The organism is Aquabacterium soli (assembly GCF_003933735.1).
Taxonomy (GTDB): Bacteria; Pseudomonadota; Gammaproteobacteria; order Burkholderiales; family Burkholderiaceae_C; genus Aquabacterium; species Aquabacterium soli.
The window spans coordinates 1-219,850 of the sequence record NZ_RSED01000009.1; the positions used below are offsets into that span (position 1 = coordinate 1).

Consider the following 219,850-nt stretch of genomic DNA (forward strand, 5'->3'; position numbering starts at 1 on the left):
GGAATTTGCCCTACAGAACGCATGAAAAGCCGGGGCAAGGCCGCCCAGACAAAAGCGCTGCAAACACAGGGCGTTTCCGCATCGCGGGGCAGGCTACCGATCAGGCGGTTCCGGGGGTGTGGCGCATCCCACTTCTTAGGGGGATGCTCCAAGTGTGCCCAGGCGTGATCTGCATGGTATTTTCAACGCCTTGCGCCACCGCCACTCAAGAGCCCCGCCATGCCGATCATCGACCTGCCAGCCGAACTCACCAAGAGCTTCTGGGACAAGAAGAAAGGCGCGCTCGATGGCGCCGGGCTGGACGACACCCTCAAGGCCTTTCAGAAGAAGCACGAGGCCGTGGACTGGCCCAAACTGGCCGAGGGCTGGAGCAAGGCCGCGGGCAAGGACCCGTCCAAGCTCAAGGCCCTGCATGAGGCCCTGGACAAGCTCTACCGGGCCAAGGCCTCGCCGCTCAAGCTCGAGGCCACTGCCCTGGCCAGCGCTGCCGACAAGGCCGCCAAGGCCAAGGATGCGGCCAAGCCCCGCAAGGATGCCTGCACGCTGATCGCCAAGGAGGCGCTGGCCTATGCCAAGGCCGTGGGCGCAGGGCTCGATGCGCTGGAGCAGGAGCTTGTCACCGCGCTCAAGGCCCTGCCCAAAGAGAGCGAGTCGGACGAGGAAGAGGGCGAGGACGAACCCGCCAACGCCCTGCTGGACCCGGACCGCCTGCTCAAGCAGCTCAAGCTGTGCAAGGCGGATCCGGCGCGCCAGGTCTTCTTCGCCTACCTGGACAACAACAAGGACGACCCCCACCTGGCCGTGCACCCCAGGACGAACGGCCGATCGATGACCGCCAAGCTGGTCAAGGATGTCGGCATCAAGACGGGCGCCTTCGGCCTGCTGTCGCTGGACGGGATGCTGCTCAAGCTGGTGGTCGAGAAAAAATACGGCGGCCTGGTCAAGCGCATCCGCATCCCCATCCGCAAGTGCGGTTTCAAGATCGGCAAGGTGCTGCTGGTCGACGAAGCCGGCCAGACGCTGGACCAGGATGATGAAGACAGCGCGACGACCCCCGAGGCGGCCCCCACCGCGGCCACCAAGCCCGCCGCAGGGGATCTGCTCCAGCTGTGGGCCAAGGTGCGCAACGATGCTGTGGGCATCCTCAAGGGCGTGGCCAAGGACATCGCCGAGCTCAAGGATCCGGAATCGGCCAAGGCCGTGATGGAGATCAGCGCCGTGGTGAAGAACCTCCCGGCCGAGCCGCGCACCTCTCAGCAGGTGGCCGAACTGGTGCGCTACCTCGACAAGGACGACGTGGTGCTGGACGTGTCGGAGTTCGCCTCTGACATCCGGACCCCGCTGCTCAAGGTGCTCGCGCAACTGCACAAGGCCTTGCCGGCCTGAGTCCGCACCTGTCGAACCCGGGCAGATCGTGCCCCTCAAGCCCTTCCCCTGAACTCCTTCCCGTACCTGCCGTGCCTCATCCACGTTCCCTCGTGGGCAAGTTGTTGCTCAAGAAAAAGTCCGCCGCATCCGGTACCGCCACCGGCGGACCGCCTGCCGACCAGCCCTCACCCCCTTCCGATGCCGATCAGAAGCTGGCGCAGGCCCGCCAGAAGATCCAGCGGAGCCTCGACACCCTGGGCCAGGACATCAACGCCCTGTCGGTCGACGCGCTGAAGGTGCCGCTGGACCGCCTGGCCACGACGCTGCGTGCGCACATGGCCACGCTGGACACCCTGCCCGATTCTGCTGCCCGCGCCAGCCGGCTGATGCAGATCGGCGAAGGTGGCGCACGCCTGCAGCAGGAGCTGGCCAAGGTCCGCGACCGCATCGCCGAGGTCCGCCAGCACCAGGCCGACTGGGCCGAGCAACCCACGGCCGCGCTGCAGCGCGCCCTGGGCCGCGCGTCGGCCGGCACCCGCTCGACCTTGCTGCCCGAGCTGACCCGCGCCCAGGTCCTGGTGCGGGACGCCCGCGCTGCGCTGCAGGCCGGCCGCCTGGACGAGGCCGATGCCAAGGCCACCGAGGCCTACTGGGTCTGCGACGACGCCACCAAGCGCATCGCCACGCTTGAGAAGCTGGACGTGGTCCGCACGGCGCACGGCCAGGCGGCCACCTTGCTGCGCCAGCTCAAGTCCCATCCCCAGCATGCCAAGGCCTTCGCGGCCCTGTCGGCGCAGTTCGAAGGCGTTGTCAACCAGGCCCGTGGGCTGCTGACCACCGGCGAGGCTGCAGACCCGGCCCTGCTCGAGGACATCGTCACCGAACTGAAGCAGGCCGAACGCGTGGCGGGCAAGTCACTCGCCGAGTACGACGACTACCAGCGGCAGTACAAGCAGATCGACACCCAGCTCAAGGCCCTCAAGGCGCATCCGCAGGCGCAGGCCATCCACGCCGAGACCACCCAGATCGACCTGGGCCTGCTGGGCGCAGACAACCTGGGCGCCCACGTGCAGGGCGGCTGGCACCGTGCCAAGGTGGCCCTGGCCCCGCTGGCCGGGCAATGTGCCCAGGCCAAGGCGCTGGCCGACAAGCTGGGCAAGGCCGCCGCGCAATTGCCGGTGCTCACGAAGAAGCTGGAAGACAAGGGCATCGCCAAGGATGATGTCGCCCGCGTGGCCAACATGGCGCACAAGCTTCTGGTCGAGGAGAACTGCGACGCCGAGACGGCCGTCGAGATGGCGCAGTCGGCCCACAAGTTCACCGGCGAAGGCCTGGACGAGCCCGACGCCTTGCGATCGGCCCGTGTCAAGCGGGTGCTGATGGGCGACAAGGGTGTCACCGAAGAACACGCCCACGCCATCGGCAAGAGCGTGCGCGCCCGCGGCACCGCCTCCATCGAGGACATCCAGTGCGTGGCCGACCAGATGAAGCGCATGTCACCCAAGGCACTCGAGGCCCTCAACGACGCGGGCGTGGTCACCGGCATTTGCCGCGGCCCGGTCACCGACATGGTGCCCGAGCTGGCCGACGTCAACCCTCGTGGATGGGGCGACCGGACCTGGGACGAGGTGCCGGGGTGCTACATGGGCAGCAAGAAGACCGTCATCGTCGGCACCATGGACGACGGCAACGGCCAGCGCAAGGTGCCCGGGGAGGGCGAAGGCCCGGTCCCCCACGGCACGCCTGACCTGTTGGGCCACGAGGCCGGCCATGCCTTCGACGCGGCCGGTGGCGGCAGCAAGCGCCATGACCCGCGCTTTGTCGCGGCCCGCACCCGGGACCTGGCCGAGGCGCCCCCCAAGGGGCTGACCCCGGGGCGTGACGATTACTTCATGACCAACGTCGAAAGTCCGACAGGCAACCAGACGGGGGACGATGGCGCCCGCTCGGAATCCTTCGCGGAAAGCTTCGCGCTGCACTTCGGCGGCCACAGCGCCAAGTGGCCGAACATGCTGAAATTCTGGCAAAGCAACCCTTGGGGTGTCTGACGACACCATCACGACACTCGAGATCATCCATGAGCAACACCCCCTCTGGCATTCCACCCCGCCCCGTGCACATGCCGCCCGCGCCGCCTGAGCAGCCCGAGCAGCCCTATGTGGGCTCGGCCCACATGCGCGAGGACGGCACCCTCGAACTGCGGCTCCGGGCCGAAGCGCCGGGCGAGATCCTGGGCGAGGCCATGTTCATCGTCAAACCAGATGACCCGCGCCATGCCGGCTTGGTCGACCACCTGGGCGGCATCAGCGCCGGTGGTTACGCACCGGTGCGGCCCATCCCTTCAGGCGTGCTGTGAGCACGCCGCCGGGCGGCCCCGATCCGGTCCAGCTGGACTGTCCGCAATGCGGGCCATCGGTGGTCGTGCAGGCACATCGGCACATCGATGCCGACCATGACACGGGCTTGCGCCAGGCCATCCTCCAGGACACCCTCCAACAGGTGGAGTGCCCGCATTGCCAGGCCCTGGTGCGGGCCGAGCCCCGGCTGACTTACGCGGAGATCGCGCGTGGCTTGTGGGTGGCGGCCTTTCCGCATGAACAGCTCGGCGCCTGGCAGACGCTGGAGCCCGGCGCTCTGGACGCCCTGCGGCAGGTGCAAGGCCCGAATGCCCGTGGCACCGAGCGCGTCGTGTTCGGCTGGCGCGCGCTGCGCGAAAAACTGCTGGCCGCCGATGCCGGCCTGGACGACGTCACCCTGGAAAAACTCAAGCTGCTGCTGATGCGCGACATGCAGGCGCCGCCGCTGCCCTTGGGCGCGGAGTTGCGCCTGAGCGAGGTGTCCGCGCAGAGCCTCATCGTCACCGTGCTCGACCGCCAGGGGCGGCCTCTGGAAAACCTGGACGTGCCGCACGACCTGCTGGCGGACATCACGGCCGATCCCGAAGGTTGGGCCCCCCTGGACAGCGATCTCCGCGCCGGCCCCTTCGTGGACGTGCAGCGCCTGGTCCGCGGCTGAGACTCGCCCGGCTTCAAGTCCCTGGCGGCATCCGTGTCGAAACAGGGTTCACCATCCCGTCGCACACCGGGCGCTATGCTGGTCCATGCGGTCATCCGTCCGGATTTCCCCGGAATTTGTCCTGTTTTGCCCCCAAAGACGCCGGCGCAGGGCCAGGACATAGCGATTCCCAATCAGGCGAATTTGTTCAATCAATTCGCCATATGGCATGCGCTGGCCTAAGATTCATCCATCACTTCTTCACACCACCAACAGGAAAACAAGCCATGAGCCTGATCAACACGCAAGTCCAGCCGTTCAAGACCGAAGCCTTCGTGAACCGCGGCGGCAAGGGTGAATTCATCACCGTCACCAACGAAAGCCTCAAGGGCAAGTGGTCCGTCCTGATCTTCATGCCGGCCGCCTTCACCTTCAACTGCCCGACCGAGATCGAAGACGCCGCCAACAGCTACGAAGAGTTCCAGAAGGCTGGCGCCGAGGTCTACATCGTCACCACCGACACGCACTTCTCGCACAAGGTGTGGCACGAGACCTCCGACGCTGTCGGCAAGGCCAAGTTCCCCCTGGTCGGCGACCCCACGCACCAGCTGACCAACGCCTTCGGCGTGCACATCCCTGAAGAAGGCCTGGCACTGCGCGGCACCTTCATCATCAACCCCGAAGGCCAGATCAAGACCGCTGAAATCCACAGCAACGAGATCGCCCGTGACGTGTCGGAAACCGTGCGCAAGCTCAAGGCTGCCCAGTTCACCGCCGCCAACCCCGGCCAGGTTTGCCCCGCCAAGTGGAAGGAAGGCGCCAAGACCCTGACGCCTTCGCTGGACCTGGTCGGCAAGATCTGATCGACACCTGTTCGATCCATTGAACCCCCGGTGCTGAGGCTCCACCTCGACATCACGACCCCCAAGGGGTTGTCCCTGCGGGCCCACGAGGCCTGCCGGGCAGCCTCGCCTCAGCCCCTCGCAGGCCTTCCATCGCACCCCGGGAGGCCAGCTGCCAAAGTCGCTTGAAAAGAAGCACATCTTCTAGAAGAAAGGATGCACACCATGCTGGACGACACCCTCAAGGCCCAACTCGGCGCCTACCTGGAGCGCGTGACGCAACCCTTCGAAATCGTGGCTTCGCTGAGCGACTCTGAGAGCTCCCGCGACACGCTCGAGCTGCTGCAGACCATCGTCGGCCTGCGCAGCGACAAGATCACCCTGCGCACCGACGGCCAGGACGCGCGCAAGCCGTCCTTCACGCTGCAACGCGCAGGCACCAACACCAGCCTGCGCTTTGCCGGCCTGCCGCTGGGCCACGAGTTCACCTCGCTGGTGCTGGCGCTGCTGTGGACCGGCGGCCACCCGCCCAAGGTCGAGCAATCCATCATCGACCAGATCAAGGCCCTGGACCGCGACCTCGAGTTCGAGGTCTACATGTCCCTGACCTGCCACAACTGCCCCGATGTGGTGCAGGCGCTCAGCCTGATGGCCGTGCTCAACCCGCGCATCAAGACCACCGTCATCGAAGGCGGCACCTTCCAGGAAGAGGTCGAGAAGCGCGAAGTGATGGCCGTTCCCATGGTCTACCAGGGCGGCCAGGTCTTCGGCTCGGGCCGCATGACCATCGAAGAGATCCTGGGCAAGGTGGACACCGGCGCGGCCGATCGCCTGGCCTCCGAACTCTCGGCCAAGGCCCCTTATGACGTGCTGATCGTCGGCGGCGGCCCGGCCGGTGCCGCGGCGGCCGTGTACGCCGCCCGCAAGGGCATCCGCACCGGCGTGGCGGCCGAGCGCTTCGGCGGCCAGGTCAATGACACGCTGGCCATCGAGAACTACATCTCGGTGCTGGAAACCGACGGCCCCAAGTTCGCCATGGGCCTGGAAGCCCACGCCCGTGCCTACGACGTGGACATCATGAACCTGCAGCGGGCCGAAGCCATCGTGCCGGCGGCGCAGCCGGGTGGCCTGGTCGAGGTCAAGCTGGCCAATGGCGGCTCGCTCAAGGGCAAGACGGTGATCATCTCCACCGGCGCGCGCTGGCGCAATGTGAACGTGCCCGGCGAGCAGGAGTACCGCAACAAGGGTGTGGCCTACTGCCCGCACTGTGACGGCCCGCTGTTCAAGGGCAAGCGCACGGCCGTGATCGGCGGCGGCAACTCGGGTGTCGAGGCGGCCATCGACCTGGCCGGCATCGTCGCCCACGTGACGCTGATCGAGTTCGCCGACCAGCTCAAGGCCGATGCCGTGCTGGTCAGCAAGCTCCAGAGCCTGCCCAACGTGACCATCCACACCAACGCCCAGACCACCGAGATCACCGGCGAGGCGGGCAAGGTCAATGGCCTGAAGTACAAGGACCGCGCCACCGGCGTGGAGCACCTGGTGCCGCTGGAAGGCGTGTTCGTGCAGATCGGCCTGGTGCCCAACACCGAATGGCTCAAGGGCACGGTCGAGCTGTCGCGCTTCGGCGAGATCATCGTCGACGCCAAGGGCGCCACCAATGTGCCGGGCGTGTTCGCCGCGGGCGACGCCACCACGGTGCCGTTCAAGCAGATCGTCATCGCGGCGGGTGATGGTGCCAAGGCGGCGCTGGCGGCGTTTGATCACCTGATCCGCCACGGGTAACGGGCGTAGCCCCTGGCTCCTGGCGCGTGATGCGAAGGCCCGGCTCCCGCCGGGCCTTTCTGTTTGGAATGCCATCCCGTCGTTCTACCCAGGAGTCGGGGGTAAACCCGAATAACGGCGATCATTATTTCCGGCCTGGCTCGCTTCAAACCGGACAACGGGGCAGACGATACCGTGCAAACCCTGAATCAAGGGGGTCGAGCCCCAGGGTTGACCCCGACATAATTGATTCAATTCAAACGAATTGCTGCAAGGAGAAAGCACATGTCCAAGTTCATCAAGTCGTCCCTGCTTGCTGTGGCCACGGCGCTGTCCATGGGAGCGCACGCGGCACCCACGGCCTCCTATGATTTCTACAGCAATGGCGGTGGCTGGGTCGACAGCCTCACCAACTCGCTGAACTTCACGGCCAATGGCATCGGCCTGACGATCACGCCGGTGTCCACCAACTCTGATGCCAAGGTGGCGTACCGCTGGGATGGCATCGGCCTGAGCGCGGGCTTCCTGGAACCCAATGAATTGAACAGCTCGCTGCTGCACACCCCTGGCGACGCGCTGCTGCTGTCCTTCAACCAGGCGGTGAGTTTGAACTCCGTGGCGTTCTCGCTGTGGGAGGGCAATTCGTTGGGCGCCCTCGACAAGGCGACCATCACCACCGGCGGCCAGACCTACGCCCTGAGCGCATCGCTCAACGACGGCGGCTTTTTCGTAGATACCTTCGGACTCACGGGTGTGATCCCCGCGGGCCAGTTCTTCGTGATCCAGGCGCAGGGTGACCTTTCATCGTTCCGCTTGGCCGGCCTGAACGTGACTGCCGCCGTGCCTGAAGCGAGCACGACCGCGATGTTCGTTCTTGGACTGGCAGGTGTGGCGGCCGTGGTGCGACGCCGCAAGGTCTGAGCATCCCAAGGGCGCGGGTTATACCGGGGGGCGTTCAATGCCTCTCGGATACAAACATTTAAGTATTCGGACATTTTTGTCCTGAAATGCCTTGTTCGCCCCCCAAGTGCGGGGGGCGAAGATGCACCCCCCTCGGCATAATTTCCTCAAATCCCTTCAATGTGCGAGGAGAAAGCCGAATGTCCAAGTTCATCAAACCGTCTCTGTTGGCTGCTGCTGCAGCCTTGAGCCTGGCAACGTCCGGCGCCCACGCCGTGTCGTTCAATTTCTATCAGTCCAAGAATCTGAACAATCTTGTCGACACCAATTCCGCGGTGGTCAAGGTGAATTCAGGCGGTATTGGTCTGGCCCTGTCGGCCGTGTCGAACAGCTCTGGTGCCAAGGTCGCACAGCGCTGGGATGGTATCGGCGTGGACACCGGCTTGCTCGATGCCGGTGATCTCAACAGTGGCGTGCTGGGTTCCGACACCCTGCTGCTGACCTTCAACCAGACCGTGTCGCTGGGCTCCATCGGCTTCTCGTCCTGGGACAAGGGCCTGTTCGGTGTCGGCGCCGACAAGGTTTCCATCACCACGGGTGGCAAGACCTACAACCTCAGCCTCAATGATGGCAAGTCGCCCTTGACGACCTTCAGCCTGGGTTCACTCGGACTGCAAGGTACAAGCTTCCTGATCCAGGCACAAGGCGCTTCTTCCTCGTTCCGTCTGGCCAACCTGAATGTGACCGCCGTGCCCGAAGCCGGCACGGCCGCCATGCTGGGCCTGGGCCTGCTGGGTGTGGCGGTGGTGGCTCGTCGCCAATCCCGCAAGGCCTGATCCGGGGGGCGCCACCGGGCGCCTGGCTGGTCATGCCCCGCTGTTCGAAAGCCCGCCCTGGTGGCGGGCTTTTTCATTCCTGCCGCGAGGCCGGCAGGCGCGCTGGTGCCCCGTGGTGTGCACAAGTGCCGCCCGCGGGCATTTTTGTCCGCTTCCTGGCGTCATCCGCCGCTCAACCTGCCGCGTTGAACTCCGAAGACAGGGCTGTCCCTGTTCCTTGACTGACGGAGCCTTCGTGATGACCACCATTGCCTCTTCCCAGGATCTGCATGCCGAACTGATGGCCCCTGAAGCCATGACACGCGTGCGGGCCCTGCACGCTGTGGAAGTGCAAGCCGACAAGCTCGGCTCGACCGCACTGAGCAAGGCATTCAACGATTTCGCTGCCCGTGGCATTCCTTTTTATTCGCCGCAGGATCCTCACTACCAGGAATGGGTGGGCAAGGCTGTGGGCTACTGGGAGCAACTCCACGGTGGCGTCGCCGCCCCGCGCCGCGCTGCCAAGCGCCGCGAACTCGCCGCTGCCTGACCTGACTGAAGCCGCACTGGCCCGTTCTCGGGCCGCTGCCATGCCGTATGCTTGGCGAGGGCACACAACGCCTCCAAGCGGCCATGCATGACTTCCTTCCCGCCTCGATCCAGGTTCTGGAGCGGGGCTGGCTCTCGTCCAACAACATCGTCTTCGCCCAGGCGGATGTGCCCACCGTGGTCGATACCGGCTATGTGACGCATGGCGAGGCCACCGAGCGCTTGCTGGACGAGGCCCTGGATGGGCGCCCGCTGGCGCGCATCGTCAACACCCACTTGCACTCCGACCATGCAGGCGGCAACGCGCGCCTTCAGCGCCGCCATGGCTGTCGCATCGTCATTCCCCCCGGCCTGCGTGACGCGGTCGATGCCTGGGACGAGGAGCGCCTGAGCTACAAGGCCACCGACCAGGCCTGCGAGCGTTTCAGCCATGACGAGGTGCTGGCCATCGGCGGGCGCATCGAGCTGGGCGGCCAGGACTGGGACGTGCTACCCGCCGACGGTCACGACGCCGACATGGTGATGCTGTGGAACCCCCAAGAGGGCGTGCTGATTTCGGCCGACGCGCTGTGGCGCAACGGCTTTGGCGTGATCTTTCCGGAGCTGGCGGGCGAATCGGGCTTTGCCGAGCAGCAGGCCACGCTGGACCTGATCTCGCAATTGGCGCCCCGTGTGGTCATCCCGGGTCATGGTGCGCCCTTCACCGAGGTTGATGATGCGCTGGGCATCGCGCATGCGCGCATCCGCTGGCTGGCCGAAGACCCGAAGCGCAACATCGACAACGCGCTCAAGGGCCTGGTGGCTTTCAGGCTGCTGGACCGCCGCCGCATGGACCTGGGCGATGTGCGCACGCTGATCGAGCAGCATCTTTTGACGCAGCGGGGCATACGCGCCCAGGTGGGCGACGATGCCGAGGCCCTGGCCGCCCGCGTGATGGAGCAACTGGCGCGCGTGGGCATGGCCACCCTGGACGATGACGGCGCACTGGTGGCCCGCTAGGCGCTGTGGCCGCCAAGGCGGCGGTGGCGGACAATGGCGCCTTGCCCTGTCTTGTAAAGCCCCGCACCGTGTCCACAGCCGCCTCTCCTGATCCTGTCGATGTCGCAGACCCCGCCCTGGGCCGTTTCATGGGCCTGCTGTCGCGCGCGCTGGCCGAAGGGCGCTGCGAGAAACTGATGCTGGCCGGCTACCACGGCGACGAGCCGCAGCTCGAGCGCGTGCTGGCCCGTCCTGTCGAGCTGCGTGGCCAGGCCCACCTGAGCCTGGTGTGGCGCTACCAGACTCGCGACATCACCAAGAACCTGCCGCTGGACGAGGCCCTGGCCCTGCTGCCTGGCCTGCTCGGTCCGGCGGCCTTTCGCAATGCCCACCTGCACACCCCGGGCGAAGAGGTGCAGCTGGCCTTCAGCAAGAAGGGCAAGGGCTCCGTGCGCATCGGCAAGACGGCCCATGGCGATGAGGCTGAAGGCGCTGGAACCGGCGGCACGGTGGCCCCCGCCGCGCACAACCGCGAAAAGCAGCGCTACCTGGCGCTCTCGCGCCCGTTCCTGCAAGAGCTGGGCGTGACCGATGCGCAAGGCCGCCTGGTGCCGGCCATGTCGCGCAAGTGGAAGCAGATCAACAAGTTCGTCGAGGTGCTGGCCGGGGCCCTGGCGGCCTCACCGTTGGCCGAGGCCCGCGAGGTGCACGTGGTGGACTTCGGTTCGGGCAAGGGCTACCTGACCTTCGCCGTGCACGACTGGCTGCGCCATACGCGGGGCGTCGATGCGCGCGTGACCGGCGTAGAGCTGCGCCAGGACCTGGTGGCCCTGTGTGGCGGCGTGATCGATCGCCTGGGCCTGCAGGGCATGGCCTACGAGCAGGGCGATGTGCGTGATTACCACCCGGCCGCGCTCAACGTGATGATCGCGCTGCACGCCTGCGACATCGCCACCGACCACGCCATCCACCTGGGCATCCGGGCCGGCGCCGAGATCATCCTGTGCTCGCCGTGCTGCCACAAGCAGGTGCGCCCGCAACTGCTGAGCCCGCACCCGCTGCGGCCCATCCTGCAGCACGGCATCCACCTGGGCCAGGAGGCCGAGATGCTGACCGACGGCCTGCGCGCCCTGCTGCTGGACGCGGCCGGCTACGACACGCAGGTGTTCGAGTTCATCTCGCTGGAGCACACCAACAAGAACAAGATGATCCTGGCCGTCAAGCGCGCCCACCCCCGCGACAACGCCGAGGTGCTGGCCCAGATCCGTGACATCAAGGCTTTCTACGGCATCCGCGAGCAGGCGCTGGAAAGCCTGCTGATCGCGGATGGACGGCTGGCGGCATGAGCCTTCAGCGCCTGCTGCTGCTGGAGGATGACCCCGCCATCGCGCGGACAGTGGCCTATGCACTGGAGCGCGAAGGCTTCGCCGTGGACCACGTGCTGCTGGTGCGCGAGGCCGAGGCCCGGCTGGCGCAGGTCCGGCATGGCTATGCCCTGGCCATCCTGGACGTGGGCCTGCCCGATGGCAGCGGCCTGGACCTGTGCCGGGACCTGCGCCGGGGGGCGACCGCTGGACAGCCGGCGCCTGCGGCCGACAACCGCGCCCTGCCCATCGTGATGCTCACGGCGCGCGGTGAAGAGCTGGACCGTGTGCTGGGCCTGGAGCTGGGCGCGGACGACTACATCACCAAGCCGTTCAGCCCGCGTGAGTTGTGCGCACGGGTGCGGTCGTTGCTGCGCCGCGCAGCCTTGTCGCACATGCCGGTCACGCCAGGCACCAGTGCCTTCGACTGCGACGACGCCGGCCAGCGCGTGCGCTATGCCGGCGTGGAGCTGCCGCTGACGCGCCTTGAGCTGGGCCTGCTGAGCATCCTGCTGCGCACCCCCGGCCGCATCTGGTCGCGCGATGCCTTGCTCGACGCCGTGTGGGGCCAGGACGCCGACAGCGCCGACCGCACCGTGGACACGCACATCAAGACCCTGCGCGCCAAGCTGCGCGAGGCCTGCGGCGACGTGGAGCTGATCGTCACGCACCGCGGCCTGGGCTACGCCATCGACCTCAGCCGCCTGCCCGCCCCATGAAGCTCGGCCTGCGTCTGCTGCTGGGCTTCTTCCTGATCACCGGCATCGCCGCCTTCTTCGTGCTGCGGGTGTTCGCCGCCGAGATCCGCCCCAGCGTGGCCAGGGTGGTGGAGGACATGTTGGTGGACACGGCCAACATCCTGGCAGAACTGGTCGAGGACGACCTGGCCGCGATGCCGGCGGGCGGCACCCTTGAGACCGGCCACTTTGCCCAGCGCGTGCGCGAGTACGCCGAGCGGCCTGTGGATGCGCGCATCTGGGGCATGAGCAAGCAGTCGCTCGATTACCGCGTCTACGTCACCGATGCGCGGGGCCGCGTGGTGCTGGACACCGGGGCCAGGCCGGGCGGTGTAGCCATCGGCCAGGATTACTCGCGCTGGCGCGATGTGGCCTTGACGCTCAAGGGCCAGTACGGCGCCCGGGCCACCCGACAGGTCGAGGTGGATGGCCAGCCCTCGGTGCTCTACGTGGCCGCCCCCATCCGCCAGGGCGCCAGGCTCATCGGCGTGCTGACCGTGGCCAAGCCCATGAGCACGGTGCAGAAGTTCATTGACCGTGCCGAGCGTGAGATCCTGGTCAAGGGCCTGTGGCTGCTGGGCCTGTCACTGCTGGTGGGGGTGCTGGTCACCGCCTGGATCGTGTGGTCGGTGCGGCGGCTGCGCGATTTCGCGCAGCATGTGGAGCTGGGCCAGCGTGGCGGCGAGCGCGTTCAAGCGCCCGAGCTGTCAGGCGAACTGGGCGATCTGGCCCGCGCGATGGAGGCCATGCGCGACCGCCTGGAAGACCACGAACACGTGGAGCACATGGTGCGTGCGCTCACGCACGAGCTCAAGAGCCCGCTGGCCGCGATCGGTGGTGCGGCCGAATTGCTGCACGACGACCTGCCCGCCCATGACCGCCATGCCTTCGCCACCCAGGTGCAGGATCAGGCCGCGCGCATGCAGCGCCTGGTCGAACGCCTGCTGGAGCTGTCCAAGCTGGAGCATCGGCGGCGCCTGGAGCACCTGGCGGTGGTGGACCTGGCACCCTGTGTGGAGACGGCGCTGGCACAAGCGCGCGGGCGTGCCGAACAGCGCGAGGTCAGCCTGCAATGGCAGCAGCGTGAGCAGGCCGCGGTGCTGGGCGAGCCCGAGCTGATGCACCTGGCCATGAGCAACCTGCTGGACAACGCCATCGATTTCTCGTGGCCGGGTGGCCGCATCGAGGTGTCTGTGCGGCGCGAGGGCGCCCAGGCCCTCTTCACCGTGCGCGACCATGGGCCCGGCGTGCCGGACTATGCGCTGGCCCGCCTGGGTGAGCGCTTCTATTCCACGCCACGGCCGGCCGTGGCGGGCGAGCCGCCGCGCAAGGGCACGGGCCTGGGGCTGGCCATCGTGCGGCAGGTCATGCAGCTGCACGGTGGTGACGTGGTGTGGGCCCCTGCCGGGCCGGGCCTGGCCGTCACCCTGCGCTGGCCGCTGGCGACACCTTCCGCGCCATCCACCTGAGGACTTCACCCTCGCTTCACACAGCTCATCCAGACCTCACCGTGCGTGTCGACACTGCCCGTGTTTCATGGGAACACACAGGAGAACACGATGAGATTTCCCTTGTTGAGCAAGTCCGTCGCGCTGGGGGCGGTGGTGGCCGGGCTGCTGGTGGCGCTGGGCTCGGTGCGCGGCGTGGTCGAGGAGCGCCAGGAGCGCCGTGACGAGGCCGAGCAGAATGTGGCCGACAGCCTGGCCGCCAGCCAGGTGCTGATGGGGCCGGTGCTGGTGCGCCGCTGCACGGAGACCTGGCCGGTGGAGCAGCGCGAAGGCCCGGTGCTCAAGGTGCTGACCGAGCGGCGGGACTTCCGCCTGGTGCAGCCGCCCCAGACCCTGCAGATCGACAGCGGGGCCCGCATGGCGCCGCGCTACCGGGGCCTGTTCAAGGTCAATGGCTACGAGCTGACGGCCAAGGTCGAGGCCCAGTGGGCGGACCTGTCGGGCCTGGCGTCAGCACCTCAGCATGCTGGCGGTCAGGTGGCGTGCGATGCGCCCCTGGTGTCCGTGGTGCTGGGCGATGCACGGGGTATCCGCACCGTGCGCATGAACGTGCAGGGCCAGGTGCTGGGCGTGAAGCCGGGCTCGGGCAACGGCGTGCAGCGTGCGGGCTTGCATGCCGAACTGCCGGCCGCCTTGATGGCGCATGCCGGGCCTCTGCGTGCCACGCTGGCGCTGGAGCTGGCCGGCACGCAGTCGCTGGCCTTCGCGCCCATCGCCGACAGCACCGAGGTGATGCTGAAGTCGGAGTGGCCGCACCCCTCCTTCGGCGGTCGCTTCCTGCCGGCTGAGCGGCAGGTGTCCAGCCAGGGCTTCCAGGCCAGCTGGCGCCTCACGTCGCTGGCCACCACGGCCCAGCAGGAGCTGATCAAGGGGGCGTCGCTGTGCCATGCTGGCGCGGCCAGCCCGTCGCGCACGGAGGGCACCGATGAAGGCCAGCCCACCGGCTGCATCGAGACCTTCAACGTGTCCTTCATGGACCCGGTGAACCCCTATGTGCTGTCTGATCGCGCCAGCAAGTACGGGCTGCTGTTCATCGCGCTGACCTTCCTGGGGGTGATCCTGGTGGAGGTGCTGCACCGCCTGCGCGTGCACCCCATCCAGTACCTGCTGGTGGGTTCTGCGCTGATCGTGTTCTTCCTGCTGCTGGTGAGCCTGTCCGAGCACCTGCCCTTCGGCTCGGCCTATCTGGCGGCCAGCGCGGCCTGCACGGGCCTGCTGGCCTTCTACGGCAGCCATGTGCTGGGCGGCTGGCGGCGCGGCCTGGTGTTCGGTGCGGCGCTGGCGCTGTTGTACGGCACGCTGTACCTGCTGCTGCAGATGGAGCAGACCTCGCTGGTGCTGGGCTCGGTGCTGCTGTTCGTGGTGCTGGCGGCCATCATGGTGGTGACGCGCCGCCTGGACTGGTATGGGCTGATCGACGGCGTGCGGGCCGCGGCGCCCGCTGCCCGCCCTGCCCGGCCGGTGCCCGAAGCCTGGCCCTCGGCACCCGTCCCGCCGGCGGCCAAGTGATCACCCCAGGCTCACGCAGGCAGGCCCTGCAGGCACACCCGCCAGAAGGCCTGTCCATAGGCCGACGCAGGGTCCTGCGGGAACACGCGCAGGCCGATGTGCAGGCCCAGCTGGCGGTAGCTCTCCCACTGGGCCTCGTCGAAGAACTGGTCGCCGGTGCTCTGCTGCGGGAAGCTGTCGTGCGTGCCCTGGTAGTGCGTGAGGTCCACCGGCACGTCGCTGGTCAGCACAGGTTTGAGCAGCACGATGCGGGCCACCACGCTGCCGGCCTGGCGTGGCGGCTGCGCCGCGTCGCGGCCGGTGGCCAGCACGTCCAGCAGGATGGCGCAGCGTGTGGAGGCCGGTGGCAGGGTGCCATCAGGGCGCCGCCTGAAATCGGCCGGCCGGCCGAAGCGGTCGGACAGCAATGGATCGTCGGCTGCGTCTTCGTTGACGCGGATCTCCAGGCCGTGGTCGATGCGCGCCAGGCGGATCAGGTTGGCCAGGTCGCGGAAATCGTTGTCCACATCCTGGCCGCAATCGCACAGCACGATCAGGCGCACGCCGCGGTCACGCTCGGGCTTGAGCAGCTCGTAGATGCCGGTGTTGTCGAAGTGCCCTCCGTCCGACAGGTACTGGTAGGGCCGGTGGCTGCCGTAGAACAGGCCGCGGATCTCGTCGATCAGGTAGGTCTGCGTCTTGAAGAGGCTGCGCACCAAGTGGCTGCGCATGCCCTTGTGCTGCGGCACGCCAGGCCACCAGCGGCCCAGCCTCAGGTTGGCAAAGCCCACGATCAGCGACACGCCCAGGCCGCTGTTGCGGCCCAGTCCGGTCGAGATCGCGGCGCCCGACACCCCGATCCATTCACCGAAGTTCAGCGGGTAGCTCAGCTCGTTGCGCGGGCCGTGCGTGCGCATCGCATAGGCGCCCTGGTCCAGGTAGTAGCCGTTCGGCGCGATCACCAGCGGCTTGCCCTTGCGGTCGCGCTGCACCAGCTGTTCGCCGGGGCTGACGGTCTGGTTCACGCACACATTGATGAAGTGCACCGGTGCCAGGGGGTTGGCGTAGGGCGCGGTGGTGTCCAGGCTGTCGCCCGTGATGGGCTCGGCCACGTCACGATGGCGGCTGTGCGCGCGGGGGCTGAAACGGCGGTGGTTGGTGGCGCCCAGGTAGGCGCGCGTCAGGCGCGCGGCGTACAGGCTCTGGAAGGTCGACAGGTTCAGGAAGCCCGGGAACTGCCCGACCACCAGGGCCAGGCCGAAACCCACCAGCAGCGTGCCCAGCGCGTAGCAGAGCAGGGTGTGCAGGGCGGCCGGGTCGCGCAGGCTGGCCGCCACCTCGGCCGAGGCATGGCCGAACCACACCACCTGCAGCAGCAGCATGCCGAAGGCCGAGGCCACGGCGATCCACAGGATGATGCCCAGCACCCCGGCGATCAGGTCCAGCGGCAGGCGCTCGACCAGGGCCACGGTGGACCGGTCGGCCAGCTTGGGCAGGCCGGCGCGCAGCAGCCACACCAGGCCGCCCAGCACGGCGCCGCCCAGCACGCCGGATTGCGTCTCCCAGCCCAGCCACAGCGTCTGGGCCAGCGTTTCGACCGCGGCCAGCAGCGCGATCACGATCATCACCATCAGCGATTGCGCCAGGCAGCGCGTGAGGATGACGCGCTGGCGGGCGATGCTGCTGCGGCGCATGATGAAGGCGCTGATCCCGTAGATCACCACGGACCAGGCCACGAAGGCGCCGCTGGCCGACACGATCGGGCCCAGGGGCCAGCGTGTGCCGCGCTCCCAGCCGATGAGCAGCGCGCCGACGAGGAACAAGCCCAGGGCGATGACGCCGCCCAGGAAGGAGGCCCAGGTGACGGGCAGCGGCTTCATCGCGATCGGATCGCCATCATTCACGGTGGGGCGGCCCTTGTCGCGGGCCGGGTGGCTGAACCAGAAGGCCATGCCGACCGGCCCCATGGCCATCGTGGCGACCACGCCGCACAGGGCCCAGGTGGGGCTCCACCAGAGGCCGCCGCCGTGCAGGCCGGCGGCGGCGCACAGCTTGGCTTCCCACGCGGCATAGTCCGGAAAGCACCAGGCCAGGGCCAGGCGGATCGACAGCAGCAGGGCCAGGCCCATCAGGATCACGGTGCCGATCACGTAGTGCGTGGCCATCCAGTTGCGCAAGGCCACGCCCATGCCGTAGAGCAGGTCGCCCGCGCCATGGGGTGCCAGGTAGCGGCCGTTGTCGCGCAGCCAGGCCAGGGCGGCGCGGCCTGGGTTGGCGTCGTCGTACTGCGTGTCGGCGCGCACGCGGGCGGGCGGTTCGTCCTGCAGGGCGCGGTACGCGCGCCGGGTGACGGCGAGCGGGTCTTCATCCGGGCCCTGGCCGGACAGCCGGCCGGGCACGAACAGGCTGGTGAAGAAGCTGCCGATGTAGCCGCCGCCGCTGACGGTGGAGAGGTAGTCGAACTGCGCGACCAGGGGATCGGGCGGGGCTGTGCGGGGGGTGGCCGGTGGCGACTCGGCCGGGGCGGGCGCGTCGGTCATCGTGGCGGCGCCGCTGGCGGCCGTGGGGCCCGGGCTGCGGGCCAGGGCCTGCAGTGCCCCCAGGCAGAAGGTGGCGCTGCGGATGCCCCCGCCCGACAGCGCGATGGCCCACTGGGCCTGGGTCTGGCCCGACGGCCGGGTGATGTTCAGGGCCTGACGCCGCAGGCGCGCGCGTTCTTGTTCTTGTGTCGGGCTGGGCACGGGCTCGTTTGCGGGCATGAAGTCCTCCAATGGACCCCGATGCTAGGCGTGCCCCTGGCCACCCCTTATCCCTAGAAGTAGGGGCGCCGTGGCCTCAATGCGTCGGCAGGCGCCGTTGCAGGTGGAAGGGCCGCTGCCCGATGCCGCAGCAGAAGGCGCCGATCCAGGGGCGCAGGGCCTGGGCCAGGTGCCGGCCTTCGGCGTTGAGCGCGTCCAGCCGCTCGGCGGCGGCCTGGGCCTGGCGGCGCAAGGCGCTTTCATCCACCGTGAGCAGGCGGCCGTACTCGACCACCACGCGGCCGGCCACCAGCACGTGCGTGACGGCGGCACCGTTCTCGCCGTGCACCAGCTGGCGCAGGGCATCGCGCAGGGGCACGTAGATCGGCTGGGCCAGGTCCAGCAGCACGATGTCGGCCTGGTAGCCGGGCGCCAGCCTGCCCAGGCGATCGCCCCAACCGAGCGCGTGTGCGCTGTTGGCCGTGCCCATGTGCAGCGCTTCGGAGGCGGTGATCCAGCGGGCTTCGTCCGAGCCCACGATGCGCGACAGGTAGGCCGCCAGGCGGGCCACCTCGAACAGGTTCTGGGTGTCCGAGGTGTTGGCGCCATCGCTGCCCAGGCCCACGCGCAGGCCGCGCTCGGCCATGCGCCGCACGGGCGCCACGCCCGAGCCCAGGCGCAGGTTGCTCAGGGGGTTGTGGATGGCGGTGACGCCGGCCTGGGCCAGCTGGTCGATGTCGTTGTCGCCGATCCAGATCGAGTGGGCCACGCTCAGGCGCTCGCTGAGCATGCCCAGGCGGTTCAGGTGGGACACCAGGCTCATGCCATAGCGCTGCTCGCCAAACACGGCCTGCTGCTGGCTTTCGGCCAGGTGGATCTGCATCGGCAGGCCGAACTCGGCCGACAGCTGGGCGCAGCCCTGCATGAAGGCGTCGGAGCAGTGCAGCGGGATGGTGGGCGCGATGCCCAGGCGCACGCGGTTGGCATCGAAGGGCCAGTCCTGCGCCGCTGCACGCACGGTGGACAGGCAAGCCTGTGGGTCGGCGGCACGGGCCTGCGCGGCCTGGGCCTTGAGCGGCTCGGGCAGGCTGTCCAGCAGCTCGGGGTAGGCCTGGTAGAGCGTGCGGTCGGCCATCATGGGCGCGACCACGGCGCGGATGCCGATGGTGTCGTAGGCACGGGCCACGGCGTGCAGGCCGGCCACGGTGGGCCGGGGGAACTCGCTGGTCATGTCGAACAGCGCGGTGCAGCCCTTCTTGAGCAGCTCGGCGGCGGTGAGCGTGGCGCTCAGGGCCAGGTCTGCCAGGCCGCGCTGGCCGTTGATCGAGGGGGAGGCGGCCAGGAAGCCTTCCAGGCCCGTGTCGGCCACGGCGCCGCGGCCCAGGCCGCCGTGCGCGTGGGTGTGGCCGTTGACCCAGGCGGGCATCACCAGGCGGTCGGTGGCGTCCAGCTGGCGAGCGCCTTCGATCGTGTCGAACTGGCCGGGGGGGCCGATCTCGCGCAAGGCGCCGTCTTCGATCAGCAGATCGGCCAGGCGGGCTTGGCTTTCGCCGTCGGCCAGGACCAGGCCACCGTGGATGATGAGGCGATCGCTCATGGTGTGCTCAGTGCCTGTTCTTCAATCGGCCAGCTCGAACACCACATCCTGCGCGCCTTCCCACAGCGTCTTCACGCCCAGGGGCCGAAGGTTCTCCTTGCCTTCAATGATGGTCAGGAAGTGGTTGCCGGCCAACTGGCCCATCTTGCTGGAGAAGCTGCAACTGCCATAGGCCAGGATGATCTCGGTCTCGCTGTAGCCGCCGGGGTAGAACAGGATGTCGCCCACCGACGGGTGGCTGGTGTGGTTCTCGAAGCCGATGGCCTTGCCATCTTTCTCCAGCACGAACTCGCCCAGCGGCACCCAGCAGCCTTCGCCGCTCCAGCGCACGTGGATCAGCTTCTGGCGGTAGGGCAGCAGTTTCAGGAAGGCAGCGACGGTCTCGGGCGCGTCGGGGTGGGTCTCGGCCAGGAAGCGGTGGCCACCGGCGGTGATGCGGATCTTGGGCATGAAGGACTGCTTGCTTGAAGCGTTGAAAAGATGAGAAGGGGATCAGGAGCCGGGCTGGCCGATCCACTTGGTGACGGTGGGAGCGCGCCAGGCGGCCAGGCCGTCGAGCAGTGCATCGGGCTGGCTTTGCACCACGATCATGTCGCGGTGCTCGGGCTTGAGGAAGCCTTCATCCGTGGCGGTGGCCAGCATGGCGCGCATGGGCTCGTAGAAGCCGCGCGTGTTGAGCACGCCGCAGGCCTTGAGGTGGTCACCCAACTGCGTGAGCGTGGCCACCTCGAACAGCTCCTCCAACGTGCCCAGCCCGCCGGGCAGCGCGATGAAGGCATCGGCCAGCTCGGCCATGCGGGCCTTGCGCTCGCGCATGTGCGGTGCCACCTCGTGGCGGCTGAGGCCTGGGTGCAGGTGGCCGCGGTCGTGCAGGCGCTGGTTGATCACGCCCACCACGGTGCCGCCACCGGCCAGGGCCGCATCGGCCACCACGCCCATCAGGCCCTTGCTGGTGCCGCCGTAGACCAGGGTGATGCCGCGCGCCGCGATGGCGGTGCCAAGCGCTTTGGCGGCTTCGGCGTAGTCGGGGGACACGCCGAAGTTGGAGCCGCAGAACACGGCCACGCTGCGCAGCGGGGGAAGGATGTCGTTGTGGATGTCGCTCATTGCTTTTGGAGGGTGCTCAGGAGGCCATGCCCAGGTCGGTCTTGCGCTGGGCCCAGCCCGTCATGCGGCGCTCGACCAGCGAGGACAGAGCGTACAGCGCCACGCCCAGCACGGCCAGGATCAGCAGGCCGGCGAACACCATGGGCACGTCGAAGTTGCCGCTGGCCAGCATCATCACCGTGCCGATGCCCTTGTTGGCGGCCACCGTCTCGGCCAGCACCGTGCCCACGAAGGCCAGCGTGATGGCGATCTTGAGCGAGGCGAACAGGTAGGGCAGTGCGCGCGGCAGGGCCACGTTCCACAGGATGTCGCGCTTCTTGGCGCCCAGCACGCGCAGCACGTCTTCGAGCTCGGGCTCGGTGCTGGCCAGCCCGGTGGCCACGTTCACCACCACCGGGAAGATGCTGATGACCAGCGAGGTGAGGATGGCCGGCACCGTGCCCGCACCGAACCACACCACGAAGATCGGCACCACGGCCACCTTGGGGATGCTGGAGAACCCCACCAGCAGCGGGTAGGCCACGTCATAGGCCGTGCGCGACGAGCCGATCAGCAGGCCCAGCAAGATGCCCACCGCCACGCCCAGCGCGAAGCCGACCAGCGTGGTGTAGAGCGTCTGCACCGTGTGCGGCCACAGCAGCGGCATCTTCTCGACCAGCACGTGCAGGATCTGGCTGGGGCGTGGCAGGATCAGGTCGGACACGCCGGTGGCCACGCAGGCCAGCTCCCACAGCAGGAAGAAGCCGACCAGGGCCGAGGCCGACAGCAGGCGCTGGCGGGCGCGGGGAGAGAGCAGGGGGTTCATGCGGCTTTCCTTGCGGGCGTGGGTTCGTGGCCGGGGGATTCGGTGGATGCGGCGGCGGCCTCTGCGGCATCGGCGGCCGTGCGGGCTTCGGCGATGCGCAGGCGCAGCTCCTGCACCAGGGCAGACACCTCCGGTGCGTAGCTCATGGCCAGGGTGCGGGGGCGCTCGAAGGGCACGGCGCGGTCTTCGAGGATGCGGCCGGGGCGCGAGCTCATCACGCAGATGCGCGTGGCCAGGTAGGCGGCCTCGCGCAGGTCGTGGGTGACCAGCAGCACGGTGGGCTTCTTGTCCATCCACAGCTGCTGGGTCAGCGCCCACAGTTCTTCACGCGTGAACGAGTCGAGCGCGCCGAAGGGCTCGTCGAGCAGCAGCAGTTGCGGCTCGTGGATCAGTGCGCGGCACAGCGAGGCGCGCTGCAGCATGCCGCCCGACAGCTGCCAGGGCCGCTTGTCGCCAAAGCCCTTCAGGCCCACCTGGGCCAGCAGGGCCTCGGCGCGTTCGGCGTACTCGCCGCGCTTTTTCCTGGCGTAGTCCTGGCGGAAGGGCTCGACGATCTTGAGCGGGATCATCACGTTGTCGCGGATGCTCAGCCACGGCAGCATGGTCGGGTTCTGGAAGGCCAGGCCGATGCGGGTCTTGCCCGATTGCTGGGTGGTGGGGCTTTCGCGCCCGCCCACGATCAACCCGCCCGAGCTGGGCTGCAGCAGCCCGGCCACGAGTTTCAGGATGGTGGACTTGCCGCAGCCGCTGGGGCCGACCAGTGCGACGAAATCGCCCTGCTCGATGCGCAGGTTGGTGCGGTCCAGGGCGAGGGTGGCGTTGGCCTGCGTGCCGTAGCGCACGGTCACGTCGGACAGGTCGATGAAGGGTTGGGTCATACAGCGTCCTCTACATGCAAGATGGCGGCCACGGGGCCGCCGCCGGCCGGGCCCTGGTGCTCGGCGCCGCCCGAGACGTACAGCGCGGTATGCCCGGCGATGGACGCCAGCACACCGCCCACCACCGCACGGGCGTGTCGCGTGGCGTTGATGTCCGAGTCGTTGAGCATGGTGTGGCGCTGGCCACGCACCAGCCCGTCGGGGCTGGATTCGGCCTTGGCCAGCAGGTTGACGAGCCGCCCGGACAGGGCTTCGTCGCTGTCATGGCCTTCACGGTCGGGGTCGATGGCGAAGCATTCGCGCAGCAGGGTGCGCACCGAAGCCGCGTCGACCGCGTCGCGCATCACCGTGTGGGCGATGCGGTAGGGCGATGCGGCACCGGGCGCCTCACCCAGCACGATCACCACGTTGTGGTCCAGCTCGATGCCGGCCGAGGCTGATGCCCGGCCGGAGTACAGCGACCAGTCGCGCAGTACTGCGGCATCACCCACTTTCGCAGCAGGCACTTCTTCAAGCGCCAGGGCCACGCCCAGGGCCGAGGCGCCGCGCGAATAGCCCATGGATTCGTAGGTGTCGCGCGTGGCGGGCTCCTGCTGCTCGGCCAGCGCCTTCTGCACCTTGGTGGAAGTGAGCAGCGGGCATTTGACCTGCACGAAGTGCACATCCTGCACGCGCTGGATGCCGGCCTGGGCCATGGCCTCGCGCACGGCCTGGGCCGTGGCCTCGATCTGCGCCATGCGGCCGATCTCGGTGGGCGCGAAATCGCGCGTGTGCGCGGTGCCGATCACCAGGCGCGGTGCGCCATGGCGGGCAGGCGCATCGGCTTCGAGCCAGCGGCGCGTGAACACCGTGAAGTGCGGTGACAGCACGCCCTCGGTGCCGCCGGACATCACCAGGGCCACGCGCTGCGCTGCTTCGGCCGGCGTGCAGCCCAGGTGTGGGGCCAGCAGGTGGCTCCAGGCCATGCTGGCGTACTCGCGTGTGTGGTCGTTGACGCAGCCATTGCCCTCGGTCTTGCCCATCACGGCGACGATGTCGGCCGGCACCAGGGTGCCCGCGTCGATCAGGGCCTGCACGCCCGAGAGGTCACCCGGGCCACGGCAGTCGATGCGGTGCACGCCGACCCGCTGCGGGCGCACGGCGGTGCTGCTCGGCAAGCTCATGCGGCCTCCTTGGGCGCGGGCGGCAGGAAGCCGGTGCCTTCGAAGGCGCTCAGGTCTGCCGGCACGGCCGTGGGCGGCACGCCTTCCGGTGTCTTGAGCACGGCGCTGATGTAGTGCTCGGTGTTGCGCGCGCGCGGCGTGGGCATGCGCTGCACGCCCTTGACCGATTGGCCCCAGCCCGAGGCCTCGCTCACCAGCTGGCCATCGCGCATCACGAAGCGGCCGCGCACCAGGGTGTGGATGGGCGCGCCCTGCACCGTGCGGCCGTTCCACGGCGAGATCTTGCTGATCGACTGCAGGCGGCCTTGCGAAAGCACGGCACGGCGGTCCATGTCCACCACGGCGATGTCGGCGTGCGCGCCCACGGCCAGCACGCCCTTGGTGCCGTACAGGCCCCAGGCCTTGGCCGGGGCGGCGGCGCTCCACTTCACGTAGTCCATCAGCGTGGCGCGCTGGCGGTTCACCTCGGTCAGCATCAGCGGCATCTGCGTTTCCACGCCAGGGAAGCCGCAGTCGCAGGCCCAGATGCTCTCGCGCGTTTTCTCCTCTGGCGTGTGTGGCGCGTGGTCGGTGGCGATCATGTCGATGGTGCCGTCCATCAGCGCGTCCCACAGCGGCTGGTTGTGGCGCTCTTCGCGGATGGGCGGGTTCAGGCGCAGGATGCCGCCCAGGCGCAGCATGTCGTTCGTATTGAGCAGCAGGTACTGCGGGCAGGTCTCCACCGTCACGTCCACGCCGCGCAGCTTGGCCGCGCGCAGCACGAACAGCGAGTCGGCTGCGCTGTGGTGGGCGATGTGCACGCGCGCGCCAGTCCATTCGGCCAGGGTCAGCACGCGGCCGATGGCCTCGATCTCGGCCACGGCCGGGCGCGAAGCCAGGTGGGCCAGCGGGTCGATGCGGCCGGCTTCTTCCAGGCGGTGCTGGCGGCGCGCCATGATCGACGAGTTCTCGGCGTGCACCACGGTGCGGATGCCCAGGGGCGCCAGCTTTTCGAAGCCTTCCAGCAGCGCACCGTCGCTGGGGGCAGGCAGGTTGCCGAAGGTGTTGCCCACGAAGGCCTTGAAGCTGGTCACGCCGGCGTCGAGCAGCTCTTCAAGCCGGTCGATGGTGTCGTCGCCCAGCAGGCCGTGGATGCCGTAGTCCACATAGGATGATTCGGCCGCCTTCTGCTTGAGCCGCAGCGCCTCGATGGTGCCCGTGGGCGGGTTGGTGTTGGGCATCTCGAACACCGTGGTCACGCCGCCGCAGGCGGCGGCGGCCGAGCCGGTCTTCCAGGTTTCCTTGTGCGGGTAGCCCGGGTCGCGGAAGTGCACGTGGCTGTCGATGGCGCCAGGCAGCAGGTACTGGCCGTCGGCGCGCAGCTCTTCACGGGCACTGGGCATCAGGTCGTCATGGCCGATGGCCACGATCCTGCCATCGGCGATGGCGATGGAGGCGTCGATGATCTGCTCGGGCGAGACGATCTTGCCGCCTCGGATGACGAGGTCTGCGTTGCTCATGATGTGCCCCTTTACAGCATGGCCCAGCCGCCATCGACGGGCAGGTCCACGCCGGTGATCTGGCGCGACGCATCGCTGGCCATGAACAGGCAGGCGTTGGCCACGTCCTCGTCCAGCGTCACGCGCTTGAGGGCGTAGTCCTCGGCGTGGCGCTTCATCGCTTCTTCCAGGGTGATGCCCAGCTTGGTGGCCATGTTGGCGCACACCTTTTCACGGAAGCGCGGGCCGTCGACCATGCCGGGGGCCACGCAGTTCACGTTGATGTTGTGCGGGCCGGCCTCCAGCGCGAAGCTCTTGGTGATGCCGCGCAGGCCCCACTTCGAGGCGGAGTAGGCCACGCGGCCGGCGCGTCCACGCATGCCGAAGGTGCCGCCCACGTTGACCACCTTGCCGCCGCCCTGCTCGATCATCGCGGGCAGCACGGCGTGCATGGTGTTGAAGCAGCCGGTCATGTTGAGCTCGACGATGTCGTTGAACTCGTCGGCGCTGGTCTCCCAGCCGGTCTTGCCGATGGGGCCGGAGCCGCCAGCCACGTTGACCAGGATGTCGATGCGGCCGAAGTGCTCCAGCGCCTGGCGGGCCAGCGCCTCGGTCTGTGCTTCATCGACCAGGTTGCAGGGCACGACGATGGCGGGCACGCCCAGCGCGCGCGCCTCTTCGGCCACGGGCTCGATGGCGGCGGTGTCGCGGCCGGCCAGCACCAGGCGGCAGCCTTCCTGGGCGAAGGCCAGCGTCACGGCGCGGCCCATGCCCTTGGCGGGGCCGGTGATCACGGCCACCTTGTTCTTGAGTTTCAGGTCCATGGTGTTTCCTTCAAAGCGGGGGCGGGGTCGTGTGAATGCTCAGCAGCGGGGTTCAGAACAGCTTGCTGGGGCGCTGGTCGCGCGCGGGCAGGAAGCTGCGGTTGAACACCTCGGCAGGCGTGGGCGTGCGGGCCAGCTGGTTGGCATCCACCAGGATCTCGATGCTGCGCTCCAGGCGCTTGTCGTCCACGTCACCCAGGCCGATGCGGGCGACCTCGGGGTGGCTCATGTCATTGCGCAGCGCCGACAGCAGGCGGTCCTTCTCGACATCACGCTTGAGCAGGGGCTCGCGCTTCATCACGGCGTCCATGGCCATCTCGGGGTCGGCCAGCACGTCCTTGATGGCACGGTTGAGCGCGCGCACGAAACCGGCCACGGCCTTGGGGTTGTCCTGCACGAACTTGCGCGAGAAGAACACGGCGTTCGAGTACAGGTCCATGCCGTAGTCGCCGTAGCGGATGAAGCGCAGGTCCTTGGCGGCATCGATGCCCATGGCCTTGGCGCTGAAGGTCACGGTGTTCACGTAGCCGAAGGTGGCGTCGACCTGGCCGCGCATCAGCATCTGCTCGCGCAGGTTGGGCGCCATGTTGGTGATGTTGACCTTGCTGGTGTCGACCTTGGCGATCTTGGCCAGCGCGGGAAAGAGCTTGAGCGCGCCATCGTTGGCCGGGCCGCCGATGGTCTTGCCTTCCAGGTCCTTGGGCGTCTTGATCGGGCTGTCCTTCTTGACGATCAGCGTGAAGGGCGGCGTGTTGTACAGCATGTAGACGCCCACGGGCGCATCGGCCGGGCGCTTGGCGGCCATGTCGATGATCGCGTTGAGGTCGCCGAAGCCGGCGTCATAGGCGCCCGAAGCCACCTTGGGGATGGAGGCGGCCGAGCCTTCGCCCTGGTCAATGCTCACGTCCAGGCCTTCGGCCTTGAAGTAGCCCTTGTCCTGCGCCACGAAGAACCAGGCCTGCGAGCCTTCGAACTTCCACTGCAGGACGAACTTGATCTTGGTCTGCGCCTGGGCAGGCAGGGCGGCCAGGCTCAGGCCGATGGCCGCTGCCGTGGCGGCGGCGATGCGCTTGAACGTGGCGCGGCGGGAAAGGGCGATCATGGGGCGGTACTCCGGGTTGAAAATGAAGAAGGCCATCAGGAATGGGTGTCGGTCACGGGGTGCGTGAGCACGCCGTAGGTGTGGGGCAGGCGGTTGCGCAGCATGTCGACGCCGGGCTCCATGCACTTCTGGCGTGCGATGGCCAGCTCGGCGAACACGGGCATCACGGCGCCCCAGCGGGTGTTGGGGGCGGCATTGACGTTCACGTCCCAATGGGGGAAGCCGGCCGGCGGGACCACGAAGGAGCCGCCAGGGCTGGGCGCATCGGTGCGGTTGGCGCACACGAGGTAGACGCGGTTGTCCACCGCCTTGCTCACCGCCAGCAGGCGGCGCTCGTCGGCGTGTTGCCAGGCGGCGGCCCACACGATGATGTCGGCGCCCATCAGCGTCAGCACGCGGGTGCTTTCGGGGTACAGGCCATCGGGGCCGAGCAGCATGCCGATGCGGCCGAGGGGCGTGTCGAACACGGTGAAACCCGGCGCGTTGCAGGCCTGGGTGGACCAGCCCTGCTCATGCGGGCTGCGGTGCACCTGCCGCTGGCGGCCGATGACGCCTTGCGGTCCGATCAGCACGGCGGTGGTGTGCTGCCCCTCGGAGGTGGACTCGACGGTGGGCAGCACCGCGTAGCAGTCGTGCTCGATGCACACACGGTGCATGCCATCGATCAGTGCCGGTGTGCGCGCGGCCAGCTCAAAGGACTCTGAGCGTGTGGGTGCGGCCGATCCCGCACCGGCGTGCAGCGGCATGGCCAGCAGCTTCGTGCCCAGCAACGCGGCATGGCGGGCCATGGCGAAGCAATCGTCAATGCCGTGCTGGTCATCGACATGGGCCTGCACCGCAGCGATCTTCACGCAGGCGGATTCAGGCCGCAGAGATTGGTTCAGATGGGCGGCCAGCGGCGTGGTCTCGAAAGGCTGCGCCAGCAGGCCATAGGCCGAAGGCTCGCGGCTGCGCCACTTCGGCGAGCCATCGGCCCATGGCGCGCCGTGGCCATTGCCCAGCACGATCTCGCCCACGGCCACGCCATGGGTGTCGTTGGCGATGCGCGCACGCACCTCGCCCGTGGGCGCCACGATCAGGCTGCCACCCGGGTAGTAGATGCTGCGCTCGACGCCGGCCTTGGTGGCGGCCAGGATCCACACACCGTTCTCCATCGCCCGGGCCGGCACGAACAGGTCGGCCTGGCCCATCACGAAGAAGTTGGCCATGTCCAGGATGATCTCGGCGCCCTGGGCGGCCAGGCAACGGGCCACTTCGGGGATGCGCCCGTCGAAGCACACCAGCAGGCCGATGCGGCCCAGCGCGGTGTCGACCATGGGGTTGCCCAGGTCGCCCACCGAGAACCAGCGCTGGTCTTGCGCGGGCAGGAACTGCTTGCGGTAGTGGCCGATGAGCCGGCCCTGCGGGTCGAACAGCACGGCGCTGTTGTAGATCTGGCCGTCCTGGCCCAGCTCGGTGAGGCCGGCGCCCAGATGGATGCCATGCCCGCGGCTCATGCGGGCCAGGGCCTGGCAGTAGGGCCCATCGATGGGCTCGGCCAGCGACAGGGCATGGGCCCTGGAATCGAACAGGTAGCCGCTGTTCATGCACTCGGGCAACACCACCAGTTGGGCGCCCTGGCGCACGGCTTCGTCCACGTGCGTCTGCGAGCGCGCGATGTTGGTGGCCAGATCGCCCAGCTCTGCGTGCGTCTGCACGACGGCGGCGAGAAAACGGCGGATGGTCATGCGCCGGCCTCCGGCGTGTCTTGTCGTGCGCTCAGGGCCGTCATCAGCGATGCCGCCGTCACATTGAAGCCGTGCAGCTGCTGCACCAGGAAGTGGATGGCCTGGCTCACGTAGCCGGGCGAGGGGCTGCCGCAGGCATCGGTCAACAGCAGGTTGTCGTAACCCAGGAAGCCGGCGTCCTGCAATGAAGAGAAGACACAGCGGTCGGTGTTCACGCCCGCCCACAGCAGGGTCGACACGCCCACCTGGCGCAGCAGGCTGTCGAGCTCGTTGTCGCAGAAGCCGCTCAGGCGGTGCTTGAAGACGGTGGCGTCGCCAGCCGCCATGGGCAGCTCGTCGATCACCTGCGCACCCCAGTGGCCGGGCACCACGCTCAGGCCCCGGTCGTCCGGCGAGGCCTCGGCATAGCCCACGGCACCGGCCTGGCGCTTGCCCTTGAACAGCACGGTGGGCGGCAGGTTCAGCCGGTCGGCGCGCACGCCCCAGTTCAGCCAGACCACGCGCCCGCCCGCGGCACGCCATGCCGGCAGCAGCGCGGCGATGGTGGCGATGGGCTGGCGCATGGGCGACACGTCGATGCCCTTCTGGCCGAACCAGCCTTGCGGGTGGCAGAAGTCGTTCTGCATGTCCACGACCACCAGGGCCGAGCGCGCGAGGTCGATCTCGACCGGGTCGGGGTCGGCGGCGATCAGCACCGGGCGTGGCGCCAGCGGCGCGCGCACCAGGCTGATGTGGTGCGCGTGCCGGGTCCAGGCGTTGTGGGCGGCCGGACCGAAGCTGGTGGGCGCGTCAAGCGTTGCGTCGACCAGCACAGGCGGAGGCATCTCGCGTGTCATTGGCGGCTCCAGGGGCTCACTTCAGCGTCAGCTGGCGATCGGCCAGGGGCGGCAGGAAGCGACGATCGAACACCTCGCCGGCCACAGGCTGGCGGGGCAGCTCGAAGGCCTCGGCCACCTGAGCGATGGCGCGTTGCAGGCGCGCGTCCTGGACATCGCCCACGCCGGCGCGCTGGGTTTCGGGCGTGACGATCACCTGGCGCAGCGCGTACTGCAGGCGGCGCTTCTCGATGACCTTGTTGATCAGCGGCTCCTGGCGGGCCAGCGCATCGATGGCGGCATCCGGATCCTGGGCTGCATCACGCAGGCCCTTGTGGATGGCGCGAACCAGCCCGGCCACCACCTGCGGCTTGTCCTTGATCAGCTGGGGTGACACCAGCACGCCATTGCCGTAGAGCTCGATGCCGTGGTCGGCGTAGTGGAACCAGCGGATGTCCTTGTCGGGGTCGACCTGCTGCGCCACGAGGTTGAGGTAGCTGGTCACCGAGAACACGGCCGAGGCATCGACCTGGTCGCGCCGCAGCATCTGCTCCTGCAGATTGGGCGCCATGTTGGTCCAGCGCACCTTGCCGGCATCGATGCCGTTCTTGTCGGCCAGGGCGGGAAACATCTTCATCGCGGCGCCACCGGCTGGCGAGCCGATGTTGCGGCCTTCCAGGTCCTTGAGCGTCTTGATGGGGCCGGAGGCCTTGGTCATGATCGCGAAGGGCGCGCGGTTGTAGATCATGTAGACCATCACCGGCACGGTGCCAGCGGGGCGCGTGGCCGCGTTCTGGATGATGGCGTTGATGTCGCCGAAGCCGGCCTGGTAGCTGCCGGCCATCACCTTGGTCACCGTGTTGGCCGAACCGTCGCCGGTGTCGATCTGCAGGGCGATCTTTTCCTGTGCGAAGTAGCCGCGCTCCTGCGCCAGGTAGTACCAGGCGTGCACGCCCTGCAGTTTCCAGTCGAGCACGAACTTGATCGGGGTGGTCTGCGCGTGTGCGGCGGTGAGGCCCGTCCATGCCAGGGCGATGGCGGCGGTGGCGTGCCACAGGGCGGCGCGCAAGGGTTGCTGGCGGGCGGTTGACACGAGGGTGCTGATTGAGGACACGGGAAGGGGCTCCGTCATCGTTGATGCAGGGAGCTGTTGCATCGGCCGTGCCGGCTTGTGCGTTTCAGCGCGCCGATGCCGTGCTTTTTCAGCTGTGATGCGTTGCCGAAAAGGCAACGGTGGCTTGCATGCCCCGTGGGCAAAGGCTTGGCGCTCGGTCGGTGCTGGGCAGATCCATGGGCCGTATGGGCCTGGCTTGCGTTGTCATCCACGGATCCACCCAGGTTTGGCGCGCCGACCCCGTGCGAGGCGTTGCCCCAATTTGGTTCTTTGCCGTGTTTTTCGGTCGAATGCGGGGCCGATCGTGGTGCGCGGCGTTGCTGTTTTGGGCATGGCGTGGCACAGGCCGTTGCCGCAACGGCAACGGTGTCCGGCCTGGCCTTGGCACCGAAACTGCTCGGGCCAGGGGCATGAACCACCTTCGTTTGCTGCGTTATGTCGACGAGGTTGCGCGCGCCGGCTCCATTCGCCAGGCGGCCGAGCGCCTGCATGTGGCACCTTCCGCGGTCAATCGCCGCATCCTGGATCTGGAGGACGAACTGGGCACGCCCATCTTCGAGCGCCTGCCGCGCGGCATGCGCCTGACGGCTGCGGGCGAGCTGTTCGTGCGCTACATCCGTGGCCGCAGCGCCGAGCTAGACGAGGTGCGCTCCCAGATCGACGAGCTCAAGGGCCTGCGGCGCGGGCGTGTCAGCCTGGTGGCCAGCCAGGCGCTGGCCCCGTCCTTCCTGCCCGGCGTGGTCGCCAGTTTCCGCGAGGCACACCCGCTGGCCGTGCACCAGGTGCGCATCGGCGATCACTTGCATGCGCTGGAGGCGCTGCGCGCCTTCGAGGCCGACCTGGCCCTGGTCTTCAATCTGTCGCCCGAGGCCGACATCGAGGTGCTGGCCGAGTTCGAGCAGCCGCTGGTGGCCGTGATGCACCGCGACCACCCGCTGGCCGCACGGTCCAGCGTGCGCGTGCGCGACTGCGCAGACTACCCGTTGATGCTGCCCAACCGCGACATCGGCGGGCGCCAGCTGCTGGAGAAGTTCCTGGTGCGCAGCTCGGTCAAGCTGCACCCGGTGGTCGAGAGCAACTCCTTCGAGTTCCTGCGCGGCTGCCTGTACCACGGCCAGGCCGTGTCCTTCCAGATCGCCATCGGTGCGGTGGAGGATGGTGGCGCACTGGTGGCGCGGCCGCTGGAAGACCGGCACTTCCCGCACGGGCGTCTGGTGCTGGCCGGCCTGCGCGGTCGGCAACTGCCGGTGATTGCGCATGCGTTCGCGGAACACCTGAAAGTGGCCCTGGCGTCCCTGGAGGCCTGAAGGGCGTGGGGCGCATGGGGTGATACTTCGCACCATGCCCACGCTGCGCCCTCTTGCCCCTTCGCCATCGGCCGAGCCTCAGCCCGATCCGCAGGCCGATGCCACCGCCACACCGGCCGTGCCCCGGTTGCCCGGCACGCCCGCCGACCCGCAGAAGTACGCTGTCGTGGCGGCCCCCAGCGCCATCGACGGGCTGGGTGCCTTCGCAGCAGAGTTCATCCCTGCGCGCCGCAAGATCGGCGAGATCCGTGGCGAATCCATCCTCACCACCGAAGCCCATGCCCGAGCCCGCGCGGCGGCCAAAGCCAGTGGCCGCATCTTCATGATCGCCCTGTCCGAGCGCCGCACGCTGGATGCCTCGGCCTCGACGGATGTACTGCGCCATGCCAACCACGCCTGCGAGCCCAACACCGTGCTCAAGGTGCAGCAGGGCCGCGTGGCCTTCTATGCGCTGCGCGACATCCAGCCTGGTGAAGAACTCACGGCGCGCTACGGCCCCACCCACCATGCCGGCAAGCTGGTGTGCCGTTGCGGTTCACCACGCTGCATCGGCCGGCTCTGACACTGCTTCGGTGTCCGGCTTTCGGGGGCCTGTAACGCCTCCCCACGACTGTTGCATCCTGCCGCCCCAGTTTCTAGGGGGGCGTGGGTTGACGCATGCCGCCAGCCTCCCTAGCCTCATCGGTGGACCGGCAACCGAATCCCGCTGAGAGGCCGGCCGACATCCCATCAACCGGAGAAGACACCATGCAGGAACTCGACAAATCGCAAGCAGAGCACGTGGCCGGCGCCCGCATCCGCCCGCCTGTCACCACCCTGGCCATCGGCGAGGAAGGCGGCGGCGGTGCGACCACGCTGGCCCTGGGTGAAGAAGGCGGTGGCGTGACCACCAAGGCCCTGGGCGAGGAAGGCCCCATCTACACCACGCTGGCCCTGGGTGAAGAAGGCGGTGGCGTGACCACCAAGGCCCTGGGCGAGGAAGGCCCCATCTACACCACGCTGGCCCTGGGTGAAGAAGGCGGTGGCGTGACCACCAAGGCCCTGGGCGAGGAAGGCCCCATCTACACCACGCTGGCCCTGGGTGAAGAAGGGGGCGGTGGCGCCACCACCAGCAGCACGGGCGGCGCCTTCGGCTCGTTCTGAGCCAAGCGCCGATGCTGCTGATCGCCGGGGGTCTGGCCGACCCCAGCCTGCACGCCCTGGCCGAGGCGGCCCACGCCATGAACCTGCCCTGGGTGGACCTGCGCGTGCCCGCCGACAGCAGCCCGCCGTTCCATTGGGATCTGGACGCCGATCCCGCGCCGCGCAGCCAGGCCATTCCCCTGGGCCTGCCGCCCTGGGGCGATGGTCCCTTGCCGCGCGGCGCCTTCATCCGCCAGGATGTCTTCGCCGCGCTCCATGATCCGCGCCCCGAGGTGTCCACCCGCGCGCTGGGCTGGTTCTCGGCCGTGCAGGGCTGGCTGCTGGCGCACCCACAGGTGCGGCTGTTCAACCGCGACATCACCCCCGTGCCTTTCAACAAGCCGGCCGCCCTGCTGAGGGCCCGCGCGGCGGGCCTGCCGGTGCCGTCCACCTGGGTCAGCAACGACCTGCCCCGCCTGAGCGCCCGCCTGTCCGAGGCCTGCATCGCCAAGCCCGTGGCCGGCGGCGGCCTGTGCCAGACGCTCGACGACGCCCTGCACGAAGCGCCCCCGCCTTCAGCAGACCAGCCCGCCTTCCTGCCCATGCCCGCGCTGGTGCAGCCGCGCCTGGTGGCGCCGGAGTTGCGCATTTTCGTGGTGGGCGCCCAACCCTTTGCCTTCGAGGTGTCCAGCCCGTCGCTGGATTACCGGGCCCAGCAGGATGCCGAGGTGCGTGCCGTGCCCGTGCCGTCGCGGGCCGCCCAGCCGCTGCACGCCCTGATGCAAGAGTTCCGCATGGACTTCGGCGCCGCCGATTTCAAGACCGATCCCGACAGCGGCGAGCTGGTCTTCCTGGAACTCAACACCTCGCCGATGTTCGCGCGCTTCGACGCGGCCTGCGGCGGTGCGCTCTGCCGCGCCATGGTCGAGCACCTCACAGCGGCTCACTGACGTGCTGGGAAGCGCGAACCCCCGCATTTGAGGGGGTGGCTGAGGCCATCTCCGCACACAAACCTACCCCACCCCGGGCACAAACCCGGTGGTTGGTGGGCGGGTCCCTCCGGATACTGGTCCGCAGTGCCACGCAAAAGTCCGCAAGACCTTTCAAGATGCTGTCACTGCAAGAACAGGCCGGCCTGGAAGACCAGGTCCGCACCGCCCGGTTGCGCATGCTGCTGGACCACGTCGAAGTGGCCCTGCTGGCCGCGGGTGTGTTCGCGGCCATCGTCGCCTGGCTGATCAACCACATGGTGCCCGAGGCCCGCCTGTGGCCTTGGCTGGTGCTCAAGCTGGCCTGCCTGGTGCCCCGGCTGGTGCACACCAAGTGGCTGCTGCGCCGTGCCGGCCAGCCGGGCATGGACCTGGCCCAGGCCCGCCGTTGGATGCTGGCCTTCATCGCGCTGGACAGCCTGGCCTGGGGCGCCGTGGGCTGGTGGCTCACGCCGCTGCACCACCTGGACCTGGCCGTGGTCACCATCAGCTCGCTGATGGGCCTGGCCGCCATCGGCGCCTTCATGAATTCGGTGGATGTGCGGGCCGTGGCCTGCTTCGTGCTGCCCATGCTGCTGCCCAACGTCGTCTTCGTGCTGTGGCGCCAGGATTCGCTGGGCCTGTTCGGCGCGGCGTCCATGCTGGGCTTCATGGCCGTGATGATGCTCGAGGCCGTGCGCAGCCAGCGCCGCATCACCGAGCTGCTGCGCCTGCGCTTTATGCACGAGCACGTGGCCGGTGAGCGTGCCCGCGCGCTGGAGCAGGCGCGCCACCACAGCGATGCCCGCAGCCGCTTCCTGGCCACCGTCAGCCACGAGATGCGCACGCCGCTGCACGGCATCCTGGGCCTGGCCCGCGTGCTGCAGCAGGACAAGCCCCGCGCCGACCAGCGCCAGCGCCTGACCCTGATGGAGCGCTCCGGCGAGCACCTGCTCACCGTGATCAACGACATCCTCGATTTTTCCAAGATCGAGGCCGGCCGCATGAACATCGAGGCGCGGCCCTTCGACCTGAACGAGGTGCTCGACGAGGTGGCCGGCGTGTTCCAGGTGCTGGCCCAGCGCAAGCAGGTGAGCCTGCGGCAGCTGCGCCACTGGCAGGGCAATTGCCCCGTGGTGGGCGATGCCGCCCGCGTGCGCCAGGTGCTCAACAACCTGCTGGGCAACGCCGTGAAGTTCACCGACCACGGCAGCATCCAGCTCATCGCCCGCCGCCACCCCGATGGCCTGGTCGAGCTGCAGGTGCGCGACACCGGCATGGGCATCGCCGAGGCCGACCGCGCCCGCATCTTCGATGCCTTCACGCAGACCCACACCCCGATGGACCGTCAGCACGGGGGCACCGGCCTGGGCCTGTCCATCGCGCGCCAGCTGTGCCGGGCCATGGACGGCGACCTGGTCTGCGACAGTGCCGTGGGCGTGGGCTCCATCTTCAAGGCCACGATGCGCCTGGCCGAGGTGCCCGCGGGCGACGTGCAAGCGGGCGAGCCGTTCCCGGACCATGCCGAGCATCCTGCAGACGGCGCCCTGGCCGGCCTGCGCGTGCTGCTGGCCGAGGACAACCCCGTCAACATCCTCGTGGCCGAGGCCGTGCTCGGCCACCTGGGCTGCGAGGTGCACACCGTCACCGACGGCCAGCAAGCGGTGGCCTGGCTGGAGCAGCAGCGCTGTGATGTCGTGCTGATGGACTGCGCCATGCCGGTGATGAACGGCCTGGAGGCCTCGCGCGTGATCCGGCAGCGCGAGCAGGACACGGGTCGGCCACGCGCGGCCATCGTGGCGCTCACGGCCAACTCCATGCTCGACGAGCGCGCGCAATGCCTGGACGCTGGCATGGACGAACACCTGGCCAAGCCCTTCGGCCCCGACGACATCCGCCTGGTGCTCGAGCGGGTGTTGCTGCAGCGCGCCGTGAACACCCCGTGAACGTGCCGTTACAGCGTCGGGGTGAACGCCGCTCGCTTTGCGTTGCACAATGCCCGGGCCCTGAAGCAGGCCTGCCCTGCCCCACCCAGGGCGATGACAACCACCCCAGAGGAGACCCACACGTGAGCGTGAAGAAGACCCTGTGCACCGCCGCCCTGCTGGCTTTGCTCGTGCCGACGGCCCATGCGGCCAAGCAACGCTTCTGCATCTACGACCCGCTGGGCACAAGCGGCGAGGGCTACAGCTCTGCGCGCGACTACGCCATCGCCATGCAGCGCCATGGGGTGGACCTGGAGATCAAGGCCTTCATCGACGAGCGCGTGGCGGTTGAAGACTTCCGCACCGGGCAATGCGATGCGGTCAGCGCCACCGCCTTGCGCACACGGGCCTTCATCTCGCTGCCGGCTTCGCTGGATTCGGTTGGGGCCTCGTCCATCGTCAAGCAGGGCAAGCTCGATCTGAAGGCCAGCTACGAGGTGGTGCGCCGCTTCATCCAGGCCCTGAGCTCGCCCAAGGCGGCCGAGCTGATGGTGGCCGGCAACTACGAGGTGGGCGGCATCATCCCGCTGGGCGCGGCCTATGCGTTCGTGAATGACCGCAGCATCAGCACGCTGGAGGCCGCCGCCGGCAAGCGCGTGGCCGCGATGGACTACGACAAATCCCAGGCGGCGCTGATCCAGCGCGTGGGCGCGCGCCCCGTGGCCGCCGATGTCACCAACTTCGGGCCCATGTTCAACAACGGCAATGTCGACGTGATCATCGCGCCGACCATCGTCTACCGGCCGATGGAGCTGCACAAGGGCATCGGCACCAAGGGTGGCGTGTCCAGCTTCCCGATGGCCATGCTGACCTACCAGATGCTCTTCAAGAAGGACAAGTTCCCGGCGGGCTTCGGCCAGAAGTCGCGTGACTACTGGCTGGCCAACTACGACCGGGTCATGGAGATCGTGGCCAGGTCCGACAAGGAAGTGCCGGCCAAGCTGTGGATGGACCCGTCGCCAGCGGATGCCGAGCGCTACGTGGTGCTGATGCGCGAAGGCCGCATCGACATGGCCGAGAAGGGCCTGTACGACAAGAAAGGCCTCAAGCTGATCAAGAAGATCCGCTGCAGTGTCTATGCCGAGGCCGCCGAGTGCGCCCAGCCCACCGAGAACTGGTGAGCACCCGCACGGCCTGCCGGCCGGGTCAGAACTTGTAGTTCACGTTCAGCATCACGCTGCGCGGCTCGCCCCAGGTGTAGGTGCTGTACCACTGGAAGATCGTGTGGTATTTCTTGTCCAGCAGGTTGTTGACGTTCAGCGAGGCCGACAGGTTCTTGCTGAACTCGTAGCGCGCCATGGCGTCGAACAGCCAGCGGCTGCCCATGACGTAGTCCATCTTGCCGCTGACCGGGTTGGTCACGCTGGCCCAGGTCTTGTCCTGCCAGCGTGCGCCACCGCCCAGCGTCAGACCCTGCAGCGCGCCGCCCAGCTTGTGGCTGGTGTACAGGCTGAACTGGTTGGCAGGGTTGAGCGTGCCGATGCGCTCGCCCTCCTGGTGCGACACGCTGTGCGTGTAGCCCGCCTGCAGCTGCCAGTCGCGCGCGATCTGCCCTGAGACCTCGAACTCGTAGCCCTTGGTCTTCACGCCCTGCAGGACGCGGTAGACATCGAGGTTGGTGGCCGTGTCGAACCTCACGTAGTCGGCGTAGTTGTCCTGCTTGAGCTGGAAGTAGGCTGCGCTGGCATTGAGGCGGCCATTGAAGAACGAGCCCTTCAAACCGACCTCATGGTTCTCACCTGTCTGCGGATCGATCGTCTTGCCGGTTTCGTCCTTTTCGCTGTGCGGCTTGAAGATGGCGGTGTAGCTCGCGTAGACGGACAGGTTCTTGTCCAGGTCATAGACCGCGCCCACGTAGGGCACGAACTTGCCGGTGGCCTTCATGTCCTGCTCGTTGTTCTCGTAGTTGGAGACCCGGCCACCCACGATCAGCTTGAGGTCGTCACGCAGGTTCAGGCGGGTGGTGCCATACAGGCCGCTTTCACGCGTGGTCTCGTCATTGGTGTAGCCGGGCGTGCCCCAGTTGGCGTAGGGGATGTGGCCGGTCCAGCCGTAGTAGTCGGACACCGACGTGTTGTAGCCAGAGGCCGAGTAGCCTGCATTGGTCCAGCGCCGGTCGGTGAAGCTGCCGCCCAGGACCAGCTCGTGCTTGCGACCGAACAGGTTGAAAGGCCCGCTGGCATAGAAGTCCGCCGCATTGGCGCGGGTCTTGCCCACGTACTTGCCCATCCACAGGCTCGTTCCGCTGCCATCGGCCGGGTTGGGGGTGCCGCCGGCTGCGGCGCCCAGCATGGCGTCGTAGCCATTGATCTGGTGGTTGAGTTGAAGCTTGGCCACCCACTCGTTGTCGAAAGTGTGCTCCAGCGTGGCGAAGGCGGTGCGGGTGTACTGCGACCAGTGGGACCAGGTGGCGCCGTTGTTGAACGAGCGCGGCATGTCGTTGAAGTTGCCGGTGGTGTCGAAGATCTTGATGCCGCCCCAGGACGAGCCCTTGGGCTTGTTGTCCTGGTAGTCCACACCTACCGACAGCAGCGTGCTGGGGGTCAGGTCGGCTTCGAGGATGCCGTAGAACACGCCCACCTGCTTTTGATAGTGATCCTGGTGGGACTGCCTGTCCTGGTAGGCTGCGACGGCCCGGGCGCGCACGCTGCCGCTCTGGTTCAGCGCGCCGCTGAGGTCCGCTTGCGTGCGGTAGTTGTCCCAGGAGCCGACGCCGGCCTGCAGGCTGCCCTGGAACGCGCGCGTGGGCTTCTTGCGCACCAGGTTGATCGTGGCCCCCGGGTCGCCACTGCCGGTCAGCAGGCCGGTGGCCCCCTTGAGCACTTCCACACGGTCGTAGATGGCCATGTCGCTCAAGGTGTTGCCGGCGGAATAGCCAGAGTCGCGCTGCATCGGGATGCCGTCGTACTGGAAGTTCTGGATGGCGAAGCCGCGTGCCCAGTACTCTGTGCGCTCGCTGTCGTAGGTGACGATGCTCACGCCCGGTGTGCGCTCGATGACCTTGTCGATCGAGGTCAGGCCGAAATCGTCGATCTGCTGTCGTGTGATGACGCTGATGGATTGCGGTGTCTCACGCGGCGTGAGCGGCAGGCGGGTGGCCGTGGCGATGGTGCCTGGCGTGTACGAGCGCGAGTGTTCGGTGATCTCGCCCAGCTGGTTGGCGGTGACGGTGATGGCGGGCAGGGCCTGGTCAGACTGCGCGGCGGGGGCCAGGGCGGCCATCGGGATCTTGCGCAGCGAGTAGGCCCCGCTGCCGGTGTCCACGAGTTCGAAGCCGCTGCCTGCCAGCAGGCGGCCGAGGCCTTCTTTCACCGTGAAGTTGCCTTGCAGGCCGTTGCTGCGCTGGTCGGCCAGCACGGCGGGATCGAACGACAAGGGCACGCCGGCCGCGGCAGCGAAGTGCGCCAGGGCATCGCCCAGCTTGCCGGCCGGCACCGTGTAGCTCTTGCGGGCCGTGCTGTCGACGGCTTCGGAGGCGTGCGCCGGCAGGGCCACCGTGGTCGAGGCGATCAGGCTGACCAGGGTGGTGCCGATGGCCAGGCTCAGCGCGCTGAGCTGGACGGGCAGTTGGGAGGCACAGGGGCGTTGACCCACGGGATGGCGCCTGGACGGCATGAGGAAACCTTTCGTCGATGGGAGGGGTGCGCACGCGGCTCGCGTGTGCTGTCACCCCCTACACCGAACGAGCTTTGAAAAGGTATCAGCCCGGCGCTGAAAAATGTGGGCCGCGCGGCCTCACCGTCACCCACCACGGGGTGGCGCGGTCGATGTGCAACGGGCGTGTCTTCTCGAGCAGGCGCAGGCTGGCGTCGGTGTCCGCCAGCGGGAAAGCGCCCGAGATCTTCATCGTGGCCACTGCCGGATCGCAGCGCAGCAGGCCAGGGCGGTAGCGGCTCAGTTCGGCCAGCAGAGTGCCCAGGGGCATGTCCTGGGCCAGCAGCATGCCCTGCTCCCACAACACTGCGGTGCCGTCCACGGGCCGGGGCGCCTGTACCTCTCGGGTGGTGAAGTCGGTCTGTTCACCGGCCCGCACCACGAACGCTGCAGTGCTGTCGACAGGGCGGACCTCGACGGCGCCTTCGAACACGGCCAGCCGCGTGCTGGCGCCCAGCTGGCGCACCGAGAAGCGCGTGCCCAGCGCCCGCAGGCGGCCGTGCGGCGAGGCCACCGCGAAGGGCCGCGCCTTGAACGCGGGGGCATGCCCGGTAGTGACCAGGATCTCGCCGGCGTGCATCGTCAGGCGCCGTTCGTTCTCGGTGAAGCCCACGTCGACGGCGCTGGCGGTGTTGAGCACGAGCCGCGTGCCATCGGCCAGCAGGGCGGACCTTTGCTCGCCCGTTCGGGTGCGCAGATCGGCCAGCCAGCCGGCGCGCGAGGCCTGGTGCCAGCCCAGCCAGGTCGTCGGGATGACGGTGGCCGCCAGGCCCAGCGCCTGCAGGATCTGGCGGCGTGGGTTCTTGCGCAGCCGGGCCAAGGCCTGGCGTCCCAGCTCGGCCGGCACCTGGCCGAAGACACCCAGCACCGATTCGGCGCGTGCCCAGGCGGCCGTGTGCTCCGGGCTCAGGGTGCGCCAGCGTTCGAAGCGCTGGCGGTCAGCGTCCGTGATGTCGCCCGATTGCCAGCGCACCAGCCAGTCGGCGGTTTCCCGCTGCATCGCTTGTCGGGTGGAGGGTGCCGTGTTCGCACTCATGGGTTCAGGCTTCGTCGTGGATGGCCAGGCAGGCCTCGAAGGCCCGGCGCATGTGGCGCTTGACGGTGATCAGCGAGAGGCCCATGCGTTGCGCGATGACCGGGTAGGTCAGCCCATCGAGCTGTGCCAGCAGGAAGACCTCCTGCGTCACACGGGGCAGGGCGCGGAGCATGGCCTCGATGCGGCACAGCGCTTCCAGGATGATCAGGCGGGTCTCGGGTGAGGGCGCCTCGGGGCCGGGCAGGTGGGCGATGGCGTCCAGGTAGGCGCGCTCGACATCCTGGCGGCGCCAGTGGTCGATCACCAGGCCCTTGGCGATGTGCGTGAGCAGGGCGCGCGGCTCGTTGCCGAGCGTGCGCGTGCGCCAGTGGGTGAGGATGCGCACGAAGGTGTCGTGCGCGATGTCGGCGGCGTCCAGGCCGTTGCCCAGCTTGCGGTGCAGCCACTGCTGCAGCCAGCCATGGTGGTGGCTGTACAGCCCTGTCACGTCCAAAGTCTCGCCCGTCGCCATAAGTCCTGCCGTTCCACGTCAACCCGAGATTTGGAAATGAGAATGATTCACATCCATTATAGGTTGACAGGTGAACGGCGTGGCGCCTGTGGTTCGCCAAAGAAAACGCCCGCGTGGCGCGGGCGTTTTCAAGGAGGGCGGGCCGCTGACGCGGGCCGCAGCCTCAGCGCTGGATCAGCCCAGGGCCTTCAGGTCGGCATCGACCTTGGCCAGCAGGTCGTCGGTGATCAGGCCGCCGGAGAACTTGGCGACCATCGACAGGGCGAAACCCTTGCCCATCGCGATTTGCGGGTGGGTGGAAATACCGGGCAGGTGCTTTTCCAGGATGGCCTTGGTCTGTTCGTTGTCCAGCAGGTCGCCGAGTTTGGATTCGATCGAGAAGCTCATGGATTGTCTCTCAGTGATGATTGAAGAAAAACACGCGGACAGCCTGGAGCCTCCGGCGCAGGTACAAGCATAACCCGTCGCGCGAGAACTTCAAACGGACGTTCGGGGGCCTGCACGCAGGCGCTTCGGGCATTTACGGCGCCGCGGCAGGCGCTTTCCGCGATCAGCGAACTGGTGCCCAAACTCGACGCACTGTTGCACGAAATGGTGCCTGTGCATGCAGTTATCCCCATGAAAATGCGAGCGATAGCCATAACGCCGCGATTGTCAAGAGGTGCCCCAGACGCACGGGCATGTGTCGTAAGTAATTGATTTATATAAATAAATAAGCCCGTCGCTGGGCGGGCTCATCCAGGGGAAACCCCAGTCCGGCGCCTGGGCCAGACCTTCGATGCCAGCGTTTCCCACAAAGTTATCCACAGGTTGAATCGAGGCGCGGTCCAATCGAATCAAGCACTTAGACCCCATTGCTGGACAGGGACTTTGATGGGCGACCCTAACTGCTGCCGCGGGGCATGGCGGAGGGTTGTCGCGCTCATGGAACAATGAGGTCCAGAGGTCGGCATCAGCCAGGCGGACCCGCCAAGGGGTCTTCGGCCATTTCGTGAAGGACTACACACCCTGTAGGACAAATGGAAACTAGGGTAAACCCGTGAAATTGAAGTTTCCTGTGTCGGTTATCCCCATCTTGGACATCTCGGCTCGCCCTGAGACGGTGCGTGGCTCCGGGATTGCAGAAACACTCAAAAATTGTGCTAAGTCATTGATTCATATAGATTGAAATCGCGTGCTCAAATCTGAGGCAATCTAGCCCAAACGACCACCTGACAAGCATTTAGCGCGTGTTTACAAGCCTTGCCCACAAAGTTATCCACAAACCCCGGGGATAAGGGGGAAGCCCCTTCGGATCAAGCACTTAGCGCTTTCTTTTCATCGACTTGTAGGAATAACGGAGACAAGACGCAGGTGTCGACGAAGCCAGGCCAGCTGTTTCCAGCACCGCCCTCTGCCGGGGCGGCCAGCGATCCGCCGCACGCGCCCGCCCACCGGGTGCAGGTGCTGGTGGAGGCGCCTCAGCACAGCGGCCTGACAGGGCCACTGGACTATCTGGCCGATCAGGCGCTGCCTCCCGGTACGCTCGTGCGTGTGCCGCTGGGCCGGCGCACCGTCACCGGCCTGGTGTGGGATGCGCCAACTGCTGACGCCGACGCATGGGCTGCAGACCAGCTCAAGCCCGTCGCCGAGGTGTTGCCCGACCTGCCGCCCTTGCCGCCGACATGGCGGCAGCTCGTCAGGTTTGCAAGCGCTTACTATCAGCGTAGTCTCGGTGAAATAGCGATGATGGTGCTGCCACCAGAACTGCGTCAACTTGACGCGGTGCAGTGGGGACGCCGGTTCAAGCGTCTGACCAAATCCCTGGCGCAGCCCCCGGCGGCCACCGACGCGCCCGAGGTCCTGCCTGATCTCACCCCCGAGCAACAGACCGTGCTGGACGCGCTGGCGCCCTCGCTCGCACCAGGCGACGCGGAGCCCGCGCCCACGACCTACTTGCTCTGGGGCAGTACCGGCAGCGGCAAGACCGAGGTCTACCTGCGGCAGGCTGACCGGGCCCTGCAGGCCGGCCGTCAGGTGCTGCTGATGGTGCCCGAGATCAACCTGACCCCTCAGCTCGAGGCCCGCGTGGCCGCCCGCTTCGCCGGGCGCAACATCGTCTCGCTGCACAGTGGCCTGACCCCCGCGCAGCGCTTGCGCAACTGGATGCTGGCCCACCTGGGCCTGGCCGACATCGTGCTGGGCACGCGCCTGGCCGTGTTCACCCCGCTGCCGCGCCTGGGCCTGGTGGTGGTCGATGAAGAGCACGACCCGTCCTACAAGCAGCAGGATGGCGCACGCTATTCGGCCCGCGATCTGGCGGTGTACCGCGGCCAGCTGGAGAAAGTGCCGGTGCTGCTGGGCTCGGCCACGCCCAGCCTGGAAACCTGGTTCAACGCCCTGCCGCAGGCCGAGGGCGGGGCCGGCCGCTACCAGCGCCTGACCATGCCCTCGCGCGTGGGCCAGGGTGCGATGCCGCGCGTGCGACGGCTGGATCTCTCACGCGAGCCCAAGCCACGTCCCGGCCAGGAGGCCCCGCCGCTGGCCCAGGCCCTGCTGGATGCGATCGCCGAGCGTGTGGCGCGTGGTGAACAGAGCCTGGTGTTGCTCAACCGGCGCGGATATGCCCCGGTGCTTCAATGCAGCGACTGCGGCTGGAAAAGCGAATGCCCTCAATGCAGCGCCTGGCGCGTGTTCCATAAGGTCGACCGCACCTTGCGTTGCCACCACTGCGGCCTGACCGACCGTGTGCCGCGTGCCTGCCCGAACTGCGGCAACCTGGACATCCACCCCCTCGGCCGAGGCACCGAGAAGCTGGAAGAGCAGCTGGCCGCGGCCCTGCCCGATGCCCGCGTGGGCCGCATCGATGCCGACGTGACCAAGCTCAAGGGCGCGCTGGAAGACCGGCTGGCCAGCGTGCATGCCGGCGAGGTGGACATCCTGGTGGGCACGCAGATGGTGGCCAAGGGGCATGATTTCCGCCGCATCACCCTGGTGGCGGCGGTGAACCCCGATGCAGCGCTGTTCGCCAGCGATTTCCGTGCGGCCGAGCGCCAGTTCGCCTTGCTGCTGCAGGCGGCCGGGCGTGCCGGGCGCGATGCCAGCGTGGCCCAGGGCAGCGAGATGTGGGTGCAGACCTGGCACCCGGACCACCCGCTGTATGCGGCCCTGGCCCGGTACGACTACGAGTTCTTTGCCCAGCAGCAGCTCAAGGAGCGCCAGATGGCGGGCCTGCCGCCCTATGCCCACCTGGCCATGCTGCGCGCCGAAGGCAAGACGCAGGAGGCGGCGCAGGGCTTTCTGGTGGAGGCGGCGCAACTGGTCGAGGCGCTCGCGGCGGAGCTGGGCGGCATCCTGCTGTACCCGCCGGTGCCCACGGCCGTGCAGCGCGTGGCCAACATCGAGCGCGCGCAGATGCTGATCGAGGCCGAGTCACGGCCGGCCCTGCAACGCCTGCTGGCGCGCGCCACCGACGACTGGCTGGCGCTGGCACACCAACACCGCCCGCGCGGACTGGTCCGCTGGGCGGTGGATGTGGATCCGCTGGCGATCTGATCCGGCCAGGTGGCCGAACCGGAAGGCTTGCTCAGCCCAGCAGGGCTTCCATGCCTTCGCACAGCTCGCTCATGGGCGGCATCTCGGCCAGGAACTTCTTGGGATCGAGCTTGAGCGCGGCACAGACTTCGGTCGGCACCGTGGCGGCCAGCTCGGCCTCGTTCAGGCCGTTGTGCTCGGCCCGGGCGCGCCAGGCGGCCAGGTGCAGCACCGCGGCGATCGGGTCCACCGGCTTGGTGGCCAGGGGTTCCGGAAAATTGGCGATGGCGTCCAGGAAGGCCGACGGGAACTTCCACTGGCGGGCCAGTTCGGCCCCCACCGTGGCGAAGTTGTAGCCGAAGGAGGTCTTCTCCATGTCCAGGCGGCGCGGGTCCATCGGCCCGACCTGCTTGTCCAGCTGCAGCATCGGCTCGGGCATGCCGGCGTGCATCACCAGCTGGCCGATGCTGTGCATCATGCCCACCGTGAAGGCCAGGTCGGCATTGTGGCCGGTGGTCTTGGCCAGCCAGCGCGACACCACGGCGGCGTGCAGGCTGTATTTCCAGAACTTGCCCAGGTCCATGCCCGGCATGGCCTTGAAGCCGCTGGTCAGGCCCGAGCTGATCACCAGCGTGCGCACGGTGACGAAGCCCAGCATCATCACGGCGTCATCGACGGTGCCCACGGTGCGGGAGACGTGGTAGTAGGCCGAATTGGCCAGGCGCAGCAGGCGCGCGGAAAGTACCGGGTCGGCCTGGATCTTCTTGGCGATCTCGTCGATCGAGATGTCCTCGGCATTGAAGCTGTCGATCAGCTCGTGCACGATCTTGGGAACGGCCGGCAGGGCCTGGGGTTGTTTGAATAGGGCTTCGAGCTGCATGAGTCAGCCTCCAAATTGATGAACCATTACCTCCACCGATCCCCCGCAGGACGTGGCAGAGTTCACTGATATCGACCTGCCGGGAGCATGACTTGAGCATCTCAGATGGTGAGAATTTCAAGCAACGGAAATAAAGGGTGCGAAACCTCACAGTTCGTCCGCTAGGACGGCGGGGGAAACCCGGCCCCGCCCTCATGCTCAACGACCTCATCCAGGAGACACCATGAACCTCGCACACCACCCCCGGTCCACCAGAACGATCATGCACGGCGGGCCTGGCCGAGCCTCTGCCAGGGCATTGGGCCTGGCCGGGGTGCTGGCCGTCGGCCTGGCCACGGGGCTGGGCGATCTGGCGTTGGGGCTGCAGTCGGCGTGGGCGCAATTGCCCGCGCGCAACCTGCTGGTGTCCTGGCGCGTGGTGACCTCGGCTGATGCCACGCGGGAGCGCGCCGGGGTGCGCCAGGGTGGCCTGGTGATCGACAGCCGGCGCGGCGTGTCGGGGCAGGCCGGGGTGGAGCTGTCCACCCGCCAACTCGAGCGCGATCAGCAGACCCACCAGCAGATCCTGGTGCTCAATGGCCGCAAGGCGCGGCTTGACCTGCGCGAGCAGCGGCCCATCACGCAGTGGCAATGGGTGGCACAACTGGGCACTGGCGGGGCTGCGCAGGGCGGAGGCAGTGGCGGACAGCAGGGTGTGCAGCCCCAGGTCGGCCTGGTCGCCCAGACCCTGTGGGTGGACAGCGGCCAGGGCCTGAGCGCCACGCCCCGCTGGTCTGGCGGCAAAGGCCCGGTCACCGTCGAGCTGGAGGCCGAGTCCCCCGCCCAGCCTGGCCGCCCTTTCGGCCAGGATGCGCAGGGCGCGCCCCCGGCACGCCTGGTGGCGCAGACCACGCTCAGCGTGCCGCTTGGCGAATGGGTGCCCGTGGCGCAGACCAACCGCCAGGAAGAAGTGCAGCGCCGAGGCATGCTCAGCACCCAGAGCGTGAGCGCCGATGAGCAGGCGGTGCTGGAGATCCGCGTCAGCCTGCCTTGACGGCGCCCGTGCGTTCGGCCAACGCGCTACAGTCATCGACGAATCAGTTCATCTGGAGACACATTGCAATGCCCACGCCCCTGGACAGCCTGAACCAGCCCACCCGCGCACTCATCGAGAACGTCAAGCGCGCGGGCTTCCCGCCCATGAACACCTTGCCGGTGGAGCAGGCCCGCCAGTCCTACCGCATGGGTGTGGGCGTGAGCACGGTGCCTCCGGCAGCCCTGCCCCGGGTGGAGAACTTCACCATCCCCACGGCCGATGGCCATGCCATCCCGGCCCGCCTGTGGGCGCCCAGCCTGGACGCCGGCCTGCCCGTGCTGCTGTACGTGCATGGCGGCGGCTTCGTCGTGGGCGGCATCGACACCTGCGAGGCCATGTGCCGCTCGATCGCCGCACAGAGCGGCGTGGCCGTGGTGGCCATCGACTACCGCCTGGCGCCGGAGCACAAGTACCCGGTCTGCCTGGACGACACCTGGACGTCCCTGCAATGGCTGGCCAACCAGGGCCACACCCTGGGCCTGAACGGCAGCCGCCTGGCCGTGGCCGGCGACAGCGCCGGAGGCACCCTGTCGGCCGCCGTGTCGCTGCTGGCGCGTGATGCGGGCATCCCGGTGGCACTGCAGGGCCTGATCTACCCCTCGGTGCAGGTCGGCGTGGCCACCCAGTCGTTCAAGACCTATGCCTCGGCCGGCCTGATGCTGGACCAGGGCCTGATGAACTGGTTCGAGGCCCAGTCCACCGGTGGCGACTTGAAAGAGGCCTGGCACCGCCAGCCCCTGATCGCCCCCAGCCACACGGGCGTGGCCCCGGCCTGGATCGGCCTGGCCGAGTGCGACCCGCTGGCCGATGACGGCCGCCTGTACGCCCAGGCGCTCGAGAAGGCTGGCGTGCCCGTGCAGCTCACGGTCTATCCGGGCACGGTGCACGACTTCATCAACATGGGGCGCTTCCTGCCCGAGGCGCCGCAGTTGCACACGGCCCTGGCCCAGGCGCTGAAGCAGGCGTTGCTGCCGGCCTGAATCACGGGCTGAGAACCTTTCGTTGCACAGTGCACGGATGATCCGGCACGGGCCTTGCAAGACCGGCGTCAACCGACGCTGTCATGAGTGCCCTGCCTTCATCCGCCCTGCTGACCAACGGTCAGCCCCTGAGTGGTTCCAAGCCACCCCTGGTCGCGCCCGAGCGCGTGGCCGAGGTGTGGCGCGACCGCCTGAACCTGCTGCTCGAATCGACCGGCGAGGGCGTGTTCGGCGTGGACATGGACGGTCTGTGCACCTTCATCAACCGCGCCGGCGCGGAGATGCTGGGCTACGCGCCCGACGAGGTACTGGGCCGCAACATGCACGAACTGGCCCACCACACCCATGCCGATGGGCAGCACTACCCGGCCGAGCAGTGTCCGATCTTCAATGCGTTCCGGGCCGGCGTGCCCTGCCGCATCGACAGCGAGGTGCTGTGGCGGCGTGACCGCACCGCCTTCGCGGCCGAGTATTCGTCCTACCCCATCCTGGACGAGGGCGTGGTGCACGGCGCGGTGGTCACCTTCGTGGACATCACCAAGCGCAAGCTGCACGAAGAACAACTGCGCACCGCTCACGAGCTGCTCGAACGCCGGGTGGCCGACCGCACCCAGGCCCTGAGCCAGGCCCTGGGCCAGCTGCGTGAGTTGCAGGCCCACATCGACCGCGTGCGCGAGGACGAGCGCACCCGCATCGCCCGCGAGATCCACGACGAGCTCGGCAGCCTGCTGGTGGGCCTGAAGATGGACGTGAGCTGGCTCGAGAAACGCCTGGACGACAGGCCCAACCTGCGCTGCAAGTGCCAAGACATGCGCGGCCTGATCGACATGGCGGTGGACAACGTGGGACGCATCATCACGGACTTGAGACCTTCGATCCTGGACCACCAGGGCCTGTGGGCCACGCTGGAGTGGCAGGCCCAGGATTTCGCCGACAGCAGCGAGCTGCGCTGCCTGTGGTCCATGGACATCGCGCCCGGCCTCACGGCCCCCGACGGCCCGCTGGCCATCGCCGTGTTCCGCATCTTCCAGGAGCTGCTGAGCAACGTGGCCCGCCATGCGCAGGCCTCTCAGGTGGAGATCCGCATCAGCGCCACGCCCAGCGACATCACCCTGCTCGTGAAGGACAACGGCCGTGGCGCCCCACCCAGCGCCTTCGACAGCACCGATGCCTACGGCGTGATGGGCATGCGCGAGCGTGCCGGCCATTTCAAGGGCTGGCTGCACATCGACAGCCAGCTGGGCAGCGGCACCACCGTGATCCTGACCATGCCCCTCTACCAGGGCCAGCCGGCACCGGTCGCAGGCACGCCATGATCAGGGTGCTCCTGGTGGACGACCACCACATCGTGCGCCAGGGCCTGCGCCAGATCCTGGCCGATGAGCCCGATCTGTGCGTGGTGGCCGAGGCCGCCGATGGCACCGAGGCCGTGCGGCAGGTGCGCGATTTCCTGGAGCCCTGCGAAGGGCCAGGCCTGGACGTGGTGATGCTGGACATCGCCATGCCCGGCCGTGATGGGCTGGACGTGCTCAAGCAGCTCAAGGCCGAGTTCCCGCGGCTGCCGGTGCTGATGCTCTCGACCTACCCCGACAAGCAGTTCGCCGTGCGCTCGCTGCGCCTGGGCGCCAGCGGCTACCTGCACAAGAGCGCCGACCCCGACGAGATGGTGGCCGCGCTGCGCAAGGCTGCCAGCGGCGCGCGCCACATCACCGCCAGCGTGGCCGAGGTGCTGGCCAGCTCGATCACTCAGCCCGACGACCGCCCCGCACACGAGGCCCTGTCGCAGCGTGAGCACCAGGTCTTTCGCCTGCTGGCGCAGGGCCGCAGCGTGGGCCAGATCGCCGAGCAGCTGCACCTGTCGCCCAACACCGTGTCCACCTACCGCGCGCGCATCCTCGACAAGACCGGCACGCGCAACGATGTCGAGCTGGCGCTGTACGCGGTCAGGCAGCAGGTGGTGGTGCTGGCCTAGGCTGGGCCCTGGCGCCCGCATGTAGGGCCAGCACTACACGCGGATCACGACAGCCGTGATAGTGCGGCCCGGCGCGCATTCCTACAGTGGACATCGTTGTGCCGCCTCTTTCGGGCGGGAAAAGGATGTCCGATGTCCAGCGCCTTCGATCCCTACGATGCCGACCGCCCCTTGCGCCTGAGCTGTGCCTGCGGGGGCCACCACGCCCCCGATGAGCACGACGCGGCCCAGGCCACCAACCACGGCGAGGCCGTGCGCACCCTGCGTGCGCGCAGTGAGACCGAGGATTTTCAGGCCTACTCCAACGACTTCATCGAAGCCAGCCTGGTCAAGGCCCTGTTCCCGCAGGACGCCGTGCGTCGGCGCTTCCTGCGCGCCGTCGGCAAGGGCACGGCCATGGCGGCGATTGCCAGCGTGCTGCCCACCGCCAGCCTGCAGGCCATGGCGCAGGAGGCCGCTCCGCTGGAGAAGAAGGATCTCAAGATCGGCTTCATCCCCATCACCTGCGCCACGCCGCTGATCATGGCCCACCCCCTGGGCTTCTACAAGAAGCAGGGCCTGGACGTGCAGGTGGTCAAGACCGCCGGCTGGGCCCTGATCCGCGACAAGATGATCAACAAGGAGTACGACGCCACGCACTTCCTGTCGCCGATGCCGCTGTCGATCAGCATGGGCCTGGGCTCCACGGCCAAGCCCATGCACGTGGCCACCATCCAGAACACCAATGGCCAGGCCATCACGCTGGCGCTCAAGCACAAGGACAAGCGCGATCCGAAGGACTGGAAGGGCTTCAAGTTCGCCGTGCCCTTCGAGTACTCGATGCACAACTTCCTGCTGCGCTACTACGTAGCCGAGCACGGCCTGGATCCGGACAAGGACATCCAGATCCGCGTGGTGCCGCCGCCCGAGATGGTGGCCAACTTGCGCGCCGGCAACATCGACGGCTACCTGGGCCCGGATCCCTTCAACCAGCGTGCCGTGCATGAAGAGATCGGCTTCATCCACCTGTTGACCAAGGAGATCTGGGACGGCCACCCCTGCTGCGCCTTCGGCACCAGCGGCGAGTTCATCGCGCAGAACCCCAACACCTTCGCGGCGCTGTACCGCGCCGTGCTCACCGCCTCGGCCATGGCCCGCCAGGCCAAGAACCGCGAGCTGATCGCCAAGGTGATCGCACCCGCGCAGTACCTCAACCAGCCCGAGGCCGTGCTGACCCAGGTGCTCACCGGCCGCTTTGCCGACGGCCTGGGCAATGTGCGCAACGTGCCCGACCGCGCCGATTTCAACCCCATTCCCTGGCAGTCGATGGCGGTGTGGATGCTCACGCAGATGAAGCGCTGGGGCTATGTGAAGGGTGATGTGAACTACAGGCAACTGGCCGAGAAGGTGTTCCTGCTGACGGACGCCAAAAAGCAGATGAAGGCCCTGGGCGAGGCCGTGCCCGAAGGCGCCTACCCCGGCTTCAAGGTGATGGGCAAGGCCTTCGATCCGTCCAGGCCCGAGCCCTACATCGCCAGCTTCGCGATCAAGCGGACCTGATCCTTCCCAACCCACGAGTCCGGCACCATGCGACAAGCAGCCCTCTGGTGGCAAGGCGAACGCTTCAAGGCGGCCTTGCTGTCCCTGCTGATCCTGGGTGTGATCCTGGGCGTGTGGCACCTGGCCACCATGCCCAAGAGCGCGCCCGTGGCCAGCCTCACGCCCGAGCAGATCGAGTACCTGAAGCTGATGGGCAAGGACCCCGGTGCGGCCGGTGGTGGCGAGGACGCCTCGGGCTTCCCCACCCTGGCGCAGATGGGGCGCACGGTGGCCGGGCATCTGTCATCGCCCTTCTACGACAACGGCCCCAACGACAAAGGCATCGGCCTGCAACTGGGCTACTCGCTGGGCCGGGTGGCACTGGGCTACCTGATCGCCGCGCTGGTGGCCATCCCGCTGGGCTTCCTGATCGGCATGTCGCCGCTGGTCTACCGCGCGCTCGATCCGTTCATCCAGGTGCTCAAGCCCATCTCGCCGCTGGCCTGGATGCCGCTGGCGCTCTACACCATCAAGGATTCGGCCATATCCGGCATCTTCGTGATCTTCATCTGCTCGGTCTGGCCCATGCTGATCAACACCGCCTTTGGCGTGGCGGGCGTGCGCCGCGACTGGCTCAACGTGGCCCGCACGCTGGAGGTGTCGCCCTGGCGCAAGGCCTTCGAGGTGATCCTGCCTGCCGCGGCGCCCACCATCCTCACGGGCATGCGCATCAGCATGGGCATCGCCTGGCTGGTGATCGTGGCGGCCGAGATGCTGGTCGGCGGCACCGGCGTGGGCTACTTCGTGTGGAACGAGTGGAACAACCTGTCGCTGCCCAACGTGATCTTCGCCATCCTGGTGATCGGGGTGGTCGGCATGCTGCTGGACGCGATGTTCGCCCGGCTCCAGAAGGCGGTGACCTATGTCGAATAAAGCCATGTCGAATGAGGCGGTGAAGGCCCTTGACGCGCGCCCTTACCTGCAGGTCGAGGCGCTGGGCAAGCGCTACCCCGGCGCGGACGAATCCGTGTTCGAGCACGTCAACTTCCAGATCCGGCGTGGCGAGTTCGTCTGCATCATCGGACACTCCGGTTGCGGCAAGACCACCATCCTCAACGCCCTGGCCGGCCTGGAGCACGCCAGCGAAGGCCATGTCTTCATGGATGGTCGCGAGGTGAGCGCACCGGGCCTGGAGCGCGGTGTGGTGTTCCAGGGCCATGCCCTGATGCCCTGGCTCACGGTGCGGCAGAACATCGCCTTCGCGGTGCGCTCCAAGTGGCCCGGCTGGTCGCGCCAGCAGGTGCGCGAGCAGGTCGAACGCTATGTGCAGCTGGTGGGCCTGGGCCAGGCCATCGACAAGAAGCCCTCGCAGCTGTCGGGCGGCATGAAGCAGCGCGTGGGCATTGCGCGCGCCTTTGCCATCGAGCCCAAGATGCTGCTGCTCGACGAGCCCTTCGGCGCGCTGGACGCACTCACGCGCGGCACCATCCAGGACGAGCTGCTGCGCATCTGTGCCCAAACGCAGCAGACCGTCTTCATGATCACGCACGACGTGGACGAGGCCATCCTGCTGGCCGACAAGATCCTGCTGATGAGCAACGGCCCGCGCGCCCGCATCGCCGAGATCGTCGTCAACACCCTGCCCCGCAGCCGCACACGCGCCGGCCTGCACCACGACCCGCTGTACTACCCCCTGCGCAACCACCTGGTCGATTTCCTGGTGGACCGCGCCAAGGACCTGAGCCATGGCCGCGCGCCGGCGCAGCCGCCCGAGGTGCACCCGGGCCTGCTGGCCGCCTGAGGGCCCGTGGCACCAGACCATCCCCCACCACGCTGAGGAAGAACACCCCATGGACGAGACTCGACTGGCCCGCCCGCCATTGCCCCCCTTCACCGAAGAGACCGCGCGCCTGAAGGTGCAGATGGCCGAGGACGCCTGGAACAGCAAGGACCCGGAGCGCTGCGCCCTGGCCTACACCGAGGATTCGTGGTGGCGCAACCGCAGCGAGTTCTTCACGGGCCGCGAGGCCATCAAGGCCTTCCTGACGCGCAAGTGGGCCAGGGAGCACGAGTACAAGCTCAAGAAGCGCCTGTTCGCCTTCAGCGGCAACCGCATCGCCGTGTGCTTCGAGTACGAATACCACGATGACCAGGGCCAGTGGTGGCGGGCCTACGGCAACGAGAACTGGACCTTCGACGAGCGCGGCCTGATGGCCCGCCGCGAGGCGTCCATCAACGATGTTCCGATCAACGCCTCGGAACGGCAACTTTGATCTGACGACGCCCCCTTTTTTGAAACAGGAGCCAACATGAACCGCGAAGACGTGACAGACCTCATCATCGAAACCAAGGTCCGCAAGGGCCTGAAGTGGGCTGACGTGGCCACCAAGGTGGGCCTGAGCAAAGAGTGGGTGACCGCCGCCTGCCTGGGCCAGATGACCTTGAGCCCCGAGCAGGCCGGCGTGATCGCCGAGGTGTTCGAGCTGCCCGACGAGGCCAGGCTGTGGCTGCAGGAAGTGCCCTACAAGGGCTCGCTGCGCACCAGCGTGCCCACCGACCCGCTGATCTACCGCTTCTATGAGCTGGTCAGCGTGTACGGCACCACCTTCAAGGCCCTGATCCACGAAGAATTCGGCGACGGCATCATGAGCGCCATCGATTTCAAGATGGACCTGCAGCGCGAGCCCAACCCTGCTGGCGACCGGGTCAGCATCACCATGTCCGGAAAATTCCTGCCGTATAAAACGTACTGAGACGGGACTTGCGTGGTCCGGGGACCGCGCGAGGTCCGCGCCATGGCCGCCAGGCCCCTTGTTGACTTGAACCCGACAAAGGAGCCCGAACACATGGCCCATGGCATGCCCATTCCTTCGCCCGCCCTCGCCTCGCGACGGCGGCGCATTCTGTTGAACGCTCGTACCTGGTGGCCCGCGATGGCCATGGCAGGCATGGCAGCAGCCTGTTCAGTCGCCCACGCCGATGACACCGCGCCGCCGGACACCGACCCACGATGGCGGGGCCAGGTGGGTCTCTCGGCTGCGGCCACCTCCGGCAATACCGACAGCACGACGCTGTTGCTCAACCTGGACCTCAACCTCAAGCGGCCCGATGACAAGACCTCGGTGGTGGGCCACGTGAACGAAGGTCGCACCCGCAACGACGCCGGTGACCGCGAGACCAGTGCGGCGCGCTGGGACCTCACCGGGCAGTACGACCATGACCTCAATGCCGACTGGTTCGGCTTCTCGCGGCTGGGCTTCGAGCATGACCGCGTGACCGATCTGTCGCTGCGCACGCTGGTGGCGGCCGGTCTGGGTTACCACGTGATCAAGGGCCCCAAGCACACCTTCGATGTGTCCGCGGGTCTGAGCTACACCGACTCGCGCTGGAAGGTGGCCACCACCATCGACGACCAGACCGGGCGGCATTTCACCAGCGTGGGCTTGTTGCTGGCAGAGGAGTCCTCGCATGAGCTGACGGACAACGTGACGTTCAAGCAGCGTCTGGAGGCGTATCCGGGGCTCACGGGCGCGAAGTCGCGGCTGCTGCGGTTCAATGCGTCGCTCAATGTGGCGATGACGAAGGCCTTGTCGCTGTCTGTAGGGTTGGTCAACAACTATGACGGGAATGCGGCGGAGGGTCGCAAGAAGAACGATGCTGCCTTGTTCACGGGGGTGAATCTGAAGGTGGGTGGGTAGGTTTTCTTTGCCTGCGCTCTTGTTGGCGCTTTTCGTGACAGCGCGGGGCGGGGTCTGAGTGGGCCTGCGGCCGGGCTTCATTGTTGTCGGTCACGCCTTCGGCGTGACTGCCTTGTGCTGCTCGCGGCGAGGTGGGGCCGCAGAACTCGCTCCAGTCCCTGCGGGCCTTGCGCTCAAACAACTGCGGCCAGTCAGTTCACGAAGCATGTGCTGCGCACATGCCCACCTCGCCACTGCGCTGCTCAGCGCCAACAAGGCGCCCGGCCGCAGGCCCACTCAGCCCTTGATGCCCCGCTGGTGGCATGCGCAGGTTGCTGCGTGCCGAGGCCGGCGCGAACGCCTATCTGTCCGCATGCGGGGGGCCTATGCATGCTTGAGCAAGGCGAAAAGGGGCTGGGGCGGTGGCTGGCTGGGCGCCTTGTTGGCGTCGGAGGCGCGCAGGGAAGGGCAGGTTTGCCCCTGGCCGCAGGCCAGGGGATGGCGAGCATGTTTGAGCCCTGAAAGGGCGAGTTGCGCAGCCACCTGTCCTGGACGAGCACCGCAGAGCAGTCACGCCGAAGGCGGGACCGCCAACATTGAAGCCCGGCCAGCCATCGACCCAGCCCCCGCCTTGCGCTCTCACGCCAAAACGATCAACTCACCGCAAGCAGCGGGTTCACTTCACAGAAGAAGCACCCGACCCCACATCCCCCAGGATCCGAGCCGGATCACTCGGCGTGCTGGCCGTGTCCCGCGGCCACAAGGCCCACACCCGCAGCGGCTGCTTGGTCCGCCCCGCCTGCGTCATGGCCTCATCCCCCCAGCCCCAGAAATAGTCGGCCCGCACCGGCCCCACGATGGCACCGCCCGTGTCCTGCGCCACCACCAGCCGCTGCAGCGGCTTCGGTGCAGGCTGATTGGCGCTCCAGGCCTGCGGCTCGGTGCTGTCCAGCCACACCGGCGTCCCGTAGGGCACCGCATCGCGGTCCACCGCGATGGAGCGGCCCGGCGTGAGCGGCACGGCCTGGGCGCCCAGGGGCCCCTCGTCGGGCCGGGTCAAGGGCTCTTCACGGAAGAACACCACGCGCGGGTTGGCGCGCAGCATCTCAGGCACCCGCTGCGGGTTCAAGCCCGCCCAGCCTCGGATGGCGCCCCATGAGGCCTGCTCCAGCGGAAACGCTCCCTGGTCCACCAGCCAGCGCGCCACCGACTGGTAGGGCTGGTTGTTGTGGCCGGCAAAGGCCAGGCGGATCTGCCTGGGCTGGCCCTCGGGCGTCAGCTCGTCCAGCACGCGGATGCGGGTCGAGCCCTGCACCTGGATCATCAGGGCGTCCAGCGGGTCGGCCACATAGACCAGCTCGCGTCCTGCCAGCGCCGCACGGGCCTCGGGCAGGGTGTCCAGCTCGGCGCGGGTGTAGTAGGGCTTGCGTGTGACCAAGTCGGCCGGTGCGCGGAACAGCGGCGTCTGGAACGCCCCGAACGGCGCGCGCATCGCATCCACCTGGGGTTCGAAATACCCGGTCAGCAGGCCCGTCGTCTGGCCTTCGTGGCCCTGCACCCGCCAGGGGCGCAGGTTGGTTTCCAGCCATTGGCGCACGGTCTCGTCGCCGGCTTCGCGGCCCCAGTTCGCCCCCAAGGTGCGGGCGCGGGTGCACACGGGCAGCCAGTCGCCCGTGGCGCGTTGGCAGCTGCGCCACAGGGCGCTCCAGGCCTCGCCCACGCGGTCTTGTGTCCAGCCGGGCAGCTCGGGCCAGTCGGTGGCCACCCAGCGTGCCCGCGCCCGGTCCCAGGCCAGGCTGCCGTCGGCCTGGGTTTCAGGGGATGCGGATGGCTTGTGCAGGCCGGGCACTGGCGGCTGTGCCGGCGGGATGGGCGTGGCGGGATGGTGGGTGGGCAACTGGCCGCAGGCGGCCAGGAATGCTGCGATGATGAGGGCCAGAGAGGCCCGCACCGGGCGGTGCGGGTGATTGCTGCGGAGACGACGACCGATCATGTGGCTGATTCTGCTGGAAGCGCTGGCGGCGCTGGCGCTGTTGGTGTTCTTCGTGTGGTGGACAATGTTCTCGGGCCGCCGCAAGGGTGAGCCGCCGGCGCAGGTGGCCTCGCCACCCCCGCCCACCCCACCTGGCTCGCCAGGCGAGGGCGGCGACACGCCCTCGTAGCCCGGCCGGTTCAACGGCGGGGAGCTTCCCCCTTCGAGGCCCCGGCAGGCGCCTCGGCGCCCTCCAGCTGCACCAGGGCCTGGGCACGCTCGGCCGCTTCACGGGCTTCCTTGCGCTTGCTCGGCGGCAGCACGAAGCTGAACGGGTGGCGCAGGAAGCGCCGGCCCATGGCCCGCCACAGGCGCGAGCGGTCTTTCACGCGCACGCCGCGCGAGCGCAGGGCCACGCGCAAGGCCAGCGCGAAGCTCACCGCCACGTTGAACAGGCCGGTCAGCGGGATGGCCGCCATGCACCACCAGAACAGCGGATCGTGCAGGGTGGGCAGGCCCAGGGTGCCCAGCGCGGCCGCGATCTGCCCGGTGGACAGCGTCACGTGGCGCACCTCGATGGGCAGGCCGAAGAAGGCCAGGATCGGGGGCACCAGGCCCAGCATCAGGCCCAGCGACACATTGGCCGCCAGTCCGGACACGTTGCGGCGCCACCATTGGGCCCAACGTGCTGCCCGGTTCGCGCCGAACAGCGCCCGCATGCGCGGGTGCCATTGCAGGGCACTGTCGATGCGGTGCCAGACGAACCAGTTCTCGAACCAGCCCGCGAAGATGCTGGAGGTGAACAGCAGGATGCCGGTGAAGGCTGCAAAGAACACCGAGGGGCCCCACAGCGTGAGGGTCTCGAGCACGTGGTGGGCCTTCTCTTCGCCCAGCAGCGGGTGGCCCAGCGCCCACCAGGCCAGCCCCTGGATGGCCAGCACCACGGGGAACACCAGCATCAGGTTGCCGATGATGCCGGCCATCTGAGAGCGGATCAGGTGAGCCACCTCGTCCACGAATGCGGCCGCCCCCTCGTCGGTGTGGGCTTCGCCCAGCTTGGCCGCCATGGCCGGGGCCGTCATCGCGGGCTGCTTGGTGGCCACCCGCCAGTGCAGCAGGTAGATCACCACGAAACTCGTGGCGTAGTTGATGCCGGCCGCGAACCCGCCCCAGAAGGCCGAACCGATGATGGCCAGCAGGAAGAACTTGATGAACACGGTGGCGGCCATCACGATGCCGCCACCCGCCGCACGTCGCAGCATGTCGAAGTAGGCGGCGCGTGTGCGCGTGATGTAGTGCTCGCCGGTTTCGGCATTGCGCTCGGCCACCAGGCGGGCCAGCAGCGAGTAGTGCTGCGTGAACAGCGCACGCAGGCTGCGGCGCTCGGCGCTGTCCTGGATCAGCCCCAGCACCAGGGCGCGCATCTCGCGGTGCGGCTGGGGCGCCAGCAGGCAATCGAGCACGTGCTCGATGCGGCGGCCCCGGGCGCGCAACTGGTCGATGTGGAACACCACGTCCACCGACACGCCATAGGCCTCGAGGTGGTTGTGCACGTTCACGGCCAGCTGCATGCAGTGGTCCAGCAGGCCGCGCAGGTACTGGGCCTGCTGCAGCACGGCCGCGCGGCGCTTCTCGTCGGGCACGACGGGCGGCAGCGGTGCGGAGAAATCGCTGGTGGACGGGATCACGTCGTCCGCGTGCTCGGCGCGCTGCGGCAGTTCGGCTTCGGCAACGTCTTCCAGCAGGTCGTGCAGGTCCTCAGCGGCGCGCGCCAGTTGCACGAAAGTCTGGGTCACCTCGCGGCTGGGGCCGTCCCCCATGCGCAGGCGCAACTCTGGCGACACCCCGGCGGCCCGCACCTGGCTGGCCAGGATGCTCAGCGCCTCCATGAAGGGCTGGCGCCAGCCCAGCGGGCTGTCTTCGGCGTAGCGCCAGGCCTGGCTGAACAGATCGCCCAGGCGCTCCATGGTGGCGTCGTCCAGCTGGGCGATCCAGGCCGGGTCGCGGTCCAGGTCGAACAGCAGGCCGAACAGGGTGGACAGCTCGCGCGTGTCCGGGCTGGACGGCAGCAGGCGGCGGCGCAGGCGCTCACCGAACTCGCTCATGAAGGCTGCGCGGGGCGCGAAGCCGTGGTCGGCCAGCAGGCTGCTGAAGTGCAGATCACGCAGGCAGGCGGCCAGCAGGGCCACCACGCGGCGCCGGGCCTTGGGGTGGTCGCCCACGTGGCGCACCACGTACTGCATGCCCGACACGGGCTCGCCCTGGCGGACCCAGCGCAGCACCTCGATCAGCCACAGGTGGCGTTCGGCCGCGGAGCCCTGGTGCGGCGCGTTCTCCAGCAGGGGGTCGATGCTGACGGGAGGGCGGGGGCGTGAGAACAGTCGCAATGCCATGAAGTGTGGACCGGCCGCTCAGTGCAGCGACTGCGCACGCGACAGCACGAAGGCCGGGATGGGCGACTCGAACCAGCGGGCGTCATCGGACATGCAGAAATAGGTGCCCTGCATGGTGCCCTGAGGCGTGTTCAGGCGTGTCCAGCTGGTGTATTCGAACTGCTCGCCCGGCTGCAGCAGGGGCTGCTGGCCGATCACGGCCAGGCCGCGCACTTCTTCGACATGGCCGGTGGCATCGGTGATCACCCAGTGGCGCCCCACCAGCTGTGCCGGCACATCGCCCGTGTTGGCGATGGTGACGGTGTAGGACCAGGCGTACTCATGCCGGGTCGGGTCGCTGTGCTCTTCGAGGTAGTTGGGGACCACCGAGCAGGTGAATTGGGGCTGGCTCATGGGGGGGATTCTAGGCAGGCATCCGTGAAGTGTGCTGAACAATACCCCATGGCACCATGGGGCTGTCCGGCCGGGTAGCAGGTGCGGCTGCTGCGGCGGACCGTATTTTTCTACAATGGGCGACCCGCCCACTGATCCCAACCCCCCGTCATGGCCACCTACCGCATCGCCCCCAGCATCCTGTCCGCCGATTTCGCCCGCCTGGGTGAAGAGGTCCGCCACGTCATCGACGCCGGCGCCGACTGGATCCACTTCGACGTGATGGACAACCATTACGTGCCCAACCTCACCTTCGGGCCGATGGTGTGCCAGGCGCTGCGCAAGCACTCGGTCAAGGCCGATGGCACACGGGTGCCCATCGACGTGCACCTGATGGTGCAGCCGGTCGATGCGCTGGCCACGGCCTTCGCCAAGTCGGGCGCCGACATCGTCACCTTCCACCCGGATGCCTCCACCCACGTGGACCGCACGCTGCAGCTGATCAAGGCCGAGGGCATCCAGGCCGGCCTGGTGTTCAACCCCGCCACGCCGGTGGATGTGCTGGAGTGGGTGATCGACAAGGTGGACGTGGTGCTGCTGATGAGCGTGAACCCGGGCTTTGGCGGGCAGAGCTTCATCGACAGCACGCTGCGCAAGGCCGAGCAGGTGCGCAAGATCATCGATGCATCGGGCCGCGACATCCGCCTGGAGGTGGACGGCGGCATCAAGGTGGACAACATCCGCCGTGTGGCCGATGCGGGTGCCGACACCTTCGTGGCGGGCAGTGCCATCTTCGGGCAGCCTGACTACAAGGCGGTGATCGACGCGATGCGTGCGCAGCTGGCGGGCTGAGCGCGTTCAGGGCCATGGCCTGGATGGGCGCGAGCCTGACTGTCCTTGTCGGGGTGTGTGCATCGTTGGTGATGACCGCTGCGCGTGCGGCGCCACCGGCCTCCCCTTATGCAGGCCAGTGGCAAGTGCGGCAGGTCCTGGTTCATGAGGATCGCGCCGACCGCCTCCTGTACCAGGTCAATGATCCCAGGCTGGTGGGGCGCATGGTGGACATCGACGTTCGTCGGATCGATTCGGACCTGCCCGAAGCGTCGCATTGCGACCAACCGGTGCTTGTGCCTCGCCCGCAGGTGTTGAACACGCTGCTGACGCGGACCCTGTGGTCCGCCCTGCCCGGGAAGGATGCCGCGCAGGCATTCGGACTGCAGGTGTCGGGCACGCGCGAAGTCAAGGTGGCCTGGACAGCATGCACCGTCGGCCAGTTCGGACCATCGCTGAAAACCGCGCCAACCGACAAAGCCGCCGGGGACCCTGAACGCACCTGGGTGGCGCTGGCGACGCCAAACCAACTGTTGATGCCCTGGTATGGCGACACCTTGCTGGTGCTTGAACCACGCGCATCTGATCAGCCCGCCCGCCCCAGCTTTGCCTGTGGTCAGGCGCGCTTGCCGGCAGAAAAGGCCATCTGCGCTTCCCCTCGCCTATCGTCTTACGATCTCAGCCTGTCACAGGCCTGGCGCGCCGCTGTCCAGGCATGCGAGGGCGATGCCGCTTGCCTCAACGACGCTCGTCGGGATCAGACGCAGTGGGTAGCCACGCGCAACCAGTGCGCGCGCGACAAGGACTGCCTGCGCCAGGCCATGAAGACCCGGCTCGATGCCTTGATGACGCCAGCCGAGGAGTGAGCCATGGCATCCCGGGCATCTGCGCCATGACCGAATCCCACGACCAGGCTTTGCTTCGCCAAGCCTTGCACGCTGGCCCCTTCGTGGTGCTGACAGGCGCCGGCATGAGCACGGCCAGCGGCATCCCGGCCTACCGTGACGCAGCGGGGCAGTGGCAACACCCTGCGCCCATCCAGCATCAAGCTTTTCTGCGTGAGGCCAGTGTGCGCCGCCGTTATTGGGCGCGCAGCTTTGTCGGCTGGCCGCGCTTTGCGCAGGCCCTGCCCAATGCGGGGCATCACGCCTTGGCCGTGCTGGAGCGCCAGGGCCATGTGCACACCTTGATCACGCAGAACGTCGATGGCCTGCACCAGGCGGCTGGCAGCCAGGCGGTGATCGAACTGCATGGTGGCCTGCGGCAGGTCCGATGCCTGGGGTGCGGTGCGTTGCACGCGCGTGAGGAGATGCAGGCATGGCTGGAGGCCAGGAACCCAGGCTTCGATACTGACCTGGCGCAGGCCACCCGTACCGCGCCCGATGGCGATGCACACCTGGAAGATGTGGCCTACGAGGGGTTTCAAGTGCCCGCCTGTCCCGCTTGTGGGGATGGGGTGCTCAAGCCGGATGTGGTCTTTTACGGTGACAACGTGCCACGGGAGCGGGTCACGCACGCCTTGGCTTGCATGGAAGAAGCCAAAGGACTGCTGGTGATCGGCTCTTCACTGATGGTGTATTCGGGGTACCGGTTTGCCCTGCTGGCGCACCAGCAGGGCAAACCGGTGCTGGCAATCAACCAGGGCGTGACGCGGGCTGATGCGTTGCTCACCGCCAAATTCGGCGGTGACTGCGCTGCCGTGCTGGAGGCACTCGCCGCCACGCCCTGATGGCCGATGGTCAGCTGCGATCAGCCGTGTCCTCCGGGTACTGCCGGTTCAGACGCTCCCAGGATGCACGGGTGGCATGCCGGGCCTGTTCCCACTCCAGGCTGGAGCGACCTCTGTATTGCCCCCAGTCACGGCCCAGCTCGGTGTCCACATCGTCGAACGGGCGGCCCCGGTAGGTCTCGAAGGTGCTCACGCCATAACGATAGGCAGGGCTGTAATCTTCATAGGTGGTGCCTGGACCGGCATAGGGCTGCGCGGCATGGTTCTCGCGCCAGAAGTTGTCTTCAAGGTCCGAATCGATGCGGTGTGCAACGGCCTTGCCGGCCAAGCCACCCGCGAAGGCGCCCACGGCCGCACCGACGACGGCGCCAACTGGGCCACCGGTGACTGCACCAGCCGCCGCGCCGGCCAGTACGCCGCCCGTCGCAGCACCGACGCCGGTCCCGACGGGATGGAAATCAGGCGCGCCGGTGGCTGGGTCGTGCGAATGCACATGGGCATCGCCGGGCTTGGTGGTATGAGGTGTGTGCGAGTGCAGGGCCATGATGGTCTCCTTGTTCAACTTGCGCTGGCAACATGCCGCGCTGTGCACCATGCAGGGGCAACCGGCATGCCTGCCGGCACGCTGACACAAGGTGACGACCCCTTCGTGGCCGCGCCTTTGTAGGGCAGCTATGCTGTGGCGGCACCCAGAACATGAGGAGACCAGCATGAGCGCCACCAGCAAGAACTACACGCCCGATGCACCGACACGGGACGACGTGGACAGCACCCAGGGCCCTCTGGTGATCGAGTTCGGTACCAACTGGTGCGGCATCTGCCAGGCCGCGCAGCCCTTGATCATCACCGCGTTCGAGCAACACCCCGCCATCCGCCACCTCAAGGTCGAGGATGGGCCGGGCCGTCCCCTGGGGCGCTCATTCAAGGTGAAGCTGTGGCCCACGCTGGTCTTCCTGTCCGATGGGCAGGAGGTGGCGCGCCTGGTGCGTCCCGCAGATTCACAGTCGATCAGCGAGGCGCTGGCAGGTCTGGTGGCGGTGAGCGAGAAAATGCCACCTAATCTTTGATCCCGACGCGCAAGCCCTGAACGTCTGGATACACCCCAGGGCCGGAGCGGGCGGGCCGCAGTGGTGTGGCCCGGTATCCTTGCGCCATGCGCAGCAAGCCCCTGACCATCGACTCCCGCCTGCCCGAAGTCGGCACCACCATCTTCACCGTGATGTCGGCCCTGGCCCAGCAGCACGGGGCGATCAACCTGTCGCAGGGCTTCCCGGATTTCGACGCGCCGGCCGAGTTGCTGTCGTTGCTGGACAAGCACACCCGCGCCGGCCACAACCAGTACCCGCCCATGGCGGGCGTGCCCGCGCTGCGCGAGGCCATCGCGGCCAAGGTGCAGGCGCTCTATGGCGCCACCTACAGCCCGGACACCGAGGTCACGGTCACCGCCGGTGCCACGCAGGCCATCTTCACGGCCGTGGCCGCCCTCGTGCGCCCAGGCGATGAGGTCATCGTGTTCGCGCCGGTGTACGACAGCTATGGCCCGGCCATCCGGCTCAACGGCGGCACGCCGGTGGTGTCCACGCTCAGGCAGCCTGACTACCGCCCTGATTGGGATGAAGTGCGCCGGCTGATCGGCCCGCGCACCCGCATGATCATCTTCAACACGCCGCACAACCCCACCGGCACGGTGTGGACGGCCGAAGACCTGCAATCGCTGCAGGCCCTGGTCGAGGGCACCGACATCGTCATCGTCAGCGACGAGGTCTACGAGCACATGGTGTTCGACGGCGTGCGCCACGAAAGCGTGATGCGCTACCCCGGCCTGGCCGAGCGCAGCTTCGTCATCTCGAGCTTCGGCAAGACGTACCACATCACCGGCTGGAAGGTGGCCTACTGCCTGGCCCCGCGTGAGCTGATGGCCGAGTTCCGCAAGGCGCACCAGTTCATCGTGTTCACGGTGCACACGCCCTCGCAGCATGCGCTGGCCGAGTTCATGGCCAGGCCCGGCTGGTACGAGCAGCTGCGCGCCTTGTACCAAGGCAAGCGCGACATCTTCCGGCAGGCGCTGGGCGGATCCCGCTTCGAGCTTCTGCCCTGCCAGGGCACCTACTTCCAGTGCGTGAAGTACCGGGCCATCAGCGACGAAGGCGACGTGGCCTTCGTGCAGCGCCTCACGCGCGAGCACGGCGTGGCCGCCATCCCAGTGTCCGCCTTCTATCCAGGCGGGGACGACCACGGCGTGATCCGCTTCTGCTTCGCCAAGTCGGCGGCCACGCTCGGGCGGGCGCTGGAGACGCTGGTCAAGCTATAGGGCGCCCTCGGGCCCTGTCCGCTAATCCTCACCGTGCACCAGGCATGTCTTCGGGCGTGCCTTTTTGTCGTGCGCGGATGCACCACGGCCGGCACCTCTGTCCGCATCGCGAAACATTTCAGGCCTCCACGTGTGGTCTGCACCGCGGTCGCGCTGGCACATCGTTTGCACTAACTTGATTTCTAAACAATACACAATTAAAGTGATTTGCACCCCTGGCGCCTGCGCCGTCCATGACAGAGGTAATTCATGACAGCCACCACGCAAAGCCCTTACTTCGTGCCCCGTCGACTGGGCCACGTGAACCTGTGGGTCGATGACATCCCCACCTCCGAACGCTTCTACAGCGAGGTCTGCGGCCTGACGGTCGAGTTCACCGAACCCGATCTGGTCGCCACCTTTCTGGGCACGGGCCACACCCCACACGACCTGGGCATGATCCAGAAGACCAACGGCGTGGACCGCTACGGCAAGGACGGCCTGCTGCAGCTGCCCGGCACCATCGGCCTGCACGCCGGCCTGAACCACCTGGCCTGGGAGCTGGAGAACGAGGCCGAGCTGGTCGAGGCCTTCCGCCGCCTGAAGGCCGACAACGTGCCCACCGACATCACCGTGGACCACCAGGTGGCGCACAGCGTCTACATGTTCGACCCGGACGGCCACTACAACGAGTTCTACTGCGACACCGTGAAGGACTGGCGCAGCGTGCTGAGTGGCCCGATGGCGCTGCTCACCAGCCACTGGGATCCGCTCAGCACAGACGGCTTCACCGAAGGCCGCTACGACACCGACCCGGTGCTGCGCACGCACCCTTCGGCGCCGCTGCAGCCCCGCCGCATCACGCACGCCGTGCTCAAGACCGCGAAGATGGCCGAGATGGAGCGCTTCTACACGCACATCGGCGGCCTGCGCGTCGTGGCGCGCCGCGAGGGCGTGGTCTACCTGGGCGGCTCGCAGGCCTCGCAGTACGAGCACAACCTGGTGCTGGTGCCGGCCGAGGCGGCCAGCTACGACCACGCCAGTTTCCAGCTCGACAGCGAAGCCACGCTGGACAAGGCCATCGCCGGCCTGCGGCAGCAGGGCGTGAGCATCGCCCGCGAGGTGAGCCTGCCCTGGAAGCGGTCCATCTTCCTGGTCGATCCCGATGGCCTGGGCAGCGAGTGGTACGTGCGGCGCGATGCGCCCATCGACCTCACCGCCCGCGGCGACGTGGCCCTGTCAGACGCGGCCTGATCCCCCGGGGCGCCTGACGCCCGTTCACCTTCCTGATCCTGTTGGCTGCCTCGTTGTGGGGCCGGCCTGGAGAACCTCACCATGACAAGAAGCGCAATCATCTCTGGCGGCGGCATCGGCGGCCTGGCCACCGCGGCGGCCCTGGGCCAGCGGGGCTGGGACGTGACCGTCTACGAACGCCAGCCCGAACTGCGGGCGGCGGGCTCGGGCATCTACATCTGGGAGAACGGCCTGCGCGTGCTCGAATCACTGGGTGCGTATGAAGAAGCCACCGAAGGCGCGTTCCATGGCACCCACTTCGAGCAGCGCGACAACGCCAACAACATCATCGAGTCGGCCCCCATTGGCGCCGACAAGCGCCTGCTGACGGTGCTGCGCAGCCGGCTGCTGAGCTCGCTGAAGTCGTCATGCGATCGCTTTGGCGTCAAGGTCGTCACCAACACCGAAACGATTGGCGCCACTGCTCGCGGCGAGCTGATCCTGTCCAATGGCAGCACCGTGCGCGCCGACCTGGCTGTGGGCGTGGATGGCGTGTGGTCGCGCGTGCGCCAGAGCCTGGGCCTGGAGCTGGTGCACGAGCAGACCCGCGAAGGCGCTCTGCGCACCATGATCGAGGCCCGCCCTGGTGACTTTGCCCCTGAGGACCAGGGCAAGTACATCGAGAACTGGAACGGCATGCGCCGCTTCCTGATCACGCCCGTCAATGCCACGCAGATCTACCTGGCGCTGACCTGCCCGAACGATGACGAAGCCGCGCGCGGCATCCCCATCGACAAGGCCTTGTGGACCGAGTCCTTCCCGCAGTGGGCCCACCTGATCGACCGCATCGGGGGCCCGGCCAGCTGGGGCGTCTACAGCGTGACGCGTGCGCGCCAGTGGTCGGCCGGCCGCACCGCCATCGTCGGTGATGCGGCGCACGCCCAGCCGCCCAACCTGGGCCAGGGTGGCGGCATGGCCATGCAGAACGGCCTGGCGCTGGCCGTGGCGCTGGAGCAGGCGCAGGACGTGCGCGATGTGCCCGCCGCGCTCGAAGCCTGGGAGGCCGCCCAGCGCCCGCTGATCGAGCACTGCCAGCGCTGGTCGATCCTCTACGGCGAGGTCACCTACCTGCCCGACGAGGTGCGTTCGCGCGTGATCCGTTCGGCCATGAGCGACCCGTACATCGCCGGCCAGGTCTTCAAGGCCGCCAACAGCGAACCCACCGGCACGGTGGCACCCCAGCGCTGAGCCGAGTCCCCATCTCCGATACCCCTCTCCCACCCCACGACAGGATTCCCAATGAACAAGCTTTCCCAGTTCTTCGGCGCCGCCAGTGTGGCGATCGCGGCCACGATGGCCGCGCCTCACGCGGGGGCGGTCGAGCCCGTGCGCATCGGCATGAGCATGGCCAAGACGGGCGATTTCGCCCCGGCCGGTGTGGGCCAGCTCAACGCCTACCAGCTGTGGGCCGACCGTGTGAACGCGGCCGGTGGCCTGAACGTGGCCGGCACCAAGCGCCCTGTGCAGCTGGTGGTCTACGACGACCAGTCCGACCCGGGCAAGGCCGCGGCCATCTACGAGAAGCTGATCACCAGCGACAAGGTCGACCTGCTGCTGTCGCCCTGGGGCTCGCCCGCGCACTTCGCGGTGGTGGGCGTGCTCGAGCGCTACAAGTTCCCGATGGTGGGCAGCTCGGCGGCCTCGCTGCAGATCCGCTCCATCAAGGCCAAGAACATCTGGTTCCCGACCTCGGCCATCCCTGACGTGCTGGGCGCCGAACTGGCCAGGATGATGAAGGCGCAGGGCGTGAAGACGGCCGCCATCAGCACCATCCAGCTGCCCTTCCCGCAGGAGATCAAGCGTTTCCTGGTGCCCGCCGCCGAGAAGGAAGGCATCAAGATCGTCTACAACCAGGAATACGCCCCGGGCATCAAGGACATGACCGGCAACCTGTCGGCCATCAAGCGTGCCGCGCCCGATGCCGTGATCGCGCTGTCCTACCCGCAGGATTCGATCCTGTACCTCAAGCAGGCGCGTGAGCAGAACATCGTGGCGCCGTTCCAGTTCGTGGCCATCGGCCCGTCGACCGCCTTCTTCTCGAAGATGTTCGGCGCCAACCTGGACAACATCGTCACGCTGGGCCACTGGTCGCCGCACCAGAAGGCCTGGCCCAAGGCCATGCCCTTCTTCGAGGCCTACTCGGCCAAGTACGGCGAAGCCCCTGATTACCTGGACGTGTCTCTGGCCTGGGTGTCCTGCGAGATCCTGGAGCAGGCCGTGGCCAAGGCCGGCCTGGACAAGGACAAGCTGCGCGCCACGATCGCCAGCACCACTTTCGACACCATCAACGGCCCCGTGGCCTTCGACGGTGTGCAGAACAAGCTGACGCCGGCCATGTTCCTGCAGTTCCAGCAGGGTGGCAAAGGCCAGATCGTCTACCCCGCCAACCTGCAGACCGCGCCCTTCCAGAAGAAGACCGGCTGGCAGAAGTAAGCCGAGCCCAGCGACACACGCCCGAGAAGTCCCCATGACCCAGATCCTGTCTCCCGAGCTGCTGCTGGCAGCCCTGATGCTCGCGTCCACCTACGCGCTGGTGGCCATGGGGCTCAACCTCATCTACGGCGCGATGCGGCTGCTCAACGTGGCCCATGGCGAGGTGATGATGCTGGGCAGCTACGTGGCCTTCTGGGGCTTCACGGTGCTGGGTGTGAGCCCGCTGGTCGGGCTGCTCGGCGCGATGGCCCTGGCCGCCGCGCTGGGCGCGGCCTGCTACCAGTTCTTCTTCAAATCGCAGACGCGCAACAGCGCCGTGGCCGCGCGGCTCGAGGCCAACTCCCTGCTGATCTTCTTCGGCCTGTCCATCATCCTGCAGAACGTGGTGTCCATGGTCTTCACGGCCGATGCGCGCAGCTACGGCTACATGGACGAGCTGGTGCAGCTGGGCTCGGTGTCCGTGGCGGTCAACCGCCTGGTGATCCTGGGCATCAGCGTGGGCGCCGCCGCCGCCGTGATGGCGTTCTTTCGCTTCAGCATCTACGGCCTGGCCATCCGCGCGCTGATCCAGCAGCGTGATGCGGCCTCGCTGGTGGGCATCAACGCCGACCGCGTGAACCTGGGCGTGTTCTGCCTGGGCTTCGCGCTGGCGGGGCTGGCCGGCTCGCTGATCAGCATGACCGAAAGCGTCTCGCCCTTCACCGGCTTCCCCTACACCATCGCCGCCTTCGTGGTGGTGATCCTGGGCGGGCTGGGCTCGCTGGGCGGTACCCTCGTCGGCGGCCTGCTGCTGGCCCTGGTGGAGGTGTACGGCGTGGCGCTCACCTCGGCCGCCTACCGGTCCATCCTGGTCTACGGCCTCTTCATCCTCATCCTGTTCGTGCGGCCGCAGGGCCTGTTCGGACGCAAGGCAATCTGATGGCTCGAACCATTCCTCCATCCTCCAAGGATTCCAAAGGCCTGGCCGCCCTGGGCGGCGTGCTGGTGGCCCTGGCGGCCTGCTCGCCCCTGGTGCTCAGCGCCTATGGCGTGGGCGTGCTCATGCAGCTGTGCGCGTGGATCGCGCTGGCCGGCAGCTGGGTGGCCTTCTCCGGCATGACGGGCTACATCTCGCTGGGCCACGCCGTGTTCTACGGCCTGGGCGCCTACCTGATGGCCCTGGCCTGGCAGGGCGCGTCCATCTTCGTGATCGTGCCGGTGGCCGGCGTGGCGGCGGCGCTGCTGGCGGTGGCCGTGGGCTACCCCGCGCTGCGCGTGCGCGGCCCCTACTTCGTGATCCTCACGCTGGGCATCTCGGAGTTCCTCAAGTACATCGTGGTGGCCATCGAGGCGGCGCTGGGGTCCAGTGGCCGCCTGCTGATCGACACGCCGGACACCGTCACCCTGTTCTACCCGATGCTGGGCCTGGCGGTGCTGGCCACGGGCATCAACTGGCTGCTGACGCGCTCGCGCTTCGGCGCCGGCCTGCGCGCCATCCGTGAAGACGAAGTGGCCGCGGCCACCGTGGGCGTGCCCACCTCCAGGCTCAAGATCCTGGCTTTCGCGCTGTCGGCCGTGATCCCGGGCATGGTGGGCGCGCTCAGCGTGCTGCGCACCACCTACTTCGAGCCCATGCAGCTGTTCAGCCCGGTCACCTCCTTCACGATCGTGACCATGGCCATCATCGGCGGCAGCGACCGGCCGGCCGGGCCCATCCTGGGCGCGGGCTTCATCGTGCTGCTGGGCGAGCTGCTGTGGGCGCGCTGGCCGCAGACCTACATGATCATCCTGGGCGTGCTGCTGATCGGTTTCGTGCTGCTGGCCCCGGGTGGCCTGAGCGGCGTGCTCGACAAGCTGTTCTCGCGCAAGGGCGCGGCGGTGAACCAGGCCGGCAACGGTGGCCCCGCCGCCAAGCTGTCCGCCACGGAGGGTGCACGATGAGCACGCTGCTGTCCCTGCGCAACCTGACCCGCCGCTACGGCGGCAACATCGCCGTCAACGACGTGGGCTTCGACGTGGCCGAGGGCGAGATCCTGGGCATCATGGGCGCCAACGGCGCGGGCAAGACCACGCTGTTCGCGATGATCGCCGGCAACGTGGTGCCCAGCTCGGGCCAGATCCTGCTCGACGGCCAGGCCGTGCAGGGACTGCCGCCCGAGCGCATCAACGCCCTGGGCGTGTCGCGCACCTTCCAGATCGTGCGGCCCTTCCCGTCGATGACCGTGCTGGAGAACGCCACCGTGGCCGCGATGTATGGCCGCCGCCAGACCAAGTCACCGGCCCTGGCGCGCGAACAGGCCATGGCCGTGTTGGAAGAAACCGGCCTGGCCGACCGCGCCCACCTGCCGGCCTCGCAGCTGAACCTGGCGGGCCGCAAGCGCCTGGAGATCGCCCGGGCGCTGGCCACCGGTCCCCGCGTGCTGCTGCTCGACGAGGTGCTGGCCGGCCTGAACGCCACCGAGGTGGAGGCCGCGCTGGACCTGATCCGCGCGGTGCGCGAGCGCCACAAGCTCAGCATCGTCATCATCGAACACGTCATGAAGGCGCTGATGCGCCTGAGCGACCGCATCGTCGTGCTGCACGAAGGCCGCAAGGTCGTCGAAGGGCTGCCGGCCGAGGTCGCCAACGATCCACGCGTCATCAAGGCCTACCTGGGAGAACAACGCCATGCCCACCCTGCTTGAAGCCCAAGGCGCCTGCGCCGGCTATGGCGAGATCGAGGTGCTCGGCGGGGTGGACGTGTCCATCGCCGCCGGCTCCATCACGGCCGTGATCGGCAGCAACGGCGCGGGCAAGTCCACCTTGATGCGCTCGCTGGCCGGCCTGCTGCCGCTGCGCCGGGGCAGCATCCGCTTCGATGGCGTGGATGTGACGGCCCGCCGCGCGCACCAGCGCGTGAGCGACGGCATCGCGCTGGTGCCCGAGGGGCGGCTGGTGTTCCCCGACTTCACCGTGGCCGAGACCCTGCGCATGGGCGCGTTCACGCCCCGGTCGCGCAAGGGCTGGCAACCGCGCGTGGAGAAGATGTACGAGCTGTTTCCGCGTCTGCGCGAGCGGCGCAGCACCCAGGCCGGGCTGCTGTCCGGCGGCGAGCAGCAGATGCTGGCCCTGGCCCGCGGCCTGATGTCGCTGCCGCGTGTGCTGCTGCTGGACGAGCCCAGCCTGGGCCTGGCCCCGGCCATGGCCGACGAGGTGTTCACCGCGCTGCGCGCCATCCGCGACCAGGGCATGACCATCGGCGTGGTGGAGCAGAACGTGTACGCGGCCCTGTCCATCGCCGACACGGCCTACGTGATGGAAGACGGCCATGTGGTGCGCCATGGGCCCGCCGCCGCGCTGATCGGCGACCCGAGCATCCGCCAAGCCTACCTGGGCCTGTGAGCCGGCCCATGATGCAAGGACGACCATGAGCCAGGCCCCCCTCTACCGCGAGTTTCTCGACCAGGCGCAGATCGACGCCCAGTACAACCCGGCCATCGGCCTGAGCGACCCGGCGCAGTATGGCCGCCACTATGCCGATCAGAGCCGCCTGGCCCGCGAGCGCCTGCGCTGCGTGCTGGACATTCCCTTCGGCCCGACGCTGGCGGAAACACTGGACATCTTCCCGGCGGATCAGCCCAACGCGCCGGTGTTCGTGTTCATCCACGGCGGCTACTGGCGGGCCCTGTCGTCCAAGGATTTCAGCTGCGTGGCCCTGGGCCTGCAGGCGCGCGGCATCACCACCGTGGTCGTGAACTACGCGCTGGCCCCGCGCGTGAGCATCGACGAGATCACCCGCCAGGCCCGTGCTTCGCTGGCCTGGGTACGGCGCCACATCGGCGAGCACGGCGGCGATTCCTCGCGCGTCGCCATCGGGGGCCACTCCGCCGGCGCCCACCTGGCGGCCATGGCCCTGCAGACGCCCTGGGCGGGCGACTACGGCCTGCCGGCCGATCCGTTCAAGGCGGCCGTGCTGGTCAGCGGCCTGTACGACCTGCAACCGCTGCGCTACAGCTTCCTGCAGCCCCAGATCCAGCTCGACGATGGCGTGATCCGCCGCAACTCGCCGCTGTTCAGCGTGCGTCCCTGCGCCACGCCCGCCCTGATCACCTGGGGGGCGGACGAAAGCACGGAGTTCGCACGGCAGTCCACCACCTTCCACGACGCCTGGCGTGCGCAGGGCAATGCCTCGTCGCTGCTGCCCCAGGCCGGGGCCCACCACTACTCGGCCATCTTCGATTTCGAACGGCCGGACAGCCCCTTGTGTGGGTGGTTGGCCGATCAGTTGGGGGTTTGAGCGGCTACGCTTATGCGTTGGCCGGGGCATCCACAGACCAAGACAAAGACAAGCGCATCGCTCATTGCGGAGGAAGAACACGATGAAAGCCGACCCGAGCCACAGGCTCCTGAACCAGGCCGACGGGCTGGGCCACGAGGCCCGCGCGGCCCATGACGACCACGCCGTGCTGCGCCTGTGGCTGCGCATGCTGTCGTGCACCACCCAGATCGAGGACGAGATCCGCCGCCGCCTGCGCGCCAACTTCGGCATCTCGCTGGCGCGTTTCGACTACATGGCCCAGCTCTACCGCCAGCCCGAAGGCCTGAAGATGAAGGAGCTGTCGCGTTACCTGATGGTCACCGGCGGCAACATCACGGGCCTGACCGACGAGCTCGAGCGCGAGGCGCTGGTGCACCGAGAATCCAGCCCGACCGACCGGCGTTCATGGATCATCCGGCTCACCGACAAGGGCCGCGATGTGTTCTCGCAGATGGCCCAGGCACACGAACAATGGGTGCATGAGCTGTTCGACGGTCTCGACCCGAAAACCGTGCAGTCCCTGCATTCGCAGCTTGGCAGCCTGCGCGTGCACGTCATGCGCTCATGCGCCGCCGCCGAGGAGAACACCTGAGCGGGCAGGCTGGATTGTCGGATTTGTTCCTGGTTTTCAGGTGTGTCAGCGCGCATAATCGGACAGAAGGAGTGCCCTGTCGGGTGTGTGAAGTCGCATGACATGGCGTCATGTGCGGCGTTGTGCAGAACGCGCCAGGTGCTCCTGCAATGAGCACGGACATGCGATTTCCGTGTAACGGTGACCCGCCCGGTGAAGGCGGGTTGCGTGAACTTCACGGGATTCCATGGACAGCACCGCTTCTTCCGGCTCGGTCGTCGACGCCTTCGACGGCTTGAGCCCCAGTCAGCGCATCGCCAGGCTCGAAGCCCTGCTGCGCCAGTCGCGCGCCGAAACCCGGCGTTTCCGCGAGTGTTTCGAACTGGGTGATGCGGGCCAGGCCCTCATCGGGCTGGATGGCCGCTTCCTGGAGGTCAATCCCGCCCTGTGCGCCATGACAGGCTACAGCCGCGAGCAGCTGTGCCAGCACACCTGCATGGACATCACCCACTCCGACGATCTGGACATATGCCGCTCGGCGATCCGTGTGCTGTCGCAAGGGGTGCAATCCAATTTTCGCACCGAGAAGCGCTACCTGCATGCCGATGGGCACGTGGTGCATGCCCTGGTGACCCTGACCCTGGTGCGTGATGCCCAGGGCGAGGTCTCCCACTTTGTCTCGATGATGCAGGACATCACCGCGCGCAAGGCCTCGGAGCGCGCGCTGGTTGAACGCGAGGCCCTGCTCAGCAGCATGGGCAAGTTCGTGCCCGGCATCATCCACAAGGTGGGGTTCGGCCCCGACGGCCGCGCGCGTTTCCTCTACATCAGCGACCGAGCGCTGGAGATGTTCGAGCTGCCCTCCGAGGTGATGGCCAGCGATTACTACGCCCACCAGGTGCGTGTGCACCCCGAGGACCTGGCGTACGCCCAGCGCCTGGGCCAGCCGCCCAAACCCGGCCAGTCCCTGCATCCGGTGGATTTTGAATACCGCGTGCTGCTGCCCACCAAGGGCCTGCGCCACTACAGGGGCCGCGCCCTGCCCGTGATCGAGGCCGACGGCCAAGTGGTCTGGTATGGCCACACGGCCGATGTGACCGACCAGAAACTGCTGCAGGAGGCCCGCGTGGCCGTGCGGGCTGCCGACGATGCCAACCGGGCCAAGAGCGAGTTCCTATCGCGCATGAGCCACGAGCTGCGCACGCCGCTCAATGCCGTGATCGGCTTTGCCCAGCTGCTGCGGCTGGACCGCAAGCAGCCGCTGGCCGACACCCAGCGCAACAAGGTGGACCTGATCGAACGTGCCGGCGCCCACCTGCTGGAGGTCATCAGCGATGTGCTGGACCTGTCCCGCATCGAGGTGGGCGGCCTGCCGCTGACACTGGAGCCCGTGCCCGCGCGCCAGGTGATGGACGAGGCGTTGAACCTGGTCGAATCCATGGCCCGGGAGGCGGGCATCCGCCTGATCTCCGAGATCGGCCCGTCCGAATGGCGTGCACAGGCCGATCGCCTGCGCCTGCGCCAGATCCTGGTCAACCTGCTCAGCAACGCCATCAAGTACAACAACCCGGGTGGCCAGGTGACGGTGCGCGTGCACCAGCCTGGCGACGGCCTGCTGGGCCTGGAGGTGGAGGACACCGGCATCGGCCTGACGCCCGGCCAGCAGGCCCACCTGTTCGAATCCTTCAACCGGCTGGGCGCAGAGCGCAGCGGCATCGAGGGCACGGGCATCGGCCTGGTGATCGTGCACCGGCTGGTCGACCTGATGCACGGCCGCATCGACGTGCACAGCCAGGCGGGTGCGGGCTCGCGCTTCACCGTGTGGCTGCCCACGGCCTGCGAAGGTGAGGCGGGCGAGGCCAGCCAACCGGCCGCCGGCCTGCCGCTGGAAGCGCCTCGCGCCGGGCTGAGCGTGCTCTATGCCGAGGACAACGAGGTCAACATCGACCTGGTGCGCAAGGTGCTCGAGCTGCGGCCCGCCTGCCGCCTGGTGGTGGCCCGCAGTGGCGCCGAGGCGCTGGCCCTGGCCGCGGCCGCCCGCCCCGGCCTGCTGCTGCTGGACATGCACCTGGGCGACATGGACGGCTTCGAGCTGCTGCGGCGCCTGGCGGCCATCCCCACATTGACCGGTGTGCCTCGCGTGGCCTTCTCGGCCGATGCGATGAGCGAGCAGATCGACAAGGCCAAGGCCAGCGGCTTCACGGCCTACCTGACCAAGCCGCTGGACGTGGTGGCGCTGCTGCGCTGCGTTGACGAGCACACGGGCGTGGCCGGCATGGCATGAGCCCTGGGCGGTGCACGGGTGGCCCACAATGGCGGGCATTCAACACCCTCAGGAGGCCCAGCGCATGCCCGCCAATCTGCTCAACCCCCTTGTGGCCATGATGGTCCTGACCTTCGTGGTGTGGGTCTGGATGTACGCGCGACGCCTGGGCTACATGGTGCGCCATGGCATTGACCCGCAGCAGGTGAACACGCCGCAGAAGATGGCCCTGCTGCTGCCCGAATCGGTGGAAGCGCCCTCGAACAACCTCAAGAACCTGTTCGAGCTGCCGGTGCTGTTTTACGTGATCTGCCTGACCCTGCTGCACCTGGGCTGGGCCAACACCGGTGACGTGACGGCCGCCTGGCTCTTCGTGGGCCTGCGCGCGGCGCACAGTGCGGTGCACTGCACCGTCAACCTCGTCAAGGTGCGCTTCGCGTTCTACCTGCTGTCCAGCCTGGTGCTGTGGTTCATGCTGGCGACCCTGCTGCGCCGGGTACTGGCGCTGGGCTGAGCCGGGGTCAGGCGCCGAACAGGCGTTTGGCGTACAAGCCCAGCCCGGTGGCCACCGAGGCCAGCCGGTCGCCACGCGCCGAGCGTGCCGTCGGGAAGGCGGCGGCCAGGCCATCGGTCAGCAGCCCCAGGCCGGTGGAGCCGCCGGTGAAGTACACCGCATCCACCCCGTCGGGCTGGAGGCCGGCGCGGGCCACGGTGTCGCGGGCGCAGGCCACGATGCGGTCCAGGTCGTCGCGCAGGGCTTGCGCCATGCCAGCGGCGTCCAGGTGCGAACGCAGGCCTGGTTCGACCACGGCCAGGTCGATGTCGGCCACGCCATGCTCTGCCACGGCGATCTTGGCCGATTCCGAGCGGCCCAGCAGCGCGTGCCCCAGGCGGTGGCGCACGGTAGACATCAGGCGCTGGTGGTGCACCGGCTCACCGTAGAAATCGATCATGTTGGCCAGCTCGGCCACCCGCTGCGGCGCATACACGGTGTTGACCAGGTGCCAGGTGCTCAGGTCGAAGTACACGCGGCTGGGCACGGGGCGGGGCGGCTGGCCCTTGATCTCGGGCCCGAAGGCGCCGAAGCCCAGGGGCGGCATCACGCTGCCCAATGACACTCGGCGGTCGAAATCGGTGCCGGCGATGTGCACGCCATGGCTGGCCAGGATGTCGTCGCGGCGGTCGGTGCGGTGGGCGCGGCCCGGCCCCACCCGCACCACAGAGAAGTCGGAGGTGCCGCCGCCGATGTCGGCCACCAGCACGATTTCTTCGCGCTCGGTGCGCTGCTCGTGGTCCAGGGCCGCGGCGATGGGCTCGTACTGGAAGGCGATGTCGGCAAAGCCCACGGCGCGGGCCGCAGCCTCCAGAGAGGCCTGGGCCTGGGCATCGCGTTCGGGTTCGTCGTCGACGAAGAAGACGGGTCGGCCCAGCACGGCCTGCGTGAGCGGCTGGCCGCCATCGGCCTCGGCCAGCGTGCGCAGGTGGCGCAGGTAGCCGGTGACGATGTCCAGGTACTTGACGCCGTGGCCATGGCCCACCTCGGTGGTCTGGTCGATCAGGGCGGTGCCCAGCACGCTCTTCATGGAGCGCATCAAGCGGCCCTCGTAACCGTCCACGTAGGCCTGCACGGCGGCCCGGCCGAAGGTGCGGGGCAGTTCGGGCAGGGGCGGGCGGTGTACCGAGGGCGGCAGATCGTCGGCGTCGGTGCAGTAGAAGACCGCCGTGGGCATCGTGGGCTGGCCGTTTTCCAGCGGTACCAGTCGCATGCCGGCATCCCCCGGGGCGGGGATGGCGATGGCCGAGTTGGAGGTGCCGAAGTCGATGGCGCAGTAGCTCATGGGGAACGCGGGGCGCCGCGAGGGCACCTGGAGAAAAAGGGAAGGGGCGAAGGGGCGTTTATACCGCGCCTGGGCCCTTTCGGCCGATCCTCAGGGCACGAAGCGGTACCCGACGCCCGTTTCCGTGACCAGGTGCCGGGCCTGGGACGGGTCGTGCTCGATCTTCTTGCGCAGGTTGGCCATGTGCACGCGCAGGTAGTGCGTGTCCTCGGCATGCGTGGGGCCCCACACGGCGTGCAGCAGCTGGCGGTGCGTGAGCACGCGGTCGGGATGGGCCGCCAGGTGGGCCAGCAGGCGGTATTCGATGGGCGTGAGGTGCACGGGCTGGCCGGCGCGCTCGACCACGCGCCGCGTCTGGTCCAGCACCACATCGCCGAAGGCGGTGATGGGCTGGTCCGTCGCGCCCTGGGCGCGGCGTCGCAGCTGGGCGCGCACGCGGGCCAGCAGCTCGCCGGTGCCGAAGGGCTTGGTCAGGTAGTCGTCGGCGCCAGCGTCCAGCGCGGCGATCTTCTCGGCCTCGGCCGTGCGGGCCGACAGCACGATCACCGGGATCTGTGACCAGGCGCGCAGGTCCCGGATGAAGGCCACGCCGTCGCCATCGGGCAGGCCCAGGTCCAGCACGACCAGGTCGGGGCGGCGCGTGCCGGCGTCGATCAGACCGGCACGCAGGGTGGGGGCTTCGTGCACCTCCATTTGCTCTGCTTCAAGCGCCAGGCGCACGAAGCGGCGGATGTGGGCGTCGTCTTCGACCAGCAGCAGGCGGGGTGTCGGATCGCTCATGGGGTGGCAGGGTCTTCGATGGCGGGTGGCTGCCCACGCGGGATGCGGATCACGAAACGTGCGCCGCCGCCTTCGCGGGTCAGACCCGCGATGGTGCCACCATGCGCCTGCACGATGGCGCGGCAGATGGCCAGGCCCAGGCCCACGCCGGGCGTGGCGCTTTCCTTGTGGCCGCGTTCGAACTTGTTGAACAGGGCCTCTTCCCTGCCCCTGGGCAGGCCGGGGCCATGGTCGTCCACCCACAGGGCGATGTGCTCGGCCTCGGCGCTGGCCCCGATCTCGATGGGGGTGCCGGCCGGGGTGTACTTGGTGGCGTTCTCCAGCAGGTTCACCAGCACGCGCTCGATCAGCACGGCGTCGATGTGCACGAAGGGTAGACCGTCGGGCAGGCTCACGCGCACGGGGCGTTCGCCCAGCACGGGCCGGGACGCCTTGATCGCGCTGCCCACCACTTCTTCCAGGGGCTGCCATTGCAGGTCGAGCTGCACGGCGCCGGCCTGCAGGCGCGCCATGTCCAGCAGGTTGGTGACCAGTGCGTGGATGCGCAGGGCGGCTTCATGCAGGGCGGCAGCGGTGCCGGCGGCGGGCTCGGGCAGCGGCGGGCGGGCGTTCAGCAGCGACTCGGCCAGGCCCTGCACCGAGGCCAGCGGTGTGCGCAGGTCGTGCGACACGGCGGCCAGCAGGGAGTTGCGCAGGCGCTCCGATTCCATCTGCACGGTGCTGGCGCGGGCCACCTCGATGTAGTGGATGCGTTCGAGCGAGATGGCCAGCAGCGAGGCGCAGGTGTCCAGCAGGCGGCGCTGCTCGGGCACGGCCAGGCGGCCCGGGTCCTCGGGCTGCACGGCCAGCACGCCGCGCAAGCGCATGGGCGCGGCCAGTGGCAGGTAGAGCACCGGGCTGGCGGTGAGGGTGTCGGTGCCATGGCCAGCAGGCTCGGCCTTGGCATAGCTCCACTGGGCGACGGCGGCGTCCAGCTCGGGGGCAGGCGTGGAGGCGATGGCGGCGCCCAGGCGCTCGCTGCCCGGCCCGCCCGATCCATCTTCGCCAGCCACCAGCAGGGCTGAGCGGGCGCCGAACTCGGCCTTCAGGAAGCGCGCCGCGATCTCGGCCACCTGCTCAGTCATCAAGGCACCGGACAAATCGCGCGACATCTCGTAGAGCGAGCGCATGCGGTCCTCGCGGCGCTGCGCCACCCGGGCCTGGAAGGTCACGCCCGCCGTCATCTGGCCGATCAGCAGGGCCACGATCAGCATCACGGCCAGGGTCAGCAGGTACTGGAAATCGCCCACCGCGAAGGAGAAGCGCGGGTGCACGAACAGGAAGTCGAAGGCGCTGACCGACAGCACCGCGGCCAGCACGGCCGGCCCGCGGCCATGCCGCATGGCCACGATCACCACCGTCAGCAGGAAGAGCATGACGATGTTGGCCGGCTCGAAGACGTCCATCAACAGCACGGAAGAGCCGGCCGCCGTCAGGCCGCACAGGGCCGTGGCCGTGAGGTAGCCGCGCCAGTCGACTGGCTGGTGGCCTGGCTCATGGCGCGCTGCTGGTACGCCACGTGAAGGCGTGGCCGGCAAGGCGATCTCCATCAGGTCCAGTTCGCTGCCCAGCGCCCCGATCCGCTGGGCCAGCGGGCGTCGCCACATCCTGGTCAGGCGCGCCCACGCAGGGCGCCGCTGGCCATCACGGCGGCCGATCACCACGCGCGACAGGTTGTGCTGCCGGGCATAGCGCACGATGGGGCCCGAGGCCTCCTGGCCGGTCAGGGTGGCTGTGGTGGCCCCCAGGTCCTGCGCCAGCTTGAGGCTGCGCAGCACGCGCTGGCGGGCTTGCTCGGGCAGGCGTTGCAGCGCGGGCGTTTCCACGTACACGGCGTGCCAGGGCACGTCCAGGCGGGCGGCCAGGCGGGCCGTGGCGCGCACGGTCTTGTCACCATGCTCGCCCGGCCCCACGCAGGCCAGCAGCGATTCACGCACCCCCCACACAGGCTGCACCGCGCGCCGCTGGCGGTACTGCAGCATGTCCTCATCGACCCGGTCGGCGGTGCGCCGCAGGGCCAGCTCGCGCAGCGCGATCAGGTTGCCCTTGCGAAAGAAGTGGCGCGCGGCCTGCTGGGCCTGCTGCGGCAGGTAGACCTTGCCTTCCTTGAGGCGCTGCAGCAGGTCGTCGGGCGAGAGGTCGACCAGCACCACCTCGTCGGCCTCGTCGAAGACCTTGTCGGGCACGGTCTCCCACACGCGGATGCCGGTGATGCCGCCCACCACGTCGTTCAGGCTCTCCAGGTGCTGCACGTTCATCGTGGTCCAGACGTCGATGCCGGCGTCCAGCAGCTCTTGCACGTCCTGCCAGCGCTTGGGGTGGCGCGAGCCGGGCACGTTGGAATGGGCCAGCTCGTCGATCAGGATCAGGGCGGGCCGCCGGGCCAGGGCGGTGTCGAGGTCGAATTCGGGCAGGGTGCGGTCACGGTAGGCGACCGGGCGTGGCGCCAGCAAGGGCAGAGGGCCTTCGGTGTCGTTGTCCGGGGCCCCCAGCAAGGCCTGGGTCTCCGCGCGGCCGTGGGTCTCGACCACGCCGATCAGCACATCGGTGCCCTGCGCACGCGCGGCGCGGGCCGCAGACAGCATCGCATAGGTCTTGCCCACACCCGCATTGGCCCCGAAGAAGATCTTCAGGCGCCCGCGGTGCGCGTCGGCTTCGTCCTGCTGGACCTGGGCAAGCAGCGCGTCGGGGTCGGGGCGAGGGCTGTCGTTCACAGCCACCCTGCGCGGCGGAAGCGCCAGTACAGCACGGCGCAGGTGCTGCCGATGATGGCCAGCGCGATGGGGTAGCCCCAGCGCCAGTGCAGTTCGGGCATGCGGTCGAAGTTCATGCCCCAGATGCCGGCAAAGGCGGTGGCTGCGCCGAAGATACCGGCCCATGCGGCCAGGCGCTTGGTGACTTCGGATTCCTCGATGGCGACCATGGACAGGTTCACCTGGATGGCCGTGCCGATGGATTCGCGCAGCGTGTCCAGCGCCCGCTGGATGCGTTCGAGGTGGTCGTTCACATCGCGGAAGTAGGCACGCGAGTGCATGCACACGCCGGGTGCGCGCTCGCTGGCGAGCTTGGCGACCGATTCGAGCAGCGGCGAGACCGCGTGCCGCACCGTGGTGATGCGCTGCTTGAGCAGGTACAGGCGCTCGATGTTGGCGCGTGCCATGCCGGGCTCGAAGATCTGCGATTCGATGGCTTCGAGCTCATCGTCCATGGCCTCGACGATCGGGAAATAGCGGTCGACCACAGCATCCATCACCGCGTACAGCACGAAGCCGGGGCCCTGGCGCAGCAGGTGTGGTTCGCGCTCGGCGCGTTCGCGCACGCCCAGCAGGTCCTGCTGGCTGCCCGTGCGCAAGGACAGCACGAAGCCCGGCCCCGCGAACACGCTGACCTGGCCGATGCGCAGGCCGTCGGTGGCGTCGAGCTCGATGGTGTTCATCACGGCGAACAGGGTGTCGCCGTATTCCTCGACCTTGGGCTGCTGCTGGCCATGGCGCGCGTCTTCCACGGCCAGTTCGTGCAGGTTGAAGCCCCGCTGCATGCGGGCCAGCTCTTCATCGCTCGGGTCGCGCAGCGCCACCCACACGAAGCTGTCGGGCTGGGCGACCTGGGTCTGCAGCTCGTCCAGGCTGATGTCCGACAGGCGCTGCCCCTGCCGGTAGGCCACACAGTTGATCAACATCGGAGGGAGATGTCTGCCATGGGGTTGAGGGATGTGATGATCATCGCTGATATTGGGCCGCTCAGCGCGTGGCGTCCAGCGCCAGGTTGAGCTGCACCACGTTCACCCGTGCTTCGCCCAGCAGGCCCAGCTGCGGCGCCTCGGTGTGCCTCTGGACCAGGGCATTCACCTGGGCCAGAGGCAGCTGGCGCGCACGCGCCACCCGGGCGGCCTGGTAGTGCGCGGCCTCGGGGCTGATGTGCGGGTCCAGCCCGCTGCCCGAGGTGGTGACCAGGTCCTGGGGCACGGGGGCCGTGTTGCCCGGGTCGGCGGCGCGCAGCGCCTGCACGCGGGCCTTCACGGCCTCGACCAGCGCAGGGTTCAGCGGGCCCAGGTTGGCGCCGCCCGACAGGGCCGCGTTGTAGGGCGTGGGCCCGGTGGCCGAAGGGCGGCCCCAGAAGTGGCCCGGATCGGTGAAGTTCTGGCCGATCAGGCTGGATCCGGTCGGCATGCCCTTGGCGTCGTGCAGCAGGCTGCCGTTGGCCTGGGCCGGGAACACCGCCTGGGCGATGCCGGTGGTCAGCAGCGGATAGGCCAGGCCCGTCAGCAGGGACAGCAGGCCGAAGATCACCAGCGCCGGGCGCAGCAGGCCCCCGGTGGGGGCATCGGACACGGGGGTGTCGAGGGTTGTGGTCTTGGTCATGGAAAAAGCTCCGCAAAGGTGTGATGCAAGGCGTTCAGACCAGCCCCAGGCCCGAGAGCAGCAGGTCGATGGCCTTGATGCCGATGAAGGGCACGACGACCCCGCCCAGGCCGTAGACCAGCAGGTTGCGCCGCAGCAGCACGGCCGCGCCCAGGGGCAGGTAGCGCACGCCACGCAGGGCCAGCGGGATCAGGAAGACGATGATCAGCGCGTTGAAGATCACCGCCGACAGGATGGCCGACGACGGGCTGGCCAGCTGCATCACGTTCAGCGCACTCAATGCCGGGTAGGTGCTCACGAAGGCCGCCGGGATGATGGCGAAGTACTTGGCGATGTCGTTGGCGATGCTGAAGGTGGTCAAAGCGCCGCGCGTCATCAGCATCTGCTTGCCGGTCTCGACGATCTCGATCAGCTTGGTCGGGTTGCTGTCCAGGTCGACCATGTTGCCGGCCTCCTTGGCGGCCTGCGTGCCCGAGTTCATCGCCACGGCGACATCGGCCTGGGCCAGTGCGGGCGCGTCGTTGGTGCCGTCGCCCGTCATGGCCACGAGGCGGCCTTCGGCCTGGTGGCTGCGGATCAGGCGCAGCTTGTCCTCGGGCGTGGCCTCGGCCAGGAAGTCGTCCACGCCTGCCTCGGCGGCAATCGCCGCGGCCGTCAGGCGGTTGTCGCCCGTCACCATCACGGTCTTGATGCCCATGCGGCGCAGCTCGGCGAAGCGCTCCTTGATGCCGCCCTTGACGATGTCCTTGAGCTCGATGGCGCCCAGCACACGCGTGCCGTGGGCCACCACCAGCGGCGTGCCGCCCCGGCGCGAGATCTCGTCGACGGCGGTGGACACCTGGGCCGGGTAGTGGCCGCCCAGGGATTCCACGTGCTTGCGGATCGCCTCGGCCGCGCCCTTGCGCACGGTCACGGGCTGGCCACCCTCGCCGGGCAGGTCCACGCCGCTCATGCGCGTCTGCGCCGAGAAGTGCACGAAGCTGGCGCCCAGGGCGGCGATGTCACGCTCGCGCAGCTGGAACTGCTGCTTGGCCAGCACGACGACGCTGCGGCCTTCGGGGGTTTCATCGGCCAGCGAGGCCAGCTGCGCGCCATCGGCCAGCTCCTGAGGCGACACGCCCGGGGCGGGCACGAAGGCGGCCGCCTGCCGGTTGCCCAGGGTGATGGTGCCGGTCTTGTCCAGCAGCAGCACGTCCACATCGCCCGCGGCCTCGACGGCGCGGCCCGAGGTGGCGATCACGTTGGCCTGCATCATCCGGCTCATGCCGGCCACCCCCACGGCCGACAGCAGGCCGGCGATGGTGGTGGGGATCAGGCACACCAGCAAGGCCACCAGCACGGTGATGGGCACGGGCGAACCCGAGCCGGAGGCCTGCACCCCGAACACCGAGAAGGGCAGCAAGGTGACCGTGACCACCAGGAACACGATGGTCAGCGCCACCAGCAGGATGGTCAGCGCGATCTCGTTGGGCGTCTTGTGGCGCTTGGCGTTCTCCACCATGGCGATCATGCGGTCGACGAAGGTCTCGCCGGGGTTGACGGTGACGCGCACCACGATCCAGTCCGACAGCACGCGCGTGCCGCCCGTCACGGCCGAGAAGTCGCCGCCGGATTCGCGGATCACGGGGGCCGACTCGCCGGTGATGGCGCTCTCGTCCACCGAGGCGACACCCTCGATCACCTCGCCATCGGCGGGCACGGTGTCGCCGGCCTGGATCAGCACCACATCGCCCTTGCGCAGCTGGTCGGCCTCGATGGGATGGAACTGGGCGCCATGGCGCGGCTCATGCAGCTTCTTGGCCCAGGTCTGCTTCTTGAGACCGCGCAGCGAGGCGGCCTGCGCCTTGCTGCGGCCCTCGGCCAGGGCCTCGGCGAAGTTGGCGAACAGCAGCGTGAACCACAGCCACAGGGCAATGGCCAGGATGAAGCCGGCCGGGGCCTCGCCCTGGCCGCCCAGGGCGTGGATCCACAGGCCCGTGGTCAGGATCGCGCCCACATAGACGACGAACATCACGGGGTTGCGCCACTGCACCTGCGGGGCCAGCTTGCGGAAGGCATCGGCCACGGCGGGCTGCAGCAGCTGCGGGTCGAAAAGGGTGAATGCTTTGCGGGTCATGATGGATCTCAAGGCTTGAGCACCAGGTGTTCGACGACGGGGCCCAGGGCCAGCGAGGGCACGTAGTTCAGCAAGCCCACCAGCAGCACGGTGCCGATCAGCAGCACCACGAAGAGCGGGCCATGGGTGGGCAGCGTGCCGCCCGTGACGGCCAGGCGCTTCTTGGCGGCCAGGCTGCCGGCGATCGCCAGCACCGGCACGATCACCCCGAAGCGGCCCAGCCACATGGCGATGCCCAGCAGCGTGTTGTAGAAGGGCGTGTTGGCCGACAGCCCCGCGAAGGCGCTGCCATTGTTGTTGGCCGCCGAGGTGAAGGCGTAGAGGATCTCGGTGAAGCCGTGCGCGCCGGGGTTGGCCACACCGGCCTGCCCGCTGGGGGCCAGCACCGCCACGGCCGTGCCCGCCAGCACCAGCACCGGCGTGACCAGGATGGCGATGGCCACCATCTTCATCTCGAAGGTTTCGATCTTCTTGCCCAGGTACTCGGGCGTGCGGCCGATCATCAGGCCGGCGATGAACACCGCCAGGATCGCGAAGACCAGCATGCCGTACAGGCCCGTGCCCACGCCGCCGAACACCACCTCGCCCAGCTGCATCAGCACCAGGGGGATGGCACCGCCCAGCGGCATGAAGGCATCGTGCATGGCGTTGACGGCGCCGCATGAGGCGGCGGTGGTCACGGCCGCGAACAGGGTCGTGGCCTCCACGCCGAAGCGCCACTCCTTGCCCTCCAGGTTGCCGCCTGTGATGTCCACGCCCAGCGCGGCCAGGCGAGGGTTGCCCTGGGCCTCGTAGTGCGTGCCCACCACCACGGCCACCACGAACAAGGCGGTCATCGCGGCCAGCACGGCCCAGCCCTGGCGCATGTCGCCCACCACGCGGCCGAACACGAAGCACAGCGATGCGGGGATCAGGAAGATGGCCAGCATCTGCGCGAAGTTGCTCAGGGGCGTGGGGTTCTCGTAAGGGTGGGCCGAGTTGGCGTTGAAGAAGCCGCCGCCATTGGTGCCCAGCATCTTGATGGCCTCCTGCGAGGCCACCGGGCCCATGGCCAGGGTCTGCTTCGGGCCCTCCAGCGTGGTCACGTCCTGGTAGGGGGCGACGTTCTGGATCACGCCCTGGCCGACGAAGAACATGGCCAGCAGCAGCGACAGCGGCAGCAGGATCCACAGGGTGACGCGGGTCAGGTCGGCCCAGGCATTGCCCACACGGGACGTGCCGTGGCGCGCGAAGCCCCGGATCAGCGCCATCACGACCGAGATGCCGGTGGCGGCCGACAGGAAGTTCTGCACCGTGAGCGCCAGCATCTGCGTGAGGTAGCTCATGGTGGCCTCGCCTGCATAGCCCTGCCAGTTGGTGTTGGCCACGAAGCTGATGGCGGTGTTGAAGGCGGAATCCGGGCTGACCGGCCCGAAGCCCTGCGGGTTGAGCGGCAGCCAGCCCTGCAGGCGCTGCAGCGCATACACGGCGGCCAGGCCCAGCACGTTGAACAGCAGCAGGGCCAGGGCGTAGCGCTGCCAGCCCATGTCCTGCTCGGGGCGGACCCCGGCCAGGCGGTACAGAGGCGCCTCGACGCGCGCGGCCCAGCGCGCGCGGCCTTCCATCACGTGGGTGATGGCGGCGGCCAGCGGCCAGGCCAGGGCCAGCAGGGCGGCCAGGAATCCGGCCAGAAGAAGCCAGGCGGTGGTGCTCATGTGAACTCCTCCGGGTTCAGGAGGGCGGCCACCAGGTAGACCAGCAGGGCCAGGGCCACCATGGCGCACAGGACGTAGAGCGCGCTCATGAACGCCCTCCGCCTGGTGTGTGCAGACGGGCGCAGCCGGCGGCCAGCCCCCAGATCGCGGCGGCCAGGGCGGCCGCCAGCGGGATGTAGACGAAGTCCATGTCGGGATCCTTCTTGATCTTGTGATCGACACGGGATCGTAGAAACGGGCCCCTCAATACCGTCGCAAGTTTCAGCAGGGCGGCATCAAGATTCCATCAAGACGCGCCGGTCTCGACGGCCTTGATGCCGTCTTGATCCGGCTGGGGCGCTTCTGTGCACGGTCTTGAGAACGCGCTTCATAGACTGGCCCGGTCACCACAGACGGCGTGCCTGCGGCGCATGCCTTGACCATGAGACCCGTTGCCATCTTCCAGCACGACCCCCATCAGCGGCCCGGTTACCTTCAAGCGTTCCTGCAGTCCTGGCATGTGCCCGTGGTTCACTTCAACCCCGAGATGGGCGATGCGGTGCCGCTGCAGGCCCGGGACTTCAGCGGGCTGGTGCTGCTGGGCAGCAACCGCAGCGTGAACGACCCCCTGGCCTGGATCGCGCAGGAGATGGCGCTGCTCAGGCAGGCCCTGGCATCGGACATCCCGGTGCTGGGCCATTGTTTCGGGGGGCAGTTGCTGGCCCGCGTCATGGGCGCTCCCGTGACGCGCAACCCCCTGCCCTGCATCGGCTGGGAGACCCTGCATGTCACGCCGCCTGCGCAGGCCTTGTTCGGGGGGGCCACCGAGGCCATGGCCTTCAACTGGCACCACGAGACCTTCGCCATGCCCCATGGTGCGACGCGGGCCCTGTTCGGCACGCATTGCCGCAACAAGGGCTTCACCGTCGGCCCCCACATCGGCCTGCAATGCCACCTGGAGGTCACCGAGGACATCGTGCGCGACTGGTGCGCCGCGGGTGCGGCGGAGTTGCTGGCTCACCGTGGGCCTGCGGTGCAGGCGGCCGAGGACATCGTGGCCGGCTTGCGAGACCGCCTGCCCCGAACGCGGGAGGCGGCGCAGCGGCTGTATGCCTGCTGGCTGGCCGGGGTGCTGCAGCGACAGCCCCATGGGGTTCAAGCTGTGCTGGCCATGGGCAGGCAAGCCTTGGGTGCCGGGGCCTGTCTTCCTGCCCTGGTGGCGAGGACCAAGCGCGGATCGCCTGACAGCCGAATCGGCGTTGTCTGACACGCCAGGACAGTCGCCCGCGCCACACTCCGTGCATCAAGTCCACTGGATCTTCCATGCCCTCCATGCACCTTCCCCGGGCCATGCGCCTGGGCATCGTCGGTTCGTTTGCCCTGGCCGTGGTGGCCGTCGCCTGGATCGACCCTTCGCCGGCCTTCGCCCAGAAGACCGAAGCCGCCAAGGCTGCCTCACAGGCCTCCGCCCCGGCGGGCAAGGCCGACAAGGACATGGGCGAGGCCGGCTACGGACCCAATCCCAGGCTGCCCGCCCCTGAAAAATCGCTGATCCCCACGGTGCACATCGCCAAGGCCACCGGCTGGCCTGCCGGGGTCAAGCCTACGCCGGCGGCGGGTCTGCAGGTGCAGGCCTTCGCCACCGGCCTGGCGCACCCCCGCTGGCTGTTGGTGCTGCCCAATGGCGATGTGCTGGTGGCCGAGACCAATGCGCCGCCCAAGCCGGAGGACAACAAGGGCATCAAGGGCAAGGTGATGAAGCTGGTGCAGAAACGCGCTGGTGCCGGGGGCGAGAGCCCCAACCGCATCACCCTGCTGCGTGATGCCGATGGCGACGGCGTGGCCGAGACCCGGCACGAGTTGCTCAAGGGCCTGAACTCGCCCTTCGGCATGGCGCTGGTGGACGGCCACCTGTACGTGGCCAACGCCGACGCCATCGTGCGCTTTCCGTACAAGACCGGCCAGACCAGCATCACCGAGCAGCCCGACAAGGTGGTGGACCTGCCGGGCGGCCCCATCAACCACCACTGGACCAAGAACATCATCGCCAGCAAGGACGGCAGCAAGCTCTACGCGTCGGTCGGCTCCAACAGCAACGTGGCTGAGAACGGCATCCCGGCCGAAGAGGGCCGCGCCGCCATCTGGGAGGTCGATCTGAAGAAGAAGACCAAGCGCCTGTTCGCCACGGGCCTGCGCAACCCCGTCGGCATGGCCCTGGAGCCCACCAGCGGTGCGCTGTGGACGGTGGTCAACGAGCGCGACGAGTTGGGCAACGACCTGGTGCCGGACTACATGACGTCCGTGAAGGACGGTGCCTTCTACGGCTGGCCCTACAGCTACTTCGGCGGCCACGTGGATGAACGCGTCAAGCCGCAGCGCCCGGATCTGGTGGCCAAGGCCGTGGTGCCCGACTATGCGTTGGGCGGCCACACGGCCTCGCTGGGCCTGACCTTCGCCGAAGGCAACAACCTGCCAGCCTCTTTCCGCGCCGGAGCGTTCATCGGCCAGCATGGCTCATGGAACCGCAAGCCCCGCAGCGGCTACAAGGTGGTGTTCGTGCCCTTTGCCGGTGGCAAGCCCAGCGGCCCGCCCATCGATGTGCTGACCGGCTTCCTGCAGGACGACGAAGCCCGAGGCCGACCGGTCGGCGTGGTGTTCGACAAGAAGGGCGCCCTGCTGGTGGCCGACGACGTGGGCGACGCCATCTGGCGTGTCTCGGGCACCCTCACCTCAACGCCTGCCCCCAAAAAGGACAAGCCATGAACCTCACCGCCAGCCCCGACGCCGCTTCTGCCGCGGACACCCTGGCCCGCTGGGCGCAGGAGCCCATCGAGTTCCGGTCTGACATGGAGCACGTCGAGGAGGACGAAGCCGAGGTGGCCATCGCCATCGGCCGCACCATGCGCGGCATTGCTGAAACGGTGCTGCAGGATGAGGGCCAGGCCGAGCGCGGCGTGCATGCCAAGTCCCACGGGATCGTGCTGGGCGAGTTGCGCGTGCATGACGGGCTGCCCCCGTCGCTGGCGCAGGGCCTGTTCGCCAAGCCGGCCACCTACCCTGTGGTGATGCGCCTGTCCACGATCCCGGGCGACCTGCTGGATGACCGGGTGTCGGTGCCCCGCGGCGTGGCACTCAAGGTGGTGGGCGTTGAAGGCGAGCGCCTGCCCGGCAGCGAGGGCGAGGTCACACAGGATTTCCTGATGGTGGACGCCCCCGCCTTCGGCCAGGCCACGCCGAAGGATTTCCTGCAGGGGCTCAAGGCCCTGGCCGCCACCACGGACAAGGTGCCTTCGCTCAAGCAGGGCCTGTCCACCTTCCTGCGGGGCGCCGAGAAGACGCTGGAGGCCATGGGACTGCACAGCTCCTTGATCAAGACCCTGGGCGGGCACCCCAACACCCACATCCTCGGCGAGACCTTCTACACCCAGCTGCCGTTGCTGTACGGCCGGCACGTGGCCAAGCTCAGCCTGGTGCCGGTGTCCGAGCACCTGCTGGCGCTCAAGGGCCTGACGCTGGATTATTTCGAGGCCAGCGGCTCGCCCAACCCCCTGCGCGATGCCGTGATCGACCATTTCCAGCACCACGGCGGGCAGTGGGAGTTGCGCGTGCAGCTGTGCACCAGCCTGAGCAGCATGCCCATCGAGGATGGCTCGGTGACGTGGTCCGAGGCAGACAGCCCCTATGTGACGGTGGCCACGCTGGACGCGGGCCTGCAGAACACCTGGAGCAACGGCCGCGTGGCCCAGGTGGACCTGGGCATGGCCTTCTCGCCCTGGCAGGGCTTGGCAGACCACCGGCCGCTGGGCGCGCTCAACCGCGTGCGCCGCAGTGCCTACCCGGCTTCGGCGAAGTTCCGGGCCCAAGCCAATGGCGAGGTGCTGCGCGAGCCGCGTGGGCGCCAGGACCTGCCCGCCTGATCAGCCTTCTGCGGGCGTGCGCTGGCGCCAGCGCGCTGGCGTCATGCCCTGCCAGCGCTGAAACGCACGGATGAAGGCGGCCGATTCGGCATAGCCCAGCTGCTGCGCGATGGCCTCCACCGGCAAGGTGCTGCGGTCCAGCAGGTGCAGGGCCTTGGCGTGACGCGCCTGGGCCAGCAGGTCGCGAAAGTTTTTACCCTCGTCCGACAGCTGCCGGCGCAGGCTGCGCTCTGACAGGTCGAACGCCCGCGCCACATCATTCACACTCGGAAACTCGCCATTGAACAGGCCCAGGTGGGTCAGCACCCGATCGGCCATGCCCGTGTGCGCCTCATCGGCCTGTTGTGACTGCAGCTGCTGGTCGCACAGGCTGCGGTACATCGCGTGCGCCGCCGGATCGGCACTGGGAAAGCGCAGCTGCAGGTGCTCGTTGCGCAGCCAGAAACGGGCCTCGGTCTCACCGAAGCGCACCGGTGCATTGAAGTAGGCTTCGTACTCCGCCGCCTGGGGCGGGCGTGGATAGGGCATGTCGATGCGCTCGGCGTGGATGTCCAGTCCCATGGTGGCCTGCATGTCGCGCACCATCTTGTAGGTGCCGGAGACCTCGCCATCCACCCGGAACCGCAAGGCACGGGGCGCCATGGCCATGGGCGAGAGCACCAGCGCGCTCAGGCGCTCGCCGGGCTCCAGCCGCAGGGTGCCGAACAGGTAGGTCAGCCGCTGGTATTTCACGCCCATCTGGAACGCCTCCCAGGCGTTGGCGCAGGTCATGATCAGCATCACCAGCGGGCCATAGCCCGCCAGGCCGTAGAAGCCCCCCAGGCGCAGGCCGACCATGGGGTCGTGCAGCTGATCTGCCAGATCGGCGTAGATGCGCAGTTCACGCGTGCGCTCGATGCGCGTGCCCGGGTCGAGCTGGGCGGGATCCAGGCCGTGCTTGCGCAGCACCGGGCCCGGGTCTTCGCCCAGTTGCTGCAGGCCCTGCACCATGTAGATCAGGCCAAGGATGGATCGCGTGCTCATTTGAGAAAGATCAATGGGGGGCGCAGGACAAACCCTTGAAACCCTGTTTCTGGCCGAAAAGATCAATTTGGCGGTCGAATCTAGCATGGTCGGCGTGGCCGGGTTTGCGCAACATCAGTCCATGTTCGCAGCACAAGCCACCGCCCATACGAAAGGGGACGCCATGACCACCAACCCGCCCAAAGAAGCCGCCGCCGCCACCTCTGTCCGCCATGTCGAGGTGGCCATTGCGGGCGCCGGTTTCGGTGGTCTGTGCATGGCCATCAAGCTGAAAGAGGCCGGCATCCATGATGTCGTCGTCCTGGAGAAGGGGGCCGAGGTGGGCGGTACCTGGCGCGACAACCAGTACCCGGGCGCGGCCTGCGACGTGCAATCGCACATGTACTCCTACTCGTTCGCGCCCAAGAGCGACTGGTCCAAGCGCTACGCGCCGTGGAGCGAGATCCAGCAGTACATGCTGGACGTGACCGAGCGCTACCAGCTGCGCCCGCACATCCGCTTCGGCCAGGAGGTGACCAGCGCCGTCTTCGACGAGGGCACCGGCCGCTGGACGATCAAGACCGCGGCCGGCGACACCATCATCGCCCACCACTGGGTGCTGGCCTCGGGGCCCCTGCACGTGCCGGCCATGCCCAAGATCCCGGGCCTGGAGAACTTCAAGGGCAAGGTGATGCACTCGGCCCAGTGGGACCACGGCTACGACCTGCGCGGCAAGAACATCGTGTCCATCGGCACGGGCGGCAGCGCCATCCAGTACGTGCCCGAGATCGCGCCCTTCGCCAAGCAGCTGTATGTGTTCCAGCGCTCGGCCGCCTGGGTGATCCCGCGCGACGAGCGCGAGTACGGCCTGCTGCGCAAGAAGCTGTTCGAGGCCCTGCCCATCACGCGCACCCTGCACCGTTGGCGCTGCTACTGGACCAACGAATCGCGCGTGTGGCCCATCTTCAATCCCTGGATGGCCAAGATCGGCGAGATGGGCCTGCGCAAGCTGGTGCGCATGCAGGTCAAGGACCCTGCGTTGGCCAAGAAGCTCACGCCCGACTACACCCTGGGCTGCAAGCGCATCCTGATCTCCAACAAGTGGTTCCCCACCTTCAACCGCCCCAACGTGTCGCTGGTGACCGAAGGCATCCAGGAGCTGCGCGAGCACAGCATCGTCACGCGCGATGGCGTGGAGCGTCCGGCCGACTGCGTGATCCTGGGCACCGGCTTTGTGGTGGACCCGCGCATCTACATGAAGAACTTCGAGCTGCGTGGCCGAAAGGGCCACAGCCTGCAGGAGGACTGGAAGACCAGCCCGACCAGCTACCTGGGCATCAGCACGGCTCATTATCCCAACATGTACCAGCTGGTCGGCCCGCACACGGGGCTGGGCCACAACTCCATCATCTTCATGATCGAGGCGCAGGCCGAGTACATCGTCAAGTGCGTGAAGCTGGTGCAGGACCAGCGGGTTGACTACATCGACGTCAAGCCACAAGCGCAGCAGCGTTTCCTGGCCGAGGTGACCGAGGCGCTCCAGGGCACCGTGTGGCAGACCGGCTGCAAGAGCTGGTACCAGACGGCCGAGGGCATCAACTTTGCGATCTGGCCCAAGTCGACCTGGAAGTACTGGCTGGAGACCCGGCACGTGAACCTGGGGGACTACGACCTGGTGTGCTGCGGCGTGGCCCGGCCTGTTGCGGTGGCGCGGCAGGTGAGCGCCGTGCAAGGCACATAGGGATGGACAGGTCGCAGCGCCCTGCCTAGGCTGCGCTCTCTTTCAAGGGAGCAGCGCATGGTGTGGAAGATGGTGGCCGCGGGGATGGGGCTGGTGTCGGGGGCGTCGATCAGTGAGCCCGCCTGGTCCCAGGCCGTGCTGCGCTGTGATGTGCGACAGGCGGACGTCACGCGGCGTTTCGAAGCCGTTCCCACCACGGATCCCCAGGGCGTGACGTCCCACGACATCGATGGACGTTTCCGCTTCAAGGCCGTGGTGGGCGCAGGCCCCACGGGTGAGCCGGCCTACGTCAAGCTGTATGTGTACGACATGGCCGTGCGCGGGGCACCGGTGCTGCTGCACCTCGCCACGCACCAGCCGCCATGGCGCGCAGCACCCGAGGTGCCTGCGCTCACGGGCTGGAACCATGTCTACTCCAGCGTGCTGGGGCGCGAGCTGGTCTACGGCTGCGCCTGGCAGGAGGCTGCACCATGAGCGCGTGTTCGCGTCGAAGCGCCCTGGCTCGGCTGGCCGCCCTGCTGGCGCCGGTGGGGTTGGCGAGCTGGCCCGCTGGCATCCGCGCGATGGGCGCAGGTTCGGCATCCAGCGATCCCATCGTCTCGATCGCCATCGTGGGCGATGTGATGCTGGCCGACGGGCCGGGCCGCGTCATCGCCAGCGGGCGCGATCCTTTCGCGCTCTTTGCCTCGCGCCTGGCCGCGGCCGATCTGCGCATCGCGAACCTGGAATGCGTGGTCGCCCAGGGCGGCCAGCCCGAGGACAAGCCCTGGACCTTCCGTGCCCACCCGCGCGTGCTGCCTGTGCTGGCGCGGCATGTCGATGTCGTCTCGGTGGCCAACAACCACTCGGGCGATTTCGGTCGTGCGGCCTTCGGGCAGATGCTGCGGCGCCTGAAAGACCAGGGCGTGCCCTACTTCGGGGGCGGCCATACGCTGCGCGAGGCACACGAGCCGCTGGTGGTCGAGCGCGGCGGCCTGCGCATCGCACTGCTGGGCTACGACGGCTTCTTCCCGCGCGCCTATGAGGCCGGAGAAGACCACCCCGGCGTCGCCTGGATGGACGCCGAGCACATCATCGAGGACATCCACCGTGCGCGCACCGTGCACCGCGCCGACCTGGTCCTTCCCTTCATGCATTGGGGGCAGGAGCATGAACCGCTGGCCAGCGAGTTGCAGCGCAGATTGGCCCGCCAGATGATCGATGCTGGTGCCGACGCGGTGATCGGCGCCCACCCCCACGTGGTGCAGGACACCGAAACCTACCGCGGCAAGCCCATCGTCTACAGCCTGGGCAACTTCGTGTTCGACGGGTTCAGCCATGTCGACAACAACACCGGTTGGCTGTTGTGGCTGCAGGCCGGCCGCGACGGCGTGCGCCGCTGGCGCGTGGAGGTGGCCCGCATCGACAAGGAGGGCGTGCCGCATCCGGCCGGGCCCGGGCCGCACTGGGAGCGGCCCGGCCCGTGACACCTCAGGGTCCGCTCACAGCAGGTGGTCCAGCAGCTCTGGTCCGAACACCTCGCGGTGGATGCGCGTGGCCGGCACACCGCGTTGCAGCAGCCCGGCCCATTGCTCGCGCATGAAGGGCAGCGGGCCGCACATCAGCACCTGGGCCTGGCCCAGGTCCACGCCGGTCAGCACCGGTTCCAGCGTCATGCGGCCCCGATAGGGCGAGGCCTGTCCTGCGGTGTCGACGCCAGGTGTGGTGCCCTGTTCATGAAAGAGCACGGTGCGCAGTGCGGGCATCCGCGCGCCGGTCTCGCGCAGGTCGGCCTGCAGCGCCTGGTATTCGGCGTTGCGCGCGGCATGGGCAAACACCACCGGCCGCGTCGGATTCAGGCCGGCCACGGCCTTGAGCACCGACACCATGGGCGTGATGCCCACGCCGGCCGACAGCAGCACCAGGGGTGTGTCGCCCTGGATCACCGGGGTGAAGTCGCCATAGGCGGCGCTCACGGGCAGCACATCACCGGCCTTGACGTGGTCGTGCAGCCAGTTCGAAACCTGCCCCGCCGGGGTGCCTGCCTCGCGCTTGACCGTCAGGCGCCACCAGGGCTGGTCTGGCGCGTCCGATAGGCTGTACTGGCGCAGCTGGCGTCGCGGTGTGGTCTGGCCTGGCTCGGTCCACTCCATGGCCACGCTCACGTACTGGCCGGGCTGGAAGGGGCCCGGGCGGGCGCCGTCCGCGGTCTGCAGGTAGATCGACACCGTGTCCGCGCCTTCGCGCTCTATGCGCTGCACACGCAGGGGCTGCAGTTCACCCGGCTGCGTGCCGGTGCGCTCGTACAGGCGGGCCTCGGCCGCGATCAGCTCGCCGGCCAGCAGCCAGTAGGCCTCGGCCCAGGCGGCGATCAGCTCGGGCGTGGCGGCCTCACCCAGCACCTCGCCGATGGCGGCCAGCAGGTGCCGCCCCACGATGGGGTAGTGCGAGGGCTTGAGCCCCACGGCCGCGTGCTTGTGGACGATGCGGTCCAGCACCGGTGTCAGCGCGGCCGCATTGTCGATGTTGGCCGCATAGGCGAACACGGCCGAGGCCAGCGACTGCTGCTGCGCGCCGCTGGCCTGGTTGCCCATGTTGAACAGGTTGTTCAGCTCGGGATGGGCGTCGAACATGCGCGCGTAAAAGCGCGTGGTGATAGCCAGGCCATGTTCACGCAGCACGGGCACGCTGGCTTCGATGTAGGGACGGGCGGCGGTCGAGATCATGGTGGGCTCCTGTGAAAAAGAGTATATAAAATGCATCTTTATGGGAAGGCCGATGCGATGCGGACTGACACTGCGAGTTCAGTGGGAAGGATGGGCCAGTGCGTCGCGCTGGCTGACGAACTGCCGATGCAGCTGGATGATGGCTTCGCCTGTGCGCGTGCTGCACACATCGGCCAAGGTGTGGCGATTGAGCTCGTCGTAGAAGGCGCGCAGCGCGGCGTTCAGGACACCTTGCAATGTGCACCGCCCCGCCAGCACGCAGGCCAGCCCGGCACAGTCGATCAATTGTTCATGGCCTTCCATCCGCTCGACCACCTCGCCGATGCGGATGTCGGTGGCGGCGCAGCCCAGGCGCAGACCGCCGTGGCGACCACGCAGAGTGCTGACCCAACCCAGGTGGCCCAGCTTGTTGACCACCTTGGTGAGGTGGTTGGCAGGCACCTGGAATTGCGTGGCGATCTCGGCGATGGTGACAGGCTCGGCCCGGTCATGGTGTGCCAGGTACATCAACACCCGAAGGCCGAGGTCGCTGAAGCGGGTGAGTTGCATGGTTTGAGGTTGGCATCAATTAAGTTGCGTTCTATATGCATCTTATAAACGCCTGCAAGCTTCGCCTGTCAATCCGCCCGGATCACGTGCTTCTCGGCGTCCAGCAACTCGGCGCACTCATCCAGCAGTGCATGCAAGGCCGCGACCCGGTCGGCCCCCAGCTGTTCGTTGATCGACAACTGTGCCTGCTTCCACGCCCGCTGGCCTTGCTGGCGCTTGGCCCGCCCCGACTGCGTGGACGTGACCAGGCGGCTGCGGCCGTCCTCGCCCTCGCCGATGAGTACCCATCCTTGAGCCACCAGCGGTTGCAGGTTGCGTGTCAGCGTTGAGGCGTCCAGGGTCATGCGCGCGGCCAGGTCCGACGGGCGCACGGGCTCCATCAAGATGACATGCGAGAGCAGCGAATACTGCGTGCCCTTGAGCCCCGTCGCCTCCATGGCCTCGTCGTACAAGCGGCTCACGCGTCGGCTGAGCTGTCGCAGCTTGAGGTTGGTGCAGCCTCGGGGTTGGCTGGAAGAGGCGGTGTCGCTTGCCATGGTTAAAAGATTGTATCTACAATAGTTGCGGGTGCAAGTATTTAGAACCCTGATCACGGCCGCGCACCCGCCGTGCCGAGGATATCCGCATGACCCATCCTGCCGCCGTCCAGGCGCTGCTCACGCCCGAAACCGCCGCTCAGACCTTGCAGGCCTGGCAGGCACGCGATGCCGAGCTCCGTGAGCGTAACCACCAGGTCGGGCTGGGCCGCCCAGAACAGTTCATCCACCGGTCGGGCATCGAGGCCTTCCGCGCCATGCTGGCCGGCGACATGCCCCGCGCGCCCATTTCCGACACCCTGGATTTCATCCTGGTCGAGGCCGATGTGGGCCATGTGGCGTTCCAGGGCCGGCCGCAGTTCGCCCACTACAACCCCCTGGGCACCGTGCATGGCGGCTGGATCGCCACGCTGCTCGATTCCGCCGTGGCCTGCTCGGTGCACACCTCCTTGCCCGCAGGCAAGACCTACACCACGCTGGAGCTCAAGATCAACTACGTGCGCGCCCTGACCGACAAGGTGCCCCTGGTGCGTGCCATCGCCCATGTCATCCACGTGGGCGGGCGCACGGCCACGGCCGAGGGCCGCCTCGTCGGGCCCGACGGCAAGCTCTACGCGCATGCCAGCACCACCTGCCTGGTGATGGACCTGAACGGCCAGGGCTGAACGCACCAGACGGAGGCGACACGCACCGTGTCGGCCTCTGCTGACGCGAGTTTCCGCTGCCGCCGACAGGCTGCGTGTCGGGGCTGGGGCACCCTAGGCTGTCATGCCGAACATCCCCCACACCCCATGAAAAAATCCTCCTCCCGCTGGCCGTCGGTGGAGGCCGGCAGCCCCCTGCACCTGGGCGCCACCGCCGATGAAGACGGCGTCAACTTCGCCCTGTTCTCTGCCCACGCCACGCGCGTCGAACTGTGTGTCTACGACGAAAGCGGCACCAAGGAGATCCACCGCGTCGACCTGCCCGAGCAGACCGACGAGGTCTGGCACGGCCGGCTGCCCGGCGCGAAGGCCGGCCTGGTCTATGGCTACCGCGTGCATGGCCCCTACAAGCCCGACAAGGGCCACCGCTTCAACCACCACAAGCTGGTGCTGGACCCGTATGCGCGTTCGCTGGTCGGCCAGCTTCAGTGGGGTCCGAGCCTGTTTGGCTACCAGCTGGGCCATCCCGATTCGGACCTGTCCTTCTCCGAGATCGACAGCGCCCCGGCCATGCCCAAGGCCCGCGTGGTGGCCGACGACCCGCGCCTGCAGCCGCCGCGCCCGTCGCCATGGCGCCGTCCCTGGGACCGCACCATCATCTATGAAACCCACGCCAAGGGCTTCACCCAGCGCCATCCGGCCGTGCCCGAGGCGCACCGTGGCCGATTCAAGGGCCTGGCCCACCCTGAGGTGATCGCCTACGTCAAGTCGCTGGGCGTGAGCACGGTGGAGCTGCTGCCCATCCACGCCTTCGCCGACGAGCCGCACCTGCACGACCACGGCCTGTCCAACTTCTGGGGCTACAACACCATCGGCTTCTTCACGCCCGATCCGCGCTACCTGGTCGATGGCCAGCTGGCCGATTTCGCCGAGATGGTCGACCGCCTGCACGATGCCGGCCTGGAGGTGGTGCTCGACGTGGTCTACAACCACACCGCCGAAGGCAATGGCCTGGGCCCCACCATCAGTTTCAAGGGCATCGACAACGCCTCGTACTACCGGCTCGACCCCCAGCACCCGCGCAATTACATCAACGACACCGGCACGGGCAACACGGTCAATGCGAACCACCCGCGCGTGTTGCAGCTGATCATGGACAGCCTGCGCCACTGGGCCGGCCTGGGTGTGGACGGCTTCCGCTTCGACCTGGCCACGGTGCTGGGCCGCGAGCCCCAGGGCTTCGACCAGACCTGCGGCTTCTTCCAGGCCTGGCGGCAGGACCCGGTGCTCGGCCGCCTCAAGTTCATCGCCGAGCCCTGGGACTGCGGCCCGGGCGGCTACCAGGTGGGCGGTTTTCCGCCGGGCTGGGCCGAATGGAACGATGCCTTCCGCGATCAGCTGCGCAGCTTCTGGCGTGGCGACGAGAAACAGGTGCCGCACCTGGCCTCGCGCCTGACCGCGTCGGCCGACCGCTTCAGGCACCGGGGCCGCCGCGCCTGGGCCAGCGTTAACTTCATCACCGCGCACGACGGCTTCACGCTGGCCGACCTGGTGTCCTACAACGACCGCCACAATGAGGCGAACGGCGAGAACAACCGCGACGGCAGCAGCAACAACCTGTCGTGGAACTGCGGCGCCGAAGGCCCCACCGACGATGCCGAGGTGCTGACCTTGCGCGCCCGCCAGCAGCGCAACCTGCTGCTGACCCTGTTGCTGGCCCACGGCACGCCCATGCTGCTGGCCGGCGACGAGGCCGGGCGCACGCAGCAAGGCAACAACAACGCCTACTGCCAGGACAACGAGATCTCCTGGGTCGACTGGGAGCGCACCGAAGACCAGCAGATGCTGACCGACTATGTGCGCAAGCTGGTCTGGTTGCGCGATACCCTGGCCGTGCTGCGTCCCAACCGCCATGCACGGGGACGCCACCCTGCGCGCGCCGGCATCCGGGATGTGGCCTGGGTGGACGCGGCAGGGCGCGAGTTGCAGCCCGCGCAGTGGTCGGACCCGGCGATGCGCAGCATCGGCATGCTGGCCGACGCGCGCGCACTGCTCGATGGCCGCCAGCCGGCCGGCCAGCATGGCGTGACCACGCTGCTGGTGGTCAATGCCCACCACGACTTGGTGCTGTGGACCATGCCCGCCCACCACGGCGTGGCGCGCTGGACGCGCATCGTGGACACCAACGCGCCGCTGGAACGCGAGATCCCGGAGTACGCGCCCGGCGATGTCTACGAGGTGACAGGGCGCTCTGCGCTGCTGTTCGTTTCTGGCACGGACGCGGCGTCGACGGCGCTGGTCAAGGAATTGGTCGATGCGCTGAGGCGCGGCGAGATCCAGGCTGCCTGACGCCGGGGGGCATGGCCACGCTGGCCATGCCTTGAACGGCATCTCATGAAAAAAGGCGGGGAGATTCCCCGCCTTGGCGTTGGTGTGTTGTGTTCACCAGTCGCCGTGTGCCGATTCCAGCGCGCCGATCTCGTCGGCCTCCAGTCCCAGCGAGCGGGCGGCCGAGCTGCGCATGTGGTCGATGGCGTTGAAGCTCATGGCGCGGCGGCGGCTGTCCATGGCTTCGACCGGGAAACAGTCGCCATGGCCATCGGAGGTCAGCGCGGGCATCCAGGTCGAGGAGGCGTTGAAGGCATGGGTGGGAGCGTCGTGCAAGGGCTTCATCGTGGGCCTCCTCCGGGCGTGTAGGGGTGTCGTGCGGGTGCCGCCCTGAAGGCGATCAGTGCAGCCAGTGTCCCTGCCATGGGCCCTTTGCCGCAGTCGGCCGACGCCCAACTTCATGTAGGCATCGCACTACAGGGCGCCATGCCACGGCGCGCATGAAACGCCTGACAACCGCGGCGTAGGACACCTCTGACGCATGCCGTGCGCTTGCCTGACGATGCTTTGATCCTTGGACGACTGCTGCAACGCACCATGCTTCTTACAGTCCCTGGACGGCATCCGATTTGGGCCGCGAACAAGCACAAAGAGGCACGTCATGTTGATGGACGCATGGTCGGGATCGCAGGGCAACGCAAGCCACGCCGAGTCGCTCGGTGCGGTGGGCCGAGGCCACCGATCCATGGGCGCACACCTGCGGCTGGACCACGGCGTGGCCGGTGCCCGTTTTCGCGTCTGGGCGCCCAATGCGCGCGCCGTCAGCGTGATCGGTGATTTCAATGGCTGGCAGGGTGGTGCCCACAAGCTGCATCCGCTCAGCGACGACTCCGGCGTGTGGGACGGCTTCGTGCCCGGCGCCCACCATGGCCAGCGCTACAAATACCGGATCGAACCGCAGCAGGGCCCGGCCGTCGATAAAGCCGACCCGTATGCCTTCCTCGCCGAAGAGCCACCCCGCACCGGCTCGGTGCTGTGGGACCTGTCCTATGAATGGCGTGATGGCGACTGGATGGCCCAGCGCATGGCCCGCAACGCCTTGTCCGCGCCCATGTCCATCTACGAGCTGCACCCCGGCTCCTGGCGTCCGGGCCGCGAGGGGCGCCGCTTCCTGGGCTACGAGGAGCTGGCCGACGAGCTCATCCCCTACCTGCTCGAGATGGGGTTCACGCACGTGGAGATGATGCCGCTGACCGAGCATCCCTTCTATGGCTCCTGGGGCTACCAGACCACCGGCTACTTCGCAGCCACCTCTCGCTATGGCACGCCCCAGCAGCTGATGCGCTTCGTGGACCGCCTGCACCAGGCCGGCATCGGCGTGATCCTGGACTGGGTGCCCTCGCACTTTCCGAACGATGCCCATGGCCTGGCCACCTTCGATGGCACGCACCTGTACGAACACGCCGACCCACGCCAGGGCTTCCACCCTGAGTGGAACAGCCTGATCTTCAACTATGGTCGCCACGAGGTGGCCGACTTCCTGGTCGACAGCGCGCTGTTCTGGCTGGGCACCTACCACTTCGATGGCCTGCGCGTGGACGGCGTGGCCTCCATGCTCTACCTGGACTACGCACGCAAGGCGGGCGAATGGATCCCCAACAAGCACGGCGGCCACGAGAACCTCGAGGCCGTGGCTTTCCTGCGCCGGCTCAACACAGCCGTGTATGCGCACCACCCCGATGTGCAGATGATCGCCGAGGAGTCCACTGCCTGGCCGGGCGTGAGCCGCCCCGTGGGCGCGCCCGACACGCTGGCCGGCCTGGGTTTCGGCTTGAAGTGGAACCTGGGCTGGATGCACGACACGCTGCGCCACTTCGCGCGCGATCCGCTGTTCCGCGGCTTCCACCTGGAGGACCTGAGCTTTGGGCTGGTCTATGCCTTCAGCGAGAACTTTGTGCTGTCCCTCTCGCACGACGAGGTGGTGCATGGCAAGGGTTCGCTGCTGGCCCGCCAGTTCGGTGACCGCTGGCAGCGATTTGCCAACCTGCGCACCCTGTACGGCCTGATGTGGGGCCATCCCGGCAAGAAGCTGCTGTTCATGGGCGGCGAGTGGGGCGTGGAGCGCGAGTGGAACCACGAGGCTACGCTGGACTGGGCCTTGCTGGGCGATCCCCTGCATGCCGGCGCCAAGCGCTGGGTGGCCGACCTCAACCGCGTCTACCGCAGCCACCCCGCCCTGTACGAGGTCGATTTCAGCGAGCAGGGCTTTCGCTGGCTGATCCGCGACGACGCACAGCACGGCGTGATGGCCTTCCTGCGCCAGGGACACGACGCTGACCATCCGGTGCTGGTGGTGCTCAACCTCACACCCGAAGTGCGCCATGGCTACCGCATCGGCGTGCCCCGCGAAGGCCATTGGCGAGAACTGCTCAACAGCGATGCCGCCATCTACGGTGGCAGCGGCGTGGGCAATCTGGGCGGCGTGAACACTGCCCAGGTGCCCAGCCACGACCAGTCCCATTCACTGCAACTGACCCTGCCGCCGATGGCGGCCCTGTTCCTGGAGGCGCCGCGATGATGCGCGCCGCCTTCGTTTTACCCCATCGATTCGAGCGGGCCGCCCGGCCCACGCACTGGAGACTGACATGATTGCTGGCAAAACGGTTCTGGCCTTCGTGATGGCCGGCGGAGAAGGCACCCGGCTTCACCCACTCACCGCAGAGCGGTCCAAGCCTGCCGTGCCGTTCAATGGTCGGCACCGCATCATCGACTTCGCGCTCTCCAACCTGATCAACAGCAAGATCTACTCGGTCTACCTGCTGGTGCAGTACAAGTCGCAGAGCCTGATCGAGCACGTTCGCCGAACCTGGGTGATGAGCCCGCTGATGCCCAACCATTTCATCACCGTGGTGCCGCCGCAGATGCAGCGTGGCCCGGAGTGGTTCCAGGGCACGGCCGACTCGGTCTACCAAAACATGCACCTGATCCAGTCGATGAAGCCTGACCTGGTGATCGTGTTCGGCGCCGACCACGTCTACCGCATGGACGTGCGCCAGATGATCCAGTTCCATGTGGACAACCAGGCCGACGCCACCGTGGCTGCGCTGCCGGTGCCGCTCAGCCAGGCCTCGTCCTTCGGCATCCTCAAGACAGATGGCAGCGGCCGGATCCGTGACTTCCAGGAAAAGCCCGAGCAGGCGGAACCCATGCCCGGCCGTGCCGACCACGCGCTGGCGTCGATGGGCAACTACGTGTTCTCGACCGACCTGCTGATGGACTCGCTCGAGAAGGCCCACGCCAATGGCCAGCATGATTTCGGCAAGCACGTGCTGCCCACCTTGACCGACAGCCACCGGGTGATGGCCTACGACTTCGCCACCAACAAGGTGCCCGGCGTGCACGACTACGAAGAAGCCGGCTACTGGCGTGACGTCGGCACCATCGAGTCCTACTACGATTCCAACTTCGACACGCTGGGCGAACAGCCGCGCTTCTCTATGCACAACGCGCAGTGGCCCATCCAGGCCAGCCCCGACCACACCGAGGCCGCGCAGTTGTACGACGCCACCATCAAGGGTGCGTCCATCGGCGCTGGCGTGCATGTGCGCCGCGCCGTGATCGAGCGCAGCCTGCTGCGCCGCAGCGTGCACGTGGACAGCCACGCCGAGGTGGTGGGGTCCATCGTGATGGACCGCACCCACATCGGCGAGGGCGCCCGCATCCGCCGTGCCATCATCGATTCAGACAATGTGATCCCGCCAGGCATGCGCATCGGCTACGACCTTGAAGAGGACCGCCGCCGCTTCCATGTGAGCGAGAGCGGCATCGTCGTGATCGGAAAAGGGCAGCTGCGCCCATGACCTCAGCCGACCCCCGTCTGGATCCGGTGCAGGCCGGTCTGTCCACACCGTTGCCCGCGCGTGCGCTCGATGAGGGCGTGACGCAGGCCATCGCACCCGTGGTGCCCGGGCTGGGCCGTTGCCTGCACGCCATGCCCTTCGGGCCCGTGCGCATCGACCCGGACGACACCCGGTCGGGTTACGAGTTCCGCCTCTGGGCGCCATCGGCGCCACGTGTGGACCTGGTCTTCCAACCCGCCTCCGGCGGCCGGCTGGAGCTGCCCTGCGAACGGGGTGATGGGGGCTGGTGGCACGTGAAGGTGCCGCAAGCCCGGGCGGGCGACCGCTATGGTTTCGCGGTGGACACCGAGCACGGCATGCTGGATGTGCCCGACCCTGCGTCGCGCTACAACCCCGACGGCGTGCACCAGCCCAGCCAGGTGCTGGACCCGCGCTCCTTCGACTGGGGTGACGACATCGCCTGGCACGGCCGCCCGTGGACCGAGGCCGTGGTGTACGAACTGCACGTGGGCACCTTCACGGCCGAGGGCACTTATGCCGCCGCTGAACGGCGCCTGGACCACCTGGCCGCGCTGGGCATCACCGCCATCGAGCTGATGCCGCTGGGTTCGGCCCCCGGCCGCCGTGGTTGGGGCTACGACGTGGTACTGCCCTACGCCCCGCAGCCTGCCTACGGGCACCCCAACGACCTCAAGGCCTTCATCAAGGCTGCCCACCAGCGCGGCCTGATGGTGCTGCTGGACGTGGTCTACAACCACTTCGGCCCGGATGGCAATTACCTGCACGCCTACGCCCGAGAGTTTTTCAACCCGGCGCACCAGACACCCTGGGGCGACGCGATCAACTTCGATGCCAAGCATGCGGCCACCGTGCGTAATTTCTACATCCACAACGCGCTGTACTGGCTGTGCGAGTACCGCTTCGATGGCTTGCGCATCGACGCGGCCCATGCGATGGCCGACGCCTCCAGCGACCATTTCCTGACCGAGCTGTCGCGCCGTGCCCGCGAGGCCACCCGCGGCCGGCAGGTGCACCTGGTGCTCGAGAACAACCGCAACGAGGCCCGCCACCTGGGCCAGCCCGGCCAGCCAGGGCGCTTCGAGGCGCAATGGAACGACGACTTCCACCAGGCCGCGCATGTGCTGCTGACGGGCGAAACCCATGGCTACTACCGCGATTTCGCTGAGCAGCCCTTGCAGCAACTGGTGCGTTGCCTGGCCGAGGGCTTCGCCTTCCAGGGCGAGCCCTCCCTGCACGATGGCGGCCCGCGTGGTGAGCCCAGCCGCGACCTTCCGGCAAGCTGCTACGTCAACTTCCTGCAGAACCATGACCAGACCGGCAACCGTGCCTTCGGAGAGCGCCTGACCGCCTTGAGCGCGCATGCCCCGCTGAAAGCGCTGGCCTGCATCCAGCTGTTGGCGCCCGGCATTCCCATGCTGTTCATGGGCGAGGAGTTCGGCACCACTGCGCCCTTCCATTACTTCTGCGATTTCCAGGGCGAGCTGGCGCGCGCCGTGCGAGATGGGCGTCGCCGCGAGCACGCCCAGGGCAGCGAGGGCGAGGGCCAGCCTCCCGTGCCGGATCCCAATGACCCGACGGTGTTCGGTGCCAGCACGATCGATTGGGACGAGTTGCGGGCGGCCCCGCACCGCGACTGGCTGGCCTTCTACACGCAGGCCCTGGCCGTGCGGGCGCACATGGTGGCGCCACGGCTGGGCCTGATCCGGCCGCAGGCGATCAGCCACCGCTTCTTCGGCCCGCACACCTTCGAGGTGAGCTGGCCCACCGACGGGGCGGGCACGCTGGTGCTGCGCGCCCACCTGCATGACGGGCCCAGCGACGTGCTCCCGCGCGTGGAGGGGGCCCTGCTGTTCGGTGTCGGCGAGGACAACGGCCTGCCGGCGGGCGCATTGGGCTCCTGGTCGGTGCGCGTGCACCTGGTGGAGGACCCCTTGCCATGACCTCGCTGCTGACCCTTCTGTGCCACCAGCTGGGCATTGCCCTCGATTACCAGGATGCGTGGGGACGCGTCACCACGGTGGATGCCGCCACGCTCAGGCGTGTTTGCAAGGCCATGGGCTACCCTGCGGACGACGATGACGAGGCCACCCGGTCACTCGATGCGTTGCGCGATCGGGCCGAACACGAGGCCCTGCCGCCTGCGATGGTGGTGACGGCCTCGGCCACGCCGATGGCCTGCCCTTTGCGACTGCGTGCCGAACAGCTCGGCGGGCCGGTGACCTGGTTCATCTCGCTCGAAAACGGGCAGAGCCTGCAAGGCACTTCCGTGGCCACCGCGGCCGAGGTGACGCCGCCCTTCCCGGCTGAGCTGCTGCGCGAAGATGTCCCCCGCCTGGTGCCTGCCACGATCGAGCTGCCGCCCGGCCTGCCGGTGGGCTACCACCGCCTGGCCCTGGAGGCCGGCGAGCCACGCCAGAGCGTGGGCGCCACGGCGCTGGTGGTGTGCCCTCCCCGAGCGCATGAACTGGCCGGCCCGCTCGATCCGCATCCCCGCGTGTGGGGCTTGTCGGTCCAGCTTTACGCGGTGCGCAGCCGCTCCAACTGGGGCATGGGTGATTTCGGCGACCTGCGCGAGCTGGTGCAGATGGCCGCGCGCGAGGGCGCCGATTTCGTCGGCATCAACCCGCTGCACGCGCTGTTCCCGCACGCCCCGGAGCAGGCCTCGCCCTACAGCCCGTCCAGCCGGCAATGGACACACCTGCTCTACCTGGATGTGGAGCACATCCACGAGTACGCCGAATGCGACGATTGCCAGCGCCTGGTCGGCTCGGCCGCCTGGCGCGCCCGCCTGCAGGCATTGCGCGATGTGCCCATGGTGGACTACGCCGGGGTGTCGGAGCTCAAGTTCCAGGTGTTCGAGATGCTGTATGCGCGCTTTCGGTCGCAGCACCTCGAGCGGGGCACGGCCCGCGCACGGCGCTTCCGCCAGTTCCAGCGCACGCACGGCCGCAACCTGCGCCTGCAGGCGCTGTACGACGCGCTGCAACGCTACTTCCACCGCAAGAACCCGGCCCTGTGGGGCTGGCCGGTGTGGCCCGAGGCCTACCGCGATGTGCGCAGCCAGACCGTGCGCGATTTCGCCAGCAGCCACGAGGCCGACGTCGAGTTCTTCGAGTACCTGCAATGGCAGGCCGAACTTCAGCTCGAGTCGGTGCAGGACCTGGCCCGCGAACTGGGCATGCGCATCGGCCTGTACCGGGACCTGGCCATTGGCGTGAACCCGGGTGGCGCGGAAACCTGGGCCCAACCCGCCTTGTATGCCCAGGGCGTTCAGGTGGGCGCGCCCCCCGACGAGCTCAACCCCAACGGGCAGGACTGGGGCTTTTCGCCCATCACGCCGCAGCGGCTGCGCGAAGCCGGGTTCAAGCCCATGCTGGATGTGCTGCGCGCCAACATGCGCCATGCAGGCGCCCTGCGCATCGACCACGTGATGGGGCTGATGCGCCTGTTCTGGGTGGTGCCGGGCGCCGATACCTTGCAGGGCACCTACGTGGCCAACCCTTTCGACGAACTGCTGCGCCTGGTCTGCCTGGAAAGCCAGCGCCACCACTGCATCGTCATCGGCGAGGACCTTGGCATCGTGCCCCCCGAGGTGACCGCCGCGATGGAGCGCCACGGCCTGCTGTCCTACCGGCCCTTCTACTTCGAACAGCTCTGGCACGAAGGCCGTTTCAGGCCGCCCGAGGGCTGGCCGCGCCGCGCGCTGGCCACTGTGGGCACCCACGACCTGCCCACCCTGCGCGCCTACTGGACCGGCCATGACCTGCGCCTGCGCGACGAACTGGGCGTCTACCGCGATCCCGAGCTGCGTGACGGCCACATCGCCCGCCGCGGGCGAGAACGTGTGGCCCTGCTTCAGGCCCTGGGCGAGCAGAACCTGTTGATCGAAGGCCTGAGCGAATCGCCGGACAGCGTGGCCGACCCGGACCCGCGCCTGGCCGAGGCCGTGCACCGCTACGTGGGACGCACGCCGGCCACGATGGTGGCCGTGCAGCTGGAAGACGTGCTCGGCGCAGTGGAGCAGGTCAATGTGCCTGGCACCAGCGAGGCGCAGTACCCCAACTGGCGGCGCAAGCTGACGCTGGATGTCGCTGCGCTGGAGCGCGATCCACGCTGGACCACCCTGGCCCAGGCCCTGCGCGACGAGCGGCCGTCGCACCATCCTGCCGCCGCCAAGGACGAGGCCGCCTGGGATCCCGACCTGGCCGTCATTCCCCGCGCCACCTACCGGCTGCAGCTGCACGCCGGCCTGCGCTTCAAGCAGGCCGAGGCCCTGCTGCCCTACCTCAAGCGCCTGGGCATCAGCCATGTGTATACCTCGCCCTTCCTGAAGGCCCGGGCCGGCAGCACGCATGGCTACGACGTGGTCGACCCTCGCGAGATCAACCCGGAGATCGGCACCCAGGCCGAGTTCGAGGATTTCTGCGCCGCGCTCGACCGGCATGACCTGCAACTGCTGGTGGACATCGTGCCCAACCACATGGGCGTGCTGCAGGCCGACAATCCCTTGTGGCGCGAGGTGCTCGAAGACGGGCCGGCCTCGCGCTACGCCGACCACTTCGACATCGACTGGGCCCAGGCCGGCGATGCCGAGCACGGTGGGCGTGTGCTGCAGCCTGTGCTGGAAGACCAGTACGGCCTGGTGCTGGAGCAGGGCAAGCTCAAGCTGACCTGGTGGGCCGAAGGCAACACGGTGGTGCTGGCCTACTATGACCACCGCTTCCCCATCGACCCGCGCGACCTGCCGTTGTTGATGGACGGCGGCCCCCATGCCGGGCTGGACCCAGAAGCGGCCCGGGAATGGCAGGCCCTGAGGCAGGGTTTCGAAGGCTTGCCCGCCCGGCAGGGCAGCGACCCGGCCCACCAGGCCGAACGCCTGCGCCTGAAGGAACAACTCAAGACCCGCCTGGGCGCCCTGCTGCGCAACCACCCGGCCGCGCGGGCCATCCTGCAGGCGCGGCTGGCGGTCTACAACGGCCATGTGGGCGATGCGCGCAGCTTCGATGCGCTGGACGACCTGCTGCAGCGCCAGGCCTGGCGCCTGGCCTCCTACCGCGTGGCCGATGGTGTCAACTACCGGCGCTTCTTCAACATCAACGACCTGGCCGGCATCCGCACGGAGCGGGACGAGGTGTTCGAGCTGTCGCACGCGCTGCTGTGGGACTGGTTCGAGCAGGGCCTGGTCAGCGGGGTGAGGGTGGACCACCCCGACGGCCTGGCCGACCCCCGCGCCTACCTGGAGCGCCTGCAGGCCAGTTTCCGCCGCATCCATGCGCGCCGCCATGCCGAGGGCCACAGCTCGCTGTACCTGATCGTCGAGAAGATCCTGGGCGAGACCGAGCACCTGCCGCCGGAGTGGCCCGTGCACGGCGGCAGCGGCTACCGCTTCTGCAACCTCAGCACACGCCTGCTGGTCGATCCCTCGCAGGAGTCCCGCCTGAGCCGGGTCTACCGCGCCTTCACCGGTGAGAACGCCGAGTTCGACGAGGTGCTGCTGCAGAGCAAGCGCCACGTGATGGAGCACGAGCTGGCCGCCGAGCTGCGCGCCGTCACGCACCTGCTGCACGACATCACGCGCCGCGACCGGCGCACCCGCGACCACACGCCGCACACCCTGCGCCTGGGACTGATCGAGCTGACGCTGGGCTTTCCCGTCTACCGCACCTACATCAGCGAGCGTGGCATGTCCGTGCAGGACCGGGGCTGGATCGACATCGCCGTTCACGAAGCCATGCGCCGCCGCGGCCTGGAGGACGTCGGCGTGCTGCACCTCATCCGCGACACCCTGCTGACCGCGGCGACGGAGCCGGAGGCACAACTGCGCCAGCTCAAGCTGGCCTTCGCCACGCGCTTCCAGCAGTTCACCGCCCCGGTGATGGCCAAGTCGCTGGAGGACACGGCCTGCTACCGCTACAACCGATTGCTCGCCCTCAACGAGGTTGGAGGCGATCCATCCGTGTTCGGCATGACGGTGGACGATTTCCACGAATCGCTCAAGCGCCTGGCCTTCACGCACCCGCACGGCATGCTGGCCACCTCCACCCACGACAGCAAGCGCAGCGAAGACGTGCGTGCGCGCCTGGCCGTGCTGTCGGAGATGCCTGCTGCGTGGCGCCTGGCCCTCGCCCGTTGGCGCCGGCTGGCCGAGCCCTTCAAGCGCCGCGTCGATGGCGAGATGGTGCCCACGGCCAACGACGAGTACATGGTCTACCAGAGCCTGCTGGGCATCTGGCCCATGAGCCCGCCCGACGAGGCCACCCGCGAGAGCCTGGCCCAACGCCTGAGCGACAGCGTGCTCAAGGCCGTGCGCGAAGCCAAGGAACAGACCAGCTGGCGCCACCCCGATGCCTTGTACGAAGAGTCGATACTGGATTTCGCACGGCGCCTGGTGCTCGACGAAGGCGCTGCCGCGTTCCGCCAGGATTTCGCGCGGCTGCAATCGCAGGTGGCGCGCTTCGGCGCCTGGAACAGCCTGTCGCTGCTGCTGCTGAAGATGGGCGGCCCCGGTGTGCCCGACATCTACCAGGGCTGCGAAGGCTGGAACCTCAGCCTGGTCGATCCGGACAACCGGCGGCCGGTGGACCACCTCACGCTGTCGGCCCAGCTCGATGCCTTGGTGCGGGCCTGGCCGCAGGGCGCCACGCCAGATGGCCTGCGCGACATGCTGTCCACCTTGCAGGATGGCCGCCTCAAGCTCTACCTGACCTGGCGGGGCCTGGGCTTGCGCCAACAGTGGGAAGGCGTGTTCACGCACGGCGAGTACCTGCCGATGGCGGTGGACGGCGAGGCACGGCGCCACGTCGTGGCGTTCGCGCGCCGCCATGCTGGCCAGACGGTCATCGTCGTGGTGTCGCGCCTGCTGTTCACGCTCTGCCATGGCGACGAGTCCGTGCTGGGCGACGGCCGTGTGTGGGGCGACACCACCCTGGCGCTACCGCCGGGTGCGGCGCAGACCTGGCAGGATGCGCTGGGCGGTCGGGTGACCGTGGCGTCCACCCTGGCCGATGGCCCGCCGCGCCTGCACATCGCCGATGTCTTCCACAGCCTGCCCCTGGCCGTGCTGGTGCCGCACGAGGCTGCCCCGGCATGACCCACGATGAACCGATGAAAACACTCAAGGTCCTGTTCGTCACACCGGAATGCGCGCCCTGGGTCAAGACCGGGGGGCTGGGCGAGGTCAGCGCCGACCTGCCCAAGGCCCTGCGTGCGCTGGGCCTGGATGCCCAGGTGCTGATGCCGGCGTATGCCTCGGTGCTGCTGGCCGCGGGCGAGGTGATGCCGATGGCCGAGTTGCCCGCCGCGCATGGCTTGCCGGCCGCGCGCCTGTTGCGGGCGCACCTGCCCAGTGGTGTGCCGGCCTTGCTCATCGATGCGCCGGGCTTGTACCGCCGCGATGGCGGCCCGTATGGCGATCCGAGCGGGCGCGATCATGAGGACAATGCCGTGCGCTTCGGTCTGCTGTCGCACGTGGCGGCCCGCCTGGCCCGGGCCGACAGCCCATTGCCTTGGCAGCCCGACGTGCTGCATTGCAATGATTGGCCCACCGCCTTGGCACCGGCCTACCTGGCCCACGGCCCGAGCACGGAGGGCGGGCCAGTGGCACGTGCCGCCACCGTGATGGGCCTGCACAACATGGCATTCCAGGGGCTGTTCCCGCTGCACCTGGCGGGGCAGCTGGGCCTGCCCGATCACCTGTTGCACATGGAAGGCGTCGAGTTCTGGGGGCAACTGTCCTTCCTCAAGGCCGGCATCCAGTTCGCCGACCATGTGGTCACCGTCAGTCCCACCTACGCACGCGAGATCCTGAGCGAGCCCCTGGGATGTGGGCTGAGCGGTGTGCTGGGCAACCGGCGAGAGGCGCTGTCGGGCATCCTCAACGGCATCGACACCACGGTGTGGAACCCGGCCACCGACCGCCACTTGAAGCAGCCCTACGACGCCGAATCCTTGGCGCGCAAGGCCGACAACAAGCGCGCCCTGCAGCAGCGCATGGGCCTGCCGGAGGATCCGGACGCCTTCGTGATGGGCATGATCAGCCGCCTGACCGACCAGAAGGGTGTGGACCTGGTGATCGAGGCGCTGCCCGAGTTGCTCAAAGGCCGCGTGCAGGTGGTGGCGCTGGGGGCCGGCACGCCCGCGCTCGAGACGGCCTGGCGCGAAGCCACGCATGTGTGGCCAGAGCAGGTGGCGGCCTTCGTCGGCTTCGATGAGTCACTGGCTCACCAGATCGAGGCAGGGGCCGATGTGTTCCTGATGCCGTCTCGCTTCGAGCCCTGCGGGCTGAACCAGATGTACAGCCAGCGTTATGGCACACCGCCGATCGTGCATGCGACGGGTGGCCTGGCCGATGCGGTGCTGGATGCGGTGAGCGAGCCTGGGCAGCCGAGCGTGTCCACGGGGTTCAAGATGAACGAGCCGACGGTGGCGGAGTTGCTGCGGGCGGTGGGGCGTGCGCGTGATCTGTACGCTGATGCAGGCAGCTGGCGTGCGGTGTGTCTGAACGGGATGGCGCGGGATGTGAGCTGGCAGGGCAGTGCGGCTGCTTATGCTGATCTGTATGCGGAGTTGGTGGGGCGGCGTGCGGTGGCGTGCTGATGTGGCAATCCCGATGGATTAGCGCTTTGTCGGTGCAGCGCGGGGCACGGGATGTGGTGGCAGCCGTCCGGCCTTCAATGTTGGCGGTCCCGCCTTCGGCGTGACTGCTCTGCTCGTACGGGACAGGTGGCTGCGCAACTCGGCCCTGCGGGGCCTCAAACATGCTCGCCATCCCCTCGCTTCGCGAGGGGCAGACCTGTCCTTCCCTGCGCGCCTTCGACGCCAACAAGGCGCCCGGCCGCCTGCCCCCACATCCCTTTTTGTGCCCCGCTGGTGGCGTGCGCAGAGGCGCGATTCGGCGGCTCAGCACCCGCCCCGCGCCGCCACGACAAAGCGCCAACCCGTCGCAGGCAAAGAACAAGCATTGACCCACCGCTGAACAGCTACATCACCGCCGCATGCACCTGCTCGGGATGCGCCAACGTGTCCGCCACCACCCGCAGGCTCTGCTCGCACTGCGCCAGGCTCAAGGGCCCACCCAGACACAAGCGCACCGCCTTGGGCGGCACCGCCTGCGTGCTGAAGGCCGCGCCCGCCACCGCCGCCACCCCGCGTGAGCGCCAGAACGCCGCCGCCTCGTTGGCGCTCAAGGTCTCTGGCAAGGGCAGCCAGGCGTGGAAGCACTCGGGCTGTGTCAGCACGGGCCAGCCGTGCAGGTGCTTGTCCAGCAACGCCTGCCGCGCGATGGACTCGCGGCGGATGGCCTGGACCATCGCGCTGGCCGTGCCATCGTCGATCCAGCGCGTGGCCAGCGACACCGTCAAGGGCGAGGCCATCACCGTCATCGCCCGCAAGGCCCCCGCCAGGCGCTGCGTGGCCTGCGGCGTGGGCGCGTGCACATAGGCCACGCGCAGCCCGGCGCCCAGGCACTTGGCGAAACCGGTGACGTAGTAGCTCAGCTCCGGTGCCAGCCGCGCCAGCGATGTCGGCGCGCGCTGGGGCAGCGCCGCATAGGCGTCGTCCTCGATGATCGGCACGCTGTAGCGCAGCGCCACATCGGCCAGGGCCTCGCGCCGCGCTTCGCTCACCGTCACCGTGGTGGGGTTGAGCATGGTGGGGTTGCAGTAGAAGGCCTTGGGCTTGACCGTCTTGCAGGCCTCCTCGAAGGCCTCGGCGCTGGGGCCTTCATCGTCCAGCGGCAGGGCATGCAGCTGGATGCCCAGCTGGTTGGCCAGGGCCTTGATGCCCGGGTAGGTCAGGGCCTCGACGCACAGGGTCTCGCCCGGCCGGGCCAGCATCGACATCACCGCGCCCAGCACGCTGTGGATGCCGGGGCCCACCAGCACGCGCTCGGGCGCCACGGGCAGGCTCATCAGGGGCGACAGCCAGCGTGCGGCGGCGTCGCGGTCGGCATGCAGGCCGCCAAAATCTTGGTAGCGCAGCTGTTCATACAGGCGCGATGGCTGCATCACGGCACGCCAGCCCTCGGCCAGGCGCTCCAGCAGGGCCGGGTCGTTGGGCTCGGGCGGCAGGTTCATCGTCATCTCGGCCGCGCTGCCACCGCGCAGGGGCAGCGTGGGCGCCGGACCGCGCACGAAGCTGCCGCGCCCCGGGGTGGCTTCGATCTGGCCGCGCCGACGCGCCTCCGACAGGGCGCGGGCCACCGTCGTGTAGTTCAGGTCCAGCTGGGCGGCCAGTTCGCGCAGCGGGGGCAGCCGGTCGCCGGGGCTCAGCCGGCCACTGCGCAGATCTTCGGCCAGCAGGTCGGGGATCAGGAGGTAGGCGGGCTTGTCGCTGTCGCGCAGGCGCTGGGCCCAGTGGCGGGTGATGGAGTTCATGCAGCCATTGATTGCATGAAGCATGCCGATTGATCGCATGACAGATGCACTCAATGGTGGCATTCGTCGAACGCATGCCCCAGCGTGGACCGTGGATGGGCCGGGCCTTGATCGCATTTGGTGCGTGCATCCATCGGTCATGGGTACAGCGCTGGCATGGGCTCCATGCGGCTCCAGATCGCCCCTCGATCAAGACAGCGCCTCGCCCATGAAATACCGCATTGATCGCATCTTGATTGCACTTGTGAAGCGCTTGATGGCATGGCGTGTGCACGAAGGACACCAGCGCGCGCATCCCCTTTCCAACCCACCTCAACTGCTGGAGCACACCATGCCTGCTGTCACCAAAGCCCCCAATCAGATCGGCGAACACCTGGTCGATTACGAAGAGAAGGTCTTCGAAGATGTGAAAGCCGAGAAGGGCGAGAAAGCCCTGGTCACCTTCCACACCGTGGCCTTCGAGGGCTCGATCGGCTTCGTCAACCTGCTGCAGGCCACGCGCCTGCAGCGCAAGGGCTTCGAGACCTCGATCCTGCTGTACGGCCCCGGCGTCACGCTGGGTGTCAAGCGGGGCTTTCCCACGCTGGGCGACGAGGCTTTTCCCGGCCACCAGAACTTCAACAAGCAGATCGCCAAGTTCATCGAAGAAGGCGGCAAGGTCTACGCCTGCCGCTTCGCGCTGCAGGCCCTGTACGGCCACGGCGAAGGCTCGCTGATCGAAGGCATCAGGCCCATCAACCCGCTGGACGTGCTGGACATCATCCTGCTGCACCGCAAGTCCAACGCCTTCATCCTGGACACCTGGACGCTCTGAGCCCAGGCGCCACCGCGAGGTCATCTTCATGAACACACGCATCATCAAGGCGGCGGCTGTGCAGATCTCGCCCGTGCTGGGCGAGGCCGAGGGCACGCTGCACAAGGTCTGCGAAGCCATCGATCAGGCGGCCCGCCAGGGCGCGCAGATCGTGGTCTTCCCCGAGACCTTCGTGCCTTACTACCCCTACTTCTCGTTCATCCGACCGCCCGTGGCCTCGGGCCCCGAGCACATGAAGCTGTACGAGCACGCGGTGGTGGTGCCCGGCCCCGTGACCGACGCGGTGGCGCAGCAGGCCCGTGCCCACGGCATCGTCGTGGTGCTGGGCGTCAACGAGCGCGACCACGGCACGATCTACAACACGCAGTTGGTCTTCGATGCCGACGGCACCCTGGTGCTCAAGCGCCGCAAGATCACGCCCACTTTCCACGAGCGCATGGTGTGGGGGCAGGGCGATGGCAGCGGGCTGAAGGTGGTGGACACGGCGGTGGGGCGCGTGGGTGCGCTGGCCTGCTGGGAGCACTACAACCCGCTGGCGCGCTACGCGCTGATGGCCGCGCATGAAGAGATCCACTGCGCGCAGTTCCCCGGTTCGCTGGTGGGCCCCATCTTCGCCGACCAGATGGAGGTGACGATCCGCCATCACGCGCTCGAGTCAGGCTGCTTCGTCATCAACAGCACGGGCTGGCTGACGGATGCGCAGATCCAGTCGCTCACGCCGGAGGCCGGCCTGCAGAAGGCGCTGCGCGGCGGCTGTTGCACGGCCATCGTCTCGCCCGAGGGCGTGCACCTGGCCCCGCCCTTGAAGGAGGGAGAGGGCATGGTGATCGCCAACCTGGACATGAGCCTGATCACCAAGCGCAAACGCATGATGGACTCGGTGGGCCACTACGCGCGGCCCGAGCTGCTGAGCCTGGTGATGGACGACCGCGCGGCGGTGCCGGTGCGTTCGTCCACCCCTGCAGGGCCCGCCGCTGATGTGGTGCCGTCCGCACCGTTGCCCCAACCTTTCGGGAGTTCCAGCCATGAGCCTGAGCGAAGCCCTCTTGCCCGCGTTGCCTGACGAGGTGGCCGCGCCCGCGGCCGACACCCGGCGCCTGATGACCGAGCTGCAATCGCGCGGCCTGCGCCTGGTCGATCCCGGCGCCGGCCTGGCCAGCCGCCGTGGCGGTGCCGGCCCGTCGGACCACAAGGCCGTCACCATCGATGGCGTCACCGTGATGGTGCCCGTGCACACGGCCCCGGCCTGGGATTCGCCGTTCGTGGCCGATGCCCCAGGGGCGGACGGCACCAGCGTGCTGCGCCACGCCAGCATCCCCATTGCGCGCATCGAATTTCCGAAGACGCCGCGCTTCTATGCCCGGCAGACGGCCGATGGGATCCCCTACTCGCACATCGCCACGCTGCACGGCCGCGACGTGCTGGCCACCACGGTGCTGCAGACCTGCATCCGCTACGACAGCCGCCGCAAGACCTGCCAGTTCTGCTCGATCGGCCAGTCGCTGGCGGCCGGCCGCACCATCGCCCGCAAGACGCCTCAGCAGCTGGCCGAGGTGGCCCGTGCCGCGGTCGAGCTCGATGGCGTCAGGCACATGGTGCTGACCACTGGCACGCCGCCCACGCCCGACCGCGGCGCGGCCATCCTGACCGACAGCGCCCGTGCCATCAAGGCCGCGGTCGACCTGCCCATCCAGGCCCAGTGCGAGCCGCCGGATGACGACGCCTGGTTCATGCGGATGCGCGAGGCCGGTGTCGACACCCTGGGCATGCACCTGGAGGCCGTCACACCCGAGGTGCGCCAGCGCATCATGCCGGGCAAGGCCAGCGTGCCCCTGTCGCGCTACTTCAGCGCCTTCGAGGCCTCCGTCAAGGTGTTCGGCCGCGGCCAGGTCAGCACCTACATCCTGGCCGGCCTGGGCGACACGCGCGAAGCCATCCTGGACATGGGCCAGCGCCTGCTGGACATGGGCGTCTACCCCTTCGTCGTGCCCTTCGTGCCCATCAGCGGCACGCCGCTGGAAGGCCATCCTGCACCGGCGCCGGAGTTCATGCGTTCGGTGCTGGCGCCGCTGGGCGCCATGGTGGCCGAGGCCGGCCTGCGCTCGTCGGACATCAAGGCCGGCTGCGGCAAGTGCGGCGCCTGCTCGTCGCTGTCGATGTTCGAGGCCTGACCAGGAGCCGCCATGGACACCTTGCTCGACACGCCCACCCCGCGGCTCTGGCAGCCCGCCGACTGGTGCGAGCTGCCGCCAGCCTTCGCGCCCACGGCCTTTCGCGTCAAGCAGGCCACGCAGGCCTGGGAGCGGCGCGAGGCCCATGCCCTGCGGCGCGCCGTGTTCTGCGTCGAGCAGGGGGTGTTCATGGGCGATGACCGCGATGCCATCGATGAACACGCCACCTTGCTGGTGGCTTGTGCCTGCGTGGCCGGCGAGACCGACCAGGTGGTGGGCACGGTGCGCATCCACCAGGCCGATCCGGGCGTGTGGTGGGGCTCGCGCCTGGCCGTGCACCCGTCCTTCAGGCAGCATGGCCGGCTGGGCGCCACCTTGATCCGCCTGGCCGTGGGCATCGCGCATGCGCGGGGTGCACAGCAGTTCTGGGCCCATGTGCAGGGCCAGAACGTGCCGCTGTTCCAGCATCTTCACTGGCGGCTGGACCGCGAGCTGGTGCTGCATGGCCGTCCACATGGCCTGATGCAGGCCAGCCTGCCGCACTACCCGCCGTGCACGCGGCCCGAATGGGGTTACCTGACCCTGTCCCGCGCGGAGGTGCGTCCATGAGCGCCTTCGACCTCAACGAGCTCGTGGTGGCCCTGCGCGCCAGCAAGGGCTTCGAGCACAAGCGCGACATCGCCGATGCGGTGGGCGTGCTGGCCCGCGCCCTGCCTGGCGGCCTGGCCGACACCACGCTGGCCGAGCGCGACGGCGTGCTGCTGGGCGACGACTGTGCCGCCATCCCCGATGGCGATGGCGGCCACCTGCTGCTGGCCATCGAAGGCCTGATGGAGGACTTCGTGGCCCGCATGCCCTGGTTCGCGGGCTACAGCGGCGTCATGGTCAACCTGAGCGACATCGCCGCCATGGGCGGCCGACCCATCGCCGTGGTGGATGCGTTGTGGAGCGATGGGGCAGGCCAGGCCGAGCCTGTGCTGCAGGGCATGGCCGCGGCCTCTGCCGCTTATGGCGTGCCCATCGTCGGCGGGCACAGCAACCACCGTGCGCCGCGCGGCCAACTGGCCGTGGCGGTGCTGGGCCGCGCGCAGCGACTGCTGTCAAGCTTCGCTGCACGCCCAGGCGAGCAGCTGCTGATGGCCGTGGACCTGCGGGGCCGCTGGGAAGAGCCCTATCCCTTCTGGAACGCCTCCACCACCGCCCCGGCCGAGCGCTTGCGCGCAGACCTGGCCCTGCTGCCCGAGCTGGCCGAAGCCGGCCTGTGCCGCGCCGCCAAGGACATCAGCATGGCCGGCTGCCTGGGCACCGCCTTGATGCTGCTGGAATGTTCCGGCGTGGGCGCGGCGATCGACGTGGACCGCATCCCCTGCCCGCCGGGCTTCGGCCCGCGCGACGCCTGCCATGCGCATGCGCTGCGCTGGCTCACGGCCTTTCCCAGCTACGGCTACCTGCTGTCGGTGGCGCCCCAGGATGTGGCCGAGGTGCGTGGCCGCTTCCAGACGCGCGGCATCACCTGCGAATCCATTGGCGAGATCAAGGCGCAGCCCCAGTGCTGGCTGCACGACGCGCAGGGGGGGCAGGCCCTGTTGTGGGACCTGGACGCCCATGCCTTCATCGGGGCCCGTGCCGGCGCCCCGGTAGCGCAGGAGGCCGCATGAGCCTGCACATCGCCCTGCTGATGCACTCGCTGAACCCGCGCGGTGGCGTCGTGCACACGCTGGCCCTGGCCGATGGCTTGTGCGAGCGCGGCCACCAGGTCACCGTGATCGCGCCGGCCGCGCCGGGGCAGCGCCTGTTCCGCGACACACGGGCCACGTTGAGCCTGGCGCCGCTCGGCACGGCGGACCATGAAGCCTCTCTCACCAGTGAGACCGGTGCATCGAGCCGGTCGCCGCTGGCAGCGCAGGTCGCCCTCCGCATCGATGCCGTCGCCCACCACCTGCGGCACATGCCCCATCTGGGCCGATTCGACGTGCTGCACTCGCAGGACAGCATCACCGCCAACGCGCTGGCGCAGTTGCGCGCCGAAGGGCGCATCGCCGGCTTCACCCGCACCGTGCACCACCTGGACACCTTCGACGACCCGCTGCTGAGCGCCTGGCAGGCCCGCGGGGTGAACGATGCGACGCGCCTGCTGTGCGTGAGCCCGCTGTGGCAAGGGGTGCTGCGTGAGCAGTGGCAGCGCGAGGCCGGCCTGGTGCCCAATGGCGTGGACACCCGGCGCTTCACGCCTGCCCACGCCGATCTGGCCCAGGCACGGCATGATGCCCAGGTGCTGCACGGCCTGGGGCTCGATCCCCACGAGACCTGCCCCTTGTGGTTGAGCGTCGGCGGCATCGAAGAGCGCAAGAACCCCGAGCGCCTGCTGCGCGCATTCGCGGCGGTGCAGGGCGGTGGTCATCCCGACAACCATCCCGATGCCCGCCTGGTCATCGCCGGTGGCGCCAGCCTGCTGGACCACGGCGCCTACGGCCGGTGTTTCCACGCCACCCTGCAATCGCTGCCCGAGGCCACGCGGGCCCGCGTGCACCTCACCGGCCCGCTGCCGGATGTGGCCTTGCCCGCCCTGTACCGCCGCGCGACGGCGCTGGCGATGCCGTCGCTGCGCGAAGGCTTCGGCCTGGTCGTGCTCGAGGCCCTGGCCTGTGGCACGCCGGCCATCGTCTCGCACATCCGCCCGTTCACCGATCACCTGGCCCCGCACGAGGCCCTGTGGGCCGACCCGCTCAGCGTGGCCGATCTGGCCCAGGCCCTGAGGCAGAGCCTGCTGCCCGCGGTGCGTGCGCCCATCCAGGCCGCCGCGCCGGCGGTGTGCGCGCGCTTCGCCTGGTCGCGCAGCGCAGAGCTGCACGAGGCGCACTACCGCACGCCATCGGCAGGGGCCCCCGCCCGCCGTCCGTCGATTCCGACAAGCCCATCCCCTTCTCAGGAGCCCCTCCATGCCTGAAATGCTCTTCCAGGTGCGCTGGCCCGATGGCAGCGACAGCACCTGCTATTCACCCTCGCTGGTCGTGCAGGACTACCTCACGCCTGGCGGCGACTACCCGCTCGACGATTTCCTGAACCGCACCCGCGAGGCGCTGGAGATCGCGTCAGAGCGGGTGCGAGCCAAGTACGGTTTCGCCTGCTCACGCGCCATGGACCAGTGGGCCGAGATCGACGAGACCGCGACCCGTTTCAAGAGCCAGCCCGATGCCCGCGTGCGGGTGATCGCCTTCCAGGGCTGAGCAGCACCGCATCACGCCTGCCCCTTGTTTTCACCACGCTTTGCACCCAGCGAGGACACCGCCATGAACGCTTCCACCTCTCCCTTCGTCCCAGATCACCACGAAGTCGTCATCATCGGCGGCGGCCAGGCCGGCCTGTCGATGAGCCACTACCTGCAGAAGATCGGCGCCCGCCATGTGGTGTTCGAGAAGCACGCCGCGCTGCACAGCTGGCGCACCCAGCGCTGGGACAGCTTCTGCCTGGTCACGCCCAACTGGCAATGCAATCTGCCCGGCCACCCCTATGCAGGCGACGACCCGCATGGCTTCATGAAGAAGGACCAGATCAACGACTACCTGGCTGGCTTCAGGCGACAGGTGAACGCCCCGCTGCGTGAAGGCGTGGCGGTGCGCAGGGTGGTGCCGCGCCCACAGGGCGGCTACGAGGTGCACACCGCGCAAGGTGAGCAGGTGTCCATGTGCACCGCCGACCAGGTGGTCGTGGCCTCGGGCGGCTACCACGTGCCCATCATCCCGCGCCTGGCCGAGCGCCTGCCTGCGGGCATCGTGCAGGTCCATTCCGAGCAGTACCGCAACCCGCAGTCGCTGCCCGATGGCGCCGTGCTGGTGGTGGGCTCGGGCCAGTCTGGATCGCAGATCGCCGAAGACCTTCACCTGGCCGGCCGCCAGGTGCACCTGGCCGTGGGCGATGCACCGCGCTGTGCACGCTTCTACCGGGGCCGCGACGTGGTCGACTGGCTGGCCGACATGAACTACTACGACATGCCCGTGCACCAGCACCCGCTGCGCGAGGGCGTGCGCGACAACACCAACCACTATGTCACCGGCCGCGATGGTGGGCGCGACATCGACCTGCGCAAGTTCGCGCTGGAAGGCATGCAGCTGCATGGCCTGCTGGCCGGCCTGGACGATGGCGTGATGCAGTTCGAACCGGGCCTGTCAGCCGCACTGGACCGTGCCGACCAGGTCTACAACGGCATCAACGCCAGCATCGACAAGCACATCGCTGCGCAGGGCATCGAGGCGCCGCCGCCTTCGGTGTACGAGCCGGTGTGGCAGCCCGATGGCGAGCAGCTCACCCTGGATCTGCGGGCCGCCGGCATCACGGCCGTGGTGTGGTGCATCGGCTTTCGGCCCGATTTCGAATGGCTGGACGCGCCGGTGTTCAATGGCCGCGGCCAGCCCGTGCACACGCGGGGCGTGACGCAGCACAAGGGCCTGTACTTCCTGGGCCTGCCCTGGCAGTACACCTGGGGTTCTGGCCGCTTCTCGGGGGTGTCGCGTGATGCCGCCTTCCTGGCCGAGCGCATCGATGCGCTGCGCGAGCTGTGTCCACCGCTGTCCATGGCGGCCTGATCAGACCGCCTTGCCCAGCCAGTCGCGGTAGAACTCGACGAAGGCCCGCACGCGCGCGGGCGGGGCCTGCCGGCCGGGTGGGTAGACCGCGTGGATCCCGCCAAAGGGCGCCTGCCAGTCAGGCAGCACACGCACCAGGCGGCGCTCGCGCAGGGCCTTGGCCGCGCCGAACTGCTCCGTCACCGACAAGCCCATGCCGTGTTCGAGCAGGGCCATCAGCGCGGCCCCCGAGTCGACGCGCAGCCGGCTGTTCATGCGCACGGTCTGCGCTTCGCGACGTGCGTGCGTGAAGGTCCAGGTGAGGGGCGAGGGCAGCAGGCTCAGCGCCACCCAGTCGTGCTCGGCCAGGTCGCTGGGCTGCCTGGGCGTGCCGCGCCGGTGCAGGTAATCCGGGCTGGCCAGCACCCATTGTTCGAAGCCCCCGAGCTTGAGCGCACGCTGGGTGGAATCGCGCAGCCAGCCCACCCGGATGGACAGGTCCAGTCCTTCGCGCACCAGGTCCACGCGCTGGTCGGTGGCGCGCAGGTCCACGTGCAGGGCGGGGTGCAGCACCGCGAAGCGCGCCAGGGCCGGTGCCAGCGATTGCGAGGCATGGTCCACCGGCGCGGTGATGCGCAGGGTGCCGCCCAGCGGCCCGTCGTCACGCCCCAGGTGCGCCACCGTGTCCTGGACCGAGCGCAGGGGCGGGATGCACTCGCCATACACGCGCTGGCCCAGCTCGGTCAGCGCCAGCCGGCGCGTGGTGCGCGTGAGCAGGGCGCCACCCAGTTGCGCTTCCAGTTCGCGCAGCACCAGGCTCACGCGCGCCTTGGTCTGCCCCAGCCTGTCGGCCGCGGCGGTGAAGCTGCCGGCCTCCACCACGGCGGCGAAGACCAGCAGGTGGTTCAGGTTGAGGGCGTCCAGGGCAGCCATGCTCAATTGTCAATCATTTGAAAACAATGAATTGTCCATCGGGCCATTTATCGAATCAATCCAACAGCGCAAGATCCGTCCATCACAACCCGCGTCTCATCAGCAGCCGCAACCGAACCCGAAGGACATCCATCATGAAGATCGCGATCATTGGCGCCACTGGCTTCATCGGCTCCCACCTGCTGGCCGAGGCCGCTTCGCGCGGCCACACCATCACCGCCTTCGTCTCGCGCCCCGAGCGCGTGGCCACCACGGCCCAGGTCAGCGCCCAGGGCGTGGACGTGACCGACACCGGCGCCCTCACCGAGGCCTTGAAGGGCCAGGGCTTCGAGGCCGTGGTCTCGGCCTTCAGCGGCCATGCGCAGGCCGACACGCTGGACTACTACCTCAAGGGCTTCAAGAGCATCCTGGCTGCGGTCAAGGCCGCCGGCGTACCCCGACTGCTGGTGGTGGGTGGCGCGGCCACCCTGGAAGTGGCGCCCGGCAAGATCCTGCTGGACAGCCCCGATTTCCCGGCCGAATGGAAGGGCACGGCCGAAGGTGCCCGCCAGGCGTTGGGCCTGCTGCGCGACGAGCCCACGCTGGACTGGACCTTCCTGAGCCCCTCGGCCATGATCGAGCCCGGCCAGCGCACCGGCCAGTTCCGCCTGGGCGGTGATCAGTTGCTGGTCGATGCCCAGGGCAAGAGCCACATCTCGCTGCAGGACTACGCGGTGGCCCTGATCGACGAACTCGACAAGCCCGCCCACTCGCGCCAGCGCTTCACCGTGGGCTACTGAGCCCGATCAAGGGGGCAAAAAAAGTCATGCACCTCACCGGTGCATGACCGACAATCGTTCGATGCAAGGACGTCGAACGCGCGCGGCCCTGGCCAGCGTTGCCGGGGCACTGGCCCTGTGGTGTGCCCCGGCATGGCCGGCCGCGCCGGCTGTGGTGCCTGCGCCTGCCGCCCCCGCCCTGCCTGGGCTGCCGACCATGCCGACCATGCAGGACAGCATTGCCCAGCGCGTGGACGCCTGCACCACCTGCCATGGCGCCGACGGCCGGGCCGGGCCCGATGGCTACTACCCTCGCCTGGCGGGCAAGCCGGCCGGCTACCTGGCCAACCAACTGCTCAATTTCCGCGACGGGCGACGCGGCTATGCGCCCATGGTCTACCTGCTGGACCACCTCAGCGATGACTACCTGCGCGAGATCGCCGGCTACTTCGCCTCCCTCGACCTGCCCTACCCGGCTCCCGCGCGTCCGGCCGAAAGCCCGGCGGTGTTCGCGCACGGCCAGCGGCTGGTCACGCAGGGCGATCCGGCGCGCGGCATCCCCGCCTGCGTGCAGTGCCATGGCCAGAGCCTGACCGGCGTGGCCCCCTCGATCCCCGGCCTGCTGGGCCTGCCGCGGCACTACCTGGCGGGGCAGATCGGCGCCTGGCACAACGGTCGGCGGCGCGCGCAGGCGCCCGACTGTATGGCCGACATCGCGCGGCGCCTGTCGCCCGATGACGTCGGGGCCGTGGCCTCGTGGCTGGCCAGCCAGCCCTGGCCGGTGGGCGGCAAGCCCGCCGCCGCTCTGCCGCATGCCTTGCCCATGCCCTGCGGCGGCGTGCCCAAGGCCGTGGCGCCCGCTGCCGGGAGCGCGCCATGAGCCGCCTGGCCTTGCACCGCCGCCTGGGCACCACCATGGTGAGCGGCGCCCTCGTCATCGCGGCGGTGGCCGCGGTGTGGGCCTTGAACCGCCTGGACGAGACCCGCGTGTCTGTCGAGGATGGGCCCAGCCCCACCACCCAGGCGCAGGTCGCGCGGGGGGCCTATCTGGCCCGCGCCGGCAACTGCGCCACCTGCCACACCGAGCGCGGTGGCCAGCCCTATGCCGGCGGCCGGGCCCTGGCCACGCCCTTCGGCACCGTCTACAGCAGCAACCTCACGCCCGATGACGAGACGGGGTTGGGCCGCTGGTCGGCCGAGGCCTTCTGGCGCGCCATGCACAACGGCCGCTCGCGCGATGGACGCCTGCTCTACCCGGTCTTCCCGTATCCCAACTACACGCAGGTGACGCGGGCCGATGCCGATGCCCTGTATGCCTACCTGCGCAGCCTGCCGCCGGCGAAGGCGCCCAACCGCGCCCACGAACTGGCCTTTCCCTTCAGCACCCAGCCGGCGCTGGCGGTGTGGCGTGCGCTGTACTTCCGCCCGGGCGTGCACCGCGACGATCCGGTCCAGTCGGCCGAGTGGAACCGGGGCGCCTACCTGGTGCGTGGCCTGGGCCACTGCGCCGCCTGCCACGAGGCGCGCAACCTGCTCGGGGCCTCTCAGGGCCTGGAGCTGGCCGGTGGGCTGATGCCGCTGCAGAACTGGTACGCGCCTTCGCTGCGTGATCCGCACGAAGCCGGCGTGGCCAACTGGTCGGCGCCGGACATCGTCGCATTGCTGCGCACCGGGGTCTCGCCGCAGGGTGGGGTGCTGGGCCCGATGGCCGATGTGGTCTACCGCAGCACGCAGCACCTGAGCGAGCCGGACCTGCAGGCCATGGCCATCTTCCTGAAAAGCCTGCCGCCGCCCGCACCCCGCGACGATGTGCCGCTGCGCGCCACCGAGGCCCGGCTGGCCCAGGGCGCGGCCCTGTACGAGCGCCACTGCGCCACCTGCCATGGCACCCGCGGCGAAGGCGTGCCAGGTGTCTACCCCCTGCTGGCCGGCAACCGCGCGGTGCGCATGGCCGAGCCGGCCAACGTGATCCGCGTCATCGCGAAGGGCGGTTTCCTGCCGGCGACCCAGGGCAACCCCCGGCCCTTCGGCATGCCGCCTTTCGCGCACCTGCTGTCCGACGACGAGATCGCCGCGGTGGCCAGCTATGTGCGCGACAGCTGGGGCAACCGCGCCGGCGTGGTCGAGCCGCAGGTGGTCAGCCGGCTGCGCGCCGGCAGCGAGGACTGAAGCGCCCCAGGCCCCGGCCTTCAGGCTCAGTGCGGCTGCATGCCCTGCAGCGTGTCGCGCAGCAGCTGGTCGCTGCCGTCGACCCGGATCAGGCCCTGGCGCGGCACCTCGATGTCCATGGTCACGTAGACCGTGGCCGTCACGATGAGCGCGAAGGCCACGATGTGCAGCCGGGGACGGCGCGGCCCGCTGGCCATGGCGTGGCCGGCCAGCATCGAGGCCACCAGGGCCAGCACGAACAGCATGCCGTAGATGACGCGCGGCGGGTGCGTGTGTGACGCGGCCAGCCGCGTCGTGGTGATGTCGAACATGTCGTTGAGCGGCGGCAGTACCACGCCCGCCAGCACGGGGGTGCCCGCTTGTGCGATGGCGCTGGTGGCGCCCTGCCAGATCGCGGTCTGCAGGCGCTGGCTTTCGCTGAACGCCCGCGCCACGGCGGCCTTGTCGCCGATGCTGGCATAGGTGTCCAGCCGGGCCTGCACGTACTGCCGCATCAGCGTCTTCAGCACCGCCTGGCGCTCTGCCGGCAAGAGGTCCAGGCGCAGGTAGGCGGTGCCGATGGCATTGGCCTCTTGCGTGATCAGTTCGCGCCGGTGGTCGAAGCGGTCGGTGGCGCCGGAGAAGGCAAAGGCCAGCAACAGGCCGAACAGCGCGAACACCGCGCCTTCGACCGCACCGGTGCCGGCTTCGGCTGGGGCCGCCTGGCCCGTGCCGGCCTGCTTGCGCCGGCCGATGCGCCATCCGGCCTCGAGGCTCAGCAGCATGCCGATGAACAGGGCGATGGAGAACAACAGGGGGTCGAAGGGCAGGTCCATGCCGCGCAGGTTAGCAGCGCCGCGGCCCCGGCTGAAGCCTGTCAGGCCGGGGTGGCGCCCAGGCGCCACAGCGAGGTGATCTCGGCAGCACGTGCCGCATGCAGCGGGTCGTCCGGGTCGGTGGCCTTGGGATGGCGCGGGCGGATGTCCAGGCGTTCGATCACCCGCAGGCCGCCGGCCTCGATCCAGCCCAGCAGTTCGGCACGTGTGCGCAGGCCCAGGTGCTCGGCCAGGTCGGAAATCACCAGCCAGCCTTCACCGCCGGGCGTGAGGTGGTCGCGCAGGCTGGCCAGGAAGCCGCGCAGCATGCGGCTGTCCGGGTCGTACACGGCCTGCTCGATGGCCGACACCGGCTTGGCCGGCACCCAGGGCGGGTTGCATACCACCAGGGGGGCCTCTCCCGGTGGGAACAGATCCGCCTGCAGCAGCTCGACCTGTGCCAGCAGGCCCAGGCGCTGCAGGTTGTCCTGCGCGCAGGCCAGTGCGCGCGGCGACAGGTCGGTGGCCACCACGCGGCGCACGCCCCGCCTGGCCAGCACGGCGGCCAGCACCGCGCTGCCCGTGCCGATGTCGAAAGCCAGCTCGGTGGACGGCAGGGGCGCGCTGGCCACCAGGTCCACATACTCACCCCGCACGGGCGAGAACACGCCATGGTGTGCATGGATGCGGCCCCCCAAGGCCGGGATCTCCACGCCCTTCTTGCGCCATTCGTGTGCGCCGATCAAGCCCAGCAGTTCACGCAGCGAGGCCACGTAGGGCGCATCGGCCGGACCATAGGCCTCCAGGCAGGCTTGCTGGACATCCGGGGCGCGCCGCAAGGGCACGGTGTGATCAGCCTCGAAGGGCAGCACCAGCATGCCCAGGATGCGTGCGCGGTGGCCTTGCTGTTGGCGGTGCTTGTGAAAGGCTTCGCGGGCCGCCTCCGGCGTGGGGGGCTGAGGTTTGCCCGCAGCCCCCGGCTGGCCCTTCGGGGCCTTGCCGCCCCTGCCCCTGGATGACGCACCGGCGCGCTGGGCCTGCTGGTCCAGCCGTCGCCCGAGGGCCTGCAACAGGTGGCGTGCGTTCTGGAAGTCGCCCTGCCACAGCAGCGCCGTGCCTTCGCACGCGAGCTTGTAGGCAGTGTCCGCGGGCAGGCGATCATCGGCCAGCATCACCTTGCGGGGGGCGGGCTGCCCCCCTTCGGCGCGCCAGCGCGCCTCTCGCAGGGTGCCGTCGGCATCGGTCCAGTGGATCAGGGCAGGGTTGTTCATGGGCCCGGGCAGTGTAGCGGCCTGCTCCTGCGCCGGGGATTTGGGCGCTCGCCCTGGGGTTCCCGGACGCCATGGGCCGATCGGCATCCCCCAGGCGCGGGGGGCGAGGCCGAGATCGTTCCCACGGGCGCATTCGCTTGCATTAATGTATGTATCCGAGAGTTACTAACCGGTTCGCTGTGTGGCGGGCCACAGGAGTCCGAGAATGAAGAACATCGTCGCTGGTGCCCTGGGCGCACTCACCGTGCTGGCCGCGCCGCTGGCCTCCGCCGAGAACCTGTTTTTCACCAACAGCAATGTGGTGAACCTGCCGGTGGACCGCAGCAATGGCACGGCCTCGTCGGCCAATGCCTGCGTCAAGGATGGCGTGTGCAGCGAATCGCTGAGCTTCAACACCGCCAGCGCCGGCGTGCTGACCGTCACCGCGGCAGACAAGGGCGGCTCGCACCACGACTCGGCCCTGGTTTACCAGAGCAAGGACAAGAACGCCGGCCTGGGCGTGGTGTCGGGCTATGAAAAGAAGGGCTCGTTCGTCATCGACGATGGCAACTATTCGCTCGATTCCAAGACGGAAACCTTGACCCTGAGCTTCGGCGCCTCGGTCTCGCTGGCCGCGCTGTACTTCTTCCCCGATGACCGCTCGACCCACGCGGCCACGCACGAACTGGACAAGTTCGACGGCTTCACGCTGTCGATCGATGGCGGCAAGGCCGTGGAATATTCCTTCGGCACCCTGGGTGGCCAGGGCGTGAGCTTCGCCACCCCGCTGATCGGCACCACGTTCACGCTGGGCTATGCCAAGTCCCTGTCCGCTGAAGACTACTACCTGGCTGGCGCGGCCTTCACGCCCACCACGCCGGTGCCCGAAGCCGGCACCTTCGGCCTGATGGCGCTGGGCCTGGGCGCGGTGGCCCTGGCCGCGCGTCGCCGCCGCGCCTGATCAGTCCGGGAATTTCCTGCACCCCGAAGGCGGCCGAAAGGCCGCTTTCTGCATTCAAGGGGTTCTTCCGAGCTTCACGGGCCATCCGGCCGCGTCACAATCGCGCTGTTGTGGGGTGACCGTGGGAATCGAGATGACGCATCGTGAATGGCTGGCTGCCCTGTTGCTTGTGTCGGGTCATGGCATGGTCAGTGCCGCTGGCATTCCTGGGTCGATGGACGAGGCATGGCGCCCGGGTGGCGATGTGCCTCCCGCCTTGGCGGCCAGTCCCGACGAGCCTCCCAGTGCCCAGGCCGTGGCTGCCTACCTGGCCGAGGTGTTGATGCCCGGCCAGTTGGCCCGGCGCACCCCCACCGGCTACGCCATGCTCGACAAGGGCAGCCGTGTCACGCACAGCATCGACGTGGCTCTGACCAGCCACCAGTGCTGGAAGATCAAGGATGGCTACCAGTGCCGCAGCAAGGTCCGCACCACCACCACGATGCCAGCCAATGGCCGTCTGCGTTCGACCTTGGTGGAGATCGACAACGACTACCAATGGCGCGGCGGCCGCCTGTTCAGCGCCCGACTGGAGGCGATGCGCCCCCAGACCCTGGCCCGCGATGACACTGCCCCGGGCACCCCGACGGACCGAACGCTCCCGCGCCCCTGATGATGGACACCCTCTACTTCGCGCCGGGCACCTGTTCCCTGGCCGTGCACATCGCCCTGGAAGAAGTGGGCGCGCCGTTCCAGGCTGTGCGTGTCGATCTGGCCCACGGCCAGCAACGCGGCGCCGATTACCTGGCGCTCAACCCCAAGGGCCGCGTGCCCCTGCTGCTCACCGCACAAGGCCCGCTCACCGAGACGCCGGCCCTGTTGCTGTACGTCGCACAGCGCTTTCCGCAGGCAGGCCTGGCGCCGCTTGACGATGCCTTCACGCTGGCGCGCATACAGGCCTTCAACAGCTACCTGTGCTCGACCGTGCATGTGGCGCATGCCCATGGCAAACGCGGCTCGCGCTGGGTGGACGCCGACGACACCGCCGCCATCGAAGCCATGCGCCGCAAGGTCCCGCACAGCTATGGCGAATGCTTCGAGCTGATCGAGCGTGAGCTGCTGCAAGGGCCCTGGGTGATGGGCGAGCACTACACCATCGCCGACCCGTATCTGTTCACGCTGGCCGGCTGGCTGGAGAGCGATGGGGTCGATCCTTCGCACTTGCCCAAGGTGCTGGCGCACCGGCAGCGCATGGCCGAGCGGCCTGCCGTGCAGAGGGCGCTGGCGCGCGTGCAATTGGGTTGAACCGGGGCCGTGCCCGGCGCGGGCAACAAAAAGCCCGCGCGGCGCATCCGTCGATGCGGCGGCGGGCTGGTGCGATCCAGCGGCGCGCGGCTCAACAGAGGCCTGCGCGCCGATGACGATCACTTCTTCTTGGCGGCGGCCTTCTTGGCAGCAGGCTTGGCGGCGGGCTTGGCAGCCTTGACCACGGGCTTGGCGGCCTTCACAGCGGCCTTCACGGGCTTGGCAGCCTTGGCGGCCTTGGCCGGCTTGGCGGCGGGTGCCTTGGCAGCCTTGCGGGCAGCAGCCTTGGCATCCACGGCGGCCTTGAAGGTGGCGCCAGGAGTGAACTTGGGCAGCTTGGCAGCGGCGATCTTGATCTTGGCGCCGGTGCTGGGGTTCACGCCGTTGCGGGCAGCGCGGGCGTGCAGCTTGAAGGAACCGAAGCCGGGGATGGTCACGGCGTCGCCCTTCTTGACTTGGGCAACGATGGTGTCCAGCAGCGTTTCCAGGACGCGGCCTGCTTCAGCCTTGGACAGGGAGTGCTTCTCAGCCAGGCGTTCGATGAGATCGGTCTTGTTCATGAAGAAAGATGATGGTTGATGGAGGGAGCCCGCATCGCGGGCCGCGGTGCCCGTTTGACGGGGCGCCCTATTGTGAGGGCAGATTGACGTGATTTTGCGCTGCCGGTGGTGCGCCGGGCCCTCAGAAGCCCCATTTCATCGGCCCTGCCGGCCCATGCGTTGCGCACAGGCCCTGTTCAACGGCCAAAAAGCCCCTTGATCACGCTGCCCACGCCTTCGGCAATGCCCGTCAGGCTCACGCCCAAGGCCTCTGCCAGGCCCGCCGCGGTGCGCACGGCCAGCTGCTCGTTGAGCGAGAACGAAGGGTCGTCGATCCGGCCCTCGAGCGTGAACTTCATGTCGATGCGGCCGTGTTCGCTCATCGCGGCCAGCACGGCCCGGCGAGGCACGCCGGCGATGGTGTCCAGCACGCCACGCCCGGTGCCCAGCTCCAGGCCGATCAGCCTCATGCGGCCGGGCGCGTGCAGGCGCTGGTCCTGCACGGTGGCGTCCAGCTGCATGTCCAGCGTGCCCTGCCTGACACCGCCCTCATTGAGCTTGAGCAGGTAGGGCCGCAGCGCGATCAGGTCCACGCCCTGCAGCCGGGTGCTGATCTTCGCGTCGCGGGTGGCGGGCGTGAGCTCACCGTTGATGGTGATGCCGCCGTTGCGCCGCGGGCCTTGCAGTTGCGCACGCAGGTCGATGCGCATGGCTTGCGTGAGCGCAGGCAACACGATCGGACCGAGCTCGGCGTTCAGCTGTTCAAACTGGATGCGGTGTGGCGGGCGCTGGACGCTGGCATCGAAGAAGCCTGCCTTCACGTTCTGCAGCAGCACCTGCTCGATGTGGATGTCCGGCATGTCCGGGCTGACCGGGGTGAGGCCGGATGCCGCAGACGATGCGGGCGGTGCGGCCATGGCCACGCGTAACAGGCCATCGGCAAAGGCCGATGTCTGCTGGCGTTCGTTGCCAGCCTTCTCCAGCCAGGCGGGCAGCACACGCAACTGGCCCTGGCGTGTGCGCAGTATGGACACGTAGGCGTCATCGATGGTCAGCCGCCGCACACGCCACTGGCCACGCAGTGTGCTGCGCAGATCGGGGATCACATGGATGCGCTTGGCATGCAGTTCTTCTTCGGCTGGCCAGCCGGGGGCAGAGGCGCGCACGCGCAGATCGTGCAACTCCAGCGCGCGCCAGCTCAGGTCCATCTCACCCACCGTGGCATGAGGCCCCAGGGCCTCGAGGATGCCGGATTGGAGCCGGTGCAGCGCCAGTTGGTAGGCACCGATCGCGATCAGTGCCAATGCTGCCGGGACTCCGGCGGCCCACCACCACCAACGGGGCGGCCTACTCATTCAGCGGCCTGGCCGTGGCCGCCGGGCGGCCAGCTGATCAGCAGGCGCAGCGGACGGTCCTTCTCGATGGTCACGGGCTTGCTCTGGGCCTGGCCCTCGAGCGTGGCCTGCACGGTGTACTGTCCCGGCTCAAGGCGCGCGAGCAGGAAGGGCCCTTCGGCCTTGGTGTGCAGCACCTCCTGGCCGGAAGCGTTGCGCACCACCACATCCACATCGGCTGCGAACTGGGCACGGCCCTGCGGCACGCGCACGGCGAACTCCAGGGCCAGTGGCCAGTGGCGCGCTTCGGCCTTGATCATCTCGGATTCGTCCTTGCCGACACCACCTGTCAGGTACTTGACCTTGCCGCTGGTGCGCACCGCGGGCAGTTGCGCCATGGAGGCCGGGGTGGAGGCGGGGTTCGCGCTGTCAGCTGCTGCGGTGGCGGTTTGTGCCGGGGCAGGGCCGCTGGCCAGCACGGCAGCCAGCGTGGCGCCGCACATGGCGGCACTCAAGGTGTTCGAAGTGTGGGTCTTGTTCATGTCATGGTCTCCTTCTCTGCGGGGCATGGACATGATGGAGGATGGACTGCGCTGGCGTGCGGCCGGCCGGCGCAAGTCCCTGGGCGGGGCAGGGATCGGCAGAGCGAGGCGACCTGCGCCCGGCCGATGGGTCCCTGCCTGTTCCAGGCTTTAACCGAGGCGCACCGGCACGAAGATCTTCTGGCCATCGCGCTGGATCAGCAGCGCCACAGACTTGCTGGACTTGCCGATCAGTTCGCGCACCTGCTCCACCGATTTCACCGGCGTGCCGTTCACGGCCACCAGCACGTCGCCCGCCTGCAGGCCGGCTGTCGCGGCGGGGCCGCCGGTGTCCTGGATCAGCAGGCCGCCGTCCACGCCGGCTTCGCGCTTCTCGTCGGGCTGCAGCGGCCGCAGGGCCAGGCCCAGCTTGCCCTGCTCGGCGCCGTCATCGGCCTTGGCCACCTGGGCGGCCTTGTCGCTGGCATCGCCCAGGCGCGCGTTCAAGGTCTGCTGCCTGCCTTCGCGCCACACCTCCATCGTGATCTGGCTGCCCGGGCTGGCCTGCCCGATCAGCGCGGGCAGGTCGCCCGAGGCCACGATGGGCTGGCCATCGACCTTGCGGATCACATCGCCCGCCTTCAGGCCCGCCTTGTCGGCCGGGCCGCCCTTCTCGACGCTGGACACCAGCGCGCCTTCGGGCTTGTCCAGCTTGAAGGAGTCGGCGAAGGCCTGGTTGACCTCCTGGATGACCACGCCCAGGCGCGCATGGCTGGCCTTGCCGGTCTTGAGGATCTGGTCGCGCACCTTGGTGGCCACCTCGATGGGGATGGCGAAGGACACGCCCTGGTAGCCGCCCGTGCGGCTGTAGATCTGCGCATTGATACCGACCACCTCGCCGCGTGCATTGAACAGCGGGCCGCCCGAGTTGCCGGGGTTCACGGCCACGTCGGTCTGGATGAAGGGCACGTAGCTGTCGTCCGGCAGCGAGCGGCCCTTGGCACTGACCACGCCGGCCGTCACGGTGTTCTCGAAGCCGAAGGGCGAGCCGATGGCCAGCACCCATTCGCCCACCTTCAGATCGCGCGTGTTGCCCAGCGGCAGGTAGGGCAGGTCCTTGGCGTCGATCTTGATCACGGCCACATCGGTCTTGGGATCCGTGCCGATCACCTTGGCCTTGAACTCGCGGCGGTCGGTGAGCTTGACGGTCACGTCCTTGGCGTCCTTCACCACGTGGGCATTGGTCAGGATCACGCCGTCGCTGCTGACGATGAAGCCCGAGCCCTGGCCACGCATCGGGGTTTCGCTGGGGCCTTGCTGCTGCGGGATGCCGCCGAAACGCTTGAAGAACTGGAACACCGGATCGTCCGGGTCCATGCCCTGGAAGGGCGAGCCATTGCCCGAGGTCTTGGTGGTGCCTGTCACGCTGATGTTGACCACGCCCGGGCCCCGCTGATCGGTGATGCGGGAAAAATCGGGCAGGGTGACGGTGGCCGGGGTGGTGGCCGCAGCGGTGGAGGGCGTGGGGTTCAGCGGCGCCGCTGTGCCGTTCGGGCCGGTGGCGCTGGCGTTGGCCACGGTCTGCGCGCGGTCCTGCAGCAGGGCGTGCGAGGTGATGGCGCCTGCGCCTGCAGCACCCACCAGGGCGGCCGCGGCCAGCGCGATGAGGGACTTCTTGCGGGAGGTGAACTTGTCGGTGGGCATGGAGGCTCCTGTGACCGTGAGGCATGCGGAGTGCATGCGATGGGAACACTGTCGGAGACCTGCCTTAGCCCTTCCTTAAGACCATCAAGGCAAGGGTGCCGTGGGGATGGGGGCGCTTTCCGGCAGGCGCAGGGCCACGCGCAGGCCGCCCAGGCGCTGCGAGCGTTCCAGCGACAGCGGGGCGCCATGCAGCTCGGCCACGGCCTTGACGATGGCCAGGCCCAGGCCGCTGCCGGTGCTCGGCGTGCCGGGCACCCGGTAGAAGCGGTCGAGCACGCGCTGCTGGTCGGCCTCGGGGATGCCCGGGCCGCTGTCCTCCACGCTCAGCACCGCAGATGTGCCGTCGCGGCGCACGGCCAGGTCGACGGTGCCGCCTTCGGGGGTGTACTTGAGCGCGTTGTCCAGCAGGTTGCGCACCAGGATGCGCAGGGCCTCGCGATGGCCCTGCACGGCCACTTCGTCGGCCTGCACCAGGCCCAAATCGATGTGGCGGGCCTGGGCCGTGGGCACGGCCTCGGCCAGTTCCAGCCGGGCGATGTCGGCCAGCGACAGCAGCTCAGCCGGTGCGCTGGCGCCATCGCTGGCCTGCTGCCGCGCCAGGATCAGCAACTGGTCGACCAAGCGCGTGGCGCGGTCGATGCCGCCCATCAGGCGTGTCACGGCGATCGTGCGAGCCTCATCGTCAGGCGCGCGCTGCAGGCCCTGCACCTGCAGCCGGAGAGCGGCCAGCGGCGAGCGCAGCTCATGCGCGGCATCGGCCACAAAGCTCTTTTGCGCCTCGAAGGCGCGGCGCACGCGGCCGAACAGCAGGTTGGTCTCGCGCACCAGGGGCTGGATCTCGTCGGGCACGCCCTGTTCGTCGAGCTCGCTGAGCTCGTCGGGCTGGCGCAGCGCCACTTGGCGACGCACGCGGGCCACCGGCGCGAGCGAGGCCCCCACGGCCCACCACACGATGAGCAGCAGCACCGGGCCCATCACCGCGGTGGGCACCACGGCGCGCAAGGCCAGGCCACCGGCCATGCGGCGGCGCACGGTCAGGTCCTGCGCCACCTGGATCACGTGGGTGGCCGAGGCCAGCGAATAGACGCGGTAGGTGGCCCCGTTGGCGCGCATGTCGGCAAAGCCCAGGATCACGCGGGTGGGCAGCGGCACGCGCAGGTTGGATCGGAACACCAGCAGGCCGCCCGTGGTCCACACCTGCACGGCGAACTCCTCGCCGGGGCGGGCCTCGCCAGGGCCGTCCATGGGCACGGTCACGGTCACGGGCAGGCCCGAGCGCAGCGACATGGCCATCTGCTGCATGTGGTAGTCGAAGATCTGGTCGGCCTCGGCCAGGGCCGACCGGTAGGCCAGCGCGCCTTGAATCAGGGCCGCCAGCGAGATGGCCGCGATCAGCAGCCACAGCAGGCGGGCCCGAAGGGAGTGGGCACCAGGCAGCCTGATCATGTGGCGGGGCCTTCCTTGCCTTCCTTGGGCACGCAGTAGCCCAGGCCGCGCACGGTCTGGATCAGCTCGGCGCCCAGCTTCTTGCGCAGGCCATGGATGTAGACCTCCACGGCATTGCTGCTGATCTCGTCCTTCCAGCCGTAGAGCTTTTCCTCGAGCTGCGCGCGCGACAGCACCATGCCGGGCCGGGCGATCAGCGGCTCCAGCACCGACCACTCGCGTGCCGACAACTGCACGGGCTCGCCCTTGACCGAGGCCTCGCGCGTGGCCGGGTTCAGGCTGACGGGGCCGTGTTCGTAGACCGGCTCGGCCCGACCGGCGGCACGGCGCACCAGGGCGCGGATGCGGGCCAGCAGCTCGTCGAGGTCATAAGGTTTGAGCACGTAGTCGTCGGCACCCGCGTCCAGGCCGGCGATGCGGTCGGCCACGGCATCGCGCGCGGTGGCCACGAGCACGGGGGTGCGGTCCTTGCGGGCCCGCATCGCACGCAGCACCTCCAGGCCGTCGCGGCGGGGCAGGCCCAGGTCCAGCAGGACAAGGTCGTAGCCCTGCGCGCGCAGGGCGGTGTCGGCCATGTCGCCATCGCGCACCCAGTCCACGGCATGGCGCTCCGCGCGAAGCAGGTCGAGCAGGGCTTCGCCGATCATGGTGTCGTCTTCGACCAGCAGCAGGCGCATGAGGGCAGCAGGTGTTCCAGTGGGAGGGGCGCCAGCTTAGCGCAGTGGCCCGGNCATGAGGGCAGCAGGTGTTCCAGTGGGAGGGGCGCCAGCTTAGCGCAGTGGCCCGGGGCTGGTGGCGCGCTGACGGTGCAAGGATGAAAGCGTCGGCTTAGCCCGGGCTTAAAGGCTGGGAGCCCCTTGTATCGGGGGCGAGTCGCATGGACGTTGCATCTTCGTCCCACTGACTTGAAGTTGGCAAGCCACATGCCCAACGCGCGGCTTTTTCACTTGTCACCCTCTTTACAAATGAATCTACAAATCGTTTAACGCAAACAGTTAATCCTGGGGCCTGTTCCACCAGAAGGAGCCGTCCCCATGGCCTGTCCCCCTCCTGATCCCGACGACAAACCCCCAATCGGCCTCACGCGTCGCCGGTTCGCTTCCTCTGCGGTGAGCGGTGCCTGTGCACTGGCCGTGGGCCCCGCCGTGGTGGGCCATGGTGCTGTCATCGCTCAGTCAACCCAGCCTTCCCGCATTGAACGCCTGCAGGCGCAGTTCAACCTGCTGGCCCGCGACACGCTGGCCGGCGTCAGCGCCTTCGCTGTGCCCGGCAATGACCTCTACTCGCTGTGGCAGGGCCTGTCCACCTTCCAGGTCGGCGGCGTGGCGGCGCGCAATGACGCCTTCCTGGCCTTCATGTTCGACAACTACCTGCCATTGCCGCCGCCATTGGGTAACTCCCTGGCCATCGGCCTGGGCACGCCGCTGCGTGGCCTGAGCCTGTCGCTGGGCGATGGGCTCACGCTCAACGTAGGCAGTGCCCTGACCGAGCTGCTCAATGCCTACGACAGCCTGCCGCTGGCCCTGGTGGTGGCGCTGCTGCTCAATGCCCTGGCGCTCACGGTGCAGCCGGCCAGCCTGGTCGGCCCTTTCCTGTCGCCGTTCTCGCGCCTGTCGTGGAAAAACAAGGCGCGCGTGCTCGAGCTGCTGGAGAACCCGGGCCCCGAGGTGATCCAGCTGATGGGCCCGGTGCCCGGCTCCTTGCTCAAGACGGTGATCGGCTATGTGCAGCTGATCGCCGTGGGCCTGCTGGCGTTCGCCGGCTTCGGCAGCTACAGCGAGTGGTCCGTGCTGGACCCGTCGACCCGCACTCTGCGCGCGCGCCCGGTGGGCTGGACGCTGTCCAAGTACCAGCCGGCCGGCCCCGTCGAGGGTTGGGACGATTTCAAAGGCTACTACCAAGGCCGAAGGAGTGCGAGCGATGCGTGACGTGATCGTGATCGGTGCGGGCGGCGGTGGGCCGGTCGTCGCCAAGGAACTGGCCGCGCGCGGCCTGGACGTGTTGCTGCTGGAGGCCGGCCCCCGCCACGGCCAGCCCGAGAAGGACTGGACCCATTTCGAGGACGACCAGAACAACCTGTTCAAGGGCGCGCTGCGCTGGGGCCCGGCCGACCGTGCCCGCACCAACTGGTTCCGCGAGACGCCGCAGCGCTCCTACATCACGCAGGTGGCGGGCGTGGGCGGCACCACCACCCACTACTTCGGCAACTGCCCGCGGTCCATGCCGGGTGCCTTCAACGACTATGCAGGCGCGGACCGTGAGGCCTATGACACCGCGCACCTCTTTCCCTTCGGCTATGCCGAGATGAAGCGCTACTACCGCTGGGTGGAGAAGGTGCTGCCGGTGCAGACCGCCGCCATGGGCACGAAGGAGCAGGTGTTCTTCCGCGGCTGCGAAGGCATCGGGCTGCCGGTGCAGGCCGGCAAGGACGCGCTGCGCGACGCCTTCCGTCCGCAGGAGAACTGCATCCTGCAGCCGCAGGGCAATGCGGGCCGCACCACCGAGACCGCATTGCTGCGCTACCCACTGGCCCAGGGCTGCACCTTCTGTGGCTCTTGCTACCAGGGCTGCAAGGAGCCCATCCGTGCGCCCGTCAACCTCAAGGCCAAGCGCTCGACCTGTTCGAGCTACGTGCCCATGGCGCTCACGGCCGATCTGTGGATGCCTGGCGGGCGGGCGGCCCAACTGGTTGCCAATGCCTTCGTCACGCGCATCCGCAGCGCCACCGAAGCGGGCCAGGTGGTGGCCAAGGGGGTGAGTTGGCGCGACACGGTCACGGGCCTGAGCTACAGCGAGGATGCCCGGGTGGTCGTGCTGTCGGCCGGTTGCGTCGAAGACCCGCGCCTGTGGCTCAACAGCGGCCTGCCCAACCCGAACGGCTGGGTGGGCCGGGGGCTGACCGATCACGCCCTGGACTGGGTGATCGGGCTCATGCCCTACGACACCAATTCATCGAAAGGGGCTGCATCGTCCGCGCGCGCCGACTTTCCGGGCCTGGGCGCGGTGGAGAACGTCGGCCTGCCGCCGGCCTTGCAGGCGCTCACGGCCAGCTTCAGCGACAGCGGCGTGCGCGGGGCGTACACCGTGGGCCAGGGCGAGACCGGGCCGTGGACCGGGCGGGCTGGCCGCGCCATGGGCCACGAGATGAAGGAGGTGCTCGACAACGTCAACCGTGTGCTCAATGTGCTGGTGCTCACCGATGACGACGTGGAGTCGCAGAACCTGGTGTCGCTGTCGAACGTGTTCCCGGCGGATGAGCACGGCAGGATCCCCAAGGTGGAGATCGGCAAGCGCCAGCGCAGCGCCCGCACGATGGCCAACCGGCGCAAGCTGGCCGAGCGCGCGGCAGGCATCCTGAAGGCGGCCGGCGCCACCAAGGTCATCCGCATGGATTTCCCGCCCTTGATGCTGCACATGCAGTCGTCGATGCGCATGGGGGCCAACGCGGCCGATTCCGTGCTGGACGCCGATGCCGAGGCGCGCTGGGTGAAGCGCCTGTTCGTGGCCGACAACGCGGCCCTGGCCAACTCCTGCGGCGGCATGAACCCGACGCTCACCACGCAGGCGCTGGCCACGCGCACGGCCGAGAAGATCTTCCAGCGGTACTTCGGCGGCCAGGCGTGGGTGGAGAGCGAGACACCGCTGTCGTCGGTGGACGCGAGGGTGACGCAGGCCGTGCAGCAGCGGGGACTGTGATCAGGTGACAGGCGGTGTCGCGGCTTGGGCGGCCGCGCGCAGCACGCCCTGCATGCGCTGGTGCAACTGGGCTGGCGACACCGGCTTGTGCAGCAGAGCCACCCCGCTGTCATGGGCTTCGCGCAGCCGGGCCGGGTCGGTGTCACCGGTCACCAGCAGGGCGGGCAGCGTGTCGCCGAGTTCGGCGCGCAAGGCCGCGATGGCTTCGGCGCCGGTGCGGTGGCCGCGCAGGCGGTAGTCGCTGATCACCAGGCCGGGCGGGCGCACACGTGCCAGCGCCAGGGCCTCTTCGATGGACTCGGCCGTGTCGCAGAGGCAAGCCCAGCCCGTCAGCATCTGGCGCATGCCGGCGCGCACGGTCTCGTCATCGTCGATGACCAGCACCCGAACGTTGTTCAGGGCGGTGTCCACCTCGAAGTCCTCGCCTTCCGGCAGCGCGGCCCATCCGTCTTCGGCGGCCATGCCCAGGGCGGCACTGGCCTGGGGCAAGGTCAGGCGGAACACGCTGCCTTGGCCGGGCCGTGAGGCCAGCGACAGTGGATGGCCCAGGGCCCTGGCCAGCCCCTGCGCGATGGCCAGGCCGAGCCCCAGGCCTTTGCGGCGATCACGCTCCGCATTGCCCAACTGGTGGAACTCCAGGAAGATGGCCTGGTGCTGTGAGGCGGGGATGCCGACACCGGTGTCCCACACCTCCAGCAGCCAATGGTCAGTGCGGCGGCGGCACCCCACCAGCACGCCGCCCTGCTCGGTATAGCGGATGGCATTGGAAACCAGGTTGCGCAGCACCAGTTCGAGCAGCGAGGGATCCGAATTGACCACGGCCTCGGTGTCGATGGAGCGGTAGACCAGGCCTTTGGCATCGGCCTGCGGGGCCAGCTCGAGCTCCAGCTTGTGCAGCAGCGGCTGGAGCGCAAAGGCGCGCCGCTGGGGCTCGACCACCCCGGCTTCGATGCGCGAGAAATCCAGCAGCGTGTCCAGCATCTCGGCCGATGCCTGCCAGGTGGCACGGGCGTTGGCCAGCGCTTCGGCCTGCGGCCCCGACAGGGCGCTGCGGCCAAGCACGCCCAGGAACAGGCCCTGCGCGTGGATGGGCTGGCGCAGGTCGTGGCTGGCGGCGGCCAGGAAGCGCGACTTGGCCACGTTGGCCTGCTCGGCCGCCTGCCGCTGAGCCTGTGCGTAGGTCGTTTCCTGGCGCAGCCGTTCGATCAGCTCGACGTTCTCGAAGCGCAGGGTGATGGCCTGTCGGGCAGCCTCGGCGCTGTTGCGTGACTGGCCCAGCAGCGAGGCCGCGTACAGCACCCCGGCCACGCCCAGGGCGTCGTAGGCCGGATCGCCCAGTGTCCAAAGCTTGGAGGCCAGCGCGGCCAGCAGGCAGACCAGGAAGGCCACGAAGGCCGGGAACACCGGTGACAGGGAGGACATGGAGCTGCCCGCGATGCCCCCGATCACGGACACGACCAGGATGCTGCCGGTCAGCGTGCTGCTGCCCAGCGTCACCCAGGCCAGGCCTCCCCAGACGGCGCCGTCGATGGCGTTGAGCACGATCAGCCACAACACGTTGCGGCGCGCATCCTCAAGCGGCACGCCACGCCGCAGTTGCTGGCGGCCGACCCAGGCGCTGAACAGCTTGGAGGCGATCACCGCCACACCCCACAGCCGCAGAGGCCAGGGATTGCTTGCATCGTCCAGGGTCCACACCACCAGGAGGGCCAGCAGGGCCGCAGGGATCACGGAGCTGATGATGTGCCTGTGCAGCAGGTACTGCAGTTCGACCAGCAGCCGGGGATTGGCCCGGGATGGCCAGGCCACGGGCATCAGGCGATCAGGCCGCGTCGGCGGGCCTCGAAGGCGGCCTGCGATCGGCTGGCCGCATTCAGTGCCACCAGCAGGGACTGCACATAACCGCGCACGGTGTTCTCGGACAGGCCCAGGCGCCGGGCGATCAGCTTGTTGGACAGGCCCTGGCTGACCAGGTCCAGCACCTCGCACTGGCGTGCGGTCAGGCGCAACTCCGGCGCGCCATCGGCACCGCCCGCATCGCCCTGGGCCCAGGTGGGCTGTGCCAGCGTTTCACCGCGCAGCACCTGTCCGATCAAGGACAGTACGTGCTCGGCCGCATCGGCCTTGGAGACGAAGGCCCGCGCGCCGCGGCTCAGCGCCGACCGCGCGGTGGCGGGCGATGTGTCGGACGACAGGATCAGCACGGGTGCGTCTGGCCAGCGGCGCTGGACCAGCGCGATGCCGTCCAGGCCGTTCACACCCTTGAGCTGGATGTCCAGCAGCACCACGTCGGGCGGGGGCATGTCCTGATGCATGGCTTCTTCAAGCGAGGAGGTCTCGAACACCTCCACGGGCCCCAGGCCATTGGCCAGCACCATGCGCAGCCCCGTGCGGAACAGCGCGTGGTCATCGATCAGGAGCAGGCGTGGCGTCGACATGGTCCGTGATGATGGCACCGTTTCAGCTGCCCTGCGCGGCCGTGGCTCCACTGGCCTGGACGCGGCGGGTGGTCAGGCTGATCAGGGGGCCGGTCATGGCGGTGGTCACCAGCGCCATGACCAGCAGCATGGTGAACAGTTCCGGGCCGATCAGGCCGGCGTCCAGGCCCACCTTGATCACGATCAGCTCCATCAGGCCGCGCGCGTTCATCAGCGAGCCGGCGGCCAGGCTGTCGCGCCAGCCATAGCCGGCCAGGCGCGCACCGACCAGGCCGCCACCGATCTTGCCCAGCGTGGCCACGGCCAGGATCAGCAGCAGTGCGCCCAGGCTGGCGTTGGAAAAGGCGCTGGCGCTGGTGTTCAGGCCTGCCAGCGCGAAGAACAGCGGCATCAGCACCACGATGGACAGGGGCTCGATGCGCTGGGCCAGCGAGCGCAGCAGGCGGTCGTCGCGTGGCAGGCAGGTGCCGAACAGGAAGGCGCCGAACACCGCGTGCAGGTGCAGCCACTCGGTCAGCAGGGCGCAGCCCAGCAGGCCGATCATCAGCGAGGCCAACACGGTGGTGGAGGGCTCGCCGTCCGGCGCGTGCGTGCGCAGCAGCCACGCGAAGAAGGGCCGCAGCCCGCCGTACACCAGCCCGGCCAGCAGCACGGCGCCCACGGTGATCTTGAGCAGGCCAGCCTGGCTGCCCTGCGCGCCGGTGAGGGCCACGACGAAGGCCAGCACGATCCACGCGACCACATCGACCACGGCCGCGGCGCTGAGCGAGAGCTGGCCGAAGCCGGTGCTCGTGAGCCCCCTGTCCTTCAGGATGCGTGCCATCACCGGGAAGGCGGTGATGGACAGGGCCGCGCCCATGAACAGCGCAAAGGGCCAGAAGCCCACGCCCTGGGGCGCGAAGGCCGGGTACAGCACGGGTGCCAGCGCGACCCCCAGGCCCAGCGGCACCACGGTGCTGACCAGGCCCACGATGCCGGCAGCCTGGATCTGCTGGCGCACGCCGCGGTGCGCGCGCAGCTCCAGCCCGATCACGAACATGAACAGCACCAGGCCCACGGTGGACAGCGCCGACAGCCCGCCCAGCGAGGCCTTGGCGAAGAGCTGGCCGTGCACCTCGGGCAGCAGGGCGCCCATGATGACGGGGCCGAGCACCATGCCAGCGGCCATTTCGCCCAACACGCTGGGTTGGCCCAGGTGCCTCAACAGCCAGCCGCAGACACGGGCGGTGCCCAGGATGACGATGAGTTGGAGCAGCAGGGTGGTGGTGGACATGGTGCGAACCGGATGACAGGCGGTGTGGGCGACATCGTAACGGCGTCTGCAGAGCTGCACCGTGGACAAAGACCCGCCAGGCCCGTGATTTGCTGCGCCGCAGCACAATGTGGATCGTCGGGCCGACGTGTCCGAATCCCGTTGTGATGCCCGTTCTTGCGCTGTCCCCATGAGCTCCGTTTCCATCGCCCCTTCCCCGGCACCCGCCGTTCGCCATGAAGAGGCCTTCTGGCCGTCGGTGCTGGCGCTGGGGGTGGGCGGATTTGCCATCGGCACGGGCGAGTTCGTCATCATGGGCCTGCTGCCCGAGGCGGCCAAGGACCTGAACGTCAGCATCCCCCAGGCCGGCCACGTGATCAGCGCCTACGCGTTGGGTGTGGTGATCGGTGCGCCGCTGCTGGCCGTGCTGGCGGCGCACTGGCCGCGCCGAAGGCTGCTGGTGGCGCTGATGGCCCTGTTCGCTGTGGGCAACCTGGCCAGCGCGGCTGCGCCGGGCTATGTGTCGATGAACGTGCTTCGATTCGTCGCCGGCCTGCCGCACGGCACCTACTTTGGCGTGGCCGCGCTGGTGGCCGCGTCGCTGGCGCCGCCAGCGCGCCGGGCCAGTGCGGTGGGGCTGGTGATGCTGGGCCTGACCAGTGCCACGCTGGTGGGCGTGCCGATCGCGACCTGGCTGGGCCAGCACCTGGGCTGGCGTGCGGCCTTTGTGCTGGTGGGCCTGATCGCGGCAGTGACCTGCGTGCTGGTGCAGCGCCATGTGCCCGATCTGCCCGCCCCGCACGGTGCCAGCCCATCACGTGAGCTGGGCGCCTTGAGGCGGCCGCAGGTGTGGCTCACGCTGGGCATCGGGGCCATCGGCTTTGGCGGCATGTTCTCGGTGTTCAGCTACATCAAGCCCCTGCTGACGGAGGTGACGGGGTTGTCGGTGAACTCCGTGCCCCTGGTACTGAGCCTGTTCGGCCTGGGCATGGTGGCGGGCAACCTGGTGGGATCGCGCTTGGCGGACAAATCGCTCATGCGCACCATCGCGGGCCTGCTGGTGTGGAACGCGCTGGTGCTGGTGGGCGTGGCCTTCACGGCGCCCTACGTGGTGGCGATCTCCGTCAATGTGTTCCTGGTGGGCACGCTGGTGGCGATCGCGCCTGCGCTGCAGATCCGGTTGATGGACGTGGCGGGAGACGCGCAGACGCTGGCCGCCGCCCTGAACCACTCGGCCTTCAACCTGGCCAATGCGCTGGGCGCCTGGCTGGGCGGCGTGGCCATCGCGGCCGGGCTGGGCTGGACATCGACGGGCTGGGTGGGCCTGGCACTGGCACTGGGCGGGATGGGCATGTTCGGCCTGTCGGTGTGGCAGGACCGACGGGCGGGGGTCAAGCGGCCCTGACCGCCTTCGCAGGCCGGGCCCCTTCTTCCGGTGCCAGGCCCAGCATGCGCGCCAGGCCATCGTCGGCTTCGGCCGCTTCGACGCAGACGTTCTGTTCCAGTTCGCGCAGATGCGCATCCATCAGCCGCACAGCCTGCTCGGCATCGCGGCGCGCCAGGCAATCCACGATCTCGGCATGCTGGTCGTGCTCGCAGGCGGCGTGGCCGGGGGGCTCGTACAGGGCCACGATCAGCGAGCAGCGCGACATCAGCTCGCCCAGGTAGCGTTGCAGGATGGGGTTGCGTGCCACCTCGGCCAACTGCAGGTGGAAGGCGCAGGCCAGGCGGGCCCAGGCGGGCTGGGCCGTGTGGTGCAAGGCTTCATGTTCCTGCCGCAGGTGCGCGCGGAGCGCGGCGATGTCGGCCTTGGTGGCGTTCTCGGCGGCCAGCCGCGCGATGGCTGCCTCCATGTGTCGGCGTGCCTCGAAGATCTGGCGGGTCTCCTGTGGTGTGGGGGCGGCCACCCTGGCCCCGCGGTTGGGCTGCAGTTCGACGATGTGGTCATGCGCCAGGCGCTGCAGCACCTTGCGCACCGCCGCCCGCGTGGCGCCGAAGAGTTCGCACAGTGCCACCTCGGGCAGCTTGGTGCCGGGGGCCAGGCGCTGTGACATCACGCTGTCGAAGATGGTGCCGTAGATGCGGTCTTCGGTCGTCTGGGAGGGGCGGACGGACATCGGGTGTCTCCGATCATTGTCGACAAAATCTGATCTCATTGTCAGACAAAAAAGGCGCCTGCTCCCGCCTTTGGCGGCTTGGCTGAGCGTTGATCAGATGGCGTTAAGAAAATGAAATGTGCGCCGAAACCGATTCCCCAAGGCAGGGCATCCATGCCCGGGATCGATGCGGCGCTGGACGATTCGCTCCAGGTTCGCACCAGATTCGTGCCTCAGATTGCCGACATGGAAGAATCTATATTGTCGACAATATTCAATGAGATTGCATACAATCAGGCACGGTTCATGCAACCACCCACGGCCATCACCCACAGCCTTGTGCTTTTTTCTGGAGATGTCCGTGATGCCTGCCCTGCACCGCCGCGCGTTGATCGCCGCCGCCCTCGCCTGTTCGCTGCTGCCCGCGGCCCACGCGGCCGAGCCCATCAAGATCGGCCTGGTCACGGCCCTGTCGGGTCAGTCCGCCCTGGCCGGCGAGGCCATCACCCGTGGCCTGACCCTGGCCATCGACGAGGTCAATGCCAAGGGGGGCCTGCTGGGCGGGCGCAAGCTCGAACTGGTGCGCCGCGACGATGAAGGCAGCCCGCCCAAGGGCGTGATGGCTGCGCGAGAACTGATCTACAAGGAAAAGGTGACGGTGCTCTTCGGCGGTCTGGACACGCCCGTGTCCGTCGCCATCGTGCAGATGGCCAACCAGGAGAAGGTGCCCTTCATGGGCCCCTGGGCCGCCGGCACGCCCATCACCAAGAACAATGGCAACCCCAACTTCGCCTTCCGCGTGTCGGCGGTCGACGAGATCGTGGACCGCGCCATGCTCACCTACGCGCAGAAGAACTTCAAGTCGGCCAAGCCCGGCATGATCCTGGTCAACAACCCCTGGGGCGAGTCGAACGAGCGGGGCCTGACGGCGGCGCTCAACGCCAAGGGCCTGAAGGCGGCCGGTGTCGAGAAGTTCGAGGCCAACGACGTGGACGTGGTGCCGCAGCTCACGCGTCTCAAGGCCGCGGGCGCCGACACGCTGTTCCTGGTGGGCAATGTGGGCCCCTCGGCGCAGGTGGTGAAGTCGCTGGACCGCATGGGCTGGAAGGTGCCGGTGGTCTCGCACTGGGGCCCGGCCGGTGGCCGCTTCACCGAGTTGGCTGGCCCGAACGCCAAGAACGTGCACTTCGTGCAGACCTACAGCTTCTTCGGCAAACAGTCGCCCGTGGGCGAGAAGGTGGTGGCTTCGCTCAAGGCCAAATACCCCGCCATCAAGGACGTGGGTGACATCACCCCGGCCGTGGGCGTGGCCAACGCGTATGACGCGCTGCACCTGGCCGCGCAGGCCATCACCAAGGCCGGCAGCACCGACGGCGATGCCGTGCGCCAGGGCTTCTACAAGATCGACCGCTACGAAGGCCTGATCAAGACCTATGTGAAGCCCTTCAGCCCCGAGGTGCACGACGCCATCACCGAGCACGACTACGTGTGGGCGCAGTTCATCGGCGACGAGATCCTGCCAGTCGGCCTGGTCAAGTAAGCAGGACCTGAGATGCTTGTGCTTTCCGCCTTGATCAGCGGCCTGGGCCTGGGCAGCATGTACGGCCTGATGGCGCTGGGCTTTCATGTCACGCACGCGGTGTCGGGCACCGTCAACTTCGCGCAGGGCAGCTCGATGATGCTGGGCGCGGTGCTGACCTTCAGCCTGGCGCAGACGCTGGGCTGGCCCATGCCGCTGGCGATCGCCGCGGCCCTGGCGCTGTGCGCGCTGTACGGCCTGCTGGTCGAGGCGGTGGCCGTGCGGCCCTTCGTGAGCCGGGGCTCCGATGTCTGGCTGATGGCCACGGTGGCGCTGGGCATCGTGCTCGACAACGCCGTGATGTTCGGGTTCGGCAAGGAGCCGCGCAGCCTGCCGTCGCCACTGGCGCAGACGCCGGTGGACATCGCTGGGCTGGGCCTGGGTGTGTACCCGCTGCAGTTGCTGATCCCCGTGATCGGCCTGCTGCTGGCGGCCGTGCTGCACCAGGTGGCGCGCCGCACCCGCTGGGGCTCGGCCATGCTGGCGGTGGTGCAGAACCGCGATGCCGCGCGGCTGATGGGCATCCCGATCCGGCGCGTGGTGGCCGGCGCTTTTGCCGTGTCCACGCTGCTGGCCGGCATCGCCGGGGTGCTGATCGCGCCGCTGTTCAATGTGCAGGCCGACATGGGCACGCTGTTCGGGCTCAAGGCCTTTGCGGTGGCCATCCTGGGCGGCATCGGCAGTGCCTGGGGTGTGATGGTGGCGGGCCTGCTGTTCGGCGTGGTGGAGGCCCTGGTCACGGCCACGCTGGGCTCGGGCTACACGCAGATCCTCACGTTCTCGCTGGTGATCGCCGTGCTGGCGCTGCGCCCCGATGGCTTGTTCGGTCGCGCCCTGGTGCGCAAGGTATGACGGTGTCCTCGATGTCTTCTTCCCTGGTTCTCGATGGGGCGCCAAGTGCGGGTGCCTTGCGGCGGCAGGCCTGGCCTGTGCTGGCCGGTGCGGCGGTCACGCTGGCGCTGGTGGTGCTGGCCACCCAGCTCAACGGTTATCACGCCTTCGTGCTGGCCCAGGTGGCCTTGCTGGCACTGGTGGGCATCGGCCTGAACGTGCTGATCGGCCTGAGCGGGCAGATGTCCTTCGGGCATGTGGGCTTCTACGCGATCGGTGCGTATGCGGTGGCGGTGCTGACCGGCAGCCATGGCTGGTCGTTCTGGCCCGCCTGGGCCGTGGGTGCGGGGCTGTCGGCGGCCGTGGGCGCCTTGCTGGCGTTGCCGGCCCTGCGTGTGCGCGGCCCTTACCTGGCGATGGTCACCATAGCCTTCGGCTTCGTGGTGGAGCACAGCGCGGTGGAACTGCGCGACATCACCGGTGGGCAGAACGGCCTGATGGGCATCATGGGCCCGGCCTTCGGCGAGGTGCGTGGCGAGCGCGCCATGGCGGCCATCGCGGTGGTTGCCGCGGCGTTGGCGCTGGGGGCTTATGCCTTGCTGTCGCGCGGCAGCTGGGGGCTGGCGCTGCGGGCCGTGCGCGACAGCGAGGTGGCGGCCGAGTCCATCGGTCTGCAACCCCTGGCGCTCAAGACGGTGGCCTTCGCCGTGTCGGCGGCGCTGGCCGGTGTGGCGGGCGGCCTGTACGCGCCCTTGTCGGGCTTCGTCACGCCGCAGAGCTTCGGCTTCTCGCAGAGCCTGCTGTTCGTGCTGGTGGTCGTGATCGGGGGCTCGGGCACCGTGGCCGGGCCGATCGTGGGCGCGCTGGTGGTGGGCCTGCTGCCCGAGATGCTGTCGGGTCTGGAAGAGTACCGCCTGCTGTTCTTCGGTGCCCTGCTGCTGGTGGTGCTGTGGGCCGCGCCGCAAGGCCTGGTGGGCCTGCTGCGCTCGCTGGTGGCGATGGTGATGCCCTTGGAGCCCCGTGCCGACGCGGTGGCCGGCGGTGAAGTGGCCCCTGCTGGTGATGGCGTGTCTTTGCCTGCGATGCTGGCCACCCGTGCGCGCCGCGCCTTGCGGGCTGAGGGGCTGAGCAAGGTCTTCGGTGGTGTGCGCGCCGTTGATGGCGTGGGCTTCGAGGTGAGGCCTGCCGCCGTGACCAGCCTGATCGGCCCCAACGGCGCCGGCAAGAGCACCGTGCTCAACCTGCTCAGCGGCTTCTACCGCGCCGACGCCGGCGGCTGTACCCTGGGCGGCCAGGGCCTGCGTGGTGGCGCGGCCTGGCGCACCTCTCGCAGCGGCGTGGCCCGCACCTACCAGACCTCGCTGCTGTTCGGCTCGCTCAGCGTGCTGGACAACGTGGCGCTGGCCTTGCCACGAGGCCGCCTGGGCAGCTTGCTGGGACGGCAGGCCGCGGCCTCGGCAGAAGCCCTTGCGCGTGCCAATGCCCTGCTGCGCTGGTGCGGCTACGCCGGTGATGTGCACCTGCCGGCCGCGGGCCTGGCGCACGTCGATCGGCGCCTGGTCGAGATCGCGCGCGCCCTGGCCACAGATCCGGACCAGCTGCTGCTGGACGAGCCTGCAGCCGGCCTGTCGCGCCACGACAAGCGCCAGCTGGCTGCGTTGCTGCGCCGCGTGGCCGATGCCGGCCTGGGCGTGCTGGTCGTCGAGCACGACATGGCCCTGGTGATGGACATCTCCGACCACATCGTGGTGATCGATGCCGGCAAGCCTCTGGCCGAAGGGGCGCCGGCCGCGGTGCAGCAGGACCCGGCCGTGCGCCGTGCCTACCTGGGCGAGCCTGGTGCGCTCGAATCGATGCGCCGCCGTGGTGGCGCCGACGAATCCACCGAGGGCAAGGAGCCCGCGCGTGAGTTGCTGGGCGTGGGCCGCCTGACCACCGGGTATGGCGCCGCGCCTGTGCTGCATGGCGTGGACCTGCAGGTGCGTGAAGGCGAGATGATCGCCTTGCTGGGCGCCAACGGCGCGGGCAAGTCCACCTTGATGCGCAGCCTGTGCGGTCTGCACCGGCCCTTGCAGCAGGGCGGCATCCACCTGGACGGCCAGGACCTGGCGCTGTTGCGCGCCGAGCAGATCGTGGCGCGTGGCCTGGTGTTGGTGCCCGAAGGCCGCCAGGTGTTCCCCGAGCTCAGCGTGCTCGACAACCTGCGCCTGGGTGCGTTCACGCGCCCTGCAGGCCGCGAGGTGCGTGTCGAGCGCATGCTGCAGCGCTTTCCGCGCTTGCGTGAGCGCCTGCACCAGCGCGCCGGGCTGCTGTCCGGTGGTGAACAGCAGATGCTGGCGATCGGCCGCGCGTTGATGGCCGAGCCCCGCGTGCTGCTGCTCGACGAGCCCTCGCTGGGATTGGCGCCACAGATCATCGGTGAGCTGTTCGCCGCGCTGGATGCCTTGCGGGCCGAATCGATGACGCTGTTGTTGGTCGACCAGATGGCGCCGCTGGCGCTGGCCCTGGCCGACCGTGCCTATGTGCTGGAAGACGGCCGCATCGTGGCCAGTGGCAGCGCGGCCGAGATCGCGGGTGACCCGGCCCTGGCGCAGGCCTACCTGGGCGGGCACTGAGCCCACCGCGTGAGCACGCTTGCCAGCCAGCCGGCCGCGGCCACGCCCAACCCATACAGGTGGGCCTGCACGATGATGCGCCCGCCGATCCGGGCCTCTTCCAGCGGGTTGGCGCCGGCATGCACCTGCCAGGCAGTCCAGGCCAGGAGCACCATCAGGGCGGTCACGGACAGGGCGTCGCGTTTCACGGCCTGGGGCAGCAAGGCCCACAGCAGCAGGCCATACAGGACGCCGGACAGGCCCACATAGTCGGACACCTGGGGTGACAGGCCATACAGCAGCACCGACACCCCCAGGGCCAGCACGAGCAGCCGCGACAGCAACTGGCGGCCGCTCATGCCGGGCCCGGCCAGCGCACAGCACAGCCACAGGCCGGCCAGGTTGAGCGCCATGTGCGTCCAGCCCAGGTGCAGGACATGCCCGGTGAGGGCGCGCCAGAGCTGGCCCTGCGCCAACGCGGCATGCTCATAGCGCAGCGCTGCACGCCAGTCCGGCGGCAGGCATTGCAGCAGCACCACCAGCACCGTGATACCGACAGCCGCCACGGTGCGTGAAGGCCATGTTCCGGCCCCATTGACCTCGTGCTGGTTCATGCGGGAGGCTCCGGCCGGCACCACAGCCAGGCCGACACCAAGGCCATGCTCAGCAGGGCGCCGCCCCGGCCCCAGGGGCTGGCCACCGTGAGGCAGACGATCACGCCGCTGAGCGCCATGGTGCCGCTGGCGATCCATTTCACGCGCCGGGCCACGAAGCCACCCCGCTCCCAGTTGAGCAGGACGGGGCCGAACAGGCGGTGTGCATACAGCCACCGCGACAGCCTTGGCGAGCTGCGTGCGGCGGCCCACGCAGCCATCAGGATGAACACCGTGGTGGGCATGCCCGGCACAACCACGCCGATCAGGCCCAGCGCCACGCACAGCAGCGCCACGGCCATCAGGACCAAGCGGGCAGGCAGTGGCAGGACGCGGTGATCGGGCGCGATGGGGTGATGCACACGCGGGGGCTCACAGGACGCGTGATCTTCGTGTCCTGTTTCGCGGTCGCTCGTGTCTTGGTCCACCGTGCTCAGCCCTGCCCAGTCAGGTTGAACACCTGCCGCAGGTAGGCCAGGAAGGTCTCGTTGTCGCACAGCGTCTTGCCCGGCGTGTCCGACAGCTTGGCCACCGACTGGCCGTTGGCATGGGTCAGCTTCATGACGATGTTGATCGGCTTGAGCCCCACGTCGTTGCTGAGGTTGGTGCCGATGCCGAAGCCCAGCTGGACCCGGTCGGCGAAGTGCCGGTACAGGCCCAAGGCCGTGGGCACGTCCAGCCCATCAGAGAAGACCAGGCGCTTGCCATGTGTGCTGATGCGCAGGCGAGCGTAGTGCGCCAGGGCCTTCTCGCCCCACTCCACCGGGTCGCCCGAATCATGGCGAAGGCCGTCGAAGAGCTTGGCGAAGTACAGGTCGAAATCGGCCAGGAAGGCGTCCATGCCGACGACATCGGTGAGGGCCACGCCCAGGTCGCCGCGGTACTCCTGCACCCAGCCTTCGAGCGCGGCCTTTTGAAAGTCGCGCAGGCGCACGCCCAGCGCCTGGTAGGTCTGCAGGTACTCGTGCGCCATGGTGCCGATGGGCACCAGGTTCAGCTGCTTGGCCAGCGCCACGTTCGAGGTGCCCTTGAAATAGTGGGGGAGGCGCTCCTTGAGCGTGCGCACCACCTCGGCCTGCCAGGCCCCGCTGAAGCGGCGCCGCACGCCGAAATCGAAGAACTCGAAGGGATGCGCGCGGGCAGGCTCGGACCCGAAGGCCTGCAACAGGGCGATCTTCTGGTCGAGCCGGCGCGTGCCCTCCTGCCAGGCGGCATCGCGGTCGAAGCGCCGGAAGTAGAGCTCGTTGACGATGGCCAGCACGTAGATCTCGAAGCCCATCACATGGACCTGCGGCCCACGGGCCACGATGCTCAGCGTGTTGCCGTCGGTGCGGACATCGATGAACTCGCGCTGGAAGCGGAAGATGCGCAGGAAGTCGATGAAATCGGACTTCATGAAGCGCAGGCCCTGCAGGTAGGCCAGCTCATCGGGCTGGACGGTCAGCTGGCACAGCTGGTCCAGCTCACGGCCCACCTCGTCTGCCAGGTCCGCCAGCGGGAAGGCCGGCGCGTTGCGGCAGACGAAGCGGTACTCGGCCTGGGTGGCCGGGTGGCGGTGCAGCATGGCCTGCCACATCGTGAACTTGTAGAGGTCGGTTTCCAGCAGCGAGTGGATGACAGCGTTCATGGGGGGCTCGTCTGGTGGCTGGCTCAGGCGCGCAGGTCTCGCAGCAGCGCGGGCACGTCGGCCATGGTGGCCACCTGCAGGCCGCGCCGCCCCATGGTGGTCAGGAAGGCATCGGCCTGGGACTCGAAGCCCGTGACCGGGCTCATGCCGTCGCGCAGCAGCACGATGCGGCCCAGCCGGCCGCCAGGCAGGTGGTCGGCGATGTGTTCGGTGGTGGCCTTGACGCAGTGGCTGCTGGCCTGCCCGGCGATGAGCAGCAGGTCGCTGTCGTCCAGTCGCGCCAGCAGATCGAGGTTGAGCTGGGTGCCGGGATCACCCGGGTCGGGCACCTCGGCCTGCAGGGCGCTGTAGTGCTCGGTCCACGGGTTGCTGCCCTTGTTCACGTACTGCACGGGGATCAGGCGCTCGTCTTCCCAGGCCTGGCAGGCCTGTTGCACGCCGGCATGGACGTTGTGGCCCCAGGTACCGATCTCGCAGTGGATGGGCCAGACCATCAGCGTGTAGCGGCCATGGGCTTCCAGCGCGTCCAGATAGGCCAGCGTCCGGGGCAGGGCCTGATCATCACGGGGCCGGTACTGGCCTTGGCGCACCTGCTCGGCGGTGATCTGGGTGAAAGGGGCCACGGCGCTGCCATCGCCTTGCATCCAGAACGGTGGATGGGCGATGTCGACCCGGTGGTGCGAATCGAGGGTGATGGTGATCTGCGACAGTGCGCTCGACTGCTGGCGGATCAGCTCGGCCAGGCGCAGCATGTCGGCATGGGCGCCAGGCACCGGCAAGGCGGGGGCCGTGGGGTCCTGGCGCGGATCCAGTGTGGGGCACCAGGTGGCCGGCAGGTCGCAGAAATCGTTCTGGGGGTCGATGATCAACAAGTGAATGCGCGCCAATGGTGTCTCCTGGAGGATCATGCCGGTAAACCTGTCTGATCAGAGGGGTTGATCAGCAGGCGCATGAGGCCTCTCAGCGTACGACATTAACGTGGCCCCCAAGACCTGACGCACCAAACCCACACACCATGAAACGCACCCATTGGATCCTGGCAGGGGCGGTTGCCTTGGCATCTCTCGGCGCGCAAGCCCGGGACTGCGACAAGGCCCGAAACCAGCTTGAACTGAACGACTGCGCGGCCGATCGATGGGCCGCGGCGGACCGAGAACTCAACCAGGTCTACGCTGACTACCGCAAGCGCCTGGATGCCAGCGAGGCCAGGCAGCTCAAGCAGGTGCAGGTGGCGTGGATCAAGTTCCGCGATGCCTCGTGCCTCTTCGAGAGTTCGGGCGTCAAGGGCGGCAGTGCCTACACCATGGTCCACCAGGGATGCCTGGCCACCAGGACCGAAGCGCGGGTCAAGGACCTCAAGGCATTGGCCTCTTGCGAGGAGGGCGACCTGAGTTGCCCCGCACCCAGATGAATCTATTCTCACAGGCCACACCGCCTGAGCAGGGCGAACGCTTCGATGAGCTGCTCAGGCACCGGAACCTGGTCATCGAGCGGATACTGAGCGCACCGGGCACACGGTCTGCCGAGTACGTGCAGGCGCAGGATGAATGGGTGTTGCTGGTCCAGGGCGAGGCGGAGCTGATCGTGGACGGCCGGGGAGTCCGGCTGGCCGCCGGTGATCACCTGTTCATCCCGGCGGGTGTTCCACACACGGTGGTCGATACGTCGGCCGGCGCTTTGTGGCTGGCGGTTCACCTGCATCCGGCCCCTTCAACGTCTTGAATGGATCGATATGATGGATCGAGCATCCATTCACTCGATGGCGCCCTGGCTGCCAGCAAGACCGGGCACCCGGACGACTCCGTGGCCCGCATCCAGGCGCCGGTGCTGGTGGTGCGGGGCGATGAAGACCACCTCACGGCCCTGGCCGACGCGGCTGAACTGCGGCACAAGCTCCCACACGCCCACTTGCTGAACATTCCGTTCGCAGGCCATGTGGCCTACGCCGAAGGCGAAGACATCTTCCTGCCCGCCTTGCGACGCTTTCTGTCTGAACCACACGACTGACGCCGGCCTGGGACAATCGGGTCCATGGACCCAAGCCGCATTGCCGCCATCTCCTTCGACCTCGACGACACCCTGTGGCCCTTCCTGCCTTGTCTGGTGCGGGCCGAAGGCGCCTTGATGGCCTGGTTGATCGAAAACGCCCCCGCGACAGCCTCCGTGCTGCATTCGCCCGCGGCGCTCCGGCCTTACCGTGACCGGGCGGTCGAGGGCCACCCGCACCTGAGGCATGACCTGAGCGAGTTGCGCCGTGTGGCGATCCGCACGCTGCTCGGCGATGTCGGTGAAGACGTGAGGCTGGCGGAGGCCGCGTTCGAGGTCTTCTTTGCCGAGCGCCTGCGCGTCGAGCTCTACACGGACGTGCTGCCGGGGCTGGCGCGGCTGAGCCGCCGCTACCCCCTTGTGGCCTTGACCAATGGCAATGCGTGCATCCACCAAGCCGGGCTCACCTCGTACTTCAAGGGAAGCTTGAGCGCCGGCACGCTGGGCGCGGCCAAGCCGGAGGCTGCGGCGTTTCATGCGGCGGCATCACTGGCGGGTGTTGAGCCATTCCAGCTGCTGCACGTGGGCGATGACTGGGCACTGGATGTGGAGGGCGCGCTCAACGCCGGCGCCCAGGCCGCCTGGATGGTCCGGCATCCGAGCGAGGCGGCGCCCCCGACGCCAGGGGCCGCGCACGGCGTCGTCCGTGACATGGCCATGCTGTGCGACCTGCTGGCGTGTCCCGAGTGACCTGAGCCGCCGCAAGGTCTTTGGCATCCACTTGGATGGTGATAGGATGGCGTCATGCCAGCCAAACCTGCCCTAGCCGCCCCCTCCAAGGTGCCCGACGCCGAGAAGGTCACCATCAACCTGGGCTTCGTGGACCTGGGCCAGATCGACCTGCTGGTGCAGGAAGGCTTCTATGCCAACCGCACGGATTTCATCCGCACGGCCATCCGCAACCACCTGACGGTGCACGCCGACGTGGTCAAGCAGGCCAGCGCCCGCAAGACGCTGGTGCTCGGCATCCAGCATTACTCGGCCGCCGATCTGCATGCCGTGGTGGCCGCTGGCCAGACCCTCGACATCCGCGTGCTCGGCCTCGCCAGCATCGCATCGGACGTGAGCCCTGAACTCGCGCAGGCCGCCATCAGCTCGCTCAGTGTGCTGGGCGCCCTGCATGCCTCTCCCACCGTGAAGGCAGCACTGGCATCCCGCCTGCGCTGACCGCCCCGTTTCCAAAGGATCCTCCATGAATGCCGACTTCCAGCAACTGATGTCGCGCGCAGCGCAGCAAACGCGCGGAGGGGACCTGATGGGCGCTGCCGCGACCCTGCGGGCCGCGCTGGGCGGCATGTCCGGCAGCCCGGTCGATGCCGCGCCATCACCCGATGTCATCGACGTCGAAGCCCGGCTGATCGACGATGGCGATGCGCCCGCCCCTGGCCAGCCGCCCGGCAAGGCGAGCGACCCTGCCGGGCAGGCGGAGCGCTTTGTCGCCGCCACCCATGCATCGGGCCGCGCGTCGATCGACTACAAGCTCTACATCCCGCCAGGCGACAGCACCTCGCCGCGCCCCTTGTTGCTGATGCTGCACGGCTGCACCCAGAACCCGGATGACTTCGCCGCCGGCACCCGGATGAACGAACTGGCCCGGGAGCACGGCTGGCTGGTGCTCTATCCCGCACAGTCGCAGAAGGCCAATCCCCAGCGCTGCTGGAACTGGTTCAAGCACAACCACCAGCAGCGTGGGCGCGGAGAGCCCGCCCTGCTCAGCGGGCTCGTGCACAGCGTGATGCAGACACACCGCGTTGATCCCAACCGGGTGCACGTGGCGGGCCTGTCCGCTGGCGGGGCGATGGCGGCCATCCTCGGCCAGGCCTACCCCGAGCTCTTCGCGTCGGTGGGGGTGCACTCCGGCCTGCCCTGCGGCGTGGCCACCGATGTCACCGGTGCACTCGCGCTGATGCGGGATGGCCAGGGGATGCCGGCCGCGCGCCATGCCGCGCCTGTGGCCGCGGCAGCCGTGCCGACCATCGTCTTCCATGGCACACGCGACACGACCGTGCACCCGCTCAACGGCGAGCGTGTGCTCACCGCAGCGCTGCAGGGCCAGCACAGCGTGCCAGGCACCGAGCAGGGCCGCGCGGGCGGGCGCTCCTACACCCGCACGGTCCACGTTGCCCCGGATGGGCGCACGCTTGCCGAGCTGTGGCTGATCGATGGCGCCGGGCACGCGTGGTCGGGCGGCAGCCCGCGTGGTTCCTATGCCGATGCGCAGGGCCCCGACGCGGCCGGGCAGATGCTCCGGTTCTTCACGGCGCACCCACGATCGCCCGCGGGCCGTTGACGTTCACGCGCGCCGGTGCAGCCTTCTGTCGGTGCGGGAGAGGCTGCACCACGACGGGCCTCTTGGTCTGTTCGGTGGCGCATACAGTACCCATTGAGAGTCTTTGTAGGAAACCTTTTCAATGGGGCATTGCATTAGGCGCCGCGGGCAGGAGTAAGGTGGGCTGACCACAGAAAGGTCACCATGAGCGCCGACTTCGCCGAGATATTCACCGTCGCTGCTCGGCATGCGGTGCCGATGGTGCGCGCCAAGGGGCTGCGCTTTTCTTTCGACTGCCAGACGGATGGCATCGTCTACGTGGGCGACGCGCCCGCCTTGCAGGGCGCCCTGCACCGGCTCATCTGCACGGTGGTGGAGACGATGGCCACGGGCTCGGTGCTGATATCGGCCCAGATGGAGGGCAGCCCCGAAGAGCCGCGCCGTGTGGGCGTCAGCATCGGTGGTGTCGGGCAATGTGACGAAGCCCGCCTGGCCATGACCGTGCAACGGCTGGGTCTGGCGCTGAACCCCGTGGGCCACAACGGTACGCCAGAGTACGCGGCCCAGGGCATGTGCCCCCTCACTCAGGGACGCGTGGAGCTGCATTGCCTGCCCAGCCAGGGCCTGCTCGTGTCCCTGGAGCTCACCTCCCTGGCCCCGGGGCCCGAGTCTGCGGACCCGCCCGCACATGCATCCGGCGCGCGCGCCTGGCTGGTGAACGTGGATGACCTGCTCGGCAACTCATGGAAACGGCGCCTGCAGCGCCTGGGATGGGCGGTCTCCATCTTTCCCTCCTTGCGGGAAGCCGCCGTCCAGCTGGGCGAGCAGCCACATGCGGCCAAGCCGTCCCTTGTCCTCCTGATGGAGCGCGATGGCTCCCGCCGGGATTGCTCCATGGCCTTCGCGGCTGAGCTGCCGGCGTCGGCGCAATTGGTCTATGCCGTGCAGGCGGCGTCGCGCAACCTGAAGGACTCCATGCTGGAGGGGTTCCAGATGAGGGTCTACCCCTTCAGCCCCGACGACCTGGACCACTTTACCTGCCATGCGAACGGGGCCGACCTGCCTTCAGGCACCACTCGGCCCATGCCGCTGACCCTGGACCACATGCCCGTCGTGCTGATCGTGGACGATCAACCCCTGAACCTGGTCATCGGGCGGGGGCTGATGGAGGCGCTGGGCTATTTCGTTCACACGGCGAGCAGTGCGGTGGAGGCCATCGCGCGCTGCAGGACCGAGGCGCCGGACGTGGTCCTGATGGACGTCCGGATGCCGAGCATGGATGGCCTGGCGGCCACGGCCGAGCTGCGCGGCATGCAGCTGAAAGGGCTGATCCCGCCCTTTCCCATCATCGCGTTCACCGCGAGCTGGTCACATCAGGTCAGGGAGGAGTGCCTGGCGGCGGGCATGGACGAGTGCCTGCCCAAGCCCCTGGAGATCGGGATGCTGGCGCGCGAACTGCACCGCTTCTGCGCCATGCACTGATCAAGCGGGGGGCGGTGCCTTCTGCGCATCCTTCGAATCCGGCGCTTCCTCCTGAGGGGCCGCAGCGTCGGGATGCGTCAGGGCCATTAGGATGTCCGCATACCAGACGCAGTGCAGCCCCAGCGGGTCGTCCTGCTCCTTGTCGCGCGTGCGCATGTCCATGCTGGACGAGTGCACCCCCAGCAGCTTCCACGGCAGGCTGCCCTGCGCCTGCTCGTCGCGCATGACCACGGGCGCGCCGCTGAGCCCACGGTGCGTGCGCGCGTCCGACAGGAAGTAGCCCTGCCCCTGGAACCGCAGGCCGAACGACGAGGCGACGATCGCCTGGCGCACCACCGGCAGGTGATGCACCGTGTCATGAAAGCCCAGCGGAAAACCGATCAGCAGCAACGGGGTGCCCACCCGCACGGCGTGCAGGTCGGACAGCAGGTGCGTGGGGTCGAAGGCATGCACGACCGGCGGCAGGGCGGCGCGGTCCAGCTCGATCACCGCCACATCCACGGGCCCTCCCGCATCCTTGGCATCCTTCCAGATGCTCTTGCCATCCTTGTAGAGCAGCACGGACAACACGGTCACATGGACCAGGTCGTCCTCGTCCGCATGCAGCTCGATCTCGACGCGGTCGGGCCGGTGGCCGGAGGGTTCATCAAACAGCACGTGGCGGCTGGTGACCAGGTGCATGCGGCCTTCGCGTTCGAACAGGAAACCGCTGGCGCCCGTGAGGATGCGGTCACCCTCGAAGGTGGTGATGCGGGCGATGGTCAACAAAATGGATTCGATCATGCTTTGCCTTCTGGTGTGCGGATGTGCCGGATGCACTGGCCGTGCCAGCCGGCCTTCATGGTGCGGCGCCGTCCATCAGCGGCACCACGAAACAGGTGTCGTGTGTCAGGGTGGACCAGTCCAGTGTCTGTCCACAGAGCAAGGGACGGGCCTGCCACTCTGCGGTTTCGCGCAAGGCCTGTTCGTGGCTGGCCCGGATGATGATGAAGCGCATGGACCGCCCGTCGCGGCGCAGTGTGAGTTCGGCTTGAGTCCAGTGCGATGGCAGGCAGGGTAGCAGCCTCAGCGTGTGGGCCTGCAGTTGCAGGCCGAAGATCGATTCGATGGCGGCGCGGTGCATCCATGCGGCCGAGCCCGTGTACCAGCTCCAGCCACCGCGCCCGACATAAGGTGGCTGCGTGTACACATCGCCCGCCATGACATAGGGCTCGATGCCATAGACCGCCCCCTGGGCGGGGTGGCGTGCCCGGTGGGCCGGACTCAGCCACGTGAAGTAGCGCCAGGCCAAGTCGCCAGCCCGGGTACCGCGGGCCTGACGGGACAGCTCGGCCTGGGCCATCAGAGCCCACACGCCCGCATGGGCGTACTGCCCACCGTTCTCCCGCACGCCAGGCGGGTAGGCCTGGATGTAGCCTGCGCTGGGCCGGGCATTCACCAGGGGCGGGTCCAGCAGCTTGAGGAGGCCCGCCTCCTGGTCTGCCAGGTGGTGGTGCACGGCGGCCATGGCCTGGTGCTGCATGGCCGGTGGCGCCACGCCGGACAGCACCGACCAGGCCTGGGCGATCAGGTCGATGCGGGCCTCGGGGTTGGCGCCGCTGCCCAGGGCTTGTCCATCGTCGAAGAAGGCCCGCCTGAACCATTGGCCATCCCACGCCGGCCCGTGGAGGGCGGCTTGCCAGCCCCTGGCGGCCTGCTCCCATCGTTGTGCGCGCACCGTGTCGCCGCGTGCACTGGCCACCGGCGCGAAATCGGCCACCAGTCGGCACAGGAACCAGCCCAGCCAGACGGACTCTCCCCGGCCTTCGATGCCGACGCAGTTCATGCCGTCGTTCCAGTCGCCACTGCCCATCAAGGGCAGTCCGTGAACGCCCACGGCCAGGCTGCGGTCCAGGGTGCGCGCCGCGTGCTCGTAGATCGACGCCGTGTGCGCGCTGATGCGGGGGGTCTCATAGAGGTCCTCGGCACCGGGCGGCACCGTGCCGCCTTCGAGGAAGGGCGTGTGCTCGTCGAGCAGGGCGTGGTCCGCCGTGGCGCGCAGGTAGTGCACGCAGGCATGCGGCAACCACAGCAGGTCGTCGGAGAAGTGCGTGCGCACGCCGGCGCCTTGCGGCGCGTGCCACCAGTGCTGCACATCGCCTTCCTCGAACTGCCTGGAGGCGCAGTCGATGATCTGCTGGCGCAGCATCTGCGGCGCGGCCCATCCCAAGGCCATGGCGTCCTGCAGCTGGTCGCGAAAGCCGGTGGCGCCACCAGCTTGGTAGAAGCCTGCCTTGGACCACAGGCGGCACGAGATGGTCTGGTAGAGCAGCCAGCGGTTCACCATGACGTCGAACTGCGGATCGGGTGTCCTGACCGTGGTGGCGTTCAGCCACTGGTCCCAGGTCTGGCCGACCTGGGCCAGGCGCTGCGCGGCATCGGTGGCCGCCGCCGTGGCGGCCAGGTGCTTGGCGGCGTCCTCCTGCGGCGCATGGCCGATCAGGAAGACCACCTCGGCCGAGGTGCCGGGCGCCAGGCTGAGGCGCGTGGACAGCGCTGCGCAGGGGTCGAGCCCCTGGCCCTGCTTTTTGCCGAGGTGGTCGGGCAGCACCAGCTGGCCCCGCGCGTCGAAGAACTCGCGCCGGTCGCAGGTCCAGTCGTCGTCGGCTTCCGGCGAGGCCGCCAGCCCGAGGAAGGCGGTCCCGCCGCCAAAGCCCGCCGAGTGGTCGCGCTGGGTGCACATCAGTGCCGTGAGCTTTTGCTGGCGCAGGCCATCGAGCTGCCCGTCCGAGGCCCTGAGCGCCGGCAGGCGCTGGCGGTGCAGTGCGGTCCGGGTGGTGTTGCGGTCGGCACGCTGGGCCCCCATCATCCATTCGAGCAGGCCGATGACGCGCAGCTGCTGGGGCCGTGGACCATGGTTGCGCAACTGCAGCCGGACCTGCTTGACGGCGCTGTGGGCGTCCACGCACCAGGATGCCGTCACTTCCAGTTCGCCCCGCCGGTGGCCGATGGTGGTGTGGCCCTGCCCGTGCGAGACCCGGTAGGTGGTGTCTCCGTCGCCCCAGGCGCTGGGCGCCACGCTCCAGGCTTTCATGGTCCGGGTGTCCTGCAGCAGGAACCACTCGGCGGGCGGGTCGGCCACGGGGTCGTTCGACCAGGCCGTGAGCTGGTTGAGGCGGCTGTTCGTGGCCCAGGTGTGGCCGCCACCGGCTTCCGTGATCTGGGCGCCGAACCCTGGATTGGCGAGCACGTTGATCCAGGGGCGCACCGGCCGCAGACGGGCGCTCACGCCAAAGTGGAACTCGCCGGAGGATTCATCGAAGGCCCCCTTGGGCGCGGAGGCCGCTGCCGGCGATGCCGGAAGGCGGCCGACCGCGGAGGTGGAGGTGTCTAGCCGCTCTTGCAGCGCCTGCTCGTGCAGGGCCGCCCAATCCTGCACGTGCTGAGCCAGCGGACGGCCATCGGCCTGGAGCCACAGGCGGGAGAGCTCCCGCAGGGTCGAGCGCTCGTCGGCCGACAGATCGCTGATGCCCAGGATGTGGAGGCTGGCATGCCCAGCCTCGCCTGTTCCCAGGTCGGTGGCGTGGTGCTCGCGCAAGGCGCCCATCTCCTGATGCAGGGTCCTCAGGTACGAGACGGGCTCCTCGTCGATGATCACCAGATCGCAGCCGAGCCCGCCCCAGGACCACAGGCGCAGGGCCTGGGCCAGCGATCGCAGCAGCCCCAAGGCCACCATGCTGCCAGCGGTGACGGTGATGATGGGTCGGTCGCCGGAGATGCCGAAGCGCCACAGCAGCCGCCGATCGCACACGCCCGCCGGTGCGTCGTCCTGGCCTGGGAGGGGGGCCTGCGCGCGGGTGAGGCTCATGGCGATGGCCGTGGTCAGCGTCTGCACTGCCACGAAGTTCTCGGGGCTGATGCGCAAGGCCCTCAGGCGGATGCCCGACAGCGTGGCCGACATCAAGGATGCACGCTGCACATGGCTGTGCTGGCGGTACTTGTCGATCACGGCGCGCAGGGTGGCCGCGCTGTCCGAGGCGGCCGTGGCGAAGGTCAGCCGCACGGTGGCCCGCGGCGCGATGCGCAGCCGCACCGCCAGGGCGCACACCGGGTCCAGCCCCGTGTCCAGGGGTGATTCGCCGCTGAAGGAGGCGGCATCGGCCGTGGGCACGTCGGCCAGGGTCGCCAGGGGGCGGCTGGCATCGCCGTTGCGCCCGAGCCAGTGCTGGCGGTCGGTCTGGCAGCGAAGGCCCAGCACCTCGGAAGGCAGCTCTGTGAGGAAGTGCGCGGCCTGCAGCCCGGCCTCCTCGGCGCGCCGGGGGCGGCGCTCGAACACCAGGGCCTGCTGGTGCGCCAGCCATTGCGCCTGCACGAACATGCTGGTGAAGACAGGGTGCGCCTCGTCCGCGCGCTGTTCAGTGAGAGTGATGTCGAACGCCGAGATCAGTTCGAGCTCGAGGGGGCGATCACCCAGGTTGCGCAGCTCGACCTGGCGCAGTTCCACATCGTCCTCCGGACTGACCCAGACCGTGGTGCTGGCATGCAGTTCCGCCCAGGTCGTGTCGAAGCAGACCCGGTCGGCGTGGTAGGTGCTTTGATAGTGGGCCGAAGGATCGGGCGCGGGGTGCTGCGTGAGCGAGGCCAGTGCCGGGCTGCGGTCCCAGCGGACGTAGAAGAAGCTGCCATGCAGGTCGCGCAGGGCGTCGTCGCGGCTGCGGGTGAGGTTGATCTGCCGCCAGCGGCTCTCGCCCGCCCCGTTGGCCCGCAGCCGCACGCTGTACCGTCCGTTGGACAGCAGGTGGGTGGGCTCGATGGCCGACGAGCCAGGCAGCACCTCGCGCAGCAAGCCCACGGTGCGGGGCTGTGCGGAAGGGGCGGGCAGCTCGGGCCGCGTGCTGGCCGGGGCCACTTCGCGTGGTGCCGGTGCGTGCAGAAGCGAGCCCACCGCTTCGATGGCGGCATTGCCCATGCACCAGCGCTGCGCGATGCCTTGCAGGAGCACGTTGGCCAGCGCCACGATGCTCATGGCCTGATGGTGGGCCATGAAGGTGGCCACGGGCGTGAAGCCGGCGCTGCCCGTCTGTCGCAGCGGTGAAAAATCCAGGGCTTCGATGAAGCCGTACCGGCCACGGGCCGACAGCGCCTCGAGCGCCTCGAAATTGAGCCGGGCCCGGTGCGGTGAGATCTGGGCTGCCAGCGCCGTGGCATAGGGCGCGATGACCAGGTCGTCCGTGGGCGTTCGGCGCAAGGCCAGCTGAGGCACGCCACGGGGCGCGTACTGGTAGGCCAGTGTGTCGTCGTGGTCGGCATAGGCCGATTCCGAAATGCCCCAGGGAATGCCGTGGGCGCGCCCGAACGCGATCTGCTCGCGCAGGGCCGCCTGGCAGGCCTGCGCAAGCAGGCTGCCCGGCGGCTCGTCCAGGACCAGGCCGGGCATGAGGTACTCGAACATCGACCCGGACCACGATTGCAGCCCGACATGGATGCCCGAAGCATGGAAAGGCCGCCCCAGGCTGGACCAGTGGCTCGCCGGGACATCGCCCTTGGCGATGGCCAGCACACTGGTCAGGCGTGCTTCCGATGCCAGCAGGTCGTAAAAGCCGCTGTCGAGCTGTTGCTCGGCCACCCGAAAGCCCAGGTGGAACAGGTGTCGCCTGGGGTGGTAGAGAAAGCGGAAATCGGCTTGCCACGCCAGTTGCTCGCAGGTGTCCGCCAGGGACCTCAGGCGCTCGCTGCTCAGCGCGGCGCGCGCGGGCGACAGCGCCTGGGCGTCCAGCCAGGCCGATTCCAGCATGGCCAGGTGGTCGGACAGGCACCAGCACAGTTCGTCGATGGCCGTGGGATGGCCCGGGGTGGCATCCTCTGCCAGTGCAGGGAAGAGCGACGCCATGTTGCCTGCGGCCTTGCGCAACAGGTCCTTGAAGTGGATGGCGTGCCGCTGGCAATGGGCCAGCGGGTCCTGCATGGACAGCAGGCGCGCCAGGGCGGTGTCCGCCCCCCAGGCCGGCAGCAGGGCGGGCAGTTGCGCCAGCAAAGGGGCCATCCGCCGCATGGACGCATCGATGGCGCGTTGCGACGAGGCCTGGCTGTTCGGCGCCATCGCCAGCGCGCGGCAAGCCTGCGACACCGCCAGCAGGTGGCCGCAGAGGTTGCCGCTGTCCACCGTCGACACATAGGCCGGCAGCAGGACATCCTTGGTGCAGGTGTCGTACCAGTTGAAGAAGTGGCCCTGGTGGCGGGGCAATGTGGCCAGCGTGTCCAGTGTCGCCGCCAGGCGTTCGATCAGATCCTGCGTGCCGATCCAGCCGAACTGGCGTGCGCAGGCGGTGCTCAGCAGGTACATGCCGATGTTGGTGGGCGATGTGCGGTGCGCCACCATGGACCGGGGCACGACCTGCAGGTTGTCCGGTGGCAGGTGGTTGTCCTGCGGGCCGACACAGCGCTCGAACAAGCGCCAGGTGTCGCGCGCCACGCTGTGCAGGTAGTCGTGGTCCTGCACGGAGACGCGATGGGTCCCGCCGTCGGCGCGCGGACGGCTGACAGCCCAGATCCACAGCGGGGCGCTGGCCCACAGCAGGCACAGGGCCAGCGCCATGGCGGGGTATGGGGTGTCGCACGCCATGAGGGCGCCCAGCACCAGCAGCGCCGTGGCAGCTGTCTTCCAATGCTGTCGAGCGATGGCAGACAGCGAGGTGGCCGCGGCGGCATGGGCCGCGGCCGAGGTGGTCCACTGCAGCAGGTGGCGACGGCTGATTGCCATCCGGAAGGCGGTGCGGATGACGGCGTCGCTGGCCATCAGGGCCTGCTGCAGCAACTGCGATTGCAGCCAGAACCCTGCGGCCAATGCGCGTACCAGATCGATCAGTGCCAGGCGGTAGAAATGTCGTTTGGCCAAGTCGTCGCGGCTGGACGAGAAGCCGGCCAGTGCGCCGATCAGCGGCCCGGCCGAGAACGCCGCCATCACCACGGCCAGGGCAGCCCAGGGCGTGATGAGCAGGCCGGCCAGGGACATGACCAGCATGGTCAGCGACAGCGGCGCCACGAGCGATCGGCGCAGGTTGTCGACCATCTTCCAGCGGTTGATGGCGCGCAGCTGGTAGTGCCCTGGTCCGCCAGGCCGCGAGCACAGGAATGGCAGCAGTTGCCAGTCGCCCCGGGTCCAGCGGTGCACACGCGATGCGGCCACATCGGCATGGAAGGGCGCATCCTCGATCAGGGTGATCTCGGACACGGCGGCGCAGCGCACCAGCGAGCCTTCGAGAAGGTCGTGGCTGAGAACGGTCTCGCAAGGCAGGCGGCCGGACAGGACCGCGTGCAGGGCCTGCACATCGAGCAGGCCCTTGCCGGTGAAGGTGCCTTCTGCGAACAGGTCCTGGTAGAGGTCGGAACTGGCCGCGCTGTAGGGGTCGATGCCGCACTGACCGGCGAACAGCCAGTGGTACAGGGTCGCGTCCTGTGGCGCAGGCAGGGGGGTGAGGATGCGGGGCTGCAGGATGCCGTAGCCCGACACCACGGTGCGGGCTGCCACGTCGAGCCGTGGCCGGTTGTCCGGATGGGCCGCGATGCCGACGAGGTCGCGCAGGCGGCCCGGTGGCAGCTGTGTGTCGCTGTCCAGCGTGAGCACATGGCGTGTGCCGGGTGCGGCACGCGACAGTACACCCAGGTCCATGAACCCGCTGGACGCCGACGTTTCAGGTCCTGCGAGCAGCGCGATGAGTTGCTCGAGCTTGCCGCGCTTGCGCTCCCAGCCGATCCAGCGCCCTTCGGAGGTGCTGAAGCTGCGGGGCCGGTGCAGCAGGATGAAACGGGGGATGCCGGTGTCGGCCGACCCGGGCGTGTCGGCATGGCGCGTGTTCAGTGCGGCGATCTGCTCGGTGGCGCGCGCGAGGAGGGCCTCATCGCCGATGGCTTGCGCCGTGTCGGCATCGGCCCAGTCGGTCAGGAGGGCAAACTGGGCGTGCTTCTCGGGATTGGCCAGGTGGTGCAGGTGCAGGCGATGCGCCAGTGCGTCGATGGACGCGGTGTCTGTCAGCATCCCCGGGATCACGACCATCACCTGGTGCTCTGGCGGGATGCCCTGTGCCAGCGCCAGGCGAGGCAGGGGCGAGGGCCGCACCGATTCGCACACCAGCCGGTTGATCACCGCGATAACGGCCTCCGAGGCCGGCAGGGCCATGGCCGCCAGGCCCAGCAGGACCACCCAGGTCGGCGCACCGAAGGGGCTGCCATGCTGCATCAGCAGCCAGGCCAGCAGCCCCAGTGTGCCGGCCAGCAGCGAGGCCAGGTAGGCGGGCAGTGCCACGTGGGATCGCAGGGTTCGCCAGGCCGGGACGCGGCCGGTGGGCCGGCCCAGTGCGCGTTTCAGCGCGGGCTGGCCTGCGCCGGTCAGCCAGTGGCTGGCCACTCCCCGTGCGCCACGGGCCGAGGGATCGCCGGCGTCATGGGCGGACTGCATCAGCTGCAGCAGCGCCGTGGCCACCGACCGTTCGCTCAAGCCCAGCCGGCGGGCCATCCGTTCGATGCCGTGCAGGGTCTGGTCCCGCGTGGTGGGGTGTTCGGCTTCGAACAGTGGCGAGGCCAGCATCTGGCGTATCAGCGTGCTGGCGCGGGCCACGATGTCGGGCCAGTCGGCGTCGTCGATGGACCGCAGCGACGAGACCGCATTGCCGATGCTCAGGTTGTCGGCGGCTTCGTCCGCGCTGCGCTGAGCCCATGCCGCGGCCGGGTCGGGCAAGGCAGCCCGCAGCCAGTTGGCCACGCGCAGCGCATGCGGCCCGCAGTCCTTGAGCCGATGCGCCATCTGGGCCAGGAACACCTGCTCGACGCCCCTTTGCCGCAGGAAGCCGAGCAACTCGTCCAGCGCATGCAGGGTGCAGGATTCCAGCTCGTCGCAGCACAGGTCGGCCAGCGCCTGCACGGCCCGGTGGGTGGCCAGGCGTTCGGCCAGGCGGCGCAGGTTCTCGATCAGCACCACGCGCAATGTGGTGGGCAGGGCCCATATCTCACCCAGGTTCAGCTCGCAGCTGTCCTGGTAGGCGGACAGGAAGCCGACCAGGAGGTCTTCATCGAAACCGCCATCGGTGTGGGCTGTGAACGCCCAGGCCACACCATAGATGCGAGGCAAGCCCGCCAGGGGTGGGTCCACCAGTGCGGGCAGGGCGCGGAAATAGCTCCGCGGCAGCCCTTCGTGGATCTTCTTGAACTGCGCCTCGATCAGGTGGAAGTTGTCCAGCAGCCATTCGGCCGCCGGGCTGGTGTCGCCGTCCGTGCTGGCCTGGATGCCGATGTACCGGTGGGCCTGCCTGAGCGCGCGGATGTTGCTTTCCAGGCGTGGAAAGAAGAAGCCGATGCGTGGCCCGGCCACGGTGGCGCGGTGCGTCTCTCCCAGGCTTTGTCCATGCTGCGCGAAGCGCTGCATGCCAAAGATCTCGGAGCGTATCGGCGGCAGGAGCGGGTTGCCGTCCGGGTTGACGATGTGGTGCAGCGCTGTCGATGTACCGGAGATCAGTCTCAGCAGTTCCGGTCGGTCCATGCTGCCTTAGGTGGTGGCCAGTGAACAGGCCAGGACGAAAGTCGACATCACCACGATCGTGGTCATGAAGCGTGACGCGGAAAAGGCATGCATGGCCTGGGCCCCGCACCGCAGTGCGAGCAGGCGCCCGCCTAGGCCCTTGCACAGGGCCAGGTGCTCGCCCAGGCCCGACAGCTCCATCGCCGACGTGCCCGGCGGCTCGCCCAGGGCGGCGGTGCTCCAGCAAGGGCCGGCTGTGCTCGGATGATTCATGGTGCTCTCCGCCCGGGCAACCGAAGGCCGGCCGGATTGGTCAATGGGCGCCGCGACATCCGGCTGGAAGTGTGGAGTGTGGAGCGTTCTGGTGAACCTGTCTGTGCGGTAGGCCACTTAGCGCCCCCACGAACACGAGAGCGTTTGGTGCGGTATCGAACAGACCGTGCGGTGCACCGTCCAGATCATCCATGGTGGACGCAGCGCTTTCAGGGCGTGCGCCCTGACTTCCAAAGACTTCCAAACCAACCAACCTAGATGGAGTTCTGCATGCAAACACAACGAATCGGAGCAGGCATTGTGCTGGCCGTGGCTTGCCTGGCCGCGAATGCCGCGTCATATGACCTGTCGTTCGGGCCGTACTCGACGCAGTCTGACAAGTTCAGCAACGCGCCCTTCACGGACGTGTACAACTTCAACTTCACTGGGCCCTCAGGTGTGGCCTCCTCTTCGCTCATCGAGTACAAGCTGCTGAACTACATCGACATCGACTGGGATGACACGCTGGCATTCACCGTCTACGGTGGGTGGGATGGCTCGGGCGGCATCCTCGCTTCCTTCGGCGATCCGGGCACACCCACGGGATCCTTCGTACTTGCCGACCTGCCAGTGCCCAACCAGTTTTCGATCCTGGTCAGCGGCAAGGCCATCGGCGATGGCACCAGCGTGTTCCAGCCTGGGCTGAAGGGCTCGTATGACTTCTCCGTCGTGGCCCAGCCCGTGCCGGAGCCGAACGCCGTGCTGCTGGCCCTGGGCGCCCTGGGCGTCATCCGGGTGCTGAGCGCTCGTCGCAAGCCGGCTTGAAGGGGCGGAGGGGACAAACCCGTTGCGCATGATGGCGATGGGCTGCTGGCCACGCGGGAACGCACTCGTGATTCCTGCGGGCCAGCGTCTTGGTCACCTGGCCGGGCTCACCAGGGCCTGGCTGCCGATGCCCTGGAGAAGAGGTCGGACTCCAGGCCGTGCAGCTGCACGATCCGTGTCACGCGTGGATCCTGGGTGAGACGGCCTGCTTGCTCACGCGAGAGTTCGAGGTTCGTGTACACCCCCGGCTTGCTGCCGGCTTGCCGCAACAGCCACTCGAAGGCGATGGCGCTTGGCGGTGGGCTGCCCACATGCAGCACCATCACGGCACAACCCGCCATCAGGCTGGGCCCACAGAAGCGCGCCAGTTGATAGAGCGGCAGCACAGCGCATGGCGCGGCCACGCCGACCAGCACGCCCATCGGAGCCTGTTCGGCCCAGGCCTTGCCCAGAGCGCCGGGCAGGCTCTGGAGCGCCTGCATCCGCTCGGCGTGCATGGCATGGTCGTCCAGCGTGTGCACGCTGAGCATCACCTCCTCATGGGCCTGCGCCATGAGTGTTTCTCGTTCCAGGACGATCAGCTGGGCGAAGCCCTCGGCCTGACCGCGAAGCAGGTGCGCGGCCTGGCTCACCACGCCAGCGCGGCCGGTGCAGCCGATGCGGCGCCAGTGCTCCAAGCTGGACGAGGCCGCCTGGAGCTGCGATTCCAGCCCCTGGGCCCAAGCATGAAGTGGGCTCTCCATGGGACTGTGTTCGGGAGACTTGGCGCTCTGCTGGTTCATGGGTGAGGCCTCCGTCCGCGCCATGACGGCGCACCTTGCTCATGCCTCAGCCTTGACCGTGGGGGCAGCGCTGTCTGTGCGGTGTCGCACGCAGGCTGTCGCGCTGACGCTTCAGTGCCGCCCTCAACCATGGTGTGTCCGATAGCGAACACATGCACTATGCTGAAGAGCTATGGTTCTGTGGTTGTCCAGCAGACATACCTGGAGCTGCCGATGAACGCTGTGCCTGATCCCAGACGAAACCTGCTGCTGGGCGCCTTGCCGCAAGAGCCGTGGCAACGGCTGGTGCCGCAGCTGGAATGGGTCGACATGCCCTTGGGCAAGGTGCTGTATGAGCCAGGCGGGCTTCTCAAGCATGTGTATTTCCCAGTCGACGCCATTGTTTCGTTACTGTATGTAATGGAAAACGGGGCCTCTGCAGAGATCGCCGTGGTGGGGAACGAGGGCGTGGTGGGCATCTCGCTGTTCATGGGGGGAGAGTCCACACCCAGCCGGGCGGTCGTGCAAAGCGCAGGCCATGGTTTCCGCCTGAAGGCCAGCCTGATCCAGGAAGAGTTCAACCGGGCCGGGCCCTTGATGCACCGGCTGCTGCGCTACACCCAGGCCCTGATCACCCAGATGGCGCAGACAGCCGCCTGCAACCGCCACCATTCGCTGGACCAGCAACTGTGCCGATGGCTGCTGCTGAGCCTGGACCGGCTGGAAGGCAACAGCCTGGTGATGACACAGGAGCTGATCGCCAACATGCTCGGGGTGCGCCGAGAAGGGGTGACCGAAGGGGCCATCAAACTGCAGAAGCTGGGCTTGATCCGCTACTCGCGCGGCCACATCACGGTGCTGGACCGCCAGGGGCTGGAGGGCCTGACCTGCGAATGCTATGCCGTGGTCAAGAAGGAATACGACCGCCTGCTGCTGCCTTAGGGCGTGACGGGCCGGCGCCCTTTGTGCGCTGGAAGACGGTCCGTGCTGCGGCATTCGTTCAGACTGGGCTCTCTGCCTGGAGCACCCGTTGAGCCGTCCTGACAACCACCTGATCGCCGCATTGCCGGACACCGACCGCGACCGCCTTCTGGCCTGTAGCGACGTGGTGCCGCTAGCGCTTTCACAAGTCTTGTGTGAGCGAGGCGTGCCCACGCGCCATGTCTACTTTCCCACAGAAGGCTTCATCTCCCTGGTGACCCGGATCGATGGCGATCCTGGCCTGGAGGTGGGCATGGTGGGGCGAGAGGGCATGCTGGGCATCCAGCTGGCCCTGGGCGTCGAGACCACCCCCTTGAGCGCCCTGGTGCAAGGCCCTGGCACGGCCTGGCGCATCGAGGCGCCGGCCTTTGTGCGCGAAGCGCGTCGCAGTGCGGTGCTGCGGCGCATCTTGAACCGCTACCTGTACGTGCTGATGGCGCAGTTGGCGATGTCGAGTGCCTGTCAGCGCTTTCACCGCATCGGCCCGCGCCTGGCCCGGTGGCTGCTGATGAGCCAGGACCGCGCCGGCACCGATCGCTTCCATGTCACACAGGAGTTCCTGGCCTGCATGCTGGGGGTGCGGCGGGTGGGCGTCACAGCCGCTGCAACAACCTTGCAGCGCCATGGTCTGATCCATTACCGCCGTGGTGAACTCACGGTGCTCGATCGCGCGGGGCTGGAGGCCGCCTCCTGCGGGTGCTATGCGGCGGGCGAGCATGTCTACGCCCACGTGCTGTAGGCAGCGTGCGCCGCCGCACAGACGTGCGCAGACCGCTGTGGCCCGATGCCTTGGGCCCAACGCCATGAGGGCCTCGTTGATGCAGCGCCCTGCACCTGTTGATGCACCTTCAAGAGGTTCCACATGATCAAGTACGCACCGACCCAGGCTTCCAAGAACCAGCGGCTGACCCAGCAGAAGGTCGCCTTCACGTCTGAGGACTCGCTCATTCCTTGCAGGGTGGCCTTGTCGACACCTGCCACGGTGGAGTCCGGTGCGGGCGCGGAGGCACCCAAGACGCCGCCTTCTGCGCCCAACAAGCCTCCCAATCCGGGCAAGAAGGGACGCTGAGCGTCTGGGAAGTATGTGCGGCAGCGCACAGACGTCTGTGCCTGTCATGCGCATCGTGTTCATCAGGAAGGGTAGACCCGCATGGTCGATGGTCCTTTCCCCACCGGAGAACGCGCCCATGAATCCCCATCCCCCGACACCCCTCGGCATCACCCATCTATCGTTCCGGGAAGAAGAGGCGTCACCCGCCTCCGTGTATCCCCGCGCGCAGGATCGCCGCCGCAATCCCGGCATCCACCTGGTGGGCGGGCGCGCGGTGGGCGCGGAGCGCTCGGCGGCGGTGGTGATGGCGCGGCAGGTCATGCGCAGCATCGACAGGTGTTCCAGCGCCTTGATGGCCCTGGCGGCGGACCTGACCCCCTCTAAGCTGCCGGTCCTTGTCAAGCTGGCCAAGGCCCGTGCCGGCGCCAGCACCGCCGACGTGAGCCTGGCGTCCCGCCTGCTGGATCTGCAGCAGATGGCCACGCTGCTGGACAAGGAGATGGCGGCGCGCCACCGCCTCGAAGCAGAGTTGCACGAGGCTGGCGCCTTGTTGCAGCGGATGCGCACGGAGCTGGTCCACATCCAGACCCATGCGGAGCGGACCGAGCAGCTGGCCTACCAGGACGCCTTGACCGGCCTGCCCAATCGGGCCTCGTTCGAGATCCACTCCCGGCGTGCGCTGTCTCAACACGCGCCTGATTCGCGCGCCTTCGGCCTGATGTACATCGACCTGGATGGGTTCAAGACCGTGAACGACACGCACGGGCATGGTGTTGGCGACGAGCTGCTCAAGGTCATCGGTTCACGCCTGGCCCATGCCGTGCGGGCGGACGATTCCGTCAGCCGCCACGGCGGCGATGAGTTCCTCTGCCTGCTGGTGGACGTGCAGGACGAAGCCCAGATGTCGGCCATCGCCGGCAAGCTGTTCGACACGGTGGCCGCACCGTGCCAGCTCCGATCACTGTCATTGAACGTCACCCCCAGCATCGGCATTGCGCTGTACCCCAGGGACGGCACCACCATCGACACACTGCTCGAGCACGCGGACAGCGCGATGTTCTGGGCCAAGAAGCACCACCTGCGCCATGCCTTCTACCGGCAGGTCCCTGCGGGTGACAAGCCCAGGCCGCTGGGCGGCGTGTCCGGCCTGGCCCAGCCAGACCTTCATCCCTGGCCGGCCCTGGATGGTGCTGCATCGGGCCTCCACGCCTGGACACCCAGGCCTTGAGGCCATCTGGGCACGCCCTCAGGCGAGGCCTTGTGGGGGGTCGGTGAGCACCAGCAGGAAGCGCTCGCCAGCCGGATCACGGCTTGCCAAGGCCTGGATTGCGCGAGGCTGACCACCCCGAACAGCGAACGCCAAGGCGCACGATGCGGTCTGCTGGCCCTTGCCCACCCGCGCGATCAGCGTGTGAAGCCCCTGGCCACTGCGCTCATCGAGAACGCTGTCGAGCGGGCGGCCCAGCAAGTCTGCCTGTTCCAGGCCCAGCAGCTTGGCGCCCATCAGGTTCAGCTCGTGCACCACCGTCTCGGCGTCGATGGTGAAGTAGCCGACCGGCGCGCAGTCATAGAGCGCTGTCTGGCGGTTCAGTGCCTGCTCCAGTTCGGCACGCGAGCCGCGCAGCTCCTCATCCTGGAGTTCGAGTTCGATCTGGTGTACCTGAAGCTCGTGCAGCAGGGCGAGTGCATCCTGCGCCGTGGAGGGTGAGGATGCCAGTTGGAAGAGCACCCCCAGCGCTTCCGAGGCACTGGCCCGTGTGATGTCCAGGTCCGGGCCCTTGAGGCGCGCGGTGGCGCGCAGCCTCAGGTCCAGCTGTTTGTCCGGCAACCCGATCTGGCTTGGCAGACGGAAGTCCTTTTACCCAGCGATGCTGCGCACCTCCGACTCTAAGCCTTGCGCAGGCGCGATTCCAGTTCTTTCGCTGCGGTGATGTCGACGAATGTGATCACCACCCCCTGAATGACATTGGCCAGGGTGCGGTACGGCATGATCCGAACGGAGTACCAATGGCCATCGGTGGTCGGGATCTGCTTCTCCGAGATGGCCAGCGTGCGCAGTGTCTCTTTTGCATCGACGTGCAGATCCGGGTAGATCAGGGTGCTGGCCAGCTCGCTCAGCGGGCGCCCCGTGTCGCTGTCACGCAGGTGGATGATGCGCGTGATCTGCTCGGTGAAGCGCCGCACGTTCAGCGTGCTGTCCAGGAAGAGCGTGGCGATGTCCGTGCTGTTGAGCAGGTTCTGCATGTCGCTGTGGGCCAATGCGAGGTCTTCTAGCTTCAAGTTCAGTTCGGCGTTGATCGTCTGCAGCTCTTCGTTCATCGACTGGCCCTCTTCCTTGGAGGTCGTCAGCTCTTCATTGGCTGACTGCAGTTCTTCGTTGGTGGACTGGAGCTCTTCGTTGGCGGCCTGCAGTTCTTCTTCGGAAGCGCGCATCTCCTGGCGCAGCGCGCGGATCTCCTCGTTCGCACGGGCCAGCTCATCGATCACTTGGGGATCGACGGGGCCGGCGGCCCGGCGGCGCCTGGCCGGACCACCAGGTGCTGTGGCGACCTCCCGGAAGATGACCATCACCATGCCTGCCAGCGCATGCGGCTCTTCGATGCGCCGGACCGTCAGGTCCAGGGTGGCGGGGGTGTCGCTTTCGAGCGCCAGCCCGCGCACGTCGATGGGGCCGCTGGTCTGCAGGGCCTGCCGCAGCGCCGCGCCCAGCTGCGTCCGGATGCCGGGGCGTGCCATGACATGGATGTTCCAGTTGGCCTTGCCGGCGGCGGGCTCCAGGTACTTGCCGGTGCGCCCGCTGATGTAGACGATGTCGCCCAGTTCATTGACCATCACGGCAGGGGGTGAGAACTCCTGCAGCAGCACCTGGTCGGCGAGCACTTGAAGGTTGGCGGGTGGGGGCGTCTGTGGGTGCACGAGCGACTCCTGTGCGATGGGACGCGATGGCAAACGTCGGTTGATGGGAAAGGCCACCGAACGGATGTGAGTGGCATGGTTGCCGCGTCTGTAGAGCCTGGACTTGGCCCCCAGTGGCACGAACAGCGATGCCGCACGCCCCACGGTCTCCGAGCCGCCCAGCAGCAAGGTGCCGCCTGGGCACAGGCTGTAATGGAACAGCGGAATCAGCCGACGCTGGAGCGCGGCATTGAAGTAGATGAGCAGGTTGCGGCAGGACAGCAGGTGGATCTTCGTGAACGGTGGATCGATGATCACGTCATGCTGTGCGAACAGCACCATTTCGCGGATCTCCTTGCTGATCACGACCCCATCGCCCTGCGGGCTGAAATGGTGCGCGAATCGCTCGGGCGTCATGTCGGCGGCCACCTTGGTGGAATACTGCCCCCGGCGCGCCGCGGCGATGGCGTCGGCACTCAGGTCGGTGGCGAAGATGTTCAACGTGCGGGTGGCCTGCACCCCCAGCTCCTGGGCCACCTCCCTGAACAGCATGGCCAATGAATAGGCCTCTTCGCCCGTGGAGCAGCCCACCACCCAGGCACGCAGCGGCGTGCCTTCGTCCGTGCTGGCCAGCAAGGCGGGCAGCACCTTGTCCTTGAGCTCCTGCCAGACCAGGGGGTCCCGGAAGAAGGACGTCACGCCGATCAGCATTTCCTTGAACAGCAGGTCCAGCTCCTGGGGGTTCTGGCGCAGGAAGTCCGCGTAATGCCCCATCGAGGCCAGGCCATGCACGGTGAGTCGCCTTTCGATCCGACGGGTCACGGTGCTGGTCTTGTAGGGTGACAGATCGTGCTTGCTGCGCTCGCGCAGCAGGTCGAGGATGTCCGTCAGGCCTTGTGCACGCTCCGCGTCGGAAGCCGGCGAAGCCTGGCCGACTGCGTTGCGCGCGCGGGTGGCTGTCAGGATGTGCCCAGGCATGTCCGCGGGCCGCGCGACGATGTCGGCGGCCTGTGCGCCGATGGCGCTGCGCGGCATCGCATCGAACTGCGCCGACTCGGGCTGCTGCGCCAGCGTCAGGCCGCCCTGCGCCTTGATGGCCTGCAAGCCCAGGGTGCCGTCCGAGCCCATGCCCGACAGCACCACGCCGATCGCCTGTGCCCCCTGGTCCCGGGCCAGCGAGCCCAGGAGTACGTCGATCGGCAGGCGCATGCCTCGCGGGCGTGCCGGCGGCGCCAGGTGCAGAACGCCCCTGGCCACGGTGAGTTCATTGTTCGGCGGGATCACGTACACGACATCGGGCTCGATCGGCATGGACTGTGCCGCCTCGACGACCGGCATCGAGGTTGTCCGCTGGAGCAGCTCGGCCAGCAATGCTTTGTGAGTGGGGTCCATGTGCTGAACCACCACATAGGCCAGGCCGCTGCTGGCCGGCACTTGAGCAAGGAACTGCTCCAGCGCATCCAACCCGCCTGCGGAGGCACCCAGACCGACGATGCGGGGCGTGGTCGGCGCATCGGCGCGGTGCTCGGTGGGTGGATGAGGATGCATGCCCGAGTATCGGTCCCTGTGGCGGCCAAATACGCGTTTTCAGCCAAAGGCGTGAGTAGGTTGGTGGGTGCCGGATTGACGCAGGCAAAATGCGGCTTTTGGCGAACTCCACGAACCGCGACATGCCTTTCCAAGCCGCCATCATCGACCTCGACGGCACCATGGTCGACACCCTCGGTGATTTCGTCGTGGTGCTGCACCACACCCTGGCCGACCTGAACTGCCACGAGGTCGAGATCGCCCGCGTGGGCCGCGACTTCATCGAGCACACCGTGGGCAAAGGCACCGAGGATCTGCTGCGCAGATCCCTGGCCCACGCCTGGGGCCTGCCCGACGACGATGCAGAAGTGCTGGCCCAGCTGCCGCAAGCCCTGGCGCGCTACAAGCACCACTATGGGCGCATCAACGGCCAGCACGCCGAGGTCTACGCCGGTGTGGCCACCGGCCTGGCCCGCCTGGGCGAGCTGGGTGTGCCCCTGGCCTGCCTGACCAACAAGCCCACGGCCTTTGCCGAGCAACTGCTCACCCTCAAGGGGCTGCGGGGGCACTTCCGCCATGTGTTCGGCGGCGATGCCTTCGAGCGCAAGAAGCCCGACCCGCTGCCCCTGCTCAAGACCTGCGAGGCCCTGGGCACCGATCCTGCCCGCACCTTGATGGTGGGCGATTCGAGCAACGATGCCCGGGCGGCACGCGCGGCCGGCTGCCCCGTGGTGCTGGTGCGCTATGGCTACAACCATGGCGAGCCGATCGAAGAGGTGCCGGCGCTGGCCTACCTGGACCGGCTCGATGCGCTGGACTGGGCCACGCTCAACGAGGCGAGCGGCCCGGCTGTTTGACGCTCACTCCAGGGCGTCGAGCAGCGGCGGTGCCTTGTAATCCAGCAGCGCGTCCTTCAGATCCTGGGTGGTTGGCGCCTTGCCGATCCACACGCGCAGCACGGCGCTGAAAAACTCCGACATCTGGATGGGCAGCCCCGAGGGCTGGCCATTGACGAAGAACACGGTGCCGCGCTGCGGCACGTATTCGATGGCGATGGTGTCGCCCGGCACCATGCGTTTCATGTGCGAGAAGATGCGGCCCATCTCCACCGCGGCGGGGATCAGCTGGCGGAACTCTTCACGCGTGCTGTTGGCCTCCAGGCCGCGCGCGATCAGCTTGCCCAGCTCGTCCACGCGCATGGGCACCAGCATCACGAAGCGCAGCTGTTTGGGGCCTGGGGACTTGATCACCTCGTCGGCGTTGGAGGTCTTCTTGGGCACGTACAGGCCCACGGTGTAGACCTTCTGCAAGGCCTTGTAGCTCAGGCCCGAGCCGTTGAGCTGCAGGGTCTGGCCCTCCACCTTGATGGTGGGCTCGTAGCGCACGCCGGCGATCTCGGTGTTGACCGCCCAGGCGGGCGATGCCAGGCAGGCCAGGGCCAGGCTCAGGCCCGCCGCCCTGGTCGCCCAAAAAGACCGGGCGGCGCCCGTCGCGCGTCCCTGGCGTGCATTCGAACAGTTCATGCGGCGATGTTACTCCCGCGTGTCAGGGGCGGCACCCCAGGGTCTGCCCCAGAACCAGGGGTGCCTGCTACACTCATTCGCATGTTCATGCCGCGCCGATGGATCAAAGAAGCCAGCCAAGGTCTCCATGACCGGGGAGCCTGGCCCTGGCGTGGCTGCGCCCTGGTCCGCACCCCGGCCGGCCACTGAGCCCTTGCCCCCACGCCGCGCACGCGAGCGTGCCTCGGCCCACCGCCTGCCTGTCGATCCCGAGCCGCCACACCGGCGCTCGCCCCTTCGCGCAGAAAGCTGAACGAGCATGATTTCCCAAGACGATTTCAACACCCTGGCCGCCCAGGGCCACAACCGCATCCCGCTGGTCGCCCAGGCCCTGGCCGATCTGGACACGCCGCTGTCGCTGTACCTCAAGCTCACGCGCGGCCAGCGCAACAGCTTCCTGCTCGAATCCGTGGTGGGTGGCGAGCGCTTCGGGCGCTACTCCTTCGTCGGCCTGCCTGCGCGCACCCTGCTGCGCGCCACCGGACCGCATGTCGAGGTGCTGACCGATGACGAGGTCGTCGAGACCTTCGACGGCAACCCGCTGGATTTCATCGCCCAGTACCAGCAGCGCTTCAAGGTGGCCGTGCCCCAGGGCCTGCCGCGCTTCATCGGCGGGCTGGCCGGCTACTTCGGCTACGACACCGTGCGCTTCATCGAGCCGCGCCTGGCCGGCACCACCAAGCCGCAGGGCATCGGCACGCCGGACATCCTGCTGCTGCAGTGCGAAGAGCTGGCTGTCATCGACAACCTGGCCGATCGCCTGTACCTGATCGTTTATGCCGACCCGTCGGTGCCGGGCGCGTATGGCCAGGCGCGTGCGCGCCTGACCGCGCTGCAGGCCCAGCTCAACGAGACCGTGGCCGTGCCGCCCATCGGCGCCGGCCCGGCCTACCCGGTCGAGCGCCACTTCGCCAAGGAAGATTTCGAGGCCGCCGTGCTGCGCGCCAAGGAATACATCGCCGCGGGCGACTGCATGCAGATCGTGATCGGGCAGCGCCTGCAGAAGCGCTACACCGCCTCGCCCCTCAGCTTGTACCGCGCGTTGCGCTCGCTCAACCCCAGCCCCTACATGTACTACTACGACATGGGGGACCACCAGATCGTCGGCTCATCGCCCGAGATCCTGGTGCGCCAGGAGCACGCCGCCGAAGGCCAGACCGTCACGATCCGCCCGATCGCCGGCACGCGCCCCCGCGGCGCCACGCCCGAGGCCGATCGGACCAACGAGACCGAACTGCTGGCCGACCCCAAGGAGCGCGCCGAGCACGTGATGCTGATCGACCTGGCGCGCAACGACATCGGCCGCATCGCCCAGACGGGCACGGTCAAGGTGACGGAGGCCTTCGGCATCGAGCGTTATTCGCACGTCATGCACATCGTCAGCAACGTCGAGGGGCGCTTGAAAGAGGGCCTGTCGGGCCTGGACGTGCTGCGGGCCAGCTTCCCGGCGGGCACACTCAGCGGCGCGCCCAAGATCCGCGCCATGGAGATCATCGATGAGCTCGAGCCCGTGCAGCGGGGCATCTATGGCGGCGCCGTGGGCTACCTGAGCTTCGCGGGCGACATGGACGTGGCCATTGCCATCCGCACCGGCGTCATCAAGGACCAGACGCTGTACGTGCAGGCCGGTGCCGGTGTGGTGGCCGATTCGGTGCCCGAGCTGGAATGGAAGGAAACCGAGGCCAAGGCGCGTGCCGTCGTCCGGGCGGCGGAACTGGTCGAGCAGGGGCTCTGAACCGGGCGTCCTGCGCAAGCCTTGCGCGCCCGAAAAACCATATCAGGGTAAGCCAGGGGGTCGGGTCATCCCGGGATGACCGATAAAGTCGGTTACACCCTTTTTGGCCTCTCTCCAGCAGTGCAGCGACCCCTATCGTGATCTACACCCTCGCGGTCTACACGGCGGTGACCCTGGTCACGGGTGTTGCCCTCCTGCTGGTCTGGCGCAACGACCGCTCCCAGGCCTTCACCCGGCTGCTGGGGCTGTCGCACCTGGCGCTGGCCTTCAACCCGCTGGCCTACCTGGCCTGGAAGCACCCCGACCCTATCCTGCACGCGGTCGGGCAGGTGGTGATGATCGGCCTGGGCACCGGCTACATCGTGATGCTGATCATGGGCGGGGCGCACCTGTCGCACCGCAAGATCGCGCCGCGAACCTGCTGGATGCTGGTCGCCGGGTTTGGTCTGTTCTATGGGGTGATCACCCAGGCCCTCAGCTCCGCCCACGGACAGATGGCCCTGGCCACCTGCAACACCCTGGTCGGGCTGATCCTGATCTGGTGGTTGCGCCGCCAGCCGCTCAGCGAGGTCCTGAGCGGTGTGTTCATCACCCTGTGCGGGCTGGATCAGTTCACCTATGTGATGCTGGGCGAGGCCGGCGTGGAGCTGCAGACCGCCCTGGCCTCGGTGCTGCGCGTGATGCTCTGCCTCACGCTGATCTACGCAGCCTTCGAGCGCTCGGTCAAGCAGATCCGTGGCCTGGACCAGCGCTTCCAGGAGCTGGTGGACCGCTCTCACCAGGGGGTCACCGTCATGCGCAATGGCAAGGTGGTCTATGCCAACCCGGCCTTCCTGCGCATCTATGGCCTGAGCGACCCGGAGCAGGCGCGCCAGGCCCTGCTCAACCCCTGGCTGGACGCCACGGTGCCCGAGGCCGACCGCGCCGCCGTGGTCGAGCGCACGCGCCGCATCATCCTGGGCCATGTGTCGCAAGAGAGTTGGGAAGGTGAGCGGGTCTCGCTCGATGGCCGCCGGCTGCAGCTGCGCTTTTCGGCCTGGCAGGTGGAGTGGGATGGCCAGCCTGCGATGCAGATGGTGGTCACCGACGACACCGAACGCCACGATGCCATGCGCGCCCTGCTGCGCCGCGCCACCCGCGATGACCTGACGGGCCTGCCCAACCGCAGCGCGCTGCTGCAGCGCCTGCGCGAGCTGTTCGCCGATGGCGAGCTGTCGGGCTTCGTGCTGGTGTCGCTGGATGTGGACCGCTTCAAGCTCTTCAACGATGCCCACGGCCACCGCGTGGGCGACCAGGTGCTGCAGGGCCTGGCGCAGGCGCTCAGCCACAACCTGCATGGCCATGCCGAGGTGATGCGCCTGGGCGAGGACGAGTTCGCGCTGCTGGCCGTGGCCTCGGATGGCCCCGCCACGGCCGAGCGCCTGACCCGCACCGTGCGCGAGGTGCTGGCGCAGCCGCTGGTGCTGCCGGAGCACCAGTTCTTCCTGGACGTGTCCATGGGCGTGGCGGTGCACCCCTCGCAGGCGCATGGCCCGGAGGGCCTGCTGCAGGCGGCCAACGCGGCCATGCACGAGGCCAAGCGCCTGCCCGGCACCTCGGTGCACTACGCACAAGAGCACACCCCGAACGGCATGGGCGCCTTGCTCACCGCCGAGCAGGCCCTGCGCGCCGGCCTCAAGAACGAAGAGTTCACCCTGCTCTACCAGCCCAAGGTGGACGCGCGCGACCACCGCCTGGTCGGCTTCGAGGCCCTGGTGCGCTGGGACCGCCCGGGCCAGGGCCGCATCAGCCCGCTGGATTTCATCCCCGCGGCCGAGCGCACCGGCCTGATCGTGCCCCTGGGCGCGCTGATCCTCACCCAGGCCTGCCGGCAGATCGCCCAGTGGCGGGCTGATGGCGGCGCGGTGGTGCCGGTGGCCGTGAACGTGTCTCCGCTGCAGCTGCTCGATGCCGGTTTCCCGACCGCCGTGATGCGCACCCTGGCCGAGTTCGACGTGCCGCCCGCCCTGCTCACGCTGGAGATCACCGAAAGCGCGGCCGTGACCCACATGGCCCAGGCGCGCGACCAGATCGGCCAGCTGCGCCAGCAGGGCGTCGAGGTGGCGCTGGACGACTTCGGCACCGGCTTCTCGTCGCTGAACATGCTGCGCGGCCTGCCGCTGAGCACCGTCAAGATCGACCGCAGCCTGATCGACCCGATGCCCGCCCCCGACGCGGCCGCCGTGGTCAAGTCCATCTGCGACCTGGCCGGGGTGCTGAGCCTGGAGGTGGTGGCCGAAGGCGTGGAAACCACCGAGCACGCTGCTGCCGCGCTCGCTGCGGGCTGCAACGTGCTGCAGGGCTACTACTTTGCCAAGCCGCTGGATGTGCCGGCGGCCTCCGACTGGCTGCAGGGCCGGCGCTGAGCGCTCAGCGCTTTGCCGGCATCAGCCGCGCACGCAGCCAGGCCTGGGCCGGCACCTCGATGGCCCGGTACACGATGGCGGCCAGGGCGAACACCACCGCCACGTAGCCCAGCAGCCACCACGGGCTGCCCAGCGGCAGCCGTTCTGCCAGGGGCTGGCCCACCGCCGTGGCCAGGGCCAGTTGCAGCGGAAAGTGCAGCAGGTAGCTGGCATAGGTGGTGTTGCCCAGCAGGCTGATCCAGCGGGCTGTTCGCGCCGAGCGTGGGTGCACCCAGGCCAGCAGCAACAAGGCCGCGGCCGGTGTCAGCAGGGCCACGTAGATCATCGGACGCAAGGCATCCAGGGCCGCCAGGGCGGTGCCCGCCAATGCCGCCAGGGCGGCGGCGCCCAGCGCCGCGCCGCGCCACCGGGCTGCCAGCGAGGGCAGGGCCTGGTGCACGCGCTGCGTCAGCCCGCCCAGGTAGAAGAAGAACACGCACAGCACCACCGGGTGCGTTGTCAGCTTGAAGGCATAGAGGCCGCCGGTGAGCGCGATCACCGCCGCGGCATGCCACCACCGCGTCAGCCCCAGCCGGCTCAGGGCGAAGAACAGGGCATAGGCCAGGATTTCGATCGAGATGCTCCAGATGGGGCCGTTGAAGGACCAGTCCCCTTGCCCGCCCCAGTCGCTGACCATGAACAGCTGCAGCACGAAGTGCTTTGCATCGTTGTGGCCATAGACGTAGTCCGCACCCGCCTGCTGGCGGTACAGGGCCAGCAGGGCGGCCACCGCCAGCAGCGTCAGCAGGTGCAGCGGGTACAGCCGTGAAAAGCGCAGCACCGCGAAGCGCCATCCGCCCACGCGCGCCTGGGAGATCGGTGCGGCGTACTTCCAGAAGAAGATGAAGCCCGACAGGCACCAGAAGGCCTGCACGCCCAGGAAGCCATGGTGGTACAGCGGCTGCAGCCATTCGAACCAGGGCTGGGCCTCGCGGCTGAAGCCCACGGGCACGCCCGCCACGTAATAGAAGTGCTGGTAGTGCCACACCAGCACCGACAGGGCGCAGGCGAAGCGCATCAGCTCCAGGCCGAGCAGGGTCTTGGTGGGGGCCGCCGCGGTGCCGGGCTGGGAGGGGCTGGAGGTCATCGTTGCCATGGATCATGTCACGGCTGAAGCGTGTTCCAGCCGCACGCGCCCCCCGTGAGCAGGGGCCACGCACCGCCTGCGCAGGGTGGGGCGCGCCCATGTAGAATCACCCGCATGCAGCACCCCTCGGGCTTCAACACTCGCCTGTTCTTCGGCTGGTGGCGGTAACGCCAGCCAGACACTGCACGCCCCTGCGCGCCGCATCCCCGGCGGTCGCGACCACCACAGAGGGCTCACACCGAGGGGGGAATCATCGAGGGCCGTGCCACGCACTTGTCCCTGAACAGAATCCACGCACAGGATCGTTCCCATGCTGCTCATGATCGACCAGCCCCAAGGTCGTTTTCTGGCGTCCCATGCAGGCCCAAAATCCGGCGTTCTCCTGGGAAGCGTGGCTCTTGACGTCTCACCAAAGCCCCTCTCATCCCGGAAAAAAGCGGGTATCAAAGCGGGTATCGATTTTGAGCTGTTGCCATGGTCAAAGCACCCGTCTGACGGTACCTTGTAAGCAGCATTGCACCCACTGATCTTGACGCGCCAGGCATGGCTGCAAAGATGAATTCAGGTCGGCTCGCCTGTGCGCGCCGGGGAATTCAGCGGAGCAGTCATGCCACTTACCGACATCAAGATCCGTCAGGCTAAGGCCAGCGAAAGGCCGCTGAAGCTCTCTGATGGCAACGGCCTGTACCTGGAGGTCAAGCCCAACGGCTCGAAGCTCTGGCGCTACCGGTATCGCATCGATGGCAAAGAGAACCTGTTTGCGCTTGGCGACTACCCGACCATCACCTTGTCCGAGGCGCGCAAGGTCCGCGACGACGCTCGCGAGCTGATCAAGAAGGGGCAGCACCCTGCACATGATCGACAGAACGGGCGACGCCAGACCATCGCGAGCAATCGCGACACCTTCAAGGCCATCGCGCAGGAGTGGATCGAGAAAAAGCGTGGTGGCTGGACGCCCTACTACCTGCTGCAAATCGAGCGGGGCATGAAGACGGACATCTACCCGCGCATCGGGCGACTGCCCATCCGAGCCGTGACATCGGCAGACGTCCTGGCCATCCTGGACCGCGCGTCGAAGCGCGGCGCGGAAACCGTGGCGCTCAATTTGCGCCAGTGGTGCTCGGCGGTGTTTCGCTATGCCGTCGCAACGCTGCGCGCGGACCTTGATCCGGCAGCGCCTTTGCGTGGTGCCGTCATTCGGCCACCCGTTGAGCACAGCAAGCCGCTGTCACGAGAAGACATCGCAGACCTGCAAAAGCGACTCGCTGTGTACGGCGGGCACCGCACCACCATCATTGCCGTGCGACTCTTGCTGCTGACCTTTGTCCGCACCACTGAAGTGAGGCATGCCGAATGGGCTGACTTCCATCTGGAGGAAGCCGAGTGGCGCATTCCTGCCGAGAGGATGAAGATGCGCCGCATGCACATCGTGCCGCTGGCAAGGCAGACCATTGAGGCCTTGCGTGAATTGAAGGCCGTCACTGGTGATGGACGTTGCCTTTTCCCGAACACCCGACGCCCGCATGACGTGATGAGCGGCACCACGGTCAACCGCGCCCTTTCCATCATGGGCTTTGCTGTTGGCGAAGTCTCGGGCCACGACTTCCGAGCCACTGCCTCGACGCGCTTGCACGAGATGGGCTATCGATCTGAAATCATCGAGCTGCAATTGGCGCACACCGAGCGCAACCGCGTGAAGGCGGCCTACAACCATGCTGACTATTTGGCAGAACGGCGGCAGATGATGCAAGCCTGGGCTGATTGGTTGGACGGAGTGGTGTCGGACAAAGGTCCGTTGCTGTGAATTTCTTGCACACCATTGGCGTTCACGATGTCGTATATCCGAACCTATTCGCGTGGATTGGTTCGATCAGGGAACGTGTGGTCGAAGGCGCGTTTGGCGCAGCACCTTCAGTGACTGCTAGTCCCGTTTAGCTCATCGTGGAGTTGGGCAAAGATCTGGTCGGCGCCCCAAGCCTGCGCTGCTGTGAAGGCCACTTGTCGGCATTGCAGCGGTGTCAATGGGTCGCTGGGCTTATATGCGAGATCGTGCTCGGCTTCGCTCCAGGCGTGTTGGAAGAGCGTTTTGACCTGCAACTCGAAGAATTGCGGTGTCCTTCCTCGATCCGCACTATCGTCGAACAGATCTTCCGGGAATGCCAAGATGAAGTGCTTGCCTACATATCCGAATTCGTTGACAGAGTCTGGGATGAGCTCTCTGCTTTCGATTCGACGGAAGTAGCGATCAACCTCCTCGCTGACCACCTCCACATCTTGCTTGTAAAAAACGATGACCCGAGCGCCCACAAGATCTTGTATCTGATCGAAAGGGTGCTCGTATTTGCGCCCTCCATCAGGTTGTAATTTGTTGGCCTTTGCCAAGAACCTATCCGGGCTTTTGGCACGAGCTGAGACCCTGTCGATGCGGGGTATGTCCTTCAGCATGTCTTGTAGGTGCGAGGTGAGTCGCTCGGCCAAAGATTGCAGTATCCCGATGTGGCGAGCGCGGTAATCCGCAAGAAGTTCCGCGTCGGTCATTTCGTCTTCTTCAAGCGTTCATCAACGACTGCGCCGGTCGTGGAAAAAGTGTGCACGTCTTTGCGCTTCGTTTCTTTAAAGCATTCTTCGAATTTGTCGGCTGGAGCAGTCAGTACGGCGCCATTGTCGAGTTCGACTTGCTTGTAGGCAAGGTGACGCGAGAATTCAGCTGCATCGAACCGAAACTTCTCGTGGACAAGGCGTGCTGGACTAACCTTGGACAAAATCGCCTGCTTCGTCCGTTCAGAGAAGTGAAAGCTGTCGCAAAAATCTGCGATGGTCATCGCTTTCTTGGGGAGGTTGCCAGCCAGATGAGCCGCTGAAGTGATCTCGCTCTTGATCTCCATGGTCGTCGTGGCAGCTATGGCTGCCCGTAATGCGCTTGCCAACCGCTTTGTTCCCTGTGCGGCGGTTGTTGAGAACTCGGAGCGCAGGAAGTCGACGATCCAGTAGTCAGCGACGGCTTTGCTGCCGTGGTTAATTTGCTTGTCTACAACGTGCCCGGACCAAAGTTGGTTCGGCTTGCCGTTCGACGTATAGGTGGCCGCTTTGTACGAGAAGGCACTCTTGAGAAACACTTGCTCTACGAACTGGACGGTAAGCTTACTGGTCGATTTTTCGGCAACTACCCCCTCGTCGGCGGGGAAGCGAGAAATGACGACGCGTGTGTGGTCGGCGCCCTGGCCCATACAAATGAACAATAGCCCCATGCCGGACGTGCCAGAGGTCGCATTCTGAAGTCGGCTGGCGAGTGGCGCGGCAGTCGCCACACCAGGGGTCTCCAGCAGCGCAAGCAGCTCACTGCGGACTGCATTTTCCTGCTTGTCTCCGTCGGATGTGAACATGACGGGAACATTGCAGTCCTTGCCAGCGTTGTCGAAGATGTCTCGAAGCATCTTGCAAAGCTTGCCATCATCTAAAGGGATCTCCGTGCCGGACATGCTCGCTTCTTCGGCATGGCTCCTCTTCGGGTACGTGAGAAAGCTATATATCGCCTCGACTGCCATCGAATCCCCTTCCTGCATCTGATTTTCAAAGATGATAACTGCAACTAAAGGTAAGGCAGTGTGCGATGAGCGCAGATGGCGGGGGCATGGGTTCTCCTCGGTCGTGATGGGTGCAGGGTGCGATGCTGAACCACCTGCTGACGATGAGGAGGCCGACGATCCGAGGTAGGCGTTGACGATCTGAGGTCTCCCATGGCCCAATTTAGCTGCAATGTCTTGCCTTGCAGCCATGTCTACCGTGCGGTCCACCGCCTCGCCGCCATTGACCGGCGCAGCCGATCCCGTTGCATCCCGATATTCATCCGCAGCGTATTGGTGCCGGAGGCCATGCGGCACCACGCCCAAGGCCTTCTTGGTCACGCCGAAGCGCTCCATTACATAGCGCAGGTGACGGATCGCCTGAACCAAGGTCAGTTGTGGATCACTGATGCTGTCGCTCTGCCCAATGACCAAGCCTTGCGCCAGCTTGATGGCCTGCAGGCGTGCGTCGGTATCGATGGGCACGTAGCGCTTGCGTCCGCCCTTCGTCCCCCTGTGCGTGAAGAGGTACAGCGCGGTGTCGCAGCCTGCCTGACCAGCCTGCGCGGCAGTCAGCACGTCGGCATGGGGGCGCAGCATGCAGGCTTCCTTGAACCGCAATCCAAACGCCTGCATGAGTCGCAGCGAGGCCGCTGCATGCAGATCATGGCGTTCAACCTGCGACAGCACCTGATCAACATCCACGCCGCGCTCTCGCCAGGCTTTTGGCGAGGTCGCAATGTAGCTGCGCGTGATCAGCGCCTGGTCGTCGAAATAGGCGCTCAGTGGTTTGACCAGCTTGGGCTTGCCGATCCATCCCGCAAAGGTCGTGAGGAAGCTGTGGTACTTCTGCAGCGTGGCCGCGCCCAGCTCCCCATGCTCGGCCCGCTGGCGCCAATCGGCCATCAACAGATCAACATGCCGCCCGCTGAACGAGCGCGGATCAAGCTTGAAGCATTTGACTGGGTTGTCTCGCAGGAACGAAAAGATGCGGAAGCAAAACTGCCTGCGCTCCTCCATCGTGGCGTGCGACACGCCTTTGCCTTTCGTGGAGTGGCGCCAGTTGTGGCGCTCCAGGATCAGCGCCAGAACGTATTTCCAGCGCTGTGGCTGAAGGGGAAGCCTGTCCAGTTCAACAGGCGGCGTTTGAGTCTTGGTCATGATCAGTCCATTTCGTGCAGTCAACGGTTGAAGGGGTTGAGAGAGGCGCGTGCATCCCATCGCACGCAAGGTCAGCATTCGGTTGCGAGCAAAGCCGCAGCCAGGCCAGTCGTAAAAGTGAACGCCGTGCACACGGTGTCAGGCACACGTGGCTGCTCGCTCGGGGCGAACCGCAGATCAACCGGTCTGGCCGGAAGGCTGCGCAGCAAAGTTGCACGGGCGTCACCCGTACGGGATGCCAATCAAGGCACCCACATCGAACGCCGCCGCCAGACCGTCTGATGGCACCGAAGCCAACGCGGTGCAGGGTCTGTTCACGCCAATCCGCAAGCTGTCGGTCGGGCCGACATGACAGGGGATGCTCGAAGCAATGCGTGAGGCGGGGCGAAGGGGATCACGGGCGTCGCGAGAGCGCGCGCCGTTTGCCAGGGCCTCCAAGGGCGCAAGGCAAGCATCGTCGGTTCAAGACCGACGTGGATCCACCTTGACACGCAGGCATGCGTGCCGCAAACAAGCTGACCACCATCTTGCTGATGGCCAGTGGGGACACTTCGGACTCAAGGTCCAGCGTGACATGGCGTCACGACTCCAGGGCTTCCTTTGGCGACCGATGCGCCCGGTGTGGAAGCTACCGGCTTGACGCCATCAAAGCATGCGCTAGGCGGCACCTCAATGCAAGCGCAAAAAGTGCCGTTATCCCGCCATTACCCCTGATCGCCGATGACCTGGTCTGCGCGCCCTTGGGGTTGACAAGGCTTCGCGATACCTCTCTCTCCGAAACCGGTCTCGCCAAGCGAAATGAGCCCGATTGCAGGCAGAGCCCAATCAGACCAGCCATGCGCTTGACCCCGCCGTGGATGAGCGTGGTCCGTGCGCATTGGGGGCTGAGCCGGACTGGGTTCGAGGCCATTGATCCGGCTGATGCCGAAATCCACCCCATTCAGCGCCCTTTGCCAGTGGCTGGTTGACCCGCCTTTGCGCACCCTCATCAGCATCTGTTCTTCTTTGGGGGCTTTCATGAGCATCGTGCGCGCTATTGATGTTGGATACGGCATCACCAAGTACATCCGCCGAGTTGACGGCGACTGCATCGAATGCGGCAGCTTTCTATCGATGGCTGAGTTCTGCTCAAGCGACACCACCATGCAAGGGTTGGGTGGTCGGCGCGACACCGTCGCGGTGCCAATGGGCCCTCACTTCTACGAGGTTGGGCCAGACATTGAACTGGCCCTTGAGCCATGGCGGTCAACGTTGAAGGGCGAGGATTTCATCACCACGCCTGAGTACCTGGCCTTGATGCGCGGCGCGCTGTATTACATGAACGTCGAGGTCATCGACCTGCTCGTGGTGGGCCTGCCGGTGGCCTATTTCGCGGACAAGAAAGACAGCCTGGTCAAGCTGGCCGAGGGCGAGCACGCGGTTGGGCGGGGCCGCAAGGTTCTGGTCAAAAGGGCGCTTGCCGTGGCGCAGCCGCAAGGAGCACTGGTCACCTACGCAGCACAGCAAGGCGTGCTCGATCAAATTCAGCACCAGGACAGCCTGATCATTGACGTGGGTACCCGCACCTTTGACTGGGTGTCCACACGCGGCATGAGGCTGTTGATCCGCAAGAGCCATTCGGTTGATCGAGGCATCAACAACATGCTGCGCATCATCGCGCGCGAGATATCGCGTGACATCGGTGCGATCTACCTGCATCTGGATGCCATCGACTTGGCGCTACGCAAGGCGCGCCCACTGACCTTGTATGGCAAGCCCTATTCCATCGAGAAGTTCAAGCCTTTGGCCATGACCGTGGCTCACCAAGCCGTGGGCGCGATGCTCAGTCAAATCGGCGATACACAACGGTTTGACAACGTCGTGCTGACAGGCGGGGGCGCCCAGATATTCAAGAAGTACATCAAGGAAGCGCTCCCCCGGCACAGCTTGCTGGAGTTGGCCGAGCCCCTTTATGCGAACGTGCGCGGCTTCCAGCTTGCGGGACAGGGGCGGGTTGAGGCCGAGGCAGGACTTGATGCCGTGGCCCAGGTGGAGCAGCGGCGGTGACGCGCCGTGCCGATGAATCCGAGCTGGTGATCTACGTGGCGATTGACCAAAACAGTGCGCCGCTGCTGCATGCAGACCTGGTGCGCTTTCGCAAGGGCCCCAAACGCGTCCAGCGGCTGCGCATGCTGGCGCTACAAGGGCTCATCTTTGAAACTGGCGCACAGCCCAAGCCGCCGCGCCCGCAAGGCGGCACTTCCGCCGCTGGTGGCGTCTTCAGCGAGCCAACCGACGACTGATGTGTGCCCGGCATCGCTGATCACCGGGGTTGACTCCCCAAGCTTGCGTGTGACCGTGGTCGGGTCAATGCAAGGAGACCCGATATGCGCAAGTTTTGGTACATCACCGGCGAGCTGGCCGAGTTGCAGCGGTACATCAATGTGCCGATGCGATGGTGCGAGCAATACCCTGCCCGCGAACGGCGCGAGTTCTGGATCGCCGCCGATGATGGTCGTGACATCAAGCTCGTTGTTCACAGCCGAGTGATGCCCGTGCGCCGGGGGCACCGGGTCAATGTGTTGCTGCTGGGCGATTGGGTCGTCGGGCTGGCCAACCTGACGACGGGGCGGCAGGTGAATTTCGTGTCAGAGGATCCGCCACTGTTGCTGCGCAAGTGCGATGCACTAGCGGTGCTGGCCATCCTGGCTGGTGGTCTGGCCGCAGCGGTGGCCTGGGACGTTCGGAGCCTGTTGCTCACCGTACCAATGGTGCTGCTGTACCTACCGGTGCGTGTTTTGGGCCGTTGGCTGGCGACGTGCCGATTGCGTGGGCAGGTGAGCCATTGGCTGGCATCCGTCGTCTGGGAGCCGCGCGCCAGGGCCAACTCCCTCTTGGTATCGCCGCCTCCGAAGGCGCACAACGTCTACAAGTTCTGCCAGAAAGAACGGCGACTGGAAGACTGAGTCGAAGCTTTGCTCAAGGAGCATGGCGTCACCTGCAGCATGAGCCGTCCGAGCGAGGTGTGGGGCAACTCGGGCAGGAAGAGCTTCTTCAGTCAATGAAGACGAAGTGCATGCCAGGAAGGACTCCCGCGTCGCCTACTCGCGCAGAAGCACATCCGCGAGCGAATCCAAGCGCAGCTTGACCCTTTGCCACCCCGGCATGTGCTTATCAAGCAGAGCATAGAAGCGGGGGCTGTGGTTGTGTTCCTTTAGATGACACAGTTCGTGTAGCACCACGTAGTCCAAACACTCTCTGGAAGCTTTGACCAAATGTGGATTCAAGGTTAGCAAACCTGCAGGTGAGCAGCTACCCCACTGACTGCGCATATTTAGCAACCGAATGGGCGGAACGCCCTTCAACCAAGCCAGTGAATGAGCCATGGCTGTGACCCGCTCCTGAAACACCACGCGCGAACGCTGGCGATACCAACCTTGAAGCCCCGCTTGTACCAGCCCGACGTCATCCTGAGGCACAACCACTTCAATGTGCCCACCCCGCAGTCGAACCGCAGTGGGTGCGTTAGGCACCAACGAGACCTTCAGGCGGTAGCGCCGCCCCAGGTAGTGCAGCGACTCGCCACTGACGTACTCACGAGGCAGAACGTGGCGCAATCGCTCCTTTGCTGCGGCGACATGCCCAAAAATCCATCGCACCCTGGCTCCGACCGCTTGATGAATGTCTTGTTCAGAGGCGCTTTCAGGCGCATCAACCAGAACACGGCCATCGGGCTCTACATGGATGGCCACTTTGCGGATGACACGTCCAGGTTGAATGCGAACTTCATAAGGCAAGACATGTTCGCCGTAGTGAAGACTAGCCCGCATGGCGACTCAGCCCGACCCGCGTGATGTGAATCACTTGTTCAATGACCTGTTTGGCGTTGTCCAAGCCCATGACGGCAAACAACTTGGGCAACAGGCCCTTGCGAATGGCCGCTTCAATGTTCTGAGGGTTCAGCGAGTTTTCCGCAACGGCATCGCTCACCACCTTGTCGATCTCGAAGGCCAATGGCACCTGAGCATCAGCCGTATCGTTCAGCACCATTTTCATCACGCCGAAGTAGGCCTTGGCATGGCCGTTTTCACCGAAGGCATCTGGAACGCCCGGCGTCGCGCGCGCCTGCAAAGTCTGCTCGAAATCCTTGAACAAGGCATACTGCTTGAGGGGGTGGTCAAACATCGCCTCGGCATCGGCGATGGCTTGCTTGAGCAGATCAGCGAACACCTTCTGTGCATACGGATCATCGGCAAGGTCCTGTTCAATGGTCTTGCGCAGACGGGTCTTGATCATGTCCGTCTCATTGCGTGTCTTCTCTTCTGTCCAATCTTCAGGCTGCTCTGGCTTGCCGAGCTCATGCACCAGGTAGACCCCCTCTGGCTCTCGCACTTCTTTGCCGATGACCTGCTTGTCTACCAGCTTGCGGATCTGCTCTTCGTAGACGCTGTAGTCCACCGTTTCCATCGCATCACGCCGTGCAGTCTTGCGTAGCTCAGAGAAGAACCGAAGGTCTTCCTTGTACCGGGTGATCTGTTCTTCAGAAAAGCTGTGGTCCTCAAAGAAGCTGCGCGACGACAGCGCCGTTTGCAGACACAAGCCGAACTCGGTCAAAGCGGCGTAGAAGTCTTCGCGTAGTTTTTGCCGCTCGTCGTACTCCTGGCCGTCCACACCCGTCACGTACCTGGGGGTCAGCACCTGACGGTACTGCTCAGTGTCTTTGCGGTTGACCACGCCCTTGAAGAAGGACCACAGCTTGTCACTTAAGCCTGGCAAGCGCTTGTACTCGGTGCTGAACTGCCGGTACAGGCCATCAAGGTCGGCCATGTCGAAGCCACCTTGCGTTTTCGCTTCCAGGTCTTGATAGGCGCGCACTGCCGTGTCCAGCTCCTTCAATATGCCCCGGTAGTCCACCAGCACGCCATAGCGTTTGGCATCGTGCAGCCGGTTCACGCGCGCAACGGCCTGGATGAGGTTATGCCCCTTCAACGGCTTGTCGATGTAGAGCACGGTGTTTCGGGGCTCATCAAAGCCAGTGAGCAACCGGTCCACCACGATCAGCAGATCGGGGCTGCCGTCACTTCCAAAGTCTTGCAATGCATGGCGCTCATAGCTTTCAGCATCCAAGCCTTTGTCGATGATGTTTTGCTTCCACCACTTTTGCACTTCAGGCAGCTGGTCTTCGTCGACCTCATCATTGCCCTCACGCGTGTCTGGGGGAGAGATCACCACCACGCTGCTCACCAGGCCTGTCTCGTCCAGGGCCTTCTTGTATCGGATGGCATCCAGCTTGCGCTCGGTGGCTACTTGGCCTTTGAGGCCCATGCCCAGTTTCTTGATGTTCTCGTTGAAGTGGGTGGCAATGTCCCAGGCGATCAGTTCAATGCGGTTGCTCGCTCCGTAGATGGCACCCTTCTTGGCAAATTTTTGCTTGAGGTCGGTGCGTTGCGCATCCGCAAGGCCTGCCGTGATCTTGTCGAACCAGCGATTGACGGCCTCTTCATTGATGGTGAGCTCGGGGATCCGCTCTTCATATAGCAACGGCGCCACGGTCTCGTCTTCCACCGCGCGCTGCATTGTGTAAGCGTGAACGATGGGGCCAAACTTGTTAGCAGTCTTCTCGTCTTTGAGCAAAGGCGTGCCTGTGAAGGCGACGTAGGCCGCTTTGGGCAAGGCCTGCTTCATCCGCTCGTGGGTTTCGCCGCCATGGCTGCGATGGCCTTCGTCCACCAAGACGATCAAGTTGGGTGAATCATTGCGGCAGTCAGGCAGCTTGGCCGCCGTATTGAACTTGTGGACCAAGGTGAAGATGATTCGGTCGTTGCTGTGGCCAATGCGCTTGGCCAGCTCACGGCCCGAAAGCACCTTGCTGCGTTCGCCTTCTTTCTTGGTACCTACTGCAGAGCCAAAGGCGCCACCGGACATGAAGTTTTTGGCCAGTTGCGATTCCAAGTCGATGCGGTCGGTCACGACCACCACACGGCATTCCTGCAAGCCCTCGTTCAGCAGCAATGCTTTGGTCAGCAACACCATGGTGAAGCTTTTGCCGGAGCCCGTGGTGTGCCAGACCACCCCCCCCTCACGACTGCCATCAGGCTTGAACGTGTTGAGCCGAGCCAGCAATGCCCGAATGCCGAAGTACTGCTGGTAGCGCGCAACCACCTTGCCGACCTTGCGGTCGAACAGCACGTAACCACGCAGGAAGTCCAGCAGGCGCTCTGGATTGAGCAAACTCACTAGCAGCTTGTCCTGGTCTGTCGGCAGCATGGGCTGGGACCATAGGGATTCAAAGTAAGTACGCATCTGCGCAGGCTTTCCTTCGAAAAGTGCCGTGTGCGTCTCTGGCGTCAGTTGCTTGTTCTTTAATTGGCTGAAGTGAGCTTCATCGAACTGCTCTTCTCGCCAGCGTGCCCAGAATTTGGCGGCGGTGTGTGTTGTGCCATAGCGCCCATCGAGCTGGCTGATGGATAGAAGCAGTTGGGCATTTGCATACAGGCTGGGGATTTCATCGGAGCGCTGGTTACGCAGGTGCTGGCTGATGCCCTCGGTCACCATCGCTTTGTCGGCACGGCTCGACTCGGGGCGCTTGGCCTCGATCACCACCAGGGGGATGCCATTGACATAGCCCACCACATCCGGTCTTCGGGTATGCGTGCCTTGGGTGGAGAGCACCTCCAGCTCTTCAGTCACGTCCCAGAGATTGGCCTCAGGCCGGTACCAGTCAATCACCGCAATGGTGGGCTGGTGCTTCTTTCCATCGGGCATGAACTCGGTGACGGTGATGCCCAGGGCCAGCTTGTTGTACAGCCGCTCATTGGAGGCCATCAGGCCTTCTGCCAAGCCGATGCTGGAAAGCTCGCGCACGATCTGGTCGATGCCGCTGGGCGACAAGGGGAACTGCTCACCCTTGTATTCGAAGCGCCTCGTCTGCAGCACCTCGATGAGACGGGGCTTGAGGATGACCTCTCGGGTGCTGCCGCGCAGGGCCAGGGCTTGTGCCGTTGGCAAGAAGTGCCAGCCCAGGTTGATGAGCAGATGCAGCGCCGGGATGTGGGCGCTGTATTGCTCGCGGGATTGGGGGACCGTGCTCATGCGGCCTCCCGCTGCGCGGTCGATTGAGGCATGCGAATACGGCGCTTGCCAGTGAGGAGGTCGGCCATGAGGGCGCGCTTTTGCAACCTCAAGGCATCGAGATCTTTTTGCAACAACTTGATTTCGCTTGATGCAGCAGTCAGTACATCAGCAATGTATTTTTGACGCGCCATTGACGGTACTGGAACCGTGACGTTCATGAAATCTGCTGGACGGATGTTTAGAAGACCATTGTTTCTGACTCCAGTGTTGACCAGCGCACCGAGCTGATCATGGAGGTAGTCCGCTTCAAAAAGGTACTTGAAGTAGTCTGGGGCGCACCGCTCATCAAGCTTGAAGCAGACGTAGACATGAGGCACCAAGCCCTGTTCATAGTCTTCGAGCGGAAAGATGCAGCCAAATTCATATAGTTTGGAGTTGCCCTTGTTGTAGGCAAACTCACCGCGTTTTAGCAAAACGTAGTCATTCAGGCTCTTGCCCGCCATGAAGCGACTGTATTTCTCGTTTTGCCGCACAAATCCAGCCCCCGAAGAAATCATCAAGACAGGATGCTTCGCTCCGTCGCTTGTGCGTTGAATTCGCTCAGAAATTGCGTGCAGGGACAGAATTTCTTGCTGATCCACACTGTTTGGCAGCAACGCTTGCATAAGAGCTTTTTTTTGCTTCCAACTGTTTTCAAGGAGCTTTTCGGTACTGGAGATGGCGGCGCCCCACACATCCAACAGTTCGATAGCCTGTCGCTGTTCATTGATCGGCGGCACTAGTATTTCTAGTTCCTCAAGTCCAGCCTTCGTGAGTTTGTAGCGCCCCACACCTTGCCTTGACAGAACAGGCGTTAGATCTCGGTGCATGTAGTAGTAGTAGAACCACTTTGCCAAGCACTCTTCTGAGTCGCCGATCACGTGCGCATGGTTGTTGACATTTGACTTCCCGTCGTGGAACAACGTCATTTGGCGCTCCTTGAACTTCAGGAAGTGATCTCCGTCCTCCCCAATTAGTGCAATGGGCTCATCGATTCGGTAGTGGTCCAGAAAGTCCAATACGCCAGTTGGGCCAAAGTACGGATAGGGTCCCCTTTGCTGCTGTCGATCAGTGCTATTGATCGGAAATCGCAAGCTGTTCTTGATGGAACAACTACGTCCGACCGTTGAAGCTTTCCAGCCATCAGGCAACATCCTTCCCTCCCTTGCTGCTCTTGCGTCGGCCGTTGATCTGCTTCTCGACCCGCTCCAACTCATGCATGTCCGCGCGATCCGCCTCTAGTGCCTCGGCCTGACGCCGCGCCGCATCGAACTGCTCATAGCGCGCGTGCACGATGCTCGTCATGCCCTGGTGGCTCATATTGCCGGGCCCCTGCAGTACTGCCTGTTCGTTGAAGGTCATGAAGCTGTCCACATAGGCCCGCCAGTCGGCCATGCGCAGGTCCTTGCGCTGCATGGCCCGCAGCTCGGCAAAGTCCAGGAACATGCTGACGATGCGGTTGAGTTGGTCCAGCTCTTCCGCGTTCAAGTAGTTCTTGGCCACGGTTACGTCGCCCTTGCGCACGCGCCCGCCTTTCCAAGAAGTGAGGGACATGTTGGGCTGGGTGGGGTCGGCACGCTTAACAATGAGTTCGGCTGCTGTATTGCCTGTTACGGCGAAGAACATCTTGTTCTGCACTTCGGCGAAGAACAATCCGGTGGCCTGTCCATCGTCGGCGTAGTCCACAGAGAGAGCGAACAAGTCGCGCACTTTTTGGTAGAAGCGCTTTTCCGAAGAACGTATGTCGCGGATGCGCTGCAGCAACTCGTCGAAGTAGTCCCAGCGGTCACCGTTCTTGAGGCGTTCGTCGTCCATGACGAAGCCTTTGATCAGGTACTCCTTCAAGTGCGTGGTCGCCCACTGGCGGAACTGGGTGCCACGCGGCGACTTCACCCGGTAGCCAATGGCCAGGATCATGTCCAGGTTGTAGAGCTTGACCGAGCGCCGTACCTGCCGCGTGCCTTCGGTTTGAACTATTAAGTCATCTTTAACAGTTCGAACTTCGGTTAACTCTCCCTCATCCAACACGTTTTTGATGTGAATGTTGACGTTTGGAATGGAAGTCTGAAACAGTTCGCCCAATTCGCTCTGGCTGAGCCAAACGCTCCCGTCCTCTGCGCGCAGGAAGAACTGGGCCGATCCATCTTCGGTGGCATACAGCACCAACTCGGCGCGTGGCTTGGGTTCATTCATAGCCGAGCTCCTTCAGGTAGCCCGTCATCTTCTCCTCCAACACAGCCAACTCGGCCTTGAGCTTCAGGCGCTCTTCCCGTACTGCCTTCAGGTCGATTGCTTCGGCCACTTCGAAGGTGTCCACGTAGCGAGGGATATTCAAGTTGAAGTCGTTCTCAGCCAGTTCAGCAGGGCTTGCCAGGTAGGCGTACTTGTCGATCGTTTGACGTTCGCGCACGGCCTGTTCAATGCGATCTAGATCTTGAGGGCGCAGGATGTTCTGGTTCTTGCCGTCCTGGTAGCCACGGCTGGCGTCAATGAACAGCACCTTATCGTCTGCTTTGCGCTTACGAAGCACCAAGACAGCGGCAGGGATGCCTGTCCCGTAGAACAGTTTTTCGGGCAGGCCGATCACCACATCCAGCAGGTTCTCTTCAATCAGCTTTTGTCGGATCTTGCCCTCGGCAGCACCTCGGAACAGCACGCCGTGCGGCACCACCACCGCCATACGGCCGGTACCCGGCTTCATGGTTTCGACCATGTGCGAGATGAAGGCATAGTCTCCCTTGGTGCGCGGTGGAACGCCTCGGCGGAAGCGGCCAAAGCGATCCGCATCTGCACCCTCATGCCCCCACTTTTCCAGGCTAAATGGGGGGTTGGCCACCACGATGTCAAAGTGCTTGAGCGTGTTGTTGCTGTCCAGCAGTTTGGGGTTGCGCAGAGTGTCGCCCCACTCCACACGGTGGTTGTCTTCGCCATGGAGGAACATGTTCATCTTGGCCAGGGCCCAGGTACTGCCAATGGCCTCCTGCCCAAACAAGGCATATTTGCGGCTGCCAGTGCGCTCTCTGACCAACCGCCCACACTTCATCAGCAATGAGCCTGAGCCACACGTTGGGTCGCAGATCTCGTCTCCCTCTTGCGGATCCATCAAGCGGGCCATGAGGGTGGACACCTCAGGAGGCGTGTAGAACTCGCCAGCCTTCTTACCGCTGGTAGACGCGAAGTTCTTGATCAGGAACTCGTAGGCGTTGCCGATCACGTCCAGTGTGCCCACCCGGCGCGGGCCCAGATTCAACTCATCTTTGGCAAAGTCTTCGATCAGGTGGCGCAGGATGTCGTTCTTCTGCTGCTCGTCGCCCAACTTGTTGGAGTTGAACGTGATGTCCTGGAACACGTCTCGCAGCTTGCCGATGTTGGCGTCTTCAATCGCGTGCAGCGCGGTGTCAATGCGCTCGCCGTTGCCTGGTTCAAAGCGCTTGGTGTACAGCGAATAGAAGTTGGCACGTGGGGGCAGTACGAAGCGCTCGTTCTTGAGCATCTCGGTGATCAGCTCGCCGTGGTCACCAAACTGCTTCTTGTAGTCGTCGTAATGGTCCTGCCAGACATCAGACATGTACTTCAGGAAAAGCATGGTGAGGACATAGTCCTTGTAGATGCTTGGGTCCACGGTTCCGCGAAAGGTATCGCAGGCGTTCCAGACAGCTGCGTTGATGTCGTCCTGGCTGACGGTGGTTGCTTCGGTCATGTGATGGGCTCAAGAAAAATTCAGGGGGTGACCGCTGGCCAATGCATTGGCCAGCGCATCAAGTTCTTGTTCGCGATTGCGGATCAGGGCTGTGAGGAGGGTCTTCTCACTCAAGGCCATGTCTGCGAGGTCCACCAAGAGCCGCTGAGTCTTCATCGGCGGAATGGTGATCTCCAACGCCTCCAAAGCGGGCTTGGCGACGCTGAGTTGGTGTGAGCCGGATGCTGCTTGCTGCAACTGCCGTTGAACGGGCTGCTGGCCGATCTGCCAGGCCAGAAAGGCAGGCAACACAACGCCGGGGTCGCGAACGGTCAGGTGAAACAGGTGGGCGCCACAGACTGCAAAAGGCGGTGGCAGGTCTACATAAGCCGCGTGGTATCGGCTGCCACGTGAGATGAAAAGCAGATCACCCTGCTTCAGCCAGTCAGGGTCTTTGCGCCCGATCAGCTCCGTACAAACCGTAGACGACCAATCGATCTGGCCGGTAGGGAGGATGTCTTTCATCTGCACGACGGCCACAGAGCCATTTGCGAACACCTCGACTGCACCACGGAAGGGGTGACCAGCGCGGATGTAGGCCACGTCTTTCAGAGGGGTTGTCTGTGCAGCATCGTTCATGTTGCAAATTTTACCGCACTTGTGCTACGATGCCAATATCATGTTTTATTGCAGCATCTCTAATGCTGCGTTTTATTGAGCGCTAAGAACGGAGGGGCGAAAACGGAGGTAGAATGAAATTAATGAGGGACATTTGACAAATCCCAATTTGGGAATGTACACTTGCGATCAAGTGGGAAAGCCAATGCGGCACCTATGCAGCTAGTCAACCTGGAAGTTCTTGAAGCGCTGAGGCAAGCTCATGCAGATGCGTGCGGGGCACTGGATGCTTGGCGCTCAGAAGTCGAGAAGGCGCATTGGGCTGGCCCACAGGACGTCAAGGATCGGTTCTCAACGGCCAGCTTCTTGGGCGACAACAGGATCATTTTCAACATCAAGGGCAATTCATACCGGCTTGTCGTGAAGGTTCGCTTTCGCAACGGTATTGTCTTGATCGAATGGGGCGGCACGCATGCTGAGTACGACAAGAAGAACTTCAGCAAGTAGCCCACCCATGAGCTTTAGGACCAGGAGATCAACATGAACACGCAGATTCGAGTACTGAAAACGGAAAGCGACTACGCCGCTGCCGTGGCTCGCCTGTCTGCGCTGATGGACAAGGATCCTGCCCTTGGTTCCGCTGAAGATGCTGAGTTGGAATTGCTTGCGCTGGTCATCCAGTCGTACGAGCAGAGCCGTTTCCCGCCATCGCCCCCCGATCCCATTGAGGCCATCCTGTTTCGCATGGATCAGCAGCGCATGGCACAAAAGGATCTGGTGCCTTACATCGGCTCGCTTTCCAAGGTGTCTGAGGTGCTCGGGCGGAAGCGCCCTCTGAGCCTATCAATGATCCGCAGGTTGCACGCTGGCCTGGGCATCCCGGCTGAGGTGCTGATTGGTGAGGCCTACGACCTTTCAGTTGCACCCAACGTCGACTACGCCAAGTTCCCCCTCGCAGAAATGCAAGAGCGTGGTCTGTTCGGAGAAGCAAAACGCAGTGCCCAGAACCTGAAAGAGTACGCCGAGGAATTGGTGACTGGCTTTTTCAGAGGCATGTCTGGCCTGGGAGGCCAACCCATCATGCTGCGCGCCACGCTGCATCAGAGCGGTGCGCGCACGATGGATGAAAACGCTCTCATGGTCTGGCAAGCCTGTGCTCTGCGCAAGGCTCGTGCCCGTGCGCTCAAGGGCAAGTATCAGGACGGGACGATCACGCCTCAGTGGCTGCGAGATCTTGTTCGCCTGTCGTCCTTCGAGTCAGGCCCCGTGCTGGCCCAGGAATACCTCTCCAACTACGGCATTGCCCTTGTTTTCGAGCCGCACTTTGACAAGACTTACCTTGACGGTGCGGCCATGCTGGACGGAGAGATGCGTATCGTGGCACTCACCCTGCGCCATGACCGCGTAGACAACTTTTGGTTCGCGCTGCTGCACGAGTTGATTCACGTGCAGCGCCACCTGACCCCCGAAGCCCCATGTTTCGCAGACAACCTGGACGACAAGACGCGGACCAGTGATCAGGAACAAGAAGCTGACCGTGAAGCTGGCGAGGCGTTGATCCCTGAGGCCGTTTGGGCAACAGCAGCTGTCAGCACGAGCTATGCCGCCGAGGATGCGATTGCTTTGGCTAGACAACTCCAAATCCATCCCGCCATCGTTGCGGGACGTGTTCGTAAACAAACTGAAAACTGGCGTCTGCTGTCCAACTTGATCAGCTCAGCCGGCAAGGTTTCCGACTTGTTCATCAACCAACTGGCATGCCAGTAAGAAGAAAGGAGCTATCAATGGCACCGTACAAATAGGAAAGGGCAAGCTTGAGAGCTTGCCCTTAGGGGTGAATCCAGCTGTTACACAGGACTCGGTTTGGCGATTGAGAGTGTGTTCAGGCTGGTGCCTTAAGTCAAGGCTTTCAAGCGATGTCCGTCGTTTTTCGTGGCGATCTCGTCACGAATCAATGTTCATTTCGCTTTACGAAAGGGGCAACCATGCCCACCGAAAACACACATACCTCAATCATGACCACCAATAACGTTCAAATCTCTATTGAAGTCGCAGGCGCAGACTTGGTCTTCCAACCCGTCTCCCTGTCAGACACCACTCCCACGGGCGCGCAAATCGCCGCCGCAGCGGGGTTTAACCCCGGACAACAAGCTTCGGTGCTGCTTCTGCTCCCAAACGGCGAGTTGGAGGACGTTCGTCCTAGCGAAGTTGTCGACCTGAGTCAGAAGACGGGCCGCTTCATCGTCATCGAAAGTGATCGTTCTTACCGTCTGACAATCGATGGCAAGCGGATCGACTGGCCTTGCCGAGTCATCTCTGGCGACGTCATTCGACAACTTGGACAGGTCCATGGCGATAAAGCGATCTACTTCGACCGCCATGACCAGGCCGACAAGCTCATCGAAGACCGGGAAATCATTGATCTTGATTCCAGTGGGGTGGAGGCTTTTTACAGTCGCGCAGCCACTTGGGTGCTCAATGTTCAGGGTGTGCGCCTCGAAGTCGCCACCCCGACTATTGTTGTCAGCGATGCCATGATCCGTGCAGGCTTCGACGTCAACCAAGGCTGGCACATCTTCCTGAAGGTTACGGGCCACCCCAAACAAATCATCGAACTGACCACCGTCGTGGACCTTCGTACCCCGGGGATCGAGAAGATTCGGCTTACTCCGAAAGACGTCAGTAACGGTGAGACCGCGCAAGCGGTTCGCCGTGATTTTGCTCTTCTCGACGTGGATGAGAACTTCCTCGACGAGCGCTTTGCTCATTGGGAGACGATGATCGAAAACCAGCGCCGTTGGCTGCTGGTCTACGGTTACCCCGTGCCACAGGGCTATAACACGCGCCGCGTCACTTTGGCCCTTGATGTGCCGCCAAGCTACCCCGGAGCGCAGATCGACATGTTCTATGTCAGCCCGCATCTGTCTCTTTCCGATGGTCAAGCATTGGCGTGCACTGAGGCCCAGGAAGCAATCAATGGCGTGCCATATCAGCGCTGGTCTCGGCACCGCGCTACCGCTTCCGAATGGCGCCCTGACACCGACAACGTGATTACTCATCTGGCCCTGGTGGAGTCAGCGTTGGCGAAGGAGGTGCAACAATGACCTCACCCACCAACCTGACGCTCGCTGCGTCGTTGCATGAACGTGTGCATCGTCACCTCTTCCCGGGCGACGGGCTTGAGGCAGCCGCAATCCTTCTTTGTTCTCGCACGCCCGGTCCTCGCATCAGGCTTCTGGCTCAAGATGCAGTGCTGGTTCCTCACGCTGCATGCACACAGCGACACGCGGACTACTTGGTCTGGCCAGGTATGGCAATTGAAGATGCAATCGACAGGGCTGAGGTCAATGACCTTTCTCTCGTGCTGATTCATTCGCATCCAGGCGGGCTGTTTGGGTTTTCTCAGCACGACGATCAAAGCGACCATCTGACAATGCCCGGTCTTTTCCAGGCTCTTGGGCCTTTGCATGGCACCGCCGTCATGACACCCGATGGTGCCATCTTGGCTCGCCTCTACCAGGCGGATCTGACTCAGATTCCAATCGACGTTGTCTCTGTGCCTGGTGATGACCTCAAGTGGTGGTGGGCGGACGGGCAGTTTGCAAAGCGCCCCATGGCTTTCACGAGCCATGCGCGAGATGAGATGGCTCGCCTGACGGCCTGCGTGATTGGCGTTTCAGGAACAGGCTCAGTCGTTGCAGAACAGATCGCAAGATTGGGTTTTGGACAGGTCATCCTGATTGACTTTGACAAACTGGAAGAACGTAACCTCAACCGAATTCTCAACTCGACCTTGCAGGGAGCAAAGTCAGAACAAGCCAAGGTAGAAGCTTTTGCAGAGGCTGTTGTGCGATACCGTGGTGATGGCGTGGCAATCCCTCTGAATGCATCGATTTCAAGTCGAGAAGCGGTGCTTCTTGCAAGCCAAGCCGACGTCATCTTTTCTTGCGTCGACACGCTGGATGCAAGACATATAGCGGACCTGATCGCCGCGAGTTTCTTGATCCCACTTTTTGATGTGGGCGTCTCGATTCCTACCCGAAAGGCTGGTGAATCGGTTGCAATTGCTGATGTTTGCGGCCGTATTGACTACGTGCAACCTGGTGGTGCTACCTTGCAAGATCGCGGTGTCTATGACCCTGTATCCCTGCGGGCCGAGTACCTTCGGCGAGCGGCGCCAAATGCGCACCTTGAAGAAATTCAAGCGGGCTATCTGAAAGGCGTTGCAGAACAAGCGCCTGCGGTCATTTCCTTGAATATGCGAGCAGCCTCAGCGTGCGTGATCGAGTTCATCGCTCGTGCTTACCCGTTCAGGCATAGTTCAAATGCAGAGCATGCTCGCACTGAGTTCAGTTTGGCAGCCAACGACGAGGACTTCACCGAAGAAGGATCGTTTAAGAAGCTGCCGAATCCCAACTTGGGCCGTGGTGCCATGGAGCCGCTGCTGGGGCTGCCTTCTCTGCGGGCACCCAAAGCAAAGGACAAGCAATGAGCTTCAGAAAGCTCGCCCTTCGGGCTTTTGACGCCCTTGCGCCCGCCAGGCGCTTAACTGTTGTAGAGGGTGACAGCCTTCCTGGCTCATTGCCCTTCAGGCGCTTAGTGCTCGCACGCGAGGACGACGAAGACTGGTGCGTTGGGATGCGCTGCCCCTGCGGATGCGGGCGCAAGATAGAGCTTCTTGTCATCAAGGAAGCCAAACCTCGTTGGGATCTGAAGGTCGATGCCGTTGGCAGGCCTACGCTGACACCATCGGTATGGCTGCGCGATGGGTGCAAGTCACATTTTTGGATTCGTGGCGGTGAAGTTCAGTGGTGCGATTAGCCGTTCAAGCGTTCTGATGAATAACAACGCCCTGGCAGTGCCGGGGCGTTGTTGCCTAAACAGTTCAAAAAGACGCAATGGCACGCGCCAACGCGTGCATGTCTCCTTGAATTCTCCGGATTGGCTAAAATGGCCGCATATGCGTGCGTTCTTGCCTTCCTCAGCACCCCTCTCCCGTCAGCGTTGGCGTAAGCCAGCGACCTGATAGACCTATTGCGCCCACCCCAGGCGCCAGACTCCCCACCTGCATGTGACACTGGCTGTCCCAGTGAGCAAAAAAGCGGGTATCAAAGCGGGTATCAAAACGAGGGCTGCCAAGAAATCCCTCATGAAATCAATAGGATAGAGCGCATATGCTGCTGATGATCGACAACTACGACAGTTTCACCTTCAACCTGGTGCAGTACTTCTGCGAGCTGGGTGAAGAGGTCAAGGTCGTTCGCAATGACGAGATCTCGCTTGACGAGATCGCCGCGATGAAGCCCGACCGCCTGGTGCTGTCGCCCGGCCCCTGCTCACCCGCCGAAGCCGGCATCTGCGTGCCTGCGCTGCAGCGCTTCACCGGCCAGCTGCCCATCCTGGGCGTGTGCCTGGGCCACCAGGCCATCGGCGCGGCCCTGGGCGGCAAGGTGATCCGCGCGCACCAGCAGATGCACGGCAAGACCAGCGTCATCACCACGGATGAAAAAGGTGTGTACCAGGGCCTGCCGCGCGAGTTCACCGTGATCCGCTACCACTCGCTGGCCATCGAGCGCGAGACCCTGCCCGACTGCCTGGAGATCACCTCCACCACGCCGGACGGCGAGATCATGGGCGTGCGCCACAAGGGCCCCCAGACCGATGCGAACTTCGCGCCGCTCGAAGGCGTGCAGTTCCACCCCGAATCGATCCTGACGGAGCACGGCCACGCCCTGCTCAAGAACTTCCTGCAGATGTGAGCGAGGCCGGCACACCATGAGCACCATCACCGACGCCCAGGCGCTGCAGCGCGTCATCGAGCACCGCGAGATCTTCCACGACGAGATGCTGGGCCTGATGCGCCGCATCATGCGTGGCGAGATGTCGCCCGTCATCATGGGGGCCCTGATCACCGGCCTGCGCGTCAAGAAGGAAACCGTGGGCGAGATCGCCGCCGCGGCCCAGGTGATGCGCGAGTTCGCCACACCGGTGCACGTGGCCGACACCACGCACCTGATCGACCTGTGCGGCACAGGCGGCGATGGCGCCCACACCTTCAACATCTCGACCACGGCCATGTTCGTGGCGGCGGCGGCCGGGGCGCGCGTGGCCAAGCATGCAGGCCGCAGCGTGTCGTCCAGCACCGGCAGTGCCGATGTGCTGGAGGCGCTGGGTGGCTACATCAACCTGTCGCCCGAGCAGGTGGCGCAAAGCCTGCAAGCCAGCGGCATCGGCTTCATGTTCGCGCCCAACCACCATGGCGCCATGAAGCATGCCGCGCCTGTGCGCAAGGAGCTGGGTGTGCGCACCCTGTTCAACATCCTGGGCCCCCTGACCAACCCGGCCAACGCGCCCAACCAGCTGATGGGCGTGTTCCACGCCGATCTGGTCGGCATCCAGGCCCGCGTGCTGCAGCGCCTGGGCTCGAAGCACGTGCTGGTGGTGCATGGCAGCGACGGGCTGGACGAGATCACCCTGGCTGGCGACACCCTGGTGGCCGAGCTGAAGGACGGCGACGTGCGCGAGTACACCGTGCACCCCGAGCAGTTCGGCCTGGCCCAGCACGATGGCTCGGCCCTCAAGGTGATCAACGCCCAGGCCTCGGTGGACATCATGCGCCGCGTGCTGGACAACCAGAGCGGCCCGGCCCGCGACATCGTGCTGCTCAACGCCGGCGCGGCGCTGTATGCGGCCGACGTGGCCTCGTCGCTGGCCGATGGCGTGGACCGCGCGCGCGAGGCGCTGTCCAGCGGCCGCGCGGCCGAAACCCTCCACCGCTTCGTGCAGACCACGCAGGGCTTCAAGCCCGCCGCCTGAGGCCCAGCCTCGGCCAGTCCATTTTCCGGATACCGCCATGTCAGACATCCTCAACAAGATCGTCGCCGTCAAGCACGAAGAGATCGCTGCCGCGCTCAAGCACAAGTCCCTGGCCAAGGTGCGTGAAGAGGCCGAGGCCCGCAACCGCGAGCAGGCCGACCTGCGCGATTTCACCGGCGCATTGCGCGCCAAGGTGGCCGCCGGCCAGGCCGCCGTGATCGCCGAGGTCAAGAAGGCCAGCCCCAGCAAGGGCGTGCTGCGCGAGCAGTTCGCTCCGGCCGAGATCGCGGCCAGCTACGCAGCCCATGGCGCTGCCTGCCTGAGCGTGCTGACCGATCAGCAGTTCTTCCAGGGTGCCGTGAGCTACCTGCAGCAGGCGCGCGCCGCCTGTTCCTTGCCCGTGCTGCGCAAGGACTTCATGGTCGATCCGTACCAGGTGTTCGAGGCCCGGGCGATGGGGGCCGACTGCATCCTGCTGATCGCGGCCTGCCTGGATGATGCGCAGATGGCCGACCTGGAGGCTTGTGCGCAGAGCCTGGGCCTGGCCGTGCTGGTCGAGGTGCATGATGGCGCCGAGCTGGACCGGGCCCTCAGGCTCAAGACGCCGCTGGTGGGCATCAACAACCGCAACCTGCGCACCTTCGAGGTCACGCTGGATACCACGCTGGGCCTCTTGCCCCGCGTGCCGGCCGACCGCCTGCTGATCACCGAATCCGGCATCCTGGGCCCGACTGATGTGCGCCGCATGCGTGACGCCGATGTGAATGCCTTCCTGGTGGGCGAGGCGTTCATGCGCGCGCCGGATCCGGGCGTGGCGCTGCAGGCCTTGTTCGGCTGATCGGCCGATGTCGCTGCTGTTGCCGGACAACCGGCTGACCGAACCGCTGGCCGACCAGTTCGCCCGCGTGCCCGCCGATTGGCGTGACCTGACCGAGGCCTTCGCGAACAGCCCGGCCGGCCAGGCCCTGGTGAAGCGCATTGAACAACGCCGCGAGCAGGGGGCCGTGGTCTACCCGGGCGATGTCTTCGCGGCGCTGCACCTGACCCGGCGTGCCGATGTGCGCGTCGTGATCCTGGGACAGGATCCGTACCATGGTCCGGGCCAGGCGCATGGCCTGGCCTTCTCCGTGCTGCCGGGGGTGAAGGTGCCGCCAAGCCTGCGCAACATCTACAAGGAACTGCACCGTGACCTGGGCGTGCCCATTCCCACGCATGGGTGCCTGGCCTCTTGGGCGGCGCAAGGGGTATGGCTGCTCAACACCAGCCTCACGGTCGAATCCGGCGAAGCCGCCAGCCATGCCGCCTGGGGTTGGGAGATCCTGACCGATGCGCTGATCGGCGCCGTGGCGGCCGATCCGCATCCCAAGGTCTTCCTGTTGTGGGGCGCGCATGCCCAGCGCAAACGCCCCTTGATCGAGGCGGCGGGCGACAGGCACCTGGTGCTCACGGCCAACCACCCCTCGCCCTTGTCGGCCAGCCGACCGCCCCTGCCCTTCATCGGCTGTGGGCACTTCGGCGCCGCCAGCCGCTTCCTGGGCGACCGCGCACCCGAGTGGGCTGTCACAAACGCCGTGATTTTGTAACGTTCTGTTCAAGATCTGCTGTTTACGCACATCAACTGTGCGTGAACCACCTGACCGGGGTGTTCAAGCATCGCCCTCAGATCTGGACAATCCGTTACGTCAGTTCGGTTTTTCGTGGCACGCCCGGCATTACGCAGCTTGTGCCCGCCAGTCAAGGATCCTGATGCCCGTCGCTTCAACGACAACGCCGGCCAGCACCCTCGGCGTGGTGATCGTCAACTACAACACGCTGGACCTCACTGTGAACTGCGTGGCCTCGCTGCTTCACCACGGTGTCGCAGCCGCGGCGGACATCGTCGTCGTGGACAACGCCTCGCCCGACGGCTCGGGCGCCAGGCTGCAGGCCGCCCTGCCTGAAGGTGTGCGTGTGCTGCTGTCCACACGCAATGGCGGTTTCGGTGCCGGTGTGAACCTGGGTGTCGAGGCCTCCACCACCGACCTGGTGCTGGTGCTCAACCCCGACACATATTTCAAGCGCAACGATGTCGACACCATCCGGCGCCTGTTCGACGAGCAGGCGCGGTTGGGCGTGGCTGGGCTGCGCCTGATCAACCCGGATGGCAGTCTGCAGTATTCGGCACGCCGCTTCTATTCGCTGCCGGACATCCTGGCGCGGCGCACGCTGCTGGGCCGCTGGGGGCCGATGCGTGCGCGCATCGACTCGCACCTGCTCAAGCGGGAGTGGTCGACCGAGCCCTTCGAGGCCGACTGGGTGATGGGCACTGGTTTCGTGGTGCGCGCGTCGGCCTTCAGGCAGATCGGCTGCATGGACGAGGGCTACTTCCTCTATTTCGAAGAAGTCGACCTGTGCGCGCGCATGTGGGTCAATGGCTGGCAGGTGCTGGCCGTGCCCAGTGTCGAGTTGGTGCACGAGCACCAGCGCCACAGTGCCGCGGGCATCTGGTCCAAATCCGGCAAGACGCATTTGCGCAGCATGGTCCGGTTTTTCGCCAAGTTCGGGGTACCCTGGGTGACCAGGCCTTCCCGGGGCGGGCTGGCGCGCTCGTATGCAAGGTGGCGGGCAGAGCCCTCCAAGCCGGCGCTGGGGCAACAACCTGGCAACTGAACGTCGACACGTCCCGGGTTTCGGGCATCCTCCTGCACCTGACATGAAGAAGTATCTTGCGACCGTTGTGATCTGCCTGCTGGCGACGGCCTGCACACCGATGGGCACGCTGGTGCCGCCAGGGGGCGAGGCCTTCAGGGCCCGCTTGCTCAAGCCGGAGGACCTGGCCAAGCTGCCTTTGCTGCCCACGCGGGTGCGGGCAGGCGACACGCTGCGCATCGTGCCCGACAGCCAGCCGGCCACGATGGACCTGCGCAACCTGGTCGAGGACGCGCAGTCGCAGAACTACGTGGTGCGTGGCGATGGCAGCTTCTCCTACCGCTTCATCGGCCGCGTCGAGGCCGCCGGCAAGACACCCGATGAGCTGGCCGCCGAGATGCGCAGCCGGCTCGACGCCTATTACCGCGAGCCTGGCGTCACCATCAACATCACCTCGTCGCCCAGCAACCGCGTGATCGTGGCGGGTGCGGTGCGCAACCCCTTGCCCATCGACCTGGGCGCGCTGGTCAGCATCGAGCAGGCCATCTTCGCGGCTGGCGGCCTGATGCCGGCGGCAGATCCGCGCATGGTGTCCCTGCTGCGGATGGACGCACAAGACCGCTACCAGGTGTACTTCGTCGATCTGAGCAAGATGCTCGAGCCGACCGAACAGGGGCGCGCCAGCCTGTCTTTCCAGCGCGGAGACATCATCTTCGTGCCCAAGTCCACCGCCGGCAACATGGCCGATGGCATCGATGTCTACATCAACCAGTTGCTGCCCTTCAGCCGTGCCGTGGGTCTCAATTTCAGCAAGAACATCGGTTCCAATGACAGCACCGTGACCACCATCAACGGCAACTGACCGGCGCATCACCACAACATGATCGACATCCGTTCTTTCCGCGACCTGCTGCGCCTGTTCTACATCTTTCGCCGCGAGTTCCTGATCGCCTTCGGCCTCACGGTGGTGTTCGCCGTGGGCATTGCCTTCCTGATGCCGCCCAAGTACGCCTCCGAGGCCCGCCTGCTGGTCAAGCCCGGCCGCGAGAACCTCACGGTGCCACTGGATGCGGGTGACCGCCAGACCATGATGTCGCAGGTCAGCCAGCGTGATCCCATCATCGACGAAGAGAAGATGCTGACCGGCCGGCCCGTGGTCAACCAGGTGGCGCGCCTGTACATCGCCGAGATGGCGAACCAGCCGCCGCCTGAAGGCGTCTGGAAAACGATCAAGGCGCATGTCGGCAAGGCAGCGCTGGCGCTGCTGGACGGCCTGCGCTGGGTCACGACCAAGCTGGGCCTGACCGAGCAGCAGAGTGCCGAAGAGCGGCTGGCGGTCAAGCTGGCGGACAAGTTCCAGGCCGCGCACGGCCCGGGCTCCAACGTGATGGAGCTGCGCTTCGTGTGGGATGACCCGCTGGTGGCGCAGCGCATCATGCAGACCTGGGTGAAGGTGTACATGGACGAGCGCACCACGGTGCTGGGCCGCAAGGGCCTGGTGGTGTTCTATGAGGGCAAGGTGCGCGATGCCGACCAGCAGATCGAATCGACCAAGGCCCTGTGGCGAGCCCGCCTCGAGAAGATCCAGGGCATCAGCGCGAGCGAGCGGATCGAGGCCCTGACCAAGCGCGTGAACGAGCTGCGCACCCGCCGTGCCGAGATCCTGGCAGAGAAGGACGCCACCGAGCAGGGCCTGAACTACGCTTCCGGCCGTGCGAAGTCGCTGCCACGCGAGGTGGTGTCCGAGCGTGAAATGGGCTATGGCCCCACCTGGCTGGCGCTGAGCAACCAGCTGTCTGAACTCAAGCGCCAGCGCTCCGATGCCCTGCGCGTCTACAAGGAGACGGCACCCACCATCGTCTCACTCAACGAGAGCATCGCCACGCTGGAGAAGCAGGTGCAGGCCGAGGAGCGCAATGTGCAGCGCTCCGAGCGGCGTACGCCCAATGAGCTGGGCGCCACCCTGGAGCGCAACCAGCTTGAGAAATCCGTGCGGTTGCGCGAGCTGATCACCTTCTCGTCCGTGTACGACAAGGAAATCGGCGAGCTGGAGGCCGCGCGCCGCCAGGTGCTCGAGAGCGAGCCCGAACTGGCCCGCCTGGAGCAGGAGCTGGCCGTGGCCGAGAAGGGCCGTGCCCTCTACCTGGACAGCCTTGAAAAGGCTCGCATCGACCAGGCCCTGGACGAGAACCGCATCAACAACATCGCCCAGATCGAGCAGGCCACCTTCAACCCGGCCCGCGTGTCGCCCAAGAGCCTGCTGCTGCTGTTGCTGGCGGCGCCGGCCGGCTTGATGGTCGGGCTGCTGGTGGTCTACCTGCGTTCGCTGATGGACCAGCGCATCCATGACGGCGGCCGCGTCGAACAGCGTTTCGGCGTGCCCTTGTGGAGCACCATCAAGGACATCACCGGCAACGGCGGCGAGGACAACGAGTTCCACGCCAGCCTGTACCGCATCTACGGCATGCTGCCTTTCGACCGCCTGGCCGAACAAGGGCTCACGGTAGGCCTGACCTCGTCGCGTCCCAAAGAGGGCGTGAGCTTCATCGCCCAGCGCCTTCGCACCCTGCTGCAGGCCCAGGGCCTGCGTGTGCGTCTGAACGTGGCCGAAGGCGAGCCTGACCGCGCCCAGCCCGGCGAGGTACTGCTGCTGGAGGCCGCCGGCCTGCTCAGCAACCGCGAGGCCTTCGTGCGCCTGAGCCGCGCTGACATGATCGTGCTGGTGGTCGAGGCCCGGGCCAGCACCGTGCCGGTGGTCGAGAACGCGCTGGGCGTGCTGCGCACGGCCTTTCACAAGGTCGATGGCGTGATCATCAACCGCCGCCGTTTCGAAGTGCCGCCGCACGTGCTGCGTTGGCTGCAGCGCTGAGGAGTCGTCGCCATGCGTGTGGTTCTCCTGTCTCCCTTGCCGCCCGAACGCAGCGGCATTGCCGATTACGCGGCTCAGTGCCGGCATGCACTCAACGGCGCCGGTGTGGATGTGCTGACCCCGCTGCTGGGGCAGAAGCCGCTCGAAAGCCTGGCCGCCGCCCGCCGCTGGGTGGCCGAGCGGGACTGGTCCCGTGTCGACGTGGTGCATGCCGAGATCGGCGGTGGGCGCACCAGCGAGTTCTTCGCCCTGTGTGCCTTGGCCCGCCTGCCGGACCGGCCTGCGCTGTCGGTCACGGTGCACGATCCCGAGCGCCTGGTCTGGCGCCCGGTCAGCCGTCTCTGGCGTGCACTCGATGCTTCGGGCCTGCTGCCCCGGCCTCTGATGCTGCTGCTGGCGGTGCTGTGCGATCCGCACACGCTGTGGGCCGAGCGGCGCCTGGCCCGCCAGGTCGATGGCCTCGTCACGCTCACCGACACCGGCGCCAACCGGTTGGCCGCACGCATGGGCATCCCGCGCAGCAAGATCAACGTGATCCCGCTGGGCACCCTGGAGGTGCCCCCTGCGCCCATGCCGCCGCTGCCCCCCGAGGGGCCGCTCAAGCTGCTGTACTTCGGCTACATCTACACGGGCAAGGGCATCGAGGACCTGGTCGATGCGCTGGCCCGTGTCGTCGCCAAGCAGGGGGCCGATGGCACGCCCGTGCGCCTGACGATCGCCGGAGGCACGGCCCCCGACATCACCTTCGGCGCCGGTGGCAGCTACCTGGACGCCCTGCGTGCCCGGGTGGCGGCCAAGGGCCTGGAGGCCCTGGTGGACTGGGAGCTCGACATCGACGAGCGCGACATCGCCTCGCTGATCCAGCGTCACCATGTGATGGTGCTGCCCTACTGGGAGCCCCGCAAGCTGTCTTTGCTGGGCCAGATGCGTGGCACCAGTGCGGCACTGGCCTGGGCGATCGCGTCGGGACGCGGGGCGATCACGTCCAACGCGCGTTCGTTCGCCGAAGAGATCAGTTCGGGCAATGGGCAGGCCTACCCGCAGGGCGATGTGAGCGCGCTGACGCAGGTGCTGACCGGCCTGGTCGAGGCGCCTGAGCAGGCTGCGGCGTGGGCGAAGCAGGCGGCCGTGGTGTCATCCCAGCGGCTGTGGCCGCTCAATGGCCTGCGCTTTCGGCAGCACTTCGATGCACTGGCGCACAAGCGCATGGCGCAAGGGCGTCCGCAGCCCCGCCCGAGCACCTTGCCGCCGTCGGCCCAGAGTACGGCCAGGCCCACCACGAAGAGGCTCTGATGAAGACTGCGCAGCGCGCCCGCCGCCGCTATCTGGCCGCCCTGTGCAGGGCCTCGGCCAGCGCCTGGCTGCTTGCGCCTGGCCTCGGACAGGCCAGTTGGTTGTCACGTGGCGCCAAGCCCATCGAGCTCAAGCCCATGCGTGCCGTGGTCTGGAAGGATTGGCTGGGCGTGAACGCCCAGTTCCAGTGGTTTCCGCCTGAGATGGCGCGCAAGCAGGCCGAGCGTTTCAAGGTGCTGGGGCTGGAGTGGGTGCGCCTGGGGCTGCACTGGATGCTGATGGAACCCGAAGAAGGCAAGTACGAGCTCAAGGCCATCGACCAGGCCATGGAGATGGTGCGCCAGATGGGCCTGCGCAACATCACCTACGTGGTCGGCACGCCCAAGTGGGCCACCTCGGTGTCGCCCAAGGACCAGTACGCGCAGTACTTCGACAAGTTCCCGCCGCGTGATCCCAAGACCTACGCGCTGCGCATGATGCTGCTGGCCAAGCGCTACCCGCAGGTCGACGCGTGGCAGGTCTGGAACGAGCCCAACATCCTGGCCTTCTGGGCCCCCAAGGCCGACCCCGAGGGTTATGGGCGCCTGTTGCTGCCGGCCGTGCAGGCCTTGCGCGCCACCGTGCCCGACAAGCCCATCGCCATGGCGGGCATGGCCTATTTCAGCGAGCTGCCCACGGGCGGCCTGATGATCCAGAAGATGGGTGAGCTGGGCGCCTTCAACCTGAACCTCATCGTCGCCTACCACCCCTACACCGCGCAGGCTGAAGGGTCGGACAACGACGAGCGCGACTTCGTCGGCAAGGTGCAGCCGGCCCACCAGTGGCTGCGCGCGGCCAGTGTCAAGCAGATCTGGGCCACCGAATGGGGCTGGTCCAGCTACGAAGGCCCGAAGGAAGAGCAGCCCATCGTCGGCGAGCAGGGCCAGGCCGACCACACCCTGCGCCGGTTGGCGCTGATGGCGGCGCTGGATTACGACCGTGTCTTCCTGTTCACGCTGTCCGATCTGGATGCGCGCGCCAGCGTGCGCGACCGCCGCTACGGCCTGCTGCGGGAGAACGGCGACCCCAAGCCGGTCTACCACGCGCTGCAGCGCTTCCTGCAGATCAGCGGTCCGCGCCTGGAGCCCGACGCGCCCCCGAAGATCGAGGGCGGCCTGCCCAAGGGGCTGGTCAGCATCGCCTGGAAGCGCCCTGATGGCCGCCAGGTGTGGATGTGCTGGTCCGACAAGCCCGTGAGCGTCACGCTGCCGCAATGGCGCAAGGACGCTGTGCTGCACCACCCGCTCAAGGGCACGCAGACCGCGCTCAAGGCCGGTCCCAAGGGCGTGACGGTGCCGGTGGGCACGGCCCTGCAGATCCTGGTGGCCTGACATGGGCTCGTCAGTCCCTCCTGCTGCGCGTCCGCTGCGCATCCTTTGGGCCATGCCCTACCTGCCCTGGCCGGTCACCAGTGGAGGCAAGTCGCGCCAATTCCACCTGCTGCGCAGCATGGCCGAGCGTGGGCACCGCATCACGCTGCTGGTGCAGTCCAAGACCGCGCTGGACGATGAGGCACGGGCTCGCCTTGCGCCCATGGTCGAGCGGCTCATCGTGCTGCCACGCCGCTCGCTCAAGCACCCGGTCACGCTGTGGCACGCGGCCCTGGCGCCCTGGCCCCTGCTGACCACGGTCAACGGCCATGCGCCGGCGCTCTCGGCCCGCTTCAATGAGCTGTTGAGCGAAGGCGGCTGGGACGTCGTGCAGATCGAGCACAGCTATGGCTTCCAGCCTTTCGAGCTGGCCTTGGCCCGCCACCGCCAACCCTTCGTGCTGTGCGAGCACAACGTCGAATCGCAACTGGGGGCGGCCACCTACAGCAAGTGGCCGGTGTGGCTGAGGCCGCTGGCCCGCTACGACCAGTGGCGCGCACGTCGCTGGGAGCGGCGCGTGCTGTCGCAGGCCAGCGCGGTGGCCGCGGTCACCGACGCCGATGCCCGCACCATGGAGCGGCTCAGTGGCGGCCAGCCGGTCGGCGTGGTCGCCAACGGCGTGGACACGCGGGCCTTCTCGCAGGTCGAGCCCGCCGTGGGCAGCGACAAGGTGCTGTTCGTGGGCAACTACGAGTACGCGCCCAACGTGGACGCCATCGAGTGGGCGCTCACCGAGGTCTTCCCGCGCCTGTGGCGCCAGCGGCCTGGGGCCCGTTTCATCGTCTGCGGCCACGCCATGCCCGAGGCCTGGCGCCACCGGTTCACCGATGCCCGCATCGAATGGCGTGGTTATGTGCCTCACCTGGCCGAGGTGCAGGCCGAGGCCGCAGCCTTCCTGGCGCCCTTGCGCTTTGGCGGTGGCTCCAAGCTCAAGGTGCTCGAAGCCCTGGCCGCCGGCCTGCCCCTGGTCAGCACACCGGAAGGCGTCTCGGGCCTGGGCGTGGTCGATGGTGTGCATGCGCACCTGGGCGGCACGGCCGACGGGCTGGCCGAAGCCCTGGCTGCCGTCATGGGCCAGCCCGACCGGGCCCGTGCGCTGGGCGAGGCCGGCCGCGAGCACGTGGCCGCTCGTTTCGACTGGTCCGCCTCCGTGGCCCAACTGGAGTCCCTTTACGAGCGCCTGCCGGCCCCGAGCCTGATCAGCCCCTGGGGAGCGGGCATCAGCCCTCTGGCCTCCCATGAGGAGGTGGCATGAGCCTGGGCGTCCTGCTGCTGCCAGTGGGCTTGTCGCTGTTGTTCGGCATGCTGATGATGCTGGGCGGTGCCCCGCTGACGATGGTGGCGGTGGTGGGCCTGGCGTTGGCGGTGGCCATCGTCGAAAAGCCCTTGAGGGGGCTGTTGCTGTTCGCCCTGCTGGCCCCTGCCGTGCCCTGGATGAAGGCGGGCCCCTTGCCCCTGGCAGAGGCCCTGCTGGTGCTCACCTGGGCCGGCGTGGCCATCCAGTGGCTGGCGGGTCGCATGCCCGCCTGGCCGCGTGGCCGCACCGAGCGCCTGCTGGGCTGGCTGGTCGTGTGGACGATCGTGCCCATGGTGGCCGGGGAGTTGCGTCCGCTGGGCGATGGCATCGGCCCGCTGAACTGGGTACGCTGGGTGCTCAATGTGTCACCGGTCTTCCTGTTGCCATTGCTGGTGCGTGATGAACAGGCCCGCGAACGCCTGATGCTGGCCCTGCTGGTCGGCTTTGCCGGCCTGCTGGTGATCACGCTGGGATTCTTCGCCATCAGCCGCGATCCGGCGCGCATGACGGCCTTCCTGGCGTCCTTGAACTACCCCCGTCCCGACGCCATCCAGGACATCTTCTACGCGGACCCGAGCCGCATGCCTTCGCCCTGGATCCATCCCAACGCCACGGGTGGCGCCCTCTTGCTGGCGGCCCCGCTGGGCGTCTTCTATGCCGTGGCCCACCGCGGCTGGCGGCGTGCGCTGGGCGCCTTCATCTTCGTGGCGGGTGCCGCCGGCATCGTGTTCAGTGGTTCGCGAGGCGCCTTGCTGTGCCTGGGCTTGTTCGTGGCGTGGCTGGCCTGGCGCAGGACGCCCTATGCCGGACGTGGCCTGCTTCTTGCCATCCTGTTGGCCGTGAGCCTGCTGCTTGTCTACCCCCCCGCGCAGAAGCGCTTCGCCTCGCTGTTCTCGTCCAACGACGTCAGCACCGGCGTGCGCTTCGACGAATACGTGTACTTCCCGGTCAATGCCTTGCACTACCCCCTGGGCCTGGGTTTCAAGGCCGAGACGCCGGCGAGCGTGCCCGAGAAGGGCATCTATGGCATCTCCAACCTGTGGCTCAACTACTGGTTCAAGCTGGGCCTGCCGGGCATGCTGCTGTTCATCGCCATCACCAGGGCCTGGTGGCGCGAGGTGCGCCTGCCGGGCGACTTCCGCCATGTGGGCCGACACAACGCCATGCGCATCGCCACCACGGGCACCGTGCTGGCGGCGCTGGCCACGGGCTTCATTGACCACTATTTCAGCTTCACCCAGGTCCTGATCTCGCTGTTCTGGCTGATCCTGGCCATGGGGCTCATGCTGGCCCGTGTGCCCCAGCCTGCTCCGAGCAACCCCGTCCATCGCAGATGACTTGCCCATGAAACACCGCATCCAGCACAGCACCGGTCTGCGCGAGCGACTGCCGGACTACGCCGCCCGCCTGAACACCACGGCCGAGGCCCTGGCCGAGGCGTATGACTGGATGCTGGCGCATGACGTGGCCTTCGAATCACCCAGCCGCGACGGCACCGTCACTCAGATCAGCTGCCTGGACATCGAGCAGCGCATCGAACACCCGCTGGCGCGCCGCTTCTTCGCCGCCCTGCGTGACGAGATGCCCTGCAAGCTGCTGCCCGCCTACGGCAAGAACTGGCCCACCTTCGTGGACCGTTGCCGCCGCATGTGGGAGCTGGTCTACAACATCCTGATCAACAAGATCCCCAGTCACAACCTGCGGCTGGCCTGGCTGCGCCTGGGCGGCGCGAAGATCGGCAAGGGCTCGGCCGTGTGGCGCCACACCGAGGTCATCGGCATCGAGAGCCTGACCATCGGCGACGACACCTGCATCGGCTGGCACTGCCAGATCGACGCGCGCTCGGGCCTGGTCATCGGCAACCACGTCACCATCGCCTCCCACGTGCTGATCGTCGGCGGCGGGCACGACCTGGAGGCGCCGGAGTTCTGGTCCGTCTCCGCCCCCATCCGCATCGAGGATTACGCCTGGATCACCTCGCGAGCCATGATCCTGATGGGCGCGCACGTGGGCGAGGGCGCGGTGGTTTCAGCCAACTGCGTGGTTTCCAAGAAGATCGAGCCTTACGTGATCGTGGCCGGGCAGGGCGCCAAGCCTGTGGGTACGCGTGTGCGGGGCCTGAACTACAAGGTGGGCGGCAAGGGGCTGTTCACCCTGCTGCACTGATCAGGAGGCCAGCCGATGCTCGGCGCCGCGGGGCTGCTCACTCTCGTCACCCTCACGGGTCTGGCCGCAGGCCTGGCGCGCGAGTGGCTGCTGGTGGCCAACTGGGGTGCTGGCGCCCGCGCCGATGCTTTCCTGATCGCGATGTTCCTGCCCGAGGCGATCCGCACCGTGCTGGGCGGTGGCGTGATCTCGTCGGCCGGACTGGCGCTGTGGCAGGCGCACCGGGGCACAGCGCCCGCCAACGATGACGCGCCTTCCACCGGCGCGCAACGCCAATGGCTGGGACGCATGTCCGCCTCGCTGGGACTGATCGGCCTGGGGCTGGCGATCGCGCTCAGCCTGGGCGCGCCGCTGTGGGTGTGGCTGGTGGGCCCGGGCCTGTCGCCCGAGCAGCGCCACACCACCGAAGACGTGCTGCGCCTGCTGGCCTGGAGCGTGCCCGGCATGTGGCTGCATGCGCTGTGGAGCGTGCCGCTTCAAGCCCGAGGGCGCTTCGTGCTGGCCGGCCTGGGTTCGCTGCTCTACAACCTGCCGCCGGTGGCCTACATGGCCTGGACACGGCAGGCCAGCACCGAAACCGGCCTGGCTTGGTGCTTCGTGGCAGGGGGCGCGCTCATGGGCGTGCTGCTGTGGCCCGCCATGCGCCGCCAGGGCCTGGCCTGGGCCGACTGGCGCCCGCACGTGGCCAGCCTGCGTGAGCTGGGCTTGCGCCTGGCGCCGCTGCTGGGCAGCGCCGGTGTGGGGCAGGGCCTGATGCTGCTGGAGCGCATCGTCGCGTCCTACCTGGGCGACGGCGTGGTCACCGTGCTCAACCTGGCTCGCAAGCTGGTCAACCTGCCGCTGCTGGCGCTGATGGCCGTCAACCAGGTGCTGCTGGGCCTGATGAGCCGGCGCAGCGAAGGCGCCGAGCGCATGGGCGTGCTGCGCCAGGGCATGGCCCTGGTCACCACCGTGTCCTGTCCGGCGGCCGTGGGCCTGCTGCTGTCCACGCAGGCGCTGGTGGTGCTGCTGTTCCCGCGGGTGCACGGGGCCGAGGTGCTGGGCCCCGTGCTGGCCTGGTACGCCGTGAGCCTGGTGGTGGCCAGCTGGAACCTGCTGCTGGGCCGCTACAACCACGCGGCCGGCGACACCCGGCTGCCCTTCGAATGTGAGCTGGCCGGCGGCCTGGCCCAGGCGCTGAGCCTGCCGCTGCTGGCCTGGGCCTTCGGCGTGCAAGGCATGGCCGCCGCACTGCTGCTGGGCATCGTGGTCAATGGCGGGCTGCTGTGGTGGCGCAGCGGGCTGTGGGGGCGCGTGCCCCTGTGGCCGCACCTGCTGGGCAGCGGCGCCCTGCTGGCCCTGGCCGGCCTGTGGCTGGCGCCCGGCCTGCCTTCGCTGCCGCTGTGGCAGCTGTTGTGGGCCACCGCGGCCGGCGCGCTCAGCCTGCTGATGCTCGCGGCCCTGCTCAAACCCTGGAAAGCCACCGCACACTGATCCCATGAGCAGCAGTCCCCTGACGCATCCGCCCGTCCATCGCAACAACTTCGACCTGCTGCGCCTGCTGGCGGCGGCCGGTGTGATGGCCTTGCACATCTACGACCTCACGGCCGCCCCCCAGCTGGCCTGGCTGCACTGGATCGACACGCGCATCGCGCTGTGCACCTTCTTCATCATCAGCGGCTACCTGGTCTTCCAGAGCTTCGAGCAGACGCCGCGCCTGGCCCGCTACGCCGACAAGCGGCTGCGGCGCATCGTGCCGGCCTATGCCGTGGTCATCGTGCTCAGCGTGCTGGTGGGCGCGGCCATCACCCGCCTGGCCTGGGGCGATTACTGGCACAGCAGCGCCACCTGGAAGTACCTGCTCAGCAACCTGGTCTTCCTGAACTTCCTGCAGCCCGGCTTGCCCGGCGTGTTCGACACGCATCCGTTCACGGCTGTCAACGGCGCGCTCTGGACGATCAAGGTGGAGCTGATGTTCTACATGGCGGTGCCCGTGTTCGTGTGGCTGGTGCGCCGCCTGGGACACCACGCCGTGCTGGGCCTGGGCTACCTGCTGGCCTGCCTGTGGTGGGGCGGCTTCACGGCCCTGGCCATGTCCACCGGCAAGGGCCTGTACGTGGAACTGGCCAAGCAGATGCCCGGCTGGCTGATGTTCTTTCTACCGGGCGCCTGGTGCTACTACGAGCGTGATCGCCTGCGGGCCCTGGGCTGGCCCCTCGGGGCGGTTTGCGTGGCACTGCTCGCTTTGACCTACGTGGTCGAGCTGAACTACCTGTACCCGCTGGCGCTGGCGGGCTGCGTGTTCTACGTGGCCTTCGGCGTGCGCTGGCTGGGCAACTTCACCCGGTTCGGCGACCTTTCGTACGGCATCTACATCCTGCACTTTCCCATCATCCAGGTGCTGGTGCACTTCGGGGTGTTCCGCGCCAGCCCGTGGGGTGGCCTGGCGCTGGTGGTGCCGCTGGTGCTGGCGGCCGCCTGGCTGTCGTGGCACCTGGTCGAGGCGCCGATGCTGGGGCGCCGCCGCACACCGGCCTTGCGGCCTGCGCGCGCCTGAAGTGTGCAAATTTCGCGTCAGCTTGATCAGGCGCTGATTGTTGTGCTAATATCTTGGGCTTGCCCTGGAGGGGTGGCCGAGTGGTTAAAGGCAGCAGACTGTAAATCTGCCCGCTTATGCGTACACAGGTTCGAATCCTGTCCCCTCCACCAAGGCAACACGTGATCGTGTGATCATGAATGGCTCCCGGGCGGGAGTAGTTCAATGGTAGAACCTTAGCCTTCCAAGCTAATGACGCGGGTTCGATTCCCGTCTCCCGCTCCAGGTCGCGGTTCTGTCATGGTTCGCGTGCTAAACTCGCGGTCTTCCCGATGTTGGGCGGCCGTGGTCGACACGGGTGTGGATGTTTGCAGGCATTGCTTGCTGTTGCGTCCAGACCCGTGTTGATGCCCATGTGGCTCAGTGGTAGAGCACCCCCTTGGTAAGGGGGAGGTCGGCAGTTCGATCCTGCCCATGGGCACCACACCTCTCAAATCCCCTCAGGCTCATTCTTAGAACGCTGGAGCGCGCAAATGGCAAAAGGCAAGTTTGAACGGACCAAGCCGCACGTG

188 protein-coding genes, 3 tRNA genes and 1 pseudogene are annotated in these 219,850 nt (G+C 67.4%); 123 read left to right on the forward strand and 69 right to left on the reverse strand.

Annotated features, from left to right (window positions below; translation table 11 throughout):
• The first annotated feature begins 219 nt into the window (after nucleotides 1-219).
• From EIP75_RS12635 to creD, 14 genes are all read left to right on the forward strand, one after another.
• On the forward strand, nucleotides 220-1,386 hold the full coding sequence (locus EIP75_RS12635) for a hypothetical protein (RefSeq protein WP_125243644.1): 1,167 nt from the start codon (nucleotides 220-222) through the stop codon (nucleotides 1,384-1,386).
• A gap of 92 nt (nucleotides 1,387-1,478) precedes the next feature.
• Complete coding sequence (locus tag EIP75_RS12640) at nucleotides 1,479-3,416, forward strand: hypothetical protein (RefSeq protein WP_125243645.1); 1,938 nt, start codon at nucleotides 1,479-1,481, stop codon at nucleotides 3,414-3,416.
• Between the two features lie 29 nt (nucleotides 3,417-3,445).
• Complete coding sequence (locus tag EIP75_RS12645) at nucleotides 3,446-3,724, forward strand: hypothetical protein (RefSeq protein ID WP_125243646.1); 279 nt, start codon at nucleotides 3,446-3,448, stop codon at nucleotides 3,722-3,724.
• Entirely contained in the window at nucleotides 3,721-4,383 is a 663-nt protein-coding gene (locus EIP75_RS12650) for a CpXC domain-containing protein (RefSeq protein WP_125243647.1), read from the forward strand. The genes EIP75_RS12645 and EIP75_RS12650 overlap by 4 nt, the downstream gene beginning before the upstream one ends.
• A 266-nt stretch (nucleotides 4,384-4,649) precedes the next feature.
• Complete coding sequence (gene ahpC / locus EIP75_RS12655) at nucleotides 4,650-5,225, forward strand: alkyl hydroperoxide reductase subunit C (protein ID WP_125243648.1); 576 nt, start codon at nucleotides 4,650-4,652, stop codon at nucleotides 5,223-5,225.
• 204 nt (nucleotides 5,226-5,429) lie between these two features.
• Nucleotides 5,430-6,989, forward strand: coding sequence for an alkyl hydroperoxide reductase subunit F (ahpF, locus tag EIP75_RS12660; RefSeq protein ID WP_125243649.1), 1,560 nt, complete (start codon nucleotides 5,430-5,432; stop codon nucleotides 6,987-6,989).
• Between the two features lie 264 nt (nucleotides 6,990-7,253).
• On the forward strand, nucleotides 7,254-7,889 hold the full coding sequence (locus tag EIP75_RS12665; RefSeq protein ID WP_125243650.1) for a PEP-CTERM sorting domain-containing protein: 636 nt from the start codon (nucleotides 7,254-7,256) through the stop codon (nucleotides 7,887-7,889).
• A 179-nt stretch (nucleotides 7,890-8,068) separates the two neighbouring features.
• Complete coding sequence (locus tag EIP75_RS12670) at nucleotides 8,069-8,704, forward strand: PEP-CTERM sorting domain-containing protein (RefSeq protein ID WP_158622837.1); 636 nt, start codon at nucleotides 8,069-8,071, stop codon at nucleotides 8,702-8,704.
• A gap of 238 nt (nucleotides 8,705-8,942) precedes the next feature.
• Nucleotides 8,943-9,233 (forward strand): hypothetical protein, encoded by a 291-nt coding sequence (locus EIP75_RS12675; protein WP_125243652.1) that lies wholly within the window; start codon nucleotides 8,943-8,945, stop codon nucleotides 9,231-9,233.
• An 83-nt stretch (nucleotides 9,234-9,316) separates the two neighbouring features.
• Complete coding sequence (locus tag EIP75_RS12680; RefSeq protein ID WP_125243653.1) at nucleotides 9,317-10,231, forward strand: MBL fold metallo-hydrolase; 915 nt, start codon at nucleotides 9,317-9,319, stop codon at nucleotides 10,229-10,231.
• Between the two features lie 68 nt (nucleotides 10,232-10,299).
• A complete protein-coding gene (locus EIP75_RS12685; protein WP_233584842.1) occupies nucleotides 10,300-11,556 on the forward strand; it encodes a class I SAM-dependent methyltransferase in 1,257 nt (418 codons plus the stop codon).
• Nucleotides 11,553-12,293, forward strand: a complete 741-nt coding sequence (locus EIP75_RS12690) for a winged helix-turn-helix domain-containing protein (RefSeq protein WP_125243654.1) — start codon at nucleotides 11,553-11,555, stop codon at nucleotides 12,291-12,293. Before EIP75_RS12685 ends, EIP75_RS12690 begins: the two co-directional genes overlap by 4 nt.
• Nucleotides 12,290-13,780, forward strand: coding sequence for a two-component system sensor histidine kinase CreC (gene creC, locus EIP75_RS12695; RefSeq protein WP_125243655.1), 1,491 nt, complete (start codon nucleotides 12,290-12,292; stop codon nucleotides 13,778-13,780). The genes EIP75_RS12690 and creC overlap by 4 nt, the downstream gene beginning before the upstream one ends.
• 90 nt (nucleotides 13,781-13,870) lie before the next feature.
• Nucleotides 13,871-15,328: a cell envelope integrity protein CreD gene (gene creD / locus EIP75_RS12700; protein WP_125243656.1), complete on the forward strand. Its 1,458-nt coding sequence runs from the start codon at nucleotides 13,871-13,873 to the stop codon at nucleotides 15,326-15,328.
• 11 nt (nucleotides 15,329-15,339) lie between these two features.
• On the opposite strand, the gene EIP75_RS12705 is transcribed toward creD, so the two are convergent.
• The 13 genes from EIP75_RS12705 to EIP75_RS12765 form a co-directional block, all read right to left on the reverse strand.
• Nucleotides 15,340-18,066: a hypothetical protein gene (locus tag EIP75_RS12705; protein WP_125243657.1), complete on the reverse strand. Its 2,727-nt coding sequence runs from the start codon at nucleotides 18,064-18,066 to the stop codon at nucleotides 15,340-15,342.
• A gap of 76 nt (nucleotides 18,067-18,142) precedes the next feature.
• A complete protein-coding gene (locus EIP75_RS12710; protein WP_125243658.1) occupies nucleotides 18,143-19,642 on the reverse strand; it encodes an amidohydrolase family protein in 1,500 nt (499 codons plus the stop codon).
• 21 nt (nucleotides 19,643-19,663) lie between these two features.
• Nucleotides 19,664-20,092 (reverse strand): DUF3830 family protein, encoded by a 429-nt coding sequence (locus EIP75_RS12715; protein WP_125243659.1) that lies wholly within the window; start codon nucleotides 20,090-20,092, stop codon nucleotides 19,664-19,666.
• A 42-nt stretch (nucleotides 20,093-20,134) separates the two neighbouring features.
• Entirely contained in the window at nucleotides 20,135-20,749 is a 615-nt protein-coding gene (locus EIP75_RS12720) for an LOG family protein (protein ID WP_125243660.1), read from the reverse strand.
• A 16-nt stretch (nucleotides 20,750-20,765) separates the two neighbouring features.
• The gene (locus EIP75_RS12725) at nucleotides 20,766-21,554 is read right to left on the reverse strand and encodes an ABC transporter permease (RefSeq protein ID WP_199758579.1); all 789 of its coding nucleotides are present in this window, start codon (nucleotides 21,552-21,554) and stop codon (nucleotides 20,766-20,768) included.
• Nucleotides 21,551-22,432 carry an ABC transporter ATP-binding protein gene (locus tag EIP75_RS12730; RefSeq protein WP_125243661.1) on the reverse strand — a complete coding sequence of 294 codons (882 nt, stop codon included), beginning with the start codon at nucleotides 22,430-22,432 and terminating at the stop codon, nucleotides 21,551-21,553. The genes EIP75_RS12725 and EIP75_RS12730 overlap by 4 nt, the downstream gene beginning before the upstream one ends.
• Nucleotides 22,429-23,595 (reverse strand): cyanuric acid amidohydrolase, encoded by a 1,167-nt coding sequence (gene atzD, locus EIP75_RS12735; protein ID WP_148100970.1) that lies wholly within the window; start codon nucleotides 23,593-23,595, stop codon nucleotides 22,429-22,431. The genes EIP75_RS12730 and atzD overlap by 4 nt, the downstream gene beginning before the upstream one ends.
• Nucleotides 23,592-25,094 (reverse strand): allantoinase AllB, encoded by a 1,503-nt coding sequence (gene allB / locus EIP75_RS12740; protein ID WP_125243662.1) that lies wholly within the window; start codon nucleotides 25,092-25,094, stop codon nucleotides 23,592-23,594. The genes atzD and allB overlap by 4 nt, the downstream gene beginning before the upstream one ends.
• Nucleotides 25,095-25,105: 11 nt before the next feature.
• Nucleotides 25,106-25,897: an SDR family NAD(P)-dependent oxidoreductase gene (locus tag EIP75_RS12745; RefSeq protein WP_125243663.1), complete on the reverse strand. Its 792-nt coding sequence runs from the start codon at nucleotides 25,895-25,897 to the stop codon at nucleotides 25,106-25,108.
• A gap of 52 nt (nucleotides 25,898-25,949) precedes the next feature.
• Nucleotides 25,950-26,999: an ABC transporter substrate-binding protein gene (locus EIP75_RS12750; RefSeq protein ID WP_125243664.1), complete on the reverse strand. Its 1,050-nt coding sequence runs from the start codon at nucleotides 26,997-26,999 to the stop codon at nucleotides 25,950-25,952.
• Nucleotides 27,000-27,034: 35 nt separating this feature from the next.
• Nucleotides 27,035-28,726, reverse strand: a complete 1,692-nt coding sequence (locus EIP75_RS12755) for a carbon-nitrogen hydrolase family protein (protein WP_125243665.1) — start codon at nucleotides 28,724-28,726, stop codon at nucleotides 27,035-27,037.
• The gene (locus tag EIP75_RS12760; RefSeq protein ID WP_199758580.1) at nucleotides 28,723-29,562 is read right to left on the reverse strand and encodes a cysteine hydrolase family protein; all 840 of its coding nucleotides are present in this window, start codon (nucleotides 29,560-29,562) and stop codon (nucleotides 28,723-28,725) included. Before EIP75_RS12760 ends, EIP75_RS12755 begins: the two co-directional genes overlap by 4 nt.
• 16 nt (nucleotides 29,563-29,578) lie before the next feature.
• Nucleotides 29,579-30,634 carry an ABC transporter substrate-binding protein gene (locus tag EIP75_RS12765; protein ID WP_199758581.1) on the reverse strand — a complete coding sequence of 352 codons (1,056 nt, stop codon included), beginning with the start codon at nucleotides 30,632-30,634 and terminating at the stop codon, nucleotides 29,579-29,581.
• A gap of 431 nt (nucleotides 30,635-31,065) precedes the next feature.
• On the opposite strand from EIP75_RS12765, the gene EIP75_RS12770 reads away from it, so the two are divergent.
• From EIP75_RS12770 to EIP75_RS12795, 6 genes are all read left to right on the forward strand, one after another.
• Nucleotides 31,066-31,962 carry a LysR family transcriptional regulator gene (locus EIP75_RS12770; RefSeq protein WP_125243667.1) on the forward strand — a complete coding sequence of 299 codons (897 nt, stop codon included), beginning with the start codon at nucleotides 31,066-31,068 and terminating at the stop codon, nucleotides 31,960-31,962.
• A gap of 34 nt (nucleotides 31,963-31,996) precedes the next feature.
• Nucleotides 31,997-32,524: an SET domain-containing protein gene (locus EIP75_RS12775; RefSeq protein ID WP_125243668.1), complete on the forward strand. Its 528-nt coding sequence runs from the start codon at nucleotides 31,997-31,999 to the stop codon at nucleotides 32,522-32,524.
• Between the two features lie 185 nt (nucleotides 32,525-32,709).
• Complete coding sequence (locus EIP75_RS24330) at nucleotides 32,710-33,105, forward strand: hypothetical protein (protein ID WP_199758582.1); 396 nt, start codon at nucleotides 32,710-32,712, stop codon at nucleotides 33,103-33,105.
• 11 nt (nucleotides 33,106-33,116) lie between these two features.
• Nucleotides 33,117-34,034, forward strand: coding sequence for an ATP-grasp domain-containing protein (locus tag EIP75_RS12785; protein ID WP_125243669.1), 918 nt, complete (start codon nucleotides 33,117-33,119; stop codon nucleotides 34,032-34,034).
• 158 nt (nucleotides 34,035-34,192) lie between these two features.
• Nucleotides 34,193-35,998 (forward strand): response regulator, encoded by a 1,806-nt coding sequence (locus EIP75_RS12790; protein ID WP_125243670.1) that lies wholly within the window; start codon nucleotides 34,193-34,195, stop codon nucleotides 35,996-35,998.
• Between the two features lie 122 nt (nucleotides 35,999-36,120).
• The gene (locus EIP75_RS12795; RefSeq protein ID WP_125243671.1) at nucleotides 36,121-37,158 is read left to right on the forward strand and encodes a putative solute-binding protein; all 1,038 of its coding nucleotides are present in this window, start codon (nucleotides 36,121-36,123) and stop codon (nucleotides 37,156-37,158) included.
• Nucleotides 37,159-37,183: 25 nt separating this feature from the next.
• Here the strand turns inward: EIP75_RS12795 and EIP75_RS12800 are convergent, their stop codons facing one another.
• From EIP75_RS12800 to EIP75_RS12815, 4 genes are all read right to left on the reverse strand, one after another.
• Nucleotides 37,184-39,652: a TonB-dependent siderophore receptor gene (locus EIP75_RS12800; RefSeq protein ID WP_125243672.1), complete on the reverse strand. Its 2,469-nt coding sequence runs from the start codon at nucleotides 39,650-39,652 to the stop codon at nucleotides 37,184-37,186.
• Between the two features lie 85 nt (nucleotides 39,653-39,737).
• Complete coding sequence (locus tag EIP75_RS12805) at nucleotides 39,738-40,727, reverse strand: FecR domain-containing protein (RefSeq protein ID WP_125243673.1); 990 nt, start codon at nucleotides 40,725-40,727, stop codon at nucleotides 39,738-39,740.
• Nucleotides 40,728-40,731: 4 nt separating this feature from the next.
• The gene (locus EIP75_RS12810) at nucleotides 40,732-41,238 is read right to left on the reverse strand and encodes a sigma-70 family RNA polymerase sigma factor (protein ID WP_125243674.1); all 507 of its coding nucleotides are present in this window, start codon (nucleotides 41,236-41,238) and stop codon (nucleotides 40,732-40,734) included.
• A 174-nt stretch (nucleotides 41,239-41,412) separates the two neighbouring features.
• Nucleotides 41,413-41,625, reverse strand: a complete 213-nt coding sequence (locus tag EIP75_RS12815; RefSeq protein WP_125243675.1) for a hypothetical protein — start codon at nucleotides 41,623-41,625, stop codon at nucleotides 41,413-41,415.
• A 1,050-nt stretch (nucleotides 41,626-42,675) separates the two neighbouring features.
• On the opposite strand from EIP75_RS12815, the gene priA reads away from it, so the two are divergent.
• Nucleotides 42,676-44,772 (forward strand): replication restart helicase PriA, encoded by a 2,097-nt coding sequence (gene priA / locus EIP75_RS12820; RefSeq protein WP_125243815.1) that lies wholly within the window; start codon nucleotides 42,676-42,678, stop codon nucleotides 44,770-44,772.
• 31 nt (nucleotides 44,773-44,803) lie between these two features.
• Here the strand turns inward: priA and EIP75_RS12825 are convergent, their stop codons facing one another.
• A complete protein-coding gene (locus EIP75_RS12825) occupies nucleotides 44,804-45,631 on the reverse strand; it encodes an HDOD domain-containing protein (RefSeq protein ID WP_125243676.1) in 828 nt (275 codons plus the stop codon).
• Nucleotides 45,632-45,854: 223 nt separating this feature from the next.
• Between EIP75_RS12825 and EIP75_RS12830 the strand changes: the two genes are divergently transcribed.
• From EIP75_RS12830 to EIP75_RS12875, 10 genes are all read left to right on the forward strand, one after another.
• Nucleotides 45,855-46,664, forward strand: a complete 810-nt coding sequence (locus EIP75_RS12830; RefSeq protein ID WP_125243677.1) for a hypothetical protein — start codon at nucleotides 45,855-45,857, stop codon at nucleotides 46,662-46,664.
• Between the two features lie 68 nt (nucleotides 46,665-46,732).
• Complete coding sequence (locus tag EIP75_RS12835) at nucleotides 46,733-47,686, forward strand: alpha/beta hydrolase (protein ID WP_125243678.1); 954 nt, start codon at nucleotides 46,733-46,735, stop codon at nucleotides 47,684-47,686.
• An 83-nt stretch (nucleotides 47,687-47,769) separates the two neighbouring features.
• A complete protein-coding gene (locus EIP75_RS12840) occupies nucleotides 47,770-49,002 on the forward strand; it encodes a PAS domain-containing sensor histidine kinase (protein ID WP_125243679.1) in 1,233 nt (410 codons plus the stop codon).
• Complete coding sequence (locus tag EIP75_RS12845; protein ID WP_125243680.1) at nucleotides 48,999-49,658, forward strand: response regulator; 660 nt, start codon at nucleotides 48,999-49,001, stop codon at nucleotides 49,656-49,658. Before EIP75_RS12840 ends, EIP75_RS12845 begins: the two co-directional genes overlap by 4 nt.
• 132 nt (nucleotides 49,659-49,790) lie before the next feature.
• On the forward strand, nucleotides 49,791-51,197 hold the full coding sequence (locus EIP75_RS12850) for a CmpA/NrtA family ABC transporter substrate-binding protein (RefSeq protein ID WP_125243681.1): 1,407 nt from the start codon (nucleotides 49,791-49,793) through the stop codon (nucleotides 51,195-51,197).
• A 27-nt stretch (nucleotides 51,198-51,224) separates the two neighbouring features.
• Nucleotides 51,225-52,109, forward strand: a complete 885-nt coding sequence (gene ntrB / locus EIP75_RS12855; RefSeq protein WP_125243682.1) for a nitrate ABC transporter permease — start codon at nucleotides 51,225-51,227, stop codon at nucleotides 52,107-52,109.
• Nucleotides 52,099-52,977, forward strand: a complete 879-nt coding sequence (locus EIP75_RS12860) for an ABC transporter ATP-binding protein (protein WP_233584844.1) — start codon at nucleotides 52,099-52,101, stop codon at nucleotides 52,975-52,977. The genes ntrB and EIP75_RS12860 overlap by 11 nt, the downstream gene beginning before the upstream one ends.
• A 49-nt stretch (nucleotides 52,978-53,026) precedes the next feature.
• Entirely contained in the window at nucleotides 53,027-53,449 is a 423-nt protein-coding gene (locus tag EIP75_RS12865; protein WP_125243683.1) for a nuclear transport factor 2 family protein, read from the forward strand.
• Between the two features lie 36 nt (nucleotides 53,450-53,485).
• A complete protein-coding gene (gene cynS, locus EIP75_RS12870; protein ID WP_125243684.1) occupies nucleotides 53,486-53,929 on the forward strand; it encodes a cyanase in 444 nt (147 codons plus the stop codon).
• A 153-nt stretch (nucleotides 53,930-54,082) separates the two neighbouring features.
• A complete protein-coding gene (locus EIP75_RS12875) occupies nucleotides 54,083-54,874 on the forward strand; it encodes a DUF481 domain-containing protein (protein ID WP_158622838.1) in 792 nt (263 codons plus the stop codon).
• A 655-nt stretch (nucleotides 54,875-55,529) separates the two neighbouring features.
• On the opposite strand, the gene mltA is transcribed toward EIP75_RS12875, so the two are convergent.
• A complete protein-coding gene (gene mltA, locus EIP75_RS12880; protein WP_233584845.1) occupies nucleotides 55,530-56,846 on the reverse strand; it encodes a murein transglycosylase A in 1,317 nt (438 codons plus the stop codon).
• On the opposite strand from mltA, the gene EIP75_RS24335 reads away from it, so the two are divergent.
• Nucleotides 56,845-57,015 (forward strand): hypothetical protein, encoded by a 171-nt coding sequence (locus tag EIP75_RS24335; RefSeq protein ID WP_199758583.1) that lies wholly within the window; start codon nucleotides 56,845-56,847, stop codon nucleotides 57,013-57,015. The two genes, mltA and EIP75_RS24335, sit on opposite strands and share 2 nt — an antisense overlap.
• Before the next feature lie 10 nt (nucleotides 57,016-57,025).
• Here EIP75_RS24335 and EIP75_RS12885 read toward each other — a convergent pair whose 3' ends face one another.
• Both EIP75_RS12885 and apaG read right to left on the reverse strand, forming a co-directional pair.
• Nucleotides 57,026-59,218, reverse strand: coding sequence for a site-specific recombinase (locus EIP75_RS12885; protein WP_125243686.1), 2,193 nt, complete (start codon nucleotides 59,216-59,218; stop codon nucleotides 57,026-57,028).
• Nucleotides 59,219-59,236: 18 nt separating this feature from the next.
• Entirely contained in the window at nucleotides 59,237-59,611 is a 375-nt protein-coding gene (gene apaG / locus EIP75_RS12890; protein WP_125243687.1) for a Co2+/Mg2+ efflux facilitator ApaG/CorD, read from the reverse strand.
• A 150-nt stretch (nucleotides 59,612-59,761) separates the two neighbouring features.
• Here apaG and rpe point away from each other — a divergent pair, with 150 nt between their 5' ends.
• The 3 genes from rpe to EIP75_RS12905 all read left to right on the forward strand — a co-directional run bounded on the left by rpe (nucleotide 59,762) and on the right by EIP75_RS12905 (nucleotide 62,150).
• Nucleotides 59,762-60,442 carry a ribulose-phosphate 3-epimerase gene (gene rpe, locus EIP75_RS12895; RefSeq protein WP_125243688.1) on the forward strand — a complete coding sequence of 227 codons (681 nt, stop codon included), beginning with the start codon at nucleotides 59,762-59,764 and terminating at the stop codon, nucleotides 60,440-60,442.
• Nucleotides 60,443-60,645: 203 nt separating this feature from the next.
• Nucleotides 60,646-61,287 carry a lysozyme inhibitor LprI family protein gene (locus tag EIP75_RS12900; protein ID WP_125243689.1) on the forward strand — a complete coding sequence of 214 codons (642 nt, stop codon included), beginning with the start codon at nucleotides 60,646-60,648 and terminating at the stop codon, nucleotides 61,285-61,287.
• Nucleotides 61,288-61,313: 26 nt separating this feature from the next.
• Nucleotides 61,314-62,150 carry an NAD-dependent protein deacetylase gene (locus tag EIP75_RS12905; RefSeq protein ID WP_125243690.1) on the forward strand — a complete coding sequence of 279 codons (837 nt, stop codon included), beginning with the start codon at nucleotides 61,314-61,316 and terminating at the stop codon, nucleotides 62,148-62,150.
• A gap of 10 nt (nucleotides 62,151-62,160) precedes the next feature.
• Here the strand turns inward: EIP75_RS12905 and EIP75_RS12910 are convergent, their stop codons facing one another.
• Nucleotides 62,161-62,694 (reverse strand): hypothetical protein, encoded by a 534-nt coding sequence (locus EIP75_RS12910; protein ID WP_233584846.1) that lies wholly within the window; start codon nucleotides 62,692-62,694, stop codon nucleotides 62,161-62,163.
• Between the two features lie 166 nt (nucleotides 62,695-62,860).
• On the opposite strand from EIP75_RS12910, the gene EIP75_RS12915 reads away from it, so the two are divergent.
• The 13 genes from EIP75_RS12915 (at nucleotide 62,861) to EIP75_RS12975 (ending at nucleotide 75,790) form a co-directional block, all read left to right on the forward strand.
• Nucleotides 62,861-63,217, forward strand: a complete 357-nt coding sequence (locus tag EIP75_RS12915; RefSeq protein ID WP_125243691.1) for a thioredoxin family protein — start codon at nucleotides 62,861-62,863, stop codon at nucleotides 63,215-63,217.
• An 86-nt stretch (nucleotides 63,218-63,303) separates the two neighbouring features.
• On the forward strand, nucleotides 63,304-64,461 hold the full coding sequence (locus tag EIP75_RS12920; protein ID WP_125243692.1) for a pyridoxal phosphate-dependent aminotransferase: 1,158 nt from the start codon (nucleotides 63,304-63,306) through the stop codon (nucleotides 64,459-64,461).
• 249 nt (nucleotides 64,462-64,710) lie between these two features.
• Nucleotides 64,711-65,694, forward strand: coding sequence for a VOC family protein (locus EIP75_RS12925; RefSeq protein ID WP_125243693.1), 984 nt, complete (start codon nucleotides 64,711-64,713; stop codon nucleotides 65,692-65,694).
• An 81-nt stretch (nucleotides 65,695-65,775) separates the two neighbouring features.
• Nucleotides 65,776-66,921 (forward strand): FAD-dependent oxidoreductase, encoded by a 1,146-nt coding sequence (locus tag EIP75_RS12930; protein WP_125243694.1) that lies wholly within the window; start codon nucleotides 65,776-65,778, stop codon nucleotides 66,919-66,921.
• Between the two features lie 51 nt (nucleotides 66,922-66,972).
• On the forward strand, nucleotides 66,973-68,166 hold the full coding sequence (locus EIP75_RS12935; RefSeq protein WP_125243695.1) for an amino acid ABC transporter substrate-binding protein: 1,194 nt from the start codon (nucleotides 66,973-66,975) through the stop codon (nucleotides 68,164-68,166).
• Nucleotides 68,167-68,200: 34 nt separating this feature from the next.
• The gene (locus tag EIP75_RS12940; protein ID WP_125243696.1) at nucleotides 68,201-69,085 is read left to right on the forward strand and encodes a branched-chain amino acid ABC transporter permease; all 885 of its coding nucleotides are present in this window, start codon (nucleotides 68,201-68,203) and stop codon (nucleotides 69,083-69,085) included.
• Nucleotides 69,085-70,086, forward strand: a complete 1,002-nt coding sequence (locus EIP75_RS12945; protein ID WP_125243697.1) for a branched-chain amino acid ABC transporter permease — start codon at nucleotides 69,085-69,087, stop codon at nucleotides 70,084-70,086. Before EIP75_RS12940 ends, EIP75_RS12945 begins: the two co-directional genes overlap by 1 nt.
• Nucleotides 70,083-70,829 carry an ABC transporter ATP-binding protein gene (locus EIP75_RS12950; protein WP_125243698.1) on the forward strand — a complete coding sequence of 249 codons (747 nt, stop codon included), beginning with the start codon at nucleotides 70,083-70,085 and terminating at the stop codon, nucleotides 70,827-70,829. Before EIP75_RS12945 ends, EIP75_RS12950 begins: the two co-directional genes overlap by 4 nt.
• Nucleotides 70,813-71,526, forward strand: a complete 714-nt coding sequence (locus EIP75_RS12955; RefSeq protein ID WP_125243699.1) for an ABC transporter ATP-binding protein — start codon at nucleotides 70,813-70,815, stop codon at nucleotides 71,524-71,526. The genes EIP75_RS12950 and EIP75_RS12955 overlap by 17 nt, the downstream gene beginning before the upstream one ends.
• A gap of 25 nt (nucleotides 71,527-71,551) precedes the next feature.
• Nucleotides 71,552-72,421: an alpha/beta hydrolase gene (locus EIP75_RS12960; protein WP_125243700.1), complete on the forward strand. Its 870-nt coding sequence runs from the start codon at nucleotides 71,552-71,554 to the stop codon at nucleotides 72,419-72,421.
• A gap of 82 nt (nucleotides 72,422-72,503) precedes the next feature.
• Nucleotides 72,504-73,034 (forward strand): MarR family winged helix-turn-helix transcriptional regulator, encoded by a 531-nt coding sequence (locus EIP75_RS12965; protein WP_125243701.1) that lies wholly within the window; start codon nucleotides 72,504-72,506, stop codon nucleotides 73,032-73,034.
• 226 nt (nucleotides 73,035-73,260) lie between these two features.
• A complete protein-coding gene (locus tag EIP75_RS12970; RefSeq protein WP_125243702.1) occupies nucleotides 73,261-75,297 on the forward strand; it encodes a hybrid sensor histidine kinase/response regulator in 2,037 nt (678 codons plus the stop codon).
• 64 nt (nucleotides 75,298-75,361) lie between these two features.
• Nucleotides 75,362-75,790, forward strand: coding sequence for an MAPEG family protein (locus tag EIP75_RS12975; protein ID WP_125243703.1), 429 nt, complete (start codon nucleotides 75,362-75,364; stop codon nucleotides 75,788-75,790).
• Nucleotides 75,791-75,797: 7 nt separating this feature from the next.
• Here the strand turns inward: EIP75_RS12975 and EIP75_RS12980 are convergent, their stop codons facing one another.
• The 8 genes from EIP75_RS12980 to kdpF all read right to left on the reverse strand — a co-directional run bounded on the left by EIP75_RS12980 (nucleotide 75,798) and on the right by kdpF (nucleotide 86,193).
• Nucleotides 75,798-77,114, reverse strand: a complete 1,317-nt coding sequence (locus tag EIP75_RS12980; protein ID WP_125243704.1) for an Hsp70 family protein — start codon at nucleotides 77,112-77,114, stop codon at nucleotides 75,798-75,800.
• Between the two features lie 90 nt (nucleotides 77,115-77,204).
• Nucleotides 77,205-77,894: a two-component system response regulator KdpE gene (kdpE, locus tag EIP75_RS12985; RefSeq protein ID WP_125243705.1), complete on the reverse strand. Its 690-nt coding sequence runs from the start codon at nucleotides 77,892-77,894 to the stop codon at nucleotides 77,205-77,207.
• Nucleotides 77,891-80,653, reverse strand: a complete 2,763-nt coding sequence (gene kdpD, locus EIP75_RS12990) for a two-component system sensor histidine kinase KdpD (RefSeq protein WP_420797167.1) — start codon at nucleotides 80,651-80,653, stop codon at nucleotides 77,891-77,893. Before kdpD ends, kdpE begins: the two co-directional genes overlap by 4 nt.
• Nucleotides 80,644-81,612 (reverse strand): magnesium/cobalt transporter CorA, encoded by a 969-nt coding sequence (corA, locus tag EIP75_RS12995; RefSeq protein WP_125243707.1) that lies wholly within the window; start codon nucleotides 81,610-81,612, stop codon nucleotides 80,644-80,646. The genes kdpD and corA overlap by 10 nt, the downstream gene beginning before the upstream one ends.
• 61 nt (nucleotides 81,613-81,673) lie before the next feature.
• Nucleotides 81,674-82,294 (reverse strand): potassium-transporting ATPase subunit KdpC, encoded by a 621-nt coding sequence (gene kdpC, locus EIP75_RS13000; protein ID WP_125243708.1) that lies wholly within the window; start codon nucleotides 82,292-82,294, stop codon nucleotides 81,674-81,676.
• A gap of 34 nt (nucleotides 82,295-82,328) precedes the next feature.
• Nucleotides 82,329-84,410: a potassium-transporting ATPase subunit KdpB gene (gene kdpB / locus EIP75_RS13005; protein ID WP_125243709.1), complete on the reverse strand. Its 2,082-nt coding sequence runs from the start codon at nucleotides 84,408-84,410 to the stop codon at nucleotides 82,329-82,331.
• 8 nt (nucleotides 84,411-84,418) lie between these two features.
• Entirely contained in the window at nucleotides 84,419-86,104 is a 1,686-nt protein-coding gene (kdpA, locus tag EIP75_RS13010) for a potassium-transporting ATPase subunit KdpA (RefSeq protein ID WP_125243710.1), read from the reverse strand.
• Entirely contained in the window at nucleotides 86,101-86,193 is a 93-nt protein-coding gene (kdpF, locus tag EIP75_RS13015; protein WP_125243711.1) for a K(+)-transporting ATPase subunit F, read from the reverse strand. The genes kdpA and kdpF overlap by 4 nt, the downstream gene beginning before the upstream one ends.
• Nucleotides 86,194-86,525: 332 nt before the next feature.
• Between kdpF and EIP75_RS13020 the strand changes: the two genes are divergently transcribed.
• The 3 genes from EIP75_RS13020 to EIP75_RS13030 all read left to right on the forward strand — a co-directional run bounded on the left by EIP75_RS13020 (nucleotide 86,526) and on the right by EIP75_RS13030 (nucleotide 90,000).
• Nucleotides 86,526-87,350, forward strand: a complete 825-nt coding sequence (locus tag EIP75_RS13020) for a type 1 glutamine amidotransferase (RefSeq protein WP_125243712.1) — start codon at nucleotides 86,526-86,528, stop codon at nucleotides 87,348-87,350.
• 227 nt (nucleotides 87,351-87,577) lie between these two features.
• Nucleotides 87,578-88,846, forward strand: a complete 1,269-nt coding sequence (locus EIP75_RS13025) for a PQQ-dependent sugar dehydrogenase (protein WP_125243819.1) — start codon at nucleotides 87,578-87,580, stop codon at nucleotides 88,844-88,846.
• On the forward strand, nucleotides 88,843-90,000 hold the full coding sequence (locus tag EIP75_RS13030; protein ID WP_233584847.1) for a catalase family protein: 1,158 nt from the start codon (nucleotides 88,843-88,845) through the stop codon (nucleotides 89,998-90,000). Before EIP75_RS13025 ends, EIP75_RS13030 begins: the two co-directional genes overlap by 4 nt.
• On the opposite strand, the gene EIP75_RS13035 is transcribed toward EIP75_RS13030, so the two are convergent.
• On the reverse strand, nucleotides 90,001-91,023 hold the full coding sequence (locus EIP75_RS13035) for an AraC family transcriptional regulator (RefSeq protein ID WP_158622839.1): 1,023 nt from the start codon (nucleotides 91,021-91,023) through the stop codon (nucleotides 90,001-90,003).
• 163 nt (nucleotides 91,024-91,186) lie between these two features.
• Here EIP75_RS13035 and EIP75_RS13040 point away from each other — a divergent pair, with 163 nt between their 5' ends.
• The 3 genes from EIP75_RS13040 to EIP75_RS13050 are packed head-to-tail and all read left to right on the forward strand — an operon-like array spanning nucleotide 91,187 to nucleotide 94,209.
• Nucleotides 91,187-92,743 (forward strand): flavin-containing monooxygenase, encoded by a 1,557-nt coding sequence (locus tag EIP75_RS13040; protein WP_125243714.1) that lies wholly within the window; start codon nucleotides 91,187-91,189, stop codon nucleotides 92,741-92,743.
• A 57-nt stretch (nucleotides 92,744-92,800) separates the two neighbouring features.
• Nucleotides 92,801-93,217 (forward strand): hypothetical protein, encoded by a 417-nt coding sequence (locus EIP75_RS13045; RefSeq protein WP_233584848.1) that lies wholly within the window; start codon nucleotides 92,801-92,803, stop codon nucleotides 93,215-93,217.
• On the forward strand, nucleotides 93,214-94,209 hold the full coding sequence (locus EIP75_RS13050) for a CapA family protein (protein WP_233584849.1): 996 nt from the start codon (nucleotides 93,214-93,216) through the stop codon (nucleotides 94,207-94,209). Before EIP75_RS13045 ends, EIP75_RS13050 begins: the two co-directional genes overlap by 4 nt.
• A 15-nt stretch (nucleotides 94,210-94,224) precedes the next feature.
• Here the strand turns inward: EIP75_RS13050 and EIP75_RS13055 are convergent, their stop codons facing one another.
• The 3 genes from EIP75_RS13055 to EIP75_RS13065 form a co-directional block, all read right to left on the reverse strand.
• Nucleotides 94,225-95,448, reverse strand: coding sequence for a globin domain-containing protein (locus tag EIP75_RS13055; protein WP_125243715.1), 1,224 nt, complete (start codon nucleotides 95,446-95,448; stop codon nucleotides 94,225-94,227).
• Nucleotides 95,449-95,526: 78 nt separating this feature from the next.
• Entirely contained in the window at nucleotides 95,527-95,997 is a 471-nt protein-coding gene (locus EIP75_RS13060; protein WP_125243716.1) for an RrF2 family transcriptional regulator, read from the reverse strand.
• Between the two features lie 68 nt (nucleotides 95,998-96,065).
• Nucleotides 96,066-96,533: a MarR family winged helix-turn-helix transcriptional regulator gene (locus EIP75_RS13065; RefSeq protein ID WP_125243717.1), complete on the reverse strand. Its 468-nt coding sequence runs from the start codon at nucleotides 96,531-96,533 to the stop codon at nucleotides 96,066-96,068.
• Between the two features lie 89 nt (nucleotides 96,534-96,622).
• Between EIP75_RS13065 and EIP75_RS13070 the strand changes: the two genes are divergently transcribed.
• Together EIP75_RS13070 and glgX are read left to right on the forward strand one after the other, a co-directional pair.
• Nucleotides 96,623-97,198, forward strand: a complete 576-nt coding sequence (locus tag EIP75_RS13070) for a PaaI family thioesterase (protein ID WP_125243718.1) — start codon at nucleotides 96,623-96,625, stop codon at nucleotides 97,196-97,198.
• Nucleotides 97,199-97,324: 126 nt separating this feature from the next.
• Nucleotides 97,325-99,526: a glycogen debranching protein GlgX gene (glgX, locus tag EIP75_RS13075; protein ID WP_125243719.1), complete on the forward strand. Its 2,202-nt coding sequence runs from the start codon at nucleotides 97,325-97,327 to the stop codon at nucleotides 99,524-99,526.
• Nucleotides 99,527-99,619: 93 nt separating this feature from the next.
• Here the strand turns inward: glgX and EIP75_RS13080 are convergent, their stop codons facing one another.
• Complete coding sequence (locus tag EIP75_RS13080; protein ID WP_125243720.1) at nucleotides 99,620-99,850, reverse strand: hypothetical protein; 231 nt, start codon at nucleotides 99,848-99,850, stop codon at nucleotides 99,620-99,622.
• Between the two features lie 316 nt (nucleotides 99,851-100,166).
• On the opposite strand from EIP75_RS13080, the gene glgB reads away from it, so the two are divergent.
• The 5 genes and pseudogenes from glgB to glgA all read left to right on the forward strand — a co-directional run bounded on the left by glgB (nucleotide 100,167) and on the right by glgA (nucleotide 111,981).
• On the forward strand, nucleotides 100,167-102,083 hold the full coding sequence (glgB, locus tag EIP75_RS13085; protein WP_125243721.1) for a 1,4-alpha-glucan branching protein GlgB: 1,917 nt from the start codon (nucleotides 100,167-100,169) through the stop codon (nucleotides 102,081-102,083).
• Nucleotides 102,084-102,150: 67 nt separating this feature from the next.
• A pseudogene (gene glgC, locus EIP75_RS13090) lies at nucleotides 102,151-103,362 on the forward strand (glucose-1-phosphate adenylyltransferase); the annotation flags it as partial.
• Nucleotides 103,362-105,326, forward strand: coding sequence for a malto-oligosyltrehalose trehalohydrolase (gene treZ, locus EIP75_RS13095; protein WP_199758585.1), 1,965 nt, complete (start codon nucleotides 103,362-103,364; stop codon nucleotides 105,324-105,326). The pseudogene glgC and the gene treZ, both read left to right, overlap by 1 nt.
• Nucleotides 105,323-110,476 (forward strand): malto-oligosyltrehalose synthase, encoded by a 5,154-nt coding sequence (locus EIP75_RS13100; RefSeq protein ID WP_125243723.1) that lies wholly within the window; start codon nucleotides 105,323-105,325, stop codon nucleotides 110,474-110,476. The genes treZ and EIP75_RS13100 overlap by 4 nt, the downstream gene beginning before the upstream one ends.
• Before the next feature lie 14 nt (nucleotides 110,477-110,490).
• A complete protein-coding gene (glgA, locus tag EIP75_RS13105) occupies nucleotides 110,491-111,981 on the forward strand; it encodes a glycogen synthase GlgA (protein WP_125243724.1) in 1,491 nt (496 codons plus the stop codon).
• A 383-nt stretch (nucleotides 111,982-112,364) separates the two neighbouring features.
• Here glgA and EIP75_RS13110 read toward each other — a convergent pair whose 3' ends face one another.
• Nucleotides 112,365-113,759: an aminotransferase-like domain-containing protein gene (locus tag EIP75_RS13110; protein ID WP_125243725.1), complete on the reverse strand. Its 1,395-nt coding sequence runs from the start codon at nucleotides 113,757-113,759 to the stop codon at nucleotides 112,365-112,367.
• 331 nt (nucleotides 113,760-114,090) lie between these two features.
• Here EIP75_RS13110 and EIP75_RS13115 point away from each other — a divergent pair, with 331 nt between their 5' ends.
• The 8 genes from EIP75_RS13115 (at nucleotide 114,091) to EIP75_RS13150 (ending at nucleotide 121,327) form a co-directional block, all read left to right on the forward strand.
• A complete protein-coding gene (locus EIP75_RS13115; protein WP_125243726.1) occupies nucleotides 114,091-114,573 on the forward strand; it encodes an MSMEG_0572/Sll0783 family nitrogen starvation response protein in 483 nt (160 codons plus the stop codon).
• A 28-nt stretch (nucleotides 114,574-114,601) separates the two neighbouring features.
• On the forward strand, nucleotides 114,602-115,636 hold the full coding sequence (locus EIP75_RS13120; RefSeq protein ID WP_125243727.1) for a Nit6803 family nitrilase: 1,035 nt from the start codon (nucleotides 114,602-114,604) through the stop codon (nucleotides 115,634-115,636).
• A 37-nt stretch (nucleotides 115,637-115,673) separates the two neighbouring features.
• Complete coding sequence (locus tag EIP75_RS13125) at nucleotides 115,674-116,744, forward strand: MSMEG_0568 family radical SAM protein (RefSeq protein WP_125243824.1); 1,071 nt, start codon at nucleotides 115,674-115,676, stop codon at nucleotides 116,742-116,744.
• A 12-nt stretch (nucleotides 116,745-116,756) separates the two neighbouring features.
• Entirely contained in the window at nucleotides 116,757-117,353 is a 597-nt protein-coding gene (locus EIP75_RS13130) for an MSMEG_0567/Sll0786 family nitrogen starvation N-acetyltransferase (protein WP_125243728.1), read from the forward strand.
• On the forward strand, nucleotides 117,350-118,402 hold the full coding sequence (locus tag EIP75_RS13135) for a sll0787 family AIR synthase-like protein (RefSeq protein WP_125243729.1): 1,053 nt from the start codon (nucleotides 117,350-117,352) through the stop codon (nucleotides 118,400-118,402). Before EIP75_RS13130 ends, EIP75_RS13135 begins: the two co-directional genes overlap by 4 nt.
• Complete coding sequence (locus EIP75_RS13140) at nucleotides 118,399-119,691, forward strand: MSMEG_0565 family glycosyltransferase (protein ID WP_125243730.1); 1,293 nt, start codon at nucleotides 118,399-118,401, stop codon at nucleotides 119,689-119,691. The genes EIP75_RS13135 and EIP75_RS13140 overlap by 4 nt, the downstream gene beginning before the upstream one ends.
• Nucleotides 119,684-119,971, forward strand: coding sequence for an MSMEG_0570 family nitrogen starvation response protein (locus tag EIP75_RS13145; RefSeq protein ID WP_125243731.1), 288 nt, complete (start codon nucleotides 119,684-119,686; stop codon nucleotides 119,969-119,971). Before EIP75_RS13140 ends, EIP75_RS13145 begins: the two co-directional genes overlap by 8 nt.
• A gap of 63 nt (nucleotides 119,972-120,034) precedes the next feature.
• Nucleotides 120,035-121,327, forward strand: a complete 1,293-nt coding sequence (locus EIP75_RS13150; protein WP_125243732.1) for an MSMEG_0569 family flavin-dependent oxidoreductase — start codon at nucleotides 120,035-120,037, stop codon at nucleotides 121,325-121,327.
• On the opposite strand, the gene EIP75_RS13155 is transcribed toward EIP75_RS13150, so the two are convergent.
• Nucleotides 121,328-122,239 (reverse strand): LysR family transcriptional regulator, encoded by a 912-nt coding sequence (locus tag EIP75_RS13155; protein WP_125243733.1) that lies wholly within the window; start codon nucleotides 122,237-122,239, stop codon nucleotides 121,328-121,330.
• Nucleotides 122,240-122,373: 134 nt separating this feature from the next.
• Between EIP75_RS13155 and EIP75_RS13160 the strand changes: the two genes are divergently transcribed.
• The 3 genes from EIP75_RS13160 to EIP75_RS13170 are packed head-to-tail and all read left to right on the forward strand — an operon-like array spanning nucleotide 122,374 to nucleotide 125,166.
• The gene (locus EIP75_RS13160) at nucleotides 122,374-123,018 is read left to right on the forward strand and encodes an NAD(P)-dependent oxidoreductase (protein WP_125243734.1); all 645 of its coding nucleotides are present in this window, start codon (nucleotides 122,374-122,376) and stop codon (nucleotides 123,016-123,018) included.
• A gap of 43 nt (nucleotides 123,019-123,061) precedes the next feature.
• Complete coding sequence (locus EIP75_RS13165) at nucleotides 123,062-123,877, forward strand: c-type cytochrome (protein WP_125243735.1); 816 nt, start codon at nucleotides 123,062-123,064, stop codon at nucleotides 123,875-123,877.
• The gene (locus EIP75_RS13170; RefSeq protein ID WP_125243736.1) at nucleotides 123,874-125,166 is read left to right on the forward strand and encodes a cytochrome c; all 1,293 of its coding nucleotides are present in this window, start codon (nucleotides 123,874-123,876) and stop codon (nucleotides 125,164-125,166) included. Before EIP75_RS13165 ends, EIP75_RS13170 begins: the two co-directional genes overlap by 4 nt.
• Before the next feature lie 26 nt (nucleotides 125,167-125,192).
• On the opposite strand, the gene EIP75_RS13175 is transcribed toward EIP75_RS13170, so the two are convergent.
• Both EIP75_RS13175 and EIP75_RS13180 read right to left on the reverse strand, forming a co-directional pair.
• On the reverse strand, nucleotides 125,193-125,981 hold the full coding sequence (locus EIP75_RS13175; protein WP_125243737.1) for a bestrophin-like domain: 789 nt from the start codon (nucleotides 125,979-125,981) through the stop codon (nucleotides 125,193-125,195).
• Nucleotides 125,982-126,022: 41 nt separating this feature from the next.
• Complete coding sequence (locus tag EIP75_RS13180; protein ID WP_125243738.1) at nucleotides 126,023-127,231, reverse strand: methyltransferase; 1,209 nt, start codon at nucleotides 127,229-127,231, stop codon at nucleotides 126,023-126,025.
• A gap of 205 nt (nucleotides 127,232-127,436) precedes the next feature.
• Here EIP75_RS13180 and EIP75_RS13185 point away from each other — a divergent pair, with 205 nt between their 5' ends.
• The 3 genes from EIP75_RS13185 to EIP75_RS13195 all read left to right on the forward strand — a co-directional run bounded on the left by EIP75_RS13185 (nucleotide 127,437) and on the right by EIP75_RS13195 (nucleotide 129,455).
• Nucleotides 127,437-128,171, forward strand: coding sequence for a PEP-CTERM sorting domain-containing protein (locus EIP75_RS13185; RefSeq protein ID WP_125243739.1), 735 nt, complete (start codon nucleotides 127,437-127,439; stop codon nucleotides 128,169-128,171).
• Between the two features lie 133 nt (nucleotides 128,172-128,304).
• Nucleotides 128,305-128,823, forward strand: a complete 519-nt coding sequence (locus EIP75_RS13190) for a hypothetical protein (protein WP_125243740.1) — start codon at nucleotides 128,305-128,307, stop codon at nucleotides 128,821-128,823.
• Nucleotides 128,823-129,455 carry a glutathione S-transferase family protein gene (locus tag EIP75_RS13195; protein WP_420797168.1) on the forward strand — a complete coding sequence of 211 codons (633 nt, stop codon included), beginning with the start codon at nucleotides 128,823-128,825 and terminating at the stop codon, nucleotides 129,453-129,455. The genes EIP75_RS13190 and EIP75_RS13195 overlap by 1 nt, the downstream gene beginning before the upstream one ends.
• Nucleotides 129,456-129,574: 119 nt before the next feature.
• On the opposite strand, the gene EIP75_RS13200 is transcribed toward EIP75_RS13195, so the two are convergent.
• The 6 genes from EIP75_RS13200 to EIP75_RS13225 all read right to left on the reverse strand — a co-directional run bounded on the left by EIP75_RS13200 (nucleotide 129,575) and on the right by EIP75_RS13225 (nucleotide 135,676).
• Nucleotides 129,575-130,015, reverse strand: a complete 441-nt coding sequence (locus tag EIP75_RS13200) for an HU family DNA-binding protein (RefSeq protein ID WP_125243741.1) — start codon at nucleotides 130,013-130,015, stop codon at nucleotides 129,575-129,577.
• Nucleotides 130,016-130,191: 176 nt separating this feature from the next.
• Nucleotides 130,192-131,349 carry a DUF748 domain-containing protein gene (locus EIP75_RS13205; RefSeq protein ID WP_125243742.1) on the reverse strand — a complete coding sequence of 386 codons (1,158 nt, stop codon included), beginning with the start codon at nucleotides 131,347-131,349 and terminating at the stop codon, nucleotides 130,192-130,194.
• The gene (locus EIP75_RS13210) at nucleotides 131,346-131,870 is read right to left on the reverse strand and encodes a carboxypeptidase-like regulatory domain-containing protein (RefSeq protein ID WP_125243743.1); all 525 of its coding nucleotides are present in this window, start codon (nucleotides 131,868-131,870) and stop codon (nucleotides 131,346-131,348) included. Before EIP75_RS13210 ends, EIP75_RS13205 begins: the two co-directional genes overlap by 4 nt.
• A 150-nt stretch (nucleotides 131,871-132,020) precedes the next feature.
• Nucleotides 132,021-133,553, reverse strand: coding sequence for a DegQ family serine endoprotease (locus EIP75_RS13215; RefSeq protein ID WP_125243744.1), 1,533 nt, complete (start codon nucleotides 133,551-133,553; stop codon nucleotides 132,021-132,023).
• An 84-nt stretch (nucleotides 133,554-133,637) separates the two neighbouring features.
• A complete protein-coding gene (locus EIP75_RS13220) occupies nucleotides 133,638-134,999 on the reverse strand; it encodes an ATP-binding protein (protein WP_125243745.1) in 1,362 nt (453 codons plus the stop codon).
• Nucleotides 134,996-135,676, reverse strand: a complete 681-nt coding sequence (locus EIP75_RS13225) for a response regulator transcription factor (RefSeq protein WP_125243746.1) — start codon at nucleotides 135,674-135,676, stop codon at nucleotides 134,996-134,998. Before EIP75_RS13225 ends, EIP75_RS13220 begins: the two co-directional genes overlap by 4 nt.
• 357 nt (nucleotides 135,677-136,033) lie before the next feature.
• Between EIP75_RS13225 and EIP75_RS13230 the strand changes: the two genes are divergently transcribed.
• Together EIP75_RS13230 and EIP75_RS13235 are read left to right on the forward strand one after the other, a co-directional pair.
• Entirely contained in the window at nucleotides 136,034-136,927 is an 894-nt protein-coding gene (locus EIP75_RS13230) for a hypothetical protein (protein WP_125243747.1), read from the forward strand.
• Nucleotides 136,920-138,695, forward strand: coding sequence for a GMC family oxidoreductase N-terminal domain-containing protein (locus EIP75_RS13235; RefSeq protein ID WP_125243748.1), 1,776 nt, complete (start codon nucleotides 136,920-136,922; stop codon nucleotides 138,693-138,695). Before EIP75_RS13230 ends, EIP75_RS13235 begins: the two co-directional genes overlap by 8 nt.
• On the opposite strand, the gene EIP75_RS13240 is transcribed toward EIP75_RS13235, so the two are convergent.
• From EIP75_RS13240 to EIP75_RS13250, 3 genes are read right to left on the reverse strand one after another with little or no spacing between them, the layout of a single operon-like run.
• Nucleotides 138,696-140,510: an ATP-binding response regulator gene (locus EIP75_RS13240; RefSeq protein ID WP_125243749.1), complete on the reverse strand. Its 1,815-nt coding sequence runs from the start codon at nucleotides 140,508-140,510 to the stop codon at nucleotides 138,696-138,698.
• On the reverse strand, nucleotides 140,510-141,133 hold the full coding sequence (locus EIP75_RS13245) for a response regulator transcription factor (protein ID WP_125243750.1): 624 nt from the start codon (nucleotides 141,131-141,133) through the stop codon (nucleotides 140,510-140,512). The genes EIP75_RS13240 and EIP75_RS13245 overlap by 1 nt, the downstream gene beginning before the upstream one ends.
• Nucleotides 141,134-141,155: 22 nt before the next feature.
• Complete coding sequence (locus EIP75_RS13250; RefSeq protein ID WP_125243751.1) at nucleotides 141,156-142,406, reverse strand: cation:proton antiporter; 1,251 nt, start codon at nucleotides 142,404-142,406, stop codon at nucleotides 141,156-141,158.
• Between the two features lie 169 nt (nucleotides 142,407-142,575).
• Between EIP75_RS13250 and EIP75_RS13255 the strand changes: the two genes are divergently transcribed.
• Nucleotides 142,576-143,790 carry an MFS transporter gene (locus EIP75_RS13255; protein ID WP_125243752.1) on the forward strand — a complete coding sequence of 405 codons (1,215 nt, stop codon included), beginning with the start codon at nucleotides 142,576-142,578 and terminating at the stop codon, nucleotides 143,788-143,790.
• Here EIP75_RS13255 and EIP75_RS13260 read toward each other — a convergent pair.
• Nucleotides 143,777-144,502 (reverse strand): GntR family transcriptional regulator, encoded by a 726-nt coding sequence (locus EIP75_RS13260; protein ID WP_233584850.1) that lies wholly within the window; start codon nucleotides 144,500-144,502, stop codon nucleotides 143,777-143,779. The genes EIP75_RS13255 and EIP75_RS13260 overlap by 14 nt on opposite strands.
• 343 nt (nucleotides 144,503-144,845) lie before the next feature.
• Here EIP75_RS13260 and EIP75_RS13265 point away from each other — a divergent pair, with 343 nt between their 5' ends.
• The 3 genes from EIP75_RS13265 to EIP75_RS13275 are packed head-to-tail and all read left to right on the forward strand — an operon-like array spanning nucleotide 144,846 to nucleotide 149,506.
• Nucleotides 144,846-146,021 (forward strand): ABC transporter substrate-binding protein, encoded by a 1,176-nt coding sequence (locus EIP75_RS13265; protein ID WP_125243754.1) that lies wholly within the window; start codon nucleotides 144,846-144,848, stop codon nucleotides 146,019-146,021.
• Nucleotides 146,022-146,033: 12 nt separating this feature from the next.
• Nucleotides 146,034-146,912, forward strand: a complete 879-nt coding sequence (locus tag EIP75_RS13270) for a branched-chain amino acid ABC transporter permease (RefSeq protein ID WP_125243755.1) — start codon at nucleotides 146,034-146,036, stop codon at nucleotides 146,910-146,912.
• An 11-nt stretch (nucleotides 146,913-146,923) separates the two neighbouring features.
• Nucleotides 146,924-149,506, forward strand: coding sequence for a branched-chain amino acid ABC transporter ATP-binding protein/permease (locus EIP75_RS13275; protein ID WP_125243756.1), 2,583 nt, complete (start codon nucleotides 146,924-146,926; stop codon nucleotides 149,504-149,506).
• Here the strand turns inward: EIP75_RS13275 and rrtA are convergent.
• The 4 genes from rrtA to EIP75_RS13295 form a co-directional block, all read right to left on the reverse strand.
• A complete protein-coding gene (rrtA, locus tag EIP75_RS13280) occupies nucleotides 149,488-150,099 on the reverse strand; it encodes a rhombosortase (RefSeq protein WP_125243757.1) in 612 nt (203 codons plus the stop codon). The two genes, EIP75_RS13275 and rrtA, sit on opposite strands and share 19 nt — an antisense overlap.
• Entirely contained in the window at nucleotides 150,096-150,440 is a 345-nt protein-coding gene (locus tag EIP75_RS13285) for a YbaN family protein (protein WP_125243826.1), read from the reverse strand. The genes rrtA and EIP75_RS13285 overlap by 4 nt, the downstream gene beginning before the upstream one ends.
• 131 nt (nucleotides 150,441-150,571) lie before the next feature.
• A complete protein-coding gene (gene pncB, locus EIP75_RS13290) occupies nucleotides 150,572-151,765 on the reverse strand; it encodes a nicotinate phosphoribosyltransferase (protein ID WP_125243758.1) in 1,194 nt (397 codons plus the stop codon).
• A gap of 23 nt (nucleotides 151,766-151,788) precedes the next feature.
• Complete coding sequence (locus tag EIP75_RS13295) at nucleotides 151,789-152,673, reverse strand: cysteine hydrolase family protein (protein WP_125243759.1); 885 nt, start codon at nucleotides 152,671-152,673, stop codon at nucleotides 151,789-151,791.
• Between the two features lie 107 nt (nucleotides 152,674-152,780).
• Here EIP75_RS13295 and EIP75_RS13300 point away from each other — a divergent pair, with 107 nt between their 5' ends.
• The 7 genes from EIP75_RS13300 to EIP75_RS13330 all read left to right on the forward strand — a co-directional run bounded on the left by EIP75_RS13300 (nucleotide 152,781) and on the right by EIP75_RS13330 (nucleotide 157,562).
• Nucleotides 152,781-153,176, forward strand: a complete 396-nt coding sequence (locus EIP75_RS13300) for a lysozyme inhibitor LprI family protein (RefSeq protein ID WP_125243760.1) — start codon at nucleotides 152,781-152,783, stop codon at nucleotides 153,174-153,176.
• Complete coding sequence (locus tag EIP75_RS13305) at nucleotides 153,173-153,487, forward strand: cupin domain-containing protein (protein ID WP_125243761.1); 315 nt, start codon at nucleotides 153,173-153,175, stop codon at nucleotides 153,485-153,487. Before EIP75_RS13300 ends, EIP75_RS13305 begins: the two co-directional genes overlap by 4 nt.
• Nucleotides 153,488-153,772, forward strand: coding sequence for an alpha/beta fold hydrolase (locus EIP75_RS13310; protein WP_125243762.1), 285 nt, complete (start codon nucleotides 153,488-153,490; stop codon nucleotides 153,770-153,772).
• A 24-nt stretch (nucleotides 153,773-153,796) separates the two neighbouring features.
• Nucleotides 153,797-154,501, forward strand: a complete 705-nt coding sequence (locus EIP75_RS13315; RefSeq protein WP_125243763.1) for an HAD-IA family hydrolase — start codon at nucleotides 153,797-153,799, stop codon at nucleotides 154,499-154,501.
• 54 nt (nucleotides 154,502-154,555) lie between these two features.
• Complete coding sequence (locus tag EIP75_RS13320; RefSeq protein ID WP_125243764.1) at nucleotides 154,556-154,978, forward strand: ribbon-helix-helix domain-containing protein; 423 nt, start codon at nucleotides 154,556-154,558, stop codon at nucleotides 154,976-154,978.
• A 25-nt stretch (nucleotides 154,979-155,003) separates the two neighbouring features.
• The gene (locus tag EIP75_RS13325) at nucleotides 155,004-156,101 is read left to right on the forward strand and encodes an extracellular catalytic domain type 1 short-chain-length polyhydroxyalkanoate depolymerase (RefSeq protein WP_125243765.1); all 1,098 of its coding nucleotides are present in this window, start codon (nucleotides 155,004-155,006) and stop codon (nucleotides 156,099-156,101) included.
• A 183-nt stretch (nucleotides 156,102-156,284) separates the two neighbouring features.
• The gene (locus EIP75_RS13330; RefSeq protein WP_125243766.1) at nucleotides 156,285-157,562 is read left to right on the forward strand and encodes a response regulator; all 1,278 of its coding nucleotides are present in this window, start codon (nucleotides 156,285-156,287) and stop codon (nucleotides 157,560-157,562) included.
• Here EIP75_RS13330 and EIP75_RS13335 read toward each other — a convergent pair whose 3' ends face one another.
• Genes EIP75_RS13335 through EIP75_RS13345 form a run of 3 tightly spaced genes read right to left on the reverse strand, consistent with a single transcriptional unit; the run spans nucleotide 157,563 to nucleotide 167,325 of the window.
• Nucleotides 157,563-158,345 carry a S1 family peptidase gene (locus tag EIP75_RS13335; protein ID WP_125243767.1) on the reverse strand — a complete coding sequence of 261 codons (783 nt, stop codon included), beginning with the start codon at nucleotides 158,343-158,345 and terminating at the stop codon, nucleotides 157,563-157,565.
• Between the two features lie 55 nt (nucleotides 158,346-158,400).
• On the reverse strand, nucleotides 158,401-167,073 hold the full coding sequence (locus EIP75_RS13340; protein ID WP_233584851.1) for a glycoside hydrolase family 94 protein: 8,673 nt from the start codon (nucleotides 167,071-167,073) through the stop codon (nucleotides 158,401-158,403).
• A gap of 6 nt (nucleotides 167,074-167,079) precedes the next feature.
• Nucleotides 167,080-167,325, reverse strand: a complete 246-nt coding sequence (locus EIP75_RS13345; RefSeq protein WP_125243768.1) for a hypothetical protein — start codon at nucleotides 167,323-167,325, stop codon at nucleotides 167,080-167,082.
• Between the two features lie 270 nt (nucleotides 167,326-167,595).
• Between EIP75_RS13345 and EIP75_RS13350 the strand changes: the two genes are divergently transcribed.
• The gene (locus EIP75_RS13350) at nucleotides 167,596-168,129 is read left to right on the forward strand and encodes a hypothetical protein (RefSeq protein WP_125243769.1); all 534 of its coding nucleotides are present in this window, start codon (nucleotides 167,596-167,598) and stop codon (nucleotides 168,127-168,129) included.
• A gap of 107 nt (nucleotides 168,130-168,236) precedes the next feature.
• Here the strand turns inward: EIP75_RS13350 and EIP75_RS13355 are convergent, their stop codons facing one another.
• Complete coding sequence (locus tag EIP75_RS13355; protein ID WP_158622840.1) at nucleotides 168,237-168,911, reverse strand: aldehyde dehydrogenase family protein; 675 nt, start codon at nucleotides 168,909-168,911, stop codon at nucleotides 168,237-168,239.
• Nucleotides 168,912-169,124: 213 nt separating this feature from the next.
• Here EIP75_RS13355 and EIP75_RS13360 point away from each other — a divergent pair, with 213 nt between their 5' ends.
• The 4 genes from EIP75_RS13360 to EIP75_RS13375 all read left to right on the forward strand — a co-directional run bounded on the left by EIP75_RS13360 (nucleotide 169,125) and on the right by EIP75_RS13375 (nucleotide 172,150).
• Nucleotides 169,125-169,832, forward strand: a complete 708-nt coding sequence (locus EIP75_RS13360) for a Crp/Fnr family transcriptional regulator (RefSeq protein ID WP_125243771.1) — start codon at nucleotides 169,125-169,127, stop codon at nucleotides 169,830-169,832.
• An 88-nt stretch (nucleotides 169,833-169,920) separates the two neighbouring features.
• Nucleotides 169,921-170,610 carry a Crp/Fnr family transcriptional regulator gene (locus tag EIP75_RS13365; RefSeq protein WP_125243772.1) on the forward strand — a complete coding sequence of 230 codons (690 nt, stop codon included), beginning with the start codon at nucleotides 169,921-169,923 and terminating at the stop codon, nucleotides 170,608-170,610.
• Nucleotides 170,611-170,733: 123 nt separating this feature from the next.
• Entirely contained in the window at nucleotides 170,734-170,940 is a 207-nt protein-coding gene (locus tag EIP75_RS13370; RefSeq protein ID WP_125243773.1) for a hypothetical protein, read from the forward strand.
• 118 nt (nucleotides 170,941-171,058) lie between these two features.
• Nucleotides 171,059-172,150 carry a GGDEF domain-containing protein gene (locus EIP75_RS13375; RefSeq protein WP_158622841.1) on the forward strand — a complete coding sequence of 364 codons (1,092 nt, stop codon included), beginning with the start codon at nucleotides 171,059-171,061 and terminating at the stop codon, nucleotides 172,148-172,150.
• Between the two features lie 18 nt (nucleotides 172,151-172,168).
• Here EIP75_RS13375 and EIP75_RS13380 read toward each other — a convergent pair whose 3' ends face one another.
• Nucleotides 172,169-172,750 carry a PAS domain-containing protein gene (locus EIP75_RS13380; protein ID WP_158622842.1) on the reverse strand — a complete coding sequence of 194 codons (582 nt, stop codon included), beginning with the start codon at nucleotides 172,748-172,750 and terminating at the stop codon, nucleotides 172,169-172,171.
• 59 nt (nucleotides 172,751-172,809) lie between these two features.
• Nucleotides 172,810-175,365, reverse strand: a complete 2,556-nt coding sequence (locus tag EIP75_RS13385) for a chemotaxis protein CheB (protein ID WP_125243776.1) — start codon at nucleotides 175,363-175,365, stop codon at nucleotides 172,810-172,812.
• A gap of 122 nt (nucleotides 175,366-175,487) precedes the next feature.
• On the opposite strand from EIP75_RS13385, the gene EIP75_RS13390 reads away from it, so the two are divergent.
• A complete protein-coding gene (locus EIP75_RS13390; RefSeq protein ID WP_233584852.1) occupies nucleotides 175,488-176,201 on the forward strand; it encodes an HAD-IA family hydrolase in 714 nt (237 codons plus the stop codon).
• 3 nt (nucleotides 176,202-176,204) lie between these two features.
• Here the strand turns inward: EIP75_RS13390 and EIP75_RS13395 are convergent, their stop codons facing one another.
• Complete coding sequence (locus EIP75_RS13395; protein WP_125243778.1) at nucleotides 176,205-176,867, reverse strand: chalcone isomerase family protein; 663 nt, start codon at nucleotides 176,865-176,867, stop codon at nucleotides 176,205-176,207.
• A 298-nt stretch (nucleotides 176,868-177,165) separates the two neighbouring features.
• Between EIP75_RS13395 and trpE the strand changes: the two genes are divergently transcribed.
• A complete protein-coding gene (gene trpE / locus EIP75_RS13400; protein ID WP_125243779.1) occupies nucleotides 177,166-178,641 on the forward strand; it encodes an anthranilate synthase component I in 1,476 nt (491 codons plus the stop codon).
• Nucleotides 178,642-178,778: 137 nt separating this feature from the next.
• Nucleotides 178,779-181,046: a putative bifunctional diguanylate cyclase/phosphodiesterase gene (locus tag EIP75_RS13405; RefSeq protein WP_125243780.1), complete on the forward strand. Its 2,268-nt coding sequence runs from the start codon at nucleotides 178,779-178,781 to the stop codon at nucleotides 181,044-181,046.
• 4 nt (nucleotides 181,047-181,050) lie between these two features.
• On the opposite strand, the gene EIP75_RS13410 is transcribed toward EIP75_RS13405, so the two are convergent.
• A complete protein-coding gene (locus EIP75_RS13410; RefSeq protein WP_125243781.1) occupies nucleotides 181,051-182,181 on the reverse strand; it encodes an acyltransferase family protein in 1,131 nt (376 codons plus the stop codon).
• A 301-nt stretch (nucleotides 182,182-182,482) separates the two neighbouring features.
• On the opposite strand from EIP75_RS13410, the gene EIP75_RS13415 reads away from it, so the two are divergent.
• Together EIP75_RS13415 and EIP75_RS13420 are read left to right on the forward strand one after the other, a co-directional pair.
• Complete coding sequence (locus EIP75_RS13415; RefSeq protein WP_125243782.1) at nucleotides 182,483-182,680, forward strand: hypothetical protein; 198 nt, start codon at nucleotides 182,483-182,485, stop codon at nucleotides 182,678-182,680.
• A gap of 99 nt (nucleotides 182,681-182,779) precedes the next feature.
• Nucleotides 182,780-183,976, forward strand: coding sequence for a tyrosine-type recombinase/integrase (locus EIP75_RS13420; protein ID WP_125243783.1), 1,197 nt, complete (start codon nucleotides 182,780-182,782; stop codon nucleotides 183,974-183,976).
• Between the two features lie 107 nt (nucleotides 183,977-184,083).
• On the opposite strand, the gene EIP75_RS13425 is transcribed toward EIP75_RS13420, so the two are convergent.
• Nucleotides 184,084-184,710, reverse strand: coding sequence for a GTP pyrophosphokinase (locus EIP75_RS13425; protein WP_125243784.1), 627 nt, complete (start codon nucleotides 184,708-184,710; stop codon nucleotides 184,084-184,086).
• Entirely contained in the window at nucleotides 184,707-186,896 is a 2,190-nt protein-coding gene (locus EIP75_RS13430; RefSeq protein ID WP_158622843.1) for an integrase domain-containing protein, read from the reverse strand. The genes EIP75_RS13425 and EIP75_RS13430 overlap by 4 nt, the downstream gene beginning before the upstream one ends.
• A gap of 921 nt (nucleotides 186,897-187,817) precedes the next feature.
• On the opposite strand from EIP75_RS13430, the gene EIP75_RS13435 reads away from it, so the two are divergent.
• From EIP75_RS13435 to EIP75_RS13445, 3 genes are all read left to right on the forward strand, one after another.
• Complete coding sequence (locus EIP75_RS13435; RefSeq protein ID WP_233584853.1) at nucleotides 187,818-188,942, forward strand: PRTRC system protein D; 1,125 nt, start codon at nucleotides 187,818-187,820, stop codon at nucleotides 188,940-188,942.
• Entirely contained in the window at nucleotides 188,939-189,178 is a 240-nt protein-coding gene (locus tag EIP75_RS13440) for a hypothetical protein (RefSeq protein WP_125243786.1), read from the forward strand. Before EIP75_RS13435 ends, EIP75_RS13440 begins: the two co-directional genes overlap by 4 nt.
• Before the next feature lie 84 nt (nucleotides 189,179-189,262).
• Nucleotides 189,263-189,841 (forward strand): hypothetical protein, encoded by a 579-nt coding sequence (locus tag EIP75_RS13445; RefSeq protein ID WP_125243787.1) that lies wholly within the window; start codon nucleotides 189,263-189,265, stop codon nucleotides 189,839-189,841.
• 135 nt (nucleotides 189,842-189,976) lie between these two features.
• Here EIP75_RS13445 and EIP75_RS13450 read toward each other — a convergent pair whose 3' ends face one another.
• From EIP75_RS13450 to EIP75_RS13475, 6 genes are read right to left on the reverse strand one after another with little or no spacing between them, the layout of a single operon-like run.
• Nucleotides 189,977-190,705 carry a M48 family metallopeptidase gene (locus tag EIP75_RS13450; protein WP_125243788.1) on the reverse strand — a complete coding sequence of 243 codons (729 nt, stop codon included), beginning with the start codon at nucleotides 190,703-190,705 and terminating at the stop codon, nucleotides 189,977-189,979.
• Complete coding sequence (locus EIP75_RS13455) at nucleotides 190,695-193,967, reverse strand: type I restriction endonuclease subunit R (RefSeq protein WP_125243789.1); 3,273 nt, start codon at nucleotides 193,965-193,967, stop codon at nucleotides 190,695-190,697. Before EIP75_RS13455 ends, EIP75_RS13450 begins: the two co-directional genes overlap by 11 nt.
• On the reverse strand, nucleotides 193,964-195,205 hold the full coding sequence (locus tag EIP75_RS13460) for a restriction endonuclease subunit S (RefSeq protein ID WP_338014924.1): 1,242 nt from the start codon (nucleotides 195,203-195,205) through the stop codon (nucleotides 193,964-193,966). Before EIP75_RS13460 ends, EIP75_RS13455 begins: the two co-directional genes overlap by 4 nt.
• The gene (locus tag EIP75_RS13465) at nucleotides 195,132-196,181 is read right to left on the reverse strand and encodes a virulence RhuM family protein (RefSeq protein WP_125243791.1); all 1,050 of its coding nucleotides are present in this window, start codon (nucleotides 196,179-196,181) and stop codon (nucleotides 195,132-195,134) included. The genes EIP75_RS13460 and EIP75_RS13465 overlap by 74 nt, the downstream gene beginning before the upstream one ends.
• Complete coding sequence (locus EIP75_RS13470; RefSeq protein WP_125243792.1) at nucleotides 196,174-197,688, reverse strand: type I restriction-modification system subunit M; 1,515 nt, start codon at nucleotides 197,686-197,688, stop codon at nucleotides 196,174-196,176. The genes EIP75_RS13465 and EIP75_RS13470 overlap by 8 nt, the downstream gene beginning before the upstream one ends.
• A 9-nt stretch (nucleotides 197,689-197,697) precedes the next feature.
• The gene (locus tag EIP75_RS13475; protein ID WP_125243793.1) at nucleotides 197,698-198,306 is read right to left on the reverse strand and encodes a restriction endonuclease subunit S; all 609 of its coding nucleotides are present in this window, start codon (nucleotides 198,304-198,306) and stop codon (nucleotides 197,698-197,700) included.
• Between the two features lie 195 nt (nucleotides 198,307-198,501).
• Between EIP75_RS13475 and EIP75_RS13480 the strand changes: the two genes are divergently transcribed.
• The 22 genes from EIP75_RS13480 to EIP75_RS13585 all read left to right on the forward strand — a co-directional run bounded on the left by EIP75_RS13480 (nucleotide 198,502) and on the right by EIP75_RS13585 (nucleotide 219,762).
• Entirely contained in the window at nucleotides 198,502-198,792 is a 291-nt protein-coding gene (locus tag EIP75_RS13480; protein WP_125243794.1) for a type II toxin-antitoxin system HigB family toxin, read from the forward strand.
• 33 nt (nucleotides 198,793-198,825) lie between these two features.
• Nucleotides 198,826-200,052 (forward strand): ImmA/IrrE family metallo-endopeptidase, encoded by a 1,227-nt coding sequence (locus tag EIP75_RS24960; RefSeq protein ID WP_125243795.1) that lies wholly within the window; start codon nucleotides 198,826-198,828, stop codon nucleotides 200,050-200,052.
• 149 nt (nucleotides 200,053-200,201) lie between these two features.
• On the forward strand, nucleotides 200,202-201,389 hold the full coding sequence (locus tag EIP75_RS13490) for a multiubiquitin domain-containing protein (RefSeq protein ID WP_199758586.1): 1,188 nt from the start codon (nucleotides 200,202-200,204) through the stop codon (nucleotides 201,387-201,389).
• A complete protein-coding gene (locus tag EIP75_RS13495) occupies nucleotides 201,386-202,777 on the forward strand; it encodes a ThiF family adenylyltransferase (protein ID WP_125243796.1) in 1,392 nt (463 codons plus the stop codon). The genes EIP75_RS13490 and EIP75_RS13495 overlap by 4 nt, the downstream gene beginning before the upstream one ends.
• The gene (locus EIP75_RS25055) at nucleotides 202,774-203,106 is read left to right on the forward strand and encodes a ubiquitination-like system serine protease family protein (RefSeq protein ID WP_125243797.1); all 333 of its coding nucleotides are present in this window, start codon (nucleotides 202,774-202,776) and stop codon (nucleotides 203,104-203,106) included. The genes EIP75_RS13495 and EIP75_RS25055 overlap by 4 nt, the downstream gene beginning before the upstream one ends.
• 353 nt (nucleotides 203,107-203,459) lie before the next feature.
• Nucleotides 203,460-204,044, forward strand: a complete 585-nt coding sequence (locus tag EIP75_RS13505) for an anthranilate synthase component II (protein WP_125243798.1) — start codon at nucleotides 203,460-203,462, stop codon at nucleotides 204,042-204,044.
• A gap of 16 nt (nucleotides 204,045-204,060) precedes the next feature.
• Nucleotides 204,061-205,101, forward strand: coding sequence for an anthranilate phosphoribosyltransferase (gene trpD / locus EIP75_RS13510; RefSeq protein WP_125243799.1), 1,041 nt, complete (start codon nucleotides 204,061-204,063; stop codon nucleotides 205,099-205,101).
• Nucleotides 205,102-205,138: 37 nt separating this feature from the next.
• A complete protein-coding gene (gene trpC / locus EIP75_RS13515; RefSeq protein ID WP_125243800.1) occupies nucleotides 205,139-205,939 on the forward strand; it encodes an indole-3-glycerol phosphate synthase TrpC in 801 nt (266 codons plus the stop codon).
• A 7-nt stretch (nucleotides 205,940-205,946) separates the two neighbouring features.
• Nucleotides 205,947-206,684, forward strand: a complete 738-nt coding sequence (locus EIP75_RS13520; protein WP_125243801.1) for a uracil-DNA glycosylase — start codon at nucleotides 205,947-205,949, stop codon at nucleotides 206,682-206,684.
• Nucleotides 206,685-206,847: 163 nt separating this feature from the next.
• A complete protein-coding gene (locus EIP75_RS13525; RefSeq protein WP_125243802.1) occupies nucleotides 206,848-207,750 on the forward strand; it encodes a glycosyltransferase family 2 protein in 903 nt (300 codons plus the stop codon).
• Nucleotides 207,751-207,793: 43 nt separating this feature from the next.
• On the forward strand, nucleotides 207,794-208,591 hold the full coding sequence (locus tag EIP75_RS13530; RefSeq protein WP_158622844.1) for a polysaccharide biosynthesis/export family protein: 798 nt from the start codon (nucleotides 207,794-207,796) through the stop codon (nucleotides 208,589-208,591).
• A gap of 18 nt (nucleotides 208,592-208,609) precedes the next feature.
• Complete coding sequence (locus EIP75_RS13535; protein ID WP_125243804.1) at nucleotides 208,610-210,598, forward strand: GumC family protein; 1,989 nt, start codon at nucleotides 208,610-208,612, stop codon at nucleotides 210,596-210,598.
• A 12-nt stretch (nucleotides 210,599-210,610) separates the two neighbouring features.
• Nucleotides 210,611-211,891 (forward strand): glycosyltransferase, encoded by a 1,281-nt coding sequence (locus tag EIP75_RS13540; protein ID WP_125243805.1) that lies wholly within the window; start codon nucleotides 210,611-210,613, stop codon nucleotides 211,889-211,891.
• Nucleotides 211,891-213,261, forward strand: a complete 1,371-nt coding sequence (locus EIP75_RS13545) for a beta-galactosidase (RefSeq protein WP_125243806.1) — start codon at nucleotides 211,891-211,893, stop codon at nucleotides 213,259-213,261. The genes EIP75_RS13540 and EIP75_RS13545 overlap by 1 nt, the downstream gene beginning before the upstream one ends.
• Nucleotide 213,262: 1 nt before the next feature.
• The gene (locus EIP75_RS13550) at nucleotides 213,263-214,555 is read left to right on the forward strand and encodes a glycosyltransferase family 4 protein (protein ID WP_199758587.1); all 1,293 of its coding nucleotides are present in this window, start codon (nucleotides 213,263-213,265) and stop codon (nucleotides 214,553-214,555) included.
• Nucleotides 214,552-215,934, forward strand: a complete 1,383-nt coding sequence (locus EIP75_RS13555; RefSeq protein WP_125243807.1) for an O-antigen ligase family protein — start codon at nucleotides 214,552-214,554, stop codon at nucleotides 215,932-215,934. The genes EIP75_RS13550 and EIP75_RS13555 overlap by 4 nt, the downstream gene beginning before the upstream one ends.
• A 7-nt stretch (nucleotides 215,935-215,941) precedes the next feature.
• Nucleotides 215,942-216,763, forward strand: coding sequence for an acyltransferase (locus tag EIP75_RS13560; protein WP_125243808.1), 822 nt, complete (start codon nucleotides 215,942-215,944; stop codon nucleotides 216,761-216,763).
• 15 nt (nucleotides 216,764-216,778) lie between these two features.
• Nucleotides 216,779-218,236, forward strand: coding sequence for a lipid II flippase MurJ (locus tag EIP75_RS13565; protein ID WP_125243809.1), 1,458 nt, complete (start codon nucleotides 216,779-216,781; stop codon nucleotides 218,234-218,236).
• 4 nt (nucleotides 218,237-218,240) lie between these two features.
• A complete protein-coding gene (locus EIP75_RS13570) occupies nucleotides 218,241-219,299 on the forward strand; it encodes an acyltransferase family protein (protein ID WP_125243810.1) in 1,059 nt (352 codons plus the stop codon).
• Nucleotides 219,300-219,365: 66 nt separating this feature from the next.
• Nucleotides 219,366-219,451 (forward strand) — tRNA-Tyr (locus EIP75_RS13575).
• 38 nt (nucleotides 219,452-219,489) lie between these two features.
• Nucleotides 219,490-219,563 (forward strand) — tRNA-Gly (locus tag EIP75_RS13580).
• Between the two features lie 124 nt (nucleotides 219,564-219,687).
• Nucleotides 219,688-219,762 (forward strand) — tRNA-Thr (locus tag EIP75_RS13585).
• Nucleotides 219,763-219,850: the final 88 nt, after the last annotated feature.

Bases quoted from the DNA above. Each gene is read 5' to 3' on its own strand.
- EIP75_RS12635 (WP_125243644.1), top strand. From the start codon at position 220: ATGCCGATCATCGACCTGCCAGCCGAACTCACCAAGAGCTTCTGGGAC.
- EIP75_RS12645 (WP_125243646.1), top strand. From the start codon at position 3,446: ATGAGCAACACCCCCTCTGGCATTCCACCCCGCCCCGTGCACATGCCG.
- ahpC (WP_125243648.1), top strand. From the start codon at position 4,650: ATGAGCCTGATCAACACGCAAGTCCAGCCGTTCAAGACCGAAGCCTTC.
- ahpF (WP_125243649.1), top strand. From the start codon at position 5,430: ATGCTGGACGACACCCTCAAGGCCCAACTCGGCGCCTACCTGGAGCGC.
- EIP75_RS12665 (WP_125243650.1), top strand. From the start codon at position 7,254: ATGTCCAAGTTCATCAAGTCGTCCCTGCTTGCTGTGGCCACGGCGCTG.
- EIP75_RS12670 (WP_158622837.1), top strand. From the start codon at position 8,069: ATGTCCAAGTTCATCAAACCGTCTCTGTTGGCTGCTGCTGCAGCCTTG.
- EIP75_RS12675 (WP_125243652.1), top strand. From the start codon at position 8,943: ATGACCACCATTGCCTCTTCCCAGGATCTGCATGCCGAACTGATGGCC.
- EIP75_RS12680 (WP_125243653.1), top strand. From the start codon at position 9,317: ATGCATGACTTCCTTCCCGCCTCGATCCAGGTTCTGGAGCGGGGCTGG.
- EIP75_RS12690 (WP_125243654.1), top strand. From the start codon at position 11,553: ATGAGCCTTCAGCGCCTGCTGCTGCTGGAGGATGACCCCGCCATCGCG.
- creC (WP_125243655.1), top strand. From the start codon at position 12,290: ATGAAGCTCGGCCTGCGTCTGCTGCTGGGCTTCTTCCTGATCACCGGC.
- creD (WP_125243656.1), top strand. From the start codon at position 13,871: ATGAGATTTCCCTTGTTGAGCAAGTCCGTCGCGCTGGGGGCGGTGGTG.
- EIP75_RS12705 (WP_125243657.1), bottom strand. From the start codon at position 18,066: ATGCCCGCAAACGAGCCCGTGCCCAGCCCGACACAAGAACAAGAACGC.
- EIP75_RS12710 (WP_125243658.1), bottom strand. From the start codon at position 19,642: ATGAGCGATCGCCTCATCATCCACGGTGGCCTGGTCCTGGCCGACGGC.
- EIP75_RS12715 (WP_125243659.1), bottom strand. From the start codon at position 20,092: ATGCCCAAGATCCGCATCACCGCCGGTGGCCACCGCTTCCTGGCCGAG.
- EIP75_RS12720 (WP_125243660.1), bottom strand. From the start codon at position 20,749: ATGAGCGACATCCACAACGACATCCTTCCCCCGCTGCGCAGCGTGGCC.
- EIP75_RS12725 (WP_199758579.1), bottom strand. From the start codon at position 21,554: ATGAACCCCCTGCTCTCTCCCCGCGCCCGCCAGCGCCTGCTGTCGGCC.
- EIP75_RS12730 (WP_125243661.1), bottom strand. From the start codon at position 22,432: ATGACCCAACCCTTCATCGACCTGTCCGACGTGACCGTGCGCTACGGC.
- atzD (WP_148100970.1), bottom strand. From the start codon at position 23,595: ATGAGCTTGCCGAGCAGCACCGCCGTGCGCCCGCAGCGGGTCGGCGTG.
- allB (WP_125243662.1), bottom strand. From the start codon at position 25,094: ATGAGCAACGCAGACCTCGTCATCCGAGGCGGCAAGATCGTCTCGCCC.
- EIP75_RS12745 (WP_125243663.1), bottom strand. From the start codon at position 25,897: ATGGACCTGAAACTCAAGAACAAGGTGGCCGTGATCACCGGCCCCGCC.
- EIP75_RS12750 (WP_125243664.1), bottom strand. From the start codon at position 26,999: ATGATCGCCCTTTCCCGCCGCGCCACGTTCAAGCGCATCGCCGCCGCC.
- EIP75_RS12755 (WP_125243665.1), bottom strand. From the start codon at position 28,726: ATGACCATCCGCCGTTTTCTCGCCGCCGTCGTGCAGACGCACGCAGAG.
- EIP75_RS12760 (WP_199758580.1), bottom strand. From the start codon at position 29,562: ATGACACGCGAGATGCCTCCGCCTGTGCTGGTCGACGCAACGCTTGAC.
- EIP75_RS12770 (WP_125243667.1), top strand. From the start codon at position 31,066: ATGAACCACCTTCGTTTGCTGCGTTATGTCGACGAGGTTGCGCGCGCC.
- EIP75_RS12775 (WP_125243668.1), top strand. From the start codon at position 31,997: ATGCCCACGCTGCGCCCTCTTGCCCCTTCGCCATCGGCCGAGCCTCAG.
- EIP75_RS24330 (WP_199758582.1), top strand. From the start codon at position 32,710: ATGCAGGAACTCGACAAATCGCAAGCAGAGCACGTGGCCGGCGCCCGC.
- EIP75_RS12785 (WP_125243669.1), top strand. From the start codon at position 33,117: ATGCTGCTGATCGCCGGGGGTCTGGCCGACCCCAGCCTGCACGCCCTG.
- EIP75_RS12790 (WP_125243670.1), top strand. From the start codon at position 34,193: ATGCTGTCACTGCAAGAACAGGCCGGCCTGGAAGACCAGGTCCGCACC.
- EIP75_RS12800 (WP_125243672.1), bottom strand. From the start codon at position 39,652: ATGCCGTCCAGGCGCCATCCCGTGGGTCAACGCCCCTGTGCCTCCCAA.
- EIP75_RS12805 (WP_125243673.1), bottom strand. From the start codon at position 40,727: ATGAGTGCGAACACGGCACCCTCCACCCGACAAGCGATGCAGCGGGAA.
- EIP75_RS12810 (WP_125243674.1), bottom strand. From the start codon at position 41,238: ATGGCGACGGGCGAGACTTTGGACGTGACAGGGCTGTACAGCCACCAC.
- EIP75_RS12815 (WP_125243675.1), bottom strand. From the start codon at position 41,625: ATGAGCTTCTCGATCGAATCCAAACTCGGCGACCTGCTGGACAACGAA.
- EIP75_RS12825 (WP_125243676.1), bottom strand. From the start codon at position 45,631: ATGCAGCTCGAAGCCCTATTCAAACAACCCCAGGCCCTGCCGGCCGTT.
- EIP75_RS12830 (WP_125243677.1), top strand. From the start codon at position 45,855: ATGAACCTCGCACACCACCCCCGGTCCACCAGAACGATCATGCACGGC.
- EIP75_RS12835 (WP_125243678.1), top strand. From the start codon at position 46,733: ATGCCCACGCCCCTGGACAGCCTGAACCAGCCCACCCGCGCACTCATC.
- EIP75_RS12840 (WP_125243679.1), top strand. From the start codon at position 47,770: ATGAGTGCCCTGCCTTCATCCGCCCTGCTGACCAACGGTCAGCCCCTG.
- EIP75_RS12845 (WP_125243680.1), top strand. From the start codon at position 48,999: ATGATCAGGGTGCTCCTGGTGGACGACCACCACATCGTGCGCCAGGGC.
- EIP75_RS12850 (WP_125243681.1), top strand. From the start codon at position 49,791: ATGTCCAGCGCCTTCGATCCCTACGATGCCGACCGCCCCTTGCGCCTG.
- ntrB (WP_125243682.1), top strand. From the start codon at position 51,225: ATGCGACAAGCAGCCCTCTGGTGGCAAGGCGAACGCTTCAAGGCGGCC.
- EIP75_RS12860 (WP_233584844.1), top strand. From the start codon at position 52,099: ATGTCGAATAAAGCCATGTCGAATGAGGCGGTGAAGGCCCTTGACGCG.
- EIP75_RS12865 (WP_125243683.1), top strand. From the start codon at position 53,027: ATGGACGAGACTCGACTGGCCCGCCCGCCATTGCCCCCCTTCACCGAA.
- cynS (WP_125243684.1), top strand. From the start codon at position 53,486: ATGAACCGCGAAGACGTGACAGACCTCATCATCGAAACCAAGGTCCGC.
- EIP75_RS24335 (WP_199758583.1), top strand. From the start codon at position 56,845: ATGTGGCTGATTCTGCTGGAAGCGCTGGCGGCGCTGGCGCTGTTGGTG.
- mltA (WP_233584845.1), bottom strand. From the start codon at position 56,846: ATGATCGGTCGTCGTCTCCGCAGCAATCACCCGCACCGCCCGGTGCGG.
- EIP75_RS12885 (WP_125243686.1), bottom strand. From the start codon at position 59,218: ATGGCATTGCGACTGTTCTCACGCCCCCGCCCTCCCGTCAGCATCGAC.
- apaG (WP_125243687.1), bottom strand. From the start codon at position 59,611: ATGAGCCAGCCCCAATTCACCTGCTCGGTGGTCCCCAACTACCTCGAA.
- rpe (WP_125243688.1), top strand. From the start codon at position 59,762: ATGGCCACCTACCGCATCGCCCCCAGCATCCTGTCCGCCGATTTCGCC.
- EIP75_RS12900 (WP_125243689.1), top strand. From the start codon at position 60,646: ATGGTGGACATCGACGTTCGTCGGATCGATTCGGACCTGCCCGAAGCG.
- EIP75_RS12905 (WP_125243690.1), top strand. From the start codon at position 61,314: ATGACCGAATCCCACGACCAGGCTTTGCTTCGCCAAGCCTTGCACGCT.
- EIP75_RS12910 (WP_233584846.1), bottom strand. From the start codon at position 62,694: ATGGCCCTGCACTCGCACACACCTCATACCACCAAGCCCGGCGATGCC.
- EIP75_RS12915 (WP_125243691.1), top strand. From the start codon at position 62,861: ATGAGCGCCACCAGCAAGAACTACACGCCCGATGCACCGACACGGGAC.
- EIP75_RS12920 (WP_125243692.1), top strand. From the start codon at position 63,304: ATGCGCAGCAAGCCCCTGACCATCGACTCCCGCCTGCCCGAAGTCGGC.
- EIP75_RS12925 (WP_125243693.1), top strand. From the start codon at position 64,711: ATGACAGCCACCACGCAAAGCCCTTACTTCGTGCCCCGTCGACTGGGC.
- EIP75_RS12930 (WP_125243694.1), top strand. From the start codon at position 65,776: ATGACAAGAAGCGCAATCATCTCTGGCGGCGGCATCGGCGGCCTGGCC.
- EIP75_RS12935 (WP_125243695.1), top strand. From the start codon at position 66,973: ATGAACAAGCTTTCCCAGTTCTTCGGCGCCGCCAGTGTGGCGATCGCG.
- EIP75_RS12940 (WP_125243696.1), top strand. From the start codon at position 68,201: ATGACCCAGATCCTGTCTCCCGAGCTGCTGCTGGCAGCCCTGATGCTC.
- EIP75_RS12945 (WP_125243697.1), top strand. From the start codon at position 69,085: ATGGCTCGAACCATTCCTCCATCCTCCAAGGATTCCAAAGGCCTGGCC.
- EIP75_RS12950 (WP_125243698.1), top strand. From the start codon at position 70,083: ATGAGCACGCTGCTGTCCCTGCGCAACCTGACCCGCCGCTACGGCGGC.
- EIP75_RS12955 (WP_125243699.1), top strand. From the start codon at position 70,813: ATGCCCACCCTGCTTGAAGCCCAAGGCGCCTGCGCCGGCTATGGCGAG.
- EIP75_RS12960 (WP_125243700.1), top strand. From the start codon at position 71,552: ATGAGCCAGGCCCCCCTCTACCGCGAGTTTCTCGACCAGGCGCAGATC.
- EIP75_RS12965 (WP_125243701.1), top strand. From the start codon at position 72,504: ATGAAAGCCGACCCGAGCCACAGGCTCCTGAACCAGGCCGACGGGCTG.
- EIP75_RS12970 (WP_125243702.1), top strand. From the start codon at position 73,261: ATGGACAGCACCGCTTCTTCCGGCTCGGTCGTCGACGCCTTCGACGGC.
- EIP75_RS12975 (WP_125243703.1), top strand. From the start codon at position 75,362: ATGCCCGCCAATCTGCTCAACCCCCTTGTGGCCATGATGGTCCTGACC.
- EIP75_RS12980 (WP_125243704.1), bottom strand. From the start codon at position 77,114: ATGAGCTACTGCGCCATCGACTTCGGCACCTCCAACTCGGCCATCGCC.
- kdpE (WP_125243705.1), bottom strand. From the start codon at position 77,894: ATGAGCGATCCGACACCCCGCCTGCTGCTGGTCGAAGACGACGCCCAC.
- corA (WP_125243707.1), bottom strand. From the start codon at position 81,612: ATGTTGATCAACTGTGTGGCCTACCGGCAGGGGCAGCGCCTGTCGGAC.
- kdpC (WP_125243708.1), bottom strand. From the start codon at position 82,294: ATGACCAAGACCACAACCCTCGACACCCCCGTGTCCGATGCCCCCACC.
- kdpB (WP_125243709.1), bottom strand. From the start codon at position 84,410: ATGACCCGCAAAGCATTCACCCTTTTCGACCCGCAGCTGCTGCAGCCC.
- kdpA (WP_125243710.1), bottom strand. From the start codon at position 86,104: ATGAGCACCACCGCCTGGCTTCTTCTGGCCGGATTCCTGGCCGCCCTG.
- kdpF (WP_125243711.1), bottom strand. From the start codon at position 86,193: ATGAGCGCGCTCTACGTCCTGTGCGCCATGGTGGCCCTGGCCCTGCTG.
- EIP75_RS13020 (WP_125243712.1), top strand. From the start codon at position 86,526: ATGAGACCCGTTGCCATCTTCCAGCACGACCCCCATCAGCGGCCCGGT.
- EIP75_RS13025 (WP_125243819.1), top strand. From the start codon at position 87,578: ATGGGCGAGGCCGGCTACGGACCCAATCCCAGGCTGCCCGCCCCTGAA.
- EIP75_RS13030 (WP_233584847.1), top strand. From the start codon at position 88,843: ATGAACCTCACCGCCAGCCCCGACGCCGCTTCTGCCGCGGACACCCTG.
- EIP75_RS13035 (WP_158622839.1), bottom strand. From the start codon at position 91,023: ATGAGCACGCGATCCATCCTTGGCCTGATCTACATGGTGCAGGGCCTG.
- EIP75_RS13040 (WP_125243714.1), top strand. From the start codon at position 91,187: ATGACCACCAACCCGCCCAAAGAAGCCGCCGCCGCCACCTCTGTCCGC.
- EIP75_RS13045 (WP_233584848.1), top strand. From the start codon at position 92,801: ATGGTGTGGAAGATGGTGGCCGCGGGGATGGGGCTGGTGTCGGGGGCG.
- EIP75_RS13050 (WP_233584849.1), top strand. From the start codon at position 93,214: ATGAGCGCGTGTTCGCGTCGAAGCGCCCTGGCTCGGCTGGCCGCCCTG.
- EIP75_RS13055 (WP_125243715.1), bottom strand. From the start codon at position 95,448: ATGATCTCGACCGCCGCCCGTCCCTACATCGAAGCCAGCGTGCCCGTG.
- EIP75_RS13060 (WP_125243716.1), bottom strand. From the start codon at position 95,997: ATGCAACTCACCCGCTTCAGCGACCTCGGCCTTCGGGTGTTGATGTAC.
- EIP75_RS13065 (WP_125243717.1), bottom strand. From the start codon at position 96,533: ATGGCAAGCGACACCGCCTCTTCCAGCCAACCCCGAGGCTGCACCAAC.
- EIP75_RS13070 (WP_125243718.1), top strand. From the start codon at position 96,623: ATGACCCATCCTGCCGCCGTCCAGGCGCTGCTCACGCCCGAAACCGCC.
- glgX (WP_125243719.1), top strand. From the start codon at position 97,325: ATGAAAAAATCCTCCTCCCGCTGGCCGTCGGTGGAGGCCGGCAGCCCC.
- EIP75_RS13080 (WP_125243720.1), bottom strand. From the start codon at position 99,850: ATGAAGCCCTTGCACGACGCTCCCACCCATGCCTTCAACGCCTCCTCG.
- glgB (WP_125243721.1), top strand. From the start codon at position 100,167: ATGTTGATGGACGCATGGTCGGGATCGCAGGGCAACGCAAGCCACGCC.
- treZ (WP_199758585.1), top strand. From the start codon at position 103,362: ATGACCTCAGCCGACCCCCGTCTGGATCCGGTGCAGGCCGGTCTGTCC.
- EIP75_RS13100 (WP_125243723.1), top strand. From the start codon at position 105,323: ATGACCTCGCTGCTGACCCTTCTGTGCCACCAGCTGGGCATTGCCCTC.
- glgA (WP_125243724.1), top strand. From the start codon at position 110,491: ATGAAAACACTCAAGGTCCTGTTCGTCACACCGGAATGCGCGCCCTGG.
- EIP75_RS13110 (WP_125243725.1), bottom strand. From the start codon at position 113,759: ATGAACTCCATCACCCGCCACTGGGCCCAGCGCCTGCGCGACAGCGAC.
- EIP75_RS13115 (WP_125243726.1), top strand. From the start codon at position 114,091: ATGCCTGCTGTCACCAAAGCCCCCAATCAGATCGGCGAACACCTGGTC.
- EIP75_RS13120 (WP_125243727.1), top strand. From the start codon at position 114,602: ATGAACACACGCATCATCAAGGCGGCGGCTGTGCAGATCTCGCCCGTG.
- EIP75_RS13125 (WP_125243824.1), top strand. From the start codon at position 115,674: ATGACCGAGCTGCAATCGCGCGGCCTGCGCCTGGTCGATCCCGGCGCC.
- EIP75_RS13130 (WP_125243728.1), top strand. From the start codon at position 116,757: ATGGACACCTTGCTCGACACGCCCACCCCGCGGCTCTGGCAGCCCGCC.
- EIP75_RS13135 (WP_125243729.1), top strand. From the start codon at position 117,350: ATGAGCGCCTTCGACCTCAACGAGCTCGTGGTGGCCCTGCGCGCCAGC.
- EIP75_RS13140 (WP_125243730.1), top strand. From the start codon at position 118,399: ATGAGCCTGCACATCGCCCTGCTGATGCACTCGCTGAACCCGCGCGGT.
- EIP75_RS13145 (WP_125243731.1), top strand. From the start codon at position 119,684: ATGCCTGAAATGCTCTTCCAGGTGCGCTGGCCCGATGGCAGCGACAGC.
- EIP75_RS13150 (WP_125243732.1), top strand. From the start codon at position 120,035: ATGAACGCTTCCACCTCTCCCTTCGTCCCAGATCACCACGAAGTCGTC.
- EIP75_RS13155 (WP_125243733.1), bottom strand. From the start codon at position 122,239: ATGGCTGCCCTGGACGCCCTCAACCTGAACCACCTGCTGGTCTTCGCC.
- EIP75_RS13160 (WP_125243734.1), top strand. From the start codon at position 122,374: ATGAAGATCGCGATCATTGGCGCCACTGGCTTCATCGGCTCCCACCTG.
- EIP75_RS13165 (WP_125243735.1), top strand. From the start codon at position 123,062: ATGACCGACAATCGTTCGATGCAAGGACGTCGAACGCGCGCGGCCCTG.
- EIP75_RS13170 (WP_125243736.1), top strand. From the start codon at position 123,874: ATGAGCCGCCTGGCCTTGCACCGCCGCCTGGGCACCACCATGGTGAGC.
- EIP75_RS13175 (WP_125243737.1), bottom strand. From the start codon at position 125,981: ATGGACCTGCCCTTCGACCCCCTGTTGTTCTCCATCGCCCTGTTCATC.
- EIP75_RS13180 (WP_125243738.1), bottom strand. From the start codon at position 127,231: ATGAACAACCCTGCCCTGATCCACTGGACCGATGCCGACGGCACCCTG.
- EIP75_RS13185 (WP_125243739.1), top strand. From the start codon at position 127,437: ATGAAGAACATCGTCGCTGGTGCCCTGGGCGCACTCACCGTGCTGGCC.
- EIP75_RS13190 (WP_125243740.1), top strand. From the start codon at position 128,305: ATGACGCATCGTGAATGGCTGGCTGCCCTGTTGCTTGTGTCGGGTCAT.
- EIP75_RS13195 (WP_420797168.1), top strand. From the start codon at position 128,823: ATGATGGACACCCTCTACTTCGCGCCGGGCACCTGTTCCCTGGCCGTG.
- EIP75_RS13200 (WP_125243741.1), bottom strand. From the start codon at position 130,015: ATGAACAAGACCGATCTCATCGAACGCCTGGCTGAGAAGCACTCCCTG.
- EIP75_RS13205 (WP_125243742.1), bottom strand. From the start codon at position 131,349: ATGAGTAGGCCGCCCCGTTGGTGGTGGTGGGCCGCCGGAGTCCCGGCA.
- EIP75_RS13210 (WP_125243743.1), bottom strand. From the start codon at position 131,870: ATGAACAAGACCCACACTTCGAACACCTTGAGTGCCGCCATGTGCGGC.
- EIP75_RS13215 (WP_125243744.1), bottom strand. From the start codon at position 133,553: ATGCCCACCGACAAGTTCACCTCCCGCAAGAAGTCCCTCATCGCGCTG.
- EIP75_RS13220 (WP_125243745.1), bottom strand. From the start codon at position 134,999: ATGATCAGGCTGCCTGGTGCCCACTCCCTTCGGGCCCGCCTGCTGTGG.
- EIP75_RS13225 (WP_125243746.1), bottom strand. From the start codon at position 135,676: ATGCGCCTGCTGCTGGTCGAAGACGACACCATGATCGGCGAAGCCCTG.
- EIP75_RS13230 (WP_125243747.1), top strand. From the start codon at position 136,034: ATGGCCTGTCCCCCTCCTGATCCCGACGACAAACCCCCAATCGGCCTC.
- EIP75_RS13235 (WP_125243748.1), top strand. From the start codon at position 136,920: ATGCGTGACGTGATCGTGATCGGTGCGGGCGGCGGTGGGCCGGTCGTC.
- EIP75_RS13240 (WP_125243749.1), bottom strand. From the start codon at position 140,510: ATGCCCGTGGCCTGGCCATCCCGGGCCAATCCCCGGCTGCTGGTCGAA.
- EIP75_RS13245 (WP_125243750.1), bottom strand. From the start codon at position 141,133: ATGTCGACGCCACGCCTGCTCCTGATCGATGACCACGCGCTGTTCCGC.
- EIP75_RS13250 (WP_125243751.1), bottom strand. From the start codon at position 142,406: ATGTCCACCACCACCCTGCTGCTCCAACTCATCGTCATCCTGGGCACC.
- EIP75_RS13255 (WP_125243752.1), top strand. From the start codon at position 142,576: ATGAGCTCCGTTTCCATCGCCCCTTCCCCGGCACCCGCCGTTCGCCAT.
- EIP75_RS13260 (WP_233584850.1), bottom strand. From the start codon at position 144,502: ATGTCCGTCCGCCCCTCCCAGACGACCGAAGACCGCATCTACGGCACC.
- EIP75_RS13265 (WP_125243754.1), top strand. From the start codon at position 144,846: ATGCCTGCCCTGCACCGCCGCGCGTTGATCGCCGCCGCCCTCGCCTGT.
- EIP75_RS13270 (WP_125243755.1), top strand. From the start codon at position 146,034: ATGCTTGTGCTTTCCGCCTTGATCAGCGGCCTGGGCCTGGGCAGCATG.
- EIP75_RS13275 (WP_125243756.1), top strand. From the start codon at position 146,924: ATGTCTTCTTCCCTGGTTCTCGATGGGGCGCCAAGTGCGGGTGCCTTG.
- rrtA (WP_125243757.1), bottom strand. From the start codon at position 150,099: ATGAACCAGCACGAGGTCAATGGGGCCGGAACATGGCCTTCACGCACC.
- EIP75_RS13285 (WP_125243826.1), bottom strand. From the start codon at position 150,440: ATGGCCGTGGCGCTGCTGTGCGTGGCGCTGGGCCTGATCGGCGTGGTT.
- pncB (WP_125243758.1), bottom strand. From the start codon at position 151,765: ATGAACGCTGTCATCCACTCGCTGCTGGAAACCGACCTCTACAAGTTC.
- EIP75_RS13295 (WP_125243759.1), bottom strand. From the start codon at position 152,673: ATGATCCTCCAGGAGACACCATTGGCGCGCATTCACTTGTTGATCATC.
- EIP75_RS13300 (WP_125243760.1), top strand. From the start codon at position 152,781: ATGAAACGCACCCATTGGATCCTGGCAGGGGCGGTTGCCTTGGCATCT.
- EIP75_RS13305 (WP_125243761.1), top strand. From the start codon at position 153,173: ATGAATCTATTCTCACAGGCCACACCGCCTGAGCAGGGCGAACGCTTC.
- EIP75_RS13310 (WP_125243762.1), top strand. From the start codon at position 153,488: ATGGATCGATATGATGGATCGAGCATCCATTCACTCGATGGCGCCCTG.
- EIP75_RS13315 (WP_125243763.1), top strand. From the start codon at position 153,797: ATGGACCCAAGCCGCATTGCCGCCATCTCCTTCGACCTCGACGACACC.
- EIP75_RS13320 (WP_125243764.1), top strand. From the start codon at position 154,556: ATGCCAGCCAAACCTGCCCTAGCCGCCCCCTCCAAGGTGCCCGACGCC.
- EIP75_RS13325 (WP_125243765.1), top strand. From the start codon at position 155,004: ATGAATGCCGACTTCCAGCAACTGATGTCGCGCGCAGCGCAGCAAACG.
- EIP75_RS13330 (WP_125243766.1), top strand. From the start codon at position 156,285: ATGAGCGCCGACTTCGCCGAGATATTCACCGTCGCTGCTCGGCATGCG.
- EIP75_RS13335 (WP_125243767.1), bottom strand. From the start codon at position 158,345: ATGATCGAATCCATTTTGTTGACCATCGCCCGCATCACCACCTTCGAG.
- EIP75_RS13340 (WP_233584851.1), bottom strand. From the start codon at position 167,073: ATGGACCGACCGGAACTGCTGAGACTGATCTCCGGTACATCGACAGCG.
- EIP75_RS13345 (WP_125243768.1), bottom strand. From the start codon at position 167,325: ATGAATCATCCGAGCACAGCCGGCCCTTGCTGGAGCACCGCCGCCCTG.
- EIP75_RS13350 (WP_125243769.1), top strand. From the start codon at position 167,596: ATGCAAACACAACGAATCGGAGCAGGCATTGTGCTGGCCGTGGCTTGC.
- EIP75_RS13355 (WP_158622840.1), bottom strand. From the start codon at position 168,911: ATGAACCAGCAGAGCGCCAAGTCTCCCGAACACAGTCCCATGGAGAGC.
- EIP75_RS13360 (WP_125243771.1), top strand. From the start codon at position 169,125: ATGAACGCTGTGCCTGATCCCAGACGAAACCTGCTGCTGGGCGCCTTG.
- EIP75_RS13370 (WP_125243773.1), top strand. From the start codon at position 170,734: ATGATCAAGTACGCACCGACCCAGGCTTCCAAGAACCAGCGGCTGACC.
- EIP75_RS13375 (WP_158622841.1), top strand. From the start codon at position 171,059: ATGAATCCCCATCCCCCGACACCCCTCGGCATCACCCATCTATCGTTC.
- EIP75_RS13385 (WP_125243776.1), bottom strand. From the start codon at position 175,365: ATGCATCCTCATCCACCCACCGAGCACCGCGCCGATGCGCCGACCACG.
- EIP75_RS13390 (WP_233584852.1), top strand. From the start codon at position 175,488: ATGCCTTTCCAAGCCGCCATCATCGACCTCGACGGCACCATGGTCGAC.
- EIP75_RS13395 (WP_125243778.1), bottom strand. From the start codon at position 176,867: ATGAACTGTTCGAATGCACGCCAGGGACGCGCGACGGGCGCCGCCCGG.
- trpE (WP_125243779.1), top strand. From the start codon at position 177,166: ATGATTTCCCAAGACGATTTCAACACCCTGGCCGCCCAGGGCCACAAC.
- EIP75_RS13410 (WP_125243781.1), bottom strand. From the start codon at position 182,181: ATGGCAACGATGACCTCCAGCCCCTCCCAGCCCGGCACCGCGGCGGCC.
- EIP75_RS13415 (WP_125243782.1), top strand. From the start codon at position 182,483: ATGCTGCTCATGATCGACCAGCCCCAAGGTCGTTTTCTGGCGTCCCAT.
- EIP75_RS13420 (WP_125243783.1), top strand. From the start codon at position 182,780: ATGCCACTTACCGACATCAAGATCCGTCAGGCTAAGGCCAGCGAAAGG.
- EIP75_RS13425 (WP_125243784.1), bottom strand. From the start codon at position 184,710: ATGACCGACGCGGAACTTCTTGCGGATTACCGCGCTCGCCACATCGGG.
- EIP75_RS13430 (WP_158622843.1), bottom strand. From the start codon at position 186,896: ATGACCAAGACTCAAACGCCGCCTGTTGAACTGGACAGGCTTCCCCTT.
- EIP75_RS13435 (WP_233584853.1), top strand. From the start codon at position 187,818: ATGCCGAAATCCACCCCATTCAGCGCCCTTTGCCAGTGGCTGGTTGAC.
- EIP75_RS13445 (WP_125243787.1), top strand. From the start codon at position 189,263: ATGCGCAAGTTTTGGTACATCACCGGCGAGCTGGCCGAGTTGCAGCGG.
- EIP75_RS13450 (WP_125243788.1), bottom strand. From the start codon at position 190,705: ATGCGGGCTAGTCTTCACTACGGCGAACATGTCTTGCCTTATGAAGTT.
- EIP75_RS13455 (WP_125243789.1), bottom strand. From the start codon at position 193,967: ATGAGCACGGTCCCCCAATCCCGCGAGCAATACAGCGCCCACATCCCG.
- EIP75_RS13460 (WP_338014924.1), bottom strand. From the start codon at position 195,205: ATGAGTTGGAGCGGGTCGAGAAGCAGATCAACGGCCGACGCAAGAGCA.
- EIP75_RS13465 (WP_125243791.1), bottom strand. From the start codon at position 196,181: ATGAATGAACCCAAGCCACGCGCCGAGTTGGTGCTGTATGCCACCGAA.
- EIP75_RS13470 (WP_125243792.1), bottom strand. From the start codon at position 197,688: ATGACCGAAGCAACCACCGTCAGCCAGGACGACATCAACGCAGCTGTC.
- EIP75_RS13475 (WP_125243793.1), bottom strand. From the start codon at position 198,306: ATGAACGATGCTGCACAGACAACCCCTCTGAAAGACGTGGCCTACATC.
- EIP75_RS13480 (WP_125243794.1), top strand. From the start codon at position 198,502: ATGCAGCTAGTCAACCTGGAAGTTCTTGAAGCGCTGAGGCAAGCTCAT.
- EIP75_RS24960 (WP_125243795.1), top strand. From the start codon at position 198,826: ATGAACACGCAGATTCGAGTACTGAAAACGGAAAGCGACTACGCCGCT.
- EIP75_RS13490 (WP_199758586.1), top strand. From the start codon at position 200,202: ATGTCCGTCGTTTTTCGTGGCGATCTCGTCACGAATCAATGTTCATTT.
- EIP75_RS13495 (WP_125243796.1), top strand. From the start codon at position 201,386: ATGACCTCACCCACCAACCTGACGCTCGCTGCGTCGTTGCATGAACGT.
- EIP75_RS25055 (WP_125243797.1), top strand. From the start codon at position 202,774: ATGAGCTTCAGAAAGCTCGCCCTTCGGGCTTTTGACGCCCTTGCGCCC.
- EIP75_RS13505 (WP_125243798.1), top strand. From the start codon at position 203,460: ATGCTGCTGATGATCGACAACTACGACAGTTTCACCTTCAACCTGGTG.
- trpD (WP_125243799.1), top strand. From the start codon at position 204,061: ATGAGCACCATCACCGACGCCCAGGCGCTGCAGCGCGTCATCGAGCAC.
- trpC (WP_125243800.1), top strand. From the start codon at position 205,139: ATGTCAGACATCCTCAACAAGATCGTCGCCGTCAAGCACGAAGAGATC.
- EIP75_RS13520 (WP_125243801.1), top strand. From the start codon at position 205,947: ATGTCGCTGCTGTTGCCGGACAACCGGCTGACCGAACCGCTGGCCGAC.
- EIP75_RS13525 (WP_125243802.1), top strand. From the start codon at position 206,848: ATGCCCGTCGCTTCAACGACAACGCCGGCCAGCACCCTCGGCGTGGTG.
- EIP75_RS13530 (WP_158622844.1), top strand. From the start codon at position 207,794: ATGAAGAAGTATCTTGCGACCGTTGTGATCTGCCTGCTGGCGACGGCC.
- EIP75_RS13535 (WP_125243804.1), top strand. From the start codon at position 208,610: ATGATCGACATCCGTTCTTTCCGCGACCTGCTGCGCCTGTTCTACATC.
- EIP75_RS13540 (WP_125243805.1), top strand. From the start codon at position 210,611: ATGCGTGTGGTTCTCCTGTCTCCCTTGCCGCCCGAACGCAGCGGCATT.
- EIP75_RS13545 (WP_125243806.1), top strand. From the start codon at position 211,891: ATGAAGACTGCGCAGCGCGCCCGCCGCCGCTATCTGGCCGCCCTGTGC.
- EIP75_RS13550 (WP_199758587.1), top strand. From the start codon at position 213,263: ATGGGCTCGTCAGTCCCTCCTGCTGCGCGTCCGCTGCGCATCCTTTGG.
- EIP75_RS13555 (WP_125243807.1), top strand. From the start codon at position 214,552: ATGAGCCTGGGCGTCCTGCTGCTGCCAGTGGGCTTGTCGCTGTTGTTC.
- EIP75_RS13560 (WP_125243808.1), top strand. From the start codon at position 215,942: ATGAAACACCGCATCCAGCACAGCACCGGTCTGCGCGAGCGACTGCCG.
- EIP75_RS13565 (WP_125243809.1), top strand. From the start codon at position 216,779: ATGCTCGGCGCCGCGGGGCTGCTCACTCTCGTCACCCTCACGGGTCTG.
- EIP75_RS13570 (WP_125243810.1), top strand. From the start codon at position 218,241: ATGAGCAGCAGTCCCCTGACGCATCCGCCCGTCCATCGCAACAACTTC.